The 216,666-nt window shown below is 40.6% G+C and carries 211 protein-coding genes and 3 tRNA genes (1 of these 214 cut by a window edge); 105 read left to right on the top strand and 109 right to left on the bottom strand.

Features of this window, described 5'->3' with window-relative positions; all coding sequences use genetic code 11:
- The 9 genes from galK to BLS59_RS20015 form a co-directional block, all read left to right on the top strand.
- A protein-coding gene (galK, locus tag BLS59_RS19975) for a galactokinase (protein ID WP_091151888.1) crosses the window boundary here: on the top strand, window positions 1–367 show its 3' portion. The gene continues 827 nt to the left of window position 1, outside the view; the window shows 367 of its 1,194 coding nt (coding positions 828–1,194); its start codon lies off the left edge, out of view; it ends in the stop codon at window positions 365–367.
- Entirely contained in the window at window positions 364–1,455 is a 1,092-nt protein-coding gene (locus BLS59_RS19980) for an aldose epimerase family protein (protein WP_091151890.1), read from the top strand. The genes galK and BLS59_RS19980 overlap by 4 nt, the downstream gene beginning before the upstream one ends.
- Window positions 1,452–2,378, top strand: a complete 927-nt coding sequence (locus BLS59_RS19985; RefSeq protein ID WP_091151891.1) for an NAD-dependent epimerase/dehydratase family protein — start codon at window positions 1,452–1,454, stop codon at window positions 2,376–2,378. The genes BLS59_RS19980 and BLS59_RS19985 overlap by 4 nt, the downstream gene beginning before the upstream one ends.
- A 140-nt stretch (window positions 2,379–2,518) precedes the next feature.
- A complete protein-coding gene (locus BLS59_RS19990) occupies window positions 2,519–3,094 on the top strand; it encodes an RNA polymerase sigma factor (protein WP_091152268.1) in 576 nt (191 codons plus the stop codon).
- Window positions 3,095–3,160: 66 nt separating this feature from the next.
- Window positions 3,161–4,264, top strand: a complete 1,104-nt coding sequence (locus BLS59_RS19995; protein WP_091151893.1) for a FecR family protein — start codon at window positions 3,161–3,163, stop codon at window positions 4,262–4,264.
- 183 nt (window positions 4,265–4,447) lie between these two features.
- Window positions 4,448–7,798 (top strand): SusC/RagA family TonB-linked outer membrane protein, encoded by a 3,351-nt coding sequence (locus BLS59_RS20000; protein ID WP_091151896.1) that lies wholly within the window; start codon window positions 4,448–4,450, stop codon window positions 7,796–7,798.
- 23 nt (window positions 7,799–7,821) lie between these two features.
- A complete protein-coding gene (locus tag BLS59_RS20005; RefSeq protein WP_162842703.1) occupies window positions 7,822–9,297 on the top strand; it encodes a RagB/SusD family nutrient uptake outer membrane protein in 1,476 nt (491 codons plus the stop codon).
- A gap of 100 nt (window positions 9,298–9,397) precedes the next feature.
- On the top strand, window positions 9,398–12,112 hold the full coding sequence (locus BLS59_RS20010) for an alpha/beta hydrolase family protein (protein ID WP_091151900.1): 2,715 nt from the start codon (window positions 9,398–9,400) through the stop codon (window positions 12,110–12,112).
- 49 nt (window positions 12,113–12,161) lie between these two features.
- Window positions 12,162–13,466 carry a thioredoxin fold domain-containing protein gene (locus BLS59_RS20015; protein ID WP_162842704.1) on the top strand — a complete coding sequence of 435 codons (1,305 nt, stop codon included), beginning with the start codon at window positions 12,162–12,164 and terminating at the stop codon, window positions 13,464–13,466.
- Here BLS59_RS20015 and BLS59_RS20020 read toward each other — a convergent pair.
- A complete protein-coding gene (locus BLS59_RS20020) occupies window positions 13,453–13,746 on the bottom strand; it encodes a helix-turn-helix domain-containing protein (RefSeq protein WP_091151904.1) in 294 nt (97 codons plus the stop codon). The genes BLS59_RS20015 and BLS59_RS20020 overlap by 14 nt on opposite strands.
- 1,125 nt (window positions 13,747–14,871) lie before the next feature.
- Here BLS59_RS20020 and BLS59_RS20025 point away from each other — a divergent pair.
- The 4 genes from BLS59_RS20025 to BLS59_RS20040 are packed head-to-tail and all read left to right on the top strand — an operon-like array spanning window position 14,872 to window position 18,447.
- The gene (locus BLS59_RS20025) at window positions 14,872–15,966 is read left to right on the top strand and encodes a hypothetical protein (protein WP_091151906.1); all 1,095 of its coding nucleotides are present in this window, start codon (window positions 14,872–14,874) and stop codon (window positions 15,964–15,966) included.
- On the top strand, window positions 15,938–17,299 hold the full coding sequence (locus BLS59_RS20030) for an aminotransferase class I/II-fold pyridoxal phosphate-dependent enzyme (RefSeq protein ID WP_240315292.1): 1,362 nt from the start codon (window positions 15,938–15,940) through the stop codon (window positions 17,297–17,299). Before BLS59_RS20025 ends, BLS59_RS20030 begins: the two co-directional genes overlap by 29 nt.
- The gene (locus tag BLS59_RS20035) at window positions 17,296–17,586 is read left to right on the top strand and encodes a hypothetical protein (protein WP_091151908.1); all 291 of its coding nucleotides are present in this window, start codon (window positions 17,296–17,298) and stop codon (window positions 17,584–17,586) included. The genes BLS59_RS20030 and BLS59_RS20035 overlap by 4 nt, the downstream gene beginning before the upstream one ends.
- 15 nt (window positions 17,587–17,601) lie before the next feature.
- On the top strand, window positions 17,602–18,447 hold the full coding sequence (locus BLS59_RS20040) for an RteC domain-containing protein (protein ID WP_091151910.1): 846 nt from the start codon (window positions 17,602–17,604) through the stop codon (window positions 18,445–18,447).
- Between the two features lie 32 nt (window positions 18,448–18,479).
- Here BLS59_RS20040 and BLS59_RS20045 read toward each other — a convergent pair whose 3' ends face one another.
- The 7 genes from BLS59_RS20045 to BLS59_RS20075 form a co-directional block, all read right to left on the bottom strand.
- The gene (locus BLS59_RS20045) at window positions 18,480–18,755 is read right to left on the bottom strand and encodes a MerR family transcriptional regulator (protein ID WP_091151911.1); all 276 of its coding nucleotides are present in this window, start codon (window positions 18,753–18,755) and stop codon (window positions 18,480–18,482) included.
- Window positions 18,756–18,832: 77 nt separating this feature from the next.
- Entirely contained in the window at window positions 18,833–20,086 is a 1,254-nt protein-coding gene (locus BLS59_RS20050) for a site-specific integrase (RefSeq protein WP_162842705.1), read from the bottom strand.
- A 754-nt stretch (window positions 20,087–20,840) separates the two neighbouring features.
- Window positions 20,841–22,493, bottom strand: a complete 1,653-nt coding sequence (locus tag BLS59_RS20055) for a type I restriction-modification system subunit M (protein WP_091151915.1) — start codon at window positions 22,491–22,493, stop codon at window positions 20,841–20,843.
- 10 nt (window positions 22,494–22,503) lie between these two features.
- Entirely contained in the window at window positions 22,504–23,556 is a 1,053-nt protein-coding gene (locus tag BLS59_RS20060) for an AAA family ATPase (RefSeq protein WP_091151917.1), read from the bottom strand.
- 3 nt (window positions 23,557–23,559) lie between these two features.
- On the bottom strand, window positions 23,560–24,789 hold the full coding sequence (locus tag BLS59_RS20065) for a restriction endonuclease subunit S (RefSeq protein ID WP_091151920.1): 1,230 nt from the start codon (window positions 24,787–24,789) through the stop codon (window positions 23,560–23,562).
- Window positions 24,782–27,784: a type I restriction endonuclease subunit R gene (locus tag BLS59_RS20070; protein WP_091151921.1), complete on the bottom strand. Its 3,003-nt coding sequence runs from the start codon at window positions 27,782–27,784 to the stop codon at window positions 24,782–24,784. Before BLS59_RS20070 ends, BLS59_RS20065 begins: the two co-directional genes overlap by 8 nt.
- Window positions 27,785–28,325: 541 nt before the next feature.
- Window positions 28,326–28,685: an RNA recognition motif domain-containing protein gene (locus BLS59_RS20075; RefSeq protein ID WP_091151923.1), complete on the bottom strand. Its 360-nt coding sequence runs from the start codon at window positions 28,683–28,685 to the stop codon at window positions 28,326–28,328.
- Window positions 28,686–28,902: 217 nt separating this feature from the next.
- Between BLS59_RS20075 and BLS59_RS20080 the strand changes: the two genes are divergently transcribed.
- The 5 genes from BLS59_RS20080 to BLS59_RS20100 all read left to right on the top strand — a co-directional run bounded on the left by BLS59_RS20080 (window position 28,903) and on the right by BLS59_RS20100 (window position 33,753).
- Window positions 28,903–29,412: a hypothetical protein gene (locus BLS59_RS20080; protein WP_091151925.1), complete on the top strand. Its 510-nt coding sequence runs from the start codon at window positions 28,903–28,905 to the stop codon at window positions 29,410–29,412.
- Window positions 29,413–29,572: 160 nt separating this feature from the next.
- The gene (locus BLS59_RS20085) at window positions 29,573–29,869 is read left to right on the top strand and encodes a hypothetical protein (RefSeq protein ID WP_091151927.1); all 297 of its coding nucleotides are present in this window, start codon (window positions 29,573–29,575) and stop codon (window positions 29,867–29,869) included.
- A gap of 114 nt (window positions 29,870–29,983) precedes the next feature.
- Window positions 29,984–30,244: a hypothetical protein gene (locus BLS59_RS20090; protein ID WP_091151928.1), complete on the top strand. Its 261-nt coding sequence runs from the start codon at window positions 29,984–29,986 to the stop codon at window positions 30,242–30,244.
- 28 nt (window positions 30,245–30,272) lie between these two features.
- On the top strand, window positions 30,273–31,082 hold the full coding sequence (locus BLS59_RS20095) for a GLPGLI family protein (protein WP_091151930.1): 810 nt from the start codon (window positions 30,273–30,275) through the stop codon (window positions 31,080–31,082).
- A gap of 76 nt (window positions 31,083–31,158) precedes the next feature.
- Window positions 31,159–33,753 (top strand): TonB-dependent receptor, encoded by a 2,595-nt coding sequence (locus tag BLS59_RS20100; protein ID WP_205411316.1) that lies wholly within the window; start codon window positions 31,159–31,161, stop codon window positions 33,751–33,753.
- Between the two features lie 177 nt (window positions 33,754–33,930).
- Here the strand turns inward: BLS59_RS20100 and BLS59_RS20105 are convergent, their stop codons facing one another.
- The 3 genes from BLS59_RS20105 to BLS59_RS20115 form a co-directional block, all read right to left on the bottom strand.
- Window positions 33,931–36,222, bottom strand: coding sequence for a glycoside hydrolase family 16 protein (locus BLS59_RS20105; RefSeq protein WP_091151934.1), 2,292 nt, complete (start codon window positions 36,220–36,222; stop codon window positions 33,931–33,933).
- Window positions 36,223–36,407: 185 nt separating this feature from the next.
- On the bottom strand, window positions 36,408–36,860 hold the full coding sequence (locus BLS59_RS20110) for a hypothetical protein (RefSeq protein WP_091151935.1): 453 nt from the start codon (window positions 36,858–36,860) through the stop codon (window positions 36,408–36,410).
- A 53-nt stretch (window positions 36,861–36,913) separates the two neighbouring features.
- Complete coding sequence (locus tag BLS59_RS20115) at window positions 36,914–37,342, bottom strand: hypothetical protein (RefSeq protein ID WP_091151937.1); 429 nt, start codon at window positions 37,340–37,342, stop codon at window positions 36,914–36,916.
- Window positions 37,343–38,034: 692 nt separating this feature from the next.
- Between BLS59_RS20115 and BLS59_RS20125 the strand changes: the two genes are divergently transcribed.
- The gene (locus BLS59_RS20125; protein WP_091151940.1) at window positions 38,035–38,412 is read left to right on the top strand and encodes a hypothetical protein; all 378 of its coding nucleotides are present in this window, start codon (window positions 38,035–38,037) and stop codon (window positions 38,410–38,412) included.
- Window positions 38,413–38,593: 181 nt separating this feature from the next.
- Here the strand turns inward: BLS59_RS20125 and mobC are convergent, their stop codons facing one another.
- The 4 genes from mobC to BLS59_RS20145 form a co-directional block, all read right to left on the bottom strand.
- Window positions 38,594–40,582, bottom strand: a complete 1,989-nt coding sequence (gene mobC / locus BLS59_RS20130) for a conjugal transfer protein MobC (protein WP_091151942.1) — start codon at window positions 40,580–40,582, stop codon at window positions 38,594–38,596.
- An 18-nt stretch (window positions 40,583–40,600) separates the two neighbouring features.
- The gene (locus tag BLS59_RS20135; RefSeq protein ID WP_091151944.1) at window positions 40,601–41,899 is read right to left on the bottom strand and encodes a relaxase/mobilization nuclease domain-containing protein; all 1,299 of its coding nucleotides are present in this window, start codon (window positions 41,897–41,899) and stop codon (window positions 40,601–40,603) included.
- Entirely contained in the window at window positions 41,887–42,276 is a 390-nt protein-coding gene (locus tag BLS59_RS20140) for a plasmid mobilization relaxosome protein MobC (RefSeq protein WP_240315293.1), read from the bottom strand. Before BLS59_RS20140 ends, BLS59_RS20135 begins: the two co-directional genes overlap by 13 nt.
- Window positions 42,277–42,462: 186 nt before the next feature.
- Window positions 42,463–43,374, bottom strand: coding sequence for a toprim domain-containing protein (locus tag BLS59_RS20145; protein WP_091151948.1), 912 nt, complete (start codon window positions 43,372–43,374; stop codon window positions 42,463–42,465).
- A 210-nt stretch (window positions 43,375–43,584) separates the two neighbouring features.
- Between BLS59_RS20145 and BLS59_RS20150 the strand changes: the two genes are divergently transcribed.
- Window positions 43,585–44,247 carry a CFI-box-CTERM domain-containing protein gene (locus tag BLS59_RS20150; protein ID WP_091151950.1) on the top strand — a complete coding sequence of 221 codons (663 nt, stop codon included), beginning with the start codon at window positions 43,585–43,587 and terminating at the stop codon, window positions 44,245–44,247.
- Window positions 44,248–44,327: 80 nt separating this feature from the next.
- Complete coding sequence (locus tag BLS59_RS20155) at window positions 44,328–45,380, top strand: hypothetical protein (protein ID WP_143014181.1); 1,053 nt, start codon at window positions 44,328–44,330, stop codon at window positions 45,378–45,380.
- Between the two features lie 62 nt (window positions 45,381–45,442).
- On the opposite strand, the gene BLS59_RS20160 is transcribed toward BLS59_RS20155, so the two are convergent.
- On the bottom strand, window positions 45,443–46,930 hold the full coding sequence (locus tag BLS59_RS20160) for a sensor histidine kinase (RefSeq protein WP_091151954.1): 1,488 nt from the start codon (window positions 46,928–46,930) through the stop codon (window positions 45,443–45,445).
- Window positions 46,931–47,008: 78 nt separating this feature from the next.
- A complete protein-coding gene (locus tag BLS59_RS20165) occupies window positions 47,009–47,905 on the bottom strand; it encodes a cation diffusion facilitator family transporter (RefSeq protein ID WP_091151956.1) in 897 nt (298 codons plus the stop codon).
- Window positions 47,906–48,102: 197 nt separating this feature from the next.
- On the opposite strand from BLS59_RS20165, the gene BLS59_RS20170 reads away from it, so the two are divergent.
- Window positions 48,103–48,396, top strand: coding sequence for a hypothetical protein (locus tag BLS59_RS20170; RefSeq protein ID WP_091151958.1), 294 nt, complete (start codon window positions 48,103–48,105; stop codon window positions 48,394–48,396).
- A 69-nt stretch (window positions 48,397–48,465) separates the two neighbouring features.
- Here BLS59_RS20170 and BLS59_RS20175 read toward each other — a convergent pair whose 3' ends face one another.
- Entirely contained in the window at window positions 48,466–48,684 is a 219-nt protein-coding gene (locus BLS59_RS20175) for a hypothetical protein (protein ID WP_091151959.1), read from the bottom strand.
- 204 nt (window positions 48,685–48,888) lie between these two features.
- Between BLS59_RS20175 and BLS59_RS20180 the strand changes: the two genes are divergently transcribed.
- A complete protein-coding gene (locus BLS59_RS20180; RefSeq protein WP_091151961.1) occupies window positions 48,889–49,647 on the top strand; it encodes a hypothetical protein in 759 nt (252 codons plus the stop codon).
- 227 nt (window positions 49,648–49,874) lie between these two features.
- Here BLS59_RS20180 and BLS59_RS20185 read toward each other — a convergent pair whose 3' ends face one another.
- From BLS59_RS20185 to BLS59_RS32045, 12 genes are all read right to left on the bottom strand, one after another.
- On the bottom strand, window positions 49,875–50,678 hold the full coding sequence (locus BLS59_RS20185; RefSeq protein WP_091151964.1) for a PRTRC system ThiF family protein: 804 nt from the start codon (window positions 50,676–50,678) through the stop codon (window positions 49,875–49,877).
- Window positions 50,675–51,394, bottom strand: coding sequence for a hypothetical protein (locus BLS59_RS20190; protein WP_091151965.1), 720 nt, complete (start codon window positions 51,392–51,394; stop codon window positions 50,675–50,677). Before BLS59_RS20190 ends, BLS59_RS20185 begins: the two co-directional genes overlap by 4 nt.
- Complete coding sequence (locus BLS59_RS20195; RefSeq protein ID WP_143014183.1) at window positions 51,391–52,488, bottom strand: hypothetical protein; 1,098 nt, start codon at window positions 52,486–52,488, stop codon at window positions 51,391–51,393. The genes BLS59_RS20190 and BLS59_RS20195 overlap by 4 nt, the downstream gene beginning before the upstream one ends.
- A gap of 56 nt (window positions 52,489–52,544) precedes the next feature.
- A complete protein-coding gene (locus tag BLS59_RS20200; protein WP_091151968.1) occupies window positions 52,545–52,763 on the bottom strand; it encodes a PRTRC system protein C in 219 nt (72 codons plus the stop codon).
- 26 nt (window positions 52,764–52,789) lie between these two features.
- Window positions 52,790–53,308: a PRTRC system protein E gene (locus tag BLS59_RS20205; RefSeq protein WP_091151970.1), complete on the bottom strand. Its 519-nt coding sequence runs from the start codon at window positions 53,306–53,308 to the stop codon at window positions 52,790–52,792.
- A gap of 320 nt (window positions 53,309–53,628) precedes the next feature.
- On the bottom strand, window positions 53,629–54,171 hold the full coding sequence (locus tag BLS59_RS20210; protein WP_091151971.1) for a hypothetical protein: 543 nt from the start codon (window positions 54,169–54,171) through the stop codon (window positions 53,629–53,631).
- A complete protein-coding gene (locus BLS59_RS20215; protein WP_091151973.1) occupies window positions 54,168–54,518 on the bottom strand; it encodes a penicillin-binding protein in 351 nt (116 codons plus the stop codon). Before BLS59_RS20215 ends, BLS59_RS20210 begins: the two co-directional genes overlap by 4 nt.
- Window positions 54,519–54,556: 38 nt before the next feature.
- Window positions 54,557–54,988, bottom strand: coding sequence for a hypothetical protein (locus BLS59_RS20220; protein WP_091151975.1), 432 nt, complete (start codon window positions 54,986–54,988; stop codon window positions 54,557–54,559).
- Between the two features lie 26 nt (window positions 54,989–55,014).
- Window positions 55,015–55,389, bottom strand: coding sequence for a hypothetical protein (locus BLS59_RS20225; RefSeq protein ID WP_143014184.1), 375 nt, complete (start codon window positions 55,387–55,389; stop codon window positions 55,015–55,017).
- Window positions 55,390–55,438: 49 nt separating this feature from the next.
- On the bottom strand, window positions 55,439–56,512 hold the full coding sequence (locus BLS59_RS20230; protein ID WP_091151979.1) for a DUF932 domain-containing protein: 1,074 nt from the start codon (window positions 56,510–56,512) through the stop codon (window positions 55,439–55,441).
- Between the two features lie 48 nt (window positions 56,513–56,560).
- Window positions 56,561–56,956 (bottom strand): single-stranded DNA-binding protein, encoded by a 396-nt coding sequence (locus BLS59_RS20235; RefSeq protein WP_091151981.1) that lies wholly within the window; start codon window positions 56,954–56,956, stop codon window positions 56,561–56,563.
- Window positions 56,935–57,252: a hypothetical protein gene (locus tag BLS59_RS32045; RefSeq protein WP_205411318.1), complete on the bottom strand. Its 318-nt coding sequence runs from the start codon at window positions 57,250–57,252 to the stop codon at window positions 56,935–56,937. The genes BLS59_RS20235 and BLS59_RS32045 overlap by 22 nt, the downstream gene beginning before the upstream one ends.
- Before the next feature lie 525 nt (window positions 57,253–57,777).
- Here BLS59_RS32045 and BLS59_RS20240 point away from each other — a divergent pair.
- A complete protein-coding gene (locus tag BLS59_RS20240) occupies window positions 57,778–59,253 on the top strand; it encodes a hypothetical protein (RefSeq protein ID WP_091151983.1) in 1,476 nt (491 codons plus the stop codon).
- Between the two features lie 72 nt (window positions 59,254–59,325).
- Here the strand turns inward: BLS59_RS20240 and BLS59_RS20245 are convergent, their stop codons facing one another.
- Together BLS59_RS20245 and BLS59_RS20250 are read right to left on the bottom strand one after the other, a co-directional pair.
- Entirely contained in the window at window positions 59,326–61,626 is a 2,301-nt protein-coding gene (locus tag BLS59_RS20245; RefSeq protein WP_162842708.1) for a T9SS type B sorting domain-containing protein, read from the bottom strand.
- Window positions 61,627–61,668: 42 nt separating this feature from the next.
- Window positions 61,669–64,524, bottom strand: a complete 2,856-nt coding sequence (locus BLS59_RS20250; protein WP_143014185.1) for a DUF7948 domain-containing protein — start codon at window positions 64,522–64,524, stop codon at window positions 61,669–61,671.
- A gap of 168 nt (window positions 64,525–64,692) precedes the next feature.
- Here BLS59_RS20250 and BLS59_RS20255 point away from each other — a divergent pair, with 168 nt between their 5' ends.
- The 5 genes from BLS59_RS20255 (at window position 64,693) to BLS59_RS20275 (ending at window position 70,297) form a co-directional block, all read left to right on the top strand.
- Window positions 64,693–66,252: a hypothetical protein gene (locus BLS59_RS20255; protein WP_091151989.1), complete on the top strand. Its 1,560-nt coding sequence runs from the start codon at window positions 64,693–64,695 to the stop codon at window positions 66,250–66,252.
- Between the two features lie 225 nt (window positions 66,253–66,477).
- Entirely contained in the window at window positions 66,478–67,461 is a 984-nt protein-coding gene (locus BLS59_RS20260) for a LytR/AlgR family response regulator transcription factor (protein ID WP_091151991.1), read from the top strand.
- Between the two features lie 144 nt (window positions 67,462–67,605).
- A complete protein-coding gene (locus tag BLS59_RS20265; RefSeq protein WP_091151993.1) occupies window positions 67,606–68,238 on the top strand; it encodes a hypothetical protein in 633 nt (210 codons plus the stop codon).
- Window positions 68,239–68,336: 98 nt separating this feature from the next.
- Complete coding sequence (locus tag BLS59_RS20270; protein WP_143014186.1) at window positions 68,337–69,860, top strand: hypothetical protein; 1,524 nt, start codon at window positions 68,337–68,339, stop codon at window positions 69,858–69,860.
- Between the two features lie 101 nt (window positions 69,861–69,961).
- On the top strand, window positions 69,962–70,297 hold the full coding sequence (locus tag BLS59_RS20275) for a hypothetical protein (RefSeq protein WP_091151997.1): 336 nt from the start codon (window positions 69,962–69,964) through the stop codon (window positions 70,295–70,297).
- Window positions 70,298–70,451: 154 nt separating this feature from the next.
- On the opposite strand, the gene BLS59_RS20280 is transcribed toward BLS59_RS20275, so the two are convergent.
- The gene (locus BLS59_RS20280) at window positions 70,452–71,144 is read right to left on the bottom strand and encodes a hypothetical protein (RefSeq protein ID WP_091151999.1); all 693 of its coding nucleotides are present in this window, start codon (window positions 71,142–71,144) and stop codon (window positions 70,452–70,454) included.
- Between the two features lie 2 nt (window positions 71,145–71,146).
- Window positions 71,147–71,614, bottom strand: coding sequence for a hypothetical protein (locus tag BLS59_RS20285; RefSeq protein WP_091152001.1), 468 nt, complete (start codon window positions 71,612–71,614; stop codon window positions 71,147–71,149).
- 190 nt (window positions 71,615–71,804) lie between these two features.
- Between BLS59_RS20285 and BLS59_RS20290 the strand changes: the two genes are divergently transcribed.
- The 4 genes from BLS59_RS20290 (at window position 71,805) to BLS59_RS20305 (ending at window position 75,768) form a co-directional block, all read left to right on the top strand.
- Window positions 71,805–73,688 (top strand): hypothetical protein, encoded by a 1,884-nt coding sequence (locus tag BLS59_RS20290; RefSeq protein ID WP_143014187.1) that lies wholly within the window; start codon window positions 71,805–71,807, stop codon window positions 73,686–73,688.
- A gap of 64 nt (window positions 73,689–73,752) precedes the next feature.
- Complete coding sequence (locus BLS59_RS20295) at window positions 73,753–74,187, top strand: hypothetical protein (RefSeq protein ID WP_143014188.1); 435 nt, start codon at window positions 73,753–73,755, stop codon at window positions 74,185–74,187.
- Complete coding sequence (locus BLS59_RS20300) at window positions 74,184–75,107, top strand: MvdC/MvdD family ATP grasp protein (protein ID WP_091152007.1); 924 nt, start codon at window positions 74,184–74,186, stop codon at window positions 75,105–75,107. The genes BLS59_RS20295 and BLS59_RS20300 overlap by 4 nt, the downstream gene beginning before the upstream one ends.
- Window position 75,108: 1 nt before the next feature.
- Window positions 75,109–75,768 (top strand): hypothetical protein, encoded by a 660-nt coding sequence (locus BLS59_RS20305; RefSeq protein WP_091152009.1) that lies wholly within the window; start codon window positions 75,109–75,111, stop codon window positions 75,766–75,768.
- A 21-nt stretch (window positions 75,769–75,789) separates the two neighbouring features.
- Here the strand turns inward: BLS59_RS20305 and BLS59_RS32050 are convergent, their stop codons facing one another.
- The 4 genes from BLS59_RS32050 to dinB form a co-directional block, all read right to left on the bottom strand.
- Window positions 75,790–77,211, bottom strand: coding sequence for a helix-hairpin-helix domain-containing protein (locus BLS59_RS32050; protein WP_317039779.1), 1,422 nt, complete (start codon window positions 77,209–77,211; stop codon window positions 75,790–75,792).
- A complete protein-coding gene (locus BLS59_RS32055) occupies window positions 77,183–77,599 on the bottom strand; it encodes a hypothetical protein (RefSeq protein WP_205411320.1) in 417 nt (138 codons plus the stop codon). The genes BLS59_RS32050 and BLS59_RS32055 overlap by 29 nt, the downstream gene beginning before the upstream one ends.
- Window positions 77,600–77,662: 63 nt before the next feature.
- On the bottom strand, window positions 77,663–78,340 hold the full coding sequence (locus tag BLS59_RS32060) for a PHP domain-containing protein (protein ID WP_205411321.1): 678 nt from the start codon (window positions 78,338–78,340) through the stop codon (window positions 77,663–77,665).
- Window positions 78,341–78,352: 12 nt separating this feature from the next.
- A complete protein-coding gene (gene dinB, locus BLS59_RS20315) occupies window positions 78,353–79,492 on the bottom strand; it encodes a DNA polymerase IV (RefSeq protein ID WP_091152011.1) in 1,140 nt (379 codons plus the stop codon).
- Window positions 79,493–79,566: 74 nt separating this feature from the next.
- On the opposite strand from dinB, the gene BLS59_RS20320 reads away from it, so the two are divergent.
- The 3 genes from BLS59_RS20320 to BLS59_RS20330 all read left to right on the top strand — a co-directional run bounded on the left by BLS59_RS20320 (window position 79,567) and on the right by BLS59_RS20330 (window position 81,430).
- Entirely contained in the window at window positions 79,567–80,379 is an 813-nt protein-coding gene (locus tag BLS59_RS20320) for an XRE family transcriptional regulator (RefSeq protein WP_091152013.1), read from the top strand.
- A gap of 82 nt (window positions 80,380–80,461) precedes the next feature.
- Window positions 80,462–81,010, top strand: a complete 549-nt coding sequence (locus tag BLS59_RS20325; RefSeq protein ID WP_091152014.1) for a GNAT family N-acetyltransferase — start codon at window positions 80,462–80,464, stop codon at window positions 81,008–81,010.
- 6 nt (window positions 81,011–81,016) lie between these two features.
- A complete protein-coding gene (locus tag BLS59_RS20330) occupies window positions 81,017–81,430 on the top strand; it encodes a hypothetical protein (protein WP_091152016.1) in 414 nt (137 codons plus the stop codon).
- 166 nt (window positions 81,431–81,596) lie between these two features.
- On the opposite strand, the gene BLS59_RS20335 is transcribed toward BLS59_RS20330, so the two are convergent.
- Complete coding sequence (locus BLS59_RS20335; RefSeq protein WP_091152018.1) at window positions 81,597–82,574, bottom strand: NmrA/HSCARG family protein; 978 nt, start codon at window positions 82,572–82,574, stop codon at window positions 81,597–81,599.
- A gap of 116 nt (window positions 82,575–82,690) precedes the next feature.
- Here BLS59_RS20335 and BLS59_RS20340 point away from each other — a divergent pair, with 116 nt between their 5' ends.
- Both BLS59_RS20340 and BLS59_RS20345 read left to right on the top strand, forming a co-directional pair.
- The gene (locus tag BLS59_RS20340; RefSeq protein ID WP_240315294.1) at window positions 82,691–83,101 is read left to right on the top strand and encodes a winged helix-turn-helix transcriptional regulator; all 411 of its coding nucleotides are present in this window, start codon (window positions 82,691–82,693) and stop codon (window positions 83,099–83,101) included.
- Between the two features lie 56 nt (window positions 83,102–83,157).
- Window positions 83,158–83,580 carry a DUF1810 domain-containing protein gene (locus BLS59_RS20345; protein ID WP_091152020.1) on the top strand — a complete coding sequence of 141 codons (423 nt, stop codon included), beginning with the start codon at window positions 83,158–83,160 and terminating at the stop codon, window positions 83,578–83,580.
- Window positions 83,581–83,808: 228 nt separating this feature from the next.
- Here BLS59_RS20345 and BLS59_RS20350 read toward each other — a convergent pair whose 3' ends face one another.
- On the bottom strand, window positions 83,809–84,474 hold the full coding sequence (locus BLS59_RS20350; protein WP_091152022.1) for a hypothetical protein: 666 nt from the start codon (window positions 84,472–84,474) through the stop codon (window positions 83,809–83,811).
- A gap of 268 nt (window positions 84,475–84,742) precedes the next feature.
- The gene (locus BLS59_RS20355; RefSeq protein WP_091152024.1) at window positions 84,743–85,600 is read right to left on the bottom strand and encodes a LytTR family DNA-binding domain-containing protein; all 858 of its coding nucleotides are present in this window, start codon (window positions 85,598–85,600) and stop codon (window positions 84,743–84,745) included.
- A gap of 110 nt (window positions 85,601–85,710) precedes the next feature.
- On the opposite strand from BLS59_RS20355, the gene BLS59_RS20360 reads away from it, so the two are divergent.
- Complete coding sequence (locus tag BLS59_RS20360) at window positions 85,711–86,091, top strand: hypothetical protein (RefSeq protein WP_091152026.1); 381 nt, start codon at window positions 85,711–85,713, stop codon at window positions 86,089–86,091.
- Between the two features lie 105 nt (window positions 86,092–86,196).
- Window positions 86,197–86,775: an RNA polymerase sigma-70 factor gene (locus BLS59_RS20365; protein ID WP_162842709.1), complete on the top strand. Its 579-nt coding sequence runs from the start codon at window positions 86,197–86,199 to the stop codon at window positions 86,773–86,775.
- Between the two features lie 248 nt (window positions 86,776–87,023).
- Here BLS59_RS20365 and BLS59_RS20375 read toward each other — a convergent pair whose 3' ends face one another.
- A complete protein-coding gene (locus BLS59_RS20375) occupies window positions 87,024–87,614 on the bottom strand; it encodes a suppressor of fused domain protein (protein ID WP_091152032.1) in 591 nt (196 codons plus the stop codon).
- Between the two features lie 392 nt (window positions 87,615–88,006).
- On the opposite strand from BLS59_RS20375, the gene BLS59_RS20380 reads away from it, so the two are divergent.
- Together BLS59_RS20380 and BLS59_RS20385 are read left to right on the top strand one after the other, a co-directional pair.
- A complete protein-coding gene (locus BLS59_RS20380) occupies window positions 88,007–88,591 on the top strand; it encodes a hypothetical protein (RefSeq protein WP_143014189.1) in 585 nt (194 codons plus the stop codon).
- Between the two features lie 364 nt (window positions 88,592–88,955).
- A complete protein-coding gene (locus BLS59_RS20385; protein ID WP_091152035.1) occupies window positions 88,956–89,618 on the top strand; it encodes a HEAT repeat domain-containing protein in 663 nt (220 codons plus the stop codon).
- A gap of 102 nt (window positions 89,619–89,720) precedes the next feature.
- Here the strand turns inward: BLS59_RS20385 and BLS59_RS20390 are convergent, their stop codons facing one another.
- On the bottom strand, window positions 89,721–90,059 hold the full coding sequence (locus tag BLS59_RS20390; protein ID WP_143014190.1) for a hypothetical protein: 339 nt from the start codon (window positions 90,057–90,059) through the stop codon (window positions 89,721–89,723).
- Window positions 90,060–90,430: 371 nt separating this feature from the next.
- Here BLS59_RS20390 and BLS59_RS20395 point away from each other — a divergent pair, with 371 nt between their 5' ends.
- Entirely contained in the window at window positions 90,431–92,524 is a 2,094-nt protein-coding gene (locus BLS59_RS20395) for a WG repeat-containing protein (RefSeq protein WP_091152039.1), read from the top strand.
- Window positions 92,525–92,668: 144 nt separating this feature from the next.
- Here the strand turns inward: BLS59_RS20395 and BLS59_RS20400 are convergent, their stop codons facing one another.
- The gene (locus BLS59_RS20400; RefSeq protein ID WP_091152041.1) at window positions 92,669–93,103 is read right to left on the bottom strand and encodes a hypothetical protein; all 435 of its coding nucleotides are present in this window, start codon (window positions 93,101–93,103) and stop codon (window positions 92,669–92,671) included.
- 249 nt (window positions 93,104–93,352) lie between these two features.
- Here BLS59_RS20400 and BLS59_RS20405 point away from each other — a divergent pair, with 249 nt between their 5' ends.
- The 4 genes from BLS59_RS20405 to BLS59_RS20420 all read left to right on the top strand — a co-directional run bounded on the left by BLS59_RS20405 (window position 93,353) and on the right by BLS59_RS20420 (window position 101,144).
- Window positions 93,353–94,546 carry a FecR family protein gene (locus BLS59_RS20405; protein ID WP_091152042.1) on the top strand — a complete coding sequence of 398 codons (1,194 nt, stop codon included), beginning with the start codon at window positions 93,353–93,355 and terminating at the stop codon, window positions 94,544–94,546.
- Window positions 94,547–94,735: 189 nt separating this feature from the next.
- Window positions 94,736–98,278: a SusC/RagA family TonB-linked outer membrane protein gene (locus BLS59_RS20410; protein ID WP_091152044.1), complete on the top strand. Its 3,543-nt coding sequence runs from the start codon at window positions 94,736–94,738 to the stop codon at window positions 98,276–98,278.
- Between the two features lie 9 nt (window positions 98,279–98,287).
- Window positions 98,288–99,670 (top strand): RagB/SusD family nutrient uptake outer membrane protein, encoded by a 1,383-nt coding sequence (locus BLS59_RS20415; protein WP_091152046.1) that lies wholly within the window; start codon window positions 98,288–98,290, stop codon window positions 99,668–99,670.
- Window positions 99,660–101,144: a TlpA family protein disulfide reductase gene (locus tag BLS59_RS20420; protein WP_091152048.1), complete on the top strand. Its 1,485-nt coding sequence runs from the start codon at window positions 99,660–99,662 to the stop codon at window positions 101,142–101,144. Before BLS59_RS20415 ends, BLS59_RS20420 begins: the two co-directional genes overlap by 11 nt.
- A gap of 44 nt (window positions 101,145–101,188) precedes the next feature.
- Here the strand turns inward: BLS59_RS20420 and BLS59_RS20425 are convergent, their stop codons facing one another.
- On the bottom strand, window positions 101,189–101,512 hold the full coding sequence (locus tag BLS59_RS20425; protein WP_091152050.1) for a hypothetical protein: 324 nt from the start codon (window positions 101,510–101,512) through the stop codon (window positions 101,189–101,191).
- Between the two features lie 631 nt (window positions 101,513–102,143).
- Here BLS59_RS20425 and BLS59_RS20430 point away from each other — a divergent pair.
- Both BLS59_RS20430 and BLS59_RS20435 read left to right on the top strand, forming a co-directional pair.
- A complete protein-coding gene (locus BLS59_RS20430) occupies window positions 102,144–103,208 on the top strand; it encodes a sensor histidine kinase (protein ID WP_091152052.1) in 1,065 nt (354 codons plus the stop codon).
- On the top strand, window positions 103,205–103,912 hold the full coding sequence (locus BLS59_RS20435; RefSeq protein ID WP_091152054.1) for a LytR/AlgR family response regulator transcription factor: 708 nt from the start codon (window positions 103,205–103,207) through the stop codon (window positions 103,910–103,912). Before BLS59_RS20430 ends, BLS59_RS20435 begins: the two co-directional genes overlap by 4 nt.
- Here the strand turns inward: BLS59_RS20435 and BLS59_RS20440 are convergent.
- Window positions 103,909–106,743: a lantibiotic dehydratase gene (locus BLS59_RS20440; protein ID WP_091152056.1), complete on the bottom strand. Its 2,835-nt coding sequence runs from the start codon at window positions 106,741–106,743 to the stop codon at window positions 103,909–103,911. The genes BLS59_RS20435 and BLS59_RS20440 overlap by 4 nt on opposite strands.
- A gap of 324 nt (window positions 106,744–107,067) precedes the next feature.
- On the opposite strand from BLS59_RS20440, the gene BLS59_RS20445 reads away from it, so the two are divergent.
- Window positions 107,068–108,834, top strand: a complete 1,767-nt coding sequence (locus BLS59_RS20445; protein ID WP_091152058.1) for a DKNYY domain-containing protein — start codon at window positions 107,068–107,070, stop codon at window positions 108,832–108,834.
- A gap of 233 nt (window positions 108,835–109,067) precedes the next feature.
- Window positions 109,068–109,823, top strand: coding sequence for a hypothetical protein (locus tag BLS59_RS20450; RefSeq protein WP_143014191.1), 756 nt, complete (start codon window positions 109,068–109,070; stop codon window positions 109,821–109,823).
- Between the two features lie 166 nt (window positions 109,824–109,989).
- Here the strand turns inward: BLS59_RS20450 and BLS59_RS20455 are convergent, their stop codons facing one another.
- From BLS59_RS20455 to BLS59_RS20470, 4 genes are all read right to left on the bottom strand, one after another.
- Complete coding sequence (locus BLS59_RS20455) at window positions 109,990–110,916, bottom strand: hypothetical protein (RefSeq protein ID WP_091152062.1); 927 nt, start codon at window positions 110,914–110,916, stop codon at window positions 109,990–109,992.
- 391 nt (window positions 110,917–111,307) lie between these two features.
- Complete coding sequence (locus BLS59_RS20460; protein ID WP_091152064.1) at window positions 111,308–111,715, bottom strand: hypothetical protein; 408 nt, start codon at window positions 111,713–111,715, stop codon at window positions 111,308–111,310.
- A gap of 162 nt (window positions 111,716–111,877) precedes the next feature.
- Complete coding sequence (locus tag BLS59_RS20465; RefSeq protein WP_091152066.1) at window positions 111,878–112,291, bottom strand: hypothetical protein; 414 nt, start codon at window positions 112,289–112,291, stop codon at window positions 111,878–111,880.
- 217 nt (window positions 112,292–112,508) lie between these two features.
- Entirely contained in the window at window positions 112,509–113,084 is a 576-nt protein-coding gene (locus BLS59_RS20470) for a hypothetical protein (protein ID WP_091152068.1), read from the bottom strand.
- A gap of 67 nt (window positions 113,085–113,151) precedes the next feature.
- Here BLS59_RS20470 and BLS59_RS20475 point away from each other — a divergent pair, with 67 nt between their 5' ends.
- Window positions 113,152–114,681, top strand: coding sequence for a rhomboid family intramembrane serine protease (locus BLS59_RS20475; protein WP_091152070.1), 1,530 nt, complete (start codon window positions 113,152–113,154; stop codon window positions 114,679–114,681).
- A gap of 163 nt (window positions 114,682–114,844) precedes the next feature.
- Entirely contained in the window at window positions 114,845–115,900 is a 1,056-nt protein-coding gene (locus BLS59_RS20480) for a hypothetical protein (protein ID WP_091152072.1), read from the top strand.
- Between the two features lie 312 nt (window positions 115,901–116,212).
- Here the strand turns inward: BLS59_RS20480 and BLS59_RS20485 are convergent, their stop codons facing one another.
- Window positions 116,213–116,719, bottom strand: coding sequence for a hypothetical protein (locus BLS59_RS20485; protein ID WP_143014192.1), 507 nt, complete (start codon window positions 116,717–116,719; stop codon window positions 116,213–116,215).
- A gap of 147 nt (window positions 116,720–116,866) precedes the next feature.
- Between BLS59_RS20485 and BLS59_RS20490 the strand changes: the two genes are divergently transcribed.
- Window positions 116,867–118,051, top strand: coding sequence for a hypothetical protein (locus tag BLS59_RS20490; protein WP_091152076.1), 1,185 nt, complete (start codon window positions 116,867–116,869; stop codon window positions 118,049–118,051).
- 68 nt (window positions 118,052–118,119) lie between these two features.
- Here BLS59_RS20490 and BLS59_RS20495 read toward each other — a convergent pair whose 3' ends face one another.
- The 3 genes from BLS59_RS20495 to BLS59_RS20505 form a co-directional block, all read right to left on the bottom strand.
- Entirely contained in the window at window positions 118,120–118,392 is a 273-nt protein-coding gene (locus BLS59_RS20495) for a hypothetical protein (RefSeq protein ID WP_091152078.1), read from the bottom strand.
- A 269-nt stretch (window positions 118,393–118,661) separates the two neighbouring features.
- Window positions 118,662–119,078 (bottom strand): hypothetical protein, encoded by a 417-nt coding sequence (locus tag BLS59_RS20500; protein ID WP_091152080.1) that lies wholly within the window; start codon window positions 119,076–119,078, stop codon window positions 118,662–118,664.
- 73 nt (window positions 119,079–119,151) lie between these two features.
- Window positions 119,152–119,988 carry an RteC domain-containing protein gene (locus BLS59_RS20505; RefSeq protein ID WP_091152082.1) on the bottom strand — a complete coding sequence of 279 codons (837 nt, stop codon included), beginning with the start codon at window positions 119,986–119,988 and terminating at the stop codon, window positions 119,152–119,154.
- A gap of 661 nt (window positions 119,989–120,649) precedes the next feature.
- Here BLS59_RS20505 and BLS59_RS20515 point away from each other — a divergent pair.
- From BLS59_RS20515 to BLS59_RS20630, 24 genes are all read left to right on the top strand, one after another.
- Window positions 120,650–121,090 carry a hypothetical protein gene (locus BLS59_RS20515; RefSeq protein WP_091152085.1) on the top strand — a complete coding sequence of 147 codons (441 nt, stop codon included), beginning with the start codon at window positions 120,650–120,652 and terminating at the stop codon, window positions 121,088–121,090.
- Between the two features lie 257 nt (window positions 121,091–121,347).
- Window positions 121,348–121,626 (top strand): DUF4134 domain-containing protein, encoded by a 279-nt coding sequence (locus BLS59_RS20520; protein WP_240315299.1) that lies wholly within the window; start codon window positions 121,348–121,350, stop codon window positions 121,624–121,626.
- 8 nt (window positions 121,627–121,634) lie between these two features.
- Complete coding sequence (locus tag BLS59_RS20525; RefSeq protein WP_143014193.1) at window positions 121,635–122,084, top strand: hypothetical protein; 450 nt, start codon at window positions 121,635–121,637, stop codon at window positions 122,082–122,084.
- A gap of 29 nt (window positions 122,085–122,113) precedes the next feature.
- A complete protein-coding gene (locus BLS59_RS20530) occupies window positions 122,114–122,542 on the top strand; it encodes a hypothetical protein (RefSeq protein ID WP_091152091.1) in 429 nt (142 codons plus the stop codon).
- A gap of 37 nt (window positions 122,543–122,579) precedes the next feature.
- Window positions 122,580–128,135 (top strand): helicase-related protein, encoded by a 5,556-nt coding sequence (locus tag BLS59_RS20535; RefSeq protein ID WP_091152093.1) that lies wholly within the window; start codon window positions 122,580–122,582, stop codon window positions 128,133–128,135.
- An 11-nt stretch (window positions 128,136–128,146) separates the two neighbouring features.
- Window positions 128,147–128,956 (top strand): Rossmann-fold NAD(P)-binding domain-containing protein, encoded by an 810-nt coding sequence (locus tag BLS59_RS20540; protein ID WP_091152095.1) that lies wholly within the window; start codon window positions 128,147–128,149, stop codon window positions 128,954–128,956.
- Between the two features lie 20 nt (window positions 128,957–128,976).
- On the top strand, window positions 128,977–129,297 hold the full coding sequence (locus tag BLS59_RS20545) for a DUF4133 domain-containing protein (protein WP_091152097.1): 321 nt from the start codon (window positions 128,977–128,979) through the stop codon (window positions 129,295–129,297).
- Window positions 129,298–129,302: 5 nt separating this feature from the next.
- On the top strand, window positions 129,303–129,758 hold the full coding sequence (locus tag BLS59_RS20550; RefSeq protein ID WP_091152099.1) for a hypothetical protein: 456 nt from the start codon (window positions 129,303–129,305) through the stop codon (window positions 129,756–129,758).
- 29 nt (window positions 129,759–129,787) lie between these two features.
- Window positions 129,788–132,256, top strand: coding sequence for a TraG family conjugative transposon ATPase (locus BLS59_RS20555; RefSeq protein WP_091152101.1), 2,469 nt, complete (start codon window positions 129,788–129,790; stop codon window positions 132,254–132,256).
- 22 nt (window positions 132,257–132,278) lie between these two features.
- Window positions 132,279–132,683: a hypothetical protein gene (locus tag BLS59_RS20560; protein ID WP_091152102.1), complete on the top strand. Its 405-nt coding sequence runs from the start codon at window positions 132,279–132,281 to the stop codon at window positions 132,681–132,683.
- Window positions 132,680–133,354, top strand: a complete 675-nt coding sequence (locus tag BLS59_RS20565) for a conjugal transfer protein TraI (RefSeq protein ID WP_091152105.1) — start codon at window positions 132,680–132,682, stop codon at window positions 133,352–133,354. The genes BLS59_RS20560 and BLS59_RS20565 overlap by 4 nt, the downstream gene beginning before the upstream one ends.
- 11 nt (window positions 133,355–133,365) lie before the next feature.
- A complete protein-coding gene (locus BLS59_RS20570) occupies window positions 133,366–134,007 on the top strand; it encodes a hypothetical protein (RefSeq protein ID WP_091152107.1) in 642 nt (213 codons plus the stop codon).
- 6 nt (window positions 134,008–134,013) lie between these two features.
- Window positions 134,014–134,649, top strand: a complete 636-nt coding sequence (locus tag BLS59_RS20575; protein ID WP_091152109.1) for a hypothetical protein — start codon at window positions 134,014–134,016, stop codon at window positions 134,647–134,649.
- A 14-nt stretch (window positions 134,650–134,663) separates the two neighbouring features.
- Window positions 134,664–135,851 (top strand): conjugative transposon protein TraJ, encoded by a 1,188-nt coding sequence (traJ, locus tag BLS59_RS20580; protein ID WP_091152111.1) that lies wholly within the window; start codon window positions 134,664–134,666, stop codon window positions 135,849–135,851.
- 36 nt (window positions 135,852–135,887) lie between these two features.
- Complete coding sequence (gene traK / locus BLS59_RS20585) at window positions 135,888–136,505, top strand: conjugative transposon protein TraK (RefSeq protein WP_091152113.1); 618 nt, start codon at window positions 135,888–135,890, stop codon at window positions 136,503–136,505.
- A 2-nt stretch (window positions 136,506–136,507) separates the two neighbouring features.
- Complete coding sequence (locus BLS59_RS20590) at window positions 136,508–136,972, top strand: hypothetical protein (RefSeq protein ID WP_091152115.1); 465 nt, start codon at window positions 136,508–136,510, stop codon at window positions 136,970–136,972.
- Between the two features lie 48 nt (window positions 136,973–137,020).
- Window positions 137,021–138,301: a conjugative transposon protein TraM gene (gene traM / locus BLS59_RS20595; RefSeq protein WP_091152117.1), complete on the top strand. Its 1,281-nt coding sequence runs from the start codon at window positions 137,021–137,023 to the stop codon at window positions 138,299–138,301.
- 76 nt (window positions 138,302–138,377) lie between these two features.
- Entirely contained in the window at window positions 138,378–139,220 is an 843-nt protein-coding gene (traN, locus tag BLS59_RS20600) for a conjugative transposon protein TraN (protein WP_091152118.1), read from the top strand.
- A 30-nt stretch (window positions 139,221–139,250) separates the two neighbouring features.
- Entirely contained in the window at window positions 139,251–140,081 is an 831-nt protein-coding gene (locus BLS59_RS20605) for a hypothetical protein (protein ID WP_091152120.1), read from the top strand.
- Window positions 140,082–140,116: 35 nt separating this feature from the next.
- The gene (locus BLS59_RS20610; protein ID WP_091152122.1) at window positions 140,117–141,157 is read left to right on the top strand and encodes a hypothetical protein; all 1,041 of its coding nucleotides are present in this window, start codon (window positions 140,117–140,119) and stop codon (window positions 141,155–141,157) included.
- Between the two features lie 12 nt (window positions 141,158–141,169).
- The gene (locus BLS59_RS20615; protein ID WP_143014194.1) at window positions 141,170–141,451 is read left to right on the top strand and encodes a hypothetical protein; all 282 of its coding nucleotides are present in this window, start codon (window positions 141,170–141,172) and stop codon (window positions 141,449–141,451) included.
- A gap of 20 nt (window positions 141,452–141,471) precedes the next feature.
- The gene (locus BLS59_RS20620) at window positions 141,472–141,789 is read left to right on the top strand and encodes a helix-turn-helix domain-containing protein (RefSeq protein WP_091152126.1); all 318 of its coding nucleotides are present in this window, start codon (window positions 141,472–141,474) and stop codon (window positions 141,787–141,789) included.
- Between the two features lie 3 nt (window positions 141,790–141,792).
- A complete protein-coding gene (locus BLS59_RS20625; protein ID WP_091152128.1) occupies window positions 141,793–142,029 on the top strand; it encodes a hypothetical protein in 237 nt (78 codons plus the stop codon).
- A gap of 642 nt (window positions 142,030–142,671) precedes the next feature.
- Complete coding sequence (locus tag BLS59_RS20630) at window positions 142,672–144,222, top strand: reverse transcriptase domain-containing protein (RefSeq protein ID WP_091152130.1); 1,551 nt, start codon at window positions 142,672–142,674, stop codon at window positions 144,220–144,222.
- A gap of 100 nt (window positions 144,223–144,322) precedes the next feature.
- Here the strand turns inward: BLS59_RS20630 and BLS59_RS20635 are convergent, their stop codons facing one another.
- The 3 genes from BLS59_RS20635 to BLS59_RS20645 all read right to left on the bottom strand — a co-directional run bounded on the left by BLS59_RS20635 (window position 144,323) and on the right by BLS59_RS20645 (window position 147,091).
- Window positions 144,323–145,624 (bottom strand): site-specific integrase, encoded by a 1,302-nt coding sequence (locus tag BLS59_RS20635; protein WP_091152131.1) that lies wholly within the window; start codon window positions 145,622–145,624, stop codon window positions 144,323–144,325.
- Between the two features lie 247 nt (window positions 145,625–145,871).
- Window positions 145,872–145,944: transfer RNA gene (locus tag BLS59_RS20640), tRNA-Lys, on the bottom strand.
- 133 nt (window positions 145,945–146,077) lie between these two features.
- The gene (locus tag BLS59_RS20645) at window positions 146,078–147,091 is read right to left on the bottom strand and encodes a WD40/YVTN/BNR-like repeat-containing protein (RefSeq protein ID WP_091152133.1); all 1,014 of its coding nucleotides are present in this window, start codon (window positions 147,089–147,091) and stop codon (window positions 146,078–146,080) included.
- A 192-nt stretch (window positions 147,092–147,283) separates the two neighbouring features.
- On the opposite strand from BLS59_RS20645, the gene BLS59_RS20650 reads away from it, so the two are divergent.
- Together BLS59_RS20650 and BLS59_RS20655 are read left to right on the top strand one after the other, a co-directional pair.
- Window positions 147,284–147,367, top strand: a tRNA-Leu gene (locus tag BLS59_RS20650).
- Window positions 147,368–147,443: 76 nt separating this feature from the next.
- Window positions 147,444–147,527, top strand: a tRNA-Leu gene (locus tag BLS59_RS20655).
- A 51-nt stretch (window positions 147,528–147,578) separates the two neighbouring features.
- Here BLS59_RS20655 and BLS59_RS20660 read toward each other — a convergent pair.
- The 20 genes from BLS59_RS20660 to BLS59_RS20745 all read right to left on the bottom strand — a co-directional run bounded on the left by BLS59_RS20660 (window position 147,579) and on the right by BLS59_RS20745 (window position 165,507).
- Entirely contained in the window at window positions 147,579–147,827 is a 249-nt protein-coding gene (locus BLS59_RS20660; RefSeq protein ID WP_091152135.1) for a hypothetical protein, read from the bottom strand.
- The gene (locus BLS59_RS20665; protein WP_091152137.1) at window positions 147,824–148,288 is read right to left on the bottom strand and encodes a glycoside hydrolase family 73 protein; all 465 of its coding nucleotides are present in this window, start codon (window positions 148,286–148,288) and stop codon (window positions 147,824–147,826) included. Before BLS59_RS20665 ends, BLS59_RS20660 begins: the two co-directional genes overlap by 4 nt.
- Window positions 148,288–148,515 carry a hypothetical protein gene (locus BLS59_RS20670; protein ID WP_091152139.1) on the bottom strand — a complete coding sequence of 76 codons (228 nt, stop codon included), beginning with the start codon at window positions 148,513–148,515 and terminating at the stop codon, window positions 148,288–148,290. The genes BLS59_RS20665 and BLS59_RS20670 overlap by 1 nt, the downstream gene beginning before the upstream one ends.
- A 4-nt stretch (window positions 148,516–148,519) precedes the next feature.
- The gene (locus BLS59_RS20675; RefSeq protein ID WP_091152141.1) at window positions 148,520–148,852 is read right to left on the bottom strand and encodes a hypothetical protein; all 333 of its coding nucleotides are present in this window, start codon (window positions 148,850–148,852) and stop codon (window positions 148,520–148,522) included.
- A 7-nt stretch (window positions 148,853–148,859) separates the two neighbouring features.
- A complete protein-coding gene (locus BLS59_RS20680; RefSeq protein ID WP_143014195.1) occupies window positions 148,860–151,988 on the bottom strand; it encodes a beta strand repeat-containing protein in 3,129 nt (1,042 codons plus the stop codon).
- Window positions 151,985–152,905: a hypothetical protein gene (locus tag BLS59_RS31685; RefSeq protein ID WP_091152144.1), complete on the bottom strand. Its 921-nt coding sequence runs from the start codon at window positions 152,903–152,905 to the stop codon at window positions 151,985–151,987. The genes BLS59_RS20680 and BLS59_RS31685 overlap by 4 nt, the downstream gene beginning before the upstream one ends.
- A complete protein-coding gene (locus tag BLS59_RS20690; RefSeq protein WP_091152146.1) occupies window positions 152,905–153,519 on the bottom strand; it encodes a DUF6712 family protein in 615 nt (204 codons plus the stop codon). Before BLS59_RS20690 ends, BLS59_RS31685 begins: the two co-directional genes overlap by 1 nt.
- Window positions 153,520–153,612: 93 nt before the next feature.
- Window positions 153,613–154,896, bottom strand: coding sequence for a hypothetical protein (locus BLS59_RS20695; protein ID WP_091152148.1), 1,284 nt, complete (start codon window positions 154,894–154,896; stop codon window positions 153,613–153,615).
- A gap of 32 nt (window positions 154,897–154,928) precedes the next feature.
- Window positions 154,929–155,174, bottom strand: coding sequence for a hypothetical protein (locus BLS59_RS20700; RefSeq protein ID WP_091152149.1), 246 nt, complete (start codon window positions 155,172–155,174; stop codon window positions 154,929–154,931).
- Between the two features lie 67 nt (window positions 155,175–155,241).
- Window positions 155,242–155,841, bottom strand: a complete 600-nt coding sequence (locus tag BLS59_RS20705) for a hypothetical protein (RefSeq protein WP_091152151.1) — start codon at window positions 155,839–155,841, stop codon at window positions 155,242–155,244.
- A gap of 129 nt (window positions 155,842–155,970) precedes the next feature.
- Window positions 155,971–157,182, bottom strand: coding sequence for a hypothetical protein (locus BLS59_RS20710; RefSeq protein WP_091152153.1), 1,212 nt, complete (start codon window positions 157,180–157,182; stop codon window positions 155,971–155,973).
- 136 nt (window positions 157,183–157,318) lie between these two features.
- Complete coding sequence (locus tag BLS59_RS20715) at window positions 157,319–158,512, bottom strand: head maturation protease, ClpP-related (RefSeq protein ID WP_091152154.1); 1,194 nt, start codon at window positions 158,510–158,512, stop codon at window positions 157,319–157,321.
- A gap of 688 nt (window positions 158,513–159,200) precedes the next feature.
- On the bottom strand, window positions 159,201–159,431 hold the full coding sequence (locus tag BLS59_RS20720) for a hypothetical protein (protein ID WP_091152156.1): 231 nt from the start codon (window positions 159,429–159,431) through the stop codon (window positions 159,201–159,203).
- 147 nt (window positions 159,432–159,578) lie between these two features.
- Window positions 159,579–161,966: a hypothetical protein gene (locus BLS59_RS20725; protein WP_091152158.1), complete on the bottom strand. Its 2,388-nt coding sequence runs from the start codon at window positions 161,964–161,966 to the stop codon at window positions 159,579–159,581.
- 75 nt (window positions 161,967–162,041) lie between these two features.
- On the bottom strand, window positions 162,042–162,602 hold the full coding sequence (locus BLS59_RS20730; protein WP_091152160.1) for a hypothetical protein: 561 nt from the start codon (window positions 162,600–162,602) through the stop codon (window positions 162,042–162,044).
- A gap of 91 nt (window positions 162,603–162,693) precedes the next feature.
- Window positions 162,694–162,819 carry a hypothetical protein gene (locus tag BLS59_RS32535; RefSeq protein WP_262492964.1) on the bottom strand — a complete coding sequence of 42 codons (126 nt, stop codon included), beginning with the start codon at window positions 162,817–162,819 and terminating at the stop codon, window positions 162,694–162,696.
- Between the two features lie 57 nt (window positions 162,820–162,876).
- A complete protein-coding gene (locus tag BLS59_RS20735) occupies window positions 162,877–163,506 on the bottom strand; it encodes a hypothetical protein (RefSeq protein WP_143014196.1) in 630 nt (209 codons plus the stop codon).
- A gap of 88 nt (window positions 163,507–163,594) precedes the next feature.
- Window positions 163,595–164,329 carry a hypothetical protein gene (locus tag BLS59_RS20740; RefSeq protein ID WP_091152164.1) on the bottom strand — a complete coding sequence of 245 codons (735 nt, stop codon included), beginning with the start codon at window positions 164,327–164,329 and terminating at the stop codon, window positions 163,595–163,597.
- 449 nt (window positions 164,330–164,778) lie between these two features.
- Window positions 164,779–164,901, bottom strand: coding sequence for a hypothetical protein (locus BLS59_RS32540; RefSeq protein WP_262492965.1), 123 nt, complete (start codon window positions 164,899–164,901; stop codon window positions 164,779–164,781).
- Between the two features lie 72 nt (window positions 164,902–164,973).
- Window positions 164,974–165,507: a hypothetical protein gene (locus BLS59_RS20745; protein WP_091152166.1), complete on the bottom strand. Its 534-nt coding sequence runs from the start codon at window positions 165,505–165,507 to the stop codon at window positions 164,974–164,976.
- Between the two features lie 193 nt (window positions 165,508–165,700).
- Between BLS59_RS20745 and BLS59_RS31690 the strand changes: the two genes are divergently transcribed.
- On the top strand, window positions 165,701–165,877 hold the full coding sequence (locus tag BLS59_RS31690) for a hypothetical protein (protein WP_162842711.1): 177 nt from the start codon (window positions 165,701–165,703) through the stop codon (window positions 165,875–165,877).
- Here the strand turns inward: BLS59_RS31690 and BLS59_RS20750 are convergent.
- From BLS59_RS20750 to BLS59_RS20775, 7 genes are all read right to left on the bottom strand, one after another.
- Window positions 165,874–167,910 (bottom strand): hypothetical protein, encoded by a 2,037-nt coding sequence (locus BLS59_RS20750; protein ID WP_091152168.1) that lies wholly within the window; start codon window positions 167,908–167,910, stop codon window positions 165,874–165,876. The genes BLS59_RS31690 and BLS59_RS20750 overlap by 4 nt on opposite strands.
- A gap of 98 nt (window positions 167,911–168,008) precedes the next feature.
- Complete coding sequence (locus BLS59_RS20755; RefSeq protein WP_091152170.1) at window positions 168,009–170,078, bottom strand: hypothetical protein; 2,070 nt, start codon at window positions 170,076–170,078, stop codon at window positions 168,009–168,011.
- A 51-nt stretch (window positions 170,079–170,129) separates the two neighbouring features.
- Window positions 170,130–170,570: a hypothetical protein gene (locus BLS59_RS20760; protein WP_091152172.1), complete on the bottom strand. Its 441-nt coding sequence runs from the start codon at window positions 170,568–170,570 to the stop codon at window positions 170,130–170,132.
- 186 nt (window positions 170,571–170,756) lie between these two features.
- Window positions 170,757–170,954, bottom strand: coding sequence for a hypothetical protein (locus BLS59_RS31295; RefSeq protein WP_143014197.1), 198 nt, complete (start codon window positions 170,952–170,954; stop codon window positions 170,757–170,759).
- Entirely contained in the window at window positions 170,897–171,604 is a 708-nt protein-coding gene (locus BLS59_RS20765; RefSeq protein WP_091152174.1) for a hypothetical protein, read from the bottom strand. Before BLS59_RS20765 ends, BLS59_RS31295 begins: the two co-directional genes overlap by 58 nt.
- Window positions 171,605–171,685: 81 nt before the next feature.
- Window positions 171,686–172,945: a PBSX family phage terminase large subunit gene (locus BLS59_RS20770; protein ID WP_091152176.1), complete on the bottom strand. Its 1,260-nt coding sequence runs from the start codon at window positions 172,943–172,945 to the stop codon at window positions 171,686–171,688.
- Between the two features lie 75 nt (window positions 172,946–173,020).
- A complete protein-coding gene (locus tag BLS59_RS20775; protein WP_091152178.1) occupies window positions 173,021–173,473 on the bottom strand; it encodes a terminase small subunit in 453 nt (150 codons plus the stop codon).
- Window positions 173,474–173,694: 221 nt separating this feature from the next.
- On the opposite strand from BLS59_RS20775, the gene BLS59_RS20780 reads away from it, so the two are divergent.
- The 6 genes from BLS59_RS20780 to BLS59_RS20805 all read left to right on the top strand — a co-directional run bounded on the left by BLS59_RS20780 (window position 173,695) and on the right by BLS59_RS20805 (window position 181,515).
- Window positions 173,695–174,180: an antitoxin Xre/MbcA/ParS toxin-binding domain-containing protein gene (locus BLS59_RS20780; RefSeq protein ID WP_091152180.1), complete on the top strand. Its 486-nt coding sequence runs from the start codon at window positions 173,695–173,697 to the stop codon at window positions 174,178–174,180.
- 106 nt (window positions 174,181–174,286) lie between these two features.
- A complete protein-coding gene (locus BLS59_RS20785; RefSeq protein WP_162842712.1) occupies window positions 174,287–174,751 on the top strand; it encodes an RES family NAD+ phosphorylase in 465 nt (154 codons plus the stop codon).
- 90 nt (window positions 174,752–174,841) lie between these two features.
- On the top strand, window positions 174,842–176,095 hold the full coding sequence (locus tag BLS59_RS20790) for a BamA/TamA family outer membrane protein (RefSeq protein WP_091152184.1): 1,254 nt from the start codon (window positions 174,842–174,844) through the stop codon (window positions 176,093–176,095).
- 250 nt (window positions 176,096–176,345) lie between these two features.
- Window positions 176,346–176,942: a hypothetical protein gene (locus tag BLS59_RS20795; RefSeq protein WP_091152187.1), complete on the top strand. Its 597-nt coding sequence runs from the start codon at window positions 176,346–176,348 to the stop codon at window positions 176,940–176,942.
- Between the two features lie 158 nt (window positions 176,943–177,100).
- Window positions 177,101–177,403 carry an RNA recognition motif domain-containing protein gene (locus BLS59_RS20800; RefSeq protein WP_091152274.1) on the top strand — a complete coding sequence of 101 codons (303 nt, stop codon included), beginning with the start codon at window positions 177,101–177,103 and terminating at the stop codon, window positions 177,401–177,403.
- Between the two features lie 266 nt (window positions 177,404–177,669).
- Window positions 177,670–181,515, top strand: coding sequence for a T9SS type B sorting domain-containing protein (locus BLS59_RS20805; protein ID WP_091152189.1), 3,846 nt, complete (start codon window positions 177,670–177,672; stop codon window positions 181,513–181,515).
- 21 nt (window positions 181,516–181,536) lie between these two features.
- On the opposite strand, the gene BLS59_RS20810 is transcribed toward BLS59_RS20805, so the two are convergent.
- From BLS59_RS20810 to BLS59_RS31695, 3 genes are all read right to left on the bottom strand, one after another.
- On the bottom strand, window positions 181,537–181,881 hold the full coding sequence (locus tag BLS59_RS20810; protein WP_091152191.1) for a hypothetical protein: 345 nt from the start codon (window positions 181,879–181,881) through the stop codon (window positions 181,537–181,539).
- A 239-nt stretch (window positions 181,882–182,120) separates the two neighbouring features.
- Window positions 182,121–182,630 carry a GNAT family N-acetyltransferase gene (locus BLS59_RS20815; RefSeq protein WP_091152193.1) on the bottom strand — a complete coding sequence of 170 codons (510 nt, stop codon included), beginning with the start codon at window positions 182,628–182,630 and terminating at the stop codon, window positions 182,121–182,123.
- Between the two features lie 93 nt (window positions 182,631–182,723).
- Window positions 182,724–182,885 (bottom strand): hypothetical protein, encoded by a 162-nt coding sequence (locus tag BLS59_RS31695; protein ID WP_162842713.1) that lies wholly within the window; start codon window positions 182,883–182,885, stop codon window positions 182,724–182,726.
- A gap of 193 nt (window positions 182,886–183,078) precedes the next feature.
- Between BLS59_RS31695 and BLS59_RS20820 the strand changes: the two genes are divergently transcribed.
- The gene (locus tag BLS59_RS20820; protein ID WP_091152195.1) at window positions 183,079–183,390 is read left to right on the top strand and encodes a hypothetical protein; all 312 of its coding nucleotides are present in this window, start codon (window positions 183,079–183,081) and stop codon (window positions 183,388–183,390) included.
- Between the two features lie 46 nt (window positions 183,391–183,436).
- On the opposite strand, the gene BLS59_RS20825 is transcribed toward BLS59_RS20820, so the two are convergent.
- Window positions 183,437–184,138, bottom strand: a complete 702-nt coding sequence (locus BLS59_RS20825; protein ID WP_091152196.1) for a S24 family peptidase — start codon at window positions 184,136–184,138, stop codon at window positions 183,437–183,439.
- Between the two features lie 160 nt (window positions 184,139–184,298).
- Between BLS59_RS20825 and BLS59_RS31700 the strand changes: the two genes are divergently transcribed.
- Together BLS59_RS31700 and BLS59_RS20835 are read left to right on the top strand one after the other, a co-directional pair.
- Window positions 184,299–184,493 carry a hypothetical protein gene (locus BLS59_RS31700; RefSeq protein WP_091152197.1) on the top strand — a complete coding sequence of 65 codons (195 nt, stop codon included), beginning with the start codon at window positions 184,299–184,301 and terminating at the stop codon, window positions 184,491–184,493.
- 108 nt (window positions 184,494–184,601) lie between these two features.
- The gene (locus BLS59_RS20835) at window positions 184,602–185,015 is read left to right on the top strand and encodes a hypothetical protein (protein WP_091152199.1); all 414 of its coding nucleotides are present in this window, start codon (window positions 184,602–184,604) and stop codon (window positions 185,013–185,015) included.
- Between the two features lie 133 nt (window positions 185,016–185,148).
- Here the strand turns inward: BLS59_RS20835 and BLS59_RS20840 are convergent, their stop codons facing one another.
- Window positions 185,149–185,487 carry a hypothetical protein gene (locus BLS59_RS20840; RefSeq protein ID WP_091152201.1) on the bottom strand — a complete coding sequence of 113 codons (339 nt, stop codon included), beginning with the start codon at window positions 185,485–185,487 and terminating at the stop codon, window positions 185,149–185,151.
- 244 nt (window positions 185,488–185,731) lie between these two features.
- On the opposite strand from BLS59_RS20840, the gene BLS59_RS20845 reads away from it, so the two are divergent.
- Together BLS59_RS20845 and BLS59_RS20850 are read left to right on the top strand one after the other, a co-directional pair.
- Complete coding sequence (locus BLS59_RS20845) at window positions 185,732–186,064, top strand: hypothetical protein (RefSeq protein WP_091152203.1); 333 nt, start codon at window positions 185,732–185,734, stop codon at window positions 186,062–186,064.
- Window positions 186,065–186,243: 179 nt separating this feature from the next.
- Complete coding sequence (locus tag BLS59_RS20850; protein WP_091152205.1) at window positions 186,244–186,603, top strand: helix-turn-helix domain-containing protein; 360 nt, start codon at window positions 186,244–186,246, stop codon at window positions 186,601–186,603.
- 187 nt (window positions 186,604–186,790) lie between these two features.
- Here the strand turns inward: BLS59_RS20850 and BLS59_RS20855 are convergent, their stop codons facing one another.
- The 3 genes from BLS59_RS20855 to BLS59_RS20865 form a co-directional block, all read right to left on the bottom strand.
- On the bottom strand, window positions 186,791–189,025 hold the full coding sequence (locus tag BLS59_RS20855; RefSeq protein ID WP_091152208.1) for a tetratricopeptide repeat protein: 2,235 nt from the start codon (window positions 189,023–189,025) through the stop codon (window positions 186,791–186,793).
- A 163-nt stretch (window positions 189,026–189,188) separates the two neighbouring features.
- Window positions 189,189–189,419: a hypothetical protein gene (locus tag BLS59_RS20860; protein ID WP_143014199.1), complete on the bottom strand. Its 231-nt coding sequence runs from the start codon at window positions 189,417–189,419 to the stop codon at window positions 189,189–189,191.
- Between the two features lie 257 nt (window positions 189,420–189,676).
- Window positions 189,677–190,009 carry a YnfA family protein gene (locus tag BLS59_RS20865; protein ID WP_091152211.1) on the bottom strand — a complete coding sequence of 111 codons (333 nt, stop codon included), beginning with the start codon at window positions 190,007–190,009 and terminating at the stop codon, window positions 189,677–189,679.
- A 190-nt stretch (window positions 190,010–190,199) separates the two neighbouring features.
- Here BLS59_RS20865 and BLS59_RS31705 point away from each other — a divergent pair, with 190 nt between their 5' ends.
- From BLS59_RS31705 to BLS59_RS20890, 5 genes are all read left to right on the top strand, one after another.
- The gene (locus BLS59_RS31705; protein ID WP_162842714.1) at window positions 190,200–190,355 is read left to right on the top strand and encodes a hypothetical protein; all 156 of its coding nucleotides are present in this window, start codon (window positions 190,200–190,202) and stop codon (window positions 190,353–190,355) included.
- Window positions 190,356–190,437: 82 nt separating this feature from the next.
- Complete coding sequence (locus BLS59_RS20875; protein ID WP_091152215.1) at window positions 190,438–190,824, top strand: DUF6169 family protein; 387 nt, start codon at window positions 190,438–190,440, stop codon at window positions 190,822–190,824.
- Between the two features lie 192 nt (window positions 190,825–191,016).
- Window positions 191,017–191,253, top strand: coding sequence for a hypothetical protein (locus tag BLS59_RS20880; RefSeq protein WP_091152216.1), 237 nt, complete (start codon window positions 191,017–191,019; stop codon window positions 191,251–191,253).
- Between the two features lie 104 nt (window positions 191,254–191,357).
- Window positions 191,358–191,594 carry a hypothetical protein gene (locus tag BLS59_RS20885; protein WP_143014200.1) on the top strand — a complete coding sequence of 79 codons (237 nt, stop codon included), beginning with the start codon at window positions 191,358–191,360 and terminating at the stop codon, window positions 191,592–191,594.
- Window positions 191,595–191,767: 173 nt separating this feature from the next.
- Window positions 191,768–192,532 carry a hypothetical protein gene (locus tag BLS59_RS20890; protein WP_091152220.1) on the top strand — a complete coding sequence of 255 codons (765 nt, stop codon included), beginning with the start codon at window positions 191,768–191,770 and terminating at the stop codon, window positions 192,530–192,532.
- Window positions 192,533–192,541: 9 nt separating this feature from the next.
- On the opposite strand, the gene BLS59_RS20895 is transcribed toward BLS59_RS20890, so the two are convergent.
- Entirely contained in the window at window positions 192,542–193,369 is an 828-nt protein-coding gene (locus BLS59_RS20895) for an alpha/beta fold hydrolase (RefSeq protein ID WP_091152222.1), read from the bottom strand.
- A 202-nt stretch (window positions 193,370–193,571) separates the two neighbouring features.
- On the opposite strand from BLS59_RS20895, the gene BLS59_RS20900 reads away from it, so the two are divergent.
- Both BLS59_RS20900 and BLS59_RS20905 read left to right on the top strand, forming a co-directional pair.
- Window positions 193,572–194,429 (top strand): N-acetylmuramoyl-L-alanine amidase family protein, encoded by an 858-nt coding sequence (locus BLS59_RS20900; RefSeq protein ID WP_091152224.1) that lies wholly within the window; start codon window positions 193,572–193,574, stop codon window positions 194,427–194,429.
- A gap of 157 nt (window positions 194,430–194,586) precedes the next feature.
- Window positions 194,587–195,162 carry a YceI family protein gene (locus tag BLS59_RS20905; RefSeq protein WP_091152226.1) on the top strand — a complete coding sequence of 192 codons (576 nt, stop codon included), beginning with the start codon at window positions 194,587–194,589 and terminating at the stop codon, window positions 195,160–195,162.
- A 78-nt stretch (window positions 195,163–195,240) separates the two neighbouring features.
- Here the strand turns inward: BLS59_RS20905 and BLS59_RS20910 are convergent, their stop codons facing one another.
- Window positions 195,241–195,462 carry an RNA-binding protein gene (locus tag BLS59_RS20910; RefSeq protein ID WP_091152228.1) on the bottom strand — a complete coding sequence of 74 codons (222 nt, stop codon included), beginning with the start codon at window positions 195,460–195,462 and terminating at the stop codon, window positions 195,241–195,243.
- 218 nt (window positions 195,463–195,680) lie between these two features.
- Entirely contained in the window at window positions 195,681–196,160 is a 480-nt protein-coding gene (locus tag BLS59_RS20915) for a hypothetical protein (RefSeq protein WP_091152230.1), read from the bottom strand.
- Between the two features lie 39 nt (window positions 196,161–196,199).
- On the opposite strand from BLS59_RS20915, the gene BLS59_RS20920 reads away from it, so the two are divergent.
- Window positions 196,200–197,453 (top strand): DUF2130 domain-containing protein, encoded by a 1,254-nt coding sequence (locus tag BLS59_RS20920; RefSeq protein WP_162842715.1) that lies wholly within the window; start codon window positions 196,200–196,202, stop codon window positions 197,451–197,453.
- Between the two features lie 159 nt (window positions 197,454–197,612).
- Here BLS59_RS20920 and BLS59_RS20925 read toward each other — a convergent pair whose 3' ends face one another.
- Window positions 197,613–197,822 (bottom strand): hypothetical protein, encoded by a 210-nt coding sequence (locus tag BLS59_RS20925; RefSeq protein ID WP_091152232.1) that lies wholly within the window; start codon window positions 197,820–197,822, stop codon window positions 197,613–197,615.
- A 180-nt stretch (window positions 197,823–198,002) separates the two neighbouring features.
- Here BLS59_RS20925 and BLS59_RS20930 point away from each other — a divergent pair, with 180 nt between their 5' ends.
- Entirely contained in the window at window positions 198,003–199,010 is a 1,008-nt protein-coding gene (locus BLS59_RS20930) for an ABC transporter ATP-binding protein (protein ID WP_091152234.1), read from the top strand.
- 99 nt (window positions 199,011–199,109) lie between these two features.
- On the opposite strand, the gene BLS59_RS20935 is transcribed toward BLS59_RS20930, so the two are convergent.
- The 6 genes from BLS59_RS20935 to BLS59_RS20960 all read right to left on the bottom strand — a co-directional run bounded on the left by BLS59_RS20935 (window position 199,110) and on the right by BLS59_RS20960 (window position 203,376).
- Window positions 199,110–200,066, bottom strand: a complete 957-nt coding sequence (locus BLS59_RS20935; RefSeq protein ID WP_091152236.1) for an EamA family transporter — start codon at window positions 200,064–200,066, stop codon at window positions 199,110–199,112.
- A gap of 7 nt (window positions 200,067–200,073) precedes the next feature.
- Window positions 200,074–200,553, bottom strand: coding sequence for an Lrp/AsnC family transcriptional regulator (locus tag BLS59_RS20940; RefSeq protein ID WP_091152238.1), 480 nt, complete (start codon window positions 200,551–200,553; stop codon window positions 200,074–200,076).
- 206 nt (window positions 200,554–200,759) lie between these two features.
- The gene (locus tag BLS59_RS20945) at window positions 200,760–201,050 is read right to left on the bottom strand and encodes a DUF3892 domain-containing protein (protein WP_091152240.1); all 291 of its coding nucleotides are present in this window, start codon (window positions 201,048–201,050) and stop codon (window positions 200,760–200,762) included.
- Window positions 201,051–201,227: 177 nt separating this feature from the next.
- Window positions 201,228–201,443 carry a hypothetical protein gene (locus BLS59_RS20950; RefSeq protein ID WP_143014201.1) on the bottom strand — a complete coding sequence of 72 codons (216 nt, stop codon included), beginning with the start codon at window positions 201,441–201,443 and terminating at the stop codon, window positions 201,228–201,230.
- 76 nt (window positions 201,444–201,519) lie between these two features.
- Complete coding sequence (locus BLS59_RS20955) at window positions 201,520–202,185, bottom strand: hypothetical protein (protein WP_091152243.1); 666 nt, start codon at window positions 202,183–202,185, stop codon at window positions 201,520–201,522.
- A gap of 15 nt (window positions 202,186–202,200) precedes the next feature.
- Entirely contained in the window at window positions 202,201–203,376 is a 1,176-nt protein-coding gene (locus tag BLS59_RS20960; protein WP_240315295.1) for a metallophosphoesterase, read from the bottom strand.
- Between the two features lie 441 nt (window positions 203,377–203,817).
- On the opposite strand from BLS59_RS20960, the gene BLS59_RS20965 reads away from it, so the two are divergent.
- Complete coding sequence (locus BLS59_RS20965) at window positions 203,818–204,018, top strand: hypothetical protein (RefSeq protein WP_091152248.1); 201 nt, start codon at window positions 203,818–203,820, stop codon at window positions 204,016–204,018.
- Between the two features lie 96 nt (window positions 204,019–204,114).
- Here the strand turns inward: BLS59_RS20965 and BLS59_RS31715 are convergent, their stop codons facing one another.
- The gene (locus BLS59_RS31715) at window positions 204,115–204,261 is read right to left on the bottom strand and encodes a hypothetical protein (RefSeq protein ID WP_162842717.1); all 147 of its coding nucleotides are present in this window, start codon (window positions 204,259–204,261) and stop codon (window positions 204,115–204,117) included.
- Between the two features lie 287 nt (window positions 204,262–204,548).
- On the opposite strand from BLS59_RS31715, the gene BLS59_RS20970 reads away from it, so the two are divergent.
- Complete coding sequence (locus BLS59_RS20970) at window positions 204,549–205,367, top strand: TIGR02757 family protein (RefSeq protein WP_240315296.1); 819 nt, start codon at window positions 204,549–204,551, stop codon at window positions 205,365–205,367.
- Between the two features lie 59 nt (window positions 205,368–205,426).
- On the opposite strand, the gene BLS59_RS20975 is transcribed toward BLS59_RS20970, so the two are convergent.
- The 3 genes from BLS59_RS20975 to BLS59_RS20985 form a co-directional block, all read right to left on the bottom strand.
- Complete coding sequence (locus tag BLS59_RS20975; RefSeq protein WP_091152250.1) at window positions 205,427–206,386, bottom strand: hypothetical protein; 960 nt, start codon at window positions 206,384–206,386, stop codon at window positions 205,427–205,429.
- 84 nt (window positions 206,387–206,470) lie between these two features.
- Window positions 206,471–207,295, bottom strand: a complete 825-nt coding sequence (locus BLS59_RS20980; protein WP_091152252.1) for an SGNH/GDSL hydrolase family protein — start codon at window positions 207,293–207,295, stop codon at window positions 206,471–206,473.
- Window positions 207,296–207,423: 128 nt separating this feature from the next.
- On the bottom strand, window positions 207,424–208,284 hold the full coding sequence (locus BLS59_RS20985) for an AraC family transcriptional regulator (RefSeq protein ID WP_091152254.1): 861 nt from the start codon (window positions 208,282–208,284) through the stop codon (window positions 207,424–207,426).
- 109 nt (window positions 208,285–208,393) lie between these two features.
- Between BLS59_RS20985 and BLS59_RS20990 the strand changes: the two genes are divergently transcribed.
- Together BLS59_RS20990 and BLS59_RS20995 are read left to right on the top strand one after the other, a co-directional pair.
- Window positions 208,394–210,826: an alpha-L-arabinofuranosidase C-terminal domain-containing protein gene (locus BLS59_RS20990; RefSeq protein WP_091152256.1), complete on the top strand. Its 2,433-nt coding sequence runs from the start codon at window positions 208,394–208,396 to the stop codon at window positions 210,824–210,826.
- 10 nt (window positions 210,827–210,836) lie between these two features.
- On the top strand, window positions 210,837–212,864 hold the full coding sequence (locus tag BLS59_RS20995; protein ID WP_091152258.1) for a glycoside hydrolase family 127 protein: 2,028 nt from the start codon (window positions 210,837–210,839) through the stop codon (window positions 212,862–212,864).
- 123 nt (window positions 212,865–212,987) lie between these two features.
- Here the strand turns inward: BLS59_RS20995 and BLS59_RS21000 are convergent, their stop codons facing one another.
- The 3 genes from BLS59_RS21000 to BLS59_RS21010 form a co-directional block, all read right to left on the bottom strand.
- Window positions 212,988–214,091, bottom strand: a complete 1,104-nt coding sequence (locus tag BLS59_RS21000; protein ID WP_205411322.1) for a Fic family protein — start codon at window positions 214,089–214,091, stop codon at window positions 212,988–212,990.
- 176 nt (window positions 214,092–214,267) lie between these two features.
- Window positions 214,268–215,875: a DUF262 domain-containing protein gene (locus BLS59_RS21005; RefSeq protein WP_091152262.1), complete on the bottom strand. Its 1,608-nt coding sequence runs from the start codon at window positions 215,873–215,875 to the stop codon at window positions 214,268–214,270.
- Window positions 215,872–216,558, bottom strand: a complete 687-nt coding sequence (locus tag BLS59_RS21010) for a hypothetical protein (RefSeq protein WP_091152264.1) — start codon at window positions 216,556–216,558, stop codon at window positions 215,872–215,874. Before BLS59_RS21010 ends, BLS59_RS21005 begins: the two co-directional genes overlap by 4 nt.
- Between the last annotated feature and the right edge of the window lie 108 nt (window positions 216,559–216,666).

A 216,666-nucleotide genomic window follows, 5' to 3' on the forward strand; every position in this document is an offset into this window, starting at 1 on the left:
GACTACAGCGGTGGCTTTAGAGCGGCGGATGCTGACCCTCGTCGGCGAACTCCTGTACGAAAGCCACCAAGGCTTGGCTACGCTGTACAATGTCAGCTGCTTGGAACTGGATTTATTGATCCGGCTGGCTAAAGTAGAAAAAGGGATCGCCGGGGCGCGGATGATGGGTGGCGGCTTCGGCGGCTGTACGATCAACCTGGTGGACAAAAAAGCCAAAGGCTGTATCAGTCGTATCAGTAAAAGGTATGAAGAACAAACCGGCATCACTTTAAAAAACTACCGGCTTTTAACCGCGGCGGGTGCCCGGGTGCTGGAAGCCCGCGAGATTCGGACGATCTCTTTAGCAGAAGAACTTACCCTGATATGAAAAAACTATTCCCGATCCTCTTAATCGCCTTCATGGGCTGCAAGCCTGCCAAAAAAGAAATGAACGTCCTAAACTTTCGCCACCAGGTGGACGGCAAAGCCGTTGATCTTTATATCCTCAAAAACAATAACGGCATGCAGGCCGCGATCACCAATTATGGCGGCCGTTTGGTTTCGCTGCTGGTGCCCGGAAAAGATAGCATCGTGGATGTGGTGGTCGGCTTTGACAGCCTGGAAGGCTATATCCACAGTACCGAACCTTATTTTGGCGCGACCATCGGGCGTTACGGTAACCGGATCGCCAAAGGCAAATTCGTACTTGATGGAAAAACTTATCAATTATCGGTGAATAACGGGCCGAATACCTTGCATGGCGGTAAGTTCGGTTTTCAGCACCGCGTGTTTGATGCGGTACAGCATGGCGACAGCAGCCTGACACTGACTTATGTTTCCAAGTCCGGTGAGCAAGGCTTTCCCGGAAACTTAAAAGTCAAAGTGACTTACACTCTGAATTCTAAAAATGAATTGCATTTAGATTATGAAGCCACGACCGATCAGGCGACAGTAGTGAACCTGACGAACCATGCCTTCTTTAATTTGAACGGCAGCGGCACCATCCTGAACCATAACCTCCAGATCAATGCGGCACAGTATACGCCGGTAGACAGTACGTTGATACCTACCGGAAAAATAGCGGCGGTCAACAACACGCCCTTTGACTTTCAAATCGGAACTGCTATTGGTGGACGAATTAATGTAAACAATTACCAATTACATAACGGCAAGGGCTATGACCACAACTATGTCCTGGACAATCCCGGTATCGACAACATCGCCGTCGAAGTGACAGGCGATAAGTCCGGTATCATCATGCAGGTCTACACCACAGAACCCGGCCTGCAGTTCTATTCCGGCAACTTTATGCAAAGCAAGAACAAGCTGCGCACAGGGCCCGATGATTTCCGCACAGCGTTTTGTTTAGAGACCCAGCATTTCCCGGACAGCCCGAACCAGCCCGCTTTTCCATCAACCATATTAAGGCCTGGTAAAGTTTATACCAGTCATTCTGTTTACAAATTCAGCAAATGAAGAAAATACTGGTGATCGGCGCCTGCGGGCAGATCGGAACGGAACTCACCGCCGCCTTGCGGCAGCGCTACGGACAGACAGCAGTGATCGCTGCCGACATTACTGGAGCCGATGTACAGCTTAATGTCATGGATAAGGTCGCGCTGCACAGTTTAGTATTAAAAGAGAAAGTGGTCGAAATTTACCATTTAGCCGCTATGCTCTCCGCCAGCGGAGAGCAACAGCCCACAAAAGCCTGGGAACTCAACATGCAGGGTTTGCTCAATGTACTGAACGTGGCCAAAACGGACCAACTCAAAGTCTTCTGGCCGAGCAGCATCGCTGTCTTCGGCCCCAGCAGCCCCAAAGCCTTCGCCCCGCAACATAGTGTAGCCGAACCCTCAACCGTATACGGCATCAGCAAGGTTGCCGGTGAACTCTGGTGCCAATATTACCATGCCCAGTACGGCGTAGATGTCCGCAGCCTTCGCTACCCGGGCCTGATCAGCCATACGGCGCAACCCGGCGGCGGTACGACCGATTATGCCGTGGACATTTTCCACCAGGCTTTAAAACATCGCCAGTACACCAACTTTATAAAAGCGCATACGGCCATGCCCATGATGTATATGCCCGACGCGATCAGGGCAACGCTCGAATTGATGGATGCCCCGGCGGAAAAACTCAGCATCCGGACCGGCTACAATGTCCATGCGCTCAGCTTTACACCCGAGCAACTGGCCGCGGAGATCACCAAACACCTGCCGGCCTTTAAAATGTATTATAAACCTGACTTCCGGCAGCAGATCGCTGACAGCTGGCCCGCCAGCGTCAACGATAAGTGCGCCCGGGACGACTGGGGCTGGCAACCCTATTACGACCTTTCAGGCATGGTCACTGATATGCTTAAAAATCTTTCGTCCAGGTCCGCTGCCCAGCACTAACAAGGTCAGCGATCCATGGACAAAATCGTTCTTTATAAACAGTTAATAATAAGTAGTTAGTTAATTAAAAAAGTGAGCGTACCGGGCCTGATCCCCTGGTGCGCTTTTTTATTAAACAAAAATTTTCGGTATATTCGTTTGTGCAAATCAAGGAAGCGATTTCGGACCAGGAACTCGTGCTCCGTCTTAAAGACGGGGATCATTCCGCTTATACCGAGATTTACCGGCGCTTCATCAACCCGCTCTTTATCCACGCCAATAACCGCCTCAAAGATGAAGATGATGCGCAGGATGTGATCCAGGAATTATTTACCGTGCTCTGGACCAAAAGAGATACCATCCAGATCAGCAGCCTGTCGTCCTATTTATACAGCGCCGTAAGGAATCGCGTCCTGGATGTCATCGCGCACCGCCAAATGGCGGCCCGCCACCAGGACACATTACCCACTTTTATCAGTTCCGAAGGCTACATCACCGATTACCGCGCCAGGGAAAACCAATTGGCCGCCATCATCCAAAAAGAGATCGACGCCCTCCCGCCAAAAATGCGCGAAGTTTTTGAACTTTCCCGCAAAGCGCAGCTGACCCATGCCGAGATCGCTGATAAGCTCGGCATCACCGAACAATCCGTCCGCAGCCATATCAAGAATGCCTTGCGTATCCTGCGCGTGAAGCTTGGCCTGTTCCTTTACCTTATCCTGCTGTTCAGCAAATAAAATTTTTAATTTTTATTACCCCCCTAAGCCCCGCTGTTCCGTCTTACCATTAATTAGACGTTAATTATGCCTGAAGTTAATATTAAGGAGCTTTTACAAAAACACCAAAACGGTACCCTCAGCGCTTCCGAACAGGAACTGCTGGAGAACTGGTACCTGCAATGGAACCCCGGCTCCGAACCGATCAGTGAAGAACGATTAACCGAAATCTCGCAAACCGTTTACGCTAAACTGCCGCAGCCAGCCAAGGAACGTGCGCTCTGGCCAAGGGTCGCTGCCGCGGCTTCAATATTGATTGCCATTTCCATTGGCGGTTATTTTACTTTGCATAATTCCAAACCGGCCAGACAGGTCGCAGTTCAACATGATGCGCTGCCGGGTGGCAATAAGGCCTACCTGACTTTAGGTAATGGACAGCGCATCTCGCTAACCGATTTAAAAAACGGGACTATTGCTAACCAGGCGGGTAAAACTATTCAGAAAACTGCAGATGGATTGATCGTTTACGGTGATTCACATACCAATCATAGCAACGCAGAGATTATCACCAATACCATAGAAACCCCGCCGGGCGGGCAGTACCAGATTGTGCTACCGGACGGCAGTAAGGTATGGCTGAACGCGGCCTCTTCATTAAAATATCCTGCAGCTTTTACAGGTACCGACAGGCAAGTAGAACTAACCGGTGAAGCCTACTTTGAAGTGGCTAAGGACAAAGCGCATCCATTTAAGGTCAAAACCAACCGGGAAACCGTGGAAGTTTTGGGTACGCATTTCAATATCAATAGCTATAGCGACGAACCGACACTTAAAACGACTTTGCTTGAAGGCAGCGTAAAAATATCGACCGCTAACACGGAGCAAATTATTAAGCCGGGCGAACAAGCCGTCTTAGGCAACAGCTTAAAGATACAGCAAGCTGATGAAGAAGAAGTAATGGCCTGGAAGAACGGTTTATTCGTATTCAATGACGAGCCATTAGAAAGCATTATGCGCAAAGTCTCCCGCTGGTATGACCTTGATGTCCAATACAGCGATATTGATAAAACACAGGCATTTATTGGAGGCATCTCCCGTTTCAGCAACGTTTCCAAAGTTTTACAAAAACTTGAAAGCACCAAAATGGTGCATTTTAAAATACTAGGCAAAACCATTTATGTAACTAAATAAACTATTTAATCAACCCAAAATTTAAAAGCATGATAAAATATTTACGACGATAAACGAGACCGAAAAAAACCAGAAGTGCTCGAAACACCCCTGGTTCAACCCAGCTCGTTAAAAAATGAATGTTTAACCGCAGCCGCCCGACTCTTTGAAAAATAAGGCGGACTGCAAAAGCAAGGAACACAAATGTATAAAAAATATACACATGGAAAAGGTATGTCCAAAACGCTGTACCGAAAAATAGGATTGATAATGCGACTCACGACCATCATCTTACTAATTACACTGCTACAGGTAAGCGCTGCCACCAAAGCCCAGAACCTGACGTTAAAGACAACAGACGCAAGCCTTAAAAGCATCTTCACCGAAGTCAAAAAACAAACCGGCTACATGATCGTTGCCCCGTCGGCTCTCATTAAAAAAGCCAAACCGGTAACTGTTGACATAAACAACCTACCGCTCAAAGACGCGCTTAACCGCATCCTCGAAAAACAAAATATGGAATTTGAAATAGAGGACAACTCTATTGTCGTCCGCGCAAAGGCGCCTTCCTTTTCCGACAAAGTGGCTGCTGCTCCTGCTCTTATTGATGTGCATGGAAAAGTGGTGGATGAAAAAGGCCATCCACTGCCCGGTGTTACCGTCCGCGTCAAAGACGGCAGCCTAGCTACAGTAACCGACACAAAAGGTGAATTTTACCTCATGAAGGTCGATGAAAAGGCGGTATTGCAGCTTTCTTTTATTGGTTTTTTGACCAGGGAGGTCAATGTGAATACTGATTTGAGCGAGATCAAACTTGAAGTGAGTAACTCCAAACTGGATGAAGTGCAGGTGATCGCTTACGGAACTACATCGCAGCGATATAGCACCAGTAATATTGGAACGGTTAGAGCCGCTGAAATTGCAAAACAACCGGTCAGTAATCCTTTGCTTGCCCTACAGGGACGTGTTCCCGGTTTATTCATCGAACAGACATCTGGTGTAACGGCAGGTTCTCCTTCAGTTACGATACAAGGAAGAAACTCTATCGCGAAAGGAAATACGCCATTTTATGTAATTGACGGCGTACCTTATTCGCCGACTTTTACAGGCTATGGTTTATTAAGCAATTCAATCTCAGGGGATCCCGGTTCTCTCAATTTTTTAAATCCTGGTGATATAGAGAGTATTAGTATATTAAAAGATGCTGATGCCACAGCGATCTATGGTTCAAGGGCTGCCAATGGCGCGATCCTGATCACTACAAAAAAGGGTAAGGCAGGCAAGACAAAAGTCGATGTTAATCTGCAAAATGGCTGGGGAAAGATCACGCATAAGGTCGATTTTTTAAATACGCAACAATACCTTGAAATGCGTAAAGAGGCCTACAAGAACGCGGGCGTGGCGGTGCCTACATCAGCCAGCACGCCTATTTCTTCAAATTATGATCTGACGCTTTGGGACCCGATCCGATATACCGACTGGCAAAAAGTCTTAGTGGGCGGTACCGCGAAATTTACGGATGTGCAGGCTTCCGTTTCCGGCGGCTCGACCAATACCCAGTTTGTTGCGGGTTACGGTTATAACAGGCAAACTACCGTTTACCCGACCAGTCTCGCCGATGAAAAAGGAAGCCTTCATTTGAACCTTAACCACAATTCTGCGGATAACAAGTTTAGGTATTCTCTCACAGCCAGCTACCTTGAGGATAAAAATCAGCTCAACGGATCTGACCTGATGAACAGTGCCGTTACCCTTGCGCCGAACGCCCCGGAGCTGTATGCTACTGACGGGAGCTTGAACTGGGAGCCATTTCCTACGAATCCTAACCGATATAGTTTTAATAATCCCCTGATTTTTACCAAGCAACGTTATACGGGAAATACGACCAACCTCGTTGCCAATAATACGATCGGCTATGAGTTCCTTCCGGGGTTGCAACTGAAAGCAAGTTTGGGATATAATAAGATTCAGGGGAACGAAACTTTTATCACTCCGATCACCGTTTTTCGCCCAGATGCCGCTATAAAGTCCCGACAGGCGAGTTATCTGACAAAAGCTACAAGTTCTTGGATCGCTGAACCGCAGCTTACCTACGTAAAAAATACAAAGTTCGGCGTTTTTGACCTGTTGCTCGGCGGTACCTTTCAACAGTCCAAAACAGATGTGCTGAGCCAGACCGGGACAGGTTATTCCAATGACGCGCAACTCGAGAATATCTTAGCCGCGCCGAATCTCCAGATAGACAATGTTTATAAATCCTTGTACCGTTACGATGCCATTTTTGGCAGGATAAATTATCGTTTGCAGGATAAATATATTGTTAACCTCACGGCCAGAAGGGATGGAAGCAGTCGTTTTGGCGATGAGAATAAATTTCATACATTTTACGCAGTAGGCGGTGCCTGGCTATTCGGTGATGAACAATTGATCAGCAAAGCGCTTCCATGGCTGAGTACGGGCAAACTAAGGGCGAGTTACGGAACAACGGGTAATGATCAGATAGATGATTATTCCTACCTGAGTTTGCTGGACAGTTATCCTTTACAGGTCCCATACCAGGGAGGTGTGGGCTTATACGCCACCAATATTTACAATCCTTACCTGCAATGGGAGGAAACCCGTAAATTGAATATCGGCATACAGCTGGGGTTCCTGAAAGACAGGATAGACCTGGATATCAATTATTTCAGAAACAGGTCTTCGAACCAGTTATTGGGTTTCCCGCTTCCTGCCACGACAGGCTTTGGCAACTTGTCAGCGAATTTGCCGGCCACCGTTCAAAACATTGGGATAGAGGTGATGCTTAATGTTTACCCGATCAAATCAAAGAATTTCAACTGGCATGCTTCGGTAAACTTTACACGGGCGCGAAATAAATTACTTTCCTTTCCCGGGCTGGAAACAAGCACTTACGCAAGCGATTATTTGATTGGTCTCCCCATTAACGCGCCAATAACGAAGGTTTATAAATTTGCAGGTGTAAACCCGACGACTGGTCTGTACCAGTTTGTGAACAGCAAAGGAGAGCTCACTTCTGATCCGGATGAAACCACGGACCGGACCGAACTCGTCGATATAAACCCGAAGTGGTACGGTGGTATTTCAAATAGCTTTGAATATAAAGGCCTTCAGCTCGATTTTCTGGTGCAGGTCGTAAAGCAAATGGCACAGAACTATCGTTTTGGAAACTTGGCAGGTTTAAATATCAATCAACCGGTAAGTGTACTGGACAGGTGGCAGAAACCTGGCGATGTAACAGATATCCAGAAATTCTCCTCCAGTACATCGTTAACACGTGCGCCTTACAACGCAGCAAGAAATAGCGATGCGTCTTATAGCGGAGCGTCCTATCTCCGTTTAAAAAATGTTTCGCTTTCTTTTGCATTACCGCAAGATCTGCTAAAAACAGCGCATATTTCGAATTTAAGGGTGTACGCGCAGGGACAAAATTTGCTGACCGTTACACAATTTATCGGTTCCGACCCCGAAACCAAGGGGCTGGGTGCTTTACCACCACTAAAGGTATTTACGCTTGGTATACAAATCGGGTTATAATGAAAATATTTAATGGAATTACAATGAAAAAGATAGATATAAATTATAAAAAGTTGCTTTTGGTCATTGGTGTTATGGCCTTAGCCTGTTCCGGTTGCAGGAAATTTCTTGACGTTGGCACACCCATCACGAAGATCAGCGGTAATAATGCATACAATGATGATGCAACTGCGACCGCAGTAATCACCGGGCTTTACGGTCAGTTAAGCAACAACTACTTTTACAGTACTTACTTACCTGCCACTTCTCTTTTTGAGGAACTTTCTGCTGATAACCTGGTTTTGTTTGATCCACCCAGCCAGGCCGGTTTTGACTCTTATTACAAAAATGCGTTGGAGCCAACCTACGCCGCGAGTGGAGAAACATATTGGCGAACGACGTATCAGCTGCTTTATACCATAAATACAGCGATCGTAGAACTGACCGGAAATAAAAACCTCACCCCGGCAGTAAGCAAAAGGCTGCTAGGCGAAGCATATTTCCTTCGTGCATTCTGTTACTTTTACCTGGTCAATATTTACGGCGATGTCCCGTTGGTGCTGACACCGGACTATGTTAAGAATATAGCTATTCCACGGACGTCTTCCGCACTGGTATATGATAAGGTAAGCGACGACCTTGCACAGGCAGAAAAGTTGCTGGATTACAACTATGCAGCATTGGACGTAACCAAAACAACGTCCGACCGTTTAAGACCTAATCTGGCTGCGGTCAACGCTTTGCAGGCCAGGGTTTACCTTTACCGTAATAATTACAGCGCGGCTGAAGCTGCCGCGACCAAGGTTATCTCCCTATCCATCTTTTCACTCGGAAATTTGAACGAGGTGTTCTTAAAAAACAGTGCAGAAACCATTTGGGCACTGCAACCGGTCACCTCCGGTTATAATACGGTCGAAGGGCAGTTTTTTAAATTGAACTCTGACGGTCCTGACCGTGACCACCCAATTTATGCGTCTGCTTCGTTTGTCAACAGTTTTGAAAAAGGCGATGGCCGGAAAACCGGGTGGCTCTCCAGCGTAACGACAACTGCGGGAGATACATATTTTTACCCCGATAAATATAAGGTGCCATTCATTGATGGTTCGACAGAAATTACGGAGTACCCTATTGTGCTGCGTCTTTCCGAACAATACCTGATCCGTGCAGAAGCTAGGAACGAACAGGGGAATAGTGTTGGGGCCGTGGCCGACCTGAATGCTATCCGTTCCCGTTCAAGACTTATTCCAACACCGGCCGTGCCGGATCCTTTGCCAGCATTGCGGGCTTCGCTCTCGAAAACTGAACTAAAACCTCTGATAATGAGGGAACGTCGCGTGGAGTTATTTGCAGAGTGGGGACATCGCTGGTTCGACCTGAAACGGTCCGAAACTATCGACGCCGTAATGACCGAAGCAGAGGTTTACAAAGGCGGGATTTGGGAACATTTTAAGACGTTGTATCCTGTGCCGGTAAAAGAGATCCTCCTGGATCCGGCCCTTACCCAAAACCAGGGATATTAGGCTGATCGTCACTATTTACCACTCTTTTGAGTTATAAATATACCGGAAGCGTTGTTGCCTGATACGGGCTTTCCGTTTTATCAATAAAACCCAAATTAAAATGAAATTCTCTTCATTCATGGCCTTTATTGGCCTTTTACTGACGTGCAGGCAAGGGCACGGCCAATCGCATCCGGTCAGGCCGAGCCTCACCCTGGCGGATTGCAGTTCAAACAACTGGCCGGAAGTAACTGGTTCGGACATTAATGCCAAAGGAACCTGGGCCGTTTATGGTGTTAAGAATGAACAGCCCGGGGCAGAAATAAGACACTTGAGATCAATAAAAGATGGATTCGAGATCAACCTGAATACCACGACTATCGAATTTTCCCCACAGGGAGACTTTGCGGCGGGGCTGCTCCCAGAAAATAAACTGATACTGATACAATTGGATAAAAAAAAGAAGGATACGATTAATAACGTGAGCGCTTATTCATATGTTGTCGTAAATGACTCCGAACAAATCATTTACCAACTGTATAATAACCATATTTTGATTGTCAAAGATCTGCGCACCGGGAAAGAACTGCGTTATAGCAACTGCGATGCTTTCACGCTGAGCACGGATAAAAAGCATATGGCCATAGCTGGGCGCAGGGCACCAGATGCGGGCAACACGTTGACATTAATGGATATGGATAGCAAAAAAACGTCAAAAATATGGGAGGGGGCGAAGGATGAGTATACAGAGAACATCATTTTTGACAATATCGGGGCAAATCTGACTTTTGTGGTTAGAAGAGGTGCGGGTGACGGGAATACGCGAGTCAGTATTTTTAGCTACCACCGAGGTAACCTTTCAGCTACAAAGATTATGGATGAGCAGAGCGCAGGTTTTGGTTCCAACAATCAACTGATAAGCGTGGACCGTTTCGTGGGAGGAGGAGAAACTATGTTATTCTATTTCCGGCATAGATCACTGCATAAATCAGAAAGGACTGTCAAAGCGGTTGTCGATGTCTATAGCTATCGTGACACCGTTTCTTATACAAGTCAATTAAGTCAAATGAGTGACAATGAAAATGAGCGATGGCATTCAGGTCTTTTTAATTTAAAACAAAAAAAAGTTATCTACCTCGAAAAAAGTGGAGAAAGCCTTAATATTCCCTCACGATCGCATGATGAGTTCGCGTGGCTGACATTAGACCCTTCGGCTAATGCTGATACGGATGGTAACCAATGTTTTCTGATGTCCACCAGGACAGGGGAAAGAATAAAGATCAGGCACGACCTGCTTAATAATGGGATTTCGCCGGACGGCAGATTTTTAATTTTATCAGAGCAGAAAGAAAACGCGAACCTGTACAGTTATGAAATAGCTACCGGTAAAATGCGGGACCTAACCAGCAAACTTCCGGTACCATCGACTGATCCGGCGTTTTGTTATAATCAGATTAACTTCAAAATCTCTGCATGGGACGAGACGGATAACAAAGTTCTAATCAATGATAATTACGACATCTGGGAAATCGATCCCACGGGAAAAGATAAGGCTACGAACCTGACAAATGGGTATGGTAGAAAAAACAGGATCCTATTTAACCTTTCTGCAGTCAATTTTGACGCTTCTCATGAAGGAAGTGTCGGATGGGAAAAACGTGTTAAGCCATTGATCTTAACTTCTTATAATTACCTGACAGGGGACAATGACTTTTACAAGATGGTGCCTTACCGAAAGAAAGATCCCGAAAGGTTGACTTTCGGGAAGTTTGGGTTCGAAAGTGTCGATATTAACGGAGGTGCTATGCACTATGGAGAAGGTAATAAAAAAGCGCTAAAAAATGACGTCTATTTGGTCGAACGGCAAAGTGTATCGGAATCGAAAAACGTTTTTGTTACGTCGGATTTCAGGTCGTTCAAGCCGGTCAGTAATAACCACCCGGAGAAGGCTTTCAACTGGATGACTTCCGAAATGGTCCAATACAAAAGCAGCGACGGAAAGACCCTGCGAGGCGTTATGTATAAACCCCAAAATTTTGATCCGCGAAAAAGATACCCGGTCATCTTTTATTTTTACCAGAAATTAAGCCAGAACCTGAATGTCTTTACCCTGCCGGAGCTTAGCAAGGCGATCATTAATTTCCCGTACTACAACAGTAACGGCTACCTCATTTTCACTCCGGATATCGAAACGCGATATGATAAAGGTACAGCGCATGAGTTTGCTTTAGCCAGTGTAATGGGGGCGGCATCTTACCTGGCGAAATTGCCCTACGTGGATTCGACAAAGTTAGCCATTCACGGGCATAGCTGGGGTGGATATGAATGCAATTATATTGTAACGCATTCCCATATTTTTAAGGCCGCGGTAACAGGTTCGGGCGCTTCTGATTATATAGGAACTTACGGTTACCCTACACATGGCGGCGTCCCCAAGTTTGCGTTAAGTTATGATCATATTACGGGAAGTATTTATGATAACTTAAATACTTATATACAAGCCTCCCCGAAATTGTCGGCGGACAAAGTTACTACACCGCTGTTGCTGATGCACAACAAAACCGATGATGCGGTACCCTTCAACCATGGGCTTACCTTTTTCTACTCGTTATGGCATTTGGGCAAAACGGCCTGGCTTTTACAGTATGATAATGGCGGACATATCATTCCGGGAAAAGACGATCAGCTTGACTATACCATCCGTCTTAAGCAGTTTTTTGATCATTATCTCAAAGGCGTCCCCGCGCCGATATGGATGACAAAGGGCGTTCCGGCAAAATTAAAAGGGTTCGAAGATGGCCTTGCCATCGATACGGCAATAAAATCATCCAATTAAACAAAAATACGAAGCGATGCATTGTTATCCACGCGAAAAAGTTAAACAAATGATCAGAAAAATATCATTAATGCTGCTGTGTCTAATGCCCTTATTTGCTGGAGCGCAAAAAAAAGTGAATATTAATTTCCAGGTTTTTAATACGTGGGACCAGGTGACGGAGCAGGCTGCCGCTACGCACAAAAATATATTTATTGATGTTTACGCTACTTGGTGCGGCCCCTGTAAAAAAATGGATGAGGAGGTATATACGGATCCGGTGGTCGCAAAGTTCGTTAATGAAAATTTTATCGCCGTTAAAATTCAAATAGACCGGACCGATAAGGATCCCGTCCATGTAAAAAAATGGTATGAGACTGCAAAGCGGATACGAGATCAGTATCATATCGATGTTTTACCAACTTTCCTTTTTATTTCGGACGAGGGAAACCTTGTCGAACGCGGCGCCGGCTATCAGGATAAAAAAAAATTTATGCAATTGCTGATGAAGGCCGCTGACCCCGAAAAATGTTACGCCAGCCTGATTGAGCAATTTCGGTTAGATAAACTTAAAGGTGACGCATTATTATCGCTCGCTTTACTGGCAAAGACGTATCACGATGACAGCATTGCTTTATCAGTCGCCCGGCTTTATAAACAACACGTGATTGATAATACACCTGCCTTGGTGTTGTTAAACCCCAGATTGCTGCAATATATGTATGAATTTTACGAACTTTTTTCTATAAATGATCCTGTCGTATTATTTATGTATCAACATCCCGAGCAAGCTGATTCATTGCTAAACAATAAGGGTTATGCCGTCAGATTTACAGATTACCTGATCTCCAAGTACCAGATACACCCGATTATCCGGCCCGGGGGCAAGTATGTCAAAACGGTGCCCGACTGGGGCGAACTACAGCGAAAGGTGACGAACGCTTACGACCCGACAACTGCGGAGCGTCTGCTGACAGATGCCAGAATCGAATGGTACAGTGCGGTTAAGGACTGGCCAAATATAATCAGGTATACGATCGAAAAAAAAGATAAACAAGGTCTGGATACCGCGGGCCTGGGAGCAGCCTACCTCAATAATTTTGTGTTTGACGTAATATTTAAGCACAGCAATGAAATGTATGCCCTCCATAAAGGTATTCAATATATGGAGATGTTGCTAAAAAACAACCCTGGAGATGAAAATGCCATAGATACTTACGCCAATGTGCTTTATAAAGCCGGCCGAAAACAAGAAGCTATTAAGCAGGAAAAGAGGGCGTTAGCCCTTGCCGGAACCCATTACAATAATAGGCAGCTTAAAGTCTTTCAGGATACTTTGGACAAAATGCAAAAAGGAGAGCCTACTTGGCCCTGATAACCGCTTCCCCCTCGATCCCGATATTATTCTGTGGCGACGCCAGCCTTGTTAAAAATTGCTTCCGATACTGCAGCGGTTTGATCGCCTTAAGCTTGAAGAACTGCTGATAGAAATTGGCCTGTGTCTTATAGCCACTTTCATAACAAACCTCGGGCATTGCTTTATTTGTTTCTTTCAGTAAACTACAAGCAAAACCAATCTTCACTTCATGCAAGGAATCCATATTGGTTTTTTTAGTACTACGCTTGAAATAAGCGCAGAAAGCAGGGACACTCATGCAGGCGTTCAGCGGTAAAGTAAGGGATTAAGGCGACTTGCAATATTGAAATTAAAGTTTAGGCATTACTTAACAAAACATTTAAATGGGCCAGCGCGGATGCTGTTCAATGGCGATTGTTACTATATTATTACAGCGTTATGTCAATTTTTATATATAGAATGAATAAATTTTTTGACGATCCATTTGGCGTACTACTTGTGTCACGCTATTGGGAAATTCCATGATGCGTTGTGGCCTTTCACTCATGCCCACGTAACTGGGGCGTCTGTCACTATATTCTCTGCGAACAAACTAGGCCTGCTGCCTATGAATGGTTAGTAACAATACTGATGGTGCAAAGTACGATGCAATCCCAGAGAGACATAATCAAGCAATAGAATGGTTGTCAGTATACTTGAAAAAGAAGCAGAGGAAAAAAAAAGACCGGCCACATGTCCCTCGAACATAAATGCTAAAAAAAGTCGTTGATTTCCAACCATATAAAATAAAAATGTTTTTCGGATACCCCCTTACCCACTTCTGTTCCGTCTTACCATTACTTAATAGTTAAACTGATACTTAATAATTAAAACATATAACCGCCTCCCTACAGGAAAATCTGGTAAATTTTAGGCATGGGAAGCACCGTAACATCCGCTGATACGCGGGCATGCTGTGCTGTGCCTGTGGCCCTTAACAGAGCCTGTACGGTATCGGTGTGTGGATTCAGGTTAGTAATATTATCCAATTGAGTACTAAACGCACTTTTTATTTTAGACTTCTAACAGAATTTTTTAACCATATATTTGTAACATAAACTAAATGACGACACAGAAAGACATTATTTAAATATTGAACAATTACGTTCACTTCGCTCTTGAGACAGAAATTTGGCAAAATAACAACAATCACAGAGACAAGTGTACGCTCCGATTTAACGTGGGCGTGCTTGTTATGTGGTTAGGTTTGCCAAAGCCTCTGTCTCTGACCTGCATGTCCCACGTTATTAATTAATAACGTCGCCGGGTCAATCTTAAAATCCTCCAAATCATTCAAAACATATTTTGTAGCAGCCAAACCAAGCTGAGGTATTTTATATTGCTTTATTCCCGGTGTATTTCAAAATGAAAAAGAAGGGAAATAATGAATACCGAAATCGAATACCTTAAAAATATAGCAGAAGAAATTGCTGCGAATCAAAATAAAAAACCACTTACCAAACCTGATAAGCACTTACAGGTGGAAGCAAAACGACTCGAACAAGCAATCACGGTCAAATTGCATACAATTGATAATTTCACCCAGCGGGAAACATTCTACCACAATATCCTTAGCAAATTAGTAATAATCGCAGATATACTTTTTGATATTTCTGACAACATCAATCCAGATGTTAGACTCTTGCTCAATTTGCTTGACGCAGTTAGGCGTATAGTTCCCTCGGAAGTTAGCCCTAAACTTCAGCTTCCGAAGGCCTTTATCCATGATCAAAAACAAATCGTCATTGATAGTTGGAAAGATCAGGAACAAAGATTGAAAATTCAGAATGTTGACTCGAAACTTATTGAGGTAGCTGCTATCCCTTTTAGTCGGTTCGCAACAACAAAACATAAGTTATACTGGCGAGATTTTATCTGGCTGAAAGGTTATGAAGAAAAACTGGAAAACCTGGATTGGGAAAACGCCGACTGCGCCAGCCCGGACGAGGCGCTGATGTCGATGCTCATTGGCATAGATTTTAATGATGATCGATTTTTCATCTTTTGTAAGAAGTATATTAAAACCCGCCTGGATAGACACCATCTCAAAAAGAGAAGACTCGCCGAGCTGGCTGAATGTGAAAAATTGATTCTTCAGGATACGCAAAACGAACAGCCTACTTACAACCATCGCCGCCATGACATTAGTTTTAAGTTGATCAGCTGGATCAAAAAAGAAAGCGATGCAATAAAATTAAATGAAGCGCTGGACGAGGATATGTTTAAAATAGAATTTAATTGGGACGTTGATACCATAGCCTTGTTCTGGAAATATCTTATGGAACACGGCGTCACCAAGATGGTGAATATTGAGGTCTATGCAAAACAGATAGCGGCAACTTGCTCTTCTAAAGGGAAAGTCGAATTCAAATGGGAAACAATAAAAGGCAGGTTTTATGGAAAGGATCAGAAATACCTCAAAAAGATATACGATCCGTTAACATCCGTTATTGAAGATATCAGGCGCTTCCTCAGGTAAAAAAAACAGCCCGCCAAACGGCGGGCTGTTTTCGTGTATAACCCGTGTATACACTTTTTTCGCATTTTTTATCCTGCTTCCTTTGCCTCAACAAATGGAGGAACAGATGAAAAATTATGACAACCAAAGTTTCCGGGACTTCGAGTACATTCCCGGAACTGACGCCTGGGGACGGGCAGCACAATTTCAAAATTACCACGATGACCAGGTGGCTAAAGGACAATTAAATTATAGACTCATGACGACATCGGGCTGTGGGCCGGTTGTGGAGGTTGCGGGCAAACAAGTCATTAGTCTTGTGTCAAATGATTATTTAGGATTCACTCAGCATCCGGCTGTTAAGCAGGCCGCAATTGACGCCATATCTAAGTACGGCACCGGTGCAGGGGCTTCACCGGCTATTGGTGGCCATTACGATTATCATGAGATCATGGAAAGAAAAATAGCGGGATTTTTCAGGAAAGAACACGCCATTATTTATACAACCGGTTACACAGCAAACAGCGCATCGCTACAATGCATTCTTACCAAAAATGATCTGGTCATTCTTGATGCAGGCGTCCATACCAGTGTGATGGAAGGATGCCAACAGTTTAATCGCAAAACGGTGAAGCATAATGACCTTGCTGCCTACGAGCATACGCTCAAGCTAGCACAAGGCAAGCACCCTTTGATACTGGTAATCATCGACGGGGTTTATTCACAGGACGGTGACATTGCGCCGCTTAAGGAAATCGTTGCCTTATGTAAAAAATACGGCGCAAAAATAATGGTTGATGACGCGCATGGTACGGGTGTAGTCGGATCTACGGGTAGGGGGCTGATTGAAACTTGCGATGCCTGGGACGATGTGGACCTGATATCCGGCACTTTTAGCAAAACATTTGGCCATATAGGGGGCTACGTTGTTGGCAGCAAGGACATAATAACTTATCTCAAATATCAAAGTAAGCAACATCTGTTTTCCGCTAGCTCAACGCCTGCAGCTTTATCCATCATCAAAGCAATTGAATTGATTGATGAAGAACCGTTTTGGATGACAAAGCTCCAGGAGAATATCTGCTATTTTAAAACAGGACTTTCAGCGCTCGACTTAAATATTGGCAATACCCAGTCGGCGATATTCCCTGTTCGCGTTGGTGATAAAATCAAGAACGCACGGATCTGCCATACTATGCAGGAGATGGGCGTTTACGCTAACCAAATCAATTACCCCGCGGTGTCAATGAAAGACGCCCGAATCCGAATGGGCATTACAGCTCTTCACGAGCAATCACATCTTGATAAAGTCTTGAATGTATGGTCGGATATTAAAAAACAATTTGATCTATGATGTTACAACCTATTGCCCAAATCTACCGGATAGCTTGCCGGGAGATACCGCTGGCACCCGACGAAAAGGTGTTATTCATGCGCTTACTACGAGAAATTAGTGTTAATGCTGCGAGAAGCCGGAAGGCCTGGACACTTAAAGAAGATTTTATATCGCTTTGGTGGATATCCATAGGGCGGTTTCCTTCTTTAACTGAGCCATTAGTTTGTGAAATCATTGTGAACTGGGTCAGCAAACATTTACCGTTCGAACTAACTGATTCGGATTACCAATTTTTAGTAAACTGATTTAATGGTATAAATATGGAAAATCAAATAACAGAAAAATGGTTAAGGGAAATGGAAACCGAACTGGTTCTAATGGATGAGCTGGAGGTTTCGCCGGTGGAAAGGCTCCGACATTCGATGCCGTTAATTACAAGGATCATAGCGGATGTTAAAAAGAATGTTTTGGCGGACGGATTCGATACTCCCGAAGCAGAGATCTATTTTTTCAAACGTGTTAAACCCCGGTTTTACGCCCATCAAATTTATGAGATCTTGTTCTATAATCTTCTTATGCAAAAGCCAGACGGTACTCCTGAAATGGTAAAAGCGTATTATGAAGAAGAATTAATGCAAGTGTTCCGGGTTTTTCGAACTGAGGCGTTCCATTATCAATATTATAAAACGACGGCTACGGAATTAGACGATAAGTATTTTTTGCGCGAAGCTAATGAAGGCCAAATACCCTTGTTGGAAGCTATTGAACAAACGCAGAATTTTTCGACAGCAATGGATTACAGGTTCGCCAAATATATAGCGTACGAACGGATGAGAGATTATTTGTTGGACCAATTAGCAAATTACCATGTGTCAGTAAAAATTCAAAGGGCAGGCCAGGAAAAACGCCCGATATTAAAATGGACTGGCGACGCGATTAATTTAGTCGAGCTGGCTTATGGTATATGGTTGACGGGCCAGGTCAATCATGGCAATGCAGGAATAGCTGAGATCATGCAATGGTTAGAAGTTAACTTTCAAGTTAACATTGGCCGCCCGTTTAGGAGGTGGCAGTCCATCTCCAGCAGGAAGCGGGTAAGTCAGGTTAAATATCTCGACCAGATGAGAGCAGCCGTTTTGAAGCGCTTGGAAGAAGAGTATGCTTGAAATAAATTAAAGCCGGGTTTCCCGGCTTTAATTTATCTTTTTAAATTTTTGGCTGGTCCTTCCATTAATTGCATAATATCCTCGTAATTATAATAGATAATATGCCCGATCCTGGTAAATTTAAGGGTGCCGTTTGCGCGCAGGGTATGTAATGTACCACCCGAAATTTTTAGCATATTCTTCACCTGGTAGCTTTTTAAATATTTCTGTGGTTCCTCTGTACGTTTTGTTAGAAGCCCTTTTAGATCATGCAGCAATGTTTGCCTGAATTGTTCCAAATCATCTTTTGTTATTAGCTCTACTGTCATACCTATTTGATAAATGAGAACAAAATTATCCAATCGAATAAAAATCAATGGTGTCCTTCAAGGGTGGCACCCTTAAATTACGCACTTACCGCCATTCGCAAAGGGCCATTATTTTCAAACAATTTTTCGTGCAATACTTTCATATTGTTGCTGATCTTACGTTTAGTAATCTTCGCATAAATTTGTGTTGTCCTTATATCTTTGTGTCCAAGCATTTTACTTACTGTCTCAATAGGAACATCATTTTCCAGAGTAATTGTGGTTGCAAAAGTGTGCCTGGCGGTATGGGTAGTAAGGTGTTTATCGATATCACAAATGTCAGCCAGTTCCTTTAAATAGGAGTTGTATCGCTGGTTACAATTTACTGGAAGCAACTTGTTTTCATTTACACAATAGGGGTGAGCTTTATACTTTTCGATAATTTCTAAAGGGATAGGCAAAAGGGGTACGGTTTCTTCCGTGCCGGATTTTGCACGGTCTTTCCTTATCCATAAACCACCATCAACGCCAGTAAAGATATTCTCCGGCTCCAATGCGTATACCGTTTCAAAAGCATATCCTGTAAAACAACAGAATATGTACACATCCCTGACTTCGGCTATGCGCCTGCATGTTATGCGCTTGCTGTATATTTTTATGATCTCATGCATTTCAAGGTAATCGCGGTCTGGATCTTTGTAGGAGCACTTAAAATTATTGATAGGACTTTGCGGAATCATTCCCTCATTTACCGCTTTTGCCATAACCTGCTTTAATGTTTTCACGTACTTCATGGATGTATTTTCATCAATATCCTGCATCAGCAGGTAATGGTAAAAACCTGAAGCGAATGAGTATTGAATGTGGTCGAGCGCAATATCGGTAACCTTAAATTTCTTTTTCAGAAAGGCTTCCACTTTACGTTGTAAACGATCATACCGCGCAAGCGTACCCGGTGAGCCTTTATCCTTTGCCACTTTTTCAGCGAATTCTCCATTGTGAATCTTAAACGCCTGCATGAGGCTTGCCTTTGGCTCGGGTTTGTGTAAATAACGGTCTTTTACCATTTTTGCCGTTACGTTTTCGTTGTCATCACACAGATCATTGTAACACTTTTCCAGTTCCTTTGTGGTAAGCGTTATATAAGCATTGATAGCGGCAGCATCCTTGCAAGCCTTAACGGCAAATCCTGTTTCTTCATTCCAGTGATCTGCGTTAATTTTTTTGCCGGACGAGAATTGATCCCGTAAACCGTTTATTGTAATCCGTACATAGATCGGCACTAAACCGTCGTTGCTTTGTTTGGCTTTCCAAAGCCAGAACAGAATTGAAAGTTCCTGATTTACTTTCATGTTAGCGTTAATTTGAGGTGAAACCATGGCCCCTCCACAACCCCAAATTGAACTGCTGAAATAAATTCGGTATACTAATTTCCGTTTTTTTGGTAGTATACCGAATAGTATACCGAACGGATTAAATCGATTTGACCCTGCCTGAACGAAAAAAGTGCTTTAAAACGCTTTAAAACGAGAAAAGCCTTTCTTTCGGAAAGGCTTTATCTCATCTTAAACAGATTTTGTGATCCCGCTGGGAACACTTTTTTATTGAAAAATCGCGCTTTTTAGCGTTATTTCGAAGGATTCTAAAATCGGGGTCCCATTTGGGGTCCCATATCCTTTAGCCTGATTTGAATTATTTTGAAGAACTCTTTGTGATACAAAAATACGGACTTTGCTCTATTTTCGATGAAGTTCTTGTAATTTCTTTTCCAAGTCTGGCAAAAAAGGAATTACAATTAAGCATTTTAATACCGTTTGTGTCGTTCTTTTAGGACTTTAACTAATGTAAATTTACTTATACCTCAAATATCATCAAAGTTGAAAGAGGGATATTCTTGAACATTCATTAAATATTTCAAAGAAAAACACGCGCTTGTGGTGAACTTATTGTGATTCCCCATGAAACTTTTTTTATAAAGAATTTGCTCTTTTTAGTGTGATTCAAAGTTTTCAAACTCTGGTATCATATCATTTAAGCTGTTTTTTAAACGAGTTTCCCATAATAGTTTGTCCCTTGAATTGATTATAGAAGCAACCACCTTTATAATTAAATATTATTTAGCCCTAATTCTCTTAAAAAATCATTGTGCCTATCGGTGTTTGATTTTATGCTTTTATTAATTGAAATCAATTTAGTATTTACCTCTTCTAAATTAATTTGTACTTCTTCTTGTGAAGTGCTTACATACCTGGAAATATTTAGATTGTAACCATTCTTTTCAATTTCTTCAATTGAAACTTTACGGGCATATCTTTCAATATGTTCAGGCCTAAATTGATAGGTGTCAACAATTTTTTGAATATCGTTCGGTGCTCCATTTTTACCTTCTCTCAATGTGTTTTGTCGTTTACCCTTTTCATAATGCCCGCTCGCATTGATAAATAAAACATCATCTTGTTTTTTACATTTTTTTAAAACCAAAATACAAACAGGAATACTTGTCGAATAGAATAAATTGGAGGGCAAACCAATAACTGTATCGATGTGATTGTCTTTTAATAGTTTGGTACGGATGCGTTCTTCAGCACCGCCACGAAATAAGACACCATGTGGCAGAATAATTGCCATTGTTCCCTCTTTACCTAAAAAGTGAAAACCATGCAAGAGAAAGGCAAAATCAGCAGCCGATTTGGGCGCTAAACCATAACCCTTGAAACGAAAATCTTCCGCCAAGGTATCGTTTGGTTCCCAACGCAAACTAAAAGGAGGATTGGCGACGATGGCGTCAAACTCTGTTTTTTTGCTAGGGTTCATTTCGCTAAGCAAAGGCCATTGGTTTTCTAAAGTGTCTCCGTGAAAAATTTCAAACTCAGTATCTTTCATGCCATGTAAAAGCATATTCATACGGGCTAGGTTATAAGTCGTGATGTTTTTTTCTTGTCCGTAAATTTTCCCAATCGTCCCACCTTCTTCATTTAATTTAGTTCTTACATTTAAAAGCAATGAGCCCGAGCCACAAGCAAAATCAAGTACTTTATCCAATTTTGGTTTTGGACCAGTGGTAGGGTCGTGAGCATCTAAAATGACTATTCGGGAAAGGATGGTAGAAATTTGTTGCGGAGTATAAAACTCCCCCGCTTTTTTGCCTGATCCTGCCGCAAATTGCCCAATCAAATACTCATAAGCATCTCCTAGCGTATCAGTGTCTGTTGAAAAATCAACAATACCTTCAGCAATTTTAGTTATTATCTTACAAAGCTTATCGTTCCTTTCTTTTGGTGTTTTACCAAGCTTTTCAGAGTTAAGGTTAATTTCTGAAAACAATCCTTTGAAAGTACTTTCAAAGGATTCATTTTCTATATAACGAAAACCTTCTTCAAGTATACTCAAAAGCTCGCCTTTTTGAGTTCGAGCCATTTCGGTAATATTGCTCCATAAATGTTTGGGTTTAATGACATAATGCACTTTTCTACGCATTTGTTTCTCAAACTCTTCAACATCCTCTTTATTTTTGTTATACCAAATTTCTAGTGGAGGTGGAACAACAAAATCAGGTTTTGCATCCTTTGATGTATTTTGAGGATAATCGTTGCCCAATTCTTTTTTAGCAGATTCTTCGTAATTATGCGATAAATACCTAAGGAATAAAAACGAAAGCATATAATCACGGAAGTCATCGGCATTCATCGCCCCCCTTAAATCATTTGCAATTCCCCAAAGTGTATCGCCTAATTTTTTATGTTGTTCTTTTTGTGTCATTCAATTTCAATTAATAAATAAAACGGTACTTCACTTGAAGTTTCCGAAATACATCTTTAAAAACATTTTCCTCTGCTTCTGCCAGTTTATTGAATTGTAAGCGGTAAGCATTTTTATGTGATAAAGAATTGATGATATTACTAACCGCTTCCACTTTTTCAATCCCTATTTGTTCAAGTGTATATCCCACACGGCCAACTCCCAAAAACGATGAAATGTTCTCAAGTAATTGTCTTAATAAAACAAAGTGATAAGCATACAACTCTGTTTTTAGTGCCGTATCTATAGTTTGTATTAAATGGAGATGAAATAAAAAAACGTCATTATTCAAACTATTAAGTACCAAGTTTTCATTTTTACTATTTAGAATAAAAGGCTTTGTTAACTTATTATATCTACCGCTTTTTTCACCCTTTTTTAGTTTATCAAATAAAATGGAAAACAAACCGATATGGTGGGTTGTAATAATGATTCTCTTTTTAAGATAATGCTCTTCGATTAAACCGAAGATTGATTCAGCGGTTATGAAAATATTATGTTCATCTAAACTTGAAACAGGATCGTCAATGAAAAAGTGGGCATCGTGACTTCCCGCCCAGGCATCAACCTCAAACAATGCAAGGAAGAAACACCATACAAAAATTCTTTCCTCTCCTCTTGATATTTTGATAGGAGTTTGATTTTCTTCATCAATAAAAAAAGTAATGGATTCAATTCCCCTTTCAGGATTTTCGTCAAGATTAAAGCTAAATTTGAATTTAGGATTGTAAATAGCTAATTTTTCTTCAATATCCTTTTCATCAAGAAATGAATGAAATTGATTTAAACTACCGTTAATGATATTCAAACGTAGGTTTTCATTATTATTTATTTCGTCATTTTCCCAAACAAATAAGTCTTCACTAAAAGCATTGTAATAAACTCCTGTGTGATTTCCATCATTTTCATTCTTTGTGAAATTTTTATAAGCGACAGACAAACGAGTTTTACCAGTAGCATTGAAAGCATATATTAAAATAATGTTTTCCTGATTTTCAAAAAGTTGTTTTGCTATTTCATTCATAGTTTAATCATTGATTTTTGGAAACAACCTTTGCATCAGACCCCTTTTGTGCAACTTTAAAGTCTCAATCTTATCCGTCTGCGCAGTGATTAAAGCATCTAAGGAAGAAAGACAATTAGCGATTTTTCGTTGCTCTTTAGGCTTTGGAATTTGTATTATCAAAGTTCTTAACTGATTAGGATAAAGGTGAACTACGGCAATCCCTTGAGCCATTTGTGCTATATCTTTTTTCTTTACGTTATTTAAATAGTAAGAAAGAAATACACCATCTATTTTTGAACGAATAATATTCAAATCACCTCCTAAAGCAATACCTTTTTGTAATACGCATGACGCTGTTGCAATGTCTATTTGTGTTTCTCCGGACGCCGGAATTATAACATCATTTGCTTCACTTAAAACCAAATCATCAGCACTTAAATTCGTATAAGATTTGACAGTGCTTATGGTTTCTTTATAATAAGTGTAAAGTTCCCCGTATCTAATACATGGTAAACTCCCATTTTCAACTATATCTGCTTTTGATATACCTTTCCCTTTCAAAAATATAGCTACCTCATCCAATATTTTCTCCACCCAATCCCCTTTTTTTACAAACTCCGGAAAACGATATTTTGGAACGTTTTCACCCTCTTGCGGAAAAAGATTTTGCATCAAGCCTTTTTTTTGGTCTTTGAGTAATTCCAACTTTTGGATGTAAGCAAAAATGGTGTCATCTAAAGATGAAAGGCACGAGGCAATTTTTTGTTGTTCTGGAGGTTTTGGAATAGGTAATAAAAGCTTCTTAATGTCATCACTATTTACAGCATCAAAAGTACCACCTTGTGAAATATTTTCCCAAGACGATTCATATGAAAGCAACCACTGATATAAATACTCTTGCGAGTTTTGATCTATAGTTCTTATCGCTGAAATACCTCTTCCAATGCAAGCATTGTGTAAGGATTTTGCGACAGTACCGACAGGAGCACGTACACTTAAAAGAATATCATTAATTTCACATTCCTTGGTAATTTCTGATGTATAAATTCTTGGTGCTGATACCCTGTTTTTAATATCTGCATTTCCTTGTAACAATGGCAGCCCAAATTTATTTTCATTGTAAGATGTGGAACTTGGAGACGACCCCATTATCACTTCAGAAACACTATTTAAAGTCTTCTTTTCCCATTCAGCTTCATTTGCAAATTCAGGAAAGCGCAATTCGGGTATTATTTTTTTATTCTTACTCATAAGCTGCTAATCCTGATATTTCACGCCCTTCGGCTAGTTTTTTTAATTGCGGCACTAAATCTTCCATTAACGCCAACTCTTTCACTCTTCGTTCTTTCCAACTCAACTCTAAAGGCTCTAATAAATCGGTGAGTTTTTCACCATCAAAAATCATTCGACTCATTATTTTTTCTACAAATGTTTTTAAAGACGCCATTTCTAAGCCGTTTTTTTGAGCAATGGCCGCCAGTTCTTTATTGTATTTTTCATTTTTAAAGCTTTCATAGCCGTTTCGAAGAGTTTCCACATCTATTCCGCTGTTCCAATCCAAACTATTGATATAATCTGTTAAATCTTCTTGCTCACCCATTAAGTTCGCGTTGGCATTTAACAAACTAATCACCTGTCCTTTGGTCATTTTCTGTTTAGATGGACTCTTTTGTGTATTGTCGGCAATTAGACTCATAATGTAATCGTAATCAATTACAGCCGAAGCAAACAATACAAATTCAAAATCCAATTGCTGAATTTCAGGCATTGCCTGGTCACCCTCTCTCTGCTGAATTTCTCTTAACTGCTTGGCAGTTTCGATATATGAACTACGGAACTCTTGCAAAGTTTCCGTAGGCAGCATAGCCTCGATTTCTGCCTTTTGCTGTATGTTTAAATCGGTGTACTGATCTAATTGAGTTTTAAGCCGTTGCACTTCTTTAAAATTTTTCACGAATGTAATTCGTGCCGCATCACCTTTCAAATTGTATACTTCTTGCGGTTCGCTTACTAAATTATGCTCCTCCATGAAAACTTTTAAAGTCTCAACGGCTCCTTTGAATTTGTCGATCATTTTAGGAGCAGGATCTACCATCCAAATTTCTTTGGCTCTGTCATTATCTTCACCAGAGAAAAGAGCGATCGCTTGGTTCACAGCATCCTGCTGCGAACGGAAATCTAAAATATTTCCATAAGGCTTTGTGTCGTTTAGTACACGATTTGTTCGTGAAAATGCCTGAATCAATCCATGGTATTTCAGGTTTTTGTCTACGTACAATGTGTTAAGGTATTTGCTGTCAAAGCCCGTTAGCAACATATCTACCACGATAGTAATGTCAATTTTATTTTTGTGTGAGTATTCTTTGTTGCTGTATCTCTGGTCTTTGATGCGTCTCTGCACATCTTGGTAGTATAAATCAAATTCATTGATATTGTGATTTGTTCCGTATTGTAGATTGAAATCAGCAATAATTTCCATTAAAACAGTTTTCTTTTCTTCCGGATTTTGTTTGTTATCTTCTTTTTCTTGAGTTAAATCTTCTTGGAGTTGTTTGATATCTGCTGCATTTTTCTGGCTTTGCTGATCACCTTCTTTGGCAATTAACTGAGCAGGTGGAGAAAACACGCATGCGACATTCAATGGAACATACTCGGAATTTTCGATTTGCCTCTTTTTTTGAGCTTTTTTAAAAAGTTGAAAATATTCAATGGCATTATTGATAGAAGCTGTTGCCAATATCGCATTAAACTTCCGTTGATTTGTAGCCGCATCATGTTTGTCCAAAATGGCTTCGACTACAGCTTGTTGCGCGAACCCTTCGCCTAGCTTTGTGTTTTGATTTCCCTTACCCTTATAATAATCGATATGGAATTTTAAAACATTCCTGTCCTCAATTGCGTGAGTGATGGTATATTTAGGTAACTCATTTTGAAAAATGTCTTTAGTGGTTTTGTAAGATTTTTCTTCACCATCGATTTGAGTATAGGTTGCATTCTGATCAAAAATAGGCGTTCCTGTAAAACCAAATAATTGAGAATTCGGAAAAAACTCTTTTATCGCTTTATGATTCTCGCCAAATTGGGAACGGTGACATTCGTCAAAAATGAAAACCACACGCTTTTTACTTAAAGATTCTAAGCGTTCTTTATAATTTTTTTTGTTAGTGCCATCTAAAGCCAATCCTAATTTTTGAATAGTAGTAACAATCACTTTATCTGCATAATCCGTTGAAAGTAATCGTTTGACCAATGTTTCAGTATTGGTATTTTCTTCCACACTGCCTTCCTGAAATTTATTGAATTCTTCTCGTGTTTGCCTGTCAAGATCTTTGCGATCTACCACAAACAAACATTTTTCAATATCAGGGTTGTTTTTTAATAAAGTAGACGCCTTAAAGGAAGTTAAAGTTTTACCGCTTCCTGTTGTGTGCCATATGTAGCCGTTTCCTCTATTTTCTTGAATGCTATCTACAATCGCTTTAACCGCATAAATCTGGTATGGTCGCATTACAAGCAATTTCTGTTCACTTTCTACAAGTACCATATACTTGCTAATCATTTCGCCGAGTGTACACTTAGTGAGAAATTTTGCTGTAAAGGGCTCTATGTGTGTGATTTTTTTATTGCTTTGGTCTGCAAGTTGATAAATGGGCAAAAATTGCTCATCTGCATTAAAAGCAAAATGTTGATTCTTATTATTAGCAAAATAGTAAGTATTGGTTCGGTTACTAACAATGAATAACTGCATAAAACAAAGGAGGGAATTGCCATAGCCATTTCCCGGTTCGTTTTTATAATCCACGATTTGTTGCATTGCCTTTCGTGGTGAAATATCCAATTTTTTCAGTTCAATTTGTACTACTGGCAGACCGTTAATCAACAAAATAATATCATAACGATGATTGCTGTTCTCAGTGTTAATTCGTAATTGGGAAATTACTTCGTATTCATTTTTACACCAATCTTTAATATTCACCATAGTGTAATGCAATGGTGTACCGTCCTCGCGTTGAAAGTATTGTCTCTCACGCAAGAGTTTAGAAGCTGCAAAAACATCAGAGTTTATAATTTCTTCACGTATTCTCAAAAATTCCCCGTCTGTCAATCGAACACGATTTAGTGCTTCAAATTTAGTTTTGAAGTTTTGTTCGAGCGTTTTTCTATCAAAAATATCAGGTCGATAAATATATTTTAGATCTTTTAACTGCTCAATTAGGTTATTTTCAATCTGATTTTCTTTGCTCATTCTTCTTCAATAAATCTTTAGTATTTAACTTCTAGAATTTTTGGCAACCCGGTAAAATTTTCGGCATTAGGTTGTCTTACATTTCGATATGTCGTTAATTGCAATGTAGCCTTCGCTCAATGTTTTCGCAAGTCAACTATAGAGTTATCTTCTATTTAAAACGTCATTAATCCAATTGACGCAAAGCCAAGTTAAATCTATGAGCGTCAAAAATAGTAAATATACACTACTACGAGTGGGAAATTCATTGTATAGTTGCGATATTAGGAAATAGCAATGCGCTTTTTTGTTGTGGTTACGATAATTCAAAATATTTGCAATTTAATTCATTATCGGCAGATTTAAAGTTATAACGGAGTGCAGCAAGCGGTACCACACATCGTAGCTACCATCATTTGCTCTGTGGTAGGCATTTTGTTATTGACAGCTAAACCCCAAATTAAAGCGTAATGAAAACATAAGGCTATATCAAGTTGATCAGTTCAATTGACAGTAATAATACAGGGTGATGAAGGTGGATAAATAATTTTTTAGGATTATTTTAAGCAGTTCTTCTTGGCCTTTTCTTTTTTTCAATAACTTGGGGCTGTTCTACACTCCGAGTTGCAGCTGGAGTTACAAAATACCGTTTCGGAATAAAGGGCTCATTTTTGAAAATCGGTTCTTCATTTATATTAACTGTAAGTGCCTTTCCTTCCATCACAGTTCCGTTTAAAATAGCCACCGCATTTTCAGCGTCTTTTCTTTCCAGCATTTCAATGAAGGCGTAGCCCTTACAAATTTTTGTCTGTTTGTTCCTTACTATTTTTACAGTGCTTACATCCCCATGTACAGCAAAAAGCTTAACCAACTCTATTTCTTCAATATCTAAAGGGAATCCGCCCACAAACAACTTAACCATTTCTCAGAATTTGACCGCTAATATAATAACCCGATAAGTGGAATTTTATTTTGTTCAGAAATAAGGTACAATGTTTATTACGTTTAATCAGGAATAGAATCTGAATAGACAATATCAGATTAGCTTTACAGGGGAAATATTGTTATTGAGTTCCCTGACCTATATTAAAGAAATATCAAATTACTTCCTTATATTAGGTTAGACAAACCTCTATTTTATGAAAGCATTATTTATCTGTTTATCAATATCCTTTGTTTCTTTCCCATTTACAAATTCTATAAATCCAAAACTTGGTAATAAAAGACCTAATGAGATACATACTAACAAGGACATATCGCGGGACGATTTAATTAAAGCTATACACAGTATTAACGCAAACTTATCTTTTAAAAAAGGTAAGGACATTAACAGCTTCCCTCATTTTTTCGCGAATGAAAAAGGCAAATTTTCCGTAGATATTATTGGTACTGAAAATTCAACGTATTCAGTCAAATTCATTGTAATAATCGATCGTAATAACAACCAAGAAAGGTACCTGCAAATAGTAGAAAGTATTTCACAACTGCTATCCGGTTCATCAGGTAAAACTTGGGTTCATAAAAACATTGCGCAGTTAACAACGCTTGATAAAGATTTTCATAGTGCGCTACCCGATAGTGGATACAGTACGAAACTTGATTATTTGTCAAAAAACAAGCTCCTTACTGTTGATTTTAAAAGGCAGTAAAACTTCTAGAAGTGACTATAAACGTTGCTATTAACTGTAAATAAAAAGAAAATAAATTAAGTGGTTGCATGTAAATAAAGGTTAATGTATTTGTATATTGCAAAAGCCAATTTTGCATATTAATTAATTTTAACCAAAATTCACCTTAATCACTAATGAAATGAAAAAACTACTTTCTTTATTCGTTTTACTTACTTGTGTAGTAAGTTTATCTTTTGCAAAGTCTGTTAAACAACCAGTAATTGCAATATCCTCAACATATTCTACGACTACGATAGGAACAGGTACTACATCTGTATCTCCTCAAAAATTCCTTCAAGATCCTCACGTATATATTTTCTTAACTACTTGCGGATTTGGTTCTGTAACGATGCCCGGCGAATTAAGTGGCAAGCAATGGGTGGCAATGTGGGCTACTTTTGAATTGTTGTGCCATATGCCTGACGCTGAAGAATAAACAAATGCAAAATTGGCTGTTTGTTTTTCTTATCTCTTTAAGAGATAGGTGAAATTATTTGACTTTATAAATCAATTCTGGCGAAAATATTTGTAAACCTTAACATTTAAAAACATGAAAAAAGTACTTACCTTATTGGTTGTAATGGTTGCCTTTGCTGCCTCAACCTTTGCTTCTCCTCATAAAATTGACAGTAAGCTTGCGACAGTTTCCAAGCTTAAAAAATTCCAAGTTCCACAAAACTACTACTACGGGTTTATGACTACCTGTGGACAAACTGTGTACATGACTACCAATTACAAAATGTCAGACGCGCAGTTTTTAGTTTTTTCAACTGCTTTCGACTACGTCATATGTACATTAGCTGAAAATTAACGTTTTACCAGAATTGATTTATATAGTTATGAAGCCGTACTTTACAATACGTATTGCATTTATTACAGCTACTCTATTGTGCAGCATGCTGAGATTGTATGCTCAAAAAAATGAGCCCGTCCTCGCCAGGGCTTATTATAGCTTCTCGCATATGCCTGATACACTAAACCCTAATCATATAAATACTGACAATATGATTTTATTATTAGGGAAAACGTCAACGGTCTACCGTAGTAATGATCGCTTGAAAAGCGATTCCATGATGCTTTCAAAAATCAAGTCAAAAACTATGGGCAGCGGAACGCCCGTTGCAAATACAGGCAGCCATACGGTATTATATTTCGACGGGGGCGCACTCAAGGCTTTTCAACAGGACTTTTTAGTTAATACTTATTTATACCCAATAGAGTATCCCACAATTAATTGGCAGATCGCGCCGGATACGGCCACGATTAAAGGGCAATTATGCCAAAAGGCTACCGGCGAATGGAAGGGCAGAACTTATACCGCGTGGTTCTGCAAGGACATTCCCTTTAGAGCAGGGCCATGGAAATTAAACGGACTGCCTGGCCTCATACTACAGGCCTATGATACAAAGAGGCAGGTGGAATTTCAGTTAGTAGCCTATGAAAGCAATGTGCCAACACAAAGTGTCATTGAACGGGATAAAGAAGTGATAGTAACGACTAAGGCACAATATCTTAAAATGAAAGAATTGTTCTTAAACGATCCTACAGCCTACATAAAAGCTTCAATGCCCGGTGTTACAAATATTAAGCTTCCATCACCGTATGTCCGTAAGCCTGCTGCAAATAACCCGCTGGAACTCGTTAAATAATCTTATGAGATACCTCAGGCATATTTATGCTTGTGTTTTTTTTGCAGTGTTCTTTAATCCTGCATATGCGCAGACAGTGCAAGGCATAGTAAAAGATACTACAAATACAGCACTGGCTTCCGTTTCTGTGTACGTCATGGATGGAAACCAGATTGTCAGCTATACGGTGTCAAACGAATCCGGTTCGTTCATTTTTAAAAATATCCCTGATCTCGATATTAAGCAATATACCATAGAAGCGAGCTCGGTTGGATTTACTAAAGCAAGCCTTCCGCTCGTACAGAATAAAAATGACTATATACTCATCTTGCGCCCAGCCACAACGAACCTAAAAACGGTTACAATAAAGGATGACAGACCTAAACTAAAAGTTCGCGGTGATACCCTGAGTTATAAGGTAACGGACTTTTCAACAAAGGGTGACAGGGTAATCGGAGACGTAATAAAAAAGCTTCCAGGAATTGAAATGTCGAAGGAGGGCAAAATCTTCTATAACGGCAAAGCAATATCAAACCTTTTCATTGACGGGGATGATGTACTTGATGATAAGTACAACATTGCAACACGATCCATACCAAATGGAGTTGTTGATAGAGTGCAAGTATTGCAAAACAACCAGCCCATTAAGATGCTACGTAATAAAGTAGTCAGTAGAAACATTGCTTTGAACCTGACGATAAAAGATTCTGCGAAAGTCAAAATAGTAGGACAGGAAACGGTGGGCGGCGGTATCCCTGCTAATTATTACGCGGATCTAAACGCTTTAGTATTAAAAAAGAAATTCAAAGCCATAGACAACTTTAAGGCAAATAATACAAGCTATGATCTGCAAGGTGATATTGTTTCTCATAACTACTTAGATTATTTAAACCAAACGTTTAACTCCAAGCCCCACACCCTGCTTTCCCTGGGGACAATTCAAAAGCCTGAATTGCCCATTGAAAGATATCTGCTTAATCAATCAGCAATCTTAAACGCAAATAATCTGGTAAACCTCAGTCCTACGAGGCAGATAAAGGCGAACGTTTATTATTTGAGAGATTTTCAAAGACAGGAATATACCAGCAAAAAAGAAATTTATCTGCCAGGCGATACTATTCGATATACCGAAACTCAGAGCAATAAGCTTCGTCCTGATATTATGCATGCGCAAATTACTTTTTTAGATAATAAAGAGAAATCATACTTAAAAAACGATCTGATAATTAATTCAACTTTAAATAGTAACTATTCAAATTTGGGGACAAATGCAATAAGGATAAATCAGAAGTACTACGATAACATGTACGACTTTTCAAATGAATTTAATTTAATGACAACTCTAAAATCGAAGCAAGTAATTGAATTTTATTCGTTTATTAATAGTTATAAGGAACCGGAAAAAAGAGTTATTGAGCCCGGCATTGCGCCTGCTATTTTTAATAATAATTCATCGTATTCCAGTATTACGCAGCAATCAGAAATACCGACATTCTCCCAAAATTCTTATATATCCGTCAGGTTCCTGGAGGGGATAATCAAGCAAAGTTACAAGGCCGGTTATTACCTTCAGTCGCAGAGATTAAAGTCCGCACTTTATGGAACGCAGGTTAGTGGACAGCCACTGCCAAGCATTGATAGCAGCATGAACAATTTAAAGTGGACTAAAAACAAATTTTATTTCGAGGGGATTTATGATTTTGTTGGGGATCGGTTGCAGGTTAACCTTAAGGTGCCTGTCAATTACCAAAGTATTGTCTATAACGACAAAGGGTATAATTTTAATAACAACGTAAACCGTTTATTCATCTCCCCAGACCTATATATGAAGTTCGCCTCAGGAAATGAAAATAATTTCACACTGAATTACTCTTATAAGAATGAATTTGGCACCATTGAAGATAACTATAGAGGCCTGATACTAACTGATTACCGGTCGCTGCAAGCCAACAATGCCAACCTAAACGAGCAAAAGATACACAATGCAAATGTTGCCTTTAATTTCCGGCAGGCGGTCAAATTGCTTTTTGTTACCGTGTCAGCGAACTATAAGCATACGAATGCTAATTTTATATTCAACAGTATTATTAGCAATACCTTTAGCAGAACTGTTACGCTCCCTTTCAACAACTCTACTAATGAATATTATTTCAACGGTAGAATAAGTAAATATATTTACGGGCTACGGTCAACTGTTTCAAGTATTTTATCTTATCAAATCCTTCAAACTAATCTTTTTCAGAACGGCGTATTGCTGCCATACATAACCGCTATACCATCCATATCGTTTAATACCGACACTAAACTTAGCGAAAAGTTAAGCTTCGCCTATAAAGGATCTTACAACAGCATCAATAGCAAGCTTAAAACAGATGCGCACAATACAACTATCAATATACTTCAGCAATCTGCAACAATAGAATATGTACCCGCAACTAATGTATTTCTTTCACTCTCTGATGATTTCCGACATACCTTTCAAAGAGGCGGCACAAATGTTCAATACAATTTTGTTGACGCAACCGTTAGGTATCAGTTAGGAAACTCAAAAGTAGATTTGGAACTAAGTGCCGCAAATATTTTCAATATCAAAAATTACAGCATTCTAATGCTTTCTTCCAATAGTTATACATCCAGCACTTATCAGCTTCCAGGAAGAATCATTCTTTTAAAAGCAACGTTTACTTTATAGCTTTTAACCAAAATTACCAGGTCAGATATCGGCAATTATTTGGATAATTCTTATAGTAAAGGTGCGATCATATAAAACCTAATAAATTACTACATAAAAAGAGCGTATCTCGAAGTTGAGACACGCTCCTTTTATGTAGCCAGAAGATGGAACTTCGTTTTTTATTGTAAAAACTTCTTATTCTTCTGTTTTGGTTATTTTAATATGCTCCTCATTATTTCCTTGTCTTAATTTAAGTATATAGTTACCGCTCGGCACTTTGCTTAAATCCGCTTTCATAAGGTTGCCTTTTTGATAATGTAATACATTTGAATATACAGAACGACCTAATAAATCATAGATATTTAATTCAATATCTACCCTGTCTTTAAAGTCAGAACCCGCAATGATAGTGATGTCGGATGTAATGGGATTAGGATATACTTTTAAATTGCTCTTAATTGCTGAAAGCTCATTTGCATTACTATCGGGCATATTCAAAGAAGTGGGCCTTGAGGACGTTAATCCATCTGTTATAAGATAAGGCTCTAACGCATCCATTCTTTTCTTTTCGATTAGTTCATCCATAAACAAATTATCCCCATACTCGTCCTCGCTTACCATATTGGATGCTACATTGTCTGCTACTACGGCATCATAACTGTCTTCATCATCAATGTAAGCATTAAGGTAAAATGTATTAGGGTCCGTTTTCTGTTGCATTAAAGGTGTTGTTGAGTTGCGCTCACCACTGCGGCTCCAGGTACCGGAAGCATCTGTTACATTCATGGTCCATCTCAGGTTATAAGAACCATTAACAGGCGTAGGAAATACAGGAGTGGAAACAAACTGACCCCTCAAAGTATAATTTTGGGCTGTGCGCGCATCGTAAGAATCGCGGCCAGGGTTAATGCTTACATTCCATGTAACTACGGGTGTAGTGCCACTTATTACATCACGTTTAAAGTATAATTCAGATATAAGATGGAAACGTGATTCATTTCTATTGGTAGCTACGTAAGGAGAGGCTACAACCCAGTCGGTACTTTGGTTACAATATAAGTAACCTTGGGAAACAGATTTGTAAGGACAACCTTCTATGCCATTGCTATAATGATACGATATCCAACCTCCATTAAATGAGGGACCTGCATTTTTACTCAAAGTAGCACCACTGCTGCTTGTACTGGACAATGCAAATTGGTAGCTGGCATCCCAATATCCGCCGGAAACAGCAGGGCTTAGTGTATATTGACCAATGGGGCAAACCTCGCTTGGTCCAGAAATCGTAGGTGGTGCCGGATAAGTGTTGTCTGCACAAACTTCAGTATGATTGTCTTTTTCCGGATGGCGTTGCCAGATTTTTACGAAATCCACTTCTAAAGTGCCAAGCAAGTGTACCCCAATTCCATACATATTATGGTATTTATCTCTGGCTTCACCGGTGTAACCCGATGAAATCCTTACATCACAATTTGCAGTATCATTATTCCAGGGGTAGCCACTGGTAATTTGCCAGCTTCCGTTGCCGGGGTTGCAACCTGACCCTACTACAACTGTGTAAGGGTTGTAATAAGGATACCACTGTCCATTAATATACTGCCCGTGAAAATAAGTTTGCGTTTTGTAATATTTCCATATTTTGGCGGGCGTCTCGTTGTCAAGCTGTGCACTTATTGAAGCAGTATCCCATTCATAGGTATAAGTATGCCAGTCTTCTTTATTTAAATACTTTACACCAGGAAATGAACGGAATAAATAATTTAACCAACTTTGGTACGGATAGTCACGATTCATGTGGACGTCATTTGGTAAATTATATGGATTGGGTAGGTTGGCTATTGCAGGAGACCACGCAACTGCGTTAAAATGGACAGGATGTAAGCCGGGGCCGGCCCATGCTTCTGTCATGTCTATTTCGTCTACTCCACCTCTGCCGGGCCACATCCAAAAAGCAGGCCATGCTCCTTGAAAATTTGGCTGCTTCATTCTGGCTTGGAATCTTCCGGAGCTATAACCTTTACGCACCCTGTCAGCCCCTTCCTGAGGAAGCCTAATCATTGCAGTAGTTAAATCTGCATATTGGGTAACTAAAGGGTGGTCACACGCTGAGCTATCTCGCACAGTCCATGAAGAATTTGGGTCATACCATTGATACATTTTGCAGATACCATTGCTGACGTAAATATTTTCATCTTTGAATATACTTGGCCCGGCGCTTTCGCGGGCCCCAGTATGGTATGGATGCTCAGATCTTTGCACGTTCCAGCCGCCTCTGCATACCCACCCTTCATCATACATTACTTGTGTGGTCCATTTATTAGATAAGGCCGTTCCATTAAAATCATCGTAAAATACTAACTTCCATGCAGATGGATCGCAAGCATTCGAATTTGCGGGGAGGGTTACTGGTGGAAGCCAGTTTGTTTGTGCGGATAGGGCACAAGAAAAAACTAAGCAACCTAATGTTGCAGTCAGTTTTTGTTTCATGTTTTTTTTTTATTAGTGAAAGATAAATTTAGAGTTCAAAAAAAATTGATGAATATTTTTACGCTATCAGAACGATTATAATAGTTGAAATGTCATGTTTCTTTTAATTCGTCACATAATTCTAATTTATTCCTGAACATTTCAGGATTCTACTTACATCATGTTGGAAAAGTATCTTTAAAAGACTATGGTTCATAGAAATCTCCTGATACCTGTATGCTGTCTGTATGATTATAATTAGCAAACCATGTTGATGGTAAGGAATAATGTGCTTTCCCGTTAAAGGAAGAAGCGATTAGCACTTTGTTTCGATTAACAGTGTTAAAAAAATAAGCACTGTTTTTGTAATAACAATACACATAAGCACAATTAGGATTCTGTTCTCCTAATGAACTATTCCCAATTTGCCATGCCCCTTCTTGTGGCATTTGTGATGGGTACGATAGGTAAAAAGTTATACTAAACCTATTATGAATCTCATCACTTGCTAATATTGCAATAGCTTTTCCTAATGAGGGTTTAGCAACAGCGGTAAATGTTTCGCCATTTGCAGTCCAGGTAGATTCTCTATATTGTTCTTTTTTCTTACAACCTATAGCAAGTGCAAAAAGGAATAAGAGAGGAAGATGTTTTTTCATCAATGATGTTTGATGTTGTTTTTTTTATGATGTTTATGTTTGTATGTTTTCTTTTAAGGTTCGTAAAAATCGCCCGCAATAAGCACACTGTCGGCATGGTTATAATAGTTGAAAAACCATAGGGGTGGCAGTGTATAATGCGTTTTATTATTAAATAGCGATACGTTTACAGTAGTGTTTGAATTTAATTGTATGTAAAATACATCATGGTAGTAAAAATTAACATTCACATCTCCATCTGCTGCAGGTGTCCCTAAAGTTAAAGTGCCTTCAGTAGGAAAATAAGGGGCATTAAAAGCAATACTAAACCTATTATGAGCATCATCACTTGCTAATACTGCAATAGCTTTTCCTAACGAAGGTTTAGCTACAGCAGTAAATGTTTCCCCATTTGCGGTCCAGGTAGATTCTTTTAACTGTTCTTTTTTCTTACAGCCTATAGCTAGTGCAAAAAGGAAAAAGATTGAAGTATATTTTTTCATATAATATTTTTTCGTCGTTTTTATAGTGCTATGTTAATGAGGTTTTCTTTTAAGGTTGGTAAGAAATAGCCTGAGAATTGTATGCCGTCGGAGGCGTAAATTGAATCGGTGGGATTATTAAAAGTGCTATCTGTAATCATTGTTAGCCCAATATATCCTTCCCTTACCGCAGAGCAGTAATAGGGCAAGCAGCAATGCACAAAACTCACGGTGGGCATAGGTATCGCATTACGCATAAGGGCCAAATGGTCAATAAACATTATAAGAAAATAGATGGCACTTTAGGGGAATAGATGAGAAGAATAATCAGGTGACAGTTTATACAAATCTAAAAATTCCCTTTAACGATTGTTTTTCAGATTATTAACAATTGAAAAACATACACAAAAGAATGAAATGTTTATTGAAAAACATAAGACATTATTAACATTAACAAATTAATAACAAATCATAGATTCTTAATGTTTATTAATAACACTAGATACCTTTGCAAACCCTAAAGACCAAGATCTTCTATTTAAAAGATGCAAAAAGAAGCAACTATTAACTACTCCCACATTAGCTAATTGTAGTATCTAATCATCTCTTAACTGACCAGGCTTTGGGTATAGATGCAAAAGCGTTAATTTTATTGAAGGCTTTTTTCCAAAAAAAATGATCCCTGCGTAATCTGCCCTTAATAATCTGCTCTTATGAAAAATGTACCTGTGGCTAATAAGCCTTGTGAAGTATTGTGTTTTTTTCCGGTGGAGGTGCCGACCCAGGAAGGGGATGCCTATGTTTATCTTACGATGGATGTCGCTACTGAATTCCTTTTCCAGACCGGTTCTGAACTCAGTAATGATATTGATATGGTTGTAAAACATATCGAACGGCTTTTAAATCATAAGGATTTTAACCGTTGTAAAAATCAGGCATTTACGCTGGTGCTGCATAAATACGAGGCGTATCAATCTAAAATTGCCGCTATTATTGAGCCTTATGGCGGTAAACTTGTAATAGATGAAGTTTATATTTTTGAGAAGATGATCCCTGCTATAGAGACCATTTTCAGGAACATGGCAAGATAGACCATTCTTTATCCAGGCACTTTTAGGGGAAGTATTGCAATTTTCTAAACTTCAATTCTAGTTTGAAATTCTATGTCAATCTGATCTATTGGTTCAAATTACTAACACTGGTGTAGTTGTCCGTCGTTAATCTGAATACTAAAAATCCGGCCTTATCACGAGGCCGGATTTCTTTTAACTATTATCTTGATTTTTTTTGAACAATAAGATGCACCAACATCGGGTCGGAGGACATCCTTTCCATTTCAGATTCTACGATATCCTGTACTTCCTGTTTGATTTGAAGATAATTTCTTTGAACCATTCCATTATCCACCTGCCTGATGATCGGGATGGGTTTATAGCTTTTTTCTTCGGCTTTCAGAGCATCATGATCGTTGATTATTTCACAGTGGAATGCTTTCAAAGCAATTTTATTATCCGGATCGTCTGCCACCGTTCCAACAAATTCCCCGCTCGATAAACCGGATATTTTTGATGCAGGAACCGCTGCTTCCAGTTGCTTGCTCTTGCTAATGGAAGTATCCTGGCTGTTGATAGAAAGGCTTTGACGATCCTGCATAATCTTCCCAATCCGGTCAGATAACAGCTTAGAAGTATCGCCTGTAACCTGCCCTGATACAACATTTCCTACGATGCCCATAATTACATCAGCTTGCTCCTTGCCATAGTCTTTTCGTAGCTGAGATAGATCCTGGATACCCAGGGTAGTTGACACTTTATTACTCCTTGCCGTAGCTATCAAACTATCAATGCCGTTTAAATAAATGGTTGGAAACTCATCAAAGATCAGACTGCTTTTGAGTTTACCCTTTTGATTAATGAGTTTCACAAGGCGATTTACATACAAGGAAAGGACAGCGCCATAGATCTGTATTTTCTGTGGGTTATTACCCATGCAAACCAGTTTTGGCTCTTCGGGGTTATTGATATCCAAAGTGAAATCCTTGCCTGATAAAACATAATAAAGCTGGGGTGATGATAGCCTGGCCATTGCTACTTTGGCCGATGCAATCTGGCCTTCCAACTGCTCCATCACGTCATTCAGATAGGCATTTACAAAAGGGTTGATCAATACATCTATTTCCTTTTCCAATCTCAGCACCGTAAATAAACTATCATAATCCAGCTGCATAAATTCGATTACATGAGGTAGTGTACAATACAAACCACCCTGATATTTACGTAAGAACCAAATGATCGCGGATAGGAAGTTAATTGGTGATTCCACGAAAAAATCTCCTTGCTTCGTTATCCATTGCCTGTTCAATCCCATGAGAATAGTACGCGCAGATTCTGATGCATCTGTTATATCCAACATGCCTGATGGCTCTAATGGATTACAGCGGTGGCTTCGGGTAAGATCATCAAAATTTATAAAATAACACTCGGATTTACCTTTGTATTTATCCTTGTTCTTTAACCAGGTATTATATACGATGATCGATAAGTCAGGAAATTTAAAATCGTAAATGAACATGGCATAACCTTTTTTGATATGCTGTGTAATCACGTGCCTAATGAAAAAATAGCTTTTACCTGCACCTGGTGTACCCAATACCAATATGCCCCGGAAAGGGTTGATAACGTTGATCCATGAATTCCTAACCTTACTTTTTAGCTTATACTTTGCCGGTAAATTAATACTGTATTCATTTTCAATTAAGCGCTCTTCCTGCGGGAACGTTTCGTTTTCGGAGTTGAAAATATCATGCTGCAGGCTATCCTTGATGATCCTTGAAAGTAGCGTTCCACCGGATAATGTGAGCATAAAACCGGTGCCAGTTATCGCCATGTAAGCAATGGCTATGGTAGTCACCGGCCATTGGATCAATAACAAAAGGTAACTGATGAAGTATAATAATAAGCCGGTCAGGAGATAGGCAAAAGCCGTTTTGTAAGTTTGCTTTTCATCCTTTTTCCCTTTGGCACCAAGTAAGGAAATACCTAAAAAAACCAAAGCAACTAGCTTCGATTTATGGAAGTTGCTGTATAATCCTGTATGCTGAATGTTGCCGACCAGCCTGTCTGAAAAGACTGATACAAACTGCCACTCCTTAAAGGCGGCATAGAGATAATAATAAAAATGCAGTGCCAATAGCACTATGGCAATCATCCTTGTCATATCAAGGATCTTTCTTAAAGCCTGTTCGTTTTCACCTGTCTGCATCACAATTTGTTTTAAGAGTTATAAATGTTTGGACTTCTTCTTCTTTTTCTTTGGGCTTTTCCGAAGTTCAAAAGGAAGATAATTACTACTGTATTCAGCTTGCATGAGTTGCTCGATAAGTGTTTTCTCCGCATTGCCTTTCTGTTCCGGCCCACTACCCTGCGAGGGATCGTTGTGAGGATTATGAGTTTGCTGTTTGTGCTTTTCTTCCTTATTATTGACCTTTTCCCTGATATTGGAAATGATATGTGTTTCAGACTGAACTTCATTTTGCCTGCACCTTTCCAATATTGCAGCAGCACTAAATTGTTTTCCAAGGTCGCTTCCGTTAAAAATGCTTTTAGTACGATGGTCTATGCAGGTAACACCATAAATAAAGCCGTCCTTGTTACGCCTGAGAACAAGGTCAATGCCTTCCTTTTTCAAAATACCTGCTAGCTTTTCGATACCGGCAACGGAAGTGCGCAAGCATTTATCAATCGTCACCCTGGCCTTGGCTTTATGCTTCTGCCGTTCCACATCGTTACGTAAAAATCGTGCTTCGATATCTTTTAATAATGCTTTTTGGTGAAAGGCGCTTGCCTTGATCGGTGTACTTATGGGCTTGCCTTCTTTATTGATTATCCGGTAGGTCAGACCCTTGTTTTTGTACATACGTGAGTCTTCATCGCCCCGCTGCGCGGTTACATTATAAAGCTGCAACAACGCATTTAGCTCAGCAAGCGATGTGTATTTATAACTATTTAACACACTGCTGAGTATAGATGATATGGCCCTTTTAGACGATACCTTACCATATTGTACTACAGCCGGATTAATGGCTTTAGGCTGGAACAATTCTTTTTTATGATCCTCCGCTTTGACAAGCCCATACTTAATTTCCATTTCCTTGCGGGCAGGCTCAGAAAGGATTTTGCCGATGTTATTCGTCTCAATCCGGATTCCATCATGCCTGACGGTAGTTGTCAAAATATGGACGTGCGGGTGCCCGGAATCGTAGTGCTGATAAAGGAGAAAGGGCTGGTCACCAAAGCCAATTCTATCCATATATTCCTGTGCAAGCTCTTTTAAAAACTCTCTGGAATGCTGTTCTTCCGGTGCGAAATTTAATGAGATATGGATGCAATTACGCTTCACAGCCGGATTACGTTCCGCCATTTTCAGCAACATATTCAATCTCATTTTTTCGGTCATATCTTCCAGATCCATTGGGTAGTTTACAGCCATCAGGCAATCTGCAACGCCCTCCTGCACCTTGCTTTCATTATAAAGGAAAGCGCCCCTGATTGATGTGCCTGAGTTAATTACTGCAACCATTGCTCCGTGATTTTATTCATCATTAATTTGATTTCCTGAATGCTTGACAGCAATATTTTTCCGCTGTTTCGGTTACTATCCACCCATAGTTTAATCTGCGGCTCATGGTCCAGTGTATGGAGTTTATGAATGCTCTGATTGTAGTTATTGGCAATGCCGTTAACCGTTTTGAGTAGTGCGGCAAACTCTGCAATAAGGGCATCAGAACTAAGGTTGCGGTAACCCGCAATCATAGGTTTGCCAAGGAGGATAGTTCTTGCATAATTGCTGAATTTCCTTTCTGTGGTCTTTGAAAAAGCCTTTTCAATTTGCAGATGTTCGGCTTCCGAAAGGCGTAAGTGGAGCCATTTGTTCTTAATGCTTTTGTTCTCTTTCATCACTGGTTCTTTTACACGTTTACAATAAAAATTACATCAAGTACTGCCCGCGAGTTTCGAGTATGGGGCAGCAAAATAGAAAGTGTGACACTTTCTGACATTTAACCAATTTCGGACGGAGCAGGAAATTGGAATAGCTTTAACAACATGTATAAAGCCTGTTACCATTTACAGAAAAGCTAGTCGTTAAAATCGTAGGCCCCTTTTGTTTTTGAGGGCAGGAGTGATCTTGGTGGCTTGATCTCTAATGAAATCATTGAGGTCTTCATGGCCATTATACAAGCTGCTTTTGTCTTGATAAGTAGGATTTAACGAGCAGGCATAATTTGTAAATTTCCGGCCGGCTGCATTACCATCCAGAAAAAGGTTTGCCTGTTTGTAACCTTCCATTATTGGCCTTGCTTTCTCAAAAAAAGAAACGCTGTTGAGGATAAGAAAATCAGTCTCTGGCATTTTACTATTTTGATGGAGCTTTTGAAAAGAAAGAAAATTAAAAAAGCCCTCAAAAACAGCCAGTTGGGATTGCCCGTTATTTAAATGGGTAAAGCCTTTTGGGGAACTGCTGCCTTTGAAATATTTGCTTCGTAATTCATAGCCACCCAGATCATTTTTAAAGCCAATGGCAAAATAATCTTTGCCGCCATTATTGTAGCTGACCTCATTGCAATATTTCTGAATAATCTCTTTGGGGATTGAACGGCTTTCCGCGTACTGCAACAAGGCAAAATTGCTAAGTGGCTTCACGAACGTTATAACAATGTGGTTGCTTTCCCCTGGCTGAAAATTTGCTGAACGTTTTTCCGGGACCGGCAAATTAAGATTACTGCTAAGTTTCCGGAGTAATTCCCCAACAGTGCAATGGTAATACTCCACGGCAAAATCTACCAGCTTACCGCCTTTGCGTTCGCCGTGGTCATACCAGCGATTTAGCTTTCGGTCGACCTTAAAGGATGGTGTGTTTTCGTCCCTGAAAGGGCTAGTGTACCAATGCTCATTTCCTCTTATTAATTTCGGCTCTAGGCCGATGGTGGCGAGGTAATCCACCATGTCCATTTCATTAACTGCCTCGCACGACAGCCTCTTGCACACGTTTTCCATCTCACAAATCTTTTTAAATGTGAGACAAAATTAGATAGCCTTATCGTAAAAAAGCCACCTCTTTAAATTCTAAAGGGGTGGGCATTTGCTGGGGGAGCAACCGGCAATTGGAATAATTCAAGAATCAACATCCTAAAATTTAATGAGTTGATAAACTTCTAATGGTTTGGGTTGTATTATGAACACAACATAAACCAACGAACACCACTCATGACAATTAGCAAAGAGATAGAGCAGCAGATTGAATTACTGCTATCACAAAATAGAAAACTTGAAGCCGTTAAGTTAGTAGTAGATACAACACATTGCGGCTTGAAAGATGCCAAAGAATTTGTAGATAATTTTAAATCGGAAGGTTTTTTCGACTCTACTAAACCTGCATCAAAACGCGATATAGATTCCGAATTGCTAAAGTTGCTTGCCGACGGTAATAAACTGTCTGCCGTAAAACTTTATAAAGAAGCTACCGGCCTGGGTTTGGCTGAAAGTAAAGACTATGTTGAGAATTTGCAGGCACGCGGTTTTAAATCCGCCTCCGATCCGTTAGCGCCTCCAACCTGGGCTTCCTCATCCAAGAAACGAGATACCCAAATTGATGAGCTGGTCATGGATCAAAATGCTAAGACAAAATCCGGATGTTTTATTGCTACTGCTTGTTATGGGGATTATGATGCTGCGGAGGTTTTAGTTTTAAGAAAGTTCAGAGACGAGCGGTTAATGCAGTCATTTGCCGGAAAGGTTTTTGTGCAGTTCTATTACGCTATCTCACCTTTCCTCGCGAAGCAAATAGACAAATCGGATGCTCTAAAAAAATACATCCGAAATGGAATTTTGAATCCCATCATTGCCAGGCTACAGCAATCAGAAAAATAAAGCGTGCTGTATAGGTCTAATAAATCTAAGTAATAAATTTCAAAAAAACTTTAGGGTAATAACCGAAACAACTCACATCAATGAAAAAATGGAAATGGTATGTACTAGGAGTTTTAGGGATCTCTATACTCGCCATCGCTTATTCACTTTCGGACTTCTCTCTGATGAATATTTTGCCAAAGGGATCGCTGCCTGAAAAATATAAGTCCTATAGGGAGATTGCAGAAGGATTTGCTTCAAAAGAATTTCAAGTCTCTCTGCTTTTTAGCTCCGACAATGAAATGCGCCTAGGAGATTTTCCACCCATTTTTAACGCAGCAAAAAATACCGTCATTGTTGCCAGGCAAACGGAAATTAAAAAAGGGGATAATACAGAATTGCACAAAACATTTCTAAAGCTGGATGCCAATGGAGAACTGGTAGATTCCCTGACATACAATAAAGACTGGCCGATGGATTGGGGTGGATACTTAATTACACCAAAAGGTTATTGTAGCTGGATACTCGACGGTAATAAAGAAGTGTTTCCCTATGCAGAAGAAAATGGTTCGCTCACTGATGACAGTACCAAGATTTCTAAAAGGTTCCTTTATCTCTATCAGGCATCCGAATTTGTTTATTACTACAATCATTGGGATATGGATGATCCCCGTTTGCAAAAATTAGAAGTAGATAAAGCACTTTTTTATTTTAACGGAAAATGGGTAGCCTTATACGGAAAGAACCTAAGTGACCTTTCCGTTCAAGGTTATAAAATAAAAGGAAAATCCCCGGTAGGTGATATGGTCAACAGGATTGATAATACGAATCTGGACAAACGGAATCCTTTTATCTACATGGAGCATTTCCAGAAAGAATATTATCGGAAAAGTCATGGCCCCTCTTTTGGCAGTCCTACGGGTAATTCAAGCCCAGACAGATGGGAAGGTACGGGTTATTTTGATCTTATACTTAAAAAAGACACCCTTCATTTCAAACAGGATATCACAAAGGATGAGGACTGGCACTCGGCAAATATGTCGCCTTTCAGCCCTCCAGTTTACCTCTATTATTTCACTAACAGTCAGATAAATTTCGGTTTGTTCGCCAACGACAATTTCCGGCTTTATTCGATAAAAAAAGGAAGGAAATAACTTAGCCTCCCGACCTTTATTTAAAAGAACCGTACCATTCTAAATAGGGGTAATCCCATAAATCAATATGGTAATCTAAACCAAAAAGTACTGCCCTTACCCGGTTCGCTTTCTGCCCATATTTTACCGTTATGCCTTGTTACGATCTCGTGACACAGATAAAGTCCGATGCCAAGCCCGGAAACTTTGGCATTGTCATCATCAACACGGTAATACCTTGAAAAAATATGTTCCAGTTTTTCACTTGCTATACCAATGCCATAATCTTTTACGCCCAGCTTGACACCATGTTCATCAGCAGTTATATAAACTTCAATTTGGTAACTATCCGGGGCATACCTGATCGCGTTGGTCAGTAAGTTTATGATGACCTGTTCGATCCGGTGCGCATCACCTTTAATAATGCATTCTGAAATAGTAGAATGAAGCGTTATGCTATGGGCTGTATTGGTATGGGATATCAAACCGACCGCATCTTTGGCAACGTTACAAATATTAAAATCCTCAGCAGCAAAATGCAATTTACCAGCTTCTATTTTTGAAACGTCCAGTAACTCATCCACCAAGGAAGTAAGTTTTTTTAGCTGTTGTTGTGCCCTCTGTAAAAAGTCTTTTGGCTTTTCTTGGGATAAGTGCAGTTCCAGTAGCTGCAGGTATCCGTTAATACTTGTCAAGGGCGTTTTTAATTCATGGCTTGCAAGTGCTATAAACTCATCCTTTTTGGCATTCAATTCTTTCAGATGTTCATATAGCTTTCCAATTTCTTGTTGCGATGTTTGTTCTTTACTAATATCGCGGGCAATTTTTGATGCACCAATAATTTTGCCTTTATCATCAGTTACGGGAGAAACTGATAAAGATATGGGGATTAGACTGCCATTTTTCGCAAGTCTTAATGTTTGAAAATGATCGATCTTATTACCTTTTCTTACTTCCCCAATGATAAAGGTTTCTTCGTTAAGACGGTCGGCAGGAATAATTAGTGAGATATGTTTACCCACCGCTTCCGCTTCGGTATGACCGAACATCTTTACTGCTGCCTTGTTCCAACTGGTAATGATGCCATCCAACGTTTTGCTCAGGATGGTATCATCGGAACTGTCTACAATAGCGGCTAAAACACCATCTCTTTCAGCGGCTATTTTTTGATCAGAAATATCCCTTGCAATTTTGGAAGCACCAATAATCTTGCCCTCGCTATTATGGATAGGAGATACGGTCAATGAGATGGGTACCATAGTCCCATTTTTTGCCTGCCGAACTGTTTCAAAATGAACGACTTTTTCTCCTTTGGCTACCTGTCCGATAATAAAAGCTTCTTCGTCCAAACGCTCAGGCGGAATGATTAGCGTTATATGCTGACCAATGGCTTCCCTTTCCGTGTAACCAAACATCCGTTCGGCAGCAGGATTCCAGCTGGTAATAATACCCTCCAATGTCTTGCTGATGATGGTGTCATCTGTCGATGCTATAATTGCAGCAAGCATCGCGTGCTTTTCCTCGAATGGGTCTAATGCACCTAATTGCGGGAGTTTGGCATCGTCCTTCATGCAGTAAAATTAACTAATAATACTTCTAATTGTTGTAAGCTTTTTTCAAAGGCAATGAGTAATTTAAATACCTAGTAATTATACTTTATTCCTATTGAATGGCTCAACATGGATCAAAACATCCTTGACGCTTAGGCCACTGTTTAATAAACTGTCTTTTACCTGATGAGCTATCGCATGTCCTTCAGCAACTGATAAATCTGCTGCAACCTGGATGTGGAGATCTACAAAATATTCGAAGCCCATTTTCCGGATATAACATTTTTCAACTGCTTCCACATGAGCGATACCGGATGCTAAAATCCTTACTTTATCAACCATTTCTGTGGAAGGAGCTGCATCCATAATTTCGGCCAGTCCCGGTCGCATTAATTGTATGGCATTATACATGATTAACACAGAGGCAATAAGTGCAGCCCAATCATCCGCTCCTTCGTATCCTTTTCCGCCTATCAGGGCTATGATAATTCCAATGAGTGCAGCAATAGAGGTAATGGCGTCGCTTCGGTGATGATAAGCATCAGCCTTAACCGCGTTGCTCTTGATTTCCTTTCCTACTTTAAGCACATAGCGGAACATGGTTTCTTTAATAATGATGACTACAAAAAGTACAGCAAGTGTGAATTTTTTAGGAAGCGTATGCGGTGTACGAATAAATTCAATTGCATGCCAACCAATCCATATGGCCGCCGCCATCAAAAACATGGATATTACGATTGATACAAGTGGCTCAGCTTTTCCATGGCCGTAAGGATGGTCAGCATCTGCGGGCTTCATTGCTATTCTTAACCCGATCCATAACAAAGCGGAACTGAATACATCAGCTCCCGTTTCTGTTGCGTCGGCAATCAATGCATAGGAATGCCCAAGATAGCCGCTGATGGCTTTCAGGAAAACAAGAACCAGGCTAATCGCTATACCTAATTGAGTTGTTCTGATCGCCCTTTCTGAAGGATGTAAATCAATGCTTGCCATTAGCCTTATTTTTTGGTTTAAAAGGTGACAAAGGTACTGTAAACAGGCTAAGTAAGAAACAAATTGTCGTCTTGAAACAACCATATCTAATATCATTTTAATTGCGGCTTTACCCCTTTAAATTCTAAAGGGGTGAAATTCGTCCGTCTGCATTAATTTTGATTCTTGTTTAGTGTTAACGATTAAAGTGCAGAAAGATGAACAACAACAACGAAATGGTAAAGATGTATGAAACCATGCTGAGCTTACCAAGTATGGATGAAACCGTGAAGTTTAGCCAGGGCATCCAAAGGAAACAGGTTTTACTTTTAAGCCTGATGATTGAAAAAGGGCTTGGCAGTGATAGCCCTGAAATTAAAGATCTCTTGGCTGCCATGCCGGAAAGTACTGTTGGCGAGCTTAAAAATCTTTCGGCTGAGTACCTGCAAAAAGCGGGGTTGACGGAGCTGAATGAAAAGCTAAAATTATTTGCCGGAACGAATAAGAGCTAGTCGTTTCGATTCAAAATCGTGCAAACAAAAGGGGCTGTCCAAAGACAGCCCCTTTTCTGATAGTTGTAATTATTTTTTTGCAGTTGCACTCTTAGTAGCATGCTTTTTGGCAGCTTCTTTGGAGTTAGTACGTGCATGTTCAGCATGTCCTTCTGCTTCATGTGCATGAGTAGCTGCTTTTTCATCATTACCTTCAGTATGCTCTTTATGGGCATTACGATGGCTTTTTGCTGCTGCTTCATGATGGTTAGCCGCTTCTTCGTGGTGGCTGTGTTTTGTATTTGGCATTGTAAAAGATTTAGTTAGAATAGTAACACAATACCTGATCTTTAGTTGAAATGTGGTTTGTTATTAACAAGCTAATTTTAGAACGGCCAGTGATTGGTTATAGGTGTAACCAACAACAATAAAATAATAAGCTTATAGGAGGTTATCAATTTTTCCGCTGAAGCAGTAGCTTCTTTGTGAATGAAAATGACAAAAATTCCATTGATGGCCAGCTTAATAGTTTTGCTTGCCGCCTGTACCAAAGAAACGAAGACATTGCCAACCACCCATGACAACCAGGGTCAAGTCACCGAATCACTGCGCATTAAGATGGACCAACAGGCAGCGAATCCGAAAAACCCTTTCGATTACATTGGATACTATCACAACATTGGGCTGGATTCACTCCGGCATTTTGTAAAGGCAAACAAGGATACTACCAGGGCCGGAAAATATGCTTACCTCAGCCGGTATTTTAAATTGAATTTCGGCGAGGATGTAAAGCTGGTTTATCGTCCGAAGGAAAAGCTGGCCTGCACAGATTACAAATCCATCTGGCTCAATCAAAAAGTATCACCGGCTGCGCAAGGTTACTGGAAGGCGTTAAGCGAAGTGCCGCAAACTATAAAAGACCTTAACCATTATGATGCGTATAAGCAACAGCTGACAGCTATTGAAAGTAAGATCATGGCCGATAAATTAGGGGCTGATGAAAAGAAAAACCTGCTCATGACTGCCGCTATCCTGCGATATTCCGGTTATTATTGGATCAACGCTTTTGCAAATGGAGAGGTAGCCGAACATAGTGGAGGAAGCGGCATGGCCATGCCTGATAGTTTCCTCAGAAAGATAGGAGGTGTTATTACCGGTATTTGTGCCGATGCGTCTGTTGTTGCTGCAGGTTATATTTCCGGTGATTATTCGATAATCGGTGACGCTATATTATGGAGTGAAGTGTGTGGTTATTATACCGGGTGGTGGTAAGAAAGTAATAGGATTGGCTTAAGAGACAATCAATAAGCTCACATTTCATACCATACAAGAGGAAGGCTTATACCCTAATGGCAGAATTGCCAAAAACAAACCCGCTGCCCTTATCCCCGGATAACAATCTATAAAAGCATTTATCATCGGGGATAAGGGCAGCACCGCTTTAACGCGCCAAATTCCCCCGGAGGTACGGAGGGGGATTTGGCGGTTTTTAAGCCGCTTTACGCCACTTTTATCGCATCACTGCGCAATGTATTCAAATTAAGGAAAAAGCCCCGATTTTCGGTCATTCCGTTGCGAAAAAGCTGCCATAAGACGCTGCCGCCCATGTTAGCTAAGGTAGGATTGATAAATAAGTCCTGTTTTTCCAGCGCTTCCGCTGTTGAGCAGGAAGGCGTATTGCTTTCGGTCTTCGCCTCTTGTTCCAATAAGTCTTTATATTCATCGGTAATCATAGGCAGAACCGCCACTGGATGATACTTTTTGGACTTGGGTTGTGCAATGGATGAAATGGTAGAAAGAATGGCCTGACCTGTAAATTTGGAATTACCGAGGTCTAACCAATACAGTGGCTTATCCCTGTCCCCTGAATAATCTTCATGGTTGGCTTTCAAAAATGCAGCCAGATCAAAACGGGCTTGAACCGTATCAACGCAGCTTATGTACAAATTAGTCACCGCTTCCTGTTGTATCTTATTGCCCGCTTTATAAGTAAACTTATCTTCAACCGCTTTCCAGTTTGTGCCAAGCGTGCGGTTAACATTATTTATCCTTGCAACGGATTTGCAAAGCCCGACCTCTGATTGGGCAAAAAGCTGCCGTCCGAGATTTGCTTCGGTCACTAAATCATCATCCCAAAGATTAACGTGTAATCCCGCATGTCCCAATGCTTTTAAACAATGGTTTATCCTGACGAGTTGGGTAATCATATTGCTGCCCGTTCCCCCTGCACCGATTTGGGTAACCGTAATAGGATTGGTGGGGTTGATTAGATAATTGTCGGCAAAATGCATGGCTGTTTTCATCGGATTAGTTTTTTTAGGCTGTATGTGCTTTTGATTAAATTTTTCTGAGGGAACTTTTTATTGGTATCTGCAAGGCTTTTGTAAAGCTGCACGATATTGCCCTTTACAGGGCTTTCGTTGCCTATCAGGTGACTGAAACGGGAGTTAAAGAAATACCGCTGCCATGCTTCCATAAAGTCTTCGAGGCAACCGACCGCAATGATATTGATATCCACATTGCCCATACATACCAGTCCATTTTCGTGAATATTAAAAAATGGTGCGCGATATAACTGGCATTCTAAAGTTGCTTCTTTTCCATCTGCAACCGCATAGATATACAGCTTGTCTTTTCCCGCCTTCCATATCAGTGAGGGCAAGGGGTAGAGACCATCGGTAATGGTCAGGCCATCGGTGAAGAACAGGTTGACCTGTTGCGGTGGCGTTTGCCATATGACAAAGCCGTTGCTTTCAGGGCTGATATATAAAACGTTTTTTGGTAACAAGCCATTTGGCCTTAAATAATTCCTGCTCGTTTCCCCCGATATGTCCAATGCCTTTGAAAGTTGGCTGCTTTCCTCTACCGTTAATGGGTGCGCATTGATGGGGTTACCACTTTTACCAATATCATAGGCTTCCACATAGACCTCCTGACGGTCATGGTATTTCCTGCGGTAGATGAGCAAAGCGGATTGCGGGATAAAAAGTTCCCCGAAGTTTTCTGTAAGTGCGTTCATGACCTGTTGTTTAATAAGTAAATCAAATCTTCTAAAAGCGGCAGCAGCCTTTGTTCGTAATCGAATGTTTCCACGCTGATTTTTTGGTTTTTGCCATAGATGGTAAATGCTGCGGGTTCGTCCATATCCACGGATTCGCCCAACCTTTCATTCACCATTTGAAACAGTCCGTCAAACAATGCACCGTCACTTGTCGCCACGAACGAAACATATTGCTCTATTCGGGTAATTTGTTCATCTTCATCCTCGCATTCCATCGGGATAATATGACTGTAAATATTTGTATCAGGATAGGCTTGCCACAACTGGTAAATGTCTTGGGCAAGTTTTAAAATTTCCCGTTCCCAATTGTTGCAGGGTCTATAGGTTTCCATGCGCTGATTGAAAGTTGAAAAGTGGCTTTCATGGCGCAGCTTTTTCCTGACGATTTCACCATAGTGATGAACAGCCCTGATTTCGTTCAACTGGTTAGCCACGTCTTCCTGTTCATCTTCGTTGTGGTGTTCATCTGTAAGCCATTCTTCCAACATTTCGTACTGCCACCTGATAAAGCTGCTTGGGCTGGTATAGCAGGGAATACCTGCATGGTGATAGAGGTACGCAAATACGGATAACAAGAGCTGTGCAGTCTTACGGCCTTGTTTGCCTTTAACTTTGGTCAGTATAAATAAGGGCTGTATCGGTATGTAGTAAAGCCTTTGGCGGGTGTTCATCCGCTTGCCGCTGTCGATTAAGAAAGTGCAGCCTAACAGGTGAACGTCCTTATCGGGTTCTATCCTCCGAATTTTACGCTCCGCATCCCATGCGGATAAAAGGAGGTTATAAGGATAGGCTTTTGTACTAACGTCCAGTAGCTGCATGGGGTATGCTGATTGCAGCAAAGCAAGGCTTTCAAAGTATTGTTGTTCCAACGGTTCTTTGTCGGGCAGCGCTTCGCCATCTTCGACATAAAGGGGCAAAAAAGAGTGCCTTAAAAAATCAGGGGCAGGTTTGCCGCTGCTACGCTTCGGGGTTGTTCCCTTCGGGCTGCGGCTGCATCGGGCAGTACGTTTTGCTGCTCCATGAATACGGCTATGTTCTGATATAACTTGCATAATTGTTGGTCTTTTACGGGTTTGACAAATCCATTCTTTTTTGTTTGTTTCATGGCTTATCCTTTTGTACCGATGGTTGTTTTAAATTCATACTGCACCGTATCATCGTTGATGGTCGGCCCTTCGATGGTAGCGGCATTTAGTATCGGGTAGGTATTGGCGTAGAAATTCTGAACGGCCTGTGGGCTGAATTTGGGTTCGGGGTCTGCAAGCCTTACCTGCTGCCCTTTATCTTTAAAAAGAAATACCCGTTCTAAAGTTGTTGCGACTAACATGATTTTTAGTTTTAGAGGTTGATCAATCAGATATTAAAAAGGCTCGGAGCAAATTTTGCGGAAAGGCTTTCCCTGCGCTGCCTGAGCATGTCGGCCTGTTCGGGGTATTCGCCTGGTTCGGGTACTTTCATCCATGCCTCGCGGTGCTTGCCTTCGGCCTCCAGTTCATCGGCCTTCTTTAAGGCTGCATCGAATTTGTTTTCTTTCTCGCTTTTTTCTTTGACCGCTTTGACCGTTTTGTTCTTTTCCATTTTGCTTTGAAGGGCGGCTTCTTCCTGCTGCTTCATATAGCTTTCCATATTGACAAATATTTGGGAGGTTGTTTGCAACGGTGCGGAGATGCTTGCAAAAAAACCTTCGTCCAGTTCTGCGGCTGTGCCTTTGAGGTTCATAGGAGGCACAATCTTTTGTGCATCATCGCCACATGCGGGGTTGTTTAAAAGAACCGTTACCCATAGCTTGTTTTCATTACTGAACCTTATGGTAATATTGATATCGCCCTGTACCTGTAAGTCGAAAAGGGCTTGAAAGAAATTCGTTTCCATGTTCTTATTTTTTAGGATGATTAATAATTGTTGGGAGTGTTTTATCGGGTTGGCTGTTGTAACCTTTTATGGCGAGGCATAAGCCAACTATTAGCAGGATGATACCTATAAACTTCACTAGCTTTTCAAAAAGCGTTGTAATGACCGCTGTCCCATAACTGTTATAATACTGCAAGCCTCCAATGCCCCTGCGGTTAAACCTGCGCCTTCCTACAAACTAGCAAAGCAGGAAGCCTATCCCAATAGCGACAATGCCGTGTGTAAATGTTGCTGTGGTATGCTGTATGATTTCCATGTTTATTGATTTTAAATGAGTGTAATTAACTTGCCAAAGTTTCCAAGTGGTTTGCGGTTTGGCCATCCTTTGTGAAATAGTATTCATTGGCTATAATGGTATATGTTATGGCGGCCTCACTGGTGAGGTAGTCGTATTCATCATCAAGAATTTTCAGGTAAGCGGATTGCATTGATTTTAAAAAGCGTTCTTCCACCTCATCAAGTGCATTATCCAAGCCCTCCACATCTTCAAAATCCCCGTTTGTTTCTTTCGGCCACTCGATTACTATGCTGTCCCTTTCTTCCCTGAATGCGGATGCTATTTGGTAGGTAGTGGTTTTTTCGCCATGACCTGCAATGACTAGGGATGCGCATTTGATGGCATCGGCCATAAAGTCCGCATTGCAATACTTTCCCCTGCCTAATTCAAAGCCAGTGATTTTAAGCCCCGCATTTTCCGCATCCCCGTAAGTGCCTTCCCACCACCTGTCAAACACATTGATATCGTCATAAGCGGCTATGGCTTTTTCTTTACCCTCCGCTGATAGTTCAGCGAAGGGATAAAGGTTGAGTTGTATAGTTTTCATAATTTCCCAGTTTTAGGAGAAAGGCTTTTGACATAGGCGTTATAACGGTTAGTGATATTTTTGCCTAATATGAACCTGTCATTGGAATAGTTATAGGATTCTTCATAAAAGAAAACCGCTTTTTTGGGAAGGTTCAGGGCATAACGATAAGTTGAATTAACCCTTAGCTCGTTCATGCAGCAATGCTCTTCCAGTAAGGCCAGTTCCTGTTCTGCGTCTCCAAGTTCCAATAATGGCAGGATGAGCTGTTCAACGATATAACCGTGTTCAGGTGCGCTGCTGCTGTCTGCAACACAGGTGATTTGTTGGCCGTTGCTTAGTGTAACATATAGGTTTGAGCGTGTCATAGCTTTTGTTTTTGTTTGTTGTTATTCTTGATTTTTGTTTAAAGGCTGTTCGTATTTATGCCAATAACCTGAAAGGTTTCCTGATCGATAATGCGGCCACAGGAAGCACACAGGTAATGGCATTCCCAAATTGAGCCAATGAGCGGTTCCATGATATTGCCTTTCGGGTCGCAGGTTTCAAAGCCATCCCTGAAAGTGTTGTTGCCACAGATGCACTGCCAGTCGTCCATGTTTTCCTCCGTAATAAATTCGGGTACGCTTTGAGCGGTGGTTGTACCTGAACTGCTATGCTGTAGCATGACCAGTTGTCTGTAAACATCACGCCAGTACGTTGTTCTTTGGTGTTCAAAACGGATAAGGGATTCGGTGCGCTGCTCGTGCCTGTAACGTAAAAACTCCCTTACGATATTGATGGCTTGTTCGGGGTCGGTAACTTCTATTACCTTGCCCTGCAAATCTTTGATTTTCATAGAATGTATTTTTAAGAGTGGATGTATTAAGGGTTAAAAATGAGGTCAACGGCCTTTTGAAATTTGGGTCTTTTATCCTGCTTTGCTGCGTAGCTTGCAATGCAGTCGTTGGTAAAGAGGGCGATGTGTCCGAAGAATAACTGGTCGCTGAAAACCTTGCTGCTTTTGACCATGTTGTAGCGGTATTTTTTGATGGCTTTCTCCGCATCTGCTGCAAGGTCAAGCCAAAACATAAAGGGCATAAAACCGCTGTCCCATGTTTTCCGCAGTTCCGTTTCATGTTCCCTGAGATAGTTGCATTTGCTTTGGATGGCCTCTATAATATTTTCGGTTTCATCGGGGAAAAGGTCGGCCAGTAATTTGGCCTTATCGGTGTTGGTCATTTGATGTAATGCTTTCATGATGGTAAGTTTTAAAGGCGGCCACCTGTACAGGCAGCCGCCTAATGGTTTAATTGAATTGTAAAATGCTGCTGCCTGATTTTGCAAATTCCTGACAGATGTTAAAGGCTACTTGGGTGCGGGTTGCAGCCGTTCCACCCATGAGGATTGACTTTACTTTTGCTTCATCGTCACGGTAATTGCGTACGTTTTGGAAGTAGCCTGTTACCGAGTTGAATGCCCCGAACAGCGTGCCTTTGGTCGTTTCCAGTTGCTGCGTTTCGCTTGTCATGCCGTAGGCGAATACATCCTCACAGGCGTTCTTGTAAACGGTCGATAATTCGTCCTCTTTGCCTTGTTGCAGGAATTGCAGTGTTTCCTTGTTGGGTGACATAGCCAGTCTTATCAATTTTTTCACCTCAGCGTCTGTAATGCGTACGTTAGCCCATTGGTTAAAGATGCCGTCCATTTCTACCGATAACCTGTGGGCGATACCCATTACTTTGTGGGCTGTTTCCAGTCGTTGTTTGGCACTTTTGGTATGACGGATACGGACAACATTGGTCATATTTCCCAATGCTGCTGCGAGGGTGTTTGCGCATACCACACGGATAGGGGTAAAAGCTGCGGTGATACTGCCGCTACCGTCATGTGCAGTAGATAGCAGGAGATATTTTTCAATCACATCGTCCCCGTTTCCAACCCTGATATAGTCGGGCAGCTTTGCGGTGATGAATACCCGTTCACCGTTGCCGAGCGCACCTGCGGTTTCGTATTTTACCGAACAGTTGGCACCTACGATAGCATCAAAAAAGGCGAATGCATCGGCGTTCTGTACAATCTCGTAATCCTTGCCCACTACGCCGAGTACCGTATTGTTATCAGTGCGAAGCGTAGCGTAATAATCAGGAACGGTAATGTTTGAACTGTCTATAATTTCTCCTTCGGTGCTGATGGAGATACCATTGCCATGTGTGAAAAGCGGTGCTTTAATTACCTCGTAATCCAGTCCCGCGAATTGCATCGCCTCTGCAGATGTGGGATAGTCCTGTACGATTTGGCCGAGGCCATGCCAAGCGATTTCCTTTACGGAAAAGAAACTGTGCCTTCCTGTCTGCTCGTTGAAAAAAATGTTATGTGCCATGATATTTATTTTTAAATTTTGGTTGGAAAATGTGGTTGGGGGATGGGGTTAAAATGGCAGGTCGTCTGCATCTGGCCTTTCCTGATTGATGCCTTCTGTGTCCTTTCCTGCGGGCTGTTCAGTGTTGTCCTGCTTGTTGACCCATGCTAAGATTTTGATGTTGTTGGTGTTGAAATTCAGGGATGCCTGTGGCTTACCTTCTTTGTTCAACCACGCCTCTGCCGAAGCCCTTCCCGAAAGGGCTACAACGGTTCCTTTGGTGAGTATCTTGGCTACGTTCGTCCCCAACCAAAAGGCACAGCGGAAATATTCGGTGATGGTGTTGACCTCACCTGATTTTGTTTTGTAGCGGTCGTTTACCGCAATGCTGAAATTGACTACTTCTTTGTTGTTTTTGGTTTTGCCGATGATTGCATCTGCTGTTAACCTTCCTGTGATTTCCATCTTTTTTGATTTTTTAAATGATTAATTTTTTTAAACTTTCTTTCTTTTTTTTCAACCGCCCCCCGGAGGGTTTTTTCCAATGGATGAGCGGTAAGAAAGAAGTCAAAGGAGACGTGGACGGTAAGGGGCGGATGAACCGTTAGTCCCGAAGGGTGGTCGCGCGGCAGCGCGCCATCAAAGGTTCGTAGCCCCGGCGGCCACGTATTTTTGATGCACTTTTCGCCGCTTATCTGTTGGAGGGAAACTCGGAGGGCGCTTGGAACAAGTCGCCCTCTTTCAAAGGAAAATACAGGCACGCAAAATTGTAGACATGACTCAGCAGCCTGCCCAGGAAAAACATGGTTTAATCAGTAAAATATAAAGGCAGCAAGGGGAAACCGGAAGCGATGGTAGTGGCATCCTTCGGAGAAGATATAACGGACAGCGCGGGCCGCCTGGGCGGCTCCGGCATAAAAAGTAGCCCAAAAACAATCTATAATTATTCCTGAAAGGAGTAAGAGCCCGTTTTTCGTGTGGCTATTTAGGGGATTCAGAAGCCCGAATGGGGGATTCAGCGTACCAATCAGGGGGATTGGCAATCTTAAAAAGTTAACGGTATTTCATGAAAGGCAGACCCAGGGTAACTTAGTTCAACCCAAGCGTAACCCCGGCGCGGATAAGAAGTACCTGCTTATGAAAACGATATTATTACACGGTGCAACCCTGCGCTATTATCAAAAACACCCACCATAATTTTCGGTGATGCTGAACTCAGAATCGGCTAGCATAAAATGAACAGAAATTTAATCAAATCATATCCATGAACATTAAAAACTATACTCATGAAAAAAACCATTATCCTCGCCACGCTGGTCATAGCTACCTGCGTGTGCATCCTTTTCGCGTGTAAAAAGAACCAGCCAAGTCCTGCATCCAATGAAGCAATGGCCTCCAAAAATCCTTCGCTAAGGATAAATGCAGTTACGTGTAATTTTGTTGACCTGACCGGCACGCTTACGACGCAAACCCTTTCCGCCAGTAACGTTTACCGGTTAAACGGCATTGTTATCGTACCGAGCGGACAAACTTTAACTATACCCGCAGGCACAGTGATCCAGGGCGTACAATCGTCTACAAATCCCGCCTGGCTTGTAATAGAAAAAGGCGGTAAGTTAATCGCTACCGGAACGGCCGGCAGCCCAATTGTATTTACAAGCAACCAGCCCGCAGGATCACGCAATCCCGGAGATTGGGGTGGCATTGCTTTTGCCGGAAATGCACCGACCAACGTTACCAGCCTAAGTATCCCTTTAAAAACACCTGCAACCTCTTATAACTTAGTCGGAGGTGGCAGTACACCTGCTGATAATTCCGGTAAGCTGCAATACGTGCAGATACTTTTTGCAGGTAAAGCAAATTCTACCGACCCGCTGGCTCAATCAGGTTTGATCTTAAATTCGGTGGGAACCGGCACCGCTATTGACCACATACAGGTGAGCAATTCGCTTAACGATGGTATAGCAACTTATGGTGGCACCGTAAAGCAGACTTTTATGGTGAGCTATAACGCAGGCAGAACTGATTTTCCGATCTCATTTGGTTATGAGGGGATTATGCAAACCCTCGCAGCTATGAGATTAAATAATTCTGCCGTACCGCCTAGCAATGCTTATGGTTTCGAAATAAGTAACAATGCCAGGACTACTTCTACAGCGACCCCATTGACACAACCGATCATCAGCAATGCGACCGTCTTAGGCCCCAACCATTGCAGCGGAACAACTGTTAGCAGTAATTATATCGCCGCTGTACATTTCCGTTTGAATGGCGCGGCCAAGTTTTATAACAGTGTATTCGACGCATGGAATACTTCAGCTACCCAAGCCGGGCTGTTAATGGACGATGCAGGTTCGATTGCACAAACGGCATCTAACAACCTTGAATTTTCCTATAACTCATTCAGTAATTCAGGGGCAACTCCTTATTCTATCGGTAGCCTGTCATGGACAGGCAGTGGCGGATGCAGTACATCATTGCCTGTTTGGATCACCGGCGCGGGAACATCAACCTGTAAGGAGGCTGGAAACCAGTTCAGCGTTACAACGCTTGGTTATGACGGCAGCTTCTGTAATGATTTTTGCAGCAGCGGATTCACGTCTAATTTTGTGTTAGGTACGACAACTTTATCTGCACCAAATTTTACCTGGGATACAGGCAGTGCATTTAACCATGTAACTTATCGCGGTGCTTTTGGCAGCACGGACTTTACGCAAAGCTGGACCAACTGGTGTGCGCAGAACACCGCTTATTGTTTATAAAACACTATAAGTTTCAACCAGACTATAAATAAAAAAGGGCGTCCGCAGACGCCCTTTTTTATACTTGATTGATTACCTGATCAGGGTAAGATCCCCCTTATACGTTTTCCGTTTTCTATCGGGATAATCCAATTCGATTATGTAATAATAGGTTCCTACATCACAAGGCTTCCCGTTTTGCGTTCCGTCCCAGCCCATTTGGCCATTGACTGTACTGAAAACTTCCTGTCCAAAACGGTTAAAGATCCTGAATGCCGCTACTTTCTGATAAGTGATGCCTGCTATCCGGAACACATCATTAAGCCCGTCTCCGTTTGGTGAAAATGCATTGGGTACAAAATCAGGCATGGTATAATCAATGTTCACGTTGAGATAGCCGGTGTCCATGCATCCATTTTGCGCTATACCGATCACCGCGTAAAGCGTAGGCTGTAGTGGCTTAGCTACAGGGTCTGCTTTATTGGCCGAATCCAGGCTTCCGGAAGGAGACCAGGCATAGAGCAAAGCACCGGTTACATGAACTAACAGGCTATCGCCGTACCGGATAGTCGTATCCCTTGGGGAAGCCACCACAGTCGGTTTCGGCAAATTCGTAATGGTAGCTGAAAGTGTCGTATCGCAACCGAAGGCAGATGTGAGGTGCAAGGAATAAGAGCCGGAATCCAAACCCAGGATCGTGTCCCCGTAAGTACTTGAGTGCTCACGTATAATGCTACTATCCGCTGTTTCCCATACGTAAGTTAACACTGAAGTTTCACCGCTATCAACAATTGCCTGAATCCTTCCCATAAACATACCGGGACAGCTTTGATTGGCTGAAAGTTCAGGAAGACGAATTAACCTTACATGAAAGGTGTCCGTAGTATAATTGCAGTTTTTAAAGTAGTGCACGAAATAGGTACCTGAATGCATCACCTGCCTTTGTCTTTCTGTGCTTCCGTCCTCCCATAAGTAACAACTGCCCAAACTATCAGCAAAGAGCATAAGAGAGTCTCTGAAGCAAGCTGTGGGATAGAAAACCATTCCTGCAACAGTATCCGGCGGAGGCGGAGCAACAACGATCTTTTGCTGGATCGCAGAGCCACTAAAACCGCTTACAAAAAAAGACTTCTCGTAACTGTTGTTAAAGCCATTAGCTACAATGGTGTTGTATTGCGGCTGGCAGGCCGGACCAAGTAAGTTGGGTTGGTTGATGGTATGAAAAGCAGCACCCGGATTAAAGCCGGGAGGTACATTGACCGGATACTTACAGGTAAAGCTCCCGTTATCGACATAGATCTTACCATCCGGCCCTAGTTTCATTTCCCCCAGGGGATTTGGCGTAGTAAAAGCACAGACTGATCCGATTGGTGTGATAGATGGATAATTCGTAAGGATCAGCGTTTTTGAATTGGTGATCGCCTGGATGGTCGGCAACGATAAATCATACTGGTATAGCTCTCCGGCCATCACGGGTTCGGTTGATCCGTCCATATGGTTTTGCGTCGCGTATAATCTGGTTCCGTCAGGAGAAAAGCAAATATCCCTGAAGGTATAATTATTAAAGAGGCTTTGATTGCTCGGAAGCACATTTCCGGTCGTATCGAGTACCCTGGCATTTTTCAATTTTCCGCTGCACTTCTCAAAATCATACATTTCAATCCCTTTCCAGGAGGTCGTTGCCAAGTGATTGCCATCGGGACTGACCTTTAAAAAATCAGGATATACGATCCCATAATAATCGGGTAACGGAAAATTGCTCACCGGCGAAAAGACACTACTTGTATCAATCCCAGATGCTGTTACATGGTAGCTATAGTACCCGTTAGTTGTCCTGCCATGGACGACCAACCAAATACCGTTACATCCCTGAAGCGCCGTCATTTTCTCGGCTATTACACTTCCGTAAGGTGCAAAGACTATATTTTTCTCATTACTTACGACCGCACCTAAACCGCCATTCAGGCTCATGTCAAGTAAAGTATATAACAACCCATTGGAATAGGAGTAAATGATATAATACTGGTTATTGTTGCCCGGGCGCGGGATCACAACCGGCATACAACCATCTGTTTGCATACCGGTTAATAAATTACTGTTAGATATGGGCGTCCCGTCAGGACGAAACAGGTTCATCAATGTGCCGGAAGGCGAGTTAGTGGTCATTCTCACCACAAACCTTAATGCCCCGTTTGGAAAACAAACTGCGGAACTATAACCTACGGCTGAAGATACAGGCACAACCGAAATGCCAACCGGGTTCAAGTTAAAGTTTAAAGCCAAATTTGAATTTCCCCCTTCGGGACTAAAAGTCCAGATGTTATTTTCTCCCTGCGCCCGAAGGAACATAGGGCTTAAAATGAATAAGAGATAACCTAAAAATTTCCTGGTCATGAACATAAATTTGTAGCCAAATGATGGCCTTATCTTGAAAAATTATTCGCCTGATCTTACGATCTGCTGACTTCCGATTTTCCTGCCTGTATGTTCGCTAAAACGAAGATTATAAATGCCCGCCGCCAAGCCCTGCAGCGACAATCGGTTGGTGCCTACATGAAGCGAATCCTGCTGGATGAGTTGTCCCGCAATACTGTATAGCGAAACATTGATCTTTTTCGTTGTAGAAATATTGATCACTTCACTTGCGGGGTTAGGGAATACGGATATTCCAAAGGCTTTTAAAATGTCATTAGTTGCTGTAGTGAACCCAAACGTGGAAGAAGTATCGCTGCATCCGGCTGTGTTAAAGGCAATGACAGCATAACTTCCTGCGCCATTTGGTGTATAATTCTGATTCGTAGCGCCGGGAATGGGTTGCCCGTTTAGGAGCCATTGATAGGCAGCATATATCTGCGTAGTAGAAAGTATAACACCGTTCTGTACAATTTGGGGAGCGGCGGGCAAAGGATTTACTGTGATGGCTAATATTGTGGTATCGCTAATGCTGCAATCATTTACCGCGACGACTTTAATCGTTCCATCATTCCCATTATTAGAAACAACAATAGAAGCCAGCGTACTGCTACCTGTCCACGCATCCGGCAGTGTCCACCAATAAGAAGTCGCATTGGCTGCGGTAGCCGCCAGATAGGAATTGGAAGCCCCTGCACAAACGATGGCAGGCCCTGATATGCTATCCGGTTTGGAAGGCGGGGTACAATCTTTTATACGCATGAGAAAGCCGTCATTATCCCCGCCGCCATTAAGGGATTGCCATGCCCCGCTTGTGCCAATGCCGGTTGCACTAGAGGTAATACCAATGATATATAAATTGGTCAGCTCGTCGCCTGCGATGGCGTCTGCCTCATCTGCATCAACGCCGCCTATATAACTGCCCCATACTAATGATCCTATATTACTGAACCGGGATATAAAGCCATCATAAGACCCGCCTAAAGTATTTTGAACCCCGTCTGGTGTTGCCATGCCTGTGCTTCCGGTAAAGCCGCATATAAAAACGCCGGCAGAAGAACCACAATACACATTTGTGGCCGCCTCTTCGCTGGTCCCTCCATAATAGGTAGCCCATTGCAAAGTTCCGGCATTATTGAATTTGGCAAGCAGGCCATCCTGATAACCGCCGCCATAGGTGGTTTGATAGGCCGCTGTTGTTGCCAGTCCACTGGTACTTACAGTTGTACCGCTTACATAGATATTGTTTTGAGAATCGATCGCAAGACCTAAGCCATAATCATCCTGGTTGCCACCAAGATATGTGCCCCAAATTCTGTTTCCTAAGGCGTCAAATTTAACCAGAAAGGCATCATTGCTACCGCCATTAGTGGTTTGCCCTGTGGTGGCAATGCCTGTTGTACTGTTACTGATCCCTGTAAGGTAAATATTGCCTGTGGTATCATTCGTAACCCGGTAAGCAGCATCCCCAAAGTTGCCGCCAAAATAAGTACTCCATTGTAAAGCGCCAGCGTTATTAAATTTAGCAAGAAAAGCATCCTGGTCGCCGGTGCCTGCAAACAACGCGGTTTGATAAGCGCCCGATGTTGCAATGCCTGTCGCGCTATTGGTCTGGCCGCAGAGATAGATATTATTAAAGCGGTCGCAGTGCAATGCCACCGGCCCATAGCCGCCATCGTCGCCTTCGCCGCCGAAATAGGAGCCCCACAAGCGCTGTCCACTGGTGTCAAACCCTGCTATAAAAGCGTCATAACCTCCGGCGTTAGCTGTATGGAATGCCCCGGTTGAAGCTAAGCCAGTTGTGCTGAAAGTATAACCCGCGATATACAGTTTTCCAGTGGTATCCTTCGTGATGCTCTTAGCGACATCTTCATCCGCAGTGCCATAATAGGTTGACCACATACAGTTACCGGCCTGATCGAATTTGGAGATAAAAGCATCATTGCCAAAATAAGCCGTGCCACCGCCATAAGTAGCCTGATAAGCGCCGGTGGTCGCGACGTTGGAGGCACTGTTGGTGGCACCTGTGGTATAGATCCTGCCTGCATTACCTGTTACTACATCGCTGATATAATCTACGTCATTGCCACCGAAGTAAGTTCCCCATTCCAGTACGGGATCGATCACGATGGTTTGTTCGGACGGAGCTGTTGAAAAGGAAAGGACATTGCCTTGCAGGATAAAGGACGATTTGACGGGACGCTTACTGTCTGCCTGGTAGGCAAAAGGCGCATGTTCGTGAACAGTGCCTAGTGGCGTGGTTGCCAAAAAACTGCCATCGGGCTGTAGCGCCAAGCCCCTAGCTCCGTTATATTGCAGCTTAATATCAGACGGCCTTCCTCCGGGATGCACGATAAAATCGTGTTCCAGTTGACCATTACTATTAAAGTAGAACACCCAGTCAATATGCGGATAAACATCCCGGTAAGTTATTTTTTGAAAAGTACGGGCGATGGCACCGCCTGTACCAACAGATGGGAGGTAGTAGCGTTCATAATAGGCCGCCGGTAATTCTGCTTGCATGATTGCATCGGGATTGGCTCCAATCAACTGCACATCCATCCGGTACAGATCGTGGGCGGCAGGAGGGAGGCTTTTGTGACCGGGAACAATTGTATTGCCAGCCTGTTGCCTGACATTGATCCATTGGTAATGTAACTGCCCGTTGCCGATAAATAGTTTCAACCCGTTTAGTGCGGCCAGTTTAAAGTCGATATCATTGCGCGTTACGCCCTTCTGGTCAGTAACCTGCCCTTTATTTTCTATAAAGGAAAGTGGCCTTTTACCTGCAAAGGATTGATAGGGAAAGATAAAAGGGATAAGGGTAATAGCTGCTGAAAAAAAAGAGCATAGCCAAAAATGTAGAAAACGATGCGCCATAAAATGAAGGTTTAGGATGAGCGAATGGCTGCGGGGAAAGCTCCCCTTGTCGTTTACAAAAGAAAAGCAAAAAAAGGCAATTTTCAAAATTTCTTTTTGGCGATTGTGAACTTGAATATTCACTTTTTATGTAGAAAATAGCCTAATTTCGATTGAAAACGTAGCTTTATGTACCGCAACAGGGACGACCTTCAGGAATTGGTCAAGATGCTTTCAAAGGGCGAAAAGCGCTATTTCGTTAACTTTTTTAAGGGTTATGACCCCAGCCAGCCGACGCCCTTGTTCCTGCAACTTTACGCCTTGATGGAAAAAGGCGAAAGTGAATTGCCCAAAGTTTTTTCAGCGGATTCGCCGCAGGCTCTGACCACGACCAAAAGGAGGCTATACCGGCACATATTGAAGAGCCTGCGCTCGCTTCATGATGATACCTCTATTGATATGGTTATCCAGAACCAGCTGTCAGAGATCGAGATCCTTTACCGGCTTGGCCTGCCGGAACAGGGCATGTTCCTGCTGAACAAGACCTATCAGCTCGCCCGTACCCATGAAAAATTCGGTCTGGTTTTGCAGATCCTGGAATGGGAAAAACGGCTGAATATCGTGATGGATACACCTTCGCGGCCAACGGCAGAAATTGTCGCGGAAGAAAAAGCGGTACTGGGGATGTACGGGCAGGTCATGGAACTGGAAAGCCTGTTCAGCCATGCCAAAGAACTAAAAAAGCAATATGGCTTTGTGATGGGAACGATGCGGGAGAAGCTTGAAACAGAAACGATCCATGCACCGGGCATGCCAACCGCCAAAGCCTGCTTGTCGGATAAGGCAACTTATTATTATAATTTCATCCACGCGCTGTATTACTGGATGGTTTTTGACCATCGAAAGGCTTATGATTACAGCCGGCAATTGCTGACCTCCAAGGTCAAGGTGGTGTTGCCGTCCGATTATATCGACGGTATCTTTGAGCACATTACTTCCAGCGTCTGCGTGGCCAGCTTCGACGATGCGCTTGCAGGGATCAACCTAGGAGCGGCCTATGTGGAGGAACAAAAGCTCAACCAATCCCATGCCTTTATGCTGCGTATGTTCGCCTACCAGGGTACCTACCAGATGATCATTTATAACTATATGGGTGACCGGGAAAAGCTGCTCGAAACGATCAGCGATACGGAAGGGAAACTCAAGCTTTACGAAAGCGTGCTGCCCTTTGAAACCAAACAGGTTATCACCGGCAATTTAATGAACGCCTATATGGGTATCGGCGACCTTGCCAAAGCAGATGTGATATGGGAGGGCATGTTCAACCGGCATTCCCAAACGGTACGCAGGGATATCTATGCCGACCTGCACCTGTTCAGGCTTTTTAGTTTGCTACAATCCAAAACCTACGAACTGCTACCATCTACAGCCGGGGCCGCTTTGCGTTATTTTCGCAGGTTTGACGATGCTAAAACCGTCTTTGAGGTGGAGCTTCCTATTGCGCTTATACTCAGTAAGGAACGTGATTATCATAAGCCCGCGCTGTTAGGAGAATTGATGGAACAAATCAGTGCCATTGTGAGCCGGTTTATAGCAGGAGTAAAGGGCGTTAACGGTTTCCAGGAGCATTACAGCCGGTACCTGATCTGGTCGGAAGCGATATTAAAAGAGGAAGCCTATCATTTAACAGCCGCCAGATGGTACAAAAAATTCAAAAAGCATATGGCATCAGTTAAGGGAAAAGCTTGATTTGTGAAACCAAAGCCATTTCGTAATTTCATTGCACTTCACAAAAACGTTCGATAATTTTTGTAGGACAGGCCTCTCTTCGGAGAGGCCTTTTTTTAATGATTAACGTATTGCAAGGCCATTACCTTCCCCCATTAACTGAAAGCGTTTCAGGTTAATGTATTTAATATTTAGTTAATATAAAGTCTTATATCATTATATTTGGTTTCCCTAAGACCTATTACAATGAATAATAAGACTTCGATACAGCCTGATGGTGGCGGGTCATCAGGCTCGGTGTTCACCGGCATTTATTTCCGCATAACGATTGCACTCCTTGCCGCGCATTTAATTGTAGTTTATGGGGAATCCGAAACAGTATTTTCCATGATGCTTAACCGGGCGTATTATATAGCGCTCGCTGCCAGCTTTATGATCGCATACCTGCTGATCGCCTATGTCCACATGATCAATCAAATGCTGGACAGGCGATTAAACTGGGAGGGCGGGAATGTGATTGCAAGGATCGTTTACCAGTTGCTACTGTCGCTGATCGCGCCGGGTGTTCTGGCATTCCTGTTGGCCGCAATTTATTTCCGGCTGAATGGCATGAGTATCCTTGATACCTCTTACCTGCGGTATGATTTTCAATTTATAATGCTGATGCTTTTTTGCCTGAACGTTTATTACTATGCTATTTACCAGGCAAACGGCTGGCGGGATGCCAAGGCTTTATTAAAAGAACAGGAACGATTGCTGGCAAAAAAGGGAGCCGATCTACAAAATGCGGTTGAAAAAAAACATCATCTTACCATCATACATCCGGCAGAGCAAACGGGAGTAGAGCCCGTTTTAAAACAATTCTTCCAGGTGAATACACCGCTAAAAGTGGTGCCGGTCAAAATAAACCAGATCTGTTATTTTTTCAGGAAGAACCAGCACAATTTCCTCCATACCGTTGGAGGTGATATTTATGCCATCCCCGAATCGTTGAAGGAAGTCGAAGAGCGGCTGGGCGGGGAACATTTTTTCCGCATCAACCGGCAGATGGTCGTGTCCTTCTCTGCATGCATCGCGTTCAGACCGGGAAAGAACAAAACCATTGAAGTCACCTTGTACCCGCCTTTTAATATCAAGCATCGGGATGAAGGCAATATAGAAGGCGGAAGTGCTTATGTCACTGTAACAGAAGACCGTGTGCATGCGTTTAAGGAATGGATGAACAGATAAAAGTTGTCCTTATTTTTTGGGTGCATTGAATTTTAACATGGAATGACTCATGTCAGTGTGTAAACTATCTGAAATTTAAATAAGATTGTATTGCATTTACTATATTGCATTCAATCATTACTTTATAAACCTTATCATACCACTATGCCGATTCGTCCTTTTGCAGGCAACACCTTTGTCGCTTTTATAGATATCTCAGGATTTAAAATGATGATGAAGGACAACGAAGTTGCCCTTCGTACACTTACACAATTTTACCAAGCGGGTTATGATACTTTAGAGATTAATAATAATGTTCAGGGATTTTTCGTATCTGATTGTGGTATCCTGTTTTCGGATTCGATTTCTTTTCAGGAACAGATAGATGGCCTTTTGAATGCTATTAAAAGTATCAATAGAAGAATGTTGGAACATAATGTTATGCTAACAACGTCCATCGCGTATGGTCATTTTAATTACACAACAAAATTAGAATTTGAAGGTATTGCTAAAAATCCGATTTATGGGCAAGCTTATCTTAGTGCGTACCTTGACGGTGCAACGGGAACTCCTAAGATTGAGCCTGGCCAATGTAGAATTGTATTAAAAGATCTTCCTGAAATGCAACGAAATGTACTCAATTCAAATCCACTTCTTTTGCCAAAAGGCAGAAATCATTTGCAATATTTCTGGAATGTTAACGAAGCTGAAGAGATACAACACTTTGAAAAAAAATATGCTGATGCATATACCCGAAAATATCAGGGAATGCTTAGTGCCTTGAAAAATGATTTATAATCTTTCAACCAAATTTTAGAATGCAGCTAAATCCCAACACCGGCAATGCTACCCTTCAAAGGTTTCTTAATTCCTGGAGCTTAGATCGGATTAAAAAGATGTCACTGGCAGAATATGCCCATTTAAAAGATCCGGATTCGTTATGTTATTGGTTAGAGTATGGAACTAAAGATTTAGGGGAAATCGGTGGGAGCCTAGCGCTCAATAAGTTCGAGCTATGGCAAATGCAGGAAGATAAAGAATTTAAGGATGGGCGATTTGAAAAAGAACATGGATATGCCTGGAACAAAAATAGGGGCAAGGGTCTAAGTGTCGCTTTTCTGGAAGTGCGGCGTCTAGCAGTCCAAATTGTTGAAAATAGCATTGAGGGGAATTGGCAAGCTATTGATGATATTCCATTTCACGCTATTGGGAAATGGAAGCTAGCGTTTTTATTCTCTAATAAAAAGCTATTTCCCGTTTATAGCAGGCCCGCATTGTTGTCAATCAGTAATGGGCTGATGATTGCAAACGAGATTAAAACACCTATCAGTGTAATTCAAAAATCGATTCTTCAATTAAAACCGGTAGACGAAGATGTTATTGGGTATGGAACAAGATTATATTTTCAATATGCTGAACGTCCACCAAAGCCGAATTATTACATTATTGGAAGCAAATACGAAGATGATAAAGGGAACGATACTGTTTCTGTTATGAAGAAGTTTATAGATAATCAATGTATAGCAATGGGATGGAATTGGGGTAATGATTTTTCTAATTTAATGAGTCAAAACAACGACAAAGTTAACTATTGGGTTGCCTCTCATTACAAAGGAAAAGCACTCGGAAAGGTGCAGGGTTATTTTAGACTTTTTGCAAACCTAAAGCCAGGAGATATCATTGCTGTTAAATCTTATGGCAATTTTGGGAAGTTAGAAATAATTGGCTACGCACAGGTCGTAGCGCGAAATGGCAAGGTTTATTTTCATGATAATAATTTACTCGGGCATCACATTCACGTTGAATTTCTCGATGCAGATTTCGTTAAAAAATTCAATCATAATTACGCTGCAACAATACATCAGCTAACTGAAAAAAAAGATAAGAAGGCTTTTTATGACATCTTTAATTGGTATGTTGAGGTTGGTGATATAAAAGAAAAGAAAGCACCACCAATCAATGAAACATCATCTGATGAAAGTGAAGAAGGACAGTCAGGATATAACATAAAAAAGGAGGGATCATTTCAGCGAGGGGCTATTGGATCAGCAACCGTAAATCTTATACACAGCCGCATTCAGAACCGCTTTATGCAGTATCTGGAAATCAATTATCCGGGCGATCATAAGAATGGTGAGAAACGCAATATCGATGCCATAAGGATAACTGAATCGAAATACATTATTTACGAAATAAAGCCCCATGCGGGCGTCATTCAATGCATCCGGGATGGAATAGGTCAACTTTTGCACTACATGCACAAAGAGCAAACCAAAAAGAAAAAATGCATCGTGATAGTTGGGCCAAATGAGCCCGAACCACTGGATCTGAATTTTATAGCAGAGCTGCGAACCACTTTTAATGTTCCATTTGGGTATCTAGCATTCAATGAAAGAAACTTAACAGCTACGGAATTCTGATTGTGTGATTTTCTGGAAATGATACTGAAATTCCAAAGATGAAAAACGAGAAATTTATTTTTATTCGAAAGGAACCTTTTTAACTGATAAAATTCAAAAAAATGACAACACTTCAAATCGCAATTTATGGCGCAGCTGTATCATCGCTTTTAGCGTTTGTAAAGTTCTATGAACTTTGGAGAGATCGCTTTCGTATGGAAACATACTTAAACATAGATGGACCCGATCAGGATAAGGAAATAGTGTTTATTAATTTATCTTCGAAACCCATTTACGTGAAATACATTGAGCTATTTTGGGCAAAATCTTCACCCGATGAGAAGAATGCAGAGATCGTAAATTTTGATCGCGATATTGGAAGTGGGTTTCAATTGGCAGGGCATACTACACAAAAACTCGCTTTTACAGAGGCAAATAACTTTGGCATAAAACAATAGAAAATTATACGTTCGTATTCATGCGGCAGGAAGGAAAAATGGCTTTGTAAAAGAGATATTCCCTAAATAATGACGGCAGGTTTACAGAGGGATTAACTATACCTTTTATAATTTTCAATTAAAGATATGCGCATTTTATTAACATTAGGGAAACCTACCAATTTAGCGACTCACTGCTAATTTCATCTTTAAAACTTTGCTCTTCAGTCGTCCCTGGTGAAATTCCAAACTTTGGGTTTAACGAATAACTGCTTAAGAAGTCTTGCAAATCGGTTCTGCTCGACCTGGCTACGTTTGTAACGAAAGCTTTAAAAAATTCATGTTTAAGATGCATACATCCTGCTAAATGGGGAAGACCAATGGGTTCAGCAAATTTGGACAAATCTGAAATGGCTCCAAGGTACTTCCTAACCTCTCCCTTAAGTGCTGACGCAGAGTCATAGAATTTGCATTCAAGTGAAAGAGCTAAATCAGAATGGTTCGGATATTCACCATGATTGAAATTAGCTCTATTGAATACGGCAATATCCATTTCATGTTCCATCGCATGTCCTTTAACCTCAATTCCATTTCGTAGTTCATACAAATTGCGGCCTGGAACTATAAATGTAAAGTAGCTAAAGTTTTCACTGATTGGGGTTGGACTGCATTTAAATTTAAACTCTCCTGCGGACGATAAACCTTCCGGAAATAATTCGAAGTTTTTCGACAAAGCTTTATGCACTAGAGAATACACATATAGCTCGTATTTATTTCCCCCGCTAGACACATCAGTGTAAGTACTGATAGCAGAAAGAGCGCTGAAAAAGGCAGTTATAGAACCCTGCACATTATCTGGTAAAGCCATCGCTATTCTTGATTTAAAAAGTTACGGTAATTAAAATCATCTCCCAATAGCGCTTTCCCAAGTTGATCAAAAAGCTTTCTCAACTTTCTCACATCATTGGAAAGAGCTTCCACATCAACATTTTTTATTTCAAGATTATTGATTGTGATTCCTTCTTCGTTAACCATTTCGATCTTATCAACCTCTGAGATATTTTGAAATTCTTTAGTGATAAATTCTGTTTCCAAAACCCCCTCAAAAAATTGCTTGCTCAGATGGTAAACAATGAAAAACTCCAATTCCCTATTAGAGTAATTACTCGGTACTGCGGGTTTCCTATAAATGTTATTTCCCTCCCTGGTAGTGATAAAGTCTTTTAAGCTTTCCTCAGCGGAGGATTGAAACCCTTCGACATTTAAATTTAGCATCGGATGAACTGATTTTATTTGTCGTAATAACTCCGTGATATCATTCAGGTTAAAGTCGGGCATATCGTAATTGTTGAAGAATAAAGCTAACCCATTTTTAGGGTTATAAGAAATCGGTGCTGTTCAATTGTAAGGAAATTCTATTTTCGGAAAATAAAACCGTTTTTTTTTATAGTTGCCCAGAAAATGGGGATAAAATTTGGGGCTTATTAAGAGTAAATCTTTTAGCTTTAATAAAATAAACACATTATCTGTGATCAGATTTTCTCCACCAACTTTACGACGAGACTTTATTATTGTCACTCACCGCGAAAAACAAGATTTGTGTGCTGCTGCAATTTCTTACCTTTTTGAACCGGAGCAATATCTATCCATGTTTTCATTTACAGGCGTTGATGTTCCCTTTAATGCGCCAATAGAAACACCAGATATATTTGCCATTCAAAGGATTCGCGCGGAGCATTTTGCTGTCTTTTTAAATAATGCTATTCTACATAATGGAGGTTGCGAAAATCTCATATTACTCGGCTTGACGGAAAATCAGATATCCTACTTGAATTTTCTTGATCGTTATAATGTGATCATTATAGAAACCATGACTGATCTTGATGCTTTACTGAGCGGTTTTGCCAATAAAAAAGATCAGATCATCGAATGCTCAACTGAGCAGACTCTTGATACTTTAATTGTCGGATTAAAAACCAATCGGAAGTTAAGAATAGGATTTAAAGGCGAAGTTTTAGAAGATATTGAATCTGAAAAACCCAATGGTATTGTCATAATTGAAAAAGGAAGCAAAAGTGACACGATTATAGCATTGAATTACGCTATCAGCATTGGTGCCGATGCGTTGTTCGTCGATGAAGTTGATGATGACGCAGCAAATGAGATATTGCATTTACTTGAAAATTTGAACGATGGAAATGAAGATGCATATGGAAAACTTGAAAATAGAATCAAAACCCGCATTGGAGAAATAGATTTTCAATCATTCCAATTTGCAACATTCTTTACTCGAGGAATGCCGTATTCATTAACCGTTACAGAAATTCCTGTTTCGTATGTACATTTAGATTACAAACCTGATTTTTTTGTCCATAATGCAATATTTTACGAAACAGGTCAGCGTACAGGCTCCGCAGTAGTATTTTCACCAACTTTTTTTAAAGACGAAGAAACTAAAAATCTAATTAGTTTATTGGAGTTTAAAAACTTCTACGTTCGAAAGTTAGTGGGCAACGCGGCTGACGTTTACAATCTAAAAAATACTATAGAGCTATATGCATTTGATTTGCTTCATATTTGCAGCCATGGCGGAGACGTAGGAGGAACGAGGTGTGAGGTCACATTTAGAGACGCGGAAGATGTTGTTCATACTATCGAATTTGATCATATTTTAACCGTAGCACTTACTCCATACTTGGATAAACATGTGGTGGAATCATTTTACTATTTTAAAAAATTGGACGGCCTACTTTGGAAGAGTAAAGAATTACGTGCCCTTAATTATCCTCATGAACTTTATGCGTCTCTTATTTCTGAAATTAGCATGGCATTCGACCAAAAAAGTGTAAAAACCTTGCAAGATACCGACAGGGTAATGAATGCCAATGCTATTCATTGCAATGTGTTCAATTACCTCGCTAATTTCGATCAAGTTGGCAATGTGAAGTCACCGCCTTTAATTTTCAATAATGCATGTTTCTCATGGATGAATGTTTCATCCAGTTTTTTGTCTGCTGGTGCTAGGGGATATATTGGAACACTAATGGCTGTGGAGAATAATGCAGCAATTAGGTACGCAGAGGTGTTTTATGAGTATGCTTTTGATGAAAATCTTATCGATGCTCTTCACGCAGCCCGAGTAGCCGTTAAAAACGAGGCAAGAGAAACTAATCATATTTTCTGGGGACTTCATTTTTCGACGCTTAACAACCAGGAAACAGTAAAGACTAATGAACGAAAGGCAGTTAAACATCTTGCTCAGACTTTTGTACAATGGCAAATGAAATTAAAAAATAATAAAGGCGATCAAGATTTGATAAAAGGAAGGATATCAGATACCCAATGGTTATTAAAAAGTATCATTTTGTCGAGTAGAACTGGACTTGGGCCGTTCGGTAATTTTCGTAAGTAAATTTGAAAAGTATTTGATTATCTTGCAAAGAACTAATATTAATGAACCTAAGTTGTATACAATTATGAAACCTTTTATCTATAATTTTTTGCATCATGAACGTCATCAAGCGGTCGATACAAATTCCATAATTGAATATTCAGAACGGTTGAATCTATCGGTTGTTAAAGGGACGGACTATCCCGCAATCAACATTGCGAATCTTGGCACTCAAACCATGAACAAAGGTGAAGGTACGGGTTCAGACGTTGATCGGAACGATCATATCTCAAAGTCTTATTTACAAAGTTTAGGCACCAATACATTCACCAGGGCTGACCGCGAAACTACCGATAGCGATTACAATTCCACGGTCAATGCAATAGCAGCATTAATGGGCACTAACACATTAACGTTAGATGGTGGTGAACCAAGCGATTCTGACCATCAACGACTTTTTGAGATGATGTCGACCCGTACTCTTACAGAATCAAAGGAAACTACAGACTCGGATTCATGATTCTTATTATCACTCATAAAGAAGATTATACAGCTGACTTTGTAATTAACAAACTTAATGACCTTGGTGTAAGCTATTTCAGATTTAACTGCGAAGATTTACTCAACAAGCCGCTATATCGGTTGTCGGATGATTGCAATTTTGAATTTGAGTTAGCAGATGGGAAACCAATTACAAGTATTTGGTATAGAAGAACCCAGGTTCCTGATTTGACAGGGTTAAATCTCGAAGAACAGCTTTATTTTTATAGAGAATTCGATGCTTTGCTGGATTCAATCTACTATTCGTTACGTCATTGCAAATGGCTTAGTGACCCTTTTGCGATTAAGAGAGCGGAAAGCAAAATTTTTCAGTTAAATACCGCGAAGGCATTGGGTTGGGTAATACCTAAAACGATCGTTACTAATTCTAAATCAGAACTAACAAAGTTTTTGGCATCCAATTCAAAAAATATTATCAAACCACTTTATTCAGGTTATGTACCAAGCAAAGGTGAAACATCACTTTTTTTTACAAGTCTGGTAACGGAAGAAAATATTAATGCACTGCAGAAATTCGATCTCACACCTTGCATTTACCAGGAATACATTGAAAAACAATACGAGTTAAGGATTACTGTTGTTGATGGTAAAGTTTTTTCTGCAATGGTGGATTCACAAAACCACCCTGATTCAACAGTTGATTGGCGAAAACATAAGCAGAAGTTTTCCAAATATGATTTGCCTGAAAATGTTGGTTTAATGTGTATTGAACTATGCAAGAGTTTGGGGATCGCTTTTGGTGCAATTGACATCATTAGATCAATTGCAGGTGAGTATATTTTCCTGGAAATAAACCCCAACGGGCAATGGGCCTGGTTGGAAATGGAAACGGCAATTAATATTTCTGATGCCATAATTGAATATTTAAATGTCCAATAAAATGATTGATGAGCAAATTAACTACCTGAAGAACATTTATGACGAAGAAAATGATCGTCAGAAAGTAGCCGAAGGTAAGTGTGCGCAAATAGTTTCAAATTCGGGCATCTTTTTGACATTGATAGGCTTACTCATTACGCTTCTATATAATGCTCAAGATGCGATGGCAATATTGTTTAAGATTATTTTAGTCGTCGTAGTTACGGTTATCATAACTCTATATTTGCGCTCCATGTGGGCGGCTCTGGAAGGGCTTAATCCACTTTCGTATAGATATTCGCGCGCAAATCCAACAACAGTGCATGAGTTTTCTAAAGTTGAAGACTTTAAAGAACAGATTGTCAAAGATTACCTGATATCTATAGATACAAACCAAGCGCTTAACTCAGAAAAGTTGTCAAGGTTGGCGCAAGCACGTAAAACATTTGTTGTCGGTGTATATCTTACCGGTGCGTTAACATTTGGCTTGATAGTATATTTGTCATTTTTTTATATAAAAACTGAATCCAAGCCACAAAAAATTGAGTTGGTTTCCCCAATTTATCACACAGAATTAGAAAAGGTTAGTCAGGAATTAGCAGATATTAAAAAGAATCTTCAGCGCGATACATTACGTTTAAAGAACGGCAATAAAAAAGAGCCGTCTCGCCATGCCCATTAGGCTCAGAATACTTATTTTACGCTACTCACTCCTTGGGTCGGGATGTAACGGCAATCTTGCCACTTTCATGACTTCAATACCAGGGCATCCGAAATTCAATACCACTCTACCTAAAACCAAATAAACTCCATTGCCATACAATGGATATGCTGCTAGTGCCGGCGGAAAATGTATAGTATCAAAAAAATCACCATGAACGTCAAAGAAAGTCCCGAATTTCATCATCTTGCCATTTTTGGTTCGGACATCTTTATCGCAAACAAAATCACCCACCATGCGCAGTGTCTGACCTTCATATAAATGCAAATCTTTCGCCGGAACATCGCCGCGAAAACTTGTCCGGACTAAATCAAACATAGAAGAGCTCACCGGAAAGCCCATCAGTTCCAGTTCGTAATATATATCCTCTAAAGGTGAATAATCCAGTTCCGGCAGTACCGGTTTGCGGAGCATGGATTCAAATAAAGTCTGGTCTTTTTCCTGTTTTACAGACGTGTGCATCATGAGTACTTCCCAGAATAATTCCTTTTTTGACATTCCGGTAAAGCGGAAGGCACCGCATCTGATCAACACAAACATTTGCTCCAGCCCCGTGCCTGTACGCAATATAAAATTTTCAATGCCGGTATAATCCCCGTTCAATTCGCGTTCTCCCGGAATCAGCGCTGCAAGGTTCTTTTGAAGGTTCAGCAGTCCGTCAAAGCCGAGATAAATATCTTTACCATAGATGATGGTATTCAGACTGCTTTTATTTACACATGGCAAACAGATGTTAGCTCCGGCCTTTCTTGCTTCGTTGATATAAACCTTTCGTTGATAAAATCCTCCGTAATTATTGAGTACAGCGACCATAAACTCCAAAGGGTAGTACGTTTTTAAAAACAGGCTTTGGTAGCTTTCGACGGCAAAAGATGCGGAGTGGGCCTTATTAAAAGAGTAGCCTGCAAAGCTTTCCATCTGCCGCCATATTTCTCTGGATGTTGCTTCGGGGTAACCAGATGCCAGGCTGTTACTGAAAAATATATCTTCAATTTCAGCCAGATGCTTTTTGCTGCGGTCTTTACCGCTCATCATCCTGCGCAGTACATCCGCATCCGCCATATCGAGCCCGCCATAATGGTGGCCGATTTTCATAACGTCTTCCTGATAAACCATTACCCCATAGGTTTCTTTTAACTGCTCTTCCATTACCGGATGCAGGTAGGATATTTTCGACGGATCAAGATGCCTTTGTATAAAAGCATCCATCATACCGGAAGAAGCAACGCCAGGCCGGATAATAGATGAAGCTGCAACAAGCGTCAAATAATCATCACACTTTAATTTCCAGATCAGCTGGCGCATCGCCGGAGATTCAATGTAAAAACATCCTATGGTATTACTCGTGCGTAACTGCGCGGCAATTTTGGGGTCTTTAAAAAAAGCGCCGTGGATTGTTAATATCTATACCAATGCCCTGGTTTTGCTTTACAATTTCCCTGCAATCCTTAATATGGCCGATACCGCGTTGGGAAAGGATATCGAATTTTTCAAAGCCGATGTCTTCTGCCAGGTGCATATCGTATTGTACGGTAGGCATCCCTTTGGGTGGATAATCCAAAGCCGAATAACAGGTAAGAGGAAGCTCTGAAATGATTACACCGCATGCATGTATCGTACGCTGATTGGGAAAGTCTTCCATCAGATCGTAAATGGAAATGATAAGTGATGTCACCTCATTCTTATTAAGCATATTGCCCGGATCACGCACCAGCCGGTCAATATCTCCTTTGGGCAACCCATATACTTTACCCAGTTCGCGCAGGATACTGCGTGAACGAAAGGTACTCATGGCACCCATTAATGCACAATGGCCGCTCTGGTATAAGTGGATTTATTGCGGTGCTGTGTAAAATCAAAAGTAAAGGAACATCCTTTGAGTAGTTGTTCCGTATTTGCTATAATACTGGGGAAATCCTGAAATTTTTCCAACAGTATTTTTTTTTGAAGGAAACACTTCTGCCTTATCGGCATATTGCCCTTCCTTTAACTGGGAGATGAGGATATTATGATTAATAGCCCGCAACTGGGTGTGAAGCTTATAACCGTCACCACTGGTAAAGGTTACCGGCTGCCATATCACAAATTTAGATCTGGCTTCGGAAGGCATAAGGCGAATCTTGTTTAGATGGATATGCCGGATGCCTATAAATTCATGGGCAAATAATTTACGGCTAAATTTCCTGCCATAAGGATAAATCACCTGCACCTGTTCAAATGCCGGGGCCATTTCAGGATGCAACGTTTTGTGTTTGTTGGCGTAGGTCTGAAATTCGTTTAGCTCCTTAAAGCCGTTTTCATTTTTAGCAATACAGATATAAAGCAGTTCGTCCCTGTTACGAAACTCCAAACCGGCAAGTCCTCTAATGCCGGCCTCCTGGCAGGCTTTGATGAAAATGAGCGAACCGGTACTGTTATTAATATCGGTTAATACAGCAGTATCATAGCCCCGGGTTACGAGGCCATCTACTAACTGCTGTATGGATAAGGTACCATATCTCAGACTATAATTGCTGTGAACATTGAGTAACATAACCGATCATTTTTACAGGCTAATGCCCCGAAGTACTTTATCCACACCGAACCTAAGCCTGATGTGATCCATCGCAGAAGATAGGCTGACATCCTTAATCGTATCATTGAACAGATCCACCTGATAGCTGCCGGTAATAAGGCCGCTGAACTTCACCCCAATCAACCTGATCAACATCCGGCGTGTATATAATTTATCAAACAATAGCATGATCTTTTCGGACAGCACCCGCTCTGAGCTGGTGTAAGGAATTTTGATCTGTTTGGTATGCGTATCAAAATTACTATAGCGTATTTTTAAGGTCAGGCATGAAGTCAGCTTGACATCTTTTCGTAAGTCAAAGGCCAATTCGTCGATCATAGTAAAGAGTATCTTTTTGAGGACAGCCATATCGATGGTGTCTGTTTCAAATGTATGATCCTTGCTCATGCTCTTTTGCTCGTGATATGGTACGACAGGCGAATCATCCACTCCATTCGCTTTTTTCCAAATGCTGATACCATTTTCACCTAAAGCCCGCTGCATGGTAAAGACCTCCATTTGCTGAAGGGTCAGTATTTTGGAGATGCCCATATTACGCAGCAGCGTGTAGGTCTTTTCACCAACCATTGGTATTTTTTTGATAGAAAGCGGGGCCAGAAAATTCTTTTCCAGGCCTATATTTACTTGCCGTTCGCCACAAGGTTTCGCTGTACCCGTCGCGATTTTGCTTACAGTCTTATTGGCGGAAAGACCAAAGCTGATCGGTAGTCCCGTTTCCTTAATGATACTTTGCCGAAGTTCCTTTGTCCATTGCCAGCAGCCGAAGAATTTATCCATTCCCGTGATGTCAAGGTAATGTTCATCGATGCTCGCCTTTTCTACGAGCGGTGTACGTTCTTTGATGATTTCAGTGACCATATTGGAATATTTACTGTATTCATCATAGTCACCCTTCACAATAATGGCTTCACGGCAAAGTTGCAGGGCCAGCCGCATGGGCATCGCACTGTGTATGCCGAATTTGCGGGCTTCGTAAGAACAGGAAGAAACTACTCCCCGGTCGGAACTGCCCCCAACAATCATGGGCTTACCAATAAGCGCACTGTTTTGCAGGCGCGCTACGGATACAAAAAATGTATCCAGATCACAATGTACAATATTCCGTTCCATCACTTTTCAGATTTTATTTACTACATTTGTCTCCAATAATGACAAATTGTTGTCGTCAATAATAACATTACAAAATGAGTCAGCAAAAAGTTTTTTTCCCCACCAACATCAAATTCCTCCGGGAACGCAAAAAGATGAGCCAGGAATCTTTGGCTAACGCATTGTCGTTTACCCGTTCCAAGCTTGCTTCATTGGAAAGCGGGGCGACAAGAGCACACCAGCCAGAAGATTTGTTAATGATTTCTGAGTTTTTTAAAGTAGGTGTCGATGCGCTTTTAAAAGTGGAGCTCTCTAAATTGGGAGAATTTAAGGTGAGCCAATTATTGGCGGGAAACGATGTGTATACGACCGGTAGCAATATCAGGGTGCTTTCCATTACTGTAGATAAGAATAACAAAGAAAATGTGGAATATGTCCCGGTGAAAGCAAAGGCAGGTTACAGGAACGGGTATAATGATCAACAGTATATTTCCAATCTTCCGAAATTCACTATGCCGAACCTGCCGGAAAGGGGGAGTTTCCGGATGTTCCCGATCAGCGGGGATTCCATGCTGCCTATACCGGACGGAAGCGATGTAATCGCAGAATATGTACAGGACTGGAAAGCCATAAAAGCAGGTACGCTTTGCATTCTTATCTTGAAAGCGGAACAGGATTTTGTATTTAAACAGATAACCGTTCAGGAAGAGGGGCAATTTCTTTTAACCTCTTTGAACAGCCTATACCATCCTTATACTGTCCCGGCGGAAGAAGTAATAGAAATCTGGAAATATTATAAATTTCAAAGTGAGATACTACCCGAGCTGCCAACCGACTTTCAGGAATTAAAGCGTTTGATCCTGGATGTCAAGCAGGACATTCAACAAGAAAGGTCGGATAAAGCATAAGCATTGTAATGCGTTTATGCATTATCCGGGACGTTCAAAAAAATTTGCTTATTAAAATTACCCTTTAATTATTTTTACGCGTATGATGCTGGAACCTATTCATATTGAACATGCAGGCCTGTTGGTGCATTCCTTCAGGGCGGAGGAGATTAAAGGGATCGGCAGCGTTGCCGAGCACGTTTATGATATTTTATCGGATGAAGATACGCTCCGGTTCCTGCCTGAAAAAAGGCTGTCTTCGGTAAATGACGCAGAAACCTTTTTGAAAGGAAGTTTACTCAGGTTCCATGCTGGAAAGAACTATTTGCATTTTATCAGCAACAAAAAATCCGGAAAGGTCATCGGCATGATCGATGTGATACCACCGGAAACTGCTATGCAGCACTATGACCTGAAAGATTACCCATACTTTATTGAGTTTTACCTGAAAGCCAGTTCCGGCAGGAAAAAGGTCATGTCCTCTGTGTTGCCTTTGTTTATGGAAGAAGTTAAGCGGCAAAGAATCAGGGAACTTGCGGCCATTACCAACCGCGAAAACATTGGCGCACAAAAAGTATTGCTCCGATCGGGCTTTGATTTCAGGGGCAGCTTTGACAGTCTTCAGGATTTTTATACCATTATCTTCAACTAATATAAAGTGGAAACTTACCAAATTACGCTGGAATCAACCAGTCTCTATAATACCTTACAATCTTCATTTCGGCAAGCTGTCCTCGATGAAACTGCGATTCGCGAGTCTATAGGAAACATAAAAACTTCTTTAATTGACACTACCTTATCAGAAAGATTCGACCAGATCAGCTCCAAAGAATTACCGGAGGCATTTGGGAAATTTATTAGTGGATTAGACCTTCAGCAACCTTTCCTAAATTTACGTCACTACGTACGGAACTTTGAGGATGCGGACTTTGTGATCAGAAGCATGGAACCCGCTATTTTACACCAGATGGAAAAGTTTTCCATTTCAGCGCCGAGTAAATGGGTTGATGACCTGGTTCGTTGCTGTCAGGAGCTTTCGACAATTCTTACCCTTTTGAACTACGCAGGGTGATCAGCCATTGATGGTCTAATAAAAAAGAAAAACCGGGCTAAAATTAGCCTGGTCGAAATTTTTGGTTTCCGTCCTTTGATGCTATAAAGGTAATAGTTTTCGAGTTTAGAACAGCTAACCATTACGTATCAAATTCTTCAATCTGAAAAAAGGTGTGCTCAAATAATCAATAGGAAAGCTTTTCACCCTGCCAGCCGGTTGTGCGTAAAAAATTCTCCCAATTCAGACTGTCAGGATTCATCCGTTGGCTCCATAACCAATCACGGTCCTTTCCAAAATAGCCATATTCAACAGCGTACTCAGCCATCCCCAAAACCTCACGCAATAAAGGTTCATTTGAGGCAAAGTCAGGGAAATGGTATAGGAAATCTTCGCGCGTAAATGCGGAACTATATACAGCTTTCCGGCCGGTTACACGTGTGAAAGTATCGACCATTTCCTGTGGCGAAATAAGATCTCCTATTACTGGCATGGATATGCCGGAATACCGTTTCGGATTTGAGAAAATCTCCAAAACCGCTGGCCCGGTTGCAGTAAGCGGATCAACAAATGGCGCACGGAAATCCTTCGGTAGATAGATCGGAAATACGAGCGTATCACCCAGCAATTTTGGTGTATAAAACTCAATGAGATTTGTAAAGAAAAAAGCCATGTAGATAAAAGAGCTTGTAACAGGAAAGGTACGGATATATGCTTCCACTTCGGCTTTATCCGTAAAATGGGGTGCAAATTTCTCCCCGTTTGTGATCTGATCTACGTTTTCCAGGCTACTGAAAATAATATGTTTTGCACCTGCTTCAACTGCCGCATCTGCCAGTTGTTTGCCCAATTCAAACTCATGCGTTTGCGGTGGCACAATACTTGGCGTCATCATAAACACGCCATGCGAGCCTCGGAATGCTTTCTCGTAATCTTGCTGATAGCCCACATCAAGTGGTATGCTTACTAATTCAGCTCCCTGTTCAATCAGCCTGATTGCCTCCGGTGAATCCATGCGGCGGGTTATACCCCGCACGCAATAACGTCCGCTATCTAAAAGCGTGCGGGCAGTACTACGACCCTGCTTGCCTAAAACGCCCACGATTGTAATGAGCGGCTTTTCATTTTGAGCAGGGACCTCATGTTCTTCTAAATTCAATTCCATTCTATTTGTTATTTTAGTGAATATTGTAACTATAAAAATTATAGTTGCAAAACTATTTTTAGTCGAATACATTTGCAATAACTATCACTTTCGATAGTCCTTAAAACAATAGAATTGTGAAGACAGAATGTATCGGTGACCATGTAAAACTGAACGGTAAAATGTATCCGTGTACCGTAAGCCTGGCTATGGATCTCATTGGCGGGAAGTGGAAGAGTGTGATTTTATATCATTTAATGACAAAATCATTGAGATACAGTGAACTTTTAAAAGAAATGCAGACCGTAACGGAAATGACGCTTAGTTTACAATTAAAGCAATTGGAAAAGGACGGATTAATTGTAAGGAAAGTATTTGGGAAAAAACCGCCTATTAAGGTTGTTTACAGTTTAACTGACTTTGGTAAAACCTGTATCCCTACTTTACAGGCTATCATGACGTGGGGTAACCAGATCACCGAACAAAAAGGGGAATTTATCCAGAACCTGTCCCGAAATACGATTTGCAATAGAAACAATAAACAATGAGGTCTCATAGGCGTTAATAAATCCGTAAGCAGGCAGAAATTAAATCCTGCATTTAAATGGAAAATAAAAATAGCCTTCAACGGTTTATAGATGCACAAGCTCAGGATTACTACATCGCACTAACTGAAATCAAAGGTGGATATAAGCGCAGTCATTGGATGTGGTATGTTTTCCCGCAGGTAGCAGGGCTTGGCTTTAGCCAGATGGCTGAGCGCTATGCCATTAAGGACTTGGCTGAAGCAATTGCTTATCTCGCCCATCCGTTATTGGGGCAACGGCTGATTGAGATATCAAACGCGTTGCTACAAATCCCAGGAAATAATGCCACTCAAATTATGGGAAGTCCTGACGATCTGAAATTGTGGTCTTCCATGACTTTATTCTCATTGGTACCGGCTTCAGATCCGGTGTTCGAAGCCGTGCTCAAAAAGTTTTTTGACGGCAAAAGGGATAATGCCACTCTTCAATTAATTAATTAGCCATTTAAACTAATAGAAATTGCTTCTGGTGAATATAATAGCCTATAGCCATACAAGGCTATTTTGGCTTAATTAGCTTTTATATTTTAACTAGTAAATATTTACGTGGTACATAATGGTTATTACTCGAAAGGGTTGCATCACATATCTATTGCCAGTTCTGAACGGTAATAAATTTCATTAAATCCGTCGGGTTGATTTGCTTACGATGATTGACTGGCTCCTGACTTAACCTGCTATCATTATCCGTTTAAAGCGAAGATATTTGTGATCGATAATATCAAAGTCGTAGATGATGTTGTGCTCACCTTCGCTGACATAATCGCCATTTTCATCGTTGCCATTTAGATAAGCTATATTTAGAGAAAGCGTTTGGCTTTCTTTATTAAAAGTCACAATCATGTAATAGTATCCATCTTTGTCGTTAAATTTAGGGCTTTCACTTTCTCCTTTATCAAAGAGTTTAGCCGATTTTATTTTGAGCAGGCTCCTGACAAATGCGGGCCTGAAAAGCTTTGAGCTGTAACGTTCAAAGTCCTTTTCAGAAAAAAGTTCCGGGCCATTCCGGACTTTTTCTAGTTCTGCTTCTGTATCAAAAATAGCATACCAGATCTGCGTGGAATCTGCATTTAGCGGAAAATTGAAATAATTCTTAAGCTTCGGCGTATCCTTGTCATTTGCCGCATTGCGAAAATTTCTAAAATCATCGATCCATGTATGTACTTCGGGGTACTGTTTTAAAGTGCCTGCAAGTTTATCAGAGCCAGCGCCCGGCGTTTTATCCAGATTTCTGCTTGTAACAGATTTAGTATGCGTGTCAGTACTATTACAGGCACATGTTACCGCTAATACAATTACAATGGCTGAAGCATTTAAAAGGTTATGTGTCTTCATAAGCATAAAGGTGGCGGAATAAAATTAAGGCTGCGAATCTTTTTTGCATACCCTGTTTTAATAAATCTTGTGGCCTCTTCATAGTCTACGATCAGTCATTTAAAAAACGGGATGCCTGCAAATATACCAGCCATAGTTCGTGAAAAGCACGTCGCGATCACCTTATTGTTGCCTATGGTATAGTTTGTGGCAATTATGTGATAGAGATATGTATGTAACCGTTGCCTCTGCGGCAGAAAGTATTGCCTTTGAAGTAAAATTAAAGAGCTTATGCGGCCTGATCGATCCACTTTTTAAATGCCAGAGCGCGTTTTTGACTAATGATTACATCTGAGTTAAAGGAAGGATGCAGTTCCGCTTTTAATTTACCATACGACAGCAAATCAAACCCTTTGCAGGTCTGCCGGTGAGCAATTATTTGCCGGTTGATCCGGAAAAATTTCCTTTCCGGTAGCTGTTCCTGTACCTCATCTAATGAAAGGCTAATAAAAAAATCTTCACCTGTGACCGTGCGCAGGAAATTGCTTTCATCTTTACGATAGCAATAGGCAATCTGGTCCATGCCTAATAAAACGTTTGCGGCCCCTTTGCTTACCTGAAAAGTTTCTCTCACGGCATCATTAGTTATAGGCGTGGTTTTATCCATCCTATCAATAACTTCTTTTGCCTGCGCCCATCTTTCGTAAAAGTAGTAAGCAATATAATAGCAATTGATAATGAGGATTTGCAGGAGGATAAACTGGAAGTCATAACGCAGGTAGGAGGTATCCAGGATATTGACACCATTCAAGCGAAAGTATAATGCCGCCAGGAGGAAAGCCAGGAAACCGGGAATCATTAATCCGAAAAATAGTTGCAGTCCGGTGCGGTAAACGGGCTGTTGCATCCAATCAAATTTTTTATCCAGCTTGATGACAATGTAACGGACAGAACCGAATAATAAAAAGGCGATGATAAAGCTCCCGGTAAATGCGTAATAATATTCCGGTGTCAATAAAATCTCAAAGGTTGATTGTGTTTCCCCATATACAATCACAATATGCGTTGCTATAATACAGACAATTAATCGGAGATATAAATCTTTATAGGCTATTGGCGAAGTATAACTGAGTGCGGCTTCCTGCATAAGTTTTGCTCTTTCTGATCCTTATGTAAAAATGATGGATAATTACCTAATAGTTAATGTATTCTAACGATATTAGGTTTTAATTATTATTAAATAAATCTACACCACACATGACAAAACAATTATTTACTCCTGCGGGGGTACAAGCAAAGGTGGCAGAGCTGTATGCCCTGCCTGACGCTAATCTTCAAAGAGAAGCAGGTTTAATGAGAGCAGATTTCAGATCCTGGTTAAACACCAATTTCTCGCTGGACACCAAGCAGGCGGCCTACTTAGCCGGTATGGATATCCGCTTCCTGCAAGATGCGGGGGAACTTACTGCATCTTCGGCAAGCGCAAAGCTTGGCATTTCATTGGTCGCGCCAAATCCACCTGATGTTTTCAGCAGTAAGTATATTACTCCGGGCAAACGGCCAACACCTAAATACGATTCAGGTAGCGGTTACAGCATAACCGGTTCGCTGGAATTCACTATTGGTTATACCATATAAATGACAGGGCATCATGGAATAAACCATGATGCCTCTCTTATTTAAAATACTGAAAGTCTTGCAGTAAAAGGACTTTATGCCTACATTAGCTTCACAATGGCAGCAATGGATACCTCAGCGATGAATGACGGGGCTTTACCGATCCACATGGGTGAAGCAACGGATTTCGAGCGTATCTTTCTTTTATATCATGCACCACTTCGTTATTACTGTGAACAGCTAACAGGAGTGGAGGAAGAATGCGAAGATATCGTAAGCCATTTATTTCTCAAACTTTGGCAAAAGCAAGTCGAATTTAAAAGCGCGGCGCATGCGCAGGCCTATCTCTATCGTTCCGCCAAAAATGCCTGTATAAATTTTATCAGGAACGGGAAAACAGCGTTTGAAAAAGAAGAAGTTTTAAGTTCAACTTCTACAGAATTTTCAGAAAACCATCTCGATGTCATCATTCGTACAGAGGTTTGGGCGGAATTGTACAGAGCTATTGCAGGCCTGCCGCCACAGAGCCGCAAGGTAATTACCATGAGTTACTTAGAAGGCATGAGCAATCAGGAAATTGCTGATGAGATGAACCTTTCATTGCAGACCGTTAAGAATCACAAAGTACGCGGACTTAGCTTACTAAAAGAGGGCCTGCCTGATGCCAGCCTGATCTTATTGTTTAGCTGCATGCTCTTAAAATAACGCTAGCTGTAATACCACCTCCAATTACTATCATAATTTTGGTCAAAATTCTCTTTACTATTAAAACTGGCATTGAAATTTTAAGTGTGATATACCAAAGAACGTATTCTTCCTTAATCGCAGAAGTCTGTTTCTGTTGCTCCGTATTATTGAGTGCTTCATTAGTATAAAGAAAAAGGTTACATACTGTCCAAAAGCAATAACTTCCGAAAGGCCCGCTGTGTCTTTCTTTAAAGGCATTTCGATCATTATAGTACGGATTTCCTGTCGAAATTATAAAAATCAATTTCGTGCTGCTGTAGTAACGATTCCAATGCGTCGTCACCATTCTTCAGCTTAAATTCCAGCTCTTTGTCGGAAATTGGGATGCAAAGCAAAAAATGGACCTCTTTGTTATCCAGTTTTAGTTGGTCTAATTTATCTTGCCACAAAAAGGGAGCTGTAAAATAAATGTGTTTCATTTCAGTATTCTGGTAATAAAACTGCATTATTTTCATAAAAACAGCACCGGGGCGACATTCAAATTTGTCTTTGGCGATATAAAACCCACATGTTGATAGTACATTCGATGCCTGATTGTATATTTTATAAGTTGCCAGTAACAGCTCTACCGGGATATTAGTAGAACCAATCATATTAGGATGATCGGATAAACCAATGGTACTATAGATATTAACGCTGTTATCAATTGGATCTGTTACACTTAATATATCAAGTTGATTCTCTTCTTTTTCGTCGTAATAAGGGAATATTTTGGGTTCAAAGCCTAATGCCCCGGCAACAAATCTCCCTAACTTTATATTATCAGCTGAGGGTGGGATGTTCTTTGGTTTATCCATTCTTATATAATTATTTCAATTCATCTTTAATTTACAACTTATTTATTTAGGTTGCTAAGGTATTTAATGATAAATGGATTCATCAAAAGTTTTATTTGTACAGGCGGGTTTTAAATGCGAAGCTATTTAAAAAATGTCTACATTGGGCGACTACGCAAATTGCTGGAACGTCTTGAAAGCATAGGGGGATCAGGTTTTATATTACATCTTTTAAAGGATAAGTCATTATATTACAGCTGGCATAATAAATTTGATGCACAGGGGTGAAATCAAACTACCGATAAACTTCTGTTCGCTCGAAGTATAAACCAAGGCTGGGAAGCTGAGATTACAATTACACTATAAATTCAATTAAACTTCGAATGTCCAAAGTTAAAATAAACCTACTTTTTATGCTACTGTTAGTTGGCACTTCAATGGCAAATGGACAAACAAACGTTTATAAAGAACATTCATACCGGAAGATATTTAAACTTAAATATCCTCAGGAATATATTGTTGAGGAACTAAGTTACCCTTTGAAAGACCAGTATTCTCAAAGTTGGATTTATAAGTATAAACAAAGAGAATCTATGACTGTCCGTTTTACGGAAGGATTTGAAATAAAGCCTGCAGAAGAATATTTTGAAAAGGAGGCGGCAGACGAACAGGGTTATGCAAAGCAACTCGTTCCTGCCAAGCCGTATAAAACAACTCAGCCAACTTCCTTAAACTGGTATTACAGGAAATATTGTACCAAAACACCTGGATTGCCACTGGATACGCTGGATGAATACACATTCTTGGACGATAAGGCGTCAACCTCTATAACCTTTACTTTTCAGCGGATTCCTCAGAAAGAAATAGATTATCTGGTTAGCCAGGTTAGGTATACCAAACCGAAGTGGGAAGCGAGCGACTATGTCTACTTATTTATAGGGATAAGTATATTTATAGTCTATTTACTTATCAAATTCAGGCGAAAGAAAGCGTTGTAAAAGCGATTTATCGTCACTACGAGCTTGTGTCAACATGGCCGCGTCTTCGCACTTCCATTCCTAATTTAGTGATCTTTCCGAATAGACACGCGTACTCAAATTTCGAATTCAGTAACATAAATATTGCCATTAATTTTCAAAGTTGGAAAACTATGAGGTGAAATCCGGAAGCAGCCAATATGTCTTTATATTTGGAAAAGAATATCAGAACAAGATTTTTGGGAAAGTGGATTCAGGTGACTTTTTATGTTTTGAACGACTACCGATCGATTAACTTGTATAAAGTGATTTTAAAAATATTTTATAACAATTCAATCAATTAAAACTGAGCACTCAATTTATTGATAGCAAACACAGCATTTAGATGGACAAATATTTAACAGACTTAGTTGAAAGAATGTCGGACACCAGCGACCAAATTTTAAGAGCTGGTTTCGACGGCTCCAGGACAATTTCGTGGAATGCTTTAAGAGAAGCGGAAAAAATTAACAACATAACGTTCATACCCCAACTCATTTCACTAATAGATAGTGAGATGAATAAAAAGAAACGAAGCAAAGCTTATTTTCTTTTGGGGCACATAGCGAAGAACACTAATAATTTTGAAGCTTTAAGTTATCTAATTGCCCGCATTAATAAGGAAAGCGACAAATACATAATCTCTTCTCTACTTGAAAGGATTGCCTCTATCAAAAAACCACTTGGGACAGATTTACAACCTTTACTTCAGGCCACTCGAAGCGAAAAGTGGTTAATCAGGCACAGTGCTATACAATCATTAAGCAATACTTCAGACAATCTTGCAGAAACGGCGTTGATCAATATCATTGACAATACAGATGATCCCTATGATCTGACCTATTCAAATGCGACGCTAAATACTATAGGAACGTCCATAGCTATTCCATTTCTGGAAAAGCACTTAAAAAGCAAAAAAAGAGATGTTAAAAATTCGGCACAGTATGCAATCGATGAAATTAAAAAACGCATAAAAACTCAAAAGGATACATACGGTTTAGGCAGCTAAAAGCATACCTAAACTGGCATTTATCATCATTAGGTTAACTGCAACCAATAAGAAATAGAAAGGTATTTTTCATCGCATAATGAGATAAATCGTAAAAGTTACCTATTTATTGGCTGCCATTATTGATCCTAGCAAAAGGAATAGGCCACCTGCTCCAAATACAAATGCCCAATATTGCATTTTAATAAAAAACAGGGAATGGTCTGGTTTAATCAGAAACTCCCGACCGCTTGCCTTGTCAATCATCACCCGGTTTTTGGCAGGTGAATTAAACTTTTTACCAATAAACCAAATTGCGGTTGCTGCTGCAAAACAGCCCAGGCATGGGCCTAAAAAGATGCTTTTAGGGAACAACTCCCATAAAAGCACACTAAAAATGCCTATTATCGCGGCCGCAATAAACGGAACCAAAAAACCGTAACCTTTCCAAATGATGAACATAGTTTTGTTTATTATATTAATAGTTACCTCCTTCACCATATGCTTATGCACTAAAGGAAATATATACAATTACAAATTAACTCTCTATTTGTTATGAAGTACCTCAACCTGGAGCAGTGAAATCGCTATCGATGGTAAAGAATACATCCAAAGTGTAAATAATGATGTGTTTTTTTTGTACGTCTTTTCAAAACAAACGACGGATTATATCCTTAACAGATAACCTACGATATTACTGATGCTTCAACTGAACATTAGGGCATCGCGCTGATTGACCTTACTATAACCACAATTAAACTATGCCTATTTCTGTTACTAATGTTTGCGTTTGCCATACCAAAATATATTTGCTCACCTAACCACATCTGCTTATGAAGTTTTATAATAGTCTGATCACACTTATATGCTTTCTGTTTCTTTGTGCCTGTTCCGGGCCGGTGAAAAAGAATAGCAAGCCGGATAATTCGCTAAATGACAAATTATTAAGCGCGCTTAAGGGTAAAAGCCTGAAAGAGATCCGCGAGCTTATGCAAGCCCAGTCTACCCAGTTTGATGCCCTCTTTAAATTAGCCGATATCAGACTGGAGATCACTCCCGGCTCATCTGATAAAAACAATACCGACGAAGGTGTGATCCGCGAGCCATTATACCAATTCACACCGGCAGCTGCTGTTGAGGATGGCTTGAAAGATGTGTCATCAAATTTTACATTTCAGCAGGAGATTAAACCCGATGGCTCATCGCTGTTAACCTACCTAGCTAACAATTACACTGCCCCGGATTTTTATAGCAAGGATAACAACAAAGCTGTTTTAACTACATCTGTATCTATCCAGAAGCTGTACCTGCATGACCATTCGGATTCTAAATACACGGAAACCACCGAAAAAATTGACGACCCCGTACAATTAGCATCCCGCAAACCTATCGACAGCATAACAGCCCGGCTAACATTCAATGTAGTAAATAAAGTAGAGCGGGCCATACTAAGCAAAGATGAGCCCAAAAAAGATATTGGAGATGGATACGTTGAGTTAAAGCAAATGGGCGGTAGCTCGGCTAGATTAATGATTAGCGGGCATACCGAGCGGGTTTTGGCTGTTGCGGGCATAGATGCAAAAGGAAGGGTAATAGATCAAAACAGCACAAGTAGTAATTCGTTACCATCGCCTGCTAAGCGCAAATATTTTGAAGAATTAAATAAGGTACTCAAAAGTGCCGTGGCAGACATTGATGCAGGAAAATATAAAACGACAGATGCATTACTTACCGCTATAAAGCCAAAACTTCCTGCGGGTCCCGCCGAAGATGAGTTATCAGCTCAAAATGATCTCCTTTCTTCTTATCATTTTTATCAGGATATATCCAAAATTGTAGTTTATTATGCCAGCGAAGTAAAGGATATTACGCATACCGTTACCTTAAAAAACCAACAGGTTATAGCCAGTGGACTGTCCTTGGCACAGGGAGATAAAGAAGAGGTAAACGGAATTATCAATGCCGATGGCAGCTGGCTGATTAAGCCTGTTTACAACAATTTGATCGAGATCAATCCTTATTATTATAAATCATGCAAAGGCAGCAGGGACAACACTTGCGATTTTTACAGGCTCGATCCAGGCAATAAAAAACTGATCAACTTTAAAGATACCCGGCTTGCCGGCTATGCCGTGGGCGCGGCTCAGGGCATGGAAAATGTGATTTTTTATAAAATAGATCCTGCAGATTTAACCGTGCCTCCCAAGGGACTCCTAAATAAACAGGGAGAGGTTATTTTGAAGCCGCTTTATGATATAATAGACCATGCGGGTAATTATTTGCTCGCCGCCCGTGAAAATCCCAAAACGCAGAAAGACGAATTTTCATTATTTACACAAACCGGCGTGCCGGTAATTGCCTCCAGTGAAGAAGCTATAGGCCATGACGGGCTATTTATATTTGTGAGATTGAAAACAAGCGCCAATGACGTGGTGAAAAAATATCAATTACTGGATAAAAATACCGGAAAAAGCTTTTTACCAGCCGGGCTATACAGCCAGGAAACGAATTGGAACGAAGGCTTAATGCTTGTAGGTAACGGGAAAAGCAAGTTTTTTATTGACCGCACCAAAACCAAGAAGATAGATGTTTCTCAGTATACAATTATAAAACCTTTCAGTCATGGTTATGCTAATGTAAAAAGCCCAAAAGGTTTTTGGGGTGTCATTAATATCAAAGGCGATTTGGTACTTGGTTGCACTTATGATCAGATCTCGACAGTTTATAATAACCTGTGTCTGCTTAGTGATAAAGGACAAGACCAAAAAGAGCGCTACGGCCTTTTCAATGTAGTAACAGGTGATATGGTTGTGCCAATGATGGCCTATGCTGATGATAGCTATGGTTCTGTACATGGAGAAGGCGCAACAACTATCTATTATATCGGGGGCAAAACTTATGATGCCTTCGGTAAGAAAATTAAATGATAATAAAGGCGGCTGCTATTTTATTAATCGTACCAGCAAGCGATTTTATATTTGAGGGCATAGGCCTTTTTTGATATTAGGAAGCTGCCATTATTATTTTCTAAATAAGCCTGTGATGCATCAATCCAATTGATAAGAATATTCTTATTTGAAATATTGAAATTCCCATTTGCTTTGCCTGAATTCGAAAGAATTGTGATAGGAATCGTCTTGGGGATGATAAAATGAAAAGTCAATTTGCGGGTGTTGATGATCGAACTCTTCGATGACGGAATGTGGGGTGTTCCATTTCCCGTTCAAATGAAGCTTAGTAAGATGCTTATCTTTCCAAACCTGGTCGGCCAAAACATCCAGGTTACCGATATTAGCCATTAGGCTGGTGAGTTGCTTGGGTAATGTTTTGATCAGCGTTAGGGTAACCGCCTCACAGAATACCAGGTTGAGCGAAGTTAAATTCCTGTAATCTTCCCAAGGAAACGCCTCGAGCTGTGTTATCGTAAAACCCTCGAGGCGAACCTCAGCCGCTTTGCTAATCGAACTATTTTCGGGTTTGAGTATGATTTTAGTGTGTTTTATCATTGGAGGGGATTAAAAATGTTTTTCTTAGGCAAGATGATCTTGTAAAGTTCAATATAAAAGTTTTATAAACCTACGAGGTTTACAGGTATTTCATTTGCATGGGGACAACACATAAACAAAAGCATGATCTGTAATATAGCCGGGCAACTACATCAATGTTTGCGTCATTTAAAGAAAAAGTAAAATAATTGTAAACTGAATAGGTACTTTTTGGACAGTTGCGTGTATTGATATTAATACAGCGACAGCATGGCACAACCAGACTTTCCAGAAGCACAAAGAATCATATATCTCGTAAGCCGTTACATCGACGGCGGAATTGATTTTGCAGAGTTGCAAGAATTGGATAACTGGCGCAAAGCAAAGTCAGATAACGAAATATTGTTTGCAGAGCTTACGAATAAACAAAACCAAGATCAGGCTATCCGCAGGATGCAAAGCTATGATAGCCAAGAAAGCTTAAACAAACTACGGCAAAAGATAGCTAAGGAAAAATTAAAAGATAACGCCGCCACACAACTTTGGAAGCTGTTGCTTACCGCTGCGAGCATCACCCTATTAATAGGCACTTTCCTCTTCTTCTACTTTGAGAAACAAGATCATCTTAACGATAAAGCCGCGCTCAAACCAAATCCACAATATATCCCAGCCGGAACTAATCAAGCTATACTTACGCTTGCGGGTGGAAAGAAGGTAATCCTTAACAAATCTGCCAACGGCATCATCGCAACCCAGGGTAATATACAAGTAAAAAATGCAAAAGACGGAAAGCTTATCTATTCTGAAACGGGGCAAATAAATGGAAGCACCTCAGTAGAATACAATACCATTGAAACACCAAGAGCAGGCAAATATAAAGTTCAATTACCCGATGGTACAAACGTATGGCTGAATGCTGCGTCCTCTCTTCATTACCCTATCGCATTTAATGGTAAAACCCGCGATGTAATGCTTACAGGTGAAGCCTATTTTGAAGTAGCAAAAGATAAGCATAAACCCTTTACAGTAACCAGTTCAGGACAAACGGTTACAGTTCTCGGCACGCACTTCAATATCAATGCCTACAAAGATGAAAGCAATATCAACACTACGTTGTTGGAAGGTTCCGTTCGTGTTAACGCAAATGATAAGCAGGCATTACTTAAACCTGGTGAGCAGTCAATATTAAGCGGTGAAACAATTAAAGTTTCCAAGGCAAATACCCATTTGGCAACAGCATGGAAAGACGGACAAATGGCTTTTGTTCATACAGACCTGAAAAGTGTTCTTCGTCAAATATCCCGTTGGTACAATGTAGATGTGGAGTACGTCGGCAAAGTCCCTGATATCTCGATTTCGGGCGATGCCTCCATGGATGCTGATTTATCAATCATGCTAAAAATGCTGCAATTCTATAATGTACATTTTGTACAGCAAGGGCGCAAACTTATTATCACTAATTAAAAACAATCAACCCAATTCATAACCAATTAACCCCTTTGCGTATGGTATAGATAAGAGCAGTTTATAAGACATAGTTAATGCCCCCAGCAAAGAATAAAGCCGAAAGTGCGACTAACACTTTCGGCCGAATTGGGGGTTCTGACACCACAAACAAACCTGATTGATTTATTTACCCAACACAACAAAAGTATGAAATTAATATCATGCGCGGGGCCGCCTATGGCTGAAAATAAGCGCAGCGTTATTCACCCAAAAACGTTTTTCATCATGCGGCTGATCATCTTCTTAACCATATTATCCTGCCTGAAAGTTTCAGCGAATGTATATGCACAACAGATCAGCATTAACGTGAAAAACGCTCCAGTTGAAGCTGTCCTAAAAGATATTAAAAAGCAGAGCGGATACAGCCTAATAGCCGAAGATCACTTATTGGATAACGTTCGTGGCGTATCGCTCATTTTAAAAAACGTCTCTATCCAAAAAGCGTTAGACGAATGTTTTAAAGAGCAATCTCTTACTTATCAAATTGTAGGCAAAACAATTTTGATAAAAAGGAAACCACAACCACAAAAGACAAAGGTTATCCCGCCTACTGGAATTCAAATAAAAGGTATGGTAACTGATACTGCTGGTGAACCTATACAAGGGGCAGTTATCAAGGTTAAAGGCAAAAACATCGCGGCAATAACAAATGGTGATGGCAGCTTTGAAATCAAAGACGTTTCCATGGATGCTACTTTGATTATCAGCTCTATTGGATATAAAACAGAATCGGTTCCGGTATCTGATATACCTGATTCCTTTTTGAAAGTGTCCCTTAAGTTCAACGTTACCTCTTTAAGTCAGGTGAGTATTGTAAGTACGGGTTATCAACAATTACCTAAAGAGAGGGCTACCGGATCATTTTCAAAGGTTGATAATGTCTTACTAAACCGTCAGGTTAGCACCAACATTATCGATAGATTGGAAGGGAATGTACCGGGACTGCTTTTTAATAAAAATACCGCTAATAGCGTTAATGGCAACAATGATATTAATATCCGGGGCCATAGTACACTATTTGCAAACGATCAGCCGTTAATCGTTCTTGATAATTTCCCTTATGATGGCGACTTGGCTAATATAAACCCGAGCGATGTTGAAAGCATAACCATATTAAAGGATGCTGCGGCTTCAAGTATTTGGGGTGTACGTTCAGGCAACGGTGTGATTGTAATTACGACAAAAAAAGGGAAAAGAACACAGGATTTGAAGATTGAATTTAACGCCAACGTTACTATTGGGAGTAGGCCAAACCTCTACTACAAAGGCAATAGCCAAATTAATTCAAGCGACATTATTGACATTGAAAAAAAGCTTTTTAAACAAGGATATTATGATAGTGACCTAAATAATTCTGCATACCCTGCAATATCACCGGTGGTTAACTTATTGAATAAAATAAAAAATAACCAATTGGATAGCATTTCAGGATATAACCAAATTAATGCCATGAGAGGTAATGATGTGAGGCAGGATTTGCAAAAGTATTTTTATCAAAAATCTATTAACCAGCAATACGCACTAAATTTTCAGGGCGGTGGAGAAAAAAGTGACTATTATTTTTCTTTAGGGTACGACAAGAATCGCAGTAATAAGGTCGGCAATGACAATAACAGGATAAATTTAAGCACACGGTTAAATTTCTATCCAACAAAAAAACTCAATTTTCAGGTAGGTGTAAATTATACCCAAACGAATTCATCCGGTAACACTACGTTAAATGATTTAAGCAGGCTAAATGTCCCAACCTATTCAGATCTGGTTGATAACAAAACAGGAAAGGCATTAGCACTCTCAAGACGTAACCCGGACTATATCGATACTGTTGGAGCCGGTAAATTTCTCGATTGGAATTACAGACCCTATGACGAATTGAGTTTTTCGGACAATCAGACCAAGCAAATTCATGATTTAATTAAGCTTGGGGCAAATTACAAGATTATCGAGGGATTAACAGTCAGTGCGAACTATCAATACGAATATGCAAATACAAATTCTAATAACAACAACACCCTATCTACATACTATGCCCGCGACCTGATCAACCGGTATAGAGATCTGAGTAATGCGAATCCTTATCCGGTTCCGGTAGGAGGCATATTAAATAGAACGCAGGATCAGTTAATCGGCCATCGCGGCAGGCTTCAGCTAGATTATAATAAAGATTTTGGTCAGGATCACCGTTTGGTTGTTCTGCTTGGCTCGGAAATTAGCCAAACCATTACAGAGAGTAACTCTAATACTTTATACGGTTATAATAAAGACACGGAAACCTTTACCAATGTGGACTTTGCCACCAGTTACCCCACAAACCCTGGAGGGGCTGGTGTTATTCCAAACATTAACAACATAGCAAAATACACGGATCGATACCTGTCTTATTTTGCAAATGGAAGCTATACATTTAAGGATCGCTATATATTTTCTTTAAGCGGGCGGATCGATAAATCAAATCTTTTCGGGGTCAACACAAATCAAAAGGCAGTTCCCCTGTATTCGACCGGGCTCGCATGGAACTTTTCCAAAGAAGATTTTTACCATTCTGAAATATTGCCCTACGGAAAATTAAGGGTGACTTATGGCTATAATGGTAACATTGATAAAAGTGCTACTGCTGTAACCACGTTCGCGACTAATAATAATTCACCCTATTACGGAACGCCATTTGCTGACATTGCAAATCCCGGCAATCCTGAATTACGCTGGGAGAAAGACAGGATTATAAACTTTGGAATTGATTTTGGATTTAAGAACAATATTTTATCTGGAAGCATCGAATATTATTTAAAAAACGGGATTGATCTTTTTGGGAATTCCCCCCTTCCGGGTTCGACAGGTTTGACTGCTTTTTATGGCAATACAGCAAATACCCAGACACACGGATTCGATATTAACCTGAATAGCATTAATATTAAATCCGAAAAATTTCTTTGGGTTTCCAATTTGCAGGTTAGCCGAGCGCTGGACATCGTAACCAAGTACAATGCACCGACAACATCATTGAATTACCTGAGTGGTATGAGGGCCGAAATAATTCAGCCTTTACAAGGGAAACCTTTATTTGCCATATACAGTTTTCGGGCTGCTGGATTAACACATGAAACGGGCGATCCGCAAGGTTATTTAAATGGCGTACTAAGTACCGATTATGCAAACATTATTTCATCGACCACGGTTAACGATATGGTTTATAATGGCCCCGCAAGGCCAACCGTTTTTGGCTCTTTTCGAAATACGTTTTCATATAAAAAACTATCGCTCTCTTTTAATATAATCTACAAATTCGATTATTATTTCAGGGCACCGGTTTATACGTCATCCGGTTTATATGCAGGTGGAGCATCTTTGGACTATTACCAACGCTGGCAAAAGCCAGGGGACGAGACTAAGACAAAGATTCCATCCCTTCAAAGTCTTCCAATTGACAACAATCGTGAAACTTTTTATACCCTTTCGGATACATTTATTGAAAAAGGCGACCACATTCGTTTGCAAGATGCATCATTACAATATGACATCAATTTAAAAAGCAAAAAGAAAGGTATGATTACAGGGTTACAAGTATATGGTTATGCCAACAATATAGTTATCCTATGGCGTGCAAATAAAAGTGGTATTGACCCGGATGTTTATTCTAATGGTTACGCAAACCCACGTACAATTTCACTAGGTATTAAGGCAAAATTTTAATTTAAAAAGATGAAAAACTTATTCATAAAGCTAACGCCCATCATGCTCCTGTTTCTACTTTTCAGTTGCAAAAAGGAGGATGAATTCCTATCGGCAAAGCCCAACCAGTCTTTAGTTATCCCTGCCACTTTGGATGATTATGAAAATCTATTAAACAATAACCGCATTTTTAATCAGTATACCGATCCATCACTAGGACATGTGAGTTCTGATGAATATTATGTCACCGATGCTTTATTCAATGTAGCCAATACAAATACAGAAAGGAATGCTTATATATGGGCAAAGGATATCTATCAGGGGGAAACTTTTGGGGATAGTGATTGGGATGTGCCTTATCAACAGGTTTATTACAGCAATGTAATATTGGAAGGAATTTCCAAAATCACTCCAACTACAGCGCAGCAAGTTCAATTTAATAGGATCAAAGGCAGCGCACTCTTCTTTCGTGCGTGGGCATTCAACGCATTAGTCCAAAATTATGCTATGCCATACGATCCGGTAACCTCAGCTACTGATCTTGGCATTCCATTACGTTTAACTTCGGACTTGAATGTCAAATCAACAAGGCCAACGGTTAAGGAAACATATGAACGTGTTGTAAGTGACCTGAAACTGGCAACTCAATTGCTTCCTGAAAACAGTAACCAGAAAACGCTTCCCTCTGGTATAGCGGTACTTGGCTTACTTTCTCGGGTTTATCTGACTATGGGCGATTTTACAAATGCCTATGATGCTGCAAATAAATATCTACAAAAGAACAGCGTACTGACAAACTACAATACGCTAACACCAAGGACGTTTGCAATTCATACTACGTTTTTAAGTGAAGATATTTTCCATACTTCCTTTCAAACATCGTATGCTATGGCAGGTCGTAGTAAGGCACTGATTGACCCAAGCTTTGTTGCATCCTATGATAACAATGACTTGCGTAAAACTTTAATGTTCAAATTGGCAAGCGGTGTTTATCATTTTGTTGGAAGTTATGATTATCGGGGCTTTCCTTATAGTGGTATTGCTACAGACGAAATGTATTTAAACAGAGCTGAATGCAGCGCGCGTGCTGGGAATACTGATGCTGCAATGGCTGACTTGAATAATTTACTAAAAACAAGATGGAAAACGGGTTCCGTTTTTACACCTTATCAGGCAGCAAATGCAGACATCGCTTTAAAACAAATCCTGGCCGAACGTAAGAAAGAACTTTTTTTTAGAAGCATTAGGTGGACGGATATCCGCCGGTTAAATAAGGAAAAGGAATTTGCGGTAACGCTTTCACGGACAATCAATGGCAAAACTTACATACTGCCACCCAACGACAAAAGATTTGCGCTGCCTATTCCAAATTCAGAAATTCAATTAAGCGGTCTTCAACAAAATGAACGATAAATTATTGAAAAAAGGTATCTGCAAAAAGTATTGTGGAACCTTACTTTTATTTTGGAGCGTAATGATTTGTGCAGTTAATATGCCCACCGATTTAGCCGCCCAAAAAATTAATAATTCAACCAAGCAAGCAACTTTATCAATAATATTAAGTTTTCTTAACCATAAGGATTCGGCTATTCTCACCATAAACAAATGGGGCCTAAATCAAGAGAAATTAGATACAAAGATTGTCAGTAAAATTAATGCTGGCAGAATTAACTTTTTATTTCCCCTAGAACATGCTTCATTGATTAATATAAGCCTTCCTAATAATGGATTTATCAATAATAATGCAAAGAACTCATTAGATAATACTGAGTTTATTATTTGTCCTGGAGACAAAGTGCAGTTGGTTTATAATGAAGGAACAATCGTCTTTACAGGTAAAAATTCAGCAACATATAATTGCCAATATCAGTTGGCTAGCTTTGAGCAAAAATTATGGGCAAAGCATAATAAGCCGCAGGTTTTGGAAAGGATTGATTTAAAAGCGGAATTTAACTTCAGGGATAGTGTCCTTTTTAAGGAATTGGAATTTCTGAAACCATACCAAGACAAAATTCCTAAAATTATTTTGGCAAGAATCCGATCTGATTTATTTTATTCAACGGAGGGTTATAAATACTCAATCCTGAATTTAAAACGTAAAAAGGCATCGGACATTGGTTATGATTTTAATAACGGATCTAAAATTGGCGTAAATGTTTACAGCTCCATTTATTCATCGATTATCCCACCTTACGTAGTAGAAAAATTCAAAAACGAATACGGTTTGATGCAGAAAAAAGATTTCAAACTAGGACAATGCTTTAATTACGTGAATAGTCAATATAGCGGGGACTTAAAGGAGCAAATATTGACTTACTTATTGCTTAAGAATATTAATTCTGACAGTCTAACAACGTATCGAAATATAGCCCTAAACACATTTAAAAATGATTCGCTGAAAAATATTTTATTTAATCAGACTGATGCAAGGGTGGAAGGAAATCCAGCCTATAATTTTACCCTTCCCGGCGAGGATGATAAAAGCCATTCACTTTCCGATTACAAAGGTAAAATTGTTGTGCTTGACTTTTGGTTTACAGGATGTGGTGCATGTACCCAATTAAAGCCTAAGCTGGAAATGATTGAACATGAGGTAAGAAATAGCAACGTCGTTTTTATTAATATTTCAATTGATAAAGACCGCGATAAATGGCTTAATAGTATTAAATCCGAAGATTATACTGTTGGTAATTCTGTAAAACTCTACACGGGGGGATTGAGGGAGGCAAATCCTGTAATTAAATATTACGGCGTTAAGGGTTATCCCACAATAGTTCTTATTGGCGCTGATGGAGCACTTTTACGTAACGTGGTAGATCCCAGACTTGATAACGGTAAGGATATGTTAGCATTAATTAAAGGTCAAATTAATAAAACAGCCAACTGAATTTAAGTTGGCTGTTATGTTATTTTGAATCCGCTGACTAACTGTTATTGATATGCGTTTCCACTCACCGTTTGTCCCGCAGGTACTACACCATCTGTTGGAGGCGTACTTACACTGATTTCGCAAGTTGCGTTTGTTAAAGGATGGCACTCCAGACCCTCGGTTTCGGACAATTCCGTTGTCCAAATAAATTTGGGGCCGGTACCAGGGTTTTCTACTCTTATTGCATAATAAGTAGTGTTACCTGATTTTGCTTCTGCTGGTGTAACGGTTGCTTCAGTTGTTTTTGAATTATCAGCTTTGCCTTTGGCGTTTGCTGATGTCAAGGCCAAGAGGCCCATACCGAAAATGAAGATTACTTTTTTCATTTTACGAAGTTTTGCTTTGTTTATTTTTTTGGTAAAAAACGTTTGTATTCTTTAAATCCCCGTCATAATAACTCTAGGCCGGATGGGATGATTGTGCTTGGAACATCAAATCATAGTAAGTAGTAAGGCAAAGGAATTTAAGAAGATCGCGTCGCGAATTTGGAACAGTGTAGGCCTGAAGAAACCAATCTAAACAAAAAAAATATCAAATTATATTGGATCGGAATAGGGAAAACTTATAGAGGTATCATTTAATTAAACTCACATTCAATTCATTTGAGATTTAATTTTAAAATCTGCGTTTTAATATGCCGGTTTGACCCGGCATATCTGAAATTGGTAGAAAAGCTTCAATAAACTCTAAACAGTGCAATTGATGCTTGTTGTTGGAATTGTTGTAACCATCCATGTCGTAGGGTCACTTGCATTACCATTCTTACTTTGTGTAAATGAAAATGCTGTTTTCCTTTTGACTTTCATTACCGGGTTTTTGTTTGTTTTCATGATTTTTCTCCTTGTTTGGTAACATAAAATTACAACTGTAAACGGCTAAAAAAGCCACTCAAAGTTCATTTAAAGCGCTTTAATCCTTAAACACCCAGTTTCTTCCACTCAACACCCCTTTTTGAATATGCAGACAGGCACATTTACAAAACAATTAAATTCAAAGCCATTAATTTCAAAAATTGGACTTCATATCTTGTTTATTTTTTCATTCATTTTTTTTGAAAAAGTAGTTTCATTGATCATGCGTCCCACCGCGCCAATAGCTCCATCTTTATTGTATTACATCCCTGCAATTGGAGTTTTTTACTTTAATACTTATTTCGTGATGAAACTTTGGAATAAAACTATTTCAAGCTTTATTAAAATAATGTTTTTAATTCTTGTGGAAATAAATGTCTACTGGATTTCATCACTATTTATAACCTCTGTTATCACAAAGCATAGTATCTCTGATACAAAAGTTTTTAATACGGAAAATAATGTTGGGAATATTTGGAGAGGTAGTTATTTTTTTCTGTTTAGCTTATTGTATTGGCTCCATTTACAAAGTATTAAAAGCAATCGAAGAGCGGATGCATTAGCACTGGCAAACGCTGAAGCTGAACTTGAAAAAGTGAAATTGGAGAACAAGCTTTTAAGATCGCAGATCAATTCTCATTTTCTTTGTAATACTCTCAACTCCATTTATGCAATGGCAGATGGCCGCGAAGAACGAATCGCAAGGGCCATAAAGCTTACATCTGATTTCGTGCGCTATACCTATACGGACTTCGCGCAAGACAATGTGCAACTCGTACCACTAACAGAAGAAATTGAACAACTAAATGGTTTGCTTGAAATTTGCAGCATCCGCTTTGGTGAACTTCCTATACAATTTGACATCAACATTGAAAAGGATTCAGATTTTAAGATACCACCGGTTCTACTGCTCACCTTCGTTGAAAATATATTCGCTCATGGATTATTTAACGATCCTGGGCATCCCGTTACGATCTCTGTTAACCTTACCCAGACTGAATTCAGGTTCCGTACCAGGAATATGAAGAATGATGTAACTACCCACCCAAGCACTGGTATAGGAGTTGAAAACGCCAAAGCACGGCTGGCTACTTATTATCCTGACCGCTTCCAGTTTAATACCTACAATACTGACAATTATTATTCACTTGATCTAAAAATTACTTTATGAGCATACGTGTATGTATTGTGGATGATGAACTTCCCGCAATCCAATTATTATCGAATTTCGTTGAAAGAACACCCGGCCTGCAATTGGTAGCCGCGGAAACAGAATCTGCCATTGCAATGGAGAAAATCTCTAATGGTATAATCAAAGCTGATGTAACTTTCTTAGACATCCAAATGCCTGTGGTGACAGGAATACGAATGGCCCCAATCATCATGGACAAATGTCTTATCGTATTTTCTACTGCGCACGGAAAATTTGCCCAGGAGGCCTTTGACCTCAACGCGGTTGATTACCTGAAAAAAGTTTTTGACTACCCAAGGTTTCTTCAAGCGGTAAATAAAATAAAGTTAGCAATGGCGATGAGAACTGCACATGTTCCCACACAGTTTAAAATAAAACTCGCCAAAAAAGGAGTCCATGCGATCATTAATGAAGAGGATATTGTGTCCATCGAAAGCCAAAATGGCTACGTCATTTTTAAAACGTTTGAAGAGGATTATAAATCACCTGACTTTACATTGGAAAAGACATTACAGATTTTATCACCGGACTACTTTATGCAAGTTCATCGCTCTTTTATTATCAATATGAAAAAAATCAAAAAAGTCATTAATAAAACAGTCATGATGAACAACGATTATGTTGTACCGATTGGCGAGAGTTTTGAAAAAGAATTCTTCGAACGTTTTCACAGCAGAACTTAAGCCGTGTTAGTTTGAATCTTGGGATTAAAATTAGCTCTTGCTTTGCGTTCTTTAATATCCTTTGTAAGAAAATAATAAAAGATCATTTCGTGTGTCCGCTGCTCAGTGGTGAACAGCCGGTTGATGTGCATATGCATCAGATCGGCAAATAATTGGTAACGGCCAGACGGAACACAAAATCGGATGGTGCTCAAAAAAGATTCTGAGAAGGACTTTAATTTGGGGTGCTTACCAGCCGCTAATGGCATTGCATTTCTGTAGACCTTATAAGCTTCGTTTAGTTTTTTATATGATGCCGGATTGGCCTGGTGCTCTTCATTCATCGAATTAGATATACGATCAAGCATGTCATCAAAGCTAGATGAATTGAAAACGTTGCTGTCACGCAAGGAAAGTACAATTTCGCGGCACGTGGCGTATAAGGTGTTTACTTCCGGTGATTGCTTGAGTACATTCAGCACATAGGTACTGTCAGCATGAAAATGATTTTCTACCCGCTCCATGTTCAGCGAACCATATCGTGCCAACTCCCTTTTATAAGTCCTGATCGTAAAATCAGAAACAATGCCGGTTTGAATTTCCTCCTTGAGCAATTCGCTTAAATCGGTAATAACCAGTTGTGCTTTATTAGCATTATGAAGCTGCAGCCTTAAACGGAGATGAAAACCATTTTCAGTGTACCGAATAAAAAACCATCGGCAGATCAGTCTTTTACGATCCTTCAAAAGTGTTGTAATCTGATTAATAAGAATAGAATCCGCTCTTTGGGGATGGGAAAAAATTTCAAAGTAAAGCCATTCTTTGCCGGGAGGTAGAATAGCGGTTTGATGCTTCACCGCTTGAATTTCACTTTTTGATTTTGTCGCTTTATAAATCTCCTTATCATGATAAAGCGCTACGATCCATTCGCTGCAATAAACCCTTCCCTGGTCGTCTTTTACCAAACCTTGCTGCTCCTGAAATGCTTCTTCTATAAGTAATGTCTTTCTCTTTTTCAGGTACTCCATTAAAATAACCATATCCTCATTGCTTTCGGTATCGAAAAGCAAAGTCTGATCGCCGGTACCGGCTTTGCAATACCTGGATATTGATTTGCTTTTTAGTAGTTCCCTAAAACGCTCAGGGGCGTTATGTTGAGCATCAAGTTTTAGATCTGAAAAAGAAAGCAGCCATTTAGATCGGGAAATAATGATGTTCTTAAATTGAATTCGGGGGTAGTAATTTAATCCCGGTATTAAATGTTGGAAATTAATAGAAAGGTTGTTTGCGATGCCCTGATTTTGCAGGTCGCATAACAATCTGAACAGCGGGAGATCAGAGCGGCCATAATTATATGCCGAGGCCATGCGCGGGACCAACCTTTTATTGTGTTTCTTAGATCGCAATATCAGCTCTCCGTGTAAAACATGAAGATAGAGATCGCTTATTTCCAAAGGGTTTTGTGATAAATCATAGTTCAAAAGATTTAATTGCATTCCATAGATCGCGCGACGCCTGTTGATATTGTCTACATGATTTTCTGCTGTGTACCCAATGTCAAAAAAAAGAACGCCGGGATTGGCTTGCTGCTCTATTTCCGCAATCCGTTTGCAATAATCTGTCACCTCGTCGCTGGCCAATGTAAACCGGCCCGCAATTCCATTTGATGTGGCACCACCCAGTGATTCAAGGCATAACATTCCAAAAGCATCTGATAAAACTGCATTAAAAGTGTTAGGCAGCGTTTTAACCGCATCATTGTTCACAGGTAACTTTTCAAGAGAAATAACATGGTTGTTGATCCCAGAATTCTGTAAAAGCTCCTTGTACAAAAAGTCCTTTAGATGATGGTCGTTATTAGAAGTTGCTGCTTCTTTATTTTTGTTGACTATTTCCACTACTAAAGCCTGGTGATCTCCTGTCTGAACCAGATCTCCGTAACCAATACCAATTTCCGGATCAAGTGCTTCCATGACAGGTACTTCTCTTCGTTCAAATTTTCTGGTAAAATCGAAGATGAATTTGTCCAATGTAGCATTATTACGAATGGGTACAATCTGGTGCAGAAGCAGGGTAAGTTCCGTGATGTCTTTAAAAACGTGATGGTTGATATTACCTTGAATATTTTGCCTTTCCGCAATTACATACTGCGGAAGCGAAGGCGTATTTGTAATACCTATTCGTTCAAAATATTCTTCTCCAATAATGTTGGGATGGCAGCTCGTGAAAAGTAACTGTAAAGAAATTAAATAATTGATAGCTTCAATAAATTGCTCTGCGTTTGAAAATAGATGTAGAGATGCTTCCTGCAAATCAGATGCTCTTATTTTCCTTTTGCAAATCTGAAGTATTTGATGCACCGTACTATCTAATTCAATTTCAGAAAGCTCAAATTTATCGTCAATGTAACTTAAATACCTTATCGAATCCAGGATGATATAATGACTATCATTTGCGATGAGGTAACCTCCATTTTGCAGCAAAAGTTCTGTCGTTATTTTGACATTGCCTTTATACGGCCATGCGATAAAAGAATGTAGTTTTTGAGAGGGACATATAATGATGGATGAATCTGCCATATGAGCATCTATATGCGCTAATCCAAATCCAGCGAAGCTTCCATACGGCGTTGCCCGGAATTTGGCCCGGTTAAAGTATTTCCATACGGTATGGAAAATTGGCTTTGGAAGACTATAAATGTTATCCGCATTCGTATCTTTTATTTGATCGTAAAAATCTGACGAAGCAAGTTTGATGGATTCTTTTAACTCTTCCCATGAGTTTTCAAGAATTGCTGAAATATGGAACTGCGGTACTCTATAGATGGCCTGATCAAAGACGGAAATTTTCACTATTTAAAATTATATGGCCTAATTATACCAATTCCCATTATCACAATTAAAAAGTCCCCCCAGACAGGTAGATTTAGGCTCTAAACAGGATTTTTTATTAAAGTTTAGGGAAAGAAAACACGAATTATCGTTCTTTGATGTTGGTAAAATTCTTTATTGATTTCGTGAAATTGAAATCATATTCGTGGCTATTTTCACCCTCAATTTTCAGGGTTTAAACATTCTACGCATCATGTTGTTTCTATCCAATAAAAACTCTAATGCCTGACAAAAAACGCGATTGGAAAAGCTCTGTTTTTTCTTCCCTTATCAATAACCTAAAAGATGAACGTAAGTATTATTAAGCGCGTCGGGATAACAGCAGTCATTGTTTTCCTAGTATTTATATTGGCATTTACGGTATTTATCCTCTTTGCAGAAACCAAGGGGCCTGATAGTAACACAATAGACAACACAGGACAGAAAATAGGTGGGATATTTGTCCGGTATCAAAATCAGGTATATGCATCCGTACCAAGTAATGGATATTATCTGATCAAAGAGGCTGATGCCAATAGCTTCAGGCTAATTGACGACAGCTACCAGAACCATCAGTTCGGTGTAGATAAAAATCACGCTTACTGCGGCAACCTCGTTATTAAAGATTTCAATCCTGCTACTGCCAAAGCAATTGGCAATGATTATTTTACTGATGGTAAGCAAACCTGCTACTGCGCGTCGTTGAGTGTAAGAAATGCGGACTTATCAATTTTTTCAGAATTAAGCCAGCAAAGTTTATATGGTCTTGGGATAGGAGATAAGCCACAGACTTATATTTACCCGCTCACTAAACTTGAGCCCGGATCAGCTCCTTATCACGCCATCCTGAAAACGGAAGTTGTGACTAACGGAACCTTATCTTACTACCAAGGTAAAATTCTTCCTCAAACCCACGCTACAGGCCTCAGGCAGATTTCAGAATTGTACAATGATGGCGATGTTCGTGAAAGTCAAAATTATCTGGCGGATGGCCAAAATGTATATTATAAAACTACCAGGTTGCCAATTCAGGATCATCCGGATTTGCATGCCATTGTTATTGATGCCCAAAACCAGGAGAATTACCTCATAGATCCTAAGCAAGGCATGGTATATGTGAATGATATGCCTTTCGATAAGCAGTACAGCCCTTATCACGCACTGTCTCTAAACGGAGGACACGTTTATCATTCTTTATTTTTAAGCAAGGGTGGCATCTTTTACTTTGAGAAGCAGAAAAAGGAGGTTTTGAGGATCAAGGAAAATCCTTTTAATAGTGGCGGTTTCAAGGAAATTGCACCACTTATTTTTTCAGACGATCATCAAATACTGTACACAGAAGCCAGTCAGGTTTGGGGTGGCAATAAAAGTCCGGGACTTAAATCCGAGTCCACCCATATTTATAGATTGGATGAACCCTCAACAGGAAACTGGCAAAAAATCGGAATGGTTGATGGTAACTCCGGTTCGGTCTGGAAAAATGGAAACACCTATTACTACTTTGACCAGCTTGGTAATTCTCAACTGATCCCTCATTCCATTTACCGCATTACTGATCAGGCTACGGTTAATGCTTTGCTTGCCACGCAAATCCGGACAGATGACATTCGAAAGCTTGTCCATACGGATCACCTGGCAGAAGTTAAACGTACTGAATTGGTTGAAGTAAAGACGAAGTTCTCAAACGGTTATGGCTGGGCAATATGGATTCTTTTAGCTGCCTTTTTAGCTGTTCAACTCATTCTATGGATATTGAGGAAATTAGGTGTCAATATAAAGCCTTTTAGCATCAGGGATCAGCACCTTAAAGTGAACAGCGTTTTTGGAGGGTCTTATGCCTTGTCAGATATTGCTATGGTTGTTTTTTCCATCGAAACTGCTGTCGAGCAAATGGGCTATACAGGATGTTTTCGAATTCAGACCAAAGATGGAAAGTTATCCCGTAAATATATGTTTGCTACTCAAATTAAGTTAACCGGAGATACCAGACAAGCATTGGAACTTTATATTGCCGACCTGCAAAACATGCTGAAGGAATACCAAATCGGGAGTATACTAAAAAACGGATTGTAGTTGAACAGGGAAATAGCAATTTGCACCATTGGTGAGAGAAGTTATCCGAAGTAGCAACCACATTAAAAGTAATATATGTATATCACTGTGGTAAATGAGCTATCTATTACTCCTGTTTCAATATGGTTGGTTTAAGCATTAAAGAATGAGAAGGATATTTCAAAAAGAAAGTGAATCAACCGAAATCCAAAAGATAACCGATCCGACAAATTATAATTGCCTAAATTAATGTAATGAATATAACCCGTTTCATAAAAATTGTTTCCGCAATTTGTATATGTGCCATCTGTTTTATCTTCATACCGAATTTGATCGGTTCTGATTTCTATGGACTACAAATGACCTTCTATGGTATTTTCAGCATCATACTGATCTTTATTTTTTACAAATTATTCGGGGCAATTCTGAGAAAAGACCGGAGCAGCTTACCTGTTTATGATTATCGTAAAGAGAAATTCCAGGATATTTTGATCTCACCTTCAAGGGTTATTTTTTTCAGTATGGTACTGATCTTATTTCCTGTGGGCGTGCTTGCCTTTTTTATTTATTCTGGTTTTTTGCAGAGATTTAAATGGACCAGCCCTGAAAGTTACCCGCCATTGCTTTCCATTCTTATTCTGGGTTTTGTTCTTTATAAGGGTGTCCGCTTATGGATGAGGCGAAATGAAGTCGTGCAATTGAGGTTTACTACTGCCGGTATTGAATATATGCCAGTCGATATAAGTGGAGTCGGGCGCGGGCGGGGCGCTTCCATTGTTACAATGTATTTCAAGACAAAAATGGTTTTCTTGAATTACAATGACATGGATGCGATTGCAATTGATAAAAATGCATGGAGGGGAGATATGATCCGAATTACAACAATATCTAAGGGAGTGATTTTTTTGCCATTCCTCCCCAATGACGATGACCAGCTTGACGCTGTATACGGAACATTCGTGGAACGATGGAGCCAAGTTAAGAGTCGCAATGATGATGCCCGCTTCTAAACCCTGGCAGGCATAAGCTTCAAGTTGGTTTTATCAAGTCATTGATAGATCGTGCTTTTGATTTCAGACCATTAGTGCCCTTCTTTTTCTACATCGGCGTCATACTTTTGCCTTACATCATTGTCATCAAATATCAGCTTAACTTAAATATCGGCGTTTTGGCTGTCTAAATGATAAATAGTATAAAAAAGGTTACCATTATAACACCGCAGTAGATCTTCCAGAACAAATTGTTGCCCCTCTTTATACCAACACCCATCATTAAAAAGACGGTGGACGAGATAAAAGACGGAAATAGATAGTCCATTATATTATACTTATCAAAAACATAATTGTAGAGGTCGTAAAGGAAAAGCCAATTGCTGTTCTCGTTAACGGCATGTAGGTATACGTAAGGTAAGGTAACATCCGATGTTTTCAACTTGTGCAAATCAACATCTTCCATGTACCAGGAGAATTTCCGTTGATCTGCAGGTTTAAGGTCTTGCTTCAAGTTGTACGGGTAACCTTGCGAAGGTTTTCTATAAATTTCATCCCCGATGTTTAGTGCTACAAAACGGCTTACGCCCTGATATTCGCGCTCAAAACTCACCTTGAATTCCTGCAATTGAAATTTGTATATGGCGGGCGAACGTGCACCACGGCTCCGCTTTGAAAATGCTGTTACCGTGCCGGTCTGTTCGACCAAGTTCTTCTTTTGATCAATGAACAGATAGGTTAGCACAGATAAAAAAACAAAGGGTATCAATATGGCTAAAGTTAAAGTTAACCGATAATTTGTGAGTAGGGATAAAACGTAGATTAGCTTTTTAACTTCACCATTTAATATTGCCTCTCCCGAGTCGTATGAATGCTGGACGTATGTTATTTGTCGCACCGTGCCGATCAGGAAGCTTTTCTGGCCGTCATCGGCTGTGACCCAAATGTAAATGTTCTTTCCAGCCAAATGCTTTTGGTCAGACAGGAAAGGATCATTTGATTTTAGCGGCAAATTATAAGAAAAGCTATTTCCCACGAGTTGCTGTAATTGAAGGGGGCCGTGATCCTTAAGTACCTTATTACCAACCTTGATCTTTGAATTTGTGATCTCCATGACTTATTGAAACTGTTATATTTTTAGATTGATAAACAATTGCCCCAAATAAAATCCCGCTTGCTGAATAGAAAAATAGATGATAAGCCTCTTTATGTTCATTGAGTTAGGTAAATGCCATTTTAGATGTGATCTTTCTGCCATTTTATATGAAAACCGGCAAGCGTATTAATTTGTGGCAAATGTGATGCTTATTCTCTTCCAATTCCTGCTCATTCAGATATTTCTACATTTACGAAACAATAATATACAAGATTACTTTTTAGTTTTAGTGGGCAACAATATAATCATACTGTAATTCCATCAACTTCCTTTTATAAAGGTCATATCGCTTTCAATTATTCCTACGTCTTCTAAATCGGCAATGTCCTTCTTTTCTGCATCATGCCCATTAAACACCCGTAATCAGCTTTAAAATCCCATGAGGTCTGGCATGAAAGGCCGGGACAAAGTTGCCATGAGGCGCAGCAGATTCTTCAGGGGGCTTATCGTCGTTCAATATTTCAGCTAGGATAGAATTAATCACATCTGCATTGGTTAAATAGTAGGCTAATTCATCATTTGCCAGAAAATCCCTAACCCTCTGAGCTGAAGTTAAAGGTAGCAAGTCGATCAACTGTTTGACAAAAGGATGATTTAAGTTGCGTAAGTTTATTCTGGTTACTGCGATCTTTAGTTTGATTAAAAACTTTAATATTTCTTCCTTGTTAAATTCTGAGATTTTGACTAAACTCTTTGGTGGAACAGGCTGTTCATAGAAAAGTGAGTATATAAGAATGGTTTGATTTGGTTGTTCCATGATTAAAGGGTTGGGCTGAAACCTAAAGATAAAAGTTTTAGTTAGAATGGGCACCCATACGGATTTTCAAGGCTTTATGGCTTTCAGATCCTTGGTAATTAACCCTATTTATTGATCCTTGTAACGATTTTGAGAATCTACTTACTTAATCATAGCTAGCAATTAATCCTTTTCTCTTATAAACAATATCTCCTCAACGAATTTTTTATCCTTGGTGTTCATCTCCCGACAACGGTACAAAAGTGTGTTTCCTTTTCTTACGATTTCGCAATAAGGGGAACGGAGATCAGTTTTATCCTCAGGCATTACCAGCTTGCTATTCATGACAAATGCTTTATAAGCATCAATGGTGTTATTGTCCTGGCTCCACTTACCATGCCAGTCATTTATCGTGGCATAATCCTGCGTGTCAAAAGAAATAGTGAGGTGCCGTTTCGCTTTTTTATTGACCCAGCTTCCTTCAAATAATTTCCTCGCGACTTTAATCTCTGCTTTGGTTTGGGCAAACGAATTATTACCCCAAAAAATGAAGTAGCTAAAAATTCCAATGGTGATGTACTTTGCTATTCTATTCATTCACGTTGATTATAATGGTTCACTTGTCGCATTTACATACCAATCTAACGCTAAGGTAGCTATCCAGTTTTTACCGAATCCGGGTAAAGGAAGTAAGCTGTTGTTTGGTAAAGAAACAACTGTCATATAATAAGTGATTTGAAAATAGGTTTATAAATAACCCTTTCAAAACCATTTTTGTTGAACGAGAGATATTTCTTTCTATATCCAATTATATTCATGCGAATATTTGTGGCGCCAGAAACCCTGCCACCAAACCGCCGATCATACAAAAGGCTGATAATACAAAAAGTGGAATAGCTGCGATCATATAATATACCGGGCGGCTTTCACGTACCTGGATAAAGTATTGGCTATAATCAACTGGTTTGGCAGGAAATAAGCTAAGTGCTATTTTTTCAAATACTGAAACGCTCGAACCCTCTACAATCGTCAAACGATAGGTACCGCTTTGAGCGGAGAACCTGTTCATTTCCATCCGGGCGGTGCTCATTCCATTGAGATGAGGACTGAAAAAAGATCTAGGTAAGGACACGTTTTCTCCCGATGGTACTTTGTTGATTTGAAGTTTAAATTTATCTACCGGCGTGCGCCTGAACAGTTGCCCCTTTTGCCAAATGGCATATACTCCGGGCCTGATGATATCAAATACCACATCCTTTTGAGTGAAAGGAATTTCCGTGATCACTTCGCCGCTAAAAACACCCTTCAGCATACGGATGGTTTTGACCAGGATAAATATGCCGATGGGAACCAGGCAAAAGAATAGCACGCGAAGTAGCATAAGGTTCATGTTTTGAATATTTATTTACTAATAACAGTTCAAATGCGTTTTGTTCAATGTTTACCCAGGTAATGGTATGAACGGTAAACTAGTAGCAGTAAACAAAAGCTTTCCAGGGCTGTATTATTATTACCTTTCCTTAAACCATATGGCAAAATTCGAACAAGACTTTCCAATAACCGGGCTTTCCAAAAAGCAATTTTTGGTAATCGCTTTTGAAACCATTAAATATCTCGGCTGGCGCATCCGGTTTGTATCTGATGCCGGTGTGATTGCCTATACCCAAAACAGTGAGTATGCATGGAACGGCGAGATAACCGTTAAACTGGAGAGAGACAAGGCTAACGTCCAGTGCGTCCCGATTTCTAACATGGTGAGTGATGCTGGCCAAAGCGAGCATACGGTTTCCCAATATATCGCTGCTTTTGAAAAGATGAAGTCTGCTATTACGGAAGATGAAATAAGCGAAAAATATAAAGTTTATAAGAAAGATTTTGTGCCGCCTTATGAGGATACCTTAAAGCCCAATATCAGGCCTAAGTATAGTTTTTCCGGTGGGTATTTATCGCTTTTTAAACCAGCCGAAGGATATTTTGTAACGCCCATCCTAATAGACCTGAATATTTTAATATTTCTGGCCATGTTGTTCACGGGTGTGTCCTTTTTCGAGCCTAGCGCCGCAAGTATGATCCGCGGGGGCGCTAATGCAACGGTGGCAACGCCTAACGGCCAGTGGTGGCGTCTCATAACTAACTGCTTTATCCATTTTGGATTTTTCCACCTGTTGATGAATATGTATGCCCTTGTTTTTGTCGGACTGTTTTTGGAGCCGTTTCTGGGCAAAGCAAAATTTATCATTGCTTACATGCTTTCGGGTATCATTGCAAGCCTGGCCAGCCTTTGGTGGCACGATCACACGGTTAGTGCCGGGGCATCGGGGGCCATCTTCGGGATGTATGGCGTCTTTCTTGCGCTATTATCAACCAACCATATTGAACGAGGGATGCGTAAAGGGCTGTTGATTAATATAGGCATATTTGTAGTTTATAACCTCGCTTATGGAAGTTTTAAAGGGGGAATTGACAATGCAGCGCATATCGGTGGCCTCGTTAGCGGTTTGATTATGGGGTATGCCTTTATGCCATCTTTGCGACAACCGGATAACGTTAAGAGACAATGGCTAGCCCTGCTTTCCGTATCTATTGTTGCCATCTGTTTGGTGACCATCGCATGTTTAAACCTGCGTCAAAGTGACCGGTTTATATATGAAAATAGGATCGCTGAATTTAATCAGATTGAAGACAGCGCCTTAACTGCATTAAAAGATACCGACTATAAGCCGGACGAAACACTGCTCGAAGAACTTCAACAAGGCCTTATTTATTGGACTAAGGGTATTAGTCTTGCTAAGGAACTGGATCATCTGAAACTATCAGATAGGTTACATCGACGCAACCGGTTATTGATTCAATATTGCCAGCTGAGGATAGCAAGTTATCAGTTAATGGAACAAAATATTAAACTGGGAAAAGGACACGTCACACCAGAATTAAAACAGATCAACCAGCAAATCACATCAACTATTCACCAGTTGCCATCTAGGTAGAGAAGCCTGTGGCTAAGGTTCAATCGTATGGTCAGAATTATTTAAACATGAAAGCGCTTATTTTTAAATAACCTCCGAACAAATAATAGCTGTTAATGGTTAATTAATCCAATCTGTGAATTAAAACCGGGTGAACTAAACTTAAAATGCGATTACTTATCTAATGAAAAATAAGAAAACTTTTCTATCTTATCTTTTACCGCTTCTGTTTTTTACATTGGCTTCCTGTCATAAGAAAGATAACCCTGCCCCCAATCCACCTGCAAATTCCGACGTGGATGTCTATGCAGTAGGTAGTGACAGTTATGGTGCTAAGCTTTGGAAAAATGGCCAGGCTATCTCACTTCCCTCAGGTGTTGTTGCTACTGACATGTTAGTTGTCGGAAACGATATTTATATATCAGGCTATGGTTACACCGACCATGATACTTACGTTGCTAAATACTGGAAAAACGGTGTTGTAAAAGACCTTACTGATGGCTCCCAAAATGCATTCGCACAAAGCATTTTTGTAAAAGGTAATGATATTTATGCCGCAGGTAGGGAGCGACAGGCCAGCTCAGCCACTTATATCGCCAAATATTGGAAAAATGGTGTCGAGGTAAATCTAAGTGGCACTTCAGAAAATGCTTCCGTAAATGGCCTTACAATCGTTGGCAATGATGTTTATGCTATTGGCATGCATAATCAGGATGCACAATCACCCGTAGCTTGTTATTGGAAAAACGGTCACGTGACAGACCTCAGCACTACCAGCACCTATGCGGAGCGTCAGGCAATTGCCGTTTCAGGCAGCGATATTTACATGATGTGGTCCGAGAGCTATAACGATAGCGGTAAATCACAGGCCAGTTACAATAAGGATTTCGGCCCCGCCATTAAACTGAATGATGATGCCAGAGATTTTCAGGGTTATAGTATTTCGGCGAATGGGAGCGACATTTATGTTACGGGCACGGGAGTCAACCCTTCCAATGGGGTCTTACTTTCCAAATATTACAAGAATGGTTCGCCTGTAGTTGTAACAAATAACCCCAATGGTGATTTCGCTACCAATTTAACGGTTGACCGAACAGATGTTTATGTATCCGGCTGGACACAGGATGTGGAACCTGGAAAAGCCCCTACGGCCTGCTATTGGAAAAACGGTACAAGGGTATTATTAGGTGACGGCTCATCCCAATCTGCGGCAAACAAAATTATTGTTATTAGGAAATAGGGGATACGCGATCCATATTTTAGCCACCATAAAAAGGCCGATGTAAAAGCGCCAGCCCTTATAAACCCTATTGCCACGGAGTAATGAAGATATGATTTTTAGGACTTGATATGATATATCCTTTAACAAATTCCGTGTTTTGTTACTCTCCTGCCTATGTATTGGATTATTATATTCCCTGACTTTAGTCTTATGGAAAAGCACAAAGCGTCGAAGGCTTTATGTTATCCTCAGCTCAATGTCGCGTGCTCGGGGTACCGGAAAAAGATAACGGAAGCTTTTGAAGGATTGCGCAGCACGGAATTCAGCTATCTATTGTTCGAAAAGATCGAACCACCAATCTCCCCCTTTTATAAATAATATTAAGATGATAGCTGCCAGGAAAATGTAGAGTACGATTTGTTTTAATAATAACTTATTCTTTTGTGCTTTCTCAACTGGACGGCTTTTGTTCCGGAAAAACAGGACATACCTTAAAATAAAGAACACTAATGCGGTGACGATACCAGAAGGGATACCAATCAATAATACTAAAAACCCCATCCATGAATCCCATATAGAGTAGACAAATAAGGAGACAGCACAAAATATTGTACTCAGAAAAGTGAACAACAAGTATTGGAAGAAACGAGGGCCGGTAAGGCCGTAAAGAAGCAACAAGACCGAGCCCCCTAAGCTTACAAACAGCCAGTTGTAATCTGTTATATAGGACGCAGTAGAATGCATCAGGGGATAGATAACAAGGAGGTTTATAACAGCAGTTATGATTCCGGTTATAAGGATTACTTTTCTGGGTTTACTGTATTTAGTTATTTCCATAGGTTCATATTTAGGGGGACGATGCCTAACAATCGTATCCATTAACAGGCTTCACTGATTTTACAATATTAGTTATATATTTCCTTGCGCAAACAATTACGGGGGAGTTTGTTATTGTAATCAATAAACGATCACAAACAACATACTATGCGACAATTGCTTATTGTTTTTATGCTTTTTCCAATGCTTGGATATACCCAAAGAAACGAAACACAACAACTTTACTTAACTTCCGCAGGCGTTATCACAACACAAAAAAGTGAATTAAAATGCGTGCCAAATGATGACCTTTCGCATGGTTACACACATACTTACGATTGCAATGCAACAGACGGTAAGCTCATCAAACAGCTAAGCCTTGATATTCATGTGTCTCAGTCTATAAATAATAATCTGTATGCTGCTTATCGGAAGCACCAATCGGATTACGGAGAATACCTGCTCGGCGAGTTTAAAGATGGAAAACCCTATAATGGCTTTTTCAGGGCTTCCCGGGAAGAGGTGAATGAATGGCTGATGTTTGACTTTTATAAAAATGGAACATTGGTCAGCCAGGTCTACAATAACCTGCATAAGACAATAGCTGGCAAGGACACCCGGTTAAATTTCATTACGCTGGATGAGGAAGGTAATTTCGTAAATGGCAAACTTCAAAAGGGCATTGTCATAACACCGCTCCATATCAAAAAGGCAGCGGGAGAAATAGTGTCCTTCGTGGACAATTTCAAAACTGCTTATCTGATGATCGATCTTTACGCAGAAAACTATGGCGAATTTATAAAAGTGCTACCGATGACAGACGGTTTTTTGATATCCAGTATGGAAAGAAATAGTCTGAAGGTTACCTTTAATAAAGAAGGAAGGTCTTTGACCTACTTTGACAGCAATAAAAAGCAAGTCAATACGGTTACTATGGTACAGGCCGAGTTCACACAAAAAGATGGTATAGACCCAAAACGTTCTTATACCTACTTTGAAAAAGATGGCAAGCTTTATAGAGAACAGGTTAAAAATCCGGCAGCTCTTTCAGATAATCATGAGTATGATCTATTAAATTCGATAGCAAGTGCGCTTTATAGCAATGTGACACTTAATACAACTGATTTCGTGCAGATAATGGAGCAAGGCAGGCATAGTGTCGGTATCCTGGGGTATCACGCTATAGAAGATGGTAAAGAATACGGTTATGTATACCGGAAAGGAAATAAAGAAAACACGTACAGTTTAGACGTCTATCAGGATGGAAAAATTTATAAGCCCAACCTTTATAGCATAAGGGGTAAAACGCTAAGTGAATTGATCACTATTCTTAAATCTAAACCGATAGATTAATTAATTTACCAGAGAAAGCAATTGACAGGATTTTCGATAGCGGTGTAAAGCAACACGACAATACTTGGTTATTTCCAATCATAAGAAGCAAGCCTGACAATTATGTTTATGCTGGCTTCTGACAATTTAAATGAATGTTGAAGTTTTTCGTAGGCTATTTTCAATCCAATAGCCAAATCGCTATGATTCCAGTTTTCAAACGCTGTTGCCATTTTCCATATTGACTCAAAGTGTTTTTTTTCTTGGTCTGATAAAATTTCGGATTCAGATATTGAATTTAAAAGATCTGATGGGAACTGCAAATTTTTCAATTCAGCAATAAAAGTATCCAATTTGTGCATGATGTATTTAAGTTTGACTGGGGCGTGTTGAATGGCAAATAACGAAGACTTGACGAAAATGCATTACATCGTATCAGCGAGCGTAATGTAGAAAATTTGGCGGGCTAATAGAAAAGATTCGAAGATGATCATGGAAAAGCAACAAAAAAGCCGGTGCATTACACACCGGCCGCTATAAACCCTATCACCATGAAAAGTGCGAACCTATACCTACATTTTTACGTAGCAAAAGATTTAGAAGCATTTAAGAAGTGTTTAACTTTCTAATATCATTTCTTAATGGGCACAAAATGAATAATCGTTGTTACTTTTAAGGATGCATCATTTCCCCAATTCTCTATATGTCTCAACACAAGGCTATCTTTAGTTGAAATTATAATTCCCCATTTTCCTGTTTTGTAAAACGCCTTTGGGTTTTGGTAATACAGTACGCTATCTTCAATTTTATAACTATATCGTTGTGGTTTTCCATAACTAATTACCGATAAGCTATCCGGATCATCAAAATGTAATTCATCCATAACATCAAAGTGCTGTTTAATCTTATCACTGGAACTTGTACCGGTCTTATCCCAAGTTTTCACCGTCTCTTTAACTACACGCCATTTTTTATTCTTGATAAACCCTTCTTGAAAATTAGTGCAACCCATAAATAATAGTGCAAGCAATACTGAAATTCTAATCATAATCTAGTTTTTAACTCCTATAATTTGGCCGGCGCAATAGCACCGGCCTTTTAATTATTTCCCAATAAACCTATTAAACATCCAAGTCATCAAATCTGTTTCCTAATGAATCCCTTAAACTATCCAAATATGGTGTTCTGCTCTTTTTTCGAATACTCATGCCCAGAAAAACGGTGTACACATTGCCCAATTGCACATTAAAGAACTCTTCCATCTCTGCAACCAAAATCTTGATATTGCATTGCCCAAAGTTTACACTACCCCGCGAGTGGATCGCATAAATTAATTCGATTAAAGCAGATTTTGAATCTGTCCAGGTTAAACGTCTTTTCTTCTTTTGCTCGGCTATTGAAGCCGGAGATCTATCTGCATTCAATTGCGTAATTAAATGATCTCTTAGCCTTTCATGGGCTTGGATACCAGCTAATGTAGCGCTGTATGGGTTTGAAAATTTGGCATCCATATCCGAAGTCGATAAGGGCAATAAATTCATCTGTATCAACACATCACTGACGAAATAGTGTTTATCCATCGTTTTATCATCGGTTAAATAATAGCAATACAGATATTTATTCTCTTCAAAGAATGCCTGAATACGCATCAGGTATTGATTGATAAATTCCTTTTGAGATGCCTCTGAACCTACAGGCATCCTTGCTTCGATGTAATACAGTTTTTCAAAGAAGATTTGCTCGCTTTGAAAAGACGGCTTAATGATTTTAAAGAACTGAACTTCTTCCTCTAGGTCTTTGAATTTATAGGTGGCTATAAACGCTTTAAGCTTTCCTATTATTTCCTCAATTAAGTAAAATGACCTTTGAGCTTTTTGCAGATCATTTGCGGATGAGGTGGCTATTTTTTGCAATTCCAATTGCATTGAACTCATTAGCTCGTTAGTGTACTTTTCCATTATCCTCGCTGTTTGTTTGGTTTTCTAAATTGTTTAATTGATGTCATTTCGAAATGGACAGGGCAAACATAGAATCAACTTTTCATGGTAGCGATGGGTATTGAATGGATATAGACTTCAAGTAGTTAAAAAAGCGCTTGAAGTACTTCATGAAATCATGAAGTATGGGTGGTTTACAATAAATGCAGATTTAATTATCTGTTTTGAAAATTATTGTATGTGAAAAAAAAGTGTTTTTCAAAATTCACTTCTTTTTTCTTAGTGGGATGGTCTTTTGAATAAGTGCTGGAAATCTTTGATTAAGTGTAGCTGCATTTTAAGGATGAGCCTTTTAAAAAGATTGGGAATTCTTTTTTGCGAAACTTTATGATAAAAAGTTTAACTAATAAAAATTTATAAGGTGGCAAAACCTTATAGTTTTTATTGAAAAAATTACGTAAATAAATGTTGCCTGCATTTGTCGTAAAAAATGGCTGCAATTCCCTCTGGCCTTTACTTCAGAGCATTACGCAAACTATTTGAAAAATTAAAATACGATAAAATAAAAATTTCTTTAAGCTTATAAAAGGTATAGAGATCACGGTCGAAATCCGCTGCAATTTTGCTTCATCAACAAAGGGAAACGGTTCCCGAAAAATGAAACCAATAAAAAATTGCAGTCATGTTCAAATCAATTACCTGGTCAAATTATTATACCACAGTGTTCATACTGCTGGCTTTATGGTATGTCATTATCATACTGGTTTATTTCCGTAAAGAGTTTTTTAACCTCCTTAACGGTAAATACAATATCCCTACCCGGAGGAAAAAACAACAAACACCAGAAGAAGAAATACCGGAAGATCAAGAACACACTTTCGAGGAGCTCGAAAGAATTGTAGCCGACATCCGGCATAGCATATTCGAAGAGGCAGGCAACAATATCAGCAAGGATGAGCTGCTCACACAGCTCAAACAAAGACTGGTCAACTATGGCGGGTTACGCCAGCCTGCCTTTCGGGTAGCTATCAACAATTTTATAATCCAGTATGCAGAAAGTATTTGCGGGGTGGCGTTCAGTGAAGATGAGTTGAACGAGGCGTGGGAAACGCTGCCCCGCTAATTATTGGCTGGTAGTAGTGATTGTGATATGGGATGGTGGATTAGCTACCGGCCTTGTTTGCCCGCCCCCTGCCTTGAATGGCAGGGAGGCCAGGCAACAAAATATAGAATACCGGGCGTGCCGATGTGGGACGAAATGGGTGGTTGGAGCGCACGCCCCGGTATTTTTTTCAAGCGAAAGAATAATTAAACATAGTGGAAATGAGGAAAGTGAAGTTGGGGATTGAAAGATCATCCCGCAGGGCGAAGTATGCCCTAATGCTAACGGTTGCAATGGCCGTAGCCATGTATAGCAAAGCCCAGGATGGCAACGCCGGTATCGAAAAGGCGAACTCAATGGTTCGGGACTATTTTGGAAAGGGCACTGAGCTTATGTATGCCGTCGGCGCATTACTCGGACTGATTGGTGCGGTTAAAGTTTACCAGAAATGGAATTCAGGTGATCCGGATACCAGCAAGGTGGCGGCTGCATGGTTTGGCAGTTGTATTTTCCTTGTTGTGGTAGCAACGGTTATCAAAAGCTTCTTTGGTGTATAGTTATGGGCATGGAAAAATATATGGGCTATGAGGCAAAAGCACCGAAGCAAAGGCCCGAAAGGTTATTGCCAGAAATCAATATCGCGGAGACGTTATTTCATGTGGATATTGAAAAGCTTGAATTCCGGCAAGTAGGTGATCCATCCAACCGGATGCCGATCATCGGTGCCAAAGAAGAGATGGGATTTTCCCATTTCTTCTTTGATACCAAAACAAAAAACCTGTTTACCGGAGATACAAAAATGCCGGATGGCATACCAGGCCATGTTCGCATTGTATTGCTGCCGCCACTTAAAGAACTAGACCCAATTGGACTTGCAAGGCAACAGGGTTTACCTGATGAATTTCATAACAACAACAGGTCATTAAAAGAAAAAACAATTGTTTTTTCAAAAAAGAATGAGCCAAAGCCTCAGCAACAACCAGCCATTAAAAAGCCAAGGAGACAAAAGCTTTAGGCTATATCAAAAACAAAAAATACCAAGCGATGCATAACCTCTTGAAAGAAAAGCTCAAAGCTTACATACAGCAAAATAATCCGGAGTTGCTTATCCGCCTACAGGAAAGTTTTTCAGTAACAACCTATCTCGAAGACAAGGTAAGCAAGGTCATGCCAACCGTACTGCGCCTGCTCGATGAAAACAAACCGGGCTATGTAATAGAAGAATTAGCGATGGCCGAACTCACCGAAGAGCTGCGCCCATCACGCTTTAATTATCTGCAGGTGATACTTGAAGAAGACTTCCCTAAGGAATATGCGGCATTCAAATACGCTGGTGTGCTGACCTATGAAACGATCAATTTGACAGAAGCCTGTAAAGACCTGCTCGACAACTTCCCATTTACCGAAGACAGCGAAGAAGACCGCTTCCTGCGCTATGCCGTGATCGCAAAGATCAGCGATTACCTCAATTAACCAACAAGCCCTGTGCTGACAGAAAACCGAGAGAAAGATGGCTTACAATACACTTCAAAAATTAACCGGCAATATAGCCGCGATACGTATTGCACTTGCTTACAAGCAAGGCGAGAAGATCAGCGAGTCGGATAAATCGGCATTGCAAGCCTACGCAGGTTTTGGCGGTATTGCGCCTATCCTTTATCCCAATGGCCCGGTTGAAAGCTGGCAGGAAAACGGTGCCAGTGCAGCGGATCTGAAATTATACCATCCGATGATGGGCTTCCATGAATTGCTGCAAAATGAGCTTTCAGAAAAGGATTATAAAAGTACCATTGATTCCTTAAAGAATAGTCGGCTTACCGCTTTTTACACACCGGAGTTTGTACCACAAATTCTATTTCAAGCCTTAAAGCAACAGGGCATTTCGCCTAAACGTATTTATGAACCCAGCGCAGGTGCAGGCATCTTTGTAAGTGAAGCTGACAGAGCATTCCCTGACGCGGAAAGAATAACCGCTGTGGAAAAAGATGTAATCACCGGGAAGGTTTTACAGGCATCAAGCAGTCTCAACAAAGTAACTACCAAAGTACACATCAGCGGATTTGAAAATACAACTACCAATGATAATGGAACGCACGATTTAATTACCAGTAACATCCCATTCGGTAATTTTTCCGTTTACGACCCCACGATTAAAGAAGCCGGTTTAACGGGAAAAATACATAACTACTTTTTTGCAAAGGGGTTGGATAAGCTGGCTGATGGCGGGCTGATGGCGTACATCACAACGGATGGTTTTTTAAATAGCCCTTCCAACAAACCTGCACGCGAATATCTTTTCAATCACGCTGATTTTGTCAGCCTGGTGGTCATGCCGGATAATTTGATGAAAGAGACCGGGGGTACCGAAGCGCCTAACCATTTTCTTATTGTTCAAAAGAGGTGGGATAAAACTGCGCTGAATGAAAACGAGAAATTACTCATTGAGGCGATCCCGCAGAAGAATGAATCAGGCAGTTTTTTCCAGAACGCCTATATCGTAAATGCCTCAGATGGCATTATGATGGGTGAGGCTCAGGCAGGCACGAATCAATATGGTAAGGCACAACAACAAGTATGGCATCATGGTGATCTCGACCTGCTGCGTGAACCTTTGCTAACCCTATTAAATAAAGATTTTACAAGCAATTTTAAGGCGGACTTATTCCCCGCTTTCGAAATAGCGCAACAAATCATTACTGCTGATGAAAAGAAAAAATTTACTTTCCTTCCAGTGCCGGAAAGCAAACCGGTGGTAGCCCCGGTACAATTAGGGTTATTCGATACCACGCCCGTTGAAGATATCAATCGTTCGTTCGACTATATTGACGAGAATGATAGCCGCTATATTCAAAAACAAAGTGCAAGGATCATCAGCACTATTAAGACAGAAGATCAGCCCGACCACGAGAGTGTCTTGTTGCTTACCGCAAGAGCCATAAGGGGTAATTTTTATCTCTATAAACTAAAATCCAACGTTGAAGAATTAAAACTCAATGACCGTTGGATCAATGCTACCCAACTTTTAACTGAACTTAAGAACGTATCTGCTGACCTCCAGCAATTCGACCATACCTTTATTTATCAGGGAGACAGAAGCATGGAAGATAGTTTTGCCCTGAAAACTGCACCGGCCAAGTCGTTCCCAGATTTAAAACCGATTTACAAAAACGGCGCTCTGGTTGAATTTGGAGGAGCGATCGGCCTCTTATCCGAAATAGGAAAGGTAAGCGGCCAGGCGTTTTTTACTCCCTTGAATGATCAAAAGCACTTTGAGTTTTATAAGGCATATATCCCGTTGAGGGATAGCTATCTTGAACTTTTTAAGGCCGAAGCTGAGGATAGCATGAATATGAGCCATCATAAACTTCGTGACACCCTGAACGATGCTTATGAAAAGTTTGAAAAACAATTCGGGAAAATAAACCAACAAGCCAACCGCAGGCTTATCCTTTCGGATGAGGCTTTTGGCTTAAACGTCCTTTCTTCACTGGAAAGAAGGGAAAACAATACTTATGTCCAATCAGATATTTTTTCGGTTAACCTTAACCGGAATGAATTGGCATATTTCAGAACTGAAGAGCCATTGGAGGCGCTCGCCCATTGCCTGAATATTAAAGGGTATGTGGATACCGCTTTTATTGCTGAAATCACCAATACCAGCGAGCCACAGGCTATTGTTGGACTTGGCGACCATATCTACCAGAACCCGATCCATAACCGGTGGGAAACAAAAGACCAATTCCTGAGCGGAAACGTAGTAGCAAAGCTTGAACAGGTAACGATTATTGCGGAAGAACAACCTGCCATCCTTCAGTTTCAACGGAGCCTGGAAGCGCTGGCCGGTGTGCAGCCCGAAAAGATACCGTTCGAGTTACTCGATTTCAACTTGGGCGAACGCTGGATGCCGGTTTCTTACTTTGAACGGTTTGCAAAGGACCTTTTTGAAACCGATACAAAGATAAACTACTTGCCCTCTCTTGATACATTCAAGGTAACGCCGTCAAGGCGTAACGCAAAGATCGATGAACAATATGCCATCATGCCTAAATCCGGTAAAAAGATGTATGGCTACACGTTATTAGAAAACGCCCTTGAAAATACTGCCCCCTTTTTTACGTACGAGGTAGATATGGGCGATAAAAAAGTGCGCCTGCCCGATAATGAAGCCACCCAACTGGCACATCAAAAAATTGAAAGTATTCGTAGCGGCTTTATCGATTGGTTACAGGAGTTACCTGATGAAGACAAACAAAGGCTTGAAAAAATTTATAACGAAACCTTTAACTGTTACCGGTTAAGGGAATATAATGGTAGCCACCTGACATTCCCCGGACTGGACAGGGCTGCCCTTGGCATCAAGGATCTATATGATTCACAGAAAGATTCGGCATGGCGAATTGTTCAAAACCGTGGCGCCTTGGTAGATCATGAAGTCGGGCTTGGCAAGACCCTTACCATGATCGTTGCCTCACAGGAATTAAAAAGGCTCGGCATTGTCAACAAGCCGTCGATCCTTGCCTTGAAGGCAAACGTTGACCAGATCAGGGATACATTCCGTAAGGCTTATCCGGCGGCACGTATACTGGCACCCAATGAGAATGATTTCGAACCTGCCAAAAGGATACGCCTGTTCCATGAGATCAAAGCCAATAACTGGGACTGTATCATTTTGACCCATGACCAGTTCGGAAAAATCCCGCAATCTCCCGATATACAACAGCAGATCTTGGGAGATGAACTGAATAATATTGAAGCAGACCTGCAAACACTTAAAAGTCTTGGTGGGGATATTTCTAAAATGATGCTCAAAGGCTTGGAGATCCGTAAGGTCAACCTTATCGGTAAGCTAAAAGCGATTGAAGATGCTATTGAAAAGAAACAGGATTTGGGCATCAATTTTAGCGAAATGGGCATCGATCATTTATTTATCGATGAATCACACAAATTCAAAAACCTGACTTTCACCACACGACACAGTCGGGTGGCAGGTTTAGGCAATCAGGAAGGTAGCCAAAAAGCACTTAATATGCTTTTTGCCATACGCACCTTACAAGAGAAATTCGATGCAGATATGTGCGTATCATTTTTGAGTGGAACGCCGATCTCTAACAGCCTGACGGAACTATACTTGATCTTTAAGTACCTGCGTCCCAAAGAACTGGAACGCCAACGCATTGAAAACTTTGATGGATGGGCAGCTGTCTTCGCGCGAAAGACAACAGACTTTGAGTTTTCTGTAACCAATGAGATCATTGCTAAAGAGCGTTTCCGCCATTTTATTAAGGTGCCGGAACTGGCAATGTTTTACAACGAAATAACGGACTATAAAACCGCCAAACATATCAACCTGGATAAACCCGCTTTGGACGAGGTTTTGTTTAATATTAAACCAACGCCTGCACAACAGGAATTTATTCAAAAGCTGATGGTATTTGCCCGCACGGGTGATGCCGAGATACTTGGTAGGGAGAAGCTGACGGAATCGGAAGATAAAGCACGGATGCTGATTGCTACAAATTATGCCAAGAAGATGTCTGCTGACATGCGGCTCATCGACCCCGTTCAATATGGAGACCATCCGGATAGCAAAGTGAGTGTATGCGCAAGGAACGTGGCGGAGTGGTATGAAAAAAGTAAAATCCATAAAGGCACCCAGATCATCTTTTCCGATATCGGTACACCTAAGCCCGGTGCGTTCAATATCTATGATGCGCTGAAAGATAAGCTGGTACAGGATTTCAATATCCCCGCCAGCGAGATCACTTTTATCCATAACTGGACGGAAAAGAAAAAACCAGAACTGTTCCGCAAAATGAACCGCGGTGAGATACGTATCCTGATCGGTAGTACGGAAAAGGCCGGCACTGGGCTTAACGTACAAAACCGGATAGTAGCCATGCATCACATGGATATACCGTGGAAGCCATCGGAACTGGAGCAACGCAACGGACGGGGTGCGAGACAAGGCAATACTATTGCCAAAGAATTTTATGGCAACAAGGTCATGAACTTTATCTATGCGGTTGAACAATCGCTTGATAACTATAAGTTCAACCTGCTTAAAAACAAACAGCTTTTCATCTCGCAGATGAAAAACAATGAATTGAGTGTCCGGACTATTGATGAAGGTGCTATGGATGAAAAGAGCGGTATGAACTTCTCTGAATACATCGCCATTCTTAGCGGGGATACCTCACTGCTGGACAAAAGTAAACTGGAGAAGAAAGTAGCCGTACTGGAAAGCTTAAAAACGGCGCATTTCAGGGATGTTTCACGCAGCAGAACACAAATGGATCGGCTTATTTCAGGTAGGGAATACAATATTGATATACTAGACAAATTAACTCAGGATGAAAGCAGTTATAAAGCATTGCTTACCTACGAGAAAGACGGTGCTAAACAGAACCCCATTCAACTTATTGGTGTAAACAACGCAGACCCTGTAAAAATAGGCAAGCACATTATCGGCATGTACCAGAACTGGCAACCATCCGGTGGCATGGACAGATTGGAGGTCGGTAAGCTGTATGGTATGGATCTTTTTATTGTCCATCACAAAACCCTAAAAGGTTTTGATAAAAAAGAGAATGCCATCTATGATCGTTCCAATTCATTTTATGCCCAAAGCCCTGCAACCGGAATCGCTTATAATTACAATGATGGGGCGCCTAATATTGACAATCCCAAAATCGCAGCACGGCATTTTTTAAATGCTATTGACCGGGTAACCAGCATTAAAGAGCAATATCAGAAAAGAGTGGATGAAGCTAATGCGGAGATCCCTATGCTGGAAAAAGTGATTGAAAGGCCATTTGATAAAGAAGCTGAACTCCGTGAAATGAAAAGTGAGCTGTCCCTTTTAGAAAAAGAAATTGCTGCTAAGATCCTGGAGAAAAAAATGTTGGAAACCGGCACACCTCCTGATTCTTCCCAAACAAATACTGTATTAGAAATCGCACCAGCGGACAGTGAAAAAAAGGATGCCCTAATAGTGCCATTTGTGCAACAGGAAAAATCGATTCAAATTATTGAACGGCCGGTCAGGGCCAAAGGAATGGGACTTTAAAAAACAAGATTATGGAACAGGAACGCATATTACCAACACACATTATTTCAGGGACAACATTTATTATCGACGTTCAAAATGAGCAGTTAAGAGAGCTTGGACGGCCTGATAATATTATCAGCTTTAATGAAATGGCCTACAGCAGATCCGGCTATCGTTTTGATTTCAACAAGGAATTAAAAAACATACCGGTCTCTTTTGTCAACGGGTATGAAACTATCCACTTGCCCAATATGACAGAACTTGACCCATTGGGTATGGCCCAGAAATATGGGATAAGTGAAATAGAGATCATTCGTAAAAAAGACGTTGATATAATGGTCGATCAACAGCAATTAGCCCAACGGGAGCGAGGGCAATTACCGGTTATTGAAATTAAGGGACATCTATTTTATGTTGACCTTGTAATGGATTCACTGAGGCCTAAGGATGATTTTGCTACCGCCGGCATTCGGTTTAATGATATTGATGATTACTTTCTTGAAAGTAGTAACCACTATCGCATTCCTTATAACCCTGCAACACATTCATTTGAAGATCTCGATTACGAAAACATCAAGGCTATACCAAAGGGAATTATTATCGTGGATATTCCTTGGCAACAACATTTAGACCCGATCGCTTACGCAAGGATTCATGGCTTTGACAAGGATCAGATACTTCGGGAAAGCCCTATCCAATTGCACATGAAGGCGCATGAGGCATCATGGGATGATACGCCCATCAAGCAGATCATTGCCAAAAATTTAAAGCGGGATTTGGGCAGTGAACAAGAGCAATCCCCCGATAAACCCCAACGCAAAAGAGGCCGGGGATTATAAACTATTCAACAAAAATTATCATGGCAAATAGTGTATATCAAATCAATAAGGGCATTAACAAAAGCATCGAATTTAAAGGGCTCAAAGCACAATACATCTGGTATTTAGGTGCCGGGATACTTGCACTGATGATCCTTTTTATTGTGCTATATATCATCGGTATTAGTCAATACATCTGTATGGCAATCGCACTACTAGGCGGGTCTGGCCTGGTTTACAAGCTTTATGGCATGAGCAACAAATATGGTGCACATGGCATGATGAAAACAATGGCAGGAAGAAGCATTCCAAAGGTGGTGCGTTGTAACAGCAGGAAAATATTTTTAAAAATCAAACAGTAACCATTATGGAAGAAAATAGTCCTGAAAAACTTGACGAGGAAACCATGCAAACAAAAATTCCAGATAAAAGTCAGCCTGCATCCAAAGATGAAATGGCCGGAATAGAGATAGATGACGACGTGTATTTTTTCGTCGACTTTGTTAAGCTGCAAGTACGCGAACATGCAAACCCAGACAACATTATACCATTTTCCAAAATGAAAGATACCGGGACACACTATGAATTTATGTATGATCCTCTTACACGTACAATTTCGTCATCGGCATCACGACAAAATTATAAAGTGAGTTTTCGGAATATAACGAAACTTCATCCGGATGCAGTGGCCCGTATTTATAAAGTACCCCTCGAAGAAGTGAAAAAGCGTAATGACAAAGAATTCTTTCGGGATTTAAACCAGATAAGGCAGGGGGAAAAGAAAGAAGTAAAACAACAAAAGAAGCGCGGTATGCGCATGTAGTTATTAAATCATCAAAAGAAAAGTGTAGCATGGAAAAGTGGTTGGATGATGTGATGCCGGTTCTCGGCATCGAACACGATTGTATTATAAGTAAACAAGGGGATATTACCCTGGCTTACAAAGTTACCTTACCGGAAATATTTACACTTTCCGACAATGAGTATGAAAGCTTTCACCAGGCATGGGTGAAGGCGATTAAAGTTCTGCCCAAACATAGCATCTTGCACAAACAGGACTGGTTTATCGATAGCAAGTATAAGCCTGATTTTGGAGGGAAGGATGATAGTTTCCTATCACGAAGTTCAGAACGCTTCTTTAATGAAAGGCCGTTCCTGAACCATAGCTGTTATATCTTTTTGACTAAGAAACCAAAAGGAAGAAAGGACGGCAGTTCCTTGTTTTCAAACTTATTGCGTAAATCCATCGTCCCGGAACAAACGCTGAACCACACGCTCGTACAGGATTTCATGGATAGTTGCGGGCAATTCAAACAGATACTTGAAGACAGTGGGTTTGTAAAAATGACACGTCTCCGTGATGATGACATTTATAGTCATAAGCGTAAAATGGGAATCCTCGAAAGGTACTGTTTCCTTGCCGAAGAAGAGGATAATTTCATTGTTAAGGACTTGCAATTTGCAGGTGATAAAATACAAATTGGCGGGCAACATTGCCAGTTATTTACATTAGGTGATGCTGCTGACCTGCCATCGCTTTGTGGCAGCCGGATCAACTATGACAAGTACAGCACCGATAAAACCAAGTTTAGTATAGGCTTCGCCAGTACACTCGGCCAGTTATTGCCATGTAACCACATTTATAACCAGTACGTTTTTATAGAAGATGCGCAAAAGACCATCCAGAAGATGGAAAGCAAAAGGCTGCGCCTGCAAAGCCTATCTGCGTACAGCCGGGAAAATAGTATTTCACGGGATGCAACGAATGACTTCTTGAATGAAGCTATTGGAGATCAACGCCAGCCAATTAAAGCCCATTATAATTTACTCGTCTGGACAGAAGATCCCGATAAATTGAAAGACCTGAAAAACATGGTCAGCTCTGCACTTGCACAGATGGATGCTGTTGCGAAACTGGAAACTTTTGGCGCACCACAAATTTATTGGGCGGGTATTCCCGGAAATGAAGCAGACTTTCCGATGAATGATTGCTTTGACTCGTTTACCGAACAAGCTGCTTGCTTTTTTAATTTAGAAACAGGTTACCGCACATCACTCAGCCCCGTAGGTATTCGGTTAGGCGACCGACAAACCGGAAAGCCAATCCATGTGGATATTAGTGATGAGCCAATGAAACTTGGCATCTGTACGAACAGGAATAAATTCATATTGGGCCCCTCAGGTAGCGGTAAAAGTTTTTACACAAACCACATGGTGCGCAGCTACTATGAGCAAGGCACCCATATCGTATTGGTTGATGTAGGTCATAGCTATAAAGGCTTATGCGATATGGTGAATGGGTATTACTTCACCTATGAAGAAAACAATCCCATCAAGTTTAATCCTTTCTTCATAGGCGAAGGCGATAGCCTGGATACTGAAAAAAAAGAAAGCATCAAAACTTTACTGCTGGCCCTTTGGAAGAAGGATGATGAAGAATTTAAGCGCAGCGAATATGTTGCTTTATCCAATGCTATTCAACTCTATTTTGAAAAGCTGGATAAGGATTTAACGCTCTTCCCTTGCTTTGATACTTTCTATGAATTTCTAAAAGAGGACTTTGTAAAAGTGCTTCAAGGCGATAAGGTCAAAGACCGTGATTTCGACATCAATAATTTCCTCTACGTACTGCGCCCATACTATAAAGGTGGCGAATTTGATTACTTACTAAACGCCCATGAAAATCTTAACCTGCTTACTGAAAGGCTTATTGTATTTGAGCTGGATAATATTAAGGACCATCCGATCCTCTTTCCGGTGGTAACCATCATCATTATGGAAGTATTCATCAACAAGATGCGAAAACTAAAAGGCATCCGTAAGATGATACTCATTGAAGAAGCCTGGAAAGCGCTCATGAAAGAGGGGTTTGCAGAATACATTAAATACCTGTTTAAGACGGTGCGTAAGTTCTTTGGCGAGGCCATTGTGGTAACGCAGGAAATTGAAGATATCATCAGCTCGCAAGTAGTGAAGCAAGCCATTGTCAATAACAGCGATTGCAAAATCCTGCTTGACCAAAGTAAGTACCAAAATAAGTTTGACGCGATACAAGAATTGCTCGGCCTTACGGATAAGGAAAAGGCCTTGGTGCTCTCCGTCAACAAAGCCAATGATCCATTGCGCAAATACAAAGAGGTATTTATATCACTTGGTGGTATGTTATCCAAAGTGTACCGCACCGAAGTATCACCTGAAGAGTATTACGCTTACACCACGGAGCAAACAGAGAAAGTAAAAGTTGCTGAATATGCTGCAAGGTTCGGCAGTATCGAAAAAGGTATAGCCGCCTTGGTGGCCGATCAGAAATCAAATAATTAATAAACAATAAATACCGGAGATGATGAAAAAGATAAGTTTATTAAAGAAGCTAAACTGGCTGGCTTCCATTGTAGGTCAGTATTACAACGATAGATCCGAAGGATTAGGATTGCTAAAACTTGAATATACTAAACCATGGCCGGGTGATACGGTACCCAATGGTCACACCTCAATTGTTATAAAAATCACCCCCGATGGCAGTTTATACAAGGTGTCACAACAATACTTTTTAAAGGGGGAATTACAGCGTGAAAATAGTTGGCTGGCTAGTTTTTCCTTGTATCCCAATTTCTCGCTTACTGAAATTGGTGGTTTTCATTATTGCATTTTAGACCCGTTAAAAAATGCTCTTTATCTGGAAGAAGATATGCCTGGATGTTTGTCTGTGGTTTCCGTTTATCACATTAAAACAGAACAGGTAAGATGAAGAAGACTTTAATAATCATGAGCCTGTTGCTCTGTGTTTCGTTAGTACCGCAAAAGGCCAATGCGCAGATAGCCATATTGGAAATAATAAAAGCCGGCATCAAAAAAGTGATCAGGGCTGTGGATCTGAAAATACAAAGGGAACAAAATAAGGTGATCTGGTTACAGGATGCCCAAAAGACCCTGGAGAACACGTTGTCGAAATTAAAGCTGGATGAAATCTCGGACTGGACACAAAAGCAAAAAGACCTTTATGGTAAGTATTTCGATGAATTAAAAAAGGTTAAATATGTCATCGCCTATTACCAAAGGGTCAAGGATATCACAGCAAAACAAGTGGCACTTGTGAAAGCCTATGATCGGGCCTGGGCAATGGTTTCATCCGATAAGCATTTCTCACCGCAGGAAGTTCAATATATGGGATCGGTCTATAGCGGCATACTAAGTGAAACGGTTAAGAATATAGATCAGATGTTGCTTGTAGTAAATTCCTTTAAAACCCAAATGGCGGATGCAAAGCGGATTGAACTCATCGACAAAGCAGCTAATAAGGTGGATGAAAATTATTCCGATTTACAAATTTTCACAAGGCAAAATGCCATGCTCAGCTTACAGCGGTCGAAGGGGGAAGCGGAGATTGCCTTGGTTAAACAAATGTATGGCCTTCAATAAAATTCTAAACAATGAAAAAGATCATTTTAATCATAACAGCACTTTTTTTTGCCCACACTATTCATGCGCAAACATTTTCTGAATGGTTCCGGCAAGGAAAGACACAAAAGAAATACTTACTTGAACAGATTGCCGCTCTTAAGGCATATACTACTGTTTTAAAGAAAGGGTATGATATCTCGCAAATGGGTCTTACTGCAATTGGTGATATTAAAAACGGGGACTTTGGTTTGCATTCCGCTTACTTCAATTCTCTAAAAGCAGTAAATCCGGAAGTAGCTAAATATCCAAGGATAGCCGACATTTTATCAATGCAACAGGATATACAGACACTTGCCGGCAAAAGCAAATCCAAGGCTTTGCAAAGCAACTTGTTTTCTGTCAGTGAAAAGGATTATTTAAACGGTGTTTATGTACGATTGAATACTGATTGCCTGCAAACATTAAATGAACTGGAAGCGGTGACTACGCCCGGCAAACTGGAAATGAAATATGATGAACGGATCAAGCGTATTGATAAATTATTCGCTCAAAGCCAAAGCCAATATGGGTTTGCTAAAAGTTTCTCGAATGATTTACTAATGATGCAAATCCAAAAGAGTTATCAAAACACTGATTTACAAACTGCCCGTACCTTATACGGCATAAAATAAGAAACAATGAAAAAGGTGATTTTATTTATAGTGTTCTTTCTCCCTGTTATTGGTTTCACCACAAGGGCAAACGCCCAATCCGATGAGGTTATCCAACTACTGCTTAATGTCGAAAAACTTAGCCAGTATAAACAGATCTTGAACGATATGAAAACCGGGTACCAGGTTCTTAATAAAGGTTATTCAACCATTAAGGATATATCTCAGGGTAACTTTAGTATGCACCAGTTATTTCTGGACGGCCTTTGGTCTGTAAGCCCTACGGTCATGCAATACGGGCGGATTGCGGATATCGTGAGTAACCAGGTGCGGCTTGTCAAAGAATATAAAAACGCTTTTAACCGGTTTAAGTCCAGCGGCTTTTTCAAGCTCGATGAGATCAGCTATATGGAAACGGTTTATGATAACCTTTTCAACCAAAGCTTACATAATCTTGATGCTCTGGCCAACGTCATTACTGCCAATAAACTGCGTATGAGTGATGATGAGCGGATCAAAGCCATTGACAGGATAAATGCAGATATGGAAGACAAACTTCAATTCCTGCGAACCTTCAATAATTCCACAACGGCTCTTGCTATACAGCGGCAAAAAGCACAAAATGAAATAACGGCTATAAAAGGCCTTCATGGTATAAACTAAATAAAAACAACATAATGGGAAAGTGTAAAAGGGCCGCAATACTTGCGGCAGTGGGGATGTTATTTCCTTTTTTAAGCCACGCACAAAGTGCAGGTAATGGGGTCGCCCTCACAGTTGGCGGCTTGCAGGGCATACTGGATAAAGTATATGATGAGATGTTGCCCATGTGCAGCGGGCTGATTGGTGTAGGTAGCGGTATCGCGGGGTTTGCAGCTATCTGGTATATAGCCTCCCGTGTTTGGAGGCATATGGCTAATGCGGAACCGATTGATTTTTATCCTTTGTTCCGGCCATTTGTATTGGGCTTCTGTGTTATCCATTTTCAATTTGTGATCGCAATGATGAACGGCATCTTACAGCCGACTGTAACGGGAACGGCAAAGATGGTGGGTGATTCTGACAAAGCAGTTGCAGCGCTGCTGAAAGAAAAGGAAGACAAAATAAAAGACAGCGAAGTATGGAAAATGTATGTTGGTGATGACGACAAAGGTGACCGGGAAAAATGGTATAAATATTCACATCCCGATGCAGATCCATCTGATGAAAGTATGTTGGAAAGTGTAGGTAATGACATGCGTTTTTTTATGGAAAAGGTTGCTTACAAGTTCCAGAATAACATCAAAGAATGGATGAGTGAAATCTTGCAGGTTCTTTTTCAAGCTGCTGCCTTATGTATCAATACGCTGCGGACTTTCCAATTAATTGTATTTGCTATTCTTGGGCCTCTGGTTTTTGGTATCGCGGTCTTTGACGGCCTACAGCATACGCTTACCGCATGGATCGCCCGCTATATAAATATCTTCTTATGGCTTCCGGTCTGTAATATTTTCGGTGCCATCATTGGGAAGATCCAAGAGCTGATGCTTCAATATGATTTAGGGCAGATACAAAGTACAGGAACAACCGTATTCAGTACTACAGATGCGGGATACCTTATATTCATGATCATTGGAATCGTGGGTTATTTCACTGTCCCCTCTGTTGCCAATTCTATTGTCAATGCAGGTGGCATGGGAGCGATGCTCACAAAAGTCACCAATATCTCAACATCTGCTACAAGCATGGCGGGAGGCCACACAAAACAGGCAGGTGGCATTATAGCTTCCGGGGGGTATGGTTTAGGTCAACGCATCCTTGGTGGTGGTAGCGTGACCAACGATTATGATTCCCACGTAAAGGACAAGATCTCCGGTAAATCCTAACTAACCAGAAGCATCCACAATTATAAATCAAAGAAAATGTTTACGAAAGCAAAAAATATAGATACAGCCTTTAAGGAAACCCGTAGGTTTTTCATTATGATAACAAGCGGTATTATACTTCTTTGCGCCTTCCTGGTTTACAAAAGTTTTAAGATGGTAACAGGTGCGCAAGGCAAGATATATGTACTGGCAAGCGGAAAGGCGATGGAAGCATTTGCCGAGGAAAGAAGGGATAACATACCGGTCGAAGCCAAAGACCATATAGGCACTTTTCATCAATTCTTTTTTACACTCTCGCCTGATGATAAACAAATCCTGGCGGGAATTACAAAAGCATTGTATTTGGGAGATGCATCAGTTAAACGTGCTTACGACAATTTAAAGGAAAGCAACTATTACACAAGCATCATTTCCGGCAATGTGAGTCAGACAGTAAAAACAGATAGCATCTCGGTGAACACCGCTGAATACCCGTTTTACTTTCGGTTTTATGGTAAGCAGGAAATCACCCGTTCAAGTACTGTAGTCACGCGAAGCCTGATCACAGAAGGTTATCTCCGTAACGTCTCGCGCAGTGATAATAACTCTCACGGCTTCCTGATCGAAAGGTGGCAGATTTTAGAAAACAAAGATATCAACGTCAAAAACAGATAACAATGAAATTTTTCAGAAGTAGAAAAGAAGACACGACCTCCGGGGTCGGTGATAAAGCGGCCGGATGGATTGCCTCCGGTATTTTAAAGTTACAACGCAATTGGGTTAAAGGCATGGAAAAACTCTTTAGCAAGCTAAGCCCTGCATCAACGAAGGTGGTACTTGTAATTGCGTTCCTGTTTGCAGCTGGTTATTGCACCATGATGGTTGCCTATAGTTTTGGGAAAACTGCTACCGTGATGCTAAAACAGGTAAATGGCGTCCAACCTGTTGCCATCGGAAAAACGGTTCCTGATCTGCCTCCCGGAGTGCCGGCTTTTATCAAACGCATGGAGCGGTTTAAGCATTACCTCGATAGCCTCAGTAAAACAGGTGATGGCCGGAAAATTAGAGACAGCTTGCTTTTCAGGCGGCCTGGCCTACTGGATAGTATCCAAAGGATCGAAAGAATCTACTGTGAGAAATAGTGAAACTATTACGGTAACTATCAAATTTTCAAATTCAAAAAAGCAAAAATGAACACACAAACTTTAAAGCAAAAGCATCGGAGGATGTTGCTTGTACTACCGATCCTTGTACTTCCCTTTGTTACATTCGCCTTTTGGGCGCTTGGTGGAGGCAAAGGAGATGCTACGGCGAAAACAACAAATGAGAAAGGGTTAAATCTGGAGTTACCCGATGCACATAACTCGGCAGGCCCTATGGATAAGATGAGTTATTATGACCTGGCAACCGCTGATTCCTTAAAGCTTAAAGAACAAAGCAAAAATGACCCTTATTACCACGGGCAGCAACAAATGGATGAAAAAAGAAAAGGTGATTCCATGAGCGGCTTGTCAATGGGGCCATCCCAGCCATATCCTGATAATATAAACAATGGCGCATCTTACCACGATCCCAACGAAGCAAGGGTATATGAGAAGCTCGGACAGTTAAACAGGGTAATGCAACAGTCGCCACAAAGCGGGCCATATCAAGGTTATAATACGCCTTATCAGGCTCCACAGGCTTCCATGAATACAGCTGATGTAGACCGGTTAGAAAAGATGATGCAAACGATGCAAAACCATGACACAGGTGATGATCCCGAAACCAAACAACTGAGTGGGATGTTGGAAAAGATCTTGGATATCCAGCATCCTGAACGGGTAAAAGAAAAGATCAAGCAAAGTGAAGACCAGCGCAATGGCCAGGTGTATGCAGTGAAAACTGCCACAAAAAATGGCCGTATTTCTTTAATCGACAATAGTGCGGAAAAGATAAAACAGTCTGAAAGCGATAACAGTAGCGGCTTTTATGGATTAAATGATACCATATCAGAGGACGATGAACAGAACGCGATCGAAGCGGTTGTCCATGAAAACCAGACGCTTGTTAGTGGCTCCATTGTAAAACTTCGTTTGCTCGATGATATAAACGTAAGGGGTACGGTTATCCCGAAAAATAATTTTGTTTATGGTACAGTTTCCCTTGACGGGGAAAGATTAACGGTTAAGATAAAGGGCCTTCGGTATCGGAAATCATTATACCCTGTACAGCTCTCTGTTTATGATATCGACGGCCTCGATGGCATTTACATTCCGGGTGCTATTGCAAGGGATGTTGCCAAATCTTCTGCTGAGAGATCCATACAATCTATCGGGCTTACTTCCTTTGACCAAACACTCGGAGCACAGGCTGCCGGTGCTGGAATTGAAGCTGCAAAAAGTTTTCTCAGCAAAAAAATCAAGCTTATCAAAGTCATGGTGAAGGCAGGCTATAAAGTCCTGTTGCGCGACGACAAACAAAAGGAATAATAAACCTAAACCATTATTTATAAACCTTAAAACAAGTATAAAAACACAAATTATTAACCATTAAATTTTCCTTGAAGTGAAAAAGATCAGTGTAGCATGGATAACAGGGATTATCCTCTTAACGGGTGCATTTGCAAATGCACAAAACGGTTTAAAATCAACCGAAGTCATCCAGCCCCAATTATTGGAGGCTACCTTCTCAAAAACGGTCAACCTTATCTTTCCTTATGCGATTAAGAGCGTGGACAAAGGCAGCAAAGATTTGCTCGTTCAGGTTGCCAAGGGAGTAGAAAACATCCTACAGGTTAAAGCGGCTGTGCAGGGTTTTAAAGAGACAAATCTTACCGTCATTACAGCTGATGGAAAACTGTATTCCTATGTGGTCAGCTATAGTGAAAGGTTAAGTTTGCTTAACATCAAAGTTGATCCGGCACCCGGCATTAAAACGGTTGATGCAAGGTTTTCTGTAACAGGTGATAATGAGGCGAGCGTACAGGACTTTGCACAGCAGGTTGCACTTAAAAAGCCTGTCCTGAAAAACATCAAAAATGATAAGGCTGATATAGCTATGGCTTTAGGAGGTATTTATATCCGTGACCACAAACTTTATTTTCAAATTTCTTTAAGCAACAATTCCAATATCAGCTATGATATAGACCAGTTGCGCTTTTACATAAGGGATGAGAAGAAAGCAAAACGAACAGCGTCTCAGGAATCCGAAATGCAACCCGAACAGGTCACTGGAAACGCGCAGATTATACATGGGCAATCAGAGCAGACCATCGTTGTAACACTCCCCAAATTTACCATCCCAGATCAAAAATATCTGGCTATACAACTTATGGAAAGTAAAGGGGGACGCAATCTTGAACTGCATATCAAGAACAAGCTACTGATTAAGGCCAAAGCGATTAATTAACTGTTTATTCAACAATAAAAATTTAAAGTCATGAAAGAGAACAATGTCGATTACCTGATCAATCAGGTGAAATACACAGGTTTTGGGGATAGCCTAGAATTTGCAATCAGGGAAAATGTTGCTAAGGGTGAACCAGAATTCGATTTGAAATATAAGCCAGATTTTGGCAATGATAAAGTAGAATCGACTTTGCATTTCAAGAAAAGCAAAAAAGAAGATAATTATTTTTTCAATTCCTATGATGTTACCGTTGCCCAAAAGGAGGGTGAAGCCTTACAGCAAAACTTTGCAGTATTTAAAGCAAAGCAAATTCTGGTGAGGGATGGTGATGGTAATATCATGAATGATAAGGATGGAAAGGAGTTAAAAGAATGGATCAATAGTTCCATTACTCTGAAGGAAGCATATAACCTGATGGAAGGACGCTCTGTATTGAAAGATTACGTTGTGCCGAAGAAAGAGGATGATGAAAACGGGATCGACAAGAAATATTCCAAATGGAATACGATTGACTTCAGTACTAAGGAATCGAATGGCAACTATGCCATGAAGAAATATGATACGTATGAATTAGATACCAAGCTTTCCACTCATCACATCAAAGACTTTAACGAAAACCCATCCGTAAAAAAGGAAATTATGGATTCCCTTCAAAAAGGTAACCGCCAGGTCGTGACAGTTGTCATGCCTGATGGAAAGGAAGAAAAGCGGGGCTATGAAGCAAATCCGAAATTTAAGACCGCCAATAAATTTGATAATAACCAAAGGGTAAAGAACCAAAGCGAAAAGAAGGGGGAAACGATTGCGGAAGATGGAACAAAAAAAAACGAGAATAAGAAAAAAGGGCAGGGAGTATCCTAACATCCATTAATCGTTAACCATTTAAACACTTAGCTATGGCAAATACAGAAAGCAGGCTGGAACAGGAAAACAGAAAACTCCGGGAGATGGACGAGCGGTATAAAGCTGCCTACCAAAAAGAGACTTTGGAACACCCAAAATTCTTAAAAGAAAGAGTTAGGAATTATGATGAAGCCTTGGCCAGAGTGGCAGCAAGTCCCATTCAGGAGGATAAAGCAGGAGTCCGCGCCCTCCAGTTGGAAAGAGACCAGCTTGCCAGGAAGGCTTATCCCAATTTGTTCATTCGCTTATTTAAAAAACTGGTTGATGTTTTAAGTGCCGGCAATAGGGTTGCTAAAGCGCAGCAAGCAACAGCGGATAATGCTTCTTCTGTTCATGGTTCAATGGAAAAGGTGGGACTAGGCGATCATTTCAATAAGGTACAACAACAAATGAAACAGGGTAACGGGGAATTTTCCCTGCCTGTTTCTTATCAGGTGAGCGAACGTGAAAAAATGGAATTGCATTTAAACTTTAAAAGGGATGAGATAGGCAATTGTCATTTTGAAAATTATAAGGCAACCTTGTTTTCAGAAGATGGGAAGATAAAGCCAGTTCAACATACGTTCGATATTCAGAATTCAGACTTTGACACAGGTAAGGCTTATAATCTTTTAAGTGGGCGGGCTGTGCACAATGGTGCCGGTTCCTGGCAGCAACTAGATTTTAATGACAAGGATGGCGCCGGTAACCTGCGTATGAAAAATTTTCTTACGGGTTATGGATTTGATCTTGAAAAGGTTTTGGTGGAATTACCCTTAAAGGAAACGGAACACAAAACTATATTTCAAAAGTTCATGAACGGTGAAAAAGTTGAAGCCACCTTACTTATCAACAATAAAGAAACGAGTTACGTCCTTGTCGCTGACCCGCAAAAAAAGGAAGTCGGTGTTTATAATCAGCTTGGTAGAAAATTCACTCAGGATGAGTTAAAAGGAAAGCAGAGCGAAACCAAAAGCACTGCGAACGTACAGCAATTGATTCCAAAGGTAAAACACATACAAGATCAAAGGAAAGGTAAATCAGTAAAGTTTTAAATGATGGACGGGTTGGCTGCACTAGCTGTGTTTTTTAACAAGGCATCAAAAGATGCCAGAATCGGCATCGCACATATTGGTTTGTTCGTGACATTGCTTCAACTGCTCTCAGAACAAGATTCTGAAGGGCCTTTGGTTACCTATAGTGGAACGGTGATGCAGGTGGCTAAAATATCGAGCAGCGCTACCTATCACAAGTTAATGCGTGAACTGGATGCTTATGGGTATATTAAATATAACCCATCTTATTATAAGGGAAGGGGCAGTTGTATTTATCTGTCACCAAGTCAGTAATTTAAAATCGACTATTAATCATGTTACGCATTAAAAATAATGAGGAAAAGAATAACGGGATGAATGCAAATCAATTAATAACGGTTGCCGACCTTGAAAAATTCAAGGTGGATCTGCTTGCAGAGATTAGGCAGATTGTAAAATCTTCTAATGGTCTTCCGTCAAAAAAATGGTTGAAATCTTCGGAGGTCATGAAATTGCTTCATATCTCACCGGGTAAATTACAAACGATGCGAAAAAGTGGTGTGCTCTGCTTTATGCGTATAGGTGGATCGATATATTATGAGCAAGAGGATATTAATAGAATGTTTGAAAAAAACAAAGTAAACCAGAACTAACTTATGCTAAAGAAAACCAAGAGCATGAAGGGTTGCGGCAATCAAATCCCCCCTAAAAAAAAGGATGTGATCGTCTGGTTTATTCAAAAAGATAGTAACGAAATTACTGCTTTAGCTTTTTTTACTTTTTATGCGATGAAAAACTGGCAAAACAGTCGGGGCCATATCATAGCAGATTGGAAGGTGAAAGCTTGGGATTGGCTTTGGTCAAAGGTTCCAGGTTATAGACCATTAAGATAGACCTGATTTTTTGTAAAATAGATTATTCATTATTCAGAATACTTTATCTGTGCTGAAAGAACATCTTGACATGCAAGGGTTAACCCTGATATTTTGTTTAATAACCTTTATTAAGGTGTTGTGGAAAACTACTCCTACAAATTGAATGCTTTTTAATGTAATTTTACAATGCCCAAGGGGGTCATTTGATCAGGCTAAGGGGAAATATTTAAAGTTAATATAATTCTTGATAAGAACCAAGACAAGAATGGTTATGCTCAGGTAATGCTGAGACGCTGTTCCGCTGTGTAACGCTTCACTGGTTAAGACTTGTTTAGCAATCATAGTAATTATGTGTTTAAAATAGCTCCGCTGGAAACAGTAAAACCGAAGAGATTCAACAATAGAAATTCAACGTCCGGGAGGCTTGAAATCGATTCAGTCAGATCGTATAATTGCCCGGAGGGTTGTACTGGAACGCTAGTACAATCTGTAAGTGCCTACAGAGTTTTTTGTTGGCCAAGTGTGGAAAAGGTTGGTAGAGGTGTAAGCCCTTGAATGATCGGAGCGGTCATTAACCTCGCAGTGCAAAGACATTGTGCATTAGCTGGAAAGTTTAGACTGAAGATACTTTCCAGCTAATGTCCCATTAAAAACCATTCTATGACCTTCGATTCGCAAATTTGGTCTGAATTTGAGATTAAAGCAAAAACGTCGTTTCCTAAACGTTACGCGCATTTTGACCGTCCTTTTAAAATTGATCTTGCCCTCTCTGAACTAAAATCATTACTTCAAGACTCCTCAGGTCGGGGTATTGCCCGTCATTCGTTTTTACCTTTTTTGAAAATCATTCTCAAAACACCACGTTTTCGTTATGAAGAAGAATTAAGCGCTTATGCCTTAAAAACAAAAGAACGCCCTATTTCTTTCGCGTCTCATTTTGATGCCTTAATTATTAGTTATTTTGATCTTCTATTAAAACGGCGTTATCAAGATTTTATTAGGTCGAAAGGATTCTCAGATAGTGTCCTTGCTTATCGAGATGATCTAAATGGGTTATGCAATATTCAATTCGCAAAAGAGATATTTGAGCAAGTTCGACATCGTTCGAAGCCAAAAGATCTATATACCGCGATTGGATTTGACATTAAAGGATATTTTGATTCCATACCTCATGAAGAACTTAAAAAGCAATGGTGCACAGTATTAGAAGTTCCAAAACTTGACGCCAATACATTTGCCATATTTAAAACACTAACGGCATATAGTTACACTAATTCCGACTCTTTAAAAAAGCATTTTAATTACAGTCGGGTTCCAAAAGGAAAATGTTTGTTGGATGTAATGCCTGAAATAATAACCGAAGCCAGCCGTAGGCATGATATTTTTAACTATTTACGTAGTCGCAAATTGATCGCACAGAATAAAGCTATTTTAAAAATTACTGATCCTGATCATCCATTGGGTTTTGGAGAATTACCAATTGGAATTCCGCAAGGCTCACCAATTAGCGCGACTTTATCAAACGTTTATTTATTACAGTTTGATATGCATATGCACAACTTTTGTAACAATATGAATTGTATTTACAGGCGTTATTGTGACGACATTCTTATAGTTTGCAAAACAAAAGACAAAGCATATCTTCATAATCGCCTATGTCAACAAATTGATTTTCACGGTTTGACTATTCAAAATAAAAAGACAGAAATTATTGATTTTCGTTTTATTGACAACAAATTGATTGCTTTTGATGGAAATCCTAAAGCTATTTCAGGTAGAAGAAAGAAATTACAATACCTTGGGTTTGAGTTTGACGGGCAACGAGTGTATTTAAGACCAGGTAGTTTAAGCACTTATTTTCGTAAAATGAAAGCCGGAATTCGGAATACCTTAATTAAGGCTTATGGAAAAAAATCGCAAGAACCTAAACTATTAACTAAAGATCTTTTTGAAAGTTATAGTCATACGGGCAGAAATAATTTCGTAGCATATGCTTATCGCGCTGCCTCAATCAATTATGGGAAGGGAAGGCGAATTAAGCAAGGATTTGATTCTCCACAAATTAGAAACCAATTGTCGCGACATTTTCAAATACTTTTAAATGAGATTAAACAAGAAAATGAGCAGAGGCATGCATTGAAAAAAAAGGAAGTTATTTATAAATTAAAACTTGGCAAGAAAGTAAAAATGCCGGCCAAAAGGTTAACGTAATTAAATCTCTTTTTAATCGATTACCTATTCTTTAACAATGAAAAAATGGATGAGAACAACATATTTGAACCCACCCATTTTCAAAGTTATATGTACGAATTTAAAATCCTGAAACCTTTTTCCATTCGCCTTCTGGTGTAAACATAATAGTTCTTACTTTATTTACATTTTCACTGATTCGATTTTTTTTGATACCGCAATACCTTAGTGTTGTCCTTATGTTTTTATGGCCAAGCATTTTGCTTACATCTTCTAAGGGTACTCCATTATTAAGCATCATATCCGCAAAGGTGTGCCGCGCGAGGTGTGTGTTTAATTCGCGATTAATACCACAGATAACAGCAAGTTCTTTTAAGTAAGCATTATACTTAGCGTTACTATTTATCGGCATCAGGCAGCCATTTTTTCTGCAATGAGGATGATTTGCATACTTGCTAATCAAATCTTCAACAATAGGCAGAATGGGTACCATTTCATTTACCCCAGTTTTGCCTCGTTCCTTGCTGAGCCATCTTTCACCATTGTTGCCAACTCTGATGATATTTTGCGGGGTAAGGCCAAATATGTCCTGAAATGCAAAACCAGTAAAACATTGAAAAATAAAAGCGTCCCTCACCTCTGCAAGCCGTTCTATGTTAATGTCCTTTTCAAACATCTCCTGCACTTGTGACATTTCAAGTGGGATTACTTCTTTATCCCCACCGCCACATTTAAAGCCTTTTAGCGGGTTCTTGTCGATCAGTTCGTCGGTAACACACTGTTCAATAATTTGCCTTGTCTTTTTGATATGCATCTTGGCTGTGACTTCAGCAAGTGGCTCTTCTACTTCCAAGGTCATGTACTTATAGAATTGCGTTGCAAAAGAGGGGCGGATATCTATTAGATCAATGTCTTTCTGCTTGAATTTTTTAACCACAAACTCCATAACTTTTGTTTTTGTAGTTCGCCAATGTTTTAGTGTTTCTTTTGAGCGGGTCTTGTTATCGACCATCAATTCAAAAGTCTTTATATACTCACTGAAAGCACCCAATAGAGTCTTGATCCGTTCAATACCTACAAGTTCATGGTTGGAGCCATCAAATTTAATAGGAAGCCCTAAAAAGGCATTTTTAAGCATTAGGGGAGTTACATCCTCATACTGACTTTGCAAAACGATGAAATGCCTTTCAAGATCGCTTTCCATGGAGCCAATCTTTGAATTGATCGCCCGTGCTTCGGCAGTTGCCTCTGTTACTCTTTTTAATTTGGTGTCCCAAAATTTGGGGTGTGCCTTTTTTGATAGTGAAATAACCTCTTCATTACCATCAATGGTCATACGGACATAAATAGGAGCCATGCCGTCTTTGGTTGTTTTGGATTTTTTTAGCCAAAACATAATCGCAAGTTTCTGATTGCTTTTCATCTCTACACATTTTTAAGTGATCAAAAGATTCCCGGCATTTTACCGGAAAACACATTGATTTCCTCAAAATCACTCTCACAAGTCTTTTTGGAAATTCAGGACCCCAATTTAAGATTTTAAATTGGGGTCCCGAATGGGGTCCCATATGATATGGTTTACCTTGATTTACTTTGACCTTCTTTTTTGTGAAAAGTGCTGATTACTAAGCGATTTAAACAAAAAAAGCGCACCTAAGTGCGCTTTTCAGTGATCCCGCTGGGATTCGAACCCAGGACCCCAACATTAAAAGTGTTATGCTCTACCAGCTGAGCTACGGAATCAAACTTTTAACTTTTTCGGTAGTGTTACCGCTTCCGTTTAAAGTGGTGCAAATATAGAAGTATTTAGAATACAGTGCAAGTCCTTTTTGTAATTAATTGTAAAGTATTTGTTAAGGCATTAATTGCCAATAAACTACATTTTAAAAGTTCCTATTTTGCCTTTATCTCCAGCCAATAAAATCAGTTTTCCGTATTTTGCTTTGCGGCAAACGTTAAAACTCGTGTTATCTATTTTTTTCCATGAACTACCTAATTCATTTGATATGCTACTGCCTGATGTACCAGTTGATAAATATATTCTGTCCCAAACTCGCTCAACACATGATTGAAACCCGGTTGCACCAGCCTGCAAGACTTGGTATTGCGCGCTTTTTTTGTCGTACCGGCAAATTACCGAGTCTGTTAACTTATTTTTAGCGTAGTTGCCCCCAACGGCTACTAACATATCATCTGATATGGAGAAGGCGCCTTTACTGTTCGCTGCTTGTGCAATAGGTAAGCTTTTTGCTTGCCATTGTGCTTTGTCGTAATTACATAATTGTAACAAACGAGCCACTGTACCGCCGCTCGTTATAATAATCCCCAGATCTTTGTTTACTCTCAAGCAGGTGCCACTTGCTGCAAATGCCGCTTCGCCGGGTAGTGCTTCTGGTGTATTTTGCATTTCAGCCCAAGTTTCACCACCATCTTTGGTTTCCATCAGTAGAAACTTGTTTTTTATAGGGTCACCTAAAATATACCCGTGTTTAGGATCAATAAAGTCCATGGCATCGAGAAAATACGCGCTATCAGCCTTATTGAATTTTTCCTGCCAGGTTTTACCGCCATCAATAGTTTTTAAAATCAGCGCTGGTGTTCCTGAACTCATAATTATAGCCTCCTTGTTGGAAAATGCTTCAATATCCCTGAAATCAGCTTGCTCATAATTTTTTATCTGTTGCCAGTCCCAGGTTTTTCCTCCATCGTTAGTTATGGCAATGTAGCCTTTACTACCGCTTATCCAGGCGGTTTTGTCGTTTACTACAGATAACCCGCGTATGCTTGTGGGTTTATCTTGTTGTATTATAGTTATTTTTTGGGCTTTTGAATTTGAATAGGTAAGCGAATAACAAAGGGTAATAAAGGCAATACGGATGCTGATTTTCATATAGTTAAGATCAATTGATGTCAATCTCTAAATTAATCATCCTGCAACAAGTAACAAGTTACTTTCAATTTTTTTATTAATTAGATTGCAATTTGGTGTAAACGATTATATTTGCACGCTTGTTAAGCAAATACGGTCATTTTTAAGTTAAAGTTTATAAGAACAGTCTGCTTAAATGGTATCGGAAAATAAGCCCGGATGGCGAAATTGGTAAACGTTGCGGTCTCAGAAGCCGTTGAGAATTGTCTCTTGAGAGTTCGAGTCTCTCTTCGGGCACGCCTAAAACAAAGTTTAACCTTAAATCATTAACCGAAATATTGAGCTGATGATTTAAGGTTTAGGCTTTAAAAATGCCCAGGTGGCGAAATTGGTAGACGCACCATCTTGAGGGGGTGGCATTCGTAAGGATGTGGCGGTTCGAATCCGCTCCTGGGCACACCCAATAAAGTTTTAAACTCTAAAGGAATTTAAACTTTTTTAATCAGCACTATTTTTTGATCTCTTTAAGTTGATTCACTTCCTGTTGTAATAAGGCAACCTGACTTTCCAGCATCTTTAAACGAACCTCATTTACCCGCGTAGTGGTTTCTGTATTGGATTTAACTTCAGATATATCGCTTTTTAATGCGAAATAAGACGTCATTACCGATATAACAATACCCGCGGTACTAACTATAGTAACGATCATGTTTTTAATGGTGATGCCACGTAATTGAGTATGTTCTATGCCTGTCATAACGAGTCGTATTTTTTCAGATTATTTTCGCTAATTATATCAATCAGCTTTTTAGCATAAGCAGGATCTGTTGCGTAGCCGGCCTTATACAATGTGTTAGCTTGATCCTCGGCTGTATCACACTTAAAGATGCCCGCTGTACGGTAAACTTTTACAGTTTGAAATAATTTAATATGGTCGGCAAAGCAAGATTGGATATCTGAATAAATTCTGAATGCCTGTTTGTTCACAATAAGTTTATGATTAACATATTCTTTGGTATTCATGTTGACAATTTGCCCTTGCCAGCTACTACCCGCCTTAATACCGAAGTAGTTGTGATACTTGGCGGATAGCAACGACAAACCATTATTACTTTCCAGACAAGCCTGTGCTATAACAACCGAGGGAAAAATGCCTGTATTAACGCATGTGTGTATTACCCCATCTTTGATTTTTGAAATGAAAACTGACCTAAGCATTATTGTATTGATATCACTGCTTGAGCAGGTGTGAAAAATTGCTTACCGAGATAAGCCATACCCGCTGCAACAGCTGTATGCCAGATTGAGGTATAGTCAAAAGTAAACTGGCCCTTTTCAACCGATTCAGCGACCAATGCAAATACGGCACTCGCCACGGTAACGATAAGTCCTTTAAAAAAGTCCTGAGTATTTAGACTCAAAAACCTTGATGTTATTTTTTGCATGGTATTATTTTTTAAGAGTATCTAATTTGGGTTTTGGCTCAACTTGCTTGCCGATCAGTAAACCGAGCTTGCTGATAGATTTTTGTGCCTCGTTTGCCTGGTAAGCTGTCATGTCTGGTGATCGGGTTAGTAATTGTTGGGCAATCTGAAACGCATCAGACAACGCTTTTATTTGTGTATTGTTAAGAGTTATCATGTGAAGACTATCTGGAATGGTGGCAGACTTTACTATGCTAATCGCTTTGTTTTTTTCTGCGGGTTTTGGTTGTACGACTGTCTGTGCGAATGATACGACATTAAAGAGTGCGAATGCAATGATTAAGATTATTTTTTTCATGATGATTTTATTTAATTAAGGTATATTTAGCTGTTGCCGTACCTGTAACTGGTGCGGTTACATAGTTTACGGTAAAGCCGGTTGATGTTAATGACGTGATATACCAGCCACTTGCACCAATAGCGGAAGATGGCATCCATGATACCGCTATTGGCGTAAAGCCGGGTGAAGTGTAGGTTACGTTAAAGCTGGTTGTACTGCCATTAGTGGTAAAGCTGGCCGAACCTGGTGCAAATGTCAGGTATTGAGAAGTTATGGCGGTAGCATTCCATATACCTGCAGTCAGGGTACCCACTACGGTAGGGGTGCTAAGATTTGCTAACCTTGAAGATGTTTTGAAAAACAGGTCGGCACCAGTTGAATAAGTATCACCTGTACCCGAAGTGGTAGGGGCGATAATGGTTCCAAGCCTGACGGGGGCATTGTTGAACTGAGCGATAATTGAAGCGCTACTCGTATACCCTAATGAAGCAACAGTAAAGGTAATCCCAGGTAATGATGCTATCGTAAAAGTGTCTCCTATTGCATAACCTATGCCCGCAACTACCATTGTTACTATAGTAGCTGAGTTACTCACAGTTGTAACTGTATAGGTAGCACCCGAACCAGTACCAGTTAGTGTAACAGTTGCCTGGGCTGTAACAGTTCCATCAGCTGCGGTTGTTGTACCTGAAGCAGTTGAAGTTAATGCACCAGTACCTGCTACAAATGTATCCTGAAACACATTAGCAACGATAGTTTGGTTATTTGCAGTTGGAGCGTGTATTAATGATGTCGAAATCGAACGACCGGTTGTTCCTGCAGTTGCTGTTCCCTGAGTCTGAAATTTAGCTCCACCATCTGATAGTGTTTCAGCATTAAAACCTGCTATTATATTACCTAGCCTTGTAAAGGCAACCTTATTTGTAACAGGTTGTTGTGTTGATGAGCCCGTTACATTATCTGGTGTTCCAATATAAACGCTTCCTTTATTACCATTTGGTCCTCTACCTGATCCTGCCTGTATAAAGATGCTACCGCCACTCGTATTGGCAGCTGTTGAAGCAGTACCGCTAATTGTATAATCTGTCGGCAATGCAGCGGTTCGACCTTTACCAAAATAAACAGCGTTTACAGGATATAGGGTACTACCAGCCGTCATTATATTACTAACTGATTCATTGTTACCAGCCCCCCGGCCTATATTTATCGAGTTAGATTGCGTATTAGAACCAGTGGCTGTTATATCGCCTATATTGGTATTTCCGTCGCCGGTTAAATTGGGACTTGATCCTGAGCCAAATATGGCATGGTGTGTACCTTTTCCATTTTGAAAAGAAAACGAGCCGGTGATGGTTGAATAATCTAATCCTGTTGCAAATTGGGAGGCTCCAAAACCGATGTTAACTACTCCTTGTTTATTACCAACGCCCCCAAGCCCCGACGATCCAATTGAGGTTACATTAGTTAGTGTATCATTAAAGCCGTCACCTCTAGATGCTGAACCACCGTTAGCATGTCCCATAATCACAGTTTCAACAAGCTTCGAGGCTGAATTTGCGCTATGTGTGCCTATAATAGTTGAACCCAATGCGGAGGTGGCCTGAGTTGCTGCCTTTTGTCCGAAGCCCTCATTGTTTTGGTTTGCACCGCCTTCCAAGTTAATGCCAGGTAATCTTGAAAAAACATTTGTACCGAAAGCTGATATTATGCCATCTTCAATACCATTACCCGTTCCTGTATATTGCCCCAATGTATTAGACCCCATGGCGGTTATTTCTCGCGCAGTAGTTAGTTTTGGAGCTGTACCCGCTCCTATAACTGTATTCCCATCGTTTCTATATGTAACATCACTTATATACTTAGACCTGAAAAATATATTGTTATGACCGCCTGGCGATGAGGGGGCTATAATGCCTCCAAATAAGTTTGTGCTATCGGGTGAGGTTCTGAAACGGGTTGTGTCTACCTTGGCGTTGATAGCTGTTTTTCGGGCAAATACTACTGTATCGCCAACAGGCAAAGTCCCACCAGAACCCCCAACAAGGGCAATAGTACCGCTTGTATCGGGTAAATTCCAAGTTCTATTATCAGTTAAGGTAGGGGGATACAATTTACCCTGTTTATTATTGTTAGTAAATTGCCAATAATCTTTAAAAACAGAACTTATTACTGATGGTGTTCCTTCATCTGTAATAGATAGAGAATTAGCACCCATATAAAGATAGCTATTGCCACTTGGGTTAGATATAGTTACAGCTGTAGAATTATTAGTTTTAGGTATACTAACGGGCATGAAAAATTCTATCCCCGGATTATCGGCAAAAGGATTTAAATCATTCAATGAAGCTATTTGCGTTCCGGTGATACCTGATATTTGTAAACCGTTCCGCGCACCTAAGTGTAAAGCCAAGTTTTCGGGCGCGTCCCCTCTAATATAACCATTTTGAAAATTTATAACTCCAAATAATTGAGGCTGAGCTGTAAAGTTATTTGAGCCAGTATAAATATTATTTCCAGTAAGTATTTGTTTTTTTAAACTATCTGCATAATGGTTTGATTGCGCCGCCGTAGGTACATCGCCAGTTTTTAAATACCGAATTCCAAACTTATCGTAGATGTTATTGTTTTTAAATTGGGTTGTATTGGCTCCTCCATTTGTAGCTATATTTAATGAGGTATCATTGCTTTGATATATTGTAGATTGGCTAAATGTATCGGGACTATAAAAATGCGCGACTACTCCATTCGTTAGCTGCAATCCATTACCACCAGGAATACCTATATCTAAATTCCCATATTGCCCGTAGGTTGAATTGATTTGGGCTGCGTTTACAATATTGAATGTTTGCGTACCATTATATGTATTATTACTATGAGTTACCCAATATCTTGTCGCTAATAGCGCAACGCTATCCATCTTTGATAGAAACTTAAATTGCAGATCATGATAACGGGGAATTCGTTCAAACCGGGGTATGCCACCACTATAACCTAAACTTGTATATAATTCCCTGGTTGTAGTATCATTCTGATTTTTCCAAATTAAAATGTTAGACAATGGATTCGTTGCATTAGTGGGTTGTTGGTCTGATTGTGCACTTACATTGAAACTTGTGAGCATAATCAGTAGTAGAAAATAGTGTATTTTTCTCATGTTGAAATTTTAATTAAATAGGAATTTGTCAATACCGCTCCACTGCCTGTATCTATACTTATTCTGCTTAATAATGTGTTATCCGGCGAGTCAGAATAATATCTTATCGGTCTGATATCATTTCTGTCAATTTCAGCGAGATTACCAACACCGTCGTCAGTTAATTTTTCAGTTATTATTATGGATGGCCTGTTTCCCAAATCCGAAGCATAATTATTCTGGTAATTATCAATGACTATTGGATTTGCAGAACCCGTGGTAAAAGGTAGTATTACAGACTCAGAGGGAAGATTATATAATGAAAACCCCAAGGGCCATACTCCCGCCGCCTTGGGGCCAAAGAAGTAGTAATTGGCTATATTAATATAATAGTCACCATCGCTGCCGGTATAAAGATTTGATGGGTTGCCTGTACCGCTAAGTATGGTCTTACCATTAACGCCTGCGGGGCCGGTCGCCCCTGTTGATCCTGTTGCCCCTGCTGGACCTGTTTGCATAGAGAATGCCTGGTTCCATACGCCGTCTGATTTTTTATAGAAAACCCCACTCAGGGTATTTATATAAGTGTCGTTGTTTTTACCGGTAGCACTTTCTGGTATGCTTATGCCATATAAAACTGTTCCATCCGCTATGCCAGCTGAAGGGGTATAAACCACTATCCATGTACCATTTACTTTTTGGGCGAAGTACCCGTTGATGATATTAACGAATACATCACCATTTTTTCCGGTAAGGTTTTGTGGTATCGTATCACCAAAAAATAAATTGGCACCCACAGTTAGCTCCGACCCGATAAATTGGAGTAATGTGTTAAAACTAAATTGGTAATCGGTACCTGTTTTAACTAAAACGCCACTATCATTTGCGCCGATGGTAGATACTAATGGCAATTCGCTTATTTTTTTGTCGTTTGCCATTAGTTTAAGAATTCGGTTATAGGTAAGTTGTAATTGTTGTAACTGCCGGGATAGTTGAAGTCGTTTTTATCAATCCCACGTATACGCGGACCGGGTTGCCTGCTACTTTTATTTTTATCGTTGTATCTCCACAGCGGGAAATCAGTTTTATTATCCAACAAGAATTTCTCAACGTCGTTAGCGTGAGCGTTGGCTATACTTCGCTGCTGTTGTACCAGTTTTATAATTTCTGGTGATGAAAGCGCGTCACCATTATCGTGGTGTTTGATTACCGGGCCGGTTGCCGTGTAATGTATGGCATCGTTTTCAATGAAACGGGCAAAAGTGAAGTATACCATTGTAGGTGCCAGACCTTCGTATAAAACAATATGCCCAAACTGGTCAAGATACTCACTGCCATTAATTAAGTCTTTGTACGGCTGGGAGGCATCATCTTTTAATGTGCCGTCTTCATTAAAGTGCGTTAAAAGGTCATAGTATAAAGCATGTCCTAAAAAGGGTTTCAGGTCCAGTTCCTGCGCTTTTTTAATAAAGATATTTAGTCGCTCGGGTTTAATATTTATAGCAATATCTTCGTACTGCTGAAAAGTGGTTTGATTTATCAGATAGATCATAGCATGGCCTCCCAACCCGCCGGGAGGCGGGGCATTTTAATTTGTTTTTTCATGATTTTAATAATTAAGGTTTAACACTGCCCCGATTGGAGGTTAGGGGCACATAGCTTCGGCTTCTGCCTGTTTAAAGCCATAGGCATGGATCAATGCGGCGATTTTATTGACAGATGGTATATTGGACGATAACAGATCATTAATGCTATTGCCGGCTTTTATACCAGCGTTATCATCCGCAGCTATTGCAGGTACGGGAATAATGTTCCAGTTTTTATCCGGATTAACATCTACATAAAAATGTCCAAAAATTTCAGCGAGTGTTTCGGAAAGTTCAAGTCTGTCTCCCGCCGTATTGTCATTAAATTCAAGTATGGCTTGTTTTTTTTCACTGCCATTACTCAGTCCTGATGATTTTTCGGCATTAATCAATTCTTTGGGGACTGAAAAACCTTTGATAATACGCGCTTCAACTGATCGCTCAGTAGTTTCAAACAGCTTATCATTATTTTGGATAGGATAGGCTTTAAATTCGGGTTTGGTGTTTTCATCTTCATATTCAATTACTATTATTTTTTGTGCACTTTTTGCCCCCTGGAATGCGCCCAGATCTTTTTCCAGTTGCGATGGCGTATTAATACCTGCATATTCATCAGCATCCGGGCGGCTATTATCCGCTTCTTCGCGGCGGGCCTGCATGAAAAGCATAGTTGATGGTAAAAAACCGGTTGTTACCTCGCGGTTATTAAAAACCTTAATACCTGCTTCCGTTTCAAAATCTTCCCAAACGGAGTCTGCTTCAATTAAAGGATAATCATCCACCTCGGGATTAAAGTAAAATAGCTGTCCTTTATAATGCTCCCATCCACCTGCGTCGGTAACTTGTTTTTCTATAACTGCAGGGTCTGGATTGTATTGGTCAAGAAAAGTGATCTTGCTGCGCATGATATTTTTCCAGGTTTTGCGCCCCCAATCTGAGTATAGCGCGTATTTGTCGGCAGTATCTGTACAGTCGGTATCGCCCATGCGTATATCCTCAAATTTTACGTAGTTAACAGATGCTATTTTATAATTGGCATTATAATTTACATGGATGCCAAAGCCGGTGAACAAAGCTTTATCTGTTGCCAGGGCTTTTAGTAATTTGGCCATTGTAAGGCCTTTGGGGTTGATAACCTGTTTCGCCAGGTCCTTGGCTTCAAAGCCGTTACCTGCTATGAATTTGGTTCGTTTGTTCCAGCAATCTTTGGCGGTGGGGGAGCCGGCTACAAGCTCCAGCATACGCTGAGGGTAGGCATTGTCCAGATCGTAGTTGAGTATCCCGTAGGTTTGGTTGGGCCGTACCAATATTCTTCGCTCAATTTGCGGTAGATAAGTTTTCATTAGTTTGATTGGTGAATTATTGAGTTAAAGAATTAATGATTTGTTGAAACTTCCGCAACTGCCGACTTTGATACTTTACTTCTTTTCACTTTCGTATTTTCAGTTCTTTCGTCTTTCGGCATGCTGGTAAACAGCGACGCGATGTGCGGATATTTCTCCAGGTACCATTGTGCTTCAGCATCGCTTAAATTATCATTGCTGTGCACTGCCGGTGAACCCGGGGCGAACTGATGCTTGCCGGGTTTTAATATATATTTTTTGGACATTGATTTGGTCATTTGCTTTTCAGTAGTGCCTTATTGAAATAAGGTAAACATCCTTAGTCTTCCTGTAATTGCTAATGACTTATTGGTGTATACCCGATGCTACAAGTGCTTCAATGGCAGCGATAGTACTGGCATACGTTGCCGAACCTGATTCCGGGGCTATAGATATAGCCCGTGGTGGATATGGCTCTTTCAGCTTATCCGGGTTGGTTAATTTTAGTTTGTAACCACCATCCAGGGTTTCATCGGCCGCATTGCGTTCGGCATCGGTTAGGATCAATCCGTTAACAGCGCCAAAAAGTTCAACTGCCGAATCGCTTGATTTATAGTTATTAACCGCTATGGCGCGTACTCTACCGTAACCCATCGCCATTAACTGCGCTTTAATATCTACAGAAAGACCAGCTATGTTAAAGTCTATTTCTTCGGTATAACGCGGACCAACCTGGGTTTTGGCCAGTTTAGAACTGGTGTTGAAACTGTTATTCGTGCCTGCAAACTTGTAGATTTTGGCTGTGCCAACTGATGTTAAACCGGTTATGATAAGTGGATTGGCCACATCATAAGTTAAGGTAATATCATCCTGGTTAAAAATGTAGATAACATCTTCAATACCCGATGTAATAGGTTCGTCTGTGCCCAGCTCAAAGCCAGCGTTTATTTTATTGTAAATTGACATTGTTTATTTATTGAATTAGTGATTTGATGAATTAGTGAATTTTGGGTATCAAGTAGTTAATTAGCAGGTATCAACTATTTTGCGATCATTTCTGTTAAATAGTCTTGCTACTAACTACTTGATACCTACCTACGCGCTTAAATAAAATAACTCGTTGGCAAATTTGAAGTTTACGGCTGCTTTCATGCGGGCTTTCATACGTACTACGTTATCGTTGGTGTAGGGCTTCATGTAAACAGTTGATAGTTCTGATGCATCGCCAAGTAAATCAACACCTAAGAACAGATTTGATGATCTGGCGCCCAAAATGGTGTTGGCTTGCCAGTGATTCATCAGTTGTAGGGGTAAGCCCAGGTAATCCATCTTTTTAGAATCGGTAAAGGCATTTAATACGTTTACAGCCTTGTCTGCCTGGGCTTGTGCGTAGGCGTAGCCAACGTGCAGTGGGATCTGCAGGTTAAAATCGGCCTGACTGCGGTCGGCAGGGTCAAGTTGGGCGTAGATGCCGGCTAATACGCTTAAAACGTTGCTGGCATTAATGAAGCTCGCTGTAGCCGCTGTAGCTGTACCGCTGAATGTAGCTGGTTTACGGGTGTTAACCTCGTTGTAGTTGCGCACCAGTTTAAAGGTTGTTGAACTGGCAATTTTGATGAAATACGATTGTCCTTGAACGTTTGGTGCACCAGATGCGCCATTGGTAGTATCCTTACTTGTACCAGTTACTGCTGTAATGGTAACTACGTCGCCATCGGCTAATTTGCTGGTATCGGTTACGGTTACAATACCAGTTGCGTCAATTGCGGTAGCCGCCATTGAAGTTGCCGGTTTACTAAGATCAACTTTGTAAACGCCGGATGCTGCAGAGATGGAAGGTAATAATCCCGGGAAGGCTGCTGTAAATGCGGCCTCTTTGGTGGCGCCTTTACCAAGCCAGTACAAACGTTCGTTGGCTATTTGTATCTTGGTTAGGTAGCGTTGAACCATAAAGTCGGATAGATCAACAATACCTTCATAGTCCATGAATGCGCCGGGTTTAAGAGCTTGGGCTTCCCATGATTGGGCCAGTTTATCCCATTGTTCCTGTTTCATAAACTCGTAAACTACAGGGTCAAGGTAGCTTTCGGTTTGCTGGGCAGTAGTACCTTGGTCAGCGAATATGCCCGATGGGTTTTGGAGTATAACATCGTCATCAACATCAAGGATCACCTTGCGTGATTTTACGTCGTTAATTACGGTTAGCAAACCGCGCTTTACCGAATCGGCTTCCAGTAGCGTGCTTGCCATAAAACCCGCCAGCGCTTCGCCGGCATAGGTGTTGTTTGTGAATGTAAATTGAGCCATTTTTTATTCTGGTTTGTGTTTTGTGTGGCGTGTTGCCGGTTTATTCTGATTTTTGTTTTGTTTGGTATTGCTGTTTTGAGAAGAATGATATTACCCGACCCGCGAACCTGGCCTCAGGCAACAGATTTCCAACTTCTTATTTTCCTACAGCCCGTTTAACTGCGTTCTTAGCTATTTCGCTTTGAGGGGCAAAAAATGGACTTGCTTCGGTTTTTGCTTTGTTGCTGCGTTTTGAACCTTCGGGAATAAAAGTTGATTTTATTTCGTTTTTAACCTCGATACGAGTTTTTTGCAAGCGGCTGCCGGCTTCTTCCAGCGCTGTACGTGCTTCGGTTAGCAAGGTGTTTTGGGCATGTAACCTGGCTTTTAACTGTTGCAGGCGGTTTTGGATTTCAGTTGCTTTTTTTGATGTGCTAAATTTATCTGTTGGTACGTCATCGTCGTCATCATCTTCGGCATCTGTTTGGGCTGGGGTAACTTGCTTTACCTGGCCTTTTTGCACGGCAATCTTTTTTCCCTCGGCGGTGGTGTAGGTGTCGGTAGGGGCGGGGGTGGTCATGTCTTCATCCTCATACACCTCGGTGCCGGTATCCATGTCGCCGGCGTGATGCAGGGTGCCTTTGTCGGTAATGGTTTGTTTGTTCACCACTTTTTTAAAGAAGTTCATAATCTTATCCAAAACCGACGTGGTTTTCTCGATAAGTTCCTTGTTTTCGATGTTCATGTTGTTTTTATTGTTTAAGATTTTGTTAATGCATCGCTGGTAAACCGCTGGCGCGGTGCTGGTGTATTTTTGAATGAGTGCGCTGTTGGTGATGGTTGTATCGGCATAATCTTCAATGCGGTCTATAAAACCAAGGTCGAGCGCCTGATCGGCAGTCATCCAGGTGACGGAGTTTATTAAACTGTTTACTGTTACGCCGTCTAACCCGGATTTGTCCATGTAGATTTGCGCCAAGCGCGATTGTACTACATTCAACATCTGCACATCTTTTAAAAGTTCATCGGCATTGCCGCCGCTGCCTACCATAGGTTTATGGATCATAAGCAGAGCGTACTTGCTCATCACCACCTGCTGGCCGCCCATTGCCACAACCGAAGCTGCCGAAGCGGCCAGCGCATCTATATATGTAGTTACCCTGCCGGGATATTTTTTCAAAAGATCATAAATGGCTATGGCATCAAAGGCGCTGCCACCTACCGAACTAATGTGGACCTCAACGTCGCCGCCGGCAGCTGCCTCCAGCTGGGTTTGTATGTAGGCTGATGATAAGCTGCCCGAACCTATACAGTCGGTTTCGGTATCGTATAAATAAATTTTGTAGCTCATTGGTGTTTAGATATGAGATGTTAGATATGAGTATTGAGATTTTCGTCTGAAGCAGATGTTCAGAATTTTTGGATTCTCAGAATTGGGAAATGAATTCTATAAATTCTAAAATCCTTTAATTCTGATTGATGTTTGTGATGCCGATTGGCATAATTCAAAGATCGATATTATTGTTTTGTTTAATGGTGACAGTGGTTTGTTAGTGGGTGAATTTTGTCTGAACCGGGATTTTTGAGATTCGTCAGATTTTTAGGATTTTGATTGGCAAGTATTTTAATCCATTAAATCCCTTAATCAGTTTAATCGTGGTTCAGACTAATTGATTGACATAACAAATATCAGTAGTATTATTTTGTTTGATGGTGACAGTAGTTTGTCAGTGGGTTTGAATTTTGTCTGAACCGGGATTTTTGAGATTCATCAGATTTTTAGGATTTTGATTGGCAAGTATTTAATACTGTAATCCCTCAATCTTCTTAATCGTGGTTCAGACTAATTGATCGACATAACAAATATCGGCACTATTATTTTGTTTGACGGTGACAGTAGTTTGTCAGTGCGCTGTATTTTGTCTGAACTGGGATTTTTAGGATTCATCAGATTTTTAGATTTTGATTTGCAAATGTTTTAATCCTGCGAATTCCTTAATCTGTTTAATCGTGGTTCAGACAATAACCACCCGAACCACCTAAGCCGTAAAGCAATTCAACGCACGCCAGATGGTGCGTTCGTCTTTACCGAACTTTACTTCGGCCTCCAGTACAGCCTGGTTTTTGGTGATGTGGCGAATCTGCATTTGGGCGTTTATCCAAAGGTAAATTTCGCGGTAGGTAAATATTTTGGTGGTGATGAAGCCTGCCTTGTACATGGCCGAAAATACGCCATCATCAAACAGGGTGTTTGCTATTTTAATATCCATTTTCAAAGTCAAAAGTCAAAAGTCAAAAGTCAAAAGTCAAAAGGCAAAAGGCAAAAGGCAAAAGGCAAAAGGTATGTTTGAAATGCATATTGGCATAAGTGCATCCGTGTACTCAGTTATTTTGACTTTTTAATTTTGCCTTTTGAATTAAAGATTCACCCTGTTAACCGTTTGAGCCAGTATGTTTTGTTGGTTGTTAACGTCCTTCACGTCTACATAAATAGGGGGGAAGTTGTTGATCAACTGGTAGGCCAGCGTATTGGCCAGGTCTTTTACATCATTAACCGGTTGGTTGTAGTAACGGTTGGCGTTGCCGCCATCGGTAAATATACCGCCTATGGCATAGCCGCTGCCGGTATTTGGAGCCGAAAAATCACGCCCGCCGTGTGCTACGTTTATGGCGCTCACCAGGTTGCGTGCCCAAGGATTGCGCATGGCTTCTGACACCACCACCGCCTCGCCCGAACGCAGGTAGGCATTGGTATTATCGGTACGGCTGTAACCAGGCAGCAGCGCGCCCCGCCCGTCCGACTGGTAATGCAAGCCGCCCTTGGCATACTGAGGAGCTTTTTGAGCCGCAATAGTGGCCACCTGTATGGCGGTAGAAGCAATAATACCCGGAATAACAAGCGGTGCCAATACACCCGCCTGCGAAGTGGCTTTGGTAATGGCCAGCGCACCGTTAACCACGGCCTGCAATATCGAAGCCTTTTGTTCGGCCTTAAAGGCCTTTACCTTTTCGGCGGCTTCCTGTTTTTGGTATTTGGCTTCAATGGCCTTGCGCTGGGTAGCAGTTAAACTCTTATTGCTTAGTTCAGCAGCCTTATCCTGCTCCAGTCCCCGTATTTTGGCATCGCTTGATGATTTTATGTTATTACCGATGATGGAGAATGCCTTATCCGAAATTTGCTGGGCAGCTTTTACGGCGAAGTCCTTACGGTCCTGCTCGTTCTTTTTTGTGGCATCGGTAATTGCCTGTTCATATTGTAGTCTGATCTCGGCGGTGTCTTTGCCAGCCTCGGCGGCCTTTTGAATTTCGAAATTGTATTTATCCGTTATCAGCTGCTTTTCGGCCTCCAGTTTATTCCAGGGTAGGGCTTTATCAACGTTATGCTGGTCTTTATCAATAACATCTTTTTGTTGCTGGGCATCAACAAGGTCTTTTTGTTGCTGCTGTACTTTGGCCAGTTCATCGGCATCCATTCGCTTAACAATTTCGCCAAGGCCTATATGATATTTTTCTTCCAGCTGCTGGCTTTCCTTACTGTAATCTTCCTGACTCAGGAGTTTGTTATCATACAAACGTTTTAGTGTAGCTTGTTCCTCGGTATAACTGTTTTTTTGCGATTCTATTTTTTTAGCCAATCCGTTAGCCGTGTCTTGTATTTGTTTTAGTTGAAAATCGTGGTATGCTTTTTCGGCAGCAGCAAGTGAGTTGGTTTGTTCTGGAGTAGATTGTTTGAAACTCTGCTCCAGTTTTTTAGCTGAATCACCTTTGGCAAGGACGCTGGCTCCATATTTTACGGTTAACTTTTCTACAGAATCGGCAAGTTTGTCGTTCTCTGTATTTAGCAACTTGGTATCAGAATGTAAATCATAAATTACTTTATCGCTTTCAGCAAGTAACTTTTTTTGCTTCTCCCACTCGTTAGTGTAAGGCTCTTTGACTCCGTGAGCCAATAAAAAATTTTTACTAAATTGTGTTGCCGCTGAATCATAAGATTTTGGAGACAACGCATCTATTTCATCATTTGTCTTTTTTTGCTGAGCTAATATCTTTAAATTATTAGCCCTTTCTTTTGCTATTTTTTGCTCATTTTCTAAAGCTCTGCTTGCATTTGAAGTAATTTTGTTTTTATAGGCTTCGGCATAGGCTGCAGCCAGTATTTGTTCCTTTAAATTCTTATACTCATTAGACGCTTTACCAGTTAATATAGTTTCATCTTTAAGGGCCTTAAAAGTATTGGGCCATTGATCTTTCAGTTCATCGATTATTTTTATTCGGTCGGTCAGCTTTACATTATGATCCTGCGTAGCCCTATATAAACTATTTAAGGCAGTTAGTTCGCCTTGTGCAGATTGCGCGCCTCTTAATCTGGTTTGGATCATAGCGTCAGCAATAATAGCGTTATCTTTCATCGCTTTACCGAATGCGGATAGTCTTGTTTCGCCTTTAATTAATTCACTTACCCAATTGATTATAGCCCCGCTATAAGTGGTAAGTAAGGTAATACCTACTGATATTATCGAGTTCCAGGAAAACATGGATGATGCTAACTGGGATAACACACTTACTGGTTTTTGACCGGATGCCGCAAGTTCTTTATTTTGGGCATTTAATTTGGTCATAGCTTCTACCACCTCGGGTAGTTTCTCACCAATTGCTTTAAGCCCTGCTTCTAAACCATCAGAAAATTCGGGGAGCTTACTGTTAACGCCTACTATTGAAGTTTTTAAGGCGTCCATAGCATCTTTGTATTCCTTTGCTTTGTTAATGTCGTCGTCGGTGATTCCGGTGTTGTTTTGATTTGCCATCTTTATTCAGTTATGTTTTTAATGCCAAATGGCATAATTGTGAAGTTTTTTTGAGATTCTAATTTTGATTCAAAATTAGAATATTGATGTTTGGGCTTTTGTCGTATTGTATGTATGTATATAATAACAGCTATCAGTAATTACGTAATTATTGGGGATCTTATCAGGATTGATTACCTTATCTATCATTTGCACAACAGGTTTAATAGCATAAAAATATGGTTCACCTTTTATCGACATTCTTTTAACATAATCACCTATATAGGCAGTTTTGTATTTTAGTAACCGTTTAATTATTATAGCATCCCCTGTATTAATAATCTTTAAAGGAGCAGATGGATTGAATTTTTTCATCAGATCAGACTTTTTCGAAGAATCAATATTTAAACGCTCAATTTCAGCAAGGGTCATTGGTCTTATTATCTTATAAATATTTATGTCAAGATCATGGCTTATGCAATCATCTGCGGCATAAAGTTTGTCTCCCTTATCTAAATGAACAGGTATAAATGTCATATAAGCAGCTATAAAGTAATATCTTCCAAAATAACCAATACTAAATAAAAGGATAATAATACTAATTATGATCCATCTTTTACGTTTGGGTTTATTATTGTTTATAGTCGATGCTGACATTTTTTAGGTTGCTAATTTTATTGGTAAAAATAATAAATTCAATATTGAAATGCAAATTAAAATAATTACACAGGTGGGTTGCGATTAGTTATTACACGCGGCACGAATAGACCAGCGGGATATCGAGCGATTTGCTCATTTCAATCGCTTGGTTTTTAAGCTGATCGGTACCGGTATTTACATCCGATAAAATTTGTTTGTTAATTTCATTTGGCATTGTTTTTTATGTTTAATATGACATTTGGCATAATTTATTAGAAATAAAGCATTTGCTTTATTTTTTAAACTGCGGGGCTTCTTCTAATCTTGCGTCACTTGCATCCATATAGTAATTATCATTTGATAAAATATAGCCTTTGGGAATGTCTAATAAATAATGGGATGGTTTTTTAAACGCTGGTTTAAATATATACCAATGATCTATAAATCCAGATTCATGAATACTATCCTTTCCTACATATATACCCACAAAACTTGATTTTGACTTGAAAAGGCTATCAACTTTATATGTTATTTCGGCAGTTACAAGTTGTGGTTTTAAGGAAGTATCAAGTTGTGCTTTGAGTTTTACTTTTTCCCATTCCTGTATCTTCATTGTATCTATATCCGATGCCGCTATAGGTTTCAATAATCTAAACGGCGTGAATTCTGTGAGGATAGTGTCTTTGAAAAAGCCATCATAAGCATATAATCTATCTCCTGGTTTTACTTTGTTCCAAGTTAATTTTGAATCCTGATTTAAGGCGCCATGAATAATAAAGATAAACAACCCGATACCAATAACAGCAGCAAGTGCCGTCCAAAACAGTTTGTTCATTACGTTTCCACTTCTGAGAAAACGGCTTAAAAAATTGTATGTTCCGCGTTCTTCTGCGTAATCTCTTATTTCGTTAAAATCTGCCATATTGCTTAGGTTTGCTAATTTTATTGGTAAAAATAATAAATTCAATATTGAAATGCAAATAAAAATAATTACATAGTTGCTTTGTTGGTTAAGCAAACTCGGCTAATTGCTCTATTTTAATTTCAACGGCTCTTGCTCTTGCATTCTCAGATATTGATTTGGTAAGGTCATCATAACTACTTTTGGCATTACCATTCATTATGATTTCATCTTTCAAGCCTGCAAAATGACTTGGAAATTCTTTCTTAAGTTCTTTCACGCTTAAAAGTCTATCAGCAGTAGCATTATTTAAGTCTGTTGCCGATTTATAAAGAATTTTAAGCCGGGTAGACTCGGATGCGACATCTTTGTTTGATGATCTCATTATATCATTGAGATTTTTAAAGTTTTTTGTTACAGCCACTAAAGCGTCATTTCCCTTAAATAAGGCGGTTGCAAAGTTTATAATTTCGGGAAGAAAAGCTGTAATAATACCTAACCCTCCGGAAAGGGCAACTCCCCAAGTTCTCATTGTATTGGTAAATAGTATAACTACTTCATTCCACAAGACAAATGAGGACGACGCATTGGTAACATTATCATACATCTTATCACTATCAGATGCTACTTCTTTGTGTTGATCGTTAAGTTTAGATAATGATTCGGTATATTTTGATAAATTACGATCTAAGGTATTTAGATTATTTGAGAATGAATTAAATGGTTGTGAGAGCCCGTTTACAGATTTGCGTAAACTGTCAAACGCTTTGGTGTAGGTATCTATTTGTTTTTGTCCATTGCCACTTACAGTAACATCAATGGAAATTTTGTTATCATCTGCCATTTTTATAGGTTTATTGAATAATTAATTGTTATGAAAATATTAAAATCGGAGACATTTAGGGATTTGGACAAACTAACCTCGTTTGCAAATAAACTCAAACTTGCAAAGGATGATATAGTGGTAATTACGCAGACAGTATACTGCGTTGTTTTGTGGTATTATGGAGAAGAATAATTAACTAATTCTTGGATAATTTGTGTAGCTAATGCCGTACTTTCTTGCTCGCCAGTGATTGTCACATCAATGGATATTTTGTTATCATCTGCCATTTTTATAGGTTTAGTAAATAATTAATTGGTATGAAAATATTAAAATCGAAAGCGTTTAAGGATTTGGACAAACTAACATCGTTTGCAAATAATCTCAGACTTACAAAGGACGATATAGTAGTAATTACGCAGACCGAATATTGGATCGTTTTATGGTATTATGGAGAAGAATAATAGTTTTTAACGCTGTAGTTTACTGTTAACGCCAATTATAGAAGTTTTTAAGGCATTCATAGCATCTTTATACTCCTTTGCTTTTTTAATGTCGTCGTCGGTGATTCCGACGGTGTTTTGATTTGCCATAATAATTATGTTTTAAGTGCCAATTGGCATAATATAAAATATTTTTAAGTTTGAGAAATGAATTATTTAAACTTAAAAAGCGTCTTTGTTACTAGTTTGGATTGCAAGTACGTAAAAAGGTCCATCCTCATAAGTATAACCTGATGGCAGATCGTAAAGATTAGTTCCTGTTTGTTTAACTAAAGCTTTTTTATTGATAACTAAAGAGAAAAATATCATCGGATGAAAATTATCACCAGCTTTTACGTCATAAATCTTATATCCTGTATAGGTGCCTATACACGTTGTTTTATATTTCTTTAAACTGTCAACACTTATAGCCCATGCACATTCTATCATGTAAGGTTTACCAGATGAATTTTTATCTATGGGTCGTATTTTTCTGTAAAGATTTAAAATATAAGAATGTTCATCAATCACGTATTTTTTAGCAAAGATTCTATCCTGGAGTTTATAATGATTGTTTTTTGCATTTAAATAATAGAGCTGTAAAAAGGATTTATTAGCTAAAACCAGCCCCGCTATTATAATAATAGATACTGTTCCAATTAATAACCATCTATATTTTTGAAAACCTGACTTCTTAGTTGAAATTTTATTTGACATTATTTAGGTTTGCTAATTTTATTGGTAAAAATAATAAATTCAGTAATGAAATGCAAATTAAAATAATTACATAATTGAGTTGCGCCTGGTTAAGCACAAGCGGCACAAACGCGCTGGCGGGCGGCCTATTATCTTATCCTAACCCTGTAACAAAATATCCACTTTATAATCATATTGAAAAAACGCCAGCAATATGATCATCTTAAAATCAGACTACTTTAGCACCCATGAACGCCTTTCACGCTTTATAAATGAAAACCACATAAAGCGCGAGGATATATTGGTTATTACCCAAGTTCCGGGTTCGTTTACTATTTTGTTTTATGCAGATGATTCAGTACAGGAGATAACACACGGCATGTTCTCTTAACCAAGTTTCACCAGTTCTACCTTTACGGGTTGTCCTTTGCGCCAGCTATCTATTTTGTTAATGTAATAGTAGCAGCTGTCCTGCTCCAGGTAAACAGGGATCAGCAGGTCGAGGTCGAGGATATCGCGCGGGGTGAGCAGCAGGTAGCGCACCACCTTTTTGGTTTGGCTGAGTATCTTCTCGAGTTCGGGGTAATAGGCTATCCGCAGGTCTTCCCATAGTAAGCTGTATTCACCGCCAGGTTTGTAAAAATAGGGTACGGATATGGTATCGTTAACCATAACCTGGTTATCTCCATCGGTAAAGGCGATGGCAGCCGAACCCTGCAGATTGAGCTTTTGGTCTATCAACAACCGGGGTTGGGTACTTATGCTAAAATCAATAGCATCAGTATCCTGCGAGGTATCAACCTTAAGTATCTGCGCTATCGAATCGCCAATATAAGGCCGGTTAAGGGTGGGAGCAAACTGGCTTTCGAACAGGGCGGTTGATAGCGGCAGTGTTTTGTCTTTTACGTTTATTTGCGCATTGCCAAGGTTTTTTGGGAGGATGCTATCATCATCTTTATAGGTCATGGTGTTTACCTGCGCGTAATTGCCCAACTGAAATGAAACTGTTTTACCCTGGTCAATACATTTGCTTGTCCAGTTTACAGCAACGGGGATATTGCCAACAATTTCCCTGAATGACGAAAATGTAACCGTACGGTTGGTATTATCAGTTTGGCAGATAATACCGAAATGCTGCAGTGTATCTTTAAGCAGATCCTTCTGGGTAATATCGGGGAAAATACGCTCGCATTGTACCTGCTGCTTATACAGCACGTTGGTATTTACTGATTTTATTACCATGGAGGCATCGGCATAAAATTCAATACTTGATTGCGTATTACCCGAAAAGTGATAGCTGATATATATCCTGTCGTTTATTGCCAAATCAGTATCTATTGATAAACTTTTGGCTCCAAAGGTTTGCCAGCCGTAAATATTACCTCCGCTTCCCTTGGTGCGGTTATTGGGGTTCCACTCCGAAAAATCATAATTAATAGTGGTAAGCTCTTCAATACCTGCCGTTCCTCCTTTGTTAAGGGTGATACTTACACTTGCCGGATAGCCAGTAACCCGCCCGTCCAGCCTGGCGCGTGGAATGGTTACTATTATATTGGCCGTGGTAATTATCTTTGAAGTAAAGGTTGTACCATCAAATTGTTTTTTACCATCGGCTACAATATTGCTGAATGCCACGGTGCCTATGCCGTCGCTGGTTTTTAAGTGGCGTATGGTTTGTGTTCCATTTACCAGCGCGGTAAGTCCATATTCATCAGGCTTGTTTTGCGTATCGCCACCGTGTTCAAAATTGTCGTTTGCAAACTGCACTATCAGTTTATCATACATCGGTTGTTGCAGCAAAAAAGACTGGGGATTTATTTTATAACCGGTGGTTTGAGCAAACAGGTTTATGGCTGTTTTTAAAAAGAAGCCAGGTCGTAGGTAACGCACATCAATTTGAGGTGAATTTTTAAAATCGATTGCTATTTTGCCATAATCAACCACTGGCCATATATAGCCTTCAGTTTTGATTTGCGATAAGGCAACTGTTTGCAGGTTCCAGGTATGCTCATAAGGGCCAAAGGCGTTTAACTGACCAACCGTGGTTGTGCTATCGCCCATATCATAGATCTTCACATCCAGCGAATCAAAAAAATCAACGTTACCGCTTAGTACAGTTATACTGGCGGTGTCCTGCTCAATAAGATTTAGCTGGGCTATGCCGTAAGGAACTATCTCCAGGCCATCCTGTATAATGCGGGCGTCGTAATTATCATAAGGCAGCAGCGTTGTAAAGGCAACATCATCCGGGAAACCCAGTATTTGCCGGTTGCGCTGCGTAAGAGGTAGCTTAAACTGATTGCTGGTATTTCCCTGCTGGTTTTTTACTTCGGCAAGGTTGTTGATCTGAAAGGTGAGGGCTATAGGACTATCGTCCATAAGGTCAACCAGTTGGTAGTTAAGGTATAATTGTATCTGGTCCATTTTTAGTTTTGGTTCATTAGTTCAATGGTTCATTAGTTCATTTGGATTGAATTTTTAGATAAAACAATCCCAAAACGAACATTCGAAATCCCAAATCCTTACTGCGTTTGTATGTTAATTGATGGCATATTGAACGTAAGGCTGAAAGGCGCCTGGCCGTTGTGTGTTTCGTACTCGCTATAAGTGGCTGTGTTTATTACAATGGTTTGCCATTTTACCGGGTTTTTGTTCACCAGCATTTGCACCTTGGGCGAGTATTTTATGGATTGCAGTCCCTTGATATCCGTAACCTTCAAATCCTCGGCCATTACCTTCATTTTTTGCCCGGCGGTTTTGCTTATTACTTCTTCAATGCCTTGCTGATTTTCCCAATCACTTACAAAGTTTTTAATGATGGTTGCATTTTGTACATCGAGGCTAACTTCCTGGTTGTAAACAAAACGATAGTAATTCCACGATCCGCTTAGGCCAATCCAACGCAGGTAAACCGAATTGTCGTCAACCGCGTCATCAATGCGTACAGTTTGCGTTTGGGTTACGGTATGTGATGTATGTTCATCGTCATACTTTAAGGCAATAGTAAAGTAATACGCCTCGCGCGGGAAGTTGCCGTTAATCATTAAACGGTTTAAACCCAGCTGCGCGGGCACTGGAGTATTTACCTGCGTTTGATTGGCAATTATGAATTTACCGCCATCCTGGTTAAGCAGCCACGAGCCATCGTCATTAAGCAGGTAGCTTGCCTGCGGCCCGCCCAGCGGATTGCGGTTAATATCCAACAGCGTTAACTCGCAATACAATTGTAAGCCAACCATTTCCTCACTATAAATAAAACTGATATCAAATGGGTAGCCAATGGAATAAGCAGGTTCGTTAAAGTCGGTTACCCAGCGGGCCAGTTGAGTAGGATCGGTAACATGGGCAAAGGGTACATACGCTGCCAGGTTACCGCCATATTGCTGGCCAAGCTGCCGAGCCGCGTAAACCACATAATAAGGGTTGGCAATGGTGGTGTAAATAAGGTTGTTCTCATCTAAGTTGTCACCATCGTACCGCTCAATATATTGCAGCTGATAGCTGGCGCTCAGGTTATCATCCCTGAAATTTGTTTGGGTATAACTGCTGTCATCAGCAGGGCGCAGCAGGCTTTGCAAAAAGTTGGATAGATCTGCCCTTACAATGCCCTCGTTATTAGGTCGATTGGTTGAGGTTATGGTGTTTTGCCTGCCGGTTAACTTATCCATATAAGTTAGTTTTGTAATAACCTTATGATAAGGTCGCAGCCTGTTGATGTTGATAAAACCTGTTGCATTACCCGCAAATGCGGTGTTTATTACTATGCTGAAAATACTTATCCCCACAATGGTATAAACCCCTTTATAAGGGCCGGCATTGATGTATACGGTATCGCCAATAAAAACTTTAGGCACCGAGTTGGTAAGATTAATAAATGCTGTGTTAACCGCCACTTGTGCAAAGCCATTACCAGCAGCCTGGGTTACATCATGTACCGCAAAATCCTTACGCTGGTAAATGAAAACAATGGGATTAAAAGCCGCGCTCCAGCGGGAAACATTGCCCCCTGTTAGCGTTACCGATGGATCATCTACCAGTAGCCCCGAAAGGGTATTTATGTTTACCGAAAGCTGATCGGTACAGCCTAAAGGGTTTGAATCCTTAGCCATGATTTGCACCAGTCCATAGCTTAAGCCGCTAAACACTGGCGATAGCTGCCAGGTACTGCCCAGGTCTTTACTGTACATGATTGGTCCGTAGCTTGATGTGGCATGTACGGTAACTTGCGCGTCGGCTGCCCCGGCTACCGATTCCTGCTTATCAATATTGATGAAATTTATCACCATATCGCAGGCATGAGTAGGTGGGGGCGTAGCCGGCACGGTAGCAACCTTTGGGGTTGTGAACGATACAAAGTAGCCACTGGTTTCATTGCTAAGTAGCCCACTGAAAATTTTGAGGCTTTGGCCCGGGATGTTTACTGCCTTATTGCTAATGGTTCCGTTAATGTTTTCGGTATAAGTAACCTCAACAAAATTGCCGTTTACCGGGTTGCCTGCTGCATTGGTGAGTGAAATATATACGTCGCCATAAACCTGTATATCATCTGTTGTTGATGCATTGGTAATTGAGATGTTTGCTATTATAGCCATATTAAAATAGTTTGTTTTTGATGATGGGATGCTTGCCTAAGTGCCACTATGTTAAAACACATCAAAGTACATGGTAGCCAGGGTAATGGTTAGGCCAATGCCAGTGGTATTAACATCAAACTTATTATAAACAGGTACACATTTGGCTTTGTTGCCCGCTTTAATGCGGAAATACCGGCCTTCGCCTTCGCGATATGTTGATGCTTTTACAATGAACTGGTTGGCCAGCTGTAAGGCCTGGGTTATGTAGGTTTCATTATCGGCGGTATATTGTCCAAAATCTGTTTTAAACAAAAATTCGAGGTAAATGGTAAAAGTGTTATCTACAGATCCGTTTACCTGCGGCGATAGATCTATAGGTTGCAGGGGGTACATAAATACACACGGGAAAGTGGCATCGTCTGCCAGGGTATTAAGCTCGGTTTGGGTACCATAAACAAACGACGGGCTACCCGTGAGTGTTTGCACAATGGCTTCTATTTGGTTACGCATGTTGTTAATTAATTATTGAATTATATAGTTATTGAATTATTGATTAATGGTGCGAGGAGTGGGGTATGAGGAGCGGGGAGCGGGATTTGGGTAATTAACGTATCTGCTCCCTGTTCCTGGCGCGCCGCTCTTCGCACCTCGCTCTTAGTAACCTCGCACCTCGCAACCCACTCCCCGAACCTGATTTTACCCCTCCCGGCTTATCTCCATATACTTTTTTTGGTATTCGGCTTCAGTTTTATTGAGGAGTAGTTTGGTGAGGATACGTTCGTAGGGCATGTTCATAACGGCATCCCATTTAGTGATGTCGCCGCCGGCAAGGGAGTTTATGGTGTTGATATATTTAAACTTTTCAAACGACTGGATACCTGCCCTTTTTTCCAAACCCGAAGCAGCCGATGCCAATAGCTTGTTTTCGGTTTCGATAAGTTGGGATAACAGGTAAAAAAATGTTTGGCTATGGGCAGTGCCTCCGTTACCCGCATGTTTTTTACCTGATTACAAAATTCCTCTACTTTATACTCGTTATACTTTTCGCCGGTTGCCCTGCAAAAAAAGTAATGTGCCAAAACTTGGCAGCACGCGTTTAATGACGGATTAAAGTTTTCCTTCCAGTCGCTTTCACCGTATTGTTTAATGTGGGTGTTTATTTCTTCGGCAATAATATCCCTGGCCGCCATGAATGCACCCGCGGGTTCAACAGCTAACTTTTGCAACACTTTTACGGTTGTTGGTTGAACGGAACCGGGCAAATGAAAAGTAACCTGTTTGGGGATGGCTTCGCTGTTGTACAGGTATTTTATCTGGTAGGATAAGGATAACACCGCATCGCCAAAATCCCGAAAATCATCAATGTTTTTTACCGAATACAAGTCATCAGCAGCAATACCCGAAAGTATGCTGATTGCTTCAATATCATTAAGCTGGGGCTTGGCCTGCATGGCCATCATTTGGCCCAGTGTAACATCGCTAAGTTGCGTAGGTATTTTTACCCGCAGTTTGCCATCGGTGGTTTTTAGTGTTTTTTCTATCATTACAACAAGAGCCCCCCGGCCCCCTGAAGGGGGAGCTTTATCTTAAATTTTTACAGGGATACGTTTAAATTGATTTTATGCTTATGTCAATCCATAAGGCCCGGTCAGTTCGTCGAACACACCGTTGCTGGTAACTGTACGCTGCGTTACAAATGGTAACCGCGACCGTAATTTTGTATCGTTATTGATCTTCAATTTATTTAAAGCAACATACCGCAGCGGATCTATCAGGTGGTTCCATCTGTCAACAGGTTCGTTAATTGTTTTGCCCGAGTTATCTACCCGCCATTTGTAGCGGCCCAGTTCATTGCGCAGGTTTACGCTGGCACGGGTAACGTTTATTTTGTAGCGTTTAAGGATATCAATAGAGTTTTTAATACTATCGTTACCCTTTTTTGCTCCACTTATCCACCAGCCCATGCGTTTTAATTCTTCTATTGATTTTGGTTCGGCGCTATCGGCAATTATCTCTGTTTTACGGTTCATATCTGTAGCTTTAAGCCTGCCGGATATATCGGTATTGGTAAGGCCGGTTTCATAAAAAAGTTCATTCACCCAAAGCTCGCCGTTTCGCTTGTATACCTGTAAACAGCCGGTTTGGTCGTTAGTAAAGCCAAAATCAAGGCCGGCAGCGATTAGGGTGGCGTCGGCCGGGATCTCATTACAAATGTACCAGTTGTTGAAAATGAGTCCGGTGATTTTACCGGTAAGGCCCCGGGCATAAACCTTCCACAATTCTATATCAACGGCCTTTAATGATTCTATTTTATCCCGCATCTGCTGATCCAGGAATGGGTTATGCCGGTGATCTGATATAATAAGCTGCACTCCCGGTCTGCCAATCAATTGTTCGTGAACCCAAAAGCTGTTATTGGGGTTGTAATCAATAAAAATGCGTTTGCGGGTACGTAGGGCAAGTTCTGTATAAATGTCATATGTTATGCCGTTGGCTTCGTTTATGAAAAGGTAATCCCGCTTCCCCGATTTTGCGTCCTGGGCATCGGCATAGCTTTTAAATTCTATGATGGTGCCATTGTAAAACTCAAATATGCGGTCGGTTTTATTATAGCCCTTTATCATGTTTTTTAAGCTTTCGGAATTGTTATAAATATTAAGCGCGTCTCGCAGGGCGCCGGCTTTAAGATTTGGTATATCCTGCCCAACTATGGTTATTACTTGTTTAGGCGTTTGACAGGCAAGGCAAAACAAAACCTGCTCAATGGCATAGGTTTTACCAGAGCTTGTGCCGCCTTGGTTTATAACAATGTGTTCAACCGTATGGTAGTTTTGCTCAAAAAGAACGGATACTTCGAATTTGGGGTCATTGCTTAGGTTGGTCATCAGGTCATTATATTGGTCATTAAGTCATTGAACTTTGAGCGATTGGTAATGTGTAATTTTCAAATCGCCGAATCATTATACTGCTACTTCCTTTTCGTTGCCGGCGGGGTTGGGGCCACTGGTTGTAATTTCTACTCTAAGGGTTTTATTAGTTTCAGCTACAGGGTGATTGATCTCTGGTTTATCGGTCCAGCCCATGCTTTTTAGCGCGAATATGGCCCCCGTTGGTTTTTCAAATAACAATTGTTCGTATGCGGCTTCTATACGCAACCGGGCATATTGAAGCGGTTTTGAATAGGTAGCTCTTTTTTCATAGCTTTTAAAATCCTCCATACTGTTAAAACCCAGGTAAAGTGCCAGGTTACAAAATGTAGGTGGTTCCGGTTCCCGTATCCAAATTTTGCCGGTTGGGGTTTCGGTGTTGTCTTTAGTGGGCTTTAACTTGTATTCTCCTTTGATATACAAAAAATAAGCGTCGATAAGTTGCACCAATTCTCTGGAGGTTTTGAACTTTAATGAAGTATTCATGTTATGTTTAAAATGCCGATTGGCATAAAGTAGAATCAAAAGTAAGGAATTTATTTTACATATACTAATTTTATTGGTAATTTTTTCTTTGGTTTATTAGTCTGGATAGAGAAGGTGGTGCATAGGATTAAACTTGAAAATTATTTAGGAAAGTTTGGATACCCATGAATTAATAAATAAAAAATATTTTCTATTTAAATAGAAAATATTTACATTTGTGTATGAGTAAAGCAATTAAAAACCCGGTATCGGGTGCAGCAGCATCCCGCCCGTACGTAGTACATGAAACTACATCAATGGTTAATGATCTGTTGGTGCCTTATGAAACGTATTTTAAATCGCCGCTTGCAAGGCTTGGTGCTATAAAGCAAGGTTTACGATCAGGCGCTATTGCCGATCTTTTGCAGGTTACCGGTGCTACGCAAATTGATATTGCCAAATGGCTTGATATTACCGAGCCCACCTTACGCAAACATATACAAGGTTCACGCGAGCTAAATCAAGGGCTTAGCGAGCATATTATACAACTTTTTGAACTTTTTGATAAAGGCCTTGATACTTTTGGTTCCCTCGATGAATTTAAAAGCTGGCTTAAACACTATAATCCCGGTATTGATGCTGTTCCCTTCGATTTGCTGGATACCCATACCGGCATCAGTATAATATTAACCCAGCTTATCCGTATTGATTACGGCGTACTGGCTTAATTAGTGAGTGATTGAAAAATCTATTACCAATCACTAATTTACCACTCACTATTTAAGTGCTTTGCTCTTCATCAATCGCTAATTCACTAAATCACAAATTCACCAATTGAATACCTACCGGATAAGTCAAACCAAATATGCCCATGACCGAAAAGGATCTGGGATAGACGGGCGATGGAACTCGCTTGGGCAGTATGTAATTTATACCGGCGGCTCACTTGCATTATCCTGCCTCGAAAAATTAGTGCATGCTGCCGGCACATCATTATATACCGGCGATTTTTCTGTTACTACACTTCATATTCCAGATAAAGTGCCTGTTACCGAAATTACTATCGCCCGCCTAATCAAACTCGATACAAATTGGCATAAAGTGATCAATTATCCGCTAACACAACTTTTGGGCGATACCTGGTTGCGTAAAATGGAAACAGCCGTGCTAAAAGTTCCATCGGCTATTATTGATATGGAGTTTAATTACCTGCTTAATCCGACCCATCCCGATTATGAAAAAATAAAGATAAGCAGTATAACAAAATTTACTTTTGATCCCCGGTTAAAAACATCTTGAGTATTAAGTTAAAGATATAACCTTATCTTAAATTTGAATAACTATTTATTAATCGCAATTTTGACCGCGTTATCAATATGATTGTTATTAATGTACGGTAAAAAAATATTTGTTTCGATTTTTTCATTTGCGGCTTTGCTATTAAGCACCGTAACCCTTTATGCGCAGGATAAAAGGTATATCCCTTTAGGCAGGCCTAAATATAAAGATACATCGATAGTGGTTCATGCCGATACCACGTATGAAAAAGATCTGTTTGATGTTATAAAATCGGTATTCAATAAAAATCACAATTCAGATAAGGTTGATTCTATTTCTACCAAACCGGTTTTTACCATTGTACCGGCAGTAGGGTATACCCTGCAAACAGATCTTGCTGGTACCTTATCGGGGAATGTGGCTTTCCGTACCGGGCCTAACGCACGTATTTCAACCATTACCACAAACCCCGCTTATACCCAAAAGAAGCAGATCATCGTATCCTTGCAATCAAACATATGGACCAAGAATAACAAGTACGATTTTATTGGCGACTTCAGGTTTTATAAATACCCGCAAAGCAGCTACGGTTTAGGAACCAATTCCGACCTGGCAAATGAAAACCCATTGGTGTATAGCTTTTTTCGGTTTTATGAAACGGTGCTGCGGCATATAGGTGGTAATTTTTACATGGGCCTGGGCTATATATATGATAACCGCTGGAATATGTCGGAAAAAGGTCAGCTTAATGGCGGCGTATCCGATTATGAAAGATATGGCCCGATAAGCAAGTCGGTTTCTACAGGGCTTACGTTTAACGCCTTGTTTGATAGCCGGGATAACTCTATCAACTCCTCGCGCGGTTTTTACACGCAGGTACAATACCGGGATAATTATACCTTCCTTGGCAGTACATCGGCATGGAGCTCCTTAATTGTTGATATTCGTAAATACTATAAGTTCCCGGCCAGTTCCGATAACGTGATAGCTTTTTGGTCGTACAATTGGGTGGTTATTCATGGGCGGCCTGCTTACCTCGATCTGCCATCAACAGGGCATGATCCTAATGCCACCACGGGTAGGGGATACATTCAAGGCCGGTTTCGCGGGGCGCAGATGGTTTACCTGGAAAGTGAATACCGTTTTAAGATAAGCCGTAACGGATTGCTGGGTGGTGTGGTATTTGCTAATGCGCAAAGTTTTTCGGCAGCACCGGGTACTCCTTTACAAACCATACAGCCTGGTTTTGGGCCGGGGTTACGCATTAAACTCAATAAGGTATCAAAAACTAATATCGCCCTTGATTATGGCTTTGGCCGGGAGGGCTCAAGAGGGTTGTTCATCAATGTTGGCGAGGTATTTTAACGCTGTTCCCGTGTAATATTTACACCTTTTCTATCTCATTATATCCAATATCTCCCGTTTTTGTCAATAGGTTGGTAACTATCTGAAATACAATAATTTTAATTGTATTTTTATTTGAAATAAACATGAACAAAGACATCTGTATTGCGTTTAATATACGTAAGTTAAAAAGTGTTAAAGATTACTTAAATTTTACTGTATTGATAACAATTCTAAATTATTATTATTAGCTTTATCCATCAATTTACCTATGAGCAGCACTCGGTTTACTAAATGGTTCATTTTCTTTACTTTAATCATTTCGGTGGCGTTAACGTCATGCCAGAAAGATGAGACGGTAAAGGATTTAGATGCTGTAAAAACCACCGCCGCTGCTGATAGCACATCAAACCTGAGTATCATAAACACTCCTGGTAATTTTTTAGCCGGCAAGGGTATCCTCAAAATAACCATCGAAGATTCAACTTATACATTTGACGCCGCCAAAGATTCTGTTGCTTTTATTAATGTACATAATGGCGATAGTAAATATTTCGGCATCACTGCTATAAATAAAGACCACACCATGAGTTTTGGTGTTAGTTCAATAGGTTTTGCGGCTGCAAATATCAACACAAAAATAGCCGGGAGCCAGTTTCTTTTCCGGACTAATGAAAAGAAGCCTATGCTGCAATATACCTTAACACAATTTACTGGCGAGGAAGAATCAGGTAAAATAAGCATCGAAAAATATAACAGCCAAAACCTTATTGCCAAAGGTACATTCTTTACTTTTTTGGCTAAGGACGATAAAGCAAACTCTCCGTTTTATCGTGTTGAAGGCAGTTTCGACCTTCAACTTAAATAACGCCATCCTATAAAATAAAAGCTGATTAAGGGAGTGTTATGCCTGTATGTTCTGCGTAATTTCAAGGTAAAAAAACTGCTGGTAACCTGCTTAATGCCACCGCACCTGTGGTAATATGGGCATTTTTTTGTACCTTTATGCAAATTTTAAAGACATTGATGAAAGTATTTATTGCAGGGCTTCCTTTAGAAGTAGATGAGGCCGAATTAACAGCAGTTTTTGGTGATTTTGGGCCGGTTAAATCGCTCAGGATTATTAAAGATCGCGAAACAAAAGAGAGTAAGGGTTTTGGATTTGTGGAAATGGTTAATGATAATGAAGCTAAAGAGGCAATAAGGTGCATGAACGGAGCTAATTATTATGGCCGCAGGATCACGGTTAACGTGGCCGAAGACAAAGGCCCGGGCTTTAACGGCGGCGGTAACAGCGGCGGCGGTAAAGGCGGCTTCAGACGTAACTAAACAACAAATAAAGAATTATTCTTTTTTAAAAGTATAAGCCGGCATTGCCCGGCTTTTTTGTCTTACAACAATTTGGTGTAGTTATGCTAATAGGCAAATGACATTTCTTTAAATATCCGGCATAATTATCATACTTTAGTGCTATATGTTTAACTTATTTTTCGGCCATGAAAAATAAACAAACCTGTTACAAACCTTTTGTAAATTAAATAAACCAATTGCGCGCTCCTGCTAAAATACTTGTTGCACTAATATGGCTGTGTGCAATGGCAATAAATGTATTTGCCCAGGCACCAAACATTACCTACGCAAATCCCCCGGTTTACTCGGTGGGTACAACAATAACTCCCTTAGTTGCTTTAAACACCGGTGGCGCAGTGCCTGCTAATCACTATGGCCAAACCACTATTTTTGCGGGCAACAGTAACTCTGGTAATGCAGATGGCTCTGGTGCATCGGCAAGCTTCAACAATCCCAGGGGCCTTACAATTGATGCTGCAGGCAATATTTATGTGGCCGATAGGAACAATAACCTTATTCGTAAAATTACGCCGACTGGTACAGTTAAAACAATTACTGGTTTTGGTTATGTTGATGCGGCCGGTAATTCTGTAAATTTATCCTCGCCAAGCGGGCTTACTGTGGATGCAGTCGGGAATATTTATGTAGCTGCCGAAGGCGACAATCAAATAAAGAAAATTACACCATCAAATATCGTAACCACACTTGCGGGTAATGGTAGTATAGGGAGCGATGACGGGGTAGGTTTGGCAGCTTATTTTCATCAACCTTTGGATGTAACCGTTGATGCCGATGGGAATGTTTTCGTGGCCGATATCGATAACAATGCTATTCGTAAAATAACACCCGGCGGTGTGGTTACCACATTTGCAGGCGGATCTTCAGGCTATGTGGATGATATTGGCACGGCGGCCAAGTTCAAAGGACCAAGCGGTTTGGTTATCGATGCGTTGGGCAATGTTTACGTTGCTGATCTTTTCAATCACGTTATCAGGAAAATTACCCCTGCGGGCAAGGTTACCACATTTGCTGGAATTGGCGGGCAGCAGGGCGAAGAGGATGGACCCGTTGCCAATGCTACTTTAAATTATCCTTACAAGCTTGCAATTGATGTTGCGGGAAATATTTACGCATCTGAAGCCAACGGCGGCAATCGGATAAGAAAGATAACGCCCAGTGGCATAGTAAGCACCGTACAGCATAATATAAACGCAATTAATGCCGAAGGCAAGGGGGTGAATACAGGCGAGGCTTACGCCTCGGGTGTAGTTGTTAATAACGACGGTTTTTTATTTATGTCAGATGTTGGCGTTAATAATATTTATAAAGTGGTTATTACGGGTTATGGCATTGATAAGCCTTTACCCGCCGGCCTTAGCTTTGATACGGCTACAGGTATTATCAGCGGTACGCCTACTGTTGCTTCGCCGGCACAGGATTTTATTATTACGGCTTATAACCTTATCGGGAGCAGCAGTTTTAAAATAACTATCAAGATAACAGCTGGCGTTTTACCGCCGGCTGGCTCGCCGCCCGTAATTGCTTATTCCACACCCAATGTTTATCATTTAAATTCGGCTATACCGCCGTTAAAACCAACGAACAACGGCGGTATTGTGCCTGCAAATACCTATGGGTTGGTAAGCTCGTTTGCCGGCACAGGCGAGCTTGGTAATAATAACGGACCTGGAACAAATGCAAGTTTTCACGGTGTGTATAATGTTGCTACAGATGCTGCTGGAAATGTTTATGTGGCTGATCAAGGGAATAATCAAATCAGGAAAATTACTCCTGACGGAAATGTAAGCATTTTTGCGGGCACCGGCGATCCTGGAACGGCCGATGGGCCAGGTGTATCGGCTACATTTCAGTTACCTTTATTTATAACTACTGATGCCAATAACAATGTTTATGTAAGTGATCCTATAAACGGACTTCTTCGTAAAATATCACCATCGGGAAACGTAATAAGCGTAAATTATAATATTCGGCAACCCGGTTTCTTAGCATTTGATGCTGATGGTAATTTGTATTTTTCGCATGCTTATAATATTAATATATTTAAAGTTACACCGGCAGGTATGGTAACAATTTATGCAGGTAACGGCAGTATTGGTGTAGGAAATGGTCCTCGAGAATTGGCTTCTTTTGGTAGACCTACTGGCTTGGCTGTTGACGCTGGCGGCAATTTATACATTGCAGATGCAAGCAACTCGCTAATAAGGAAAATTGATAAGCTTACTGGTATTGTTTCAACATTTGCCGGAGGAGCAGCAAATAATGTCGATGGAATGGGGATTGGAGCCGGTTTTACCACCCCAAATTCATTAACCTTTGATGCACTGGGTAATTTATACGTTGGCGATATAGGTAGTCATAGGATAAGAAAAATTACACCAGGAGGTAATGTAACCACCTTAGTGGGTAACAATGCAGGTAATAATAATGGTATAGGTACAAATGCGAGTATTAATTATCCGGCTGGTTTGGCAATGGATAATAATGGACATCTTTTTGTGGGAGAACTTAATAATAACTGGGTGCGGAAAATAGATCTGACAGGCTACACCATCAACAAACCACTTCCTGCCGGGCTAACTTTCGACACTAAAACAGGAATTATCAGCGGAACACCCACCGAGATTTCATCTGCTGCAGATTACACAATTACGGCCTATAATTTGGGCGGCAGCAGCATATTTACTACAAGTATTAAAATTTTAGAAGCAGCAAGTATTACCGCAACTGATGTAAGCGGCGATGTAATCGCCTGCGAAGGCAAAGAGGGTACAACCCATCAGCAATTTACAGTAAGCGGAACCGATCTTTCGGCGGGAATAACGGTAACGGCACCGGCTGGTTTCGAAGTATCAGCAACTGCTGTTGGTGGGTATGGCAGTACAATAACTTTACCACAAACCAGCGGAAAGGTTAACGGAGTTAAGATTTATGTACAAATGATAGCCGGTAGTATGGGCAGCCATCAAGATAATATAACGCTTTCATCTCCTGGGGCAATTAATGTTAATGTACCCGTGAAAGGAACTATAACGGCAAATAAAATAACATCGGTTGCAATTACGCTTAACGTAAACCCCAGTTGCCAGGGTGCTACGGTTGATTTTACGGCTATTAATCCTGTAAACGGGGGAGTTAAACCGGTTTACTTATGGAAAGTAAATGGTAGCCCCGTAGGTAATGAGAAAAATGCCATATATGAAACCAGCGCGTTGGTTAATAATGATGTTGTTACCTGTACGCTCATCAATACTACAGATTGTACGGGCACACCTATCGAATCGGACCCAATAATAGTGAAAAGGACCCCTTTGGTTGGGCCGGATGTTGTAATTACGCCAACATCAGTATATCCGGCTTGCCCGGGTATCGCAGTGGCTTTTACCGCTACGCCGGTTTATGCCGGTAGTAATTACCAATGGCAGGTTAATGGCGAAAATACAGGCAGCAATAGTCCCGATTTTGCAGGCGACGGGTTAAGGGAGGGTGATAGGTTAACCTGTACTATCACAACTACTTCAGAGTGTGCCATACCGGCAACCAGTGATCCATTGATATTTGCGGTTGCGCCTTTGCCAACAGTGGCCTTTAGCGGTAATGTGGTAGTAAACGCGCAATCCAGCGTAACACTCAGGCCGGTTATTACTGGCGATATTGCAAGTTATAGCTGGTCGCCGACGGTTGGTTTAAATAGTGCCGATGTGAAATATCCGGTGGCTAATCCTTTGGTTACAACAACTTATACCCTACAGGTAATTACAACGGCAGGTTGCCCGGTATCTGCATTGGTAACGGTAACTGTGGTACATAGTATAGAAATATCCAATACGTTTACCCCTAATGGCGATGGCTATAATGATACCTGGACTATTCCAGAACTGGAAGGCTACCCTGGCTGCACTGTAAATGTATACAACAGGAATGGTGCCGAGGTGTTTAAATCTGTAGGATACTCAAGGCCCTGGAATGGTACATACAATAATAAAATATTACCTTACGGAACATATTACTACGTGATAGATCCCAAAAACGGTTTTTCGAAATTAACCGGCTCAGTAACTATAATCAGATAATTGTAGGATTAATATTGCTGTTTAACAAGCTTGTGCCATTGCACCAGAATTAATATCGAGCACATTTAATAAGTTATCGAGCCTTGTATTAAGCTCGTCCAGTTGTATATGTCCGCTGTTGTAGGCAGTGGTAAGTTCTTCCAACTCATGCGTTGCATTTGAATGTGCGGTATTTAAGTCGCCTGTTTGCAGGTGGTTTTCCAGCTCGCTAATTTTATACTCGGCAACGGTAAACATATAAAGTTGCTGTTTATCATTGGTGTATATATTATTACTGCTTTGCTTGCTTTGTTGTTGTTTGTTGAACTCAACCAAAATTATGGCAGCTATTATAGCCACGATAACAAGTATCATTAAAGTATCCATGCGCTTTCTCTATATCTGTGTATATTATAATTTAGTTTACCACAGCATTTGGGGTGATAGCCGGGGCAATTGGTTGTAATAAATATATGAGTATTGTGTGCTAATTTTTAATGCATTGTTGACGATTGTTAGTAAAATGACCAAATGTTGATAAGTATTGGCGCTTATTGCTTTTTAATAACAAATAACTGTGATCGTCAGCCTGTTTAAATGACGGGGTTCATCTAAATCGATTAAGATCATTTGGCGGTAATTCTTTTTTCGTAACAGTAAAATCTTAAGCCTGGTCTAAATTTCAGACCAATTTCTCCTGCATATTCATAGCCAAGCTTGGGAAATAGTTTTTGGGTTGCCTGATTTTTAGTATTGGTATCTATCCGTAAAATACTTATTCCCCGGTTTGCAGCCACTTGCTCGGCTTGCTGTAATAGGGCGGCGGCAATACCCATTCCTCTAAAGTGGGCACTTACTGCAAGGCGGTGGGTAACAATAGCTTCCTCGTTGATATCCCAGCCTACTTCGGCATACTCGGGCGATTGATCTGTGGTTATGGCGGTAATACCTGCAATTTGTTCATCTATTTCAGCCACCCAAAGTTGATTTAGGGCTATATCATTGGTGAAAACTCTGGCGTTGGGGTAGTGTTCATCCCATTGTAGATTACCTGAAGCTATCATAGCGGGCACAACTTCGGCAATCAATTGCATAATTTGTGGAATATCGGTTAGTATAGCAGGGCGCACAAGCATAATAATACAGGTAGTAAAAACGCTAATTTATAATTAAGGCACACTATAAAATTGATGTATACTATAATTTATTGCAATTGACAGCTATCTGTTTTATGTGGCAATAGACTTTTTGCGGGCGGATGTCTTTTTACGGTTCAATTGATAGCTTATTACCCAGGTCATAAAAACAAGCATTCCATAAAACAAAATATTTTGCAATACATTGCCTACGCTTAGCTGGTAGATGGCTGCATGTATAAATTTGTTTGACATTGGTATTGTTTGATAACATAATACAGTAATGCCTATAATTGTTTTATAACTTTTAGGAGCGTTTAATTAGGTAGGCTCTATAAATGGTTAACGGTATTTAAGCTGATAAATTACCGGGGCATTGCATGTATCTATTTCTTTGTGTATATATTTACTACCGGCATAATATGGCGGAGTTAAATATACACAGATCATGATCCTTGAGGAATTTTTGAAGCAGCTGAAACGGGTATCTACAGATATAGAAGAGTTGAATAAACGTACCTATCATGCTTATCTCGATCCGTTGTTTAAGATGATAGCGTATGATGGCGACCGCCTGAACCGTAAACATGATCTGATGATTACACCTTATCTGCAATATATAAGCACCACCAAACGCGATGATTTCCGGGACGACCTTTCAAAGACCGAGGTTGAAGAGATCATCGACAGTGTAAAAACGGATATAGATTGTATGATCTTCCGTATTGAGCAAAAGGAAAGCCCGCCTGCGCATCCATAAGCAGGAGAGGTGTTAATTAAAAACACGCCGTTAAAAATGTGTCAACTTAATGATTGTGCTTTTTATGGATATCTTTAACCAGGCATAGCTTTTTAATATCAGCAATCTGAATGGCAAAAGGAGCATATTTTAAGCGGTTGCCAACCATTTCGGTAGTGTTATCTGAGTGGGCAATCACTTCTTCGGGCGTATCGCCAGCCAGCAGGCGCTTGTACATGCGGTAGTCGCCCCATTCAATGTAATAAACCTCGCCCGGCAGTATCTTTTTATCATGGATTACTTTTAGGGCTACCCAGCAACCATTTTCCAGGTATGGGTACATGGAATGGCCCCATACGGGCAATGCAAAATCGCAATCCTCAATACCCGGAAAGTTCATACGGCCAACCGGTTGCGAATCATTAATGTCATTATATACTTCAACGCCCGACGCTGTGGCAATAATTTCATACATAGGTATGCCCTCTGTGGCTTTATTTACTACAGTATTTTCTTGATAAGTAGGCGTTTTCTTTCCTTCAATGAAGTCTTTGTATTTTTCTTTAAAAATTCTGAGTTTTTCTGGATCGATATTTTGCCTGCTCTTTACTATTTCGGTTATGGAACTTGGCGAGTTAAAGCCCAATGCTTCGGCTAACTGCGCGTTGCCAGAAAAAGCTTTTCCTTTTAATTGACTATAAAGTATGATAAACTCCAGTGTTTCAGGGCGAATTGTTTTGATTTTGTTGGGCTTTAATGAATCATCCATGATAATAAATTATTTAAAGATTATTCTTGATTTTAATAAAGATATTTCTTTATATTTGTCCTGTTGGTTTTTACTAAAATACTACAAATTTTAATAGAAACAAATATAATAACACAGAATTTACAGAAACTATAATTACAGAATCTTTAAAAGCAAAATCATGCACGTAGCCTACTCCGCCATTCAGCAATTTTCAGCAGCCGAGGAAAATTGCAACAACCCAACCCAACCAGATGAGCTAATGCATGAACCTATGCTGCGTTACCACGGTTATCAGGCTGCCTGCCAAAAGCTCAATAAAGAAATTGCCGCCATACAGCAATATCTGCCCGGCTGGATGCCTGCTTTCAGGTAGGTAGACGGTAGTTTACAGCGGTACCAATGACCAATGACCAATGACCAATGACCAATGACCAATGACCAATGACCAATGACCAATGACCAATTAACAAATAAACAAAACATGATAAAGATCACTCAAAAACTAAAAAACCAACTATGGCGGCTCATTATAGCTGTAGATTATGATTACAGTCGCATAGCTATTGCCGATCATGAGCTTAACGACGAAATCCTTACCCTATGGCTGGAGGATAAGCAGGATTTTAAAAACTCGCTTGATGAGTGCCTGCAGCTTGATATAAAAGCTACCGAATTTGCCCGGCTTATAAAGACCGAAAACTTGAACAGTTACGAGGGGAATAAAATGCACCCCACTAAAAACTTTGTTTACAAAGCTCGCATTGAAATTAACGCCCCACTAAAGTGGTACCAGGACGATGCTGCAATAATTGAACAACAATGGGCACGCGAAGCTATGTTAAAGGCTATACTTACCCAACTTGTTGAAACGGAAGCAGCAGGGAGTTATGAATAATTTTGTGTACGGATGTATGCTAAATGGAATTTTAAACATAAATTATATGGTAGTTTGGAAACTTACGAAGTTTCAAAAACTTTGTAAGTCTGGCAGTGGTAGTACACTAAAATATTTTGAATGCGGTTACAGGCTATTTAACTTTTACCTGTTGTTTTTCTTCCTGGGCTTGTTCTACTAATTCTTCTACTTCGCTAATGGCTTCGGCAGGTTGACTGGCGTAATTGAGCTTGCGAAAACGCCATTGGGCAAAGGCGGGTTCCTGGAAACGGTTTATCAGCTTAAAAAATTTAGGGAAGTTATGTACCTCGTCCAATAAAACACCGGTAACTATACCATTATTGTCCAGAATTTCACGAATGGTATATTCCTTATCCCTTGTTATCCAGATCTCGAAATCGCGGCGGATCTCCTCGCTTTTTTCGGGATCTATTTTATCGTTTATGCAAATTACCTTATCTCCTGGTTTCATAACTTATAAGCGTATAAATATGGCGTTTTGTTTTAACGCTGCTTTTAACACAGCAAAGTTCAGCTTTTTAAACCGTAGTTTAAAAAGTGTGGCCGGTAAATTACATTGTGGTGAGGTGTTTTATGGCCATGCCGCCTTTTAGGAAGTTTGCCATAACATAATATGTATAGTTGTCTGAAAAAATAGTGTAACCTATCTTCGGCTCATGTCGTAATAACCTATACTTTAAATATCTGCGTAGGTTATGGACAATTTTTATTCGCTTTTAATAATAGGATCATTAATAGTATTGCTGATTTTGCAGTTTGATATTCAGCAGCGCCGAAAGGTAAAAAAGGTGCTTAAGCAGACAAATGATGTGCAGCCTCTGCTCATGATACAAAGCATGAACCAAAAGATCGATAAGATAAACCGCGCGCTTGCCACCAGCATAAACAGTAGTAAAATAGAAACCCAGTTAAGAAAATCGACAGAAGATTATAACGCCGGTCGTATAGATATGCAGCTTTACAACAAGCATTTAAACGAACTGGTAAAAAGGGCAGAGGCAAGGCGCGAACCGGCAGTAGCATACTAGTTCATTGGTTCACTTGTTTATTAGTTCATTTATATGACATCAGATATCTTGAAAAGGTTGGTTTTAAAACTCATGAAATAATAAACCAATGGACGAATGAACCAGTGAACAAATAAACCAATACCAAAATCAAATAATTATTTGCTGAAACAACAAATTGTTTATTATTGCAGTCGTATATGTCTGACGAAGCAATAATAAAGCGGTTAAAAGTAATAGTGCAGGAGCATGGCGGCCAGCTTGGGCTTGCGGGAGCTATTGGGGTAGACCAAGGCTTTATTAGTAAGGTTATCAATAAAAAGCAGGATATTAGTTATTACCTTATCCGTAAGCTTTGTTTTCAGCTTAAATATTCGCCCGAGTGGCTTATCTTGGGTACTGGCGAAAAAAAGATCAACAAACCCGAATCGGCAAAACTTATTACCGAAATTCAAATGATGCGTACCGAGGTTGATATTCTTCATGCCCGTATGCGCGCTTACGAAATTGAACTCAAAGAACTCCGCGGGCATCTCCCAGAAGAGAAAAAAGCAGTATAATTGGGAGAGATAAAGGACTTTTGGACAAAAGATAAAGGACTTAGGAATAAAAATCAATTAACAATAATTAAACACAAATGCCGGGTTCCTGTCAGGAGCTCGGCATTTTATATTACTCTAAAGTTTTTATCCTTTATCTTTTGTCCAAAGGTCTTTTATCTCCAAAGTCCTTACTCTCCCCAAAATCCTACTTACAGTACTTATTTATAGAGGCCTGTGCTTGTTTCGATCCCATTTGGGCGGAGGTGCTCATATCGGTACAGGCACCGGATTTATCGCCGAGGGCTATTTTGGCAAGACCGCGCTGCAGGTAGGCTCTGGAGTTTTTAGCGTCCATACTAATGGCTTGTGTACAATCGGCAACTGCACCGCCGGGATCTTTCAGGTTTAATTTTACACCCGCGCGGTCAACGTATATGTCGGCATTTTTAGGGTCGGCCTTTAGAGCGGCGGTAAAATCGTCGGTAGCGCCTTTGGCATCATTCAAATAGCTTTTGGCAATGCTGCTGTGCGATAATGCCCTGGCATAAGTAGGGTTGAGGTATATGGCATTGTGGTACTCATCTATCGCGCCGGGGTAATCTTTCAGCTCTAACTTTACATCGCCTCTGAATAAAAATGTTTCGTCGGTTGAGTATATCGAAACCGCCTTGTCCAGATCGCTCATTGCACCTTTATAATCTTTCAGAATCCCTTTTATATGACCACGGTTTTGATAGGCCAGGGCCGATGAATCAGATGTAGAATCGGCCTTTATTGACAGATCAAAATCGGCAAGCGCACCTGCATAATCTTCGTTGCCGGCGCGTATTAGACCTCGTTTAAGTAATATGCCCGTATTTTTTGGATTTTTTGCGATGCCGGTATTATAATCATCCATCGCGCCTTTGTTATCTCCGGCCTGGGCCTTAGCTTCGCCCCTGAAAAGATAAAAATTTGAGTTTGCCGGGTTTAAGGCAATCGCAGATGTAAACAGCGGTACCCCATTGCCGGTATATTTATAATAATCCTTTACTTTGCCCAAACGGGTATATGCCTCTTCTTTTTGAGGGGCAAGAGCAATCAGTTTTTCGTAATCCTTTACTGCGCCGGCCATATCGTTCATTTTATTTTTCTCAATAGCGCGGTTTAAATAAGCATAAGTATAATTAGGGTTAATCTGGATAGCCCGGGTATAATCCGCAATGGCTGATTGCATATCGCCCAAATCGCGGTAGGCATCGCCGCGGGTAAGGTAGGCCTCTTCACTTTTATTGTTTAACCCAATAGCCAGGGTGATATCTGCAATAACACCCGCGGTATCTTTCATGGCCAACTTGGCCTTACTGCGGCTGATGTAGGCACTGAGGCTTTTAGGATTAAGCGCTATAGCCGTATCCGCATCCAGCTTGGCACCCTGCGCATCTTTTAAAGATAGTTTTATAAACGAGCGGCTTTGGTAAGCTTCGGAGTTTTTAGGATCAAGGGCTATGGCATGATCAAAATCATCCCGGGCACCTTCATTATCCTTCATATTGTTTTTTACCAAACCGCGATAAAGGTAAAGCTCTGGCAAATTAGGATGCTGCGCTATCGATTTATCAAAATAATCAAGCGCGCCTTTGCTATCGCCCATATTGTTTTCGGCGTTGGCCAAGTACAGGAACAGGTTTTTTATTTGAGGATTAATTGCTGCAGCTTTTTTATAATCTTCTACAGCACCTTTATAATCGGTAAGGTTACCCTTGGTATTGGCGCGATAAAAATAGGCTTCGGCGTTTTTAGGGTTAATGGTTATGGCAGTTGTATAATCGTCAATGGCACCCTGGTAATTATTCATGCTGGCTTTGGTGCCCGCACGGTATTGGTATATCTCGGCTTTTTGGGGATCTAACTTTAAGGCGGTATTATAATCGTCAATGGCGCCCCCGAAGTTGCCATTGTTGTTTTTGGCTAAACCACGGTATTCATAAATTTCGGCACTGTTGGGAGCCAACTGTAAAGCAAGGGTGAAATCGGCAATGGCACCGGTTTGGTCGCCAAGGTTTGATTTTGCGTTACCGCGATACTGGTACATCTGCGCTGTTTTTGGTCCCAGCGAAATTGCTTTATTAAAATCATCAATAGCTCCCTGGAAATCCTGAATGCTTGCTTCGTTATTTGCGCGATAGTAATAAGCTGTAGTAAAATCGGGGCGGATTAGTAAAACCCGGGTATAATCATCAATGGCAGCTTTGTATTCTTTCAGGTTACCGTTGGCATTTGCACGATAGAAGTAAGCATCGCTGCTTTTATCATTAAGCTGAATAGCACGGGTAAAATCCTGTACGGCACCTTTATAATCTTTAGCGTTGGCTTTTGAATTACCATTTTGAATGTAGGTACTTGCCGTTTGGGCAAAGGAGCATACAGGCAATAAGAGAAGTAATAGGATTTTTTTCATTTAAGAAATAGCAGTTAATCAAATATCAGTAAAAAACCAATACCTACAGAGCAAAGGCCATACCGAAAATAAATATGCTGCAATTTTTGTTAAATGCGTTTTAAAACCCCGCAGATGATGAAATTTGGGGTATTAAAACCCCAATATAAAACCGTTTTTTAATTTAAGAGAAAGATGCTTCGTTGGTTTTGTTTACCTCGTTTTGAACGCGTCTTTTACCATAACTGATGGCAGCGGTACAAAGTAGGATGCAAAAAATTAAAGCAATTTCAATTGCAACGTGTGCTAAAGGAATTTGATCTGGATTTTTTGACAACATCACACCGGCATCGGGCAGAAGTAAGCCAAATAGGGGAAAACAAAAAAACATTCTCAATATTATTAATTTTTCCATAATTATTAACATTTAGTATGATTGTGCTAAGGTACTCATTATTTTATTACGAATTAAATAAAATTTTAAACTTTTCTTAAACACAAGTTAAAAACGGTTTTGTTTTAACTTTTTTTAAGTTTTTCAATTGTAAGGGTGATGGTTTATGTATGTATCTTATAATGAATGGTTTAACGTAATAGCCAAAAGATAATATAATTAACAACTATAGGTTGTATAGCGCTGAAACCATCAAAATAAAGTGAAAATAGGAGCGCTTATTTACCGCGAGGCATAAAAATAATAATACAGGCACCCATTACTGCAACGGCAGCGCCAATTATATCGTACTTATCGGGTTTAAAACCATCAACTTTCCAGGCCCATATGAGGGCCATTATAATGAAGAAACCGCCATAAGCTGCATATACCCTCCCAAAACCGGCCGATTGCCAGGTGGCAACCACGCCATACAGCGCTAAAACTATGCCGCCTGCAATGCCGTACCATAAAGGCTTATCTTCCTTTAACCAAAGCCATACCAAATAACCGCCGCCAATTTCAAATAAACCGGCAAGTATAAAGATGGCTATGGAGCGGAGGATGTTCATGGTTACAAATTAGGCAATGATATATACTTTAAAGCTAAATTTTCTGTTATAATATATTCCGGACATGAAGATTTTAATGCAGGTAATTAAGTAGTTAGAAAACAATACAATACTTGTTATGGTTTCTATACTAATTATGGTAATTAAAATAAAGTTATTACATTTGTATAGAAACTTTAAAAATACACAAATGGAACATGTAATTAAAACTACTGGTTCTGAATCGAAAAGATTTTCTAATCCTATCATTCAAATGATTGAGGATAAAAAGAGAATTATTCAGGCCATTAAAAATGGCGAAAGCTTATCTACGCTAAAAGGGATTAAAATTGTCTCTCCTTTATAGTTTTAAAACTAACGAAGATGGGTCATATAGTTTCACTTCAGATCAAGGCAATAATTTTTTAATATACTTCTCAGAAAGTCCGATGCCTGATGACGAGGGCAATAATCATATAATTTACAATTTAGGGTTTAGCAGAGATGGGGGGCATTCTTGCATTCCATTTTCATCTAAGTACGATGAAGGTGTACGAGATACCATTATGTCTGTAATTAATGACTTTTTTGAAAAGAACGACCATAAAGCAATTATTTATTTTTGCTTTGGAGATGATGGTTATTCAAGGCACAGGAAAATAGTCTTTAACCAATGGTCTAAAGATTTAAACAATGATATTGAGAAGCATGACAAAATTATTCCCTATGAAGGGACTCCCTTATTTAGTTCCTTAATGATTGTTAGTAGTAATCCATTAAAGAATTTAATTTTAAACTCATTTAACAAATTCTTACAAGAGATATATAACAGTTAATCTACCAAAGGAGTCATATTTTTTCGAATTAATATAAATTTAATGAACTGGTTAGGCTTATGCCCTTTTAGTATTAGTATAACAATTTGTTGAATTTGCAATACGTTAAAACACCCTTAATTTAGGGTTAAAACACTCACTCTTAAAGTTTGCATATGTGTGTATAGCGCAATAGCTTTGTGTAAACAGCCTATGAAATCTTTCGAACTCCAGGTTAACCAAAAAACGTACAAGATAATTAAGTTGCTTACTGCAAAAGCTACCTATAGCGTTTTTAATTATTCTTCATTTTATACCATAGCCAAAATTGATACCGACAGGTGGGAAGTGGTTGAACATCGTTTTGGCGATCAGGAAATTCCGCTGCAGCAAATAGGTCAGGGCATTGATAATTATATTGGACTGCAATCAGGAGCCTTTACAGCTTAACTTATAATTTGATTTCTTTTAATGAAAATTTAATTTTCTTATCAGGTAAAATGTATTGGTTTGTATTCCTGAAAGTTGTATATTGCATCATCAAATTGTTAGGTATGGAAGAGTTAGCAATTTTCAGAATATTTGCCTATTTTCCGTTAGCAGGCTTGTTACTGCCCGATATTTCATCGTTGCTGGTACAATCGTCAGTATATATACCTTATAGTCACATTTATATAGAAGCATTTTTACTATTAAGCATTGCAATTTGTACAGCCGGTATTTGGTATGCCGAAAGTATGCAGGAAATAAAAGATACACCAAAAAGCGGCTCGCCATCAATACAGGGGTAGGCTGCAGGCATTTAAACGTATAAACAATTATAAACCTATATCTGTTTAATGCCCCTATTGCCCGGCTATCTGAGCCGGGCTTTTTTATGCGGTAATAATTTTTAATTGGGCGGGCTATTATATTATAATATTTAGGAAGTTAAAAATTGAGGTTTTTTCATATTTTTACTGTAATGAACCTTAACAATCAAACCCCCGGCAATCTGCTAAATGCAAACGGTACGCCGTACCATAAATCGTCCAGTGCTTATTTAAAAGTTATGCTAACGCTTATGTTTACCTGCTTGTTGGGTACGGCAATGGCGCAATGGCGGTCGCACGGGAATCTTACATACGGTGGTGGTGGCAATGGGGCTTCCAACTTCGACTCGGGTTTAGCCCTTAGTTTTGGCGCAGCGTATGATGCACCCCTTGGAGATTTTGGGCAGTTTTTTAAACCGGCGGTAAATTACAACGTGAGCCTGTTAAACTATTTTGAAGATTTTACCGTGGGCTTAACCCTTGGTTATCATTCCTATAAACCCAAAGACCAAATATCTTACGATACGGGCGATGCTACTGACGGAACTACAGACGTTATTGATATTTCTGTTGCCTATAAAAATTTTAAAGTTTACTCGGCTTATTTAAGCGGTGTTTACAATATAAACCTTGCCGATGATTTTAGGGTTTACCTGGGAGCCAACTTAGGTACATACCATACCCAATCGGCCTTTAGCTATATTGTTGATGATGTTGAAACCACCAGCAGCACCAGCCAAACTCAATTATATACCGCGCCAAAACTGGGAGTTACCTTTCCGGTAAGCAGTAGCTTTGGTATCAGTGTAGAAACTAAGTACAATGTATTTTTCGCTGGTTCATCTGCCGATGGCTCGAGCTTTGGCTCGTCAGTTAAAACATTTTCGGGCGGTGTAAACCTTAACTTTAAGCTATAGTTTTACCAGTTAGCGTTTGTTAAACGGTTTCTCAAAAAAATCGTCTACGATTTTATTAAACTCATCGCGGTGTTCAATAAGCGTGGGGTGGCCAGAATTTGGTACTATCCACAGGTACGATCTGGGGATATTTTGCGCTATAGTAACCGTGTGCTGCACAGGAATCAGATCATGATCGCCGCCGATGATGAGCGCCGGGCATTTAATGGCCTTTAACTCGGGCAGTTTAATATTGGGCTGAAACCAATCCAACAGAAATATCTTCCAGTCATTTTTTTCCTTGGTGGTTTTTAATACCGCGTTTTTGCGGGCATTATATTCCTTTTGCTCATATTTCCAATAACTCGGGATCAATCCGGTTGAATCGGGCCATAGGTTAGCGCCGGTAGCGGCAAATTTTATTACCTTATTGGGGTGGCGCATAGCCAGTTCAATGGCATTGATACCTCCGTCGCTCCAGCCAATTACATAGGCCGAATCAACGTGCATGGCATCCAGCAAACCGGCAAAGTCATCGGCCATCATCTCAAAGCTCAGCGAATCCCTGTCGTCGCGAGATTTGCCGTGCGCGCGGCTATCAACAGCTATTACTTTATATTTTTTTGAAAAGTAAGGGATTGTTTGGCCAAAATTATCCAAACTACCGCCATTGCCATGAATCAGCAGGAGGGGTTTGCCAGTACCATAAACTTCGGTATATAGTTTTACACCCCGTACATCATAGTATTTACCTGTTGCAGCATTATTGCCGTAGGGGATGCTTTTCTCCTGGCCGTGGCCTGCTTGTATAAAACCTAAGGAAGCACTTAATATGAAGAGTAGTTTTTTTAATACCATAGCTTGGTGGGTTGTGGTTTCACGAAGTACTAAAGTATATAAATTGCCAGTTAATTGGCCGGTGTAAATGACTTTTTTAAAAGGATGGTTGTTAACTTATAGATAACTCACTAAGTAATACTACTTTTGCAAACTTTAATTAAATAATTTTTAAACTATCTACATCAAACAATATCATAGCTATATATATTATAACTTAAAAATGTTTACTGTACCTTATACACCTATATTGTTCATGCCTGCTACCTGCCTAAAAAATATACCAGTAACAACGTTTTTTTGCCTGTTAATAAGTTTGCTTTCGGCAGATGCGGCTTTTGCCCAGGATGGTGCTGAAAGAAACACATTGCCCCATTTTAAATTTAAAACAGTTATTATTGATGCCGGGCATGGCGGTAAAGATCCCGGTGCTCATGGGGCTTACGCCAAAGAAAAAACAATTGCCCTCGCCATAGCCAAAAAACTGCGCGACCTTATAAACGACCGCATGGAAGGCATTAAAGTTGTAATGACCCGCAGTACCGATGTTTTTATAGAACTGCACAAGCGTACGGATATTGCCAACGATAATAACGGTAACCTGTTCATATCTATCCATTGTAATTCTACACCGCAAAAGCAAGCTTCAGAACGAGGAACGTTACTATTGGTTTATGGTTACCACCGCAGCCAGGAACAACGCGAGGCATTGCGTGAGAATGCTGCTATATATCAGGAAAAGGACTATAAGGAGAAATACCACGGCTATGGCAATGATGAGGTAATAAACACTATAGTGCTTAATAACTTTCAGCAAAAGTACCGCAAGCAAAGCATCCAGTTTGGCGATCTGGTAAACCGCGAATTTAAAAAGACCGATGGCAGGCATAGTCATGGTGTAAAAGAACAAGGGGTGCTGGTACTGGCCCAAAGCGGCATGCCGGCCGTGCTGGTAGAAACAGGTTTTATCAACAACCCTGCCGATGAAGCATATCTGAGTTCAGATAACGGCCAAAATGAAATTGCTCAATCTATCCTCCGGTCGTTAAAAGAATATCGCAATAATTTGGAAGGGAAATAGGTTAAACAGGTTGCCTGATTTACATTAATCTCCACTAAAATAGTAGTATTTGTCATCAAATTTCAATAAAGTAGGTGTTCAAACATTTATTTTATACAAGGTCGAAATGTTTGTATACTTTTGAGCCATAAACAAAAAACAAAAAATTTAAAACACAATGAAAAAGATCTTTATCCTGTTAGCATCGGCATTTTTATATACTGCTGCATCGGCACAAACAACCTGGACTGTTGACAAAGCACACTCAAATGTTAAATTCACCGTAACCCACTTATTGGTAAATGATGTTGATGGTACTTTTAAAGGCTATGATGGTACCATTACCGCAACTAAACCAGATTTTAGCGATGCTAAGGTTGCCTTTACTGTACAAACAGCAACTGTAAGCACTGATAACGATATGCGTGATAAGCATCTTTCAGGCCCTGACTTTTTCGACGTTGCAAAATATCCAACACTTTCTTTTACGAGCACCGGAATTACAAAAACATCTGATAAACATTATAAACTTGTTGGTAACCTTACTTTAGCTGGTGTTAGCAAACCAGCAACTTTTGATTTGTGGTACCGCGGTACAATTACCAACCCAATGAGCAAAGCTGATGATGCGGGCTTCCAGATCACAGGAACTATCAAACGTACCGACTTTAATTTCGGCAGCAAATTTGGTCCGGCTATGCTTAGCGACGAAGTTACTATCAAAGCAAACGGCGAATTTGCTAAAGCAAAATAACTATAACTAACACATATTAACTTAACGGCGCGCTTATGTAAATAAGCACGCCGTTTGTTTATAAAGGGATTTTTTTGTCTAATTTTTATGGTGCTGGTATTGTACTTTAAGCGTCTGCTTTTTTAAATGCTTTATTATAAAAGTACAAATACCAATAACAGCAACCAGCGCCGCGCCGGTTACAATATGTAAAGCAGGCACGCGATAATCTGGGTTCATGAGCAGTTCTGTACCATCCGGGATAGCAAGAGCTATCAAGGGTAAACAGGCAAATAATCTAAGTAGTCCGATTTTTTTCATAACATTAACGGTTAAAGATTTTAATGTTAGCCCTCGCTGCTTGTGCTACAATTCCCTCCGGCAGGAGTAAATTGAATTATCCGGAAAAGTAAATTATAGTGATGGCTAAGCTGCACCAAATATCAACCATAGTGGCAACTAAAAAAATACCAACTATATGGTATATTCACATTGCGTGTTTTACGCAAAAAAGCTTAAAAATTTTAATTAGTTAGGGGTTACAGTTCTTCCTTATCGGCCAGCATTTGTTTTAGGGTGTTAAACCATTGCTGGTTTTTAGTTCCCCAAAAGGTGTGGTCAACAATAATATAAACTATATGGGTATCGTTGCCCACTTTGTAGCGCAGCCTTAAAGGCTGCCAAAACATGCCGTTGTTTTTAACTAATGATCGTTTGTAGATCTCGTCAAAACCAAGGTATACCTGCTCAAGCGAATTAAGGGGGATGTTGAGGTAATTATAGCCATCGATAACCAGGCTGGCGTTGGTCAGCAAAATTTCACCCTCACGATGGTGCGGAGGTGGGGTAAGCGAAAAGAGAGCGCCGGCCTCGTCAACTAATGTTAAAGCTGCAATTTCGTAATCGTAGCTCCACATGGCCTTGCCAATTTGTAAAATTTGCATTGTTGTAATGTAAGTATAATAATTGATAACTACAAATGCTACCTTTTGTGTTAACGTTGGCGCTGTATATTTCATTATATTTGATGTGCGAAAATGTGTTTCGTATTATAAAGTATGGCTACAGAAGTTAAGTGCCCCAGTTGCGGTTTTGGTTTTCCTATAGAAGAGGTGATGGCCGAGGAGTACAAAAAAGAGCTCCGGGTTAAAATGCAGGATTACACCCGTCAAAAGGAGGACGAGTATCGTAAAAAGGACGAAGAGTTTTTAGCAAAGGAACGCCAGCAAAAAACAGCTTTTGAAGAGCGCCTTATCGACGAGAAAAAACAATTGCAGCTGGTGTTGGAGCAAAATCTGCGTAAATCAATCAGCCAGGATTTTGAAAACCAGGTGCTGATGCTGCAAACATCGGCACAGGAAACTGAAGAAAAGCTGAAGCTATCGCGTCAAAAGGAGCTTGAATTTTTACAGCGAGAAAAACTGCTGCAGCAAAAAGAAGAAGAGCAGGAACTGGTAATGCAGCGCAAACTGCAGGAACAGCGGAATGAATTGGGCGAGCAGATCCGCAAGCAGGAAAACGAGCGCCATAGCATAAAGGATACCGAATACCAGCTTAAAGTAAAAGAACTTGAAAAACAGCTGGATGATCAGAAAAAGCTTGCCGAAGAGATGAAACGCAAAGCCGAGCAGGGATCGATGCAGTTACAGGGCGAGGCGCAGGAACTAATATTGGAAGAGTTGCTGCGTAACTATTTTCCGTTTGATTTAATTAGCGAGGTAGGCAAGGGCGTGCGTGGTGCCGATTGTGTGCAAACTGTGCGTAACCAGTTTGGGCAGGAGTGCGGCAAAATTATTTATGAAAGTAAACGTACGGCAACCTTCGGGCCTGATTGGATAGATAAGCTTAAAAAAGATATGCGAGGTATTGGTGTGGATGTTGCTGTAATAGTAACCCAATGCTACCCCAAAGGTATGGATTGCTTTGGCGAAAAGGATGGCGTTTGGATCTGCAGTTTTGATGAGGTTAAAGCGGTATCTTACATCCTGCGGGATGGGGTAGTAAAACTCTCAAACCTGGCAAAATCGCAGGATAACAAGGGCGATAAAATGCACCTGCTATATGATTACTTAACCAGCAGCGAATTTTCTGAACAATGGAAAGCCATCCGAGAGGGTTATATGAGTATGCGCCTGTCTATCCAAAAGGAGCGCGACGCGATGGAAAAGATGTGGAAATCTCGTGAGAAACAGCTGGATAAAGTATTACTAAACGCAGCCCACATAAAAGGTAGTGTAGAGGGCATTGCCGGCAGCGATATGATACAGCTTAACTTAACCGATGACAGCGACGATGCTCTGCTACTGGAGTAGGTGCAATAAAATATCAGATTAAAAAATGACATTTCGAACGAGGTACGAGGAGAAATCTTCTACTTAATAAATACCGGATAAGTATAGTTTGCATGCAAAGTCTTATAAGATTTCTCCTCGTACCTCGTTCGAAATGACAAACTTATTTATTATTCTCGCCTATTTTTTTGATAACACAACAATGGCAATCCCACCAATAATTAACACACCACCCAAATAAGGCGGCCAGTTAACCGTTTTTTGCCTATCGGCAGATACCTGTATGGGGCCGGCATCAATAATTTTTTCTTTTTTGGTGTAAGTAAATCCCGTCCAGATGAGCATTATCGCGCCAATTACTATGAGTACTATTCCTGTTGTTTTGTTCATGGTGTTGGGGTGTTGTTAAAGTTTATTTAACAATAGTTTTTTGTGGAAATTGTTTGTGGTTATATAAATGTCATGTGCCGCTGTTTTTCATCATCAACTTTTTATTAGCTTAGTAGCTATTAACCGGCCCAGTTAATCGGTATGACAGCCGTATAAAAGCCAATAAATTTTTCCGTTGCAATGAAAGACGACCTGATACTTGAAACCATAAATGTTACTAAGAATTTTTTTGGTGATAAGTCATCCGGGGTTAACAATATTACCATATTTATTCCCAGGGGTAAGGTAACTGCCATTGTTGGCGAAAGCGGCAGCGGTAAAACAACGCTGCTCAATTTGCTGTTTGGCCAGCTTCAGCCAGATCATGGCGAGGTTTTTTTTAAGGAAGAACAGGTGCTGAGCAGGGAAAATGGCTTACAGCATGCCCACAAGGTAATGCGTATGGTAACCCAAAATGGCAGCGATATGGATCATAACCTTACTGTTTGGGATAACATTGCCGTCGGTCTGCCCGAGGGCGATCAAAGCCTGGCCATACAAATGGTTACCGAGGCGCTCAATATGCTCAGTATTTATCAGCTTAAGGATCTGCCTCTTGCCAAGCTGAGCGGCGGCGAACGGCAGCGTGTAACCATTGCCAAAGCCCTCATAAGCCGCCCCGAAGTACTGCTGCTCGATGAACCCTTTAACCAGGTTGATGCCAGTTATCGCGAAGCCCTGCAGCACGATATAAGGCAGATTGTGCGGGAGTGGGGAGTAACGATAGTGTTGGTTTCCCATGATCCTGCCGAAATACTTTCTATGGCCGATGAGCTTATTGTGTTGAAAGAAGGGGAGATAGTAGAGAATGGTCCGCCGGATATGCTTTATCACTCGCCCCAGTTATTGTACACCTCTCAAATATTGGCCAGCGGCAGCAAACTCACATCCGAACAAGCAAAGGTTTGCGGTATAAAAAGCAGGCGCGGCGTAGTGGTTATTTACGCCGAACACGTAAAGGTAAGTCGCTTCGGCAGCAAGTGGACTGTGAAGCAAGTACTATTCAAAGGCTTTTTTGAAGAACTCATAATCGAACGCGATGGTGTAACCCTCCGCGTGCTCAACTATAACAGGGGCAAATACCCTAAAGGCAGTAAGATCAGCATTAAAATAGAGAAGTACTTTGAGTTTGGCAAGTGGGAGAATTGAGGCCGGTAGCCTATGCAAATTCAGTAATGCAGATGGTTAGCCTTTATGATGAGATTGCTTCGTACCTCGCAATGACAAGTTTTATATAATTAAAACTCACTATGCCGCCAATTCCACCTTTGCCTGTTTTTCTTTACGGTATTTGCTCAGATTAATCAATAGTACACTTCCTAAGATAATAACCAAGCCGCCAACCTGTATCAGCGTAATATTTTCATTGGCGAACAGTACGCCAAGAATTACCGCTATCACCGGGTTTACGTAGGCGTAGGTGCCCACCTGTGTGGCGGGGCGTACCTGCAAAAGCCACACATAGGCACTAAAGGCGGCTATGGAACCAAATACTATTAAATACAGCAACGCATACCAGCTATGTGGAGGTATAGTATTCCATTGCAGCGTTTGCACCTCGTGATGGAAAAAGCTCGATGGGATAAAAACAATACCCGCTGCCAGCATTTGCCAGGCCGTATTAACCGATACCGAACCTTGGGTGTTATTATGTTTGGAATATAAGGAACCCGATGCCCAGCCCAATGTACCCACCACCAGTAATATCATCCCCGGTAATTTTGATGGACCGGATGACTGGCCAACCATGCTTTCTATCTGTTCGCTGAATAGCAATATCACGCCAATAAAACCAATCACTAAACCCAAAATGGTGCTTTTACTTTTAAAGTTGGTACCCCAGTTTGGTTTATCGAGCAGTACGAACCATATTGGAGGTGATGATACCATAATGGCTACCATTGCACTGGGTAAGGCTTGTTCGGCCCAGATAACGGCGCCATTGCCAATTACCAGTAGTAAAAAACCGCTTACCGCCGCATGGATGATGTTGCGTTTGACAAAAATCTTTTCGCCTTTGAATGCGCACCATGCCATTAACAAAATACCCGCCGTAAAAAAGCGCAGCGCACCCAACAATAGCGGCGGGAAACCATCAACGGCCATTTTTATAAAAAAATAGGTAGAACCCCAAACCAGGTAAACTGTAGCAAAAGCTATGATTACTAATAGTGGCGAGGCTGATTTTTGTTGTGCAGGTGTCATGGTATATTTATTTTTCTGGTATAACCAATTGTTGTTGTTCTTTCACGGTTTCGAGCACTATAGTGGTGCGGGTGCTTAAAATGTGGGGGATCTTGGTAAAGTGGGTGCGCATAAGGTGCATTAACGATGCAGAGTCATAAGTGCGGATCTTTACCAGGTAACAGTCATCGCCGGCTATGTGGTGTACTTCCTGTACCTCGGGTATCAGCGCGAGCTTTTGGGTTGTTTCATCGCTTCCCGGGCCGTCTGCCGCTTTCATGAATATAAAGGCCAGCATTTTTTGCTGCAGTGCCACTGGGTTAATACGTGCGTTATATTGCTGTATTACGTTTTTCTGTTCCAGTTTTTTAACGCGCTCCAATATGCCCGATGGTGCCATCCCCAGCTCACGGGCCATATCGGCATTGGAGATGCGGGCGTTATCCTGCATTAGCCGGAGGATATGCAGATCGGTTTTATCTAAAACTATTTCTGTTTCGTTAATCATTCAGTAATATTAGATAATTATTGAATTAAATTCAATAAAAATTTATTAAATCGAATTAAATTCTGTTTTTGGCGACTAAAAATGATATTTAAACGACAAAGAGAGGGGGCGGGTAAAGGCAACACTGGCATCCAAAAGGCTATAAAAAACAAACACCCATCAAAAAAATGACGGGTGCAAGCAGATTAGGTGTAGGTTGCTTTAAATTATTTTACTGCGAGTAAGTTTAGGAGTTTGTCGGCCTTAGTTTCGTCGAAAGCTGTTTTAACGTATTTGTAGCCGTTTTTTGTGATGGCGGTAAGCAGCTTTGCCCGGTTACCCTCTTCGTCTAACACGTAGGCGGTACCATTATCGTTTATCCAGTCGAAGAGTACATCCCTGGTTGTAATGCCTCGGTTTTGGGTATGGTCGTCTATCCACGCTAAAGCATTGATAGCCAGGTAAGGGTTATCAAAATCGCGGTTAGTGCTATGTATACCGGTAATTCGTATGGGCATAGTTAATATTATCAGGGTTTCTGTTTATAAAACTCTGCATTAAACATAATCTGGTCAACCCGTGAAAACACCGTATTTTGTTACCGTTAAAATACGGTGATAAACAATAAAAATAGCCTTTTTTGTTTGCGGATAATTGTTATAGAGGGTGGGCAGACTACCCAAAAAAGTGGAGGATTATATCTTTATGATCTTATTGCCTTTTTCGGTAGTTTTTTTACGATCGTCGGGTTTTGGAATATTTTTTACAATTGTTATTAAAGTACTGGCTATTAAACCGGTTGCTTTTACTCCAAAATGTACAAAGGGTTTCATCACTTCCCAGGCATTATTATGCGGTGCCTGTACGTCTGCCTTATGTTGCCCTATCTTTTTTATTTCGCGCGATGCCATAGTGTTTTGTTTAAATAGTGTAGATGGGGTAAGACGTATAAAAACCTTGCCAAAGATCATGTAGCACAATTTTCTACTATTCTACACCAAGGAAATCATTTAGCACAACAACCCATTTCCCATTTCTCTTTTCGAAATACATGTTATACCGTATGCTCATTATTAACCCGCCATAACGCTCGATATAAACAAATGCTTTAGTTTTTTTCTTATTGAAATAAACCGGCGACATAGCAATCCCACTTGCTACAACCAACTTTTTAGGATACAACTTTACCTGGCTTGATAAGGCATATTTATATCCATATTCAAACCGTAGGTTTTTCATCTGAAAAATTGCGGGCTTTTCATTTACATCCGGTTTTTTCTTTAATATTATTTCTGCTGCCCAATCCTTTATTACCGGGTAATTCTTATCATTTTTAGGGGTAAAGCGTAGAAAATATTGAATGTAAGGTGCATAGAACTCTTTCAATGTATCACTGATAAATACATATATAGTTGCTGTATCCACTATATTTTCCAGGACTTTTTTTTCATATTTTTTACGTTCCCAGTACCCGTTTTCACAGAAATGCTTCTTGAAAAAAGTATCAGATGGTATAGTTGTATTAATGGCAAGAGAAGTTATTTCGGCCTCATCAGACGGTACAAATAAATTATTAACCGGCCCGGGTTTGCAGTTCTTACAGGCCGATAATGCTAACGTTAATAAAGCTAATAAGAAATAAAATTTTCTCATATAATTGCCGATGCGCTATACCGTTTTCCTCAGCTCAATAACCGTAACCTCGGGCCAGATACCCAGCCTGCCCGAAAATGCCAGGAAGCCGAAGCCCCGGTTTACATACAGGTAGCGTTTTCCCTCGTTGGCCAGGCCAGCCCAGTCAAGGTAACGGTATTTTACAGGGCTCCACCTGAAGCCGGGTATTTCTATCCCAAACTGTGCACCATGCGTGTGCCCGGATAGCGTAAGGTGGATATTGGTTTTATTAAAACGTACCTGCTCTTCCCAATGCGTAGGATCATGGGATAGCAGTACCTTAAAGGCATCGGCAGGTACGCCCTGCAAAGCCTTATTTAAATCGCCTATCTGCACAAACCCACGCCCCCAGTTTTGGATGCCAATAAGTGAGATCTTTTGACCACCTTTTTCAATGGTTACGTTTTCGTCAAGCAGCAGGCGGTAGCCCATTGCGGCGTGGTGTTTTTTTAATGTTTCCAGGTTGGCTGCCTTTTCCTGCTCGCTATCCCAATGAATATAATCGCCATAATCGTGGTTGCCAAGGATAGAGAACTGCCCGTAAGGGGCTTTTATAGCGCCAAATCTATCCATGTAAGGCTCAATTTCGGAAGCGGCATTGTTTACAAGATCGCCGGTAAAAACAAAGAGGTCGCTTTTTTGCGCCTTAACCATGTCAATACCTTTTTGCATGGCCCCGGTATTATCAAAACTGCCAGAGTGGATATCAGACAGCTGCGTAATAGTAAAACCGTCGAAAGCATCAGGCAGATCATCAAAATAAAGTGTAGTGCGGTGCAATTTATAGTCGTACTTGCCTTTAAACATGGCATAAAAAAACGAGGTGAACGGTACGGCTGCCACCAAAATAGCTATCTCACTAATAAATTTTCGTCGGGCTGGGAATGCTGGTCCGCCGGCAGAACTGCTGCCTGCCATATTAAACAAGCCTATGATGAATCTCCCCAGATCGCCCAGCGAAAGCACTATCACAAACACCAGTTTGGTTACAAAAAAAGTAAGGAACAAGCTCAGTATCCATTCGTGAAAGGGTCGCATACCACTGGCTGTGCTAAAAGCGCCAAAACCAATAAGCAACAACACGGTTATGCCTACAGCGATAACCAGGAACCCCCACAGAGCAACATTCCGCCAAAGCGGCGATTGCCAATCGGCACTAAGGGTTCTCAAGCCCGAAAAAACATACCAATCGAGCAATAAACTGATAGCCGATATGATTAAAAAAACTCGTAAGAAACCGCTGCCGTGCATAATAAAAAGATATAAGTGCGCAATTTATAAAAGGAAAGGTAATTAAATGGTAAAATTTAAACCTCACCCCCGGCCCTCTCCATAGGAAAGGGGGCAACGAGGTTTTAAAAATGCAAATCGAAGTCCTCTCCTCTGGAGAGGATTTAGGTGAGACTTACTTTGGAGAGGGCCAGGGTGAGGCTATCTGTTAAAGTTTGTTAAACGTCAATACTGTCGGGCAATACACTTTAACGCTATGTCGTTTAGGTTTTAAATTAGCGCGACGAGATAAAAGTTAATCAAATGATTAAATTTTACTTTTTTCAAACATTGCTCTAATCTTAAACACATATTTTTGACTATCAATTAATCATTATACCTATGGCTATATTAACAATCCAAATCCCCGACAGCGAAGTGATAACACTTTCAACCATTGTTGAACGTGTTAGCGGCAGCGTTATTAAAGTAAACGCCGACGAAGAACTTTATACCAACGATTGCCTGCAAAAGCAAGACGATCTGTTCATTAAAAACACCATTACAAGTACATCACCGGTAAATTACCTCTGGAACGATTAAGGTTTTAATCCCCTATAATATATCCTGTTAATACACCATAAAAAAACAAAAGCTCCCGATAACTCGGGGGCTTTTGTTTTTTATAAATATTGAGTGTTAGTTTTTGTAGATAACACGTTCCTGCACATGTACTCTTTCTTCATGGCGATGCCTTCTTCTTTCACGATATTCAACCGAACAACTGGTAAAGCCCAGTGCCGCCAACAAAAGCAGTGCAACCGAGCGAGAGATTTGCGTTTTCATAATAAATTGTTTTTTATGTTTTATAGTAGATATAAAGTTTAAACAACTGTAATTGCAAAAGGTTTAATCTTAGGTAGTATCAAGTAGTTAGTGGTTGGTAGCAGGTAGTTAGTATCAAGTATCAAGTATTTTTTGGAGTTTGCAAGTATAATAGGAACGGAGTTAAAATTTACATAGCATTGTCTTGATACCATAACCCGGTATCAAAATTGGTTTTTGTATTTTTGCATTTTAAAAGTATAACGGGTAAAAGGCATGATACAGTCTTGATACCTGATACTAACTACTTGATACCAAAAAACTTGATACCAAATTTCGATCTTCAAAACCAGCCGGGGGCGCTGCAGCAATTTCTTGATGCTAAGGTTGCCCAGTATAACAGGCCCGATTTTATTGAAAACGACCCTATAGTAATACCGCATCTTTTTAACCGAAAACAGGATGTCGAGATCATGGGCTTTTGGACTGCCACATTGGCCTGGGGTCAACGGGTTACTATCATAAAAAAATGTAAAGAACTCATTACCCTTATGGATGGTGCGCCATACGATTTTATCGTTAATCACCAGGAGCCCGATCTTAAGAAACTACTCAGCTTTAAGCACCGCACGTTTAATGATATTGATACGCTGTATTTTATTGCATTCTTTCGGCAACACTACGAGCGTTTTGAATCATTAGAGGATGCGTTTATACCCGCTGGTTCAATGGACGGTGCCGAGGACGCACTTAACCATTTCCGCTCGTATTTCTTTTCCCTGCCCGATTTTCCGCACCGTACCAAAAAGCATGTATCGTCGCCGTCACAAAAGTCAACCTGTAAACGGCTTAATATGTTTTTGAGGTGGATGGTGCGAAGGGATAATAACGGCGTAGATTTTGGTATCTGGAACCGTATTAAACCTGCCGATCTGATCTGTCCGCTTGATCTGCATGTAGATCGGGTATCGCGTAAGCTCCTGCTTATCACCCGTAAACAAACCGACTGGCAAACAGCGCTGCAACTCACCCAAAAGCTCCGCGAATTTGATCCGCTCGATCCTGTGAAATATGATTTCGCCCTGTTTGGCTTGGGTATCGAAGAACGCTGGGGGCCGCAGTTTTAGGAGGCTTATTTATTGTGTTTAGTTATAATGTTTAACGTGCCGCCGGTTAAAAGGGAAACCTATTTCAATTGAGCAAGTAAATCTGTTAAAGCTTCTTTAACGGTTGGCATACGGGTACATACCCGCGGATCCATAATGTTACCCCCAAATCCATTTTCTTCTGTGGATGCAGTTTTTTCCAGATTTTGTAAAGCTACTTTTGCGCTTTCGGGTTTGTAGGTTTTAAGCGTCCATATGCACATTACCTTTACAAAACCATCATTTTCTTTGCTATCGATAGCTGCTAATAGCAATTTTATATTATCCGCAGTGTTGCAGTTACTTAGCGCCCTTGCTGCTGATACTTTAGCATGAAAGTTTGCGCTATCCAGCAAAAAAGGCGCTATTTTGTCGCAATAACCAATTAAGCCCAAATGATAAACACATTCAAGGGCCACGTGCTGGTTAAAAAAGGTTTCAATTTCTTCTTTTTCAAAACCGGCCGGTTTGGCCGACAGGTATTTAGTCACAAAGCTATTTATATAGGCCTTATCATAGGATAACTTATGATAGTTATTAAAAATAGCAGTCATGGTAGCCTCGTAAACATCCGTATTAATCCTGGCCTGGTGGTAACTGTGACGATAAGTTGCCGCCACTTTGCCATTATGTTGAATAGCAAAACCCGCTGTTGGCGTTGCAATGCAATATTCTTTTTTATCGTTTTGCTTTATAAAAAAGTAGCAGCTATCCACATTTTTGAAATGGAACTCTGGCCCTTCACCTGCCGATGTACTACACAAACGCAATAAGTAAAAATTTGTGATTTGTATGGTTCCTTGTAATTGTTTGCCGCCAAGTTGTTTTAATATAGTTATGGTAACGCCTTTTTGCTCATCATTGGCGGTAACCTTTGCCAGCACAAAGCTATCTGATTGTTTTACAACCATATCATGCCATGGCTCATCCCAGGTGGTGGCTTTTGCGTTTATGCAAAATAAGGTAAAAAATGCAATTGCTATGGTTTTTAGGGCAGGCATACAAGGTGGGTTTATTATTAAATAAAAATAAGTATTTATTTAATATATCGAAATGTTAATATAACACCCGCTCAGCACATCGCCTCAAAAAACCTTAAAAAGTTTAACTAACCCTTTGGCTATTATAGTGCAACCTTTATCCGTTGGATGCAGACCGTCGTATGTAAGGTTTGCGGCTTCGGCGGGGTAGGGGTAATCATCTGTTGCCGGGTTAAAAGGTTTGCCAATAAATTGCGGGTACTTGTAATTAGTATAATTGCCGGCTATGGGGTCATTCACGCGTTTAAATTTAACCATTTGGTTTATATCCAGCTTGGGGTTATGATACAGGTCGTTCACGGGGATATGCTCGTAACTGCCAATTGAATCTACAGCGTTGGCAACAGCCTCCAGGGTTTGGCCATTTTGAGGTTTGTAGGACCCGAAAGCGTTATTGTTCTTATCAAAGAGGTAAACAAAATCAACCCGCTGCATAGGGGTTACTAATACAATTTTGGCTTCGGGGTTTAAGGCGCGAAGCTTGTTGATAATTATGCGGAACGAACCGTATATGGTAGCATTGCCGGTATTGTTTTTATAATCGGCAAGGTTACCTATCGGGCGACCCTGCCACCAGTCGTTGGTTCCCAAAAACACCGAATAAACATCGGCCTTTACCAGCCCCAGGCTATCTATATGCTGCGCGATGTTACCGGACGTCCACCCGTTAAAGCCTTTGTTAATGTAGTGTATGTACGGCAAATCCTTAACCACCCGGGTAAGGTAGCCCTGGGATAAGCGGTTCCCGGTTTCATCGCGATGATCGTTAAGGTAGGTTATAGAGTCGCCAATTGCAACCCAGGTAAGTTGCCTATGCCCAAAAGATGACAACAGAAATAGTGCGAATAATAACGGTAAAGCCTTTTTCATGAACGTAAGTTAATTGGTTAACAATAGTACCAAAAATAAAATGCTTAACTATCCTTTGCCGTCGTTATAGTGCTGCCAGCCAAAACTTAAGAATATTTAAGTAAAATGCTGATGAACCTGCAGAAAAACTAAGCATAACGCCTCACATTATTTTTCCGGTAAAATAATGGCGATATCCCCATTTGCCGTTTAAAGCGGCGGTTAAAATAAGATATATTGTTAAACCCGCTTTCAAAACAAACCTGCAGTATGCTAAATTCTTTTTGCTGCAGCAGGCGGCAGGCGTAACCAATACGCAAATCGTTAACAAACTCAGATAATGTTTTGCGTGTATGCTGCTTAAAATACCTGCAGAAAGCCGCAACCGTGAGGTTAGCCATAGCGGCCATATCTTCAAGTACAATGTCGTTCTTGAAATTATCAAGCAGGTAGTGGTAAATGCGGTTCATGCGGGCGGTATCTTTTTGCGCGCTGGCTGCTACCTGTTTCTGGGCCGATAATACCTGGTAGTCGGTTGCCTTAGCCAGCAGGCCAAGTATACTGATAAGGCTGGCTACCGCTTCGGCATCATCAACGTTCACTATTGCCTTTATTTTTTGTTCGGCAAGTTCACGTAAAGGTCCGCTAAATGCCAGTCCTTGTTGTGATCTTTCAAATAAAGCCTTTATCGCTGTAAATTGTGGTTTATCAAAAAAACCTTCACCCAGGCAGTTTTCATCAAACTGAATAACTACCTGGTGCACTTCGCGGTCAGCAGGCATGTGTTTGTTGTAAAATGTATGCGGCAAATTTGGCCCAAACAGGCAAAGATCGCCCGGGAAAAAATCATCAATATGATCGCCTACATAACGCGACCCGCTGCTTTTCATCACCAGAATAATTTCATACTCAGGGTGGGTATGCAACGGAAAATCGTTATAAGGAAAATACTCCTCTTTTATTACAAAAAGCCGTTCGCCGGGTAATATTTTCTCTACAAACAGCTTCATAATATCAATATGGTATTAAAATTAGGTAACATAGTATAAATTTATACGGCCTTTAGCTAACATATTTGCACTGTATTACCAACAAACATAATAATTATTTACACCTGCTATGCCTTTGAAAGCCTCATTTGTTAAGTTATTTACATACGCTTTGTTCATTCTGCCTGTCGCCGCCTTTTCGCAGCAGGCACAAATTACGGTTGATGCCTCTCGTGTATTAAACCGTATACCGAACGGTATTTACGGCGCCTGTATTGAAGATGTTAATCATGAGATATATGGCGGCCTTTATGATCAGCGCATTTTTGGCGAAAGTTTTGAAGAACCTGCTGCAAGTCCGCTGATAACCGGTTGGGAAAGTTTCGGCGGCCTTTGGCAACCCGGAAAAAATAGTGTAAGTATAAATGCAGGCGAGGGCTTTAAACTGGTAAGGCAACAGTCGCCAGGCACTGTATACACCGCCGAAGTGTCAATAAAATTTGGTAAGCAGAATGAGAATGCAGGCCTGCTGGTTAATGTAAACAATGCCCGTAAAGGCGCTGATAGTTTTGACGGCTATGAGATCGCCCTCGACCCGAATAGAAAGGTATTGGTATTTGGCAAACACCTCAACAATTGGACGCCCCTGCGTGAGGTTAAGCTTTCTATCGATTTTAACAACTGGATAAAGCTTAAAGTAGAAAATAACGGCAGCTCCTTTAAAGTTTATATTAACGATGATAAAACAGCTGTTGCCACATTAACGGATAACAAAGATCCGCTGCCTCCTGGAAGCATCGCTCTGCGCACTTTCAATGCCGATGCAGAATACAAAGAGCTTACCATTACAAATAATGGTAAAACCATAGCAGAAAAATTTACCGCCAGCCCGCTGGCACAGGTGAGCGGCGCATGGGATGCAGTGAATAACAGCGACGCGGGCAGCTTTTTATTGGATGATAACGATGCTTATAACGGTAAACAATCGCAGGTAATTATACACAATGGTGGCAGCAGTACTATAGGCATAGCCAATAGCGGCTTAAATCGCTGGGGTATAGGCTTACGTAAAGGCAATACTTATTCGGGCACACTATTTTTAAAAGGGGAGGGGCTTGGTAGCGGTGTAACCGTATCGCTGCAAAGTGCCGACGGCAAAAAGGTTTACGCTACGCAGCGCATCAAAAACATAACCTCCCACTGGGCATCATACTCTTTTGCATTAAAGGCAGCACAAACCGATAACAAAGCGCGCTTCCTCATCAGCATAAACAGTAAAGGAAAACTTTGGGCAGACCAAGCTACGCTGATGTGCAAGCAGGAACAATTTAAAGGGCTGCCGCTTCGCGCTGATATTGGCAAGGCTATGCAGCAGGAAGGGCTTAATTTTTTAAGATACGGCGGTACTATGGTTAACGCCGAAGGTTACCGCTTTAAAAAGATGATAGGTTCGCGCGCCAAAAGGCCGCCTTATACCGGCTATTGGTATCCTTATTCTACAAATGGTTTTGGCATTGAGGATTTTCTGCAGTTTTGCGAGGCCGCAGGCTTTGAGGCTGCATTTGCCATTAACATTGAAGAAACACCGCAGGATGTAGCCGATATGGTGGAATATTTGAAAGGCGACGCATCAACCACCTGGGGCAAACAGCGGGCCGCCAACGGACACCCGGCCCCGTACAAGGTAAAGTATATAGAGATAGGTAACGAGGAGGTGATCTTTCACGGCGATGTTACATCAGAGTATGAACATTATGCCGAGCGTTTTAACCTGTTGCAAAGCGCTATGCACGCTAAGGACAGTAGCCTGAAGTTTATCTGTTCGGCCTGGTGGCGCCCCGAGTCGCCAAATATGGCCCGCATTTTTAAAGCGATAAATGGTAAAGCCGACTACTGGGACCTGCATACCGATGCCGACAATCCAAATTCGGGTGTTAAGGTTGATAATTCGCTTACCCAAATGAAGGCCATGTTTACCGGCTGGGATGAGCATACACGTTTAAAGTGTACCATATTTGAAGAGAATGGTAATCATCACGATCTGGCAAGGGCGCTTGGTCATGCAAGCACCCTCAATGCGGTACGCCGTCACGGCGATTTTGTACTCACATCATGCGCAGCCAATGCCTTGCAGGCTTTGGGGCAAAATGATAACGACTGGGATCAGGGTCAGGTTTTCTACACGCCATCGCAAGTTTGGGGCATGCCTCCCTTTTATGCACAGCAAATGGCCGCGGCAAATCACCTGCCTTTAAATATTGCAGCAACAGCAACGGGAGGGCTTGATGTAAGCGCCACCGTTAGTGAGGACGGCAAAAAGTTAGTGCTCCACATTGTAAATCCGGCAGAAAGTGATTGCGCTGCTGTTATTGATTTACAAGGCTTTGCTAAACGGATACCCAAGGCCACATTAACGCAGCTGTCTGGTAAGCTAACCGATATAAACACACCGGCACAACCTGCGCGCATCAGCCAGAAAACAACAAAGGTCACTTTTTCCGGCAATAAAATAAATTATACATTGCCGGCGGCATCATATACCATTATCAGTTTTAAACGATAAAACAGTTAATATGAAATTGAAAAGCACCATAAAAATATTACTGACAGGCACTATAGCTATCGCGGTGGGTAACAAAGTTGCTATCGCGCAGCAGTTAACACCTGTAGATATCAAAAACGTTGTTATTAACGATACATTTTGGTCGCCAAAGCTGAATACTTTACATACCGTTACGGTTTATGATGTGCTCGATAAACTGGAGGGAAAATACCAGCCCGATCGCGATGACCTGATACAGGAAAAAGAAAAAACAGGACGTACCCGTGACGCCTTCCTTAATTTCGACCGTGTGGCGCAAGAGAAAACAAGTACTGGCGAAAGCGATGGGCCGCCATGGTGTGATGGCTTGGTATACGAAAGCATCCGTGGCGCTGCCGACTTACTGGTTGCCCGGCCAGATAAAAAACTGGAACAGAAACTTGATGGCTATATCGATAGAATAGCGGCAGCACAGGCAGCCGATCCCGAAGGTTATATTAATACCTATACTACCCTTAACCGCCCCTCTCAACGCTGGGGAACAAACGGCGGTGACGACCGCTGGCAGCACGACCTATACAACGCAGGCATGCTGGTAGATGCAGGTGTGCATTATTACAATGCAACGGGCAAAACCAAACTGCTGCAGGTAGCAGTTAAAATGGCCGACTATATGTGCAAAGTTATGGGCGATGCTCCAAAACTGAATGTTATACCCGGCCATGCTGGTCCGGAAGAAGCTTTCTTTAAGCTTTACCTGCTGTTTAAAGGCCAGCCCGCACTTGCCGATAAGATACATGCTCCTGTAACAACGGATGCTTATTTAAGCCTGGCAAAATATTGGATAGAGCACCGCGGCTTCCCCGCCGATGCGGATGGCTCGCGCAAAAGACAAGTTTACGGCAGTTATAATCAGGACGATCAGTCTGTATTTACACAGCAAACTATAGAAGGCCATGCAGTACGCGCAACATTATTAGGTACTGCTATTGCTGCCATCGGCGCTTATGATAATGATGACCGTTATATACAAACCGCCAATCGTTACTGGGATAATATGGTCGGCAAACGTACATTTATTACAGGCGGGCAAGGCGCCATTGCCGACGACGAAAAATTTGGAAAGGATTATTACCTTCCGCAATCTGCCTACCTGGAAACCTGCGCGTCTATAGGTGCCGCCTTTTTCAGTGAGCGCATGAACGAGTTGCAAGCAAATGGTAAATACATGGACGAGTTTGAGCGTGCGCTTTATAACAATATCCTCTCGGGTGTTTCGCTGGATGGCAGCCATTATAACTACGAAAATTCGTTAATTTCAACCAATCATCCGCGTTGGGTGTGGCATAGCTGCCCGTGCTGCCCGCCCATGATATTAAAAATGGCCGGTGCATTGCCTGGTTTCATTTACGCTACAGATAAACAAAAAGGTATATACGTGAATTTATTCATCGGCAGCACGGCCCGCATTGGTAAGGGCGCGAATCTTGTGAACATCAGCCAGCATACAGGTTATCCGTGGAATGGAAGTATTCAACTCAATGTAGATCCTGTTACGGCAAGTAATTTCTCAATACGTGTACGCATCCCGGGCTGGGCTACCGGTAAAGAAAATCCGTATGATCTATACAGTTCCAAATCGACCGGACAGGTAAAACTTTCGGTAAATGAGAAAGCCATCAACGTACATATTGAGAACGGCTACGCGGTAATATCACGTAAGTGGCACAAAGGCGATAAAATCATGTTAACTATCCCCATGCAGCCGCGTGTAGTTGAGCCTAACAGCCAGGTGGCCGAGTTAAATAACAAACTGGCTATAGCGGCCGGTCCGCTGGTTTACGCTTTTGAAGCAAACGACAACCCGCAGCTTACCGGAAGCACCCTTGCCAATAACGAAACCTTACAGTTACAACCGAAACCCGGGCTGCTGAAAGGAATAAACGTAATACAAATAACCTCGCCAGATAAGAGGCAGACCCTTACAGCAATTCCGTTTTACGCAATAGGTAACCGGGATAAAAGTAATTACCAGGTTTGGATGAATAAGGCGCAGTAGGCGGGTGTTGGATGTTGATTTTTAGTTAGTTAAAGGTTACTTACCGATACAGAAAGTAATTAGTATATGATTATCAATTAGTTAGTTTATTTGAGGTACAAAATAGATACAAAAAGCAAAAAATTAGCCTAAATTCAACTGATATCGTATCGATCTTCCCGCCCCTTCCTGCACAAAAATGCCGATGACTTGGATCTCTTGCAGATCACGAGTGGCGGTAGCTTTAGAGGTTTTAGTAATGCCAATATATTTCTTAGCTGTCATCCCTCCTTCAAATCCATCGGCGCCTTTTTCGAGCATCTTATTGACAGCTTTCAATTGTCGCTCGTTAAGCTGATGCTTATATCGGTCGAAAAATTGAGCTTTCCTCAGGGTAAACTGCACCATAGCCTTTGTATCGCGTTGGGCTTCCAAAATTACGGAAGCAAAATAATTAATCCAAGCGGTGATATCCAATGACCGTTGCGCTTCCTTTAAGGCAGCGTAATAGGCCGCTTTATCGTGCTCAATAATTTTAGACAGGCTCAGCATTACAGGGCGTCCAATAGATTGCGACAACGCTTTCTCTGCGATAGCACGACCAACGCGACCATTCCCATCTTCAAACGGGTGGATGGATTCAAAATATAGATGGGACACGGCTGACTTTAATACTGCTTCAGCAACTTCGCCTTTTAGTGGAAAAGTAGCCTTATTGTACCATTGAACAAACCTCTCCATTTCTTTAGGAACATCTGAAGATGGCGGGGCTTCATAGTGTACGACCTCTCGGCCATACGCACCTGAAATTATCTGCATTGGCTCGGCCCCTATTCGCCATTCTCCAGGGTTAACATTCCGTGCACCGGTCATCAACATATCGTGCCAGGCCTTGAGCATATCCAAGCTTAGTGGTTGATCAAACGATTTCCGGACTTCCAGCATCAATTGAGCCACTCCACCCGCTCGTTGATCCTTTACATTAATGAGCGTTTCATTCAGCCCGAGATTATTTCTAATAGACGACATTACATCCTCACGACTGATATACTCGCCCTCAATTTCAGAGGTTTTAACTGCTTCAGACAACATGAGCTGAAGAAGTGTTTCTTGCTTTAAGTCGTCGGATAGCCCTTGAATTACACCACTTACTTCTCCGGTCTCTTGCGCAAACGCCAAGATTAACGGTTGGATTTCCTGTACTTCATAAACGAAGTTAGGCCATTCTGGAAGTTGCCAATTGTACATGATGAGCCGATTAGGTTATATAATCGACTCAAATATAATAAAATATTGAGCCGATTGTAATTTTAATCAGCTCAAACTACTCTAATTAATCAAAATATTTAATATAATTACAGATACTATATGCGATTTGAACCATAGGTTCATTTTATCCATAAATATCTATATCACACAGTCGCTCAGGAATTTGAGGTAGAAAATGTAGGATCTTCATAAACCAAACCGAGTGTTTCAACAAACTTACGCTCTTCATTCATAATCAATTGCTTTCTCAGATCAATAATCTCATCCCTTTTTAAGCGTTGATAAAGATCTATCATCTCTTCGTTAATGAAATAGCGCTCTAAATCAGGGCGCCAATCATCAAGTAAGTAAGATACATCTGATGATTTTAGCCATATTAAATCATGATTACGCAAGGTTGGCACGATTGACGCGGGGTAGTAATCTCCTTTGTTGTTTCGGATGTCGTAAAATAGAAAAGATAAACTTACCTCATCAACATCCTGGAAATTAATACGCCGAAACCCGTTGCTATAATTTAAAAGGAATAACACCAAAGCCTTAGCTCTAACACTACCAAAGTGAATCTTGTTCGGAAAATCCCCTACAATAAAAGAGGTTTCTGGCCGATCGTTGTAAAAAGGATTAACGGAATGACCTTCTAAAAATGATATAAAATTAGTAAACGCTTCTTTTCGCTTACTTGGTGAAAGTATAGTAAAGTAATTAGAATAAGTAGTTTGCCAGAACCAACGTTTTAAGGCTTCTTTATCATCCTGATTAGGTTCAGCAATTCGATTAAAGAATTCAGTAATAAAAATTAATTGAATACTTGCGGGCAATAGTTTACTGTCAACCACGAGTAGCTCCTCATAAAGAAACTTAACCGCTTTTTTTATACTTTCTATACTTCTGAAAGCCTTATCACGAAAATCAGGTTGTTCGACCACCTCATCCATTTTCATTTCAAAATATATCTTTCCAAAAGCGCTTTGAATACATTGCAGAACCACCTCTCGTTTAATGTTTCCGAAATTGAACGGTTTTAATTCAGCTAGCAAATTATCAATTTCTGTACCTAAACGAAAATTTTCGTCCATGTCATAGGTACGGGCAGAGACGATCCAATCCGGGGAAATAGTGGATCCTTTGGAATTCAGGCGCCAAAAAATATCAACAGCTTCGTCCACAGTTCCTCCATTTATGTCGATAGATGGTAGGTAGAAGCTTAAAAGTGTGTTACCGATCTGCTCATATCTTTCGAGTAACAGCTCTATTTCTTCTTCGTCCCGGCTAAACAGCTTTCGCTGCCACAAAAATGTTTCCTTGTTATCGATAAGCATATAAATTGGAACTTGGTAATATTCCAAACTATTGCTGCGTTGTGGAGCGAACTCCTCCGTTTTCAGATCGTAATAAATACGAAAGTTTTTAAGCAGTTGGTCATCTATAGCTAACGTGGTTTTATTGGGATTGATAAGACAGCCTATTAAAGTGCTGATACGTTGAAAGCCGTCAAGCACATAAAAAAAATTATCTGCATTCTGCGGGATAATATAAGGTCCAATCTTTGTATTTTCACCATAAGAACGATCGGGTTTCCATAACAAGATAGTACCTATAGGATAGCCCATTTTTAAGCTATTGAATAGTTCTATCATGTTGGTTATTGTCCAAATAAAATCTCGCTGGAATCCTGGAATCTGGATCAGCCCATTTTCTATATCGCTAATATAATCCGTCAACCGGCGAACCCTAGTCGTTATCTTCAATTTAGCGCTCATAGTAATTTCTCAATGGCTTTAATTATATTTTCTAATTCCTGCGGATCGTTCTGATGTGCCGTCCGACTTATTAATGACTGGCGATGAACCCCATGATTTGTCATAAATTTAGGAAATTCTGACTTAAAATTACCAACTCCGGAACCATTCGCTAAAATGGCCAAGTTGGCGTCTGATACGGTAGCATAATGCGCTGCCACCGTCACATCCAATAGCGCTCGTGTCTTCCCTTCAAATCCATGCTGCAGATTGTAAAAATCGATCTGAATCGGTGTCATAGACCGGAACGCGTCTATGAATACTTGGGACATATATCTAGTTAGGAAAGGATATGCTTCAATCGGAAGATAGTTTTCCATGCTGCGTTTTTCTAGAATGTGAATCGGTATATTGAAATGGCCGTATTTAGCTATCAATAAATCGTATTCATGTTTGCGCGGCTCAGCTGGATGTTTTTTATCACTATCGACAATGACATAGCATCGTAAATAAACATGTTTCTCTTTTGGCAACGTATTATAAGACTGCATTTTACCCTCAATGAAATTACCTACGTTAGCGCATCCTCCAGCATTTTCAAATTGTAACCAACCATTGGCTAAATGTTCCCTGAGCCTTGTTCCTTGAGCAAGGTGTCTAATCACTGCCTCAATAAAATACCCATCATTCAAACTATTTTCCAAGATAACTGATACTGTGGAGATTCCGCTCAAACTGACCACCCCATTCCGGTTTAAAGTGACCACCCGTTCCGGGTTCAAACTGACCACCCCATTCCGGAGCAAACTGAC

The sequence above is a fragment of the Mucilaginibacter pineti genome, assembly GCF_900101875.1.
GTDB classification, from domain to species: Bacteria; Bacteroidota; Bacteroidia; order Sphingobacteriales; family Sphingobacteriaceae; genus Mucilaginibacter; species Mucilaginibacter pineti.

Excerpts from the sequence above, each read along its gene's own strand:
- BLS59_RS20260 (WP_091151991.1), top strand. The coding sequence starts at position 66,478 with ATGAATAATAAGACTTCGATACAGCCTGATGGTGGCGGGTCATCAGGC.
- BLS59_RS20910 (WP_091152228.1), bottom strand. The coding sequence starts at position 195,462 with ATGAAAAAAATCGGACTACTTAGATTATTTGCCTGTTTACCCTTGATA.
- BLS59_RS20365 (WP_162842709.1), top strand. The coding sequence starts at position 86,197 with ATGGATACCTCAGCGATGAATGACGGGGCTTTACCGATCCACATGGGT.
- BLS59_RS20540 (WP_091152095.1), top strand. The coding sequence starts at position 128,147 with ATGGAACAGGAACGCATATTACCAACACACATTATTTCAGGGACAACA.
- BLS59_RS20855 (WP_091152208.1), bottom strand. The coding sequence starts at position 189,025 with ATGAAAAAAATCCTATTACTTCTCTTATTGCCTGTATGCTCCTTTGCC.
- BLS59_RS20190 (WP_091151965.1), bottom strand. The coding sequence starts at position 51,394 with ATGAACGCACTTACAGAAAACTTCGGGGAACTTTTTATCCCGCAATCC.
- BLS59_RS20430 (WP_091152052.1), top strand. The coding sequence starts at position 102,144 with ATGCAGACAGGCACATTTACAAAACAATTAAATTCAAAGCCATTAATT.
- BLS59_RS20940 (WP_091152238.1), bottom strand. The coding sequence starts at position 200,553 with ATGATTAACGAAACAGAAATAGTTTTAGATAAAACCGATCTGCATATC.
- BLS59_RS31705 (WP_162842714.1), top strand. The coding sequence starts at position 190,200 with ATGGAACATGTAATTAAAACTACTGGTTCTGAATCGAAAAGATTTTCT.
- BLS59_RS20930 (WP_091152234.1), top strand. The coding sequence starts at position 198,003 with ATGAAAGACGACCTGATACTTGAAACCATAAATGTTACTAAGAATTTT.
- BLS59_RS20460 (WP_091152064.1), bottom strand. The coding sequence starts at position 111,715 with ATGGAACAACCAAATCAAACCATTCTTATATACTCACTTTTCTATGAA.
- BLS59_RS20750 (WP_091152168.1), bottom strand. The coding sequence starts at position 167,910 with ATGGACCAGATACAATTATACCTTAACTACCAACTGGTTGACCTTATG.
- BLS59_RS20535 (WP_091152093.1), top strand. The coding sequence starts at position 122,580 with ATGGCTTACAATACACTTCAAAAATTAACCGGCAATATAGCCGCGATA.
- BLS59_RS20445 (WP_091152058.1), top strand. The coding sequence starts at position 107,068 with ATGAACGTAAGTATTATTAAGCGCGTCGGGATAACAGCAGTCATTGTT.
- BLS59_RS20610 (WP_091152122.1), top strand. The coding sequence starts at position 140,117 with ATGGCAAATACAGAAAGCAGGCTGGAACAGGAAAACAGAAAACTCCGG.
- BLS59_RS20545 (WP_091152097.1), top strand. The coding sequence starts at position 128,977 with ATGGCAAATAGTGTATATCAAATCAATAAGGGCATTAACAAAAGCATC.
- BLS59_RS20355 (WP_091152024.1), bottom strand. The coding sequence starts at position 85,600 with ATGCAGGAAGCCGCACTCAGTTATACTTCGCCAATAGCCTATAAAGAT.
- BLS59_RS20105 (WP_091151934.1), bottom strand. The coding sequence starts at position 36,222 with ATGAAACAAAAACTGACTGCAACATTAGGTTGCTTAGTTTTTTCTTGT.
- BLS59_RS20415 (WP_091152046.1), top strand. The coding sequence starts at position 98,288 with ATGAAAAACTTATTCATAAAGCTAACGCCCATCATGCTCCTGTTTCTA.
- BLS59_RS20075 (WP_091151923.1), bottom strand. The coding sequence starts at position 28,685 with ATGGTTAAGTTGTTTGTGGGCGGATTCCCTTTAGATATTGAAGAAATA.
- BLS59_RS21005 (WP_091152262.1), bottom strand. The coding sequence starts at position 215,875 with ATGAGCGCTAAATTGAAGATAACGACTAGGGTTCGCCGGTTGACGGAT.
- BLS59_RS20480 (WP_091152072.1), top strand. The coding sequence starts at position 114,845 with ATGAAAAATAAGAAAACTTTTCTATCTTATCTTTTACCGCTTCTGTTT.
- BLS59_RS20895 (WP_091152222.1), bottom strand. The coding sequence starts at position 193,369 with ATGGTATTAAAAAAACTACTCTTCATATTAAGTGCTTCCTTAGGTTTT.
- BLS59_RS20230 (WP_091151979.1), bottom strand. The coding sequence starts at position 56,512 with ATGGCACATAACATTTTTTTCAACGAGCAGACAGGAAGGCACAGTTTC.
- BLS59_RS20675 (WP_091152141.1), bottom strand. The coding sequence starts at position 148,852 with ATGAAAAAAATAATCTTAATCATTGCATTCGCACTCTTTAATGTCGTA.
- BLS59_RS20155 (WP_143014181.1), top strand. The coding sequence starts at position 44,328 with ATGAAAAAATGGAAATGGTATGTACTAGGAGTTTTAGGGATCTCTATA.
- BLS59_RS20605 (WP_091152120.1), top strand. The coding sequence starts at position 139,251 with ATGAAAGAGAACAATGTCGATTACCTGATCAATCAGGTGAAATACACA.
- BLS59_RS20835 (WP_091152199.1), top strand. The coding sequence starts at position 184,602 with ATGATAAAGATCACTCAAAAACTAAAAAACCAACTATGGCGGCTCATT.
- BLS59_RS20215 (WP_091151973.1), bottom strand. The coding sequence starts at position 54,518 with ATGACACGCTCAAACCTATATGTTACACTAAGCAACGGCCAACAAATC.
- BLS59_RS20055 (WP_091151915.1), bottom strand. The coding sequence starts at position 22,493 with ATGACACAAAAAGAACAACATAAAAAATTAGGCGATACACTTTGGGGA.
- BLS59_RS31685 (WP_091152144.1), bottom strand. The coding sequence starts at position 152,905 with ATGGCAAACGACAAAAAAATAAGCGAATTGCCATTAGTATCTACCATC.
- traM (WP_091152117.1), top strand. The coding sequence starts at position 137,021 with ATGAACACACAAACTTTAAAGCAAAAGCATCGGAGGATGTTGCTTGTA.
- BLS59_RS20320 (WP_091152013.1), top strand. The coding sequence starts at position 79,567 with ATGAGTCAGCAAAAAGTTTTTTTCCCCACCAACATCAAATTCCTCCGG.
- BLS59_RS20245 (WP_162842708.1), bottom strand. The coding sequence starts at position 61,626 with ATGACCAGGAAATTTTTAGGTTATCTCTTATTCATTTTAAGCCCTATG.
- BLS59_RS20235 (WP_091151981.1), bottom strand. The coding sequence starts at position 56,956 with ATGGAAATCACAGGAAGGTTAACAGCAGATGCAATCATCGGCAAAACC.
- BLS59_RS20920 (WP_162842715.1), top strand. The coding sequence starts at position 196,200 with ATGGCTACAGAAGTTAAGTGCCCCAGTTGCGGTTTTGGTTTTCCTATA.
- BLS59_RS20625 (WP_091152128.1), top strand. The coding sequence starts at position 141,793 with ATGCTAAAGAAAACCAAGAGCATGAAGGGTTGCGGCAATCAAATCCCC.
- BLS59_RS20345 (WP_091152020.1), top strand. The coding sequence starts at position 83,158 with ATGGAAAATAAAAATAGCCTTCAACGGTTTATAGATGCACAAGCTCAG.
- BLS59_RS19995 (WP_091151893.1), top strand. The coding sequence starts at position 3,161 with ATGCCTGAAGTTAATATTAAGGAGCTTTTACAAAAACACCAAAACGGT.
- BLS59_RS20390 (WP_143014190.1), bottom strand. The coding sequence starts at position 90,059 with ATGTTCATCATTTGGAAAGGTTACGGTTTTTTGGTTCCGTTTATTGCG.
- BLS59_RS20495 (WP_091152078.1), bottom strand. The coding sequence starts at position 118,392 with ATGCACAAATTGGATACTTTTATTGCTGAATTGAAAAATTTGCAGTTC.
- BLS59_RS20925 (WP_091152232.1), bottom strand. The coding sequence starts at position 197,822 with ATGAACAAAACAACAGGAATAGTACTCATAGTAATTGGCGCGATAATG.
- BLS59_RS31715 (WP_162842717.1), bottom strand. The coding sequence starts at position 204,261 with ATGAAAACGCAAATCTCTCGCTCGGTTGCACTGCTTTTGTTGGCGGCA.
- BLS59_RS20765 (WP_091152174.1), bottom strand. The coding sequence starts at position 171,604 with ATGATAGAAAAAACACTAAAAACCACCGATGGCAAACTGCGGGTAAAA.
- BLS59_RS20710 (WP_091152153.1), bottom strand. The coding sequence starts at position 157,182 with ATGGCTCAATTTACATTCACAAACAACACCTATGCCGGCGAAGCGCTG.
- BLS59_RS20375 (WP_091152032.1), bottom strand. The coding sequence starts at position 87,614 with ATGGATAAACCAAAGAACATCCCACCCTCAGCTGATAATATAAAGTTA.
- BLS59_RS20465 (WP_091152066.1), bottom strand. The coding sequence starts at position 112,291 with ATGAATAGAATAGCAAAGTACATCACCATTGGAATTTTTAGCTACTTC.
- BLS59_RS20080 (WP_091151925.1), top strand. The coding sequence starts at position 28,903 with ATGAAAGCATTATTTATCTGTTTATCAATATCCTTTGTTTCTTTCCCA.
- BLS59_RS20865 (WP_091152211.1), bottom strand. The coding sequence starts at position 190,009 with ATGAACATCCTCCGCTCCATAGCCATCTTTATACTTGCCGGTTTATTT.
- BLS59_RS20520 (WP_240315299.1), top strand. The coding sequence starts at position 121,348 with ATGCTAACGGTTGCAATGGCCGTAGCCATGTATAGCAAAGCCCAGGAT.
- traK (WP_091152113.1), top strand. The coding sequence starts at position 135,888 with ATGTTTACGAAAGCAAAAAATATAGATACAGCCTTTAAGGAAACCCGT.
- BLS59_RS20515 (WP_091152085.1), top strand. The coding sequence starts at position 120,650 with ATGTTCAAATCAATTACCTGGTCAAATTATTATACCACAGTGTTCATA.
- BLS59_RS20590 (WP_091152115.1), top strand. The coding sequence starts at position 136,508 with ATGAAATTTTTCAGAAGTAGAAAAGAAGACACGACCTCCGGGGTCGGT.
- BLS59_RS20270 (WP_143014186.1), top strand. The coding sequence starts at position 68,337 with ATGTCACTGGCAGAATATGCCCATTTAAAAGATCCGGATTCGTTATGT.
- BLS59_RS20760 (WP_091152172.1), bottom strand. The coding sequence starts at position 170,570 with ATGCGTAACCAAATAGAAGCCATTGTGCAAACACTCACGGGTAGCCCG.
- BLS59_RS20985 (WP_091152254.1), bottom strand. The coding sequence starts at position 208,284 with ATGAAGCTGTTTGTAGAGAAAATATTACCCGGCGAACGGCTTTTTGTA.
- BLS59_RS20060 (WP_091151917.1), bottom strand. The coding sequence starts at position 23,556 with ATGAATGAAATAGCAAAACAACTTTTTGAAAATCAGGAAAACATTATT.
- BLS59_RS31690 (WP_162842711.1), top strand. The coding sequence starts at position 165,701 with ATGATCATCTTAAAATCAGACTACTTTAGCACCCATGAACGCCTTTCA.
- BLS59_RS20795 (WP_091152187.1), top strand. The coding sequence starts at position 176,346 with ATGAGCAGCACTCGGTTTACTAAATGGTTCATTTTCTTTACTTTAATC.
- BLS59_RS20745 (WP_091152166.1), bottom strand. The coding sequence starts at position 165,507 with ATGTCAAATAAAATTTCAACTAAGAAGTCAGGTTTTCAAAAATATAGA.
- BLS59_RS20630 (WP_091152130.1), top strand. The coding sequence starts at position 142,672 with ATGACCTTCGATTCGCAAATTTGGTCTGAATTTGAGATTAAAGCAAAA.
- BLS59_RS20505 (WP_091152082.1), bottom strand. The coding sequence starts at position 119,988 with ATGGAAAAGTACACTAACGAGCTAATGAGTTCAATGCAATTGGAATTG.
- BLS59_RS20565 (WP_091152105.1), top strand. The coding sequence starts at position 132,680 with ATGAAGAAGACTTTAATAATCATGAGCCTGTTGCTCTGTGTTTCGTTA.
- BLS59_RS20980 (WP_091152252.1), bottom strand. The coding sequence starts at position 207,295 with ATGAAAAAGGCTTTACCGTTATTATTCGCACTATTTCTGTTGTCATCT.
- BLS59_RS20005 (WP_162842703.1), top strand. The coding sequence starts at position 7,822 with ATGAAAAAGATAGATATAAATTATAAAAAGTTGCTTTTGGTCATTGGT.
- BLS59_RS20880 (WP_091152216.1), top strand. The coding sequence starts at position 191,017 with ATGAAATCTTTCGAACTCCAGGTTAACCAAAAAACGTACAAGATAATT.
- BLS59_RS32055 (WP_205411320.1), bottom strand. The coding sequence starts at position 77,599 with ATGAGTACCTTTCGTTCACGCAGTATCCTGCGCGAACTGGGTAAAGTA.
- BLS59_RS20935 (WP_091152236.1), bottom strand. The coding sequence starts at position 200,066 with ATGACACCTGCACAACAAAAATCAGCCTCGCCACTATTAGTAATCATA.
- BLS59_RS20040 (WP_091151910.1), top strand. The coding sequence starts at position 17,602 with ATGGAAAATCAAATAACAGAAAAATGGTTAAGGGAAATGGAAACCGAA.
- BLS59_RS20295 (WP_143014188.1), top strand. The coding sequence starts at position 73,753 with ATGAAACCTTTTATCTATAATTTTTTGCATCATGAACGTCATCAAGCG.
- BLS59_RS20470 (WP_091152068.1), bottom strand. The coding sequence starts at position 113,084 with ATGAACCTTATGCTACTTCGCGTGCTATTCTTTTGCCTGGTTCCCATC.
- BLS59_RS32060 (WP_205411321.1), bottom strand. The coding sequence starts at position 78,340 with ATGTTACTCAATGTTCACAGCAATTATAGTCTGAGATATGGTACCTTA.
- BLS59_RS20125 (WP_091151940.1), top strand. The coding sequence starts at position 38,035 with ATGAAAAATGTACCTGTGGCTAATAAGCCTTGTGAAGTATTGTGTTTT.
- BLS59_RS20275 (WP_091151997.1), top strand. The coding sequence starts at position 69,962 with ATGACAACACTTCAAATCGCAATTTATGGCGCAGCTGTATCATCGCTT.
- BLS59_RS20635 (WP_091152131.1), bottom strand. The coding sequence starts at position 145,624 with ATGAAAAGCAATCAGAAACTTGCGATTATGTTTTGGCTAAAAAAATCC.
- BLS59_RS20110 (WP_091151935.1), bottom strand. The coding sequence starts at position 36,860 with ATGAAAAAACATCTTCCTCTCTTATTCCTTTTTGCACTTGCTATAGGT.
- BLS59_RS20820 (WP_091152195.1), top strand. The coding sequence starts at position 183,079 with ATGATCCTTGAGGAATTTTTGAAGCAGCTGAAACGGGTATCTACAGAT.
- BLS59_RS20770 (WP_091152176.1), bottom strand. The coding sequence starts at position 172,945 with ATGACCAACCTAAGCAATGACCCCAAATTCGAAGTATCCGTTCTTTTT.
- BLS59_RS20325 (WP_091152014.1), top strand. The coding sequence starts at position 80,462 with ATGATGCTGGAACCTATTCATATTGAACATGCAGGCCTGTTGGTGCAT.
- BLS59_RS20995 (WP_091152258.1), top strand. The coding sequence starts at position 210,837 with ATGAAATTGAAAAGCACCATAAAAATATTACTGACAGGCACTATAGCT.
- BLS59_RS20065 (WP_091151920.1), bottom strand. The coding sequence starts at position 24,789 with ATGAGTAAGAATAAAAAAATAATACCCGAATTGCGCTTTCCTGAATTT.
- BLS59_RS20965 (WP_091152248.1), top strand. The coding sequence starts at position 203,818 with ATGGCTATATTAACAATCCAAATCCCCGACAGCGAAGTGATAACACTT.
- BLS59_RS20420 (WP_091152048.1), top strand. The coding sequence starts at position 99,660 with ATGAACGATAAATTATTGAAAAAAGGTATCTGCAAAAAGTATTGTGGA.
- BLS59_RS20050 (WP_162842705.1), bottom strand. The coding sequence starts at position 20,086 with ATGAAAGTAAATCAGGAACTTTCAATTCTGTTCTGGCTTTGGAAAGCC.
- BLS59_RS20450 (WP_143014191.1), top strand. The coding sequence starts at position 109,068 with ATGAATATAACCCGTTTCATAAAAATTGTTTCCGCAATTTGTATATGT.
- BLS59_RS20140 (WP_240315293.1), bottom strand. The coding sequence starts at position 42,276 with ATGAAAGAGAACAAAAGCATTAAGAACAAATGGCTCCACTTACGCCTT.
- BLS59_RS20890 (WP_091152220.1), top strand. The coding sequence starts at position 191,768 with ATGAACCTTAACAATCAAACCCCCGGCAATCTGCTAAATGCAAACGGT.
- BLS59_RS20265 (WP_091151993.1), top strand. The coding sequence starts at position 67,606 with ATGCCGATTCGTCCTTTTGCAGGCAACACCTTTGTCGCTTTTATAGAT.
- BLS59_RS20025 (WP_091151906.1), top strand. The coding sequence starts at position 14,872 with ATGAATACCGAAATCGAATACCTTAAAAATATAGCAGAAGAAATTGCT.
- BLS59_RS20645 (WP_091152133.1), bottom strand. The coding sequence starts at position 147,091 with ATGAAAATCAGCATCCGTATTGCCTTTATTACCCTTTGTTATTCGCTT.
- BLS59_RS32535 (WP_262492964.1), bottom strand. The coding sequence starts at position 162,819 with ATGCCAAATGAAATTAACAAACAAATTTTATCGGATGTAAATACCGGT.
- BLS59_RS19985 (WP_091151891.1), top strand. The coding sequence starts at position 1,452 with ATGAAGAAAATACTGGTGATCGGCGCCTGCGGGCAGATCGGAACGGAA.
- dinB (WP_091152011.1), bottom strand. The coding sequence starts at position 79,492 with ATGGAACGGAATATTGTACATTGTGATCTGGATACATTTTTTGTATCC.
- BLS59_RS20975 (WP_091152250.1), bottom strand. The coding sequence starts at position 206,386 with ATGCCTGCCCTAAAAACCATAGCAATTGCATTTTTTACCTTATTTTGC.
- BLS59_RS20255 (WP_091151989.1), top strand. The coding sequence starts at position 64,693 with ATGTACCGCAACAGGGACGACCTTCAGGAATTGGTCAAGATGCTTTCA.
- BLS59_RS20475 (WP_091152070.1), top strand. The coding sequence starts at position 113,152 with ATGAACGGTAAACTAGTAGCAGTAAACAAAAGCTTTCCAGGGCTGTAT.
- BLS59_RS20195 (WP_143014183.1), bottom strand. The coding sequence starts at position 52,488 with ATGCAAGTTATATCAGAACATAGCCGTATTCATGGAGCAGCAAAACGT.
- BLS59_RS20730 (WP_091152160.1), bottom strand. The coding sequence starts at position 162,602 with ATGTCAGCATCGACTATAAACAATAATAAACCCAAACGTAAAAGATGG.
- BLS59_RS20525 (WP_143014193.1), top strand. The coding sequence starts at position 121,635 with ATGGAAAAATATATGGGCTATGAGGCAAAAGCACCGAAGCAAAGGCCC.
- BLS59_RS20840 (WP_091152201.1), bottom strand. The coding sequence starts at position 185,487 with ATGAAACCAGGAGATAAGGTAATTTGCATAAACGATAAAATAGATCCC.
- BLS59_RS20385 (WP_091152035.1), top strand. The coding sequence starts at position 88,956 with ATGGACAAATATTTAACAGACTTAGTTGAAAGAATGTCGGACACCAGC.
- BLS59_RS20740 (WP_091152164.1), bottom strand. The coding sequence starts at position 164,329 with ATGGCAGATGATAACAAAATTTCCATTGATGTTACTGTAAGTGGCAAT.
- BLS59_RS20700 (WP_091152149.1), bottom strand. The coding sequence starts at position 155,174 with ATGACCAAATCAATGTCCAAAAAATATATATTAAAACCCGGCAAGCAT.
- BLS59_RS20240 (WP_091151983.1), top strand. The coding sequence starts at position 57,778 with ATGAAAAAAACCATTATCCTCGCCACGCTGGTCATAGCTACCTGCGTG.
- BLS59_RS20410 (WP_091152044.1), top strand. The coding sequence starts at position 94,736 with ATGAAATTAATATCATGCGCGGGGCCGCCTATGGCTGAAAATAAGCGC.
- BLS59_RS20945 (WP_091152240.1), bottom strand. The coding sequence starts at position 201,050 with ATGCCCATACGAATTACCGGTATACATAGCACTAACCGCGATTTTGAT.
- BLS59_RS20285 (WP_091152001.1), bottom strand. The coding sequence starts at position 71,614 with ATGCCCGACTTTAACCTGAATGATATCACGGAGTTATTACGACAAATA.
- BLS59_RS20360 (WP_091152026.1), top strand. The coding sequence starts at position 85,711 with ATGACAAAACAATTATTTACTCCTGCGGGGGTACAAGCAAAGGTGGCA.
- BLS59_RS20160 (WP_091151954.1), bottom strand. The coding sequence starts at position 46,930 with ATGAAGGACGATGCCAAACTCCCGCAATTAGGTGCATTAGACCCATTC.
- BLS59_RS20900 (WP_091152224.1), top strand. The coding sequence starts at position 193,572 with ATGTTTACTGTACCTTATACACCTATATTGTTCATGCCTGCTACCTGC.
- BLS59_RS20815 (WP_091152193.1), bottom strand. The coding sequence starts at position 182,630 with ATGCTTGTGCGCCCTGCTATACTAACCGATATTCCACAAATTATGCAA.
- BLS59_RS20300 (WP_091152007.1), top strand. The coding sequence starts at position 74,184 with ATGATTCTTATTATCACTCATAAAGAAGATTATACAGCTGACTTTGTA.
- BLS59_RS20280 (WP_091151999.1), bottom strand. The coding sequence starts at position 71,144 with ATGGCTTTACCAGATAATGTGCAGGGTTCTATAACTGCCTTTTTCAGC.
- BLS59_RS20115 (WP_091151937.1), bottom strand. The coding sequence starts at position 37,342 with ATGAAAAAATATACTTCAATCTTTTTCCTTTTTGCACTAGCTATAGGC.
- BLS59_RS20010 (WP_091151900.1), top strand. The coding sequence starts at position 9,398 with ATGAAATTCTCTTCATTCATGGCCTTTATTGGCCTTTTACTGACGTGC.
- BLS59_RS20790 (WP_091152184.1), top strand. The coding sequence starts at position 174,842 with ATGTACGGTAAAAAAATATTTGTTTCGATTTTTTCATTTGCGGCTTTG.
- BLS59_RS20165 (WP_091151956.1), bottom strand. The coding sequence starts at position 47,905 with ATGGCAAGCATTGATTTACATCCTTCAGAAAGGGCGATCAGAACAACT.
- BLS59_RS20950 (WP_143014201.1), bottom strand. The coding sequence starts at position 201,443 with ATGGCATCGCGCGAAATAAAAAAGATAGGGCAACATAAGGCAGACGTA.
- BLS59_RS20850 (WP_091152205.1), top strand. The coding sequence starts at position 186,244 with ATGTCTGACGAAGCAATAATAAAGCGGTTAAAAGTAATAGTGCAGGAG.
- BLS59_RS20845 (WP_091152203.1), top strand. The coding sequence starts at position 185,732 with ATGGACAATTTTTATTCGCTTTTAATAATAGGATCATTAATAGTATTG.
- BLS59_RS20015 (WP_162842704.1), top strand. The coding sequence starts at position 12,162 with ATGATCAGAAAAATATCATTAATGCTGCTGTGTCTAATGCCCTTATTT.
- BLS59_RS20690 (WP_091152146.1), bottom strand. The coding sequence starts at position 153,519 with ATGATCTATCTGATAAATCAAACCACTTTTCAGCAGTACGAAGATATT.
- BLS59_RS20425 (WP_091152050.1), bottom strand. The coding sequence starts at position 101,512 with ATGAAAAAAGTAATCTTCATTTTCGGTATGGGCCTCTTGGCCTTGACA.
- BLS59_RS20810 (WP_091152191.1), bottom strand. The coding sequence starts at position 181,881 with ATGGATACTTTAATGATACTTGTTATCGTGGCTATAATAGCTGCCATA.
- BLS59_RS20175 (WP_091151959.1), bottom strand. The coding sequence starts at position 48,684 with ATGCCAAATACAAAACACAGCCACCACGAAGAAGCGGCTAACCATCAT.
- BLS59_RS20695 (WP_091152148.1), bottom strand. The coding sequence starts at position 154,896 with ATGAAAACTTATCTACCGCAAATTGAGCGAAGAATATTGGTACGGCCC.
- BLS59_RS20095 (WP_091151930.1), top strand. The coding sequence starts at position 30,273 with ATGAAGCCGTACTTTACAATACGTATTGCATTTATTACAGCTACTCTA.
- mobC (WP_091151942.1), bottom strand. The coding sequence starts at position 40,582 with ATGCAGACAGGTGAAAACGAACAGGCTTTAAGAAAGATCCTTGATATG.
- BLS59_RS20915 (WP_091152230.1), bottom strand. The coding sequence starts at position 196,160 with ATGAAATATACAGCGCCAACGTTAACACAAAAGGTAGCATTTGTAGTT.
- traJ (WP_091152111.1), top strand. The coding sequence starts at position 134,664 with ATGGGAAAGTGTAAAAGGGCCGCAATACTTGCGGCAGTGGGGATGTTA.
- BLS59_RS20530 (WP_091152091.1), top strand. The coding sequence starts at position 122,114 with ATGCATAACCTCTTGAAAGAAAAGCTCAAAGCTTACATACAGCAAAAT.
- BLS59_RS20860 (WP_143014199.1), bottom strand. The coding sequence starts at position 189,419 with ATGGAAAAATTAATAATATTGAGAATGTTTTTTTGTTTTCCCCTATTT.
- BLS59_RS20705 (WP_091152151.1), bottom strand. The coding sequence starts at position 155,841 with ATGTCAATTTACAATAAAATAAACGCTGGCTTTGAGCTGGGCACAGAC.
- BLS59_RS20715 (WP_091152154.1), bottom strand. The coding sequence starts at position 158,512 with ATGAGCTACAAAATTTATTTATACGATACCGAAACCGACTGTATAGGT.
- BLS59_RS20490 (WP_091152076.1), top strand. The coding sequence starts at position 116,867 with ATGCGACAATTGCTTATTGTTTTTATGCTTTTTCCAATGCTTGGATAT.
- BLS59_RS20560 (WP_091152102.1), top strand. The coding sequence starts at position 132,279 with ATGAAAAAGATAAGTTTATTAAAGAAGCTAAACTGGCTGGCTTCCATT.
- BLS59_RS20380 (WP_143014189.1), top strand. The coding sequence starts at position 88,007 with ATGCTACTGTTAGTTGGCACTTCAATGGCAAATGGACAAACAAACGTT.
- BLS59_RS20885 (WP_143014200.1), top strand. The coding sequence starts at position 191,358 with ATGGAAGAGTTAGCAATTTTCAGAATATTTGCCTATTTTCCGTTAGCA.
- BLS59_RS20090 (WP_091151928.1), top strand. The coding sequence starts at position 29,984 with ATGAAAAAAGTACTTACCTTATTGGTTGTAATGGTTGCCTTTGCTGCC.
- BLS59_RS20665 (WP_091152137.1), bottom strand. The coding sequence starts at position 148,288 with ATGCTTAGGTCAGTTTTCATTTCAAAAATCAAAGATGGGGTAATACAC.
- BLS59_RS20335 (WP_091152018.1), bottom strand. The coding sequence starts at position 82,574 with ATGGAATTGAATTTAGAAGAACATGAGGTCCCTGCTCAAAATGAAAAG.
- BLS59_RS20085 (WP_091151927.1), top strand. The coding sequence starts at position 29,573 with ATGAAAAAACTACTTTCTTTATTCGTTTTACTTACTTGTGTAGTAAGT.
- BLS59_RS20570 (WP_091152107.1), top strand. The coding sequence starts at position 133,366 with ATGAAAAAGATCATTTTAATCATAACAGCACTTTTTTTTGCCCACACT.
- BLS59_RS20575 (WP_091152109.1), top strand. The coding sequence starts at position 134,014 with ATGAAAAAGGTGATTTTATTTATAGTGTTCTTTCTCCCTGTTATTGGT.
- BLS59_RS20000 (WP_091151896.1), top strand. The coding sequence starts at position 4,448 with ATGTATAAAAAATATACACATGGAAAAGGTATGTCCAAAACGCTGTAC.
- BLS59_RS20660 (WP_091152135.1), bottom strand. The coding sequence starts at position 147,827 with ATGACAGGCATAGAACATACTCAATTACGTGGCATCACCATTAAAAAC.
- BLS59_RS20550 (WP_091152099.1), top strand. The coding sequence starts at position 129,303 with ATGGAAGAAAATAGTCCTGAAAAACTTGACGAGGAAACCATGCAAACA.
- BLS59_RS20955 (WP_091152243.1), bottom strand. The coding sequence starts at position 202,185 with ATGAGAAAATTTTATTTCTTATTAGCTTTATTAACGTTAGCATTATCG.
- BLS59_RS21000 (WP_205411322.1), bottom strand. The coding sequence starts at position 214,091 with ATGTACAATTGGCAACTTCCAGAATGGCCTAACTTCGTTTATGAAGTA.
- BLS59_RS20455 (WP_091152062.1), bottom strand. The coding sequence starts at position 110,916 with ATGGAGATCACAAATTCAAAGATCAAGGTTGGTAATAAGGTACTTAAG.
- BLS59_RS20725 (WP_091152158.1), bottom strand. The coding sequence starts at position 161,966 with ATGGCAAATCAAAACAACACCGGAATCACCGACGACGACATTAACAAA.
- BLS59_RS20555 (WP_091152101.1), top strand. The coding sequence starts at position 129,788 with ATGGAAAAGTGGTTGGATGATGTGATGCCGGTTCTCGGCATCGAACAC.
- BLS59_RS20205 (WP_091151970.1), bottom strand. The coding sequence starts at position 53,308 with ATGGAAACGAATTTCTTTCAAGCCCTTTTCGACTTACAGGTACAGGGC.
- BLS59_RS20805 (WP_091152189.1), top strand. The coding sequence starts at position 177,670 with ATGGCAATAAATGTATTTGCCCAGGCACCAAACATTACCTACGCAAAT.
- BLS59_RS32540 (WP_262492965.1), bottom strand. The coding sequence starts at position 164,901 with ATGGCAAATCAAAACACCGTCGGAATCACCGACGACGACATTAAAAAA.
- BLS59_RS20720 (WP_091152156.1), bottom strand. The coding sequence starts at position 159,431 with ATGGATATTAAAATAGCAAACACCCTGTTTGATGATGGCGTATTTTCG.
- BLS59_RS20680 (WP_143014195.1), bottom strand. The coding sequence starts at position 151,988 with ATGAGAAAAATACACTATTTTCTACTACTGATTATGCTCACAAGTTTC.
- BLS59_RS20035 (WP_091151908.1), top strand. The coding sequence starts at position 17,296 with ATGATGTTACAACCTATTGCCCAAATCTACCGGATAGCTTGCCGGGAG.
- BLS59_RS20620 (WP_091152126.1), top strand. The coding sequence starts at position 141,472 with ATGTTACGCATTAAAAATAATGAGGAAAAGAATAACGGGATGAATGCA.
- BLS59_RS20200 (WP_091151968.1), bottom strand. The coding sequence starts at position 52,763 with ATGTTAGTCGCAACAACTTTAGAACGGGTATTTCTTTTTAAAGATAAA.
- BLS59_RS20735 (WP_143014196.1), bottom strand. The coding sequence starts at position 163,506 with ATGGCAGATTTTAACGAAATAAGAGATTACGCAGAAGAACGCGGAACA.
- BLS59_RS20800 (WP_091152274.1), top strand. The coding sequence starts at position 177,101 with ATGAAAGTATTTATTGCAGGGCTTCCTTTAGAAGTAGATGAGGCCGAA.
- BLS59_RS20210 (WP_091151971.1), bottom strand. The coding sequence starts at position 54,171 with ATGAAAACTATACAACTCAACCTTTATCCCTTCGCTGAACTATCAGCG.
- BLS59_RS20875 (WP_091152215.1), top strand. The coding sequence starts at position 190,438 with ATGCCTGATGACGAGGGCAATAATCATATAATTTACAATTTAGGGTTT.
- BLS59_RS31695 (WP_162842713.1), bottom strand. The coding sequence starts at position 182,885 with ATGTCAAACAAATTTATACATGCAGCCATCTACCAGCTAAGCGTAGGC.
- BLS59_RS20020 (WP_091151904.1), bottom strand. The coding sequence starts at position 13,746 with ATGAGTGTCCCTGCTTTCTGCGCTTATTTCAAGCGTAGTACTAAAAAA.
- BLS59_RS31700 (WP_091152197.1), top strand. The coding sequence starts at position 184,299 with ATGCACGTAGCCTACTCCGCCATTCAGCAATTTTCAGCAGCCGAGGAA.
- BLS59_RS20400 (WP_091152041.1), bottom strand. The coding sequence starts at position 93,103 with ATGATAAAACACACTAAAATCATACTCAAACCCGAAAATAGTTCGATT.
- BLS59_RS20250 (WP_143014185.1), bottom strand. The coding sequence starts at position 64,524 with ATGGCGCATCGTTTTCTACATTTTTGGCTATGCTCTTTTTTTTCAGCA.
- BLS59_RS20395 (WP_091152039.1), top strand. The coding sequence starts at position 90,431 with ATGAAGTTTTATAATAGTCTGATCACACTTATATGCTTTCTGTTTCTT.
- BLS59_RS20185 (WP_091151964.1), bottom strand. The coding sequence starts at position 50,678 with ATGAAAACAGCCATGCATTTTGCCGACAATTATCTAATCAACCCCACC.
- BLS59_RS20775 (WP_091152178.1), bottom strand. The coding sequence starts at position 173,473 with ATGAATACTTCATTAAAGTTCAAAACCTCCAGAGAATTGGTGCAACTT.
- BLS59_RS20305 (WP_091152009.1), top strand. The coding sequence starts at position 75,109 with ATGATTGATGAGCAAATTAACTACCTGAAGAACATTTATGACGAAGAA.
- BLS59_RS20170 (WP_091151958.1), top strand. The coding sequence starts at position 48,103 with ATGAACAACAACAACGAAATGGTAAAGATGTATGAAACCATGCTGAGC.
- BLS59_RS20405 (WP_091152042.1), top strand. The coding sequence starts at position 93,353 with ATGGCACAACCAGACTTTCCAGAAGCACAAAGAATCATATATCTCGTA.
- BLS59_RS20755 (WP_091152170.1), bottom strand. The coding sequence starts at position 170,078 with ATGGCTATAATAGCAAACATCTCAATTACCAATGCATCAACAACAGAT.
- BLS59_RS20905 (WP_091152226.1), top strand. The coding sequence starts at position 194,587 with ATGAAAAAGATCTTTATCCTGTTAGCATCGGCATTTTTATATACTGCT.
- BLS59_RS20825 (WP_091152196.1), bottom strand. The coding sequence starts at position 184,138 with ATGGATGATTCATTAAAGCCCAACAAAATCAAAACAATTCGCCCTGAA.
- BLS59_RS20225 (WP_143014184.1), bottom strand. The coding sequence starts at position 55,389 with ATGAAAGCATTACATCAAATGACCAACACCGATAAGGCCAAATTACTG.
- BLS59_RS20350 (WP_091152022.1), bottom strand. The coding sequence starts at position 84,474 with ATGAAGACACATAACCTTTTAAATGCTTCAGCCATTGTAATTGTATTA.
- BLS59_RS20220 (WP_091151975.1), bottom strand. The coding sequence starts at position 54,988 with ATGAAAATCAAAGATTTGCAGGGCAAGGTAATAGAAGTTACCGACCCC.
- BLS59_RS20045 (WP_091151911.1), bottom strand. The coding sequence starts at position 18,755 with ATGACAGTAGAGCTAATAACAAAAGATGATTTGGAACAATTCAGGCAA.
- BLS59_RS20150 (WP_091151950.1), top strand. The coding sequence starts at position 43,585 with ATGACAATTAGCAAAGAGATAGAGCAGCAGATTGAATTACTGCTATCA.
- BLS59_RS19980 (WP_091151890.1), top strand. The coding sequence starts at position 364 with ATGAAAAAACTATTCCCGATCCTCTTAATCGCCTTCATGGGCTGCAAG.
- BLS59_RS20180 (WP_091151961.1), top strand. The coding sequence starts at position 48,889 with ATGGCCAGCTTAATAGTTTTGCTTGCCGCCTGTACCAAAGAAACGAAG.
- BLS59_RS20670 (WP_091152139.1), bottom strand. The coding sequence starts at position 148,515 with ATGCAAAAAATAACATCAAGGTTTTTGAGTCTAAATACTCAGGACTTT.
- BLS59_RS20500 (WP_091152080.1), bottom strand. The coding sequence starts at position 119,078 with ATGATTAGAATTTCAGTATTGCTTGCACTATTATTTATGGGTTGCACT.
- BLS59_RS20070 (WP_091151921.1), bottom strand. The coding sequence starts at position 27,784 with ATGAGCAAAGAAAATCAGATTGAAAATAACCTAATTGAGCAGTTAAAA.
- BLS59_RS20990 (WP_091152256.1), top strand. The coding sequence starts at position 208,394 with ATGCCTTTGAAAGCCTCATTTGTTAAGTTATTTACATACGCTTTGTTC.
- BLS59_RS20135 (WP_091151944.1), bottom strand. The coding sequence starts at position 41,899 with ATGGTTGCAGTAATTAACTCAGGCACATCAATCAGGGGCGCTTTCCTT.
- BLS59_RS20435 (WP_091152054.1), top strand. The coding sequence starts at position 103,205 with ATGAGCATACGTGTATGTATTGTGGATGATGAACTTCCCGCAATCCAA.
- BLS59_RS20485 (WP_143014192.1), bottom strand. The coding sequence starts at position 116,719 with ATGGAAATAACTAAATACAGTAAACCCAGAAAAGTAATCCTTATAACC.
- BLS59_RS20145 (WP_091151948.1), bottom strand. The coding sequence starts at position 43,374 with ATGGAAAACGTGTGCAAGAGGCTGTCGTGCGAGGCAGTTAATGAAATG.
- BLS59_RS20780 (WP_091152180.1), top strand. The coding sequence starts at position 173,695 with ATGAGTAAAGCAATTAAAAACCCGGTATCGGGTGCAGCAGCATCCCGC.